Raw genomic sequence first — 230686 nt, forward strand, 5'->3', positions numbered from 1 at the left:
TCTACATCAATCAGCTTTTCTGTCAAGCGGAAAAAGTGTCCTTAAATACATTATTAAAAAATAAAACCAACTACCTAAAGTTAATTTATTTTTTAATATTATTGCTTAGTATAACATTATTTAACAAAAAAATTAACCAATTATCAGCTTACTTTTCATCCAAAACATCGGTATAAAAGATTAATTTAATCACCGTGTAACCATAATAAGGTTTCTTGCAAAACTAGCAAGATGCTTCAGCATCCACCAACACTTTTGTGTTTATCAATAGTTATTTAATTCGTTAACACAACTAATCTAGCACACTCTACATAATTTAAAATTATTGTCCAAAAATTAAAATGAACATAATAAAAAATATTTTTCTTTTGAGAAAAGATCTGATTATAAAGGGATTTGAAATACCGAGATACTCCTATTCTTGTAGGTAATTTCTAGCTTTTATTTGTCCATTGCTATTAGGCACTCTAAATGATTAACTAATTCATCTGCAATTTGGTCACTTGTGGTTTGGTGAAATTTAAAAAATCCTCGATGTGTTTTTAAAATATTTTTTTTATGTTTAACTATTTCTTTAATTTCATTAAATTTAATACTATTTTCAGATTTGTTGTCATTGTCAATAATAGTTTCTGCTATGCTGGAAATTTGAGAAAGAATATCATGCTTTTTTTGGCTAAGGTCTTTAAAAAACAAACGAGTCAAACCTTTATTTAATACCTTATTTTTACTTTGCATAACTTTTAAAGCGGATGTGGCTAAAGTCGACTGTTGTTGTTTTTCTAAAACCTTCCTTGTACAGTAATCACTTGTAATGTATTCAGGTAGGTTGGGTGCTAAAGCTTCTAATAGCTCATTACGTCCCTCTGGAGTAATTTCTTCTAAAACTATTGTGAAATCGTAAGGATTTGTGATGATCTCAGATAGGTTTGGTGTTAAAGCTTTTAATAGCTCATTGCGTCCCTCTGGAGTAAGCTTTTCTAAAACCCTTATTAAATCAAAATTACTTGTTATGAGTTCCAATAGGTTTGGTGTTAAAGCTTTTAATAGCTCATTGCGTCCCTCTGGAGTAAGCTTTTCTAAAACCCTTATTAAATCAAAATTACTTGTTATGAGTTCCAATAGTTTTGGTGTTAAAGCTTTTAATAGTTTATCGCATTCCTTTGAAGTAAGCTTTTCTAAAACTCTTATTAAAACGTAAATATCTGGAATGAGTTTAGGTAGTTTTGGTATAAAAGCTTTTAATATTTCATCGCATCCCTTTGAAGTAAACCTTTCTAAAACTATTTTTAAATCGTAAGGATTTATGATGAACTCAGGTAGGTTTGGTGTTAAAGCTTTTAATAGCTCATTGCGTCCCTCTGAAGTAAGCTTTTCTAAAACAAATCTTAAATCGTAAGTATTTGTGATGAGTTCCAATAGTTTTGGTGTTAAAGCTTTTATTTTTAATAGTTTATCGCATCCCTTTGAAGTAAGCTTTTCTAAAACAAATCTTAAATCGTAAGTATTTGTGATGAGTTCCAATAGTTTTGGTGTTAAAGCTTTTATTTTTAATAGTTTATCGCATCCCTTTGGAGTAAGCTTTTCTAAAACAAATCTTAAATCGTAAGTATTTGTGATGATCTCATGTAGATTTGGTGTTAAAGCTTTTAATAGTTCATCGCCCTCCTCTGGAGTAAGTCTGTTTAAAATCGATTCTAAATCGTAAGTATTTGTGATGATCTCATGTAGATTTGGTGTTAAAGCTTTTAATAGTTCATCGCCCTCCTCTGGAGTAAGTCTGTTTAAAATCGATTCTAAATCGGAAGTATTTTTAATGAATTCAAAACGTTCTTTTAATATTTTCATAATTTGATAAAAAATTTCAAACAAGTTTAAAGATTAATTCTAATAGATAGTTAAAGGTTTTAAGTCCTAGGTGCTCACTTCTATAAAATAGCATCGTTAACTTAAAGATTTGTTAATTGTTTAAATCTAGCCGCGCACAGCAGGCAAACGCATTTTAAATTATCTTAAAAATAGAGATTAAATACTCATTGTTCATGGCATCTTTAAGCATCAACAACTTTTTAAAAAGCTTGTTGAAATTGAGTTGGGAAAAAAACATAGTAGGTGAGGCTTACAAAATTGTAATAATAATTTCTTTAACTTAAAAGGCAGCGCAAAATAAGTTTCCAGGCTCACAGCGCTTGTAATTCTTTTCTTAGGTAAACCTAAGTCATTAGGTTAAATTTAAATTGATAGCTCATATTGCCTGACCGGTGCAAAAGAACGGCGGTGGATAGGACTAGGACCCAGCTTTTTTAAAGCCTGCAAATGTTGCTGTGTGGTGTAGCCTTTATGCTGCGCTAAACCATAACCTGGATATTCCACGTCCAACATCAGCATGGTAGCATCACGATGTACTTTGGCTAAGATGGAAGCTGCGCTAATAACGGAAATTTTCTCATCGCCTCTAATAATGGCCTTAGCTGCACAGTTTAGCTTAGGACAATGCTTACCATCTACTAGCACTAAACTCGGTATTAATACTAATGCAGACACGGCACGTTGCATAGCCAGCAAACTGGCATGAAAAATATTTAAACGATCGATCTCTTCCACTTCAGCACGACCTATCGCCCATGCCTTGGCTTTTTCTTGAATTTTTTTAGCTAGATACTCGCGTTTTTTTGCAGTTAATTGTTTCGAGTCTGCTAAACCTGCAATTGATTTTTTGCTATCCAAAATAACTGCTGCTGCAAACACGGGACCCGCCAAAGGCCCTCGTCCTGCTTCGTCAACGCCCGCTATCCTTTTCGCACTTGAATTTTGGTCTGTGTTGTCGCTCAATTCGCAATCCTCATGTATGTGCATACACTCCGGTTGCTCACGACGCCTTGCCAAAAATCCAATTGCTGCGAGTATATCAATGGCTTTCCCATGATGACAAAAGCTTATGGGTTTAAAAAATTAAATCACATCTAGAAAAACATATTTTAAACGTGGGTACTTAAAATTTTTAATACTGCATCCACAGCTTGTTTACTTGCATGACAACGTAGTTGTTGATGGAGTACTAAAAATTCTTTTTCTAGTTTACTCACAATATCTGCGTTGTTCAAATAATAAAGTAGTGCTTGCGATAAATTATCAACGTTAGCTTTTTCTTGAATAAATTCGGGAACCAATAATTTTTTAGCTAATAAATTTGGTAAAGCAATATAATCGACTTTAATTAAAAGTTTTGCCATCCAATAAGAAAGTTTACTCATTCTATAAGCAACAACCATGGGTTTTTTTAATAGCATTGCTTCTAATGTCGCTGTACCTGAAGCCAACAATACGACATTGGCTGCTGCCATCACTTGGCGAGATTGACCGCGAACGAACTGTAAAGGGAGATCCGGTGTTATTTGTTTGGCCAACTGTAGAAATTGCTGTTCCCTTTCTTGATTGACCATAGCAACAACAAAAACCAGTTTAGGATTTTGTTGATAACAATCCTGCGCGGTTTTGAGAAATAATTCTCCTAAGTAATTAATTTCGTTACGTCGACTACCCGGCAGAATGGCAATGATAGCAGCAGATTCTGGTAAACCTAAAGTTTTACGGGCGGCTAAACTATCGATGGAGAATGGAATTTCATCGGCGCTAGGATGTCCGACAAACTGTACGGGGATGTCATGTTCCTCATAAAAACATTTTTCAAATGGAAAAAGACATAACATTAAGTCGACGGCTTTCGCAATTTTTTTTAATCGCCAACGACGCCATGCCCAAACACTGGGACTCACATAATGGAGGGTACGTATACCATGCTTTTTTAATTTTTTTTCTAAATCGAGATTAAATTCAGGCGCATCGACACCTATAAATACATCCGGTGGATGTGCGATAAAATATTCAGTGACTTCTCGACGACAACGCAATAGTTGCGGCAATTGCTTCAGGATTTCACCTAAACCCATAACAGACAAACGTTCCATGGGAAATAAAGAACGGACGCCTTGTTGCTGCAGTTCTGGCCCAGCAATTCCTGAAACACTAAATGGGATTTGTCTGCGTTTTAATTCCTTGCACAGATCGGCAGCCAGCAAATCGCCTGAAGCTTCGCCAACTACGATGCCAATACGAAGCGGAAGTTTAACGAATGATGCCACGTTCAGAATTTTTAAGTGCTGAAGCCATGAGTTTTACCTGGGGAGAATTGAGTTCTAAGGGCTTTAATTCTTCTAAAGCTTGTTCAACCGTTAAATTTTTACGAAAAATTAACTTGTATGCGCAGCGTAAAACACTAATCGCTTCCTCGCTAAAACCACTTCTTCTTAGGCCTTCTTTGTTCAGACCGCAAGCGCGCGCTTCATGCCCACCTTCCACCAAAATATAAGGTAATACATTTTGTCGTACCATACTTGAAGCGGCAATAAAGCTATGATCACCAATATGGCAAAATTGATGCACCGCACTGTAAGCACCCAAAATGGCATAATTTCCGATGGTAACATGACCCGCTAAAGCCACGTTATTAACAAAAATAGCATGGTCACCAATGACACAATCATGCGCAATATGAGAACCGACCATGAAAAGATTGTGGTGACCAATTTTAGTTAAGCTTTTATCTTGAGCGGTTCCACGATTAATTGTGCAATATTCGCGAATGACATTATGATCACCAATTTCTAAGTAAGTTTTTTCACCTTGATATTTTTTATCCTGCGGATCATCACCGACAGAAGAAAAAGAGTAAATTTTATTATTCGCACCCAAACGTGTGGGGCCTTTCACTACGACATGCGAACCAATAACAGTACCAGGGCCTATCTCTACATCAGGTCCAATAATACTCCAAGGCCCTATACTCACATCAGAACCTAACTTAGCAGCGGGATCTACAATAGCCAGCGCATCTATCATTTAGCACTTTCTCCCAGCGCCCATCAGCGTTGCTTCACAAGCCAGCTCGTTGTCTACTTTAGCGGTGACTTTGCATTTCCATATATTACCCTTTACCTTGATAACCTCAGCTTCTATTAACAGCTGGTCCCCCGGAACTACGGGTCGTTTAAAACGCGCATCATCAATACCTGCAAAAAGATATAAAAAACCTTCTTTATTTTCTCTATTCGCATGCAAAGCAAGAATACCTGTCGCCTGTGCCATTGTTTCTAAAATAAGTACACCTGGCATAATGGGGTTGCCAGGAAAATGACCTAAAAAATAAGGTTCATTCACAGTTACATTTTTTATAGCCACTATCGATTTTCCGGGTACTATTGAAATGACTTTGTCGATCATTAAAATAGGATAACGCTGCGGTAAATAAGATAGTATTTCTTGGATATCCATAACGTCGTTCATAGTGCTTACCTAAGTATATTTTTTCTGTTTTTACTGATTTTTAATCAGTATCGATCGATTTATTATTAACTAATGCTTCCGTTTTTTTCAATCTTTTCGCCAATTGATCCAGCTGACGAAATCGTATGCTATTTTTTTGCCATTCACGCTGGGGTTGGGTTGAATGTGTTGAAGAGTAAATTCCAGGATTACGGATAGAATGTACTACACTCGACATACCGGTAATATACACGTTATCCACAATTTCTATATGTCCGTTGATACAGACTCCACCACCAATCATACAGTTTTTACCGATATGTGTACTCCCAGCAATACCGGTGCATCCTGCAATAGCAGTATTTTCACCAATCCTAACGTTATGACCTACTTGTATTTGGTTATCTAACTTTACACCATCACCAATGATCGTATCATCCAGCGCCCCACGATCAATACTGACATTCGCTCCGATTTCAACATCATCACCGATTTGTACTTTTCCTAATTGAGGAATCTTAAGCCATTTATTATTTTCTTTGGCTAAACCAAAACCATCACTACCAATTACAGTTCCATTATGAATAATCACTCGTTCGCCTATTCGCGTATCTGCACACACACTGACATGCGACGTTAAACGTGTATTGGCACCGATGATGACATTATTGCCAATCACACACGCAGCGCCTATCACAACACCCTCATCTAAACGTGTGTTAGCGCCTATCACAACGTACGGGGCGATGCTGACACTAGGGTGAATAAAACAACCTTCACCAATGATAGCCGTTGCATGAATTCCAGGATTGAATGCTGATACTGGTTCAAATAATTTAGCAGTCTTAGCAAAAGCAAGATAAGGATCGGCGACCACTAAGGCATTATTCGGGGCATGTTTCAAACATTCTGCACGCAGAATAACCGCTGAGGCTTGCGTGGTCGTAAGATATTTTAGATAACGTTTATTATCTAAAAAAGAAATTTGTCCTGGCTGTGCATTTTGCAAAGTCATAATGCCGCTGATCGAAAAAGCCGGATCACCTTTCAGATCAGCATCGATTAAATGGGCAATTTCTTGTAATGAATATTGACGCGGCATGTCTAACTCTATTTTTTATTTCAGCCTATAGTAAAGAATTTTTCGTCATTGCGAGCACCGCAGATGCACGGCAATCTAAGTGGATGGGCCACGTCCTCGCTAACGTTCGGCCTCGCCATGACGAGTTATTTTGTGCGCAGAATATTAAGATCTTTTTAATGCATCTAATATTTGTTGCGTAATATCAAGATTATTTTTAGCATATAAAGTGCTGCCTTTTTGAATGACTAAATCATAACCTGATTGCGCAGCTACTTTACTCACCACACCATCTAGTTGCTGACTAAAATTGTGTAATGATGCACTTTGCTGCTTAGATAAATCTTTTTGAAATGAAGCTATCATGGAATTCACATTATTACGATCCGTCATGAGCTTATTTTCTAAATTATTACGCTCATCTGTTTTCATAACAGCCGCATTTTTTTGCAAATTAGAAGCTTCTTTCTGCAATTCGTTTTGTGCCTTAACAATACTATCTTGTCGACCTTTAAATTGGCGTGTTAAAGCATCATTGATTTTGGAAATCTGTGGAGCCTTTTGTAATATTACTTGCATATCAACAACCGCTAATTTTAACTCGTCGGCATGAACCGGTAAAGTCAACAGACCTGTCATTAAAGTCACGATAGATACTAAGCAAATTTTGTTCATTATCAGCTCCTTAAATAAGCTAAAATTAAAAACCTGTTCCAATATTAAATTGGAAAACTTGGGTTTGATCGCCAGGTTGAGGGTTCATAGCTTTGGCTATGCTAAAGCTCAATGTTACATTAAAAACCGGAACTCGCCAATCTACATCTATTCCCGCTGAATAGCGTAGTGGTCCTGAGCCGGTACCCCCCCTAACAACAGGCGGTGGGGGGGTCTGTCGGGTGATGCCTAACGTAGAATAAGTATTACCCGCATCGACGAAGATACTGGTTCTTAATTTATCAGATACTGGGTTCGGTACAATTAAAGCCAAACTTCCCACTGTCATCACATTACCACCCAAAAAATTGCCGTTGGTGTCTTTAGGGCCTAGCGTACTAATTTCGTAGCCTCTAACTTGGCCATCGATACCGATACCACCCGCATAATAATTGGTGAAGAAAGGCAATCCAGAAGTTGAAGCAAATCCATTACCATAACCTAAGCTTAGATGACTTTGCAGAATAAAATTATGTTTAAAGGGCAAATAACCTGTTCCTGAGTAATTCGCTTTATAATAATATAGGGGTTGACCGCCAACAGGTAAAGCAAGTTGGACACTGGCAGTTTGAAAGATTCCACTTGTAGGAAATACCAATCGATCGAAGCTATTTCGTGACCAACCCAATGTTAATAAAAATTGATTAAATTGCACACCGTGCTGTGCAACAAATTTTTGTACTTCGAGTGATTGTTGAGCAGTCGGAGGCAAATTCAGTTGTATTTTTTGTAAGCCACCTTGTATCAACAAACTATCCCCACGCTCATCAAAAGGGATAGTATAATGGAGATCACCACCATAGGTGTTGGTATTATAGGTCGTGGTATTCAAATCACTTGGTGTTGATCGTTGATAGAACAAATCATATCCGCGTTGTATGCCATCTAAGGTGTAATAAGGATTGTTATAGCTAATACTATAAACAGTTGCCGCACGGGTATTATTGAAATTTAAAGCTAACTGATTACCGGTTCCGAAAACGTTATTTTGATTCAGGGATGCACCCACTACAGGTCCGTTAGTACCATAACCTAAACTAAATAAAGCTTGTGCCGCATGTGCTTCATTGACATTAACATCGAGATCAACTTGATCGGTATATCCAGCAATAGGAACCGGTGTTAATTGTGGCTCTCCTTCAAGATAGCCGCTGAGAGCAAGTTGTCTTATAGACGTTTTCATGTCGGTTTCAGAAATCACGCTCGCTTCTTGTTGCCGTAACAAACGTCGAAATACCAAATCTTGTGTTTTTAGATTACCGGATATATTGATGTGTCGTACATAGACCCGATTACCTGGATCAACATAGAAAGTTAAAAAAACAGTTTTGTTTTCTTCATCTATTTGCGGCGCGGTATTGACGGTCGCAAATAGATAACCAAAATCGCCTAGCGCTTTTTTAATGCCCTGCTCTGCCGCTACAATTTTTTCACGCGAAAATATATGGCCCGATTGTAAAGGAACTAAAAGCCGATGTAATTTAGTTTGAGAAACAATGGCGCTTCCTGTGAATTGATAACCGCTGAGTTTGTATATCGGCCCTTCGGTAATATGGATAATAAGATAAACATGTTTTCTATCGGGAGTTAAGCTAGCTTGTGTAGAATCTACTTTAAATTTAAGATAACCCCGATCCATATAATAAGATTGTAGCGCATCTAAACTTGCAGATAATCGATCTTGACTATATTGATCACTATTAATGAAAAATGACCAAAAATGGTGTGTTCCCAGGGGTAAGGCGCCACGCAACTTTCTTTCGCTAAAAACATGATTACCGATGATTGAAATATCGGCAATTTCTACGGTAAGACCCTCTGAAATAAGAATTCGTACCGAAACGCGATTATTTGGCAACGGCGTAACGATGGGTGTTACCCGCGCAGAATATTTCCCCATATTGTCGTATTGTGTACGTAGTTGTGCAACAAAACGATCTAAAGTGGCTTTATCAAATAAGCGGCCTTGAACTAAACCAATTTTTTTTACAATTTGTTTTAGCTTATCTTTAGGAATTTCTTTATTACCGGTGATATCCACTTCACTAATGGTCGGTCTTTCCACCACTTTTATAATTAAAGTATTCGCTTGCTCTTCTAAAGTGACATCACTAAAAAATCCAGTTCCATACAGCGCATCGATAACAGCAGACGATTGATAGGACTGAAAAGACTGACCGGTTCTAACCGGTAAATAACTAAGCACGGTATCACGACTGATACCTTGTAGGCCATCAATCTGAATCCGATTGACAGTAAAAGCTTGCGCAGGCAGAGCAAGAAAAAAAATGATCGATAACGATCCTACTAAAAAAATTCTCAATAAAAGTCGCAACATAATCGTTATTTTTTAGCCAAAAAAAGAAATTACTCTTCGCATTTGAATTTTTGTCTGCGTTGTCCGTTCAATTCGTTTTCATGGTTATTGTACAGACCACCAGATTGCTGTATGGACACGGCGCTAGCCAAAAACCCCATTGCTGTGAGTATATTAAAAGTTTGCCAAAGAACTAAACTGTGCTTTTATTGCATATTCTAACGAATAACGGATTTTCTTTGCACCACTTTTGTTACTCTCGCGCTATAATGCTTTAAAATCATCTCTTTAGCAATCTCACGAGCTAAATTATCATCCTCCAAAATAACACTGAGATTAGAAACAGGTCGGGAATGAAGTTTTTCCAATACATCCTGATTGAGCTTCGCAATATCAGTAAAATAGATTTTGTCATCTAAAAACGCTTGTACAGCAATTTCATTCGCGGCATTCAAGATCGTTGTCGCTGTCCCGCCAATACGTAATGCTTGATAAGCTAAGTTTAAACAGGGATAACGTTTTTCATCAATCGCTAAAAAATCTAGACGTGCTACTTTTAATAAATTTAAAGTCGCTGCAGAGTTATTAATTCGCTCTGGAAAAGCCAAAGCATAGGAAATAGGAATACGCATATCAGGGCTGCCTAATTGCGCTAAAATTGATCCATCCAAGTATTCTACTAGGGAATGCACAATACTCTGCGGATGTAACACCACTTCAATTTGATCCAACGCTAAACCAAACAAAAAATAAGCTTCTATGACTTCAAAGCCCTTATTCATGAGCGTCGCCGAATCAACGCTAATTTTGCGTCCCATACGCCAATTCGGATGTTGACAGGCCTGCGCGGGTGTCGTTGCCTGCAATTGTGCTAGAGATTTATGGCGTAGTGCACCGCCCGATGCAGTTAAAATAATTTTTGCCAAATTTTTACAGGAATTATCACGTACAACTAGTCCATGTAAACATTGAAAAATAGCATTATGTTCACTATCTACAGGTATTAAAGTAATTTGCGCGCGTTGCGCTTCTTCTATGAATAAAGGACCTGCCATGACTAAAGCTTCTTTATTTGCAAGGAGTATTTGCTTCTTAGCTTTAATAGCAGCTAACGTTGGTAATAAACCTGCAGCGCCTACGATAGCAGCCATCACGGTATCAACTTCATCTAGACTCGCAACAAAAGCTAAGGCATCTCCGCCAAATAATACTTTCGTTTTTACAGATTCCGCGTGCAAACGTTGCTGAAGGTGTTTGCTTAGGCTTTCGCTGCCCACTACCGCATAAGTAGGCTTAAATTGTAGACATTGCTGAAATAATAAATCGATATTGTAGTGGGCTGTTAAAGCGATCACATTGAAACGCGTGGGATGTTTACTGATAACATCTAAGGTATTAACACCAATAGATCCGGTTGCACCTAAAATAGTTAAAGATTTCATGTGACTAAACCTAATAGTAATAAAGATCCTGCATACACAGGAGCGGCAGCCAGTAAACTATCTATCCTATCCAAAATTCCACCATGGCCAGGCAACAATTGGCCACTATCTTTTAAACCTCGCAGTCGTTTTAATTGACTTTCAAATAAATCACCTGCTACCGCCGCTAAACTCGTCAATAATACCAATAACCACATTTGACTCAGCGTTGGCTTCATTCCTTGGAAAAAATAGAGCATTAACATTGCCGAAAAAAAAGTAAACAATAATCCGATAATAAAACCTTCCCAGGTTTTTTTTGGACTCAAGGTCGGCGCTAAAAGATGTCGACCCCATAGACGACCACTGACATAAGCTGCTGTGTCGGATAACCAAATAATCAGTAACACAAACAGTAAATAAACTGGTGTCAGCTGCAGTTTTTGCAACGCCACCCAACATAAGCTAATGATTAACCAACCTAAGCCAGCACTGATAGCTGGACTCATCTTTGGTAATTTGGGTTGACTACGTGCCCAAATTAGATAAACACTTAGTAGCAACCAAAAAACTAAACCGCATTTCAAAATCCAGTCATAGCTTAGATAAGATAAAATGAGAAATAAAATCGCCGCTTGCACACCTACATATAAAAATCGCTGCACCAGATCCTTGCAAGCACTCAAACGTGCCCATTCCCAAGCAGCCAGTAACATGATAACCGCTGTAATCAGTTTAAAATAAAATTCTGATGTATAAAAAATTCCAATGATAACTAAAGGAATCAATATTAGTGCTGTTAAAATTCTAAGTTTAAGCATTTATTTCCGCGAGTTGCTCACTAATGCATCCAAATCGCCTTTCTCGTTGAGTATAAAACTGCAACGCTTTATTCAGCTCGTGCTCATCAAAATCAGGCCATAAGATATCAGTAAAATACAGCTCAGTGTAAGCCAACTGCCAAAGCAAAAAATTACTGATTCGATATTCACCACTGGTGCGAATCAACAGATCGACCGCTGGCAGATCCGCTAAGCTTAAATACTCAGCAAATATTTCTCGAGTTAATATTTCAGTCTCGAGCTTACCTGACTTAACTTGATTCATAATTCTCTGAGCGGCCTGAACAATATCCCACTGACCACTATAATTCACGGCAATTACCAATTGTAGACCCGTATTTTTAGCCGTTAAAGTCTGAGATTTATCGATCCATTCACGTAATGGTTGATTAAAACCTTCCAAATTACCTACCATTCTTAACTGCACGTTGTTCTTAGTTAATTTATCGATTTCGTTTTTCAATGTGTTTAGGAAAAGCGTCATTAAATAATTAACTTCTTGTTCAGGACGCTGCCAGTTTTCACTACTAAAGGCAAATAAGGTAAGCACTTCGATCTTCATTTCGCCACAAAGTTTAATTACCCTGCGAACAGCTTTCACCCCTTCTTGGTGACCTAGCATCCGCGGTAAATGACGACGTTTCGCCCAACGACCATTTCCATCCATAATGATAGCGATATGGCGGGGACGTTTTAATGCATGAACATTGTCTGGAATTGACATAGAATGGTGAGATTAAATTTGCATTAACTCTTCTTCTTTGGTCTTTGCTATCTTTTCTACTTCTGCGATATTTTGATCAGTCATTTTTTGTATCATATCCTTAGCGCGACGTTCTTCATCTTCAGTGATGAGCTTTTTCTTAATCAATTCTTTAAGTTGTTGATTGGCATCTTGACGATAGTTTCGGATGGATACACGGGCATCCTCAGCTTCTTGTTTGACTAACTTACTCATATCGCGCCGACGTTCTTCGGTTAGCATGGCTAATGGAACACGAATAACATTGCCTGCTGTTACAGGGTTTAAACCTAAATTAGATTGAATAATTGCTTTTTCGATGGAAGTAATGGACGATTTTTCCCAAGGCGTAACCAATAAGGTTCGTGCATCGGCAACAGTAATACTCGCCACATGATTCAAAGGCACTTCTTTTCCACCATATTGAGGAATACGTAATTGCTCTAATAAACTCGGATGCGCTCTGCCCGTTCGTAACTTAGCTAAGTTAATTTTTAAAGCATCCAATGCTTTTTGCATACCTTGTTCAGTTGTTAGTTTTATCGGTCCTATCATACTAAATTCCTCTTACTCACTAATGTACCTTTACTTTTGCCTTGTAGAATATCAACTAATGCATTTTTGCATTTAATATTAAAGACAAGTATGGGTAAATCATGATCGCGACATTGTGTAAATGCACCTAAATCCATGATACCGAGCTCTTGTTCCAAAGCTTTTTCATAGCTCACCTGAGAATATAACACAGCTTTTGGATCTTTTTTGGGATCGGCATTGTATATACCATCAACATGTGTTGCTTTAAGCAATAATTCAGCACCAATCTCTACGCCACGTAAACTCGCGGCAGAATCTGTACTGACTAAAGGATTTCCTGTACCGCCCGCGAAGATAACGATGTATCCTTTTTCTAGATAACGTATCGCCTTGTAACGTTCAAACAGAGGGGCGAAACCACCGATAGGAATTGCTGACATAATTTTGGCTATTTTTTTGTGTTGCTCAAGGGAATCGCGCAATGCCAATGCATTGATCACAGTACCCAACATCCCCATTTGATCACCGGTAATTCTATCAATACCACTACGTGCTAATACTTCGCCACGAAAAATATTACCCCCACCAATTACGATACCTATTTGCACGCCTAAATCCGCTGCAGCAACAATGTCAGATACTATACGGTCAAGCTCTATGGGATCCAGCATTTGCGAGGATTCTCCATGGAGCGCTTCCCCACTGAGCTTAAGCAAAACACGTCGATACTTTAATGGATGTGCCATCATAAAATAACAAGTTTAAAGAGAAGGAATAATAACCTATGCAGCGTGCTGATTCTAGAGTTTATTGATAATTGGCCAAATTTAAATGGGAGTATTCTAGAGTGCAAAGCGGTGGTGCATTTGCCTAGTTAAATAACCCGCTAAGTTTTCCGCAGAGTTAATGATGTCAACACGATGTTCAAGTCTAGCAAGGCTATCTTGTATCTCATCCAGGTGCAATTTATCTGCCATTGCAGCATGAATATTTTCTTTTTTTGCTAAGATATCCCAAAGTTTTTCTAGCCAAGTTTTTACCATTCTTTCTTTTACAGGCGGATAATTTTTTTTCATCTCAGGCCAATGAAAATGCCAATTCAAATCAAAATATCCTTTTAATACAGCCCTTAGCAGTTCTAAATTTTTCGCAATCAACGCATGATGATTCCCTTTTAAAGGTAAAGTTGATATTAAGTTAGCGGATAATTGGATTTGTTCTCTGTCGGGCTGATTGATAATTCTCGCTAAACTTTCCATTAATTGGGGCGTACATTCTTTTATAGATCTTATTTTATCGTCCATTGGATCCATCAATAAACCACTTACCCACGTTTCAGGTTTCTCCCCACCCACTTTATCCAAAATAATAAAACTGTGACCTCGCGTGTTTTTTAAGCTTTCAGTCGGTTGCCATTCTAAGTTCTCAGCGTGTACCCACGTTAAATAAGCTTTTTTACCATTAACAAGCAACTGATCAAATGCCAACGCCACCTGCTCATAACAACGACCGACTTGCAGCACTTCCGCTAGAGCGCTATGTATGATTCGAATAATAAGTAAACGCATAGTAAAATCGAGCGGAATTTCTGCAAGCTCATTTTCTATGGTACAAAGCAGATCTTGTAGTACTTCAATACGATAATAATCCGCTTGCTTTTTTTTCCATAGTGATGAGCTGCTTGCTTGCTGATGAGGAAATTTTTCTTGCTTCCAATCCGGTGCACCATAAATTAACGTTTGTTTAACATACACATTGATCTCAGATAAATCTTTTACCGTAAAGGATTCATTGGCGTTATTTTCGGTATTCAGTATAAAACCATAGTTTTTCTTAAGTAAGTACTTTTGACGCAATACCGATGCTTGTAGCAAATTCTTTTCTGCTAGCAACAATTCTTGCCAAAGTTTGGCAGTTGATTGCTGATTAATTAGATCGACCGCTTTTTTATCCGCAGCATTGAACGCATAAAAATCTATTTGCGGCTGTTTAAAAAGAAACTTTAGGATTTCATTATCACCCTTTTCGGAGACTAAGTGCAACGCGGTATTATCTTTTGCATCCCGGCTATTTAATGTATAAGCATCGCAATACTTTTGCACATCCAGCAGATTTCCTTGTGCAACAGCCACTCGAAAACGGATGGCTTTTCTTATTTGTTCTTGAGAAATAATATTATTAATATTATTGTTAGGCATCATTTAATTCCTTTTTTTCTCTGTAAAATAACCAATGCGTGTAAAAATTAAAGCATTTTTTTTTAGTAACTATCAAGCGATTTTAATTACAGAATAATAAAAAAAGAATGAATAATTAATTTAAAGCGGATACCAAACACTGACTTTAGAAGTCAGTGTTTGTCAATTAGGAGTTTAAGAAGAGCCTTTAACTTGTGCCATCACTGCTTCAGCGAAATCTTCAGTGGGTTTTTCTATCCCTTCACCGACGGCAAATCGTACAAAACTTATGATCTCTGCTCCTGCGCTTTTTAATAACTGCCCGACACGCACGTTCGGATCTTTTACAAATGCTTGACCTAATAAACTCATTTCATCACGGAATTTATTCAGTCGTCCTTCTACCATCTTATCGATAACGGCTTGTGGCTTACCCGTGCCTTGCGATTGCGCCATAATAATTTCTCGTTCTTTGGCCAGAATTTGTTCTGCAATATCATCAGCCGAAATAACAACTGGATTATTAGCAATAATGTGTAAGGCTAAATCTTTAGCGAGTTGTTCATCGCCATTTTTTAATTGCACGATAGCGCCGATACGGCCCATATGCACATAAGATCCAAGAAGGGTATCGGTTTGTTCACCAACGAGCTGTAACCGTCTTATTTGAATATTTTCACCTAGCTTAGCAACGAGTGCTTCACGGGTTTTTTCTACTGTTTCGCTGGTATCCGCAAACGTAAAGGCTAACAGTGACTCAAGATTAGTTATCTGATGATCCAGTGCGCATTGTGCAGTTTTATCGGCAAATTGCTTGAAATTTTCATCGCGAGCAACAAAATCCGTCTCGCAATTCACTTCTAAAATAATTGCAGGGCCTGTCACCGCTTTAGATTTAATAATTATTAAACCTTCAGCGGCAATACGTCCTGATTTCTTTTCAGCTTGAATTTGACCTGATTTACGCATTGCTTCAGCCGCTGCATCCAGATCGCCCCCTACGGACTCTAAAGCTTTTTTACAATCCATCATGCCAGCGCCGGTTCGAGTACGTAAAGCCTGAACCATAGCGGCCGTTATTATTGTTGGCGTCATGTGCTTATTCCTCTTTCCCTTGCGTAGAGTGAGTCGATTCCACTGCAGGTTCTTGAGCTTCAGCTTTTTCTGCTTCAGTGCGTGTTAAGTCGCTTGGTTTTTTTGCAGCCGCGCGTGCTTCTAAAATAGTATCCGCAACCATCTGCGTATACAGTGTAATCGCACGTGCTGCATCATCATTACCTGGAATGATATAATCAATACCTTCGGGTGAATGATTGGTATCAATAATACTGATAACCGGTATCTTTAGCTTTTGTGCTTCACAAATAGCAATATGCTCATAGCCTCTATCAATCACAAATAAGGCGTCCGGCAAACCACTCATATCTTTAATACCGCCTAAACCTCGTTCCAATTTATCCATTTGTCGCTGTAAATTCAGCGCTTCCTTTTTAGTCAATTGGTTAAAGCTACCATCTTGGCTTTGCGCTTCTAATTCTTTAAGTCGTTTAATGGACTGACGGATGGTACGATAATTCGTTAATAACCCACCTAACCAACGATGGTTAACATAAGGCATACCGCAGCGTAATGCTTGTTCTTTAACTAAATCCTGTGCGGCACGCTTTGTTCCGACAAATAAGATTTTACTACCCGGCCGAGCTGCTATTTTCGCAATATAATTGAGCGCTTCGGTAATATATTCTCGGGTTTTTTCTAGATCGATGATGCTAATTCCATTACGCACACCGTAGATATAAGGCGCCATTTTTGGCTCGCGAAAACACGTACGATGACCAAAATGCACACCTGCTTCAAATAACTGTCTTAATGTTGCTGTTGCTGACACTATATAATCTCCAATTGGGTTAAACCTCCACCTAGTATTATTTGAAGACTATCTTTAAAATATAGCCACCCTCAAATAACGCTTAAATAAATAGGTGTGTGAAATAACGCTTTTCAGCGCGGTGTTTTATACCATAGAATGGCTCGTTGCATCAACATCAAGCCCGACGTACTGGGTCTTTATACTCATAGCAATGGGATTTTTGACAAGGCGGCGCGAGAGTGAAACAACCGGAATATACTCAAGATACATGAAGATCGCGAATTGAGCGCCAACACCGACAAAAATTCAAGTGCGAAGAGTTTCATCAGAAGGAGGAAATCCATGCCCTATGTATTAATACTTTATTACAGCCGTTATGGTGCGGTAGCCAAAATGGCCCAACAAGTCGCAAGAGGCATAGAGTCTATCGCCGATGTGGAAGTAAGAATTCGTACCGTCCCCAATATTTCAACGGTATCTGAAGCCGTGGAAGAGAAAGTCCCATCCGCTGGCCCTCCTTACGCCACACACGAAGATGTTCGCGACGCTATTGGTATCGCCTTAGGTAGCCCGACACGTTTTGGCAACATGGCGGCGCCTTTAAAGCATTTTATCGATAGCCTAAGTGGTCTATGGTTTTCAGGCGAGCTCGTTGATAAGCCGGTTGGCTTTTTTTCTTCGACCTCTAGTCTACATGGCGGCCAAGAAACCACGCTACTGAGTATGATGCTACCCATGATTCATCTCGGCATGATTGTCGTTGGCGTCCCCTATACAGAATCCGATTTAAGTACCACGCAAACGGGCGGTACGCCTTATGGGCCCACGCATATGGCAGGGAAGGAAAGCAAAAATCCGCTAAGCGACGAAGAAAAACGTCTTTGTCTCGCCTTGGGTAAACGTCTAGCGCGCATTGCTTTGAAATTACATTAAGCTTGGAACGCTCAACTAAGTTTTAAAGATTTAAAATCGTTTTAACTAATGGAATCGTGAGTTTACGTTGTAAACGTAAACTTGCTTTATCAAGTTGAGTCAACGCAGAAAAAAGCGCTTGCGAATCGCGCGGAAGACGAAGTAATAAAAATTGTCCGACTTCCTCGGAAAGTTCCAAACCTCTTGAATCAGCGCGCTGTTGTAATGCAATGAGTCTTTCAGCGTCATTTAATTCGCGCACTTGAAATAAAACACCACTAGAGAGACGTGAAGCTAAATCAGGTAAGAATAAATTTAATTGATTAGGAACATTTTTGGCTGCAATAAGTAAATAGCGCGCCTGTTCTTGTAAACGATTATAGAAATGAAATAATGACTCTTGCCAAATACTATCTTCAACAACACTTTCAAGTTCATCGATACAAACCATATCCACTGATTCTAAACCGCGCAATATCTCGCTGCTATTATTTTTTTTTAATATATTTAAAGGTAAATACGCGACAGAAAAACCTTGCTGTTGCGCCTCATGACAGCAAGCTTGCAATAAATGCGTACAGCCGGCACCGGGGTTGCCCCAAATATAAATATAGGACTCACCTATTTTTCGAGAAAAATGTCGTAAGCTATTTAATAAAATAGCATTTTGACCGATATAAAAATTTTCAAAACAGCATGCATCAGGGGGTTGAATCGGTAAAATTAATTGTGTCAACATTATACTCCAAATCGAATTCTAGACTCGATTTCATTGTTAAACACGAGTCTACGGTCCTCATTTACTCGTGTAAACTCCGGTCCTCGACTATTGTTCGCCGCGAACTCAAGCCTATAACTCGATTTGGACAGAGCACCACTCAACTTATTTAAGACCAACCTTGCTTTTGATTCTTAGCCGTTAATTTTTTACCCGCTAACTTTAAATAATAAGTCGCTTGCCAAAACCACATCCACGTATATTGGATAAAACTTAATAAAGTGGTAACAAAGACCGCTTCTATAATACGTGGAATCAATTCGGCAGGGATATCAAAAAAAGCTAATTTAATAATGAGTAAACTCACTAATACCAATTGAAAAAAAGTATTTAACTTACTAATCCAAACCGGTTTGTAATCTAAAGGGCCAACCCAATAACGATAAAGTAAAGCACCCCCCATAATCCAGATATCGCGACCTATCACCATAATGGTTAACCAACAGGGAATTTGTTGCAGATAAGCCAGTACAACAAAACTACCCATGAGTAACAGTTTATCGGCCAAAGGATCCAATAAAGCACCCAACGGAGTCGTCCAATCAAAAAAACGCGCTAACAAACCGTCTAAGCCATCACTCAAACCCGCTATCACAAACAAATAAAAAGCTAGGGGATAGCACTTTGTCAATAAGGCCCATAAAATAGGGCCTATTAGGATAAAACGAATGCAGGTAATCAAATTAGGTAGATGACGTAGTTGTAATTGCATCATTTTTTTGGCTTAATCAAACTAATCATAGGTGATCCATGCTGAAACCAGAACTCATTAACCAACTCATACTAAAGTTCCCTCAACTTCAAGCAGCTACTGTTAAGAAAAGTGTGGAGCACTTAATCCAACTGTTGGAACAAACATTATATCAGGGTCGCCGCATAGAAATACGTGGTTTTGGAAGTTTTTCACCTCATTATAATGCAGCACGTTCTGCTTTTAACCCAAAAACCGGTGAACACTTTTTAGCTCCTGAAAAGTATCGTATCCATTTTAAAATGGGTAAAACACTCAAATATTGTGTTAACAAGCCTACTCTGCAGACTGAAATAAATTCATCTGATTAATGCTCGATTTGTCCCAAAAAATCTCCAAGAGCATAACATAATGCTTGTGTCCCGACACGCTGTAAAGCCGAAATTTCAAATATCGGCACCTGTGCAGGAACTTGGGTCTTTATCGATTGAACAAACTCCTGTAACTCCTCACTAGAGAGTAAATCTATTTTATTTAATACTAACCACCTGGGTTTTGCGGCTAATTCAGGACTGTATTTTATCAGTTCATTTTCAATCAAGGTCATATTTTTTAATGGATCGCTGCCATCTACGGGTCGGATATCCAATATATGTAGTAATAAACGCGTACGATCCAGATGCTTAAGAAAATTTATGCCTAAACCTAAACCTTCAGCAGCACCCGTAATCAACCCGGGAACATCCGCCATCACAAAGCTACGTCCTGCTTCCAATCGCACCACACCTAAATGTGGCTGCAAGGTAGTAAATGGATAATCCGCTACTTTAGGCGTCGCTGCCGATACTGAACGTATCAGACTGGATTTGCCGGCGTTGGGTAACCCTACCAATCCTACGTCAGCCAATAATTTTAAAGAAAGTTTTAAGCGACGCGTTTCGCCGGGATGACCCGGTGTAAATTGACGCGGACTACGATTGGTACTGCTTTTAAATCGCGCATTACCTAAACCATGCCAACCGCCTTTTGCGACACACTGCATTTGCTCTTTGCTGGTTAGATCGCCTATCAACTCTTGCGTATCCGCATCAAAGATTTCGGTGCCGATAGGCACATCTAAAATAAGATCAGCACCCTTTTTGCCTGCGCAATCACTGCCTTTGCCATTTTCGCCACGTGCCGCTTTATAAAGACGGTTATAATGAAAATCAATCAGTGTATTTAGATTGGTATTGGCTTGTAAATAGACGCTGCCCCCATCGCCCCCATCGCCCCCATCCGGGCCGCCTAAGGGGATAAATTTTTCGCGACGAAAACTAACGCAGCCTGCTCCGCCCTTTCCTGCTTCTACTAGTATCTCAACTTCATCTAAAAATTTCATAAAAAACCCCGCTGAGCGGGGTAACCATTAAAAACTATTAAAAAACGATTTTATTTTAAGCGTGTTCAGCTGATTCGGTTAATGCAGGGACCACATTCACATAACATCTGAGTTTAGCTCCTTTACGAGCAAACTTAACCACGCCCTGCACTAAAGCATATAAGGTGTGGTCCTTGCCAATACCGACATTATTACCTGGATGATAATGTGTACCGCGTTGACGGATAATAATATTGCCTGCTTTAACCGCTTCACCACCGAAGTGTTTTACACCTAAACGTTTTGAGTGTGAATCGCGACCATTGCGGGTACTACCACCCGCTTTCTTGTGTGCCATGGTGAAATACCCCTATAAAATCTCGGTAATTTGAACCGCTGTATAATGCTGCCGATGACCCATCTGTTTTCTATGATGTTTACGACGTCGAAACTTAATAATGGTAATTTTATCACCACGACCGTGCTCTACTACACGCGCTTTAACTTTTGAATCCGTTAAAAGAGGTGCTCCCACTTTAATATCGGTTTCGCTAGCCAACAGTAATACTGGAAATTCAACAATAGAGTTAACCTCTGCCGTTAGCTTTTCTAGCTTAATCACTTCGTCTTTAGCGACTTTATATTGTTTTCCACCAGTGGAAATAACTGCGTACATTATACTCTCCAATGAAACTTACCTGTAGGATCTAGTTACAAAATTCTTTTATGATGCTGGCTCCCCGAACAGGACTCGAACCTGTGACCCAATGATTAACAGTCATTTGCTCTACCAGCTGAGCTATCGGGGAATTAAGCCGTTAAGGCCGCTTATAGTAATAGCAGAGGTAGCACGGGTCAAGAGCTGAAATAAATTTATTTATGCCATTTTAGCATTTTAGTTACACTTTATTTTTGTTGATATAACCTGTGCGCCCGCACCCGATCGATTGGTTTATTGTGCAGTATCTCTAAAAAATAGCCTAGCTGCCAACATTGCGTATTGTGTGCTTGTCGGCTAGAGGTCTGATCCCACGGGGGATACACCCGCAACGCGCGTTTGCCTCCTTGACCGGCTATGGAAAGAATACCTTGCTGAACTAACACTGGTTTTGGCATAACAAATTGACCAAAAAACTCACCGCGACGTGTGCTAATAACTAAAATATCAAAAGGATCTAATGCATCATAGGGTTGAATAGGATGTTTCCCTACCCTTTTATATAGCGTAACAAATTGACCTATTTTAGTCGGCGTGATTTTGGCAACGCGAAACTTTACCCGCCGCTCCTGCAAAGTAAACTGATAAGCGCCATATTCGGCATTAGCAACTTCCACCTTGGGTGTAGAACAGTAAAAATTAAGCGCTTTATAAATCAAATCTTTAGTGGTTAAAAGGTCAGGATGTAAAGTCTTCTTCAAGAAATCCTCTGTCTTTGCAGCTTGGGAGTTAGCATTTTGTTCAAATTTTATGGATGCATGCCACCTAGCATAGCAAACTTATATAATAACTACACAAATAATATATAAACCGAAAGACCGCAAGTGGCTGACTGTTAATCAAGCACTCAGTGGTCTTTGCTAAGATTAAATCTCTATTAAAACAATAGCTTAGCGACTAAAAACACTGTTGGAAAAAATCTTGACGCGAATTTTGCGCGTCAAGACTTTTTATAGTGTCATGACCGACCTATCTTCATTGCAAGCGCATAGCATACGGCAACCTAGGAAAGACACTAATAACACTATAAAAACTAGAATCTTCTTTTGCGTTACATGTAACAATAATCTATACTATGACTCTATTCAAGCGAGGAATACTCATGAGGGCCATAGCAAATTTGCGTGTACAAAAGCATCGAGCCAACTTACGTAAAAAGGGTTTAAAGCCAATACAAATTTGGGTTCCAGATACGCATAGAAAAGGATTTGCGGCTGAATGCAAAAGGCAATCTTTGCTAGTAAAGCAGTTTGAACAGGAACAAGAAACGACTGATTTTATCCTGCATACTGCTGACCTAAGGGGATGGGAATGGGAAGAATAAAAAGGGGTAATATAGTCAGCATTGCACTTGCTGGGGATTATGGAAAACCACGTCCCGGGTTAATCATCCAATCAGATTTTTTCCTAAGCACCCATTCTGTCACTATTCTTCCCATGACCAGCCATTTACTCGATGCACCTCTTTTTAGAATTCTAGTAGAACCTACACGCAGTAATGGATTAAAGATAGCTTCAAATATTATGATAGATAAAGCTTACACCACACCTCGTGAAAAAATTGGAAAAATAATGGGTCATCTCGATGCACAGACTCTACTGACGGTGGAAAGAGCATTAGCTGTATTCTTAGGTATTGCAAAATAAATTGAAGCCTAATGCCTAATTACCAAAAGAATTCGCTAGAGTTTCTTATCTTATAGATGGAAAATTGGGCTGTCTAGTTAGATGTTGCCTATTCGTATTATATAAATCAATGGTAGCCTCCTCCGAAGCTATTAAATAGTCCTATTTATTTCTAAATTGAGATCAATAGAATTATCGCCACCAGGCAAGGTGTATTCAAGGTTACGATTTTTATAGAAGTATACTTTCCCTGAATTCACTTTTATGCGTAATTTAGCAAATTGACTGTTTGTACCCTGCCTGCTTCACACAAATATATTTTTTTGTGTCTGGATTTTTTTATACAAAAATTATTATAAAGCCTTTTAATCAATTCAGAAATTACATAATAAGTTCTTTACTGAGACGAGTGAATCTCACGAAAAATTTCGGCCATCGTGTCCCCGAAATTGGTTAGCATCACGCGACTATCGTTGGGCCCCGCGACCGTCCTGCGTCCGACACGCACTCATCCCTAACGGGATTAATGCCCGCGTCTCCCACAATGACTTTAGCACGATGCGTTTCCTGCTTCGCCCGTCAACGCGCACTTATCGCAGGCTCCTCGCTCCGACTTCGTTCTCTCCCTGTCTCGTCGCTAGAAACAAAAAAATTCTAAACCTGTCCGTTTCGTTAGGTAAATTGAAAATTTTTACTTCTAGTGAAGAGAAGAACTGTAAAAAGAAATTTGAAAAATTTTATTATTCACAATAAATAGTGGCCTCTTTTGGAGAGCCGATATTATTCTATTTCATCCAGTCTTGGTTTATTAACAAGCAACTGGGCTACCATTTAACATGCAGACATTAGTACCAGTCAGTGTTATAGGCCCACCTACTGCAGAGCTTATCAAGGAAGAAGGACTACCGGAAACATCTATATCTACTCCATTTAAAGTAATTGTGGCAGTGCCGCTAGTAGCTAATCCGATAGCTTGGTCTGCATTATCAGTAGCTACAATCAGGTTTACATCGCTACCGGTAACCAGAGCATTAGATGCATTTATTCCAATGAGCGATCCAGTGCCATTTATATTAACTAAACTTGTGTTAATTAAAACGTTACCTCCTCCAGAAGCGTTAATCCCATTAGAATTGCCTCCAGCGGTAACGTTAATTTGCGTTCCATCCACGGTGACATTGCTGGTACTGCCTGTAGCTGTCAAAAGCCCATAGACTACAGTTTGACCTGCTGCATTAACCGTAATTGTACTACCTATTAAGCCAATGGTTCCGCTTCCTGAGACGTTAAATCCTTGAGCATTGCCACCACCATTTACCATAATTTGAGTTCCGTTGATAGTCATATTACCTGTACTATTCGTAGTAGCTAAAAGCCCTTGAGCTCCAGTTTGGCCAGCTGCATTCAGTGTAATTGAATCGCCAATTAAATTAATGAGTCCACTTCCTGCAAAGCTAGCTCCCCGAGAATTATCACCGCCAAAAACAGTGATGTTAGTTCCATCAAGAGTGATATTACTACCACTCCCTACGGTGCTTGCAAATCCTATCGCCAAGTTTTGTCCGGTTGCATTCACAGTAATTGAATTAGCGCCGTTAAAGTCTACAAAACCGCTACCTGCAGCATCCAAATAACCAATTGAAGTGTCTCCACCAGTCACATTAATTGCACTTCCACCGCTGACTGTGACATCCCCAGTTCCCTGGCCGAATACCCCTCTAGGGTTGGCTCCACCTGTTACATTAATTTGACTTCCATCGAATATTAAGGGACTAGAACTGGCTGAAAGCGTATGAATTCCTCCGACAGAAGCCTGACCCGCTGCATTCATCGTCAATACATTACCACTTATAAAGTTAACGGGACCACTACCTGCGATTTGGCAAACAAATGAATTACTTCCACCGGTCACATTAAATGTACTTCCATTGACCATGAAAGTGCCATTTCCTGAGGTATCACAGCCAAGGAAATCAGTGCCTCCAGTTAAGTTAAACGTACTGGTATCTATTGTAATGTTTCCATTCCCTTGGGATGAAAATCCAAAAGAATTATTTCCTCCGGTAAAGGTAAGCCTGCTACCAAGGAAATTGACATTCCGATTGCCTATAATTTCTAATCCAAAAGAATCATCATCACCTGTCACGTTAAAAACACTACCATTAATAATATTTAGATTGCCGGTTCCTTCACTCGTGAGTCCTATTACATCATTTGCACCTGTTACATTAACAAAACTACCATCGAAGGTAATATCGCCACTTGCACCCGCTGCATCCCCAAATCCTGCAGCCATATCTTGACCGGTTGCATCCACATTAATTGAACTGCCTCCACTGAAGTTAACAGGTGCAGTACCTTGATGAATATAACCCGCTGATCCAGGAGCACTTGTATTAATATTAATTGAACTACCTCCATTAAAATTGACAGCACCACTACCTTGATCAAAATAACCCACCGAGTTGCTACCACTCGTATTCAGATTAATTGAGCTTGCTCCACTGAAAGTAACCGTGCCTGCTCCTCCGGTTAGTAAGCCAAATGAGTTATTGTCTCCAGTCACATTTATCGAGCTTGCATCACTGAGTACGAAATCTCCTCCTCCATTAGAATTCACCCCAAATGTACTATCTCCTCCCGTTACGTTAACTGAGCTTCCATTCGTTAGATTGAGAGAGCCACTACTCGTTGAATTAATACCTATTGAGTTAGCCCCGCCATTAACATTGATCATGCTTGCATTCGTAGTCAAGCTAGCAGAATTTGAGGCATCCACCCCATGAGAAGAAGCGAAAACCATACTATTGTTTAAATTAGCTTGTGTATTACCTGATAAATCTAAGCCGACAGCGAAAGGAGTCGCTATACTTCCAATCTGGCTGCCATTAATCAAAACATTACTTCCTGAAGCAGTGACGCCTGCTCCGGTTGCCGTACTTGTCGTCGGTGCAAGAATAATATTATTTAAGCTATTGTTACCTTCCAGAATAAATCCCCCTGCAAAGGTAGAAGGCGGGGTTGCCGGATAAGAGTTAATGCTTTGTCCTGTTCTGATCGTGACCGGGCTGGTTCCTCCAACCACATCTAAAGCCGAATAAGTCCCTCCCTCAAAGAAGATCATCGTGTTTGGAAGTAAGGTTTCTAAGCTGGCTGTACCTTGATTGGTGAGATCCGTTGGACCACAAGGATTAGCAAAAGTACAATTAGCCATTGTCAACCCCATCCCACCATTATTAGGTGTTCCTGTTTGACTAAAAAAAGCAATATCACTCAAACTAACAGGAACTATCTGGCCGATTAATTGTGTCTTATTTTGACTAGGTATTGCCGAACCACGTCCTAGTTCAGCTAAATAGCGTTCGACTGGATCAGTGATTCGTTCTTCGACATTGGGATCACTACGATGTACATGCATACCACCGAACTCGACGCCTAAGCCTAAAGCACCCACACTGCGCCGTAAGTTATCGTACGTATAACTAGCAAAAACTTTGATGTTTTGATCCATCCAATATTCTAAACCAACAGCACCGCCTAAAACATTATTTGTTGTTGATGGACTAAAGAAATAGCTGCCTACATAAGCTTTCAAAGGAGTTCTAGGAAAAAGTTGATAGCCCAATTTCACATCGACACCATCACCTGCGTGTTGGGTTACATCAAATAGGTTAAAAAATTCAGAATGCCCACTAAACTCATCAAATGTTAGAAAATTTGAAACATTTTTATTGCGATCACCCATCACGAAATACCCATTAAGATGCGCATCCCAACGAGAGCCTAAGGCTTCTATCCCAGGATTAACAACCCAGATACGTGCATTATTAGCAATTCGACTGTAACCCCCAAAAAGATAGCCCCCTAATATTGCCGAACTATTTCTAAGCCATCGATACCCTAGGCCCAAATCTGCATATCCTTGTGAATCACTTCCATAAGCTAATGCTGGATCAATATAAAAGTTATGCCAAGCGTCTCCTTTTAACGGTAACATTAAATCCGCCTGACCCACGAGATAGTCAGTACTAGCATAACCCTCTGCCGAAAAACGCGCAGGTAACGAAGGAGATGCTTTTGCTGTTGTGCTTATAAAACAGAAGCTAGTAGTAAGAATAACTAATAAAGAGTTGACTATCCCTTTCATCTATTTTCCTTCGTTGTATAAAGATACAAATAGTTGCTATAGAATTAAGCAATCTTCCTGCGTCTATTATTTAAAGATTTAATACTAATAAGAATAAAAAACTTTTAAAGATAATAGTATCTAAATAAGTGTTGTCAAATTAATCTCTCATGTTACGCAGAGGCCAGAACAAACTGTAATTCCTTGAATATAATTTGATAGCTTTTAAAAGTAATTTGTGCTTGGGGAAAGTAATTTATACAAGTTTTAACTTTTACAGTTAGAAAATTAAGTTATGGAGTTATTGCAAGCAAGAAGATAGGAAAACTAGAATGTGCTATATATTCAAATGTTATTTTACTGGAGAGTTGTATAACATTAGATAGTAATATGAGACAGATTATTAATTTCTATCTCGGATTACCCGCTTTTAATTAATAGGAAATTTATCTAATGAGCAACGGTTCCATACTCTCTCTAAATATAGCTGATCTGATTAAAAAAGCGAAGCAGGAAGCAAAAAATACCACCGCTGAATCAGAAGGAAAAGAGGAAACCGATAAAACTGATTCCGTTAGTATCTATCCCGATTTAGAAGGATATATAAAAGATCAGGCCGATAATCTTTACGAAAAATGGCCGAAAGAAGTCGAAAAATTAGAAAAGGACTCCGAATCACTATCTAAAAAAATTGAAACGTTGGTTAATAAGGATGATAAAAATAATCCAAACCGTAAAGGAGATCAGCACTCCGTCCAAGTCTATTTAGAAGATTTCCTTCGACTATGTGCTAAGAGCACGTTATCCATAATGGCAGAGGAAACGAAAGTAAAGGTGAAAGAAGCAGAAGAAGAAAAATTGGAAAAAAAACCGAAAGTAGCTTATTCATTTGCGCAAGGCGAAACATGGCAAGCACCAGAAGATTGGGAACTGCATCATCAATACATTCTAGAAATCTTCAATCCGGAAATTACAGTGTATGGGCCTGAAAAGCCAGAAAAAGATCTAAAGCCCGGAGAAAAAATAGTGGCTGATCCAGAAGAACTTGGGCCGAAGCCAGATAGTGTGATTGGTTTTCTGGGTCAGGTTGGCTTCCAACTAAAAAGAGCAGGACACTGGCTTCTTTATCAACAATGGCCAGATACACCCAAGAAAACTGTCCGTCTGTCAGAACAAGCACCTAAATTAAATGGGATAGACGTTGAAGATGCACCCACAAAAAATATTCCTGACGAAGCAGCCACTAAATCGTTAAACCTAGAAAGCAAGAAAGTAATCAAGTTAATGGCCGATGACGTATATGGCGGAGCGCGTGGAGCGCTACAATCCGATCAAATAATCGAACTATATGATCGGGCCCATAAAGCGAAGCATCGAGATTCCAATACCATGAATTTTTTATACCCTTATACCGATTATGAACGCAAGTCCCCACTGCTGCATAAAGTGGTGCCGAGTAATGCGCCCGAACCCAGAGTAGTGCCGGCGTTAATTGGCGGAGCAATAGGAACCTTCGCAGGACAGGTCGTTAGCGGCGCATTACAAGCGTCAGTTCGTTTTGGATTAGAACTTTACCCAGCAGTCGTTTTCTTAGTTCCTCAAAAGTGTCAGACCTCCCCCAGCTCTTGACGGTCTGGAGTATCACTAACGAGCAAGTATAGTGGACCCCAAAAACTGGACCACTAAAAGAGAGGTATAATTTCCTTCACATTAGGGGGAAAAATGAGTGGTATCCAAAAGCGTTATAGCGCACAAGAAAAAACTAAAATAGTATTGGAAATATTGAAGGGTGAACTTACGCAAAGCCAAATTACGGCTAAGTACGGAGTGCATAGTACGCAACTGTACAACTGGAAAAAACAAGCGTTGGAAGGCATCATTTGCAGTTTTTCCGATCAATCTAAGAAACAGTCTCAGGACCAAAACCAATTAGTAGAAGAGCTGTATAAACAGATAGGCCAGTTAAAAGTAGAACTTGACTGGTTGAAAAAAAAATCAGAATTATTCCGGTGATTGGCGTAACCTGATTGATTTTGACGGAAAATTAAGCCTACGGCATCAATGCCAATTACTCGGTAAAAATCGTTCAAGCCTCTATTACAAACCAATAGAGGTAGACATAGAAACACTGTTATTAATGCATTTAATCGATGAGGAATACACCAGGCACCCTTTTTATGGTTCACGACGAATGAGGGCTTACTTGCAAGAGTTGGGGCATATAGTCAATCGTAAACGTATTCAGGTTTGATATCGATTGATGGGTCTAGAGGCGCTTTACCCAAAGCCCCATTTAAGTCGAGCAGCCGCTGATTTTAAAAAGTATCCGTATTTGCTGCGTGGAGTTACCATTAATCATTGTAACCAGGTATGGAGCACAGACTTGACGTTTATACGTCTAAAACAGGGATTTGTGTATTTGATGGCGATTATTGACTGGTTTAGCCGGTATGTGTTGGACTGGCAGCTGAGTACAACGTTAGAGGCTGATTTTTGTATTGAGACGCTGTCAAGAACGCTAAAGAGGGGAAAATGCGAAATATTTAACACCGATCAGGGAGTGCAGTTTACAAGCCATGGATTTACAAAATTATTACTGGATAGTGATATAAAAATTAGCATGGATGGCAAAGGTCGAGCGTTGGATAATATTTTCGTTGAGCGATTATGGCGCTCTGTAAAATATGAGGCGGTTTATCCAAGTCAGTGGGAAACTGTGCAGGAAGCACGACAAGGATTGTGCGAGTACTTTGAGTTTTATAATCGCGAGCGCTTACATCAATCGCTCAAATATAAAACCCCGTGGTCCGTATATCACGGTTATAATTAGGCATTGAAATTTGAGCAAATAAATGGAAATTATCCCTCTCTTTTCTTGATGTTTTTGGTCTAGACAATGGGGTCCACTATACAGTGTGTTAATGACTATTCTTTGTTATTTATTACGAATTTCTTTGTGGGCCATATGAAAAAATAAGTATTATATGTCTTCAGTACACAAACGTAGAAATTCCTCAAAGCTGAAATCTGTTCCTTCTCTTTCACAAGTCTCGAAAATTTTTTCTAGTTTTTTAGCCAGTTTATCGATCTCAACAGGCCGCTCTTTGAGAAGAGCATCTGCTTGCTTTTCTAGAGATTGTAGATAATTCTTCATGATATTTTTTCCTTGGAAAGTGGCTTAGTCGCAGATTGAAGTTTAATCATGTTTAGGTTACACAATTCTCTACGCAAGTGACATTTGCATATAAGCCTACTTTTAAAAACTATTATGTACGAAACACAACAGAAGGTATTTTTTATTAAGGCTAATAATTCTCACCTCATTTAATGGATTATGATGTAATTTTTAAGCTTAATAAAAAGCTTTATAATAGTTTTGTGATTCAATAAATGAGCTTATTTAGTTTTAACTAAAAAGTATGTCTACTATATTCAAGAGATAGTCTAATGTCTGATGCAAAAAATGAAATTGGTTTTACAGTTTACATGCCTGTAAAAAAAGCAAAAGAGCTTACCTTATATAAAAATTCAAAGTCCTATTATGATTTTTCTTCCACAAGCTACCTTCATATTTGTCTCAAAGCAGATGACTACATAAGTGTTCGGTCGAATACTAATACAGATAATATTAATATAACCGTGCAGAACGACAATAATTTCAGTATCGATGTGATTAAGAAAACTGAGAAAGAAGAATCAGTCACTTATGGAATAGGTACTTCTTCATTTGTAAGACAAGTGGATGAGAAAAATCACCTAGAGGCTAATAGCAAAAAAGATATAACACTGAGACAATCGGATAAGATTTCTGTGTTAAAAGCAGAAATTAAAACAAATGAAACAGAAAAAAAATCAGCACCGGAAAATCTATCCACACAAAAAACAGACATAAAACCATCGAAACATGAAGTAGAAATAAAAGCAATAGGGCTGCCATATGGTCAAGTAGGGTACCTACCAATAATACCAAAGATTCTTTTTAGAATTTCAGCAGATACAGGAACCAACTTGAAGGTAGCGGTTTTAAAGAGTGAGGTTGATGGCAAGCTTCTTTACCAAATTGCTAACATTAAATTTAAAAACGCCGATAGTGCAAAATTTTCTTCTAATGAAAATAAGAATACTTTTGAAACTGATGGTACTGTAAAAATTGAGTCAATATCGGATGATAATTATTTTCGTATTGAATCTGGAGGCAATGTAAAAATAAAAAACCTAAATGCTTTTCCTATAAAAATAACAATAAAAACTGATTCTAACTTTAGTGTTCTTTATCTTGATTCTGAAAAAACAACCCAGCTTGCTTTATCAACTAAAGTGTCTAAGGTTTTTGTAACAAAAAAACAACAGCTACCTGAATTTGAAAATACCACTGAAAAAGCAAGATTTACACTTGATGTGTATGGCGAGCAAGGAGTCAAATTGCTTAAAAACGGAAATTCTTATTTTTCTTTTACAAAAAAAGGTCTCTCAGGGGTTCAAATTCACCTCAAAGATAATGACACGATAGATATTGGTCCCGACGAAGATTTTGCTGTAGACCCCGATCTTAAAGTTGCAACCCAATACACGATTGCAAGTGCAGAAATACGACGTAAAAAAAGAAGATTAATCCTAAGAAATACCAATGATTTTTTCATAATCGTAATAGCAGAAAAAGATAATAAAACTTATATCATTTCAAGTTTTTCGCAATCCTTTATTTTTTTTGGAAAGGATGCCTGTAAACTTTATATGCTGAAAGGACAACAAGCACTGACTAATCGGCTCCCAGCAAGTCAACCGAATGAAATTGTTATTTATCTTTCCTGCCTCACCACAAGACTTCCACCTAAGAGCACGGTTACTTTTCATTTTAAAGAAGCTGAATCAGATTCACATGCAGAAATACCATTTAAATTAAATTTAAAAAACAAATCAGAGTTTCTTGTTTCTATCGACAATGAAGATTCCAAAGACAACCAAGAAGTTGAGTTAACTTTGATCGTGGCATCGGATCCTGCCAATCAGAACATCCTTTTTAAAGTAAATGATGAAAGTAATACGGTCATCAAACCCGGTGGAATTAGTTATATATCGATCAAATTGTTAACTAATACAAAGAAAAAATGCCAAGTACTAAATAGATTAATACAAACAATACAAATACATGAAACAACTGACTTTAGGATTCCATTTAAAGTTATTCCCTATATTAGAATGAGTACATCCATGCAGGTAGATCTACTCAATACTTCTATTTTTGATATACAAGCTGAATTGCAGAAAGAAAGGAAAAGAAAAGGTGAAGTTGGCGATTGCGATGTTCTGACTAAGATGTTGTATTCAACCTTTTTCCCCTTCAACGACAAAAGTAAGGTATCGGCATGGGCGTTTGCTATTTTATTTTCTAACGAACGAGGAATTGATAAGGTCCTTATTACAGCCATGGCATTAACTAAAAAATTCGGAGCATTGGGAAAGTATTTAGTTGTTGAAAAACTATTAACTGAATTTTTAAGCACAGTAAAGAGCTCAGATTATTATAGATCTAACGTTACCGACCTGATGAAAAAGGACTTTTGTACTTTTCTGTTTGAACTCAATATCAGTCAGAATGGATTTATTGTTTGTATGTATCGGCCTGCAAAAACAGCGACCTTGTGGGAAGAACCTTGGAGATGGTTCAGCGAGCTCCCAACTAAAATAAATGCAGGTGTTTAAATCGTGATTGATAAGCTGTTTCATTTTTTTCTCCACTGCGAGGAAATTTTGTAAGTAGTCGCTTTCAAGATTTTATACTCTTGTAAAATTTACTAAAAAAATTAATGGGTATTACTACAGCTTCTGCGCCATAAAAAATATTTCAACAAATGTATGTTAAGAAGGATCATACCTACCCTAATTCCTAATTGGAGTATTTTATGCAAGAAAACAACCCGTTTAAAACTAATTATTATGCAAGTAATACCTATGCCAATAGTCGCTTTGTCATAGAAAACAACGATCTAAAAATCAACGGTATCGGTTGGGAAAAAATTAGTGCGCTGCCGAATAATGATAACTCTATAAAAGAAAAGCTTGCTAATCATGAACAAGAAAAGGCTACAAAGTTTATAGCTAATTTAGCAGATGGCACGCATCATAAATTATCTTATGAAGATCGTTTAAAAAATGCCAATATAGAGATAGGACAACTTGAAAAAAATAATAAATTACAGTATCAAAAAATAGTAAATCAAACGGATGATTGGCTAATAATGCTTGAAAAGTGGGTCGTCGAAAATCGAGCCATTAAACAAGAAGCTAATGAATATGCTCCTGAGCTTACCGAGCTAGAAAGAATAAATGAATCACTCATAAATAAACGCGAAAATCCCTTATGGTATGACAGTATAATAGATCAAGGATTTTATTTATTTAGTGAATGGGTTTGTGAATTTATAAAATCATCACCAAATGACCCTTACTATCAGTATATAAACAACGCTTACCGTAGTGATTTAGATTACTATCATGGTATCGATTCTTACTATGGTCATGAAGAATCTATACAAAATGGGATGGACGCTAATAAGAAAAAGGAAATAGCACTGAAGAAAAACATTCAAATACAATGGATACGACTCTCAAGCAATAACCCCAAAAAATATCACGAATTAACAACAAAAATGAGTCATATTAAAAATGTTCAAATAAAACTTGAACAACTTAAAAAAGAAAATCTTGCAGAATATAAAAAATTAATAGAAAGAACTCGTAATTTTATAGACAATAAAATTTCAGCACTTAATAAAAAATTAGAAAATGAGAAAATTGCAACCGAAGCAGATATAAAAAAATACTCAGAAGCAAGAAAACTAGACGAAAAAAAGTCGTGGATGAAAGAAAAATTAGCTGAAGAAAAAGCAAAATTAGAAAATGCTATTGAATTTATGACAGAATCATCTGAGTATTATGGTCGGGAGAAGGAAAAGCCTTTTTATGCAAGACGTGAAAATGCTGAAAAAAAACTAACCGCGCTTAAAATAGAAAATAAAAAAAAATATGATGAAATACTGCACCAAGCAAGTTCCTGGAAACAACAATGAACCCTCGAACAAACAACGAAAGTCCGTGAAGAAAAATTAGCTCAATTGCCTGCTGAATTTATGGCGGACTCGCCTGATTATTTTGGCGGCACTGTTAATTCTGAAAATTATAATAGTAGACTTGCAAAAGCTAACAACAAACTGACTGCCCTTAAAAAAGATTCCGATCAAAAACCGTATGAAAAAATGATCAAAAAAATGTATGTCTGGATTGCGCTCGAAGAAGAAAAAGCGATTCAATTTATGCTAGCAACAAATGATCAGAAATACCGCTTATTCAGCCCTGAAGAAGCAAGAAAAAAACGTGATAAATTTAATGATTCAACTGAATACCATGCATCTAACTATGAAGCGGCAAAAAACAAGCTTGCTGAATATTTCCAAACCGATCTCGCTACATACCAAGAAATTCTAAATCGAGGTCGTAGTGCCGCTAACACTCCCTATGCTTTAGAAGCTATCGAAAGAGCCACGCCTGTTCAAGCACCATCCCAGCCTACCGGTAAATTCCGTGATAATGGAGAATTTATTGCCTTAAGCATCATGTCTTGCCTAGGTCCCTTTTCAAATAAAATGCATGAAGCTTTTGAAAATGCGGGAGATACTATCAGCGGAAAGTTTATAGCGGCAAAACAAAAGTTAGAATTTTACTATGAAGTAACGTGTGTTCCCTATCAACCAGATGCTAGGGATATAACCGCCTTTGTATCGGAGATACATAATACTTTTAGTGTTTCTTATAACCCTAAAACTAACGCTTCCAAACCAGCAGATATTATTCATTGTGTGAATACTAGCTACGTAACTCACTCAAAACATACCGGCCTAGCCTATCAGAAAAAAGGGACTTGTCGAATTAAGGCTAGATATGATAAGAAAAATTTAAAGGTTATAGAACAAGACAGTCGACAATATGATGAAGGAAAAGAAATGATGCCCGTACGCTATCGAAAAGGCGCCTAAACTGCACTGGCTTTTACTAAATCGAGCCTCTAAACTCGCTAGCGGTGAAAACCAAAAATATCGTAGCCCACGTTTGTGTTGCTGGTGCTGGTATTTGTGTTTGTTCTAGTCTTAACTACCATCATATTTTCATTTTTTTGAAACAAAATTCCTTTCATCTCACTTTGCGGTAAGATCCTAGGGTTATAGACAGATCTTCCGTACAATGTAAATTGCAATGTTATTTCAAAAGCATTCTGATTCACTACATCAATGCGAGTATCCTGCACAGCCATTAAATAGTCCTCATTTATTTTCAAAGTGGGAGTAGCCGCATCATCCTTCCGCAAGTCATATTCAAATTTGCGATTTTTATATACGGATACCTCTCCTTGATTTACTTTTATATATAATCTAGCAAGTTGACTGGTTTTATCCTGCCCAGCGCCACTACCTGTGTTAATAGGAAGAGAGCGTGTCACAAAGGATTTCTTAATATCCCATAGGCATAAAGCAAATACATCGTACTTAACAAATAAATCACTTATCTCACCATCACTAAGCAGTGCCGATGTGATCTTATAGTCTACAAGGATATCACCAAGCGCTACTTCTACATATTTATCTACTCCTTCAACAGGTTTTTTAGGAAAAACCTTGACACTCTGTAACATTGTCACTTTTCCGCCGCTGGGCATGGAGTCCAGCATAATAGAATAAAAATTACGAAAAGCTCTCTCATCGTCTACGGCATTAGCATGCAAAAGATCATTGGAATCATACATATCATCCCAAAGATTTGAATCCCCATAACAATAAGGAGGATAAGGAAGTGCTATTTTAGAAATGCGATTAACCGAAGAATCATTAGTCTTAGCCTCCTTTCTCCTCTCTCCTGCATATTCTATTATCTTTTTAAATTCCAATCTGGAAGTTTGGAATAGACTAACCTCGTAGCATTCTATATAAAATTTATAGTTAGATTGCCACTTTACTAAATTAAGTACACTTATTTTTTGATATAAAATTTTTGTCAAACGAAAGGGATAGGATTCAGGTTTCGGAATGAAAATAGGTATATCAATTATTAGAAATTTACCTTGAAGGTCTTTTTCTTTTATAAAGTCCTTTATATTATCATTGGTACCTTTGGGTACCTCTAAATTAGTTTCCTGAGCCTTCAACAGCTCATCTTTTGAGAAAAAGTATTGCATGAAGGAACCCGTATTAGCATCAATCATAGCTACTTTCTCATTAGTGGATCCCTGTGTATTGCTAGATTCAACGACTAACAATAATGGTATCCAAATGTGAGGAGAAATAGCGTCACTAATATCCGTTTCTCCTTCTTCAGGAGGAGACAGTTTAAAAGACCAGATAAACGCAAAAATACTATCCTCTGTGCCTTCAAAGTCTATTGGCTTATCAGCCTCCTTAATTTTAGTCGTGGTTACCCCTTTGGAAGATTTATGAGTCAACTGTAATGTGGCATCCGTTCCTAATGTCATATGCTCGGGTAACCCGGAACTTAGCACATACACTTTAAACTTAATCTTCGAACTCTTCTTAGAAGCTGTTATTCTCTCTACTGTTTTATCAATATGAATACTGGTAGATATACGCCGCACTTTTTTATCGTAAACCAATTGTTGTGTTTTTAGCCAAGGTTTTTCTATTTTATGCATAGAAGCAATCGAAAATTTAGAAATATTCTCGTCTACTTTGGAAGTTTTTAATTGCAACTGTACATCAAATATATTCTGATTCTCTACAGTCATGGAAGTATCCTTCGAAACTGTTAAAAAATCATCCTTTAGCTTACATGTAACACAAATAAACTCATCGCCCTGAAATGTATACACTGCCTTGGGTGCGTTATTTAGATATACGGATATACCTTTTTCCAGTTTCATGAACAATCCAGGCTTCTTTGATACATAAAACTTCTCTGGTTTCATTGCTGGTATAGTTTTTTTCTCTCCAGCTTCGATAATATACTCAACAGATACAGTCTCTTTTGTGTGGAGAACTAGGGTGAAATCATTAGTGTTCTCCACAGCTATATTAATTTTATTAGTGTTCTCCGCATTAGTTTTCATTGTGTTCGTTGTAACGCTCAGATAGTCATTCCTTTTGAGAGCAACTCTATAGGACACATCCCTGGAGGTATTAGTGGCTTTAAACTCAAAATAAGATACGTCATTTTTATATAAACTTGTTCCTGAGGCAGCATAAACTAAAAAGCTAATTTCAGCTTTTGACACATAAAATTTGTCTGATTTAATCACCACTATAGCTTTTTTCTTTCCAGCCTCGATCTGACTAGAAAATGTAGCACCCACACGATTTTCGAGATCGATGGCGAAATCATTGAAATTTTCTACTTCAATTTTTTTTGAGGTCGTTTTAATACTTAGGTAATCATTCTTTTGCAGATCGACTCTATAGGACACAGTACTAGGTTCAAATCTATAATCAAACTTACCATTGATATATAAGCTCGTTCCTGAGTCAGCGTAAACGAAAAAACTAATTTTAGTATGAGTGTTAGAAGAGGTTTCTTTATTTTCTTCAGTATTTTCTGTTTTTGATACAAAAATCTTTTCCGACATTATTGAGATAGATTTTTTACTTTTGGCCTTGATGTGCGAACCATAGGTAGTTTCATCTTTAGTCATTTCCAGATCTATAGCAAAATCATTGAAATTTTCTACTTCAATTTTATTTGATTTCGTTGTAACACTCAGATAGTCATTCTTTTGCAGATCGACTCTATAGGACACAGCACTAGGTTCAAATTTATAATCGAATTTACCATTTATATATAAGCTTGTTCCTGGGTCAGCGTAAACGAAAAAACTAATTGTAGTCTTAGTGTTAGAAGAAGATTCTGGATTGGTTTTATTAGTGCTGATATAGCTGGTCCCTGTCATGATTTATCCTTGTTTATAATATTTCAGATAAACATATTTTTTGTACCTGGATTTTTTCAAAAAAGTAATTATAAATATTCCTACGATGAGACATGGAGAGCACGAAGTGCGGTCGAAGAGCCCGCGATAGGCGTGCGTTGACGGGCGAAGCAGGAAACGCATCACGCCGTCAAGTCATGGTGGTAGCCACTGCATGCAGCCCAGAATGGGCCATTGCGTGGCGGACGCCGGACGAATCGGGGTCTAATATAAGTCGCGTGATGCGAACAAATTTTTGGGACACGATGGCCAAAATTTTTCGTGAGCATAGCGACTCGCTTGATCAACTTGACCCTATTTTGTAAGGCGTCTGGGTATTTACTCAAGACTGATTGATTATTCTTTAATAACTCTCAACTGTGCGGCTTCCGGAAACCAAATTCCTTTTCTCTCCCCACCCACTGAAATCGAAATATAGGTATGAATATTCGCGCGTCCATTTTTTCCTGGTTCTACAAATAGCAACTGTATTGCAAAATTATTCTGATTGTATGCAGTTATGTTAGTACCTTTTGAAACCTTTAAATAGTCATCTTTTATTTTAAAATCGATACTAACAGAATCGGTACCACCAAATGTATGTTCAGGGCGGGATTCGTGATTTTTATAGGCGGATACTCCTTTATCTAGTGTTATGAGTAGCCTAGCAGTCTGAGCAGCTTCATCTCTCCGAGCACCTCTACCACTGTTGGTATTAAGCCCAGTCTCACCACCATAATAGGCTCCTGAAGACCCTGAACTACTATTGGTATAAGTCCCACCACCAGAATAGCCTCCTGAAGAACTCCCTGAACTACTACTAGAAGAAGAGCTCCCTGTATTAGTTTTATTTCCTTTTTGATAGTTAAAAGGATCGTAAGTATCTCCCGTGTTAGTTCTCATTATATTTCCTTAGTTAGATTTCAGAACTTTAACAACAAAACACATTTATACATCTATATATCGAATTATCTTCATGAAAGTTTGTATAAGTTCCTCAGCATTAGTTAATATTTTTTCTGTCTATTGATACAAAAATTCCCAGTACATACTGTTTTTGAAGCTAAAAAAATTATTCATCTCGGTCTTATAAACTATTAATTACGGTGCTCTGGTTTTCCTCCTGGGTGTTGATAATCAAAAGGATCGTAACTTCCATTTGTGTTGTTCTTAGGTAGGGTAGGTTTATTTTGTGGGAAAGGATCATAACTCCCATTTGTATTAGTCGGAGGATTGTGGGGTTTTCCTCCTCGGCGTTGATAATCAAAAGGATCGTAAGTTTCTCTCGTATTAGTCTTCACAGTATTCTCCTTCGTTCTAAAAAAAGTAATAGAGCACGCTGTTTCTTTTTTAAAAAATAGCATGCTTCGAAAACAATTACACCGCGTAGGATACCATCATAATATCCGGATCAAGCGCACCACCATAGGTCTCTATATTCAAGGTAACTTGCGTAGTAAACTCACTCATGGTAGGCACAAAAACAACGTTACTACTGATAACATTGTCGATCCCAGCGGCTCCTGAAGGACCACTTGAGGATACTTGAATAATAGGCTGTTGATCAGGCTCAATCTTATGTTTAGTGAGGAAAACACAAGTGTACTGCCCTGCTGCCGTTCGAGTCACAGTTAAGCCACCAATGGCTGCTTCGGAATTACCAAAATAATTAAGCACATTCCCAGTAGGGCCTGCAAATGCAAAATAAACGTTTAACATCTTTTTATAATCCTTAAGAATAGTTGTTCCCAGGTTTCGCTAGCAATCTTCTGTCAGACCTATGCAAGTATTTTAAAGCTTATACCAGCTTAACTTGATGATCTTATTTCCAGACTATCGCTAGGAAACGGGATGCTTTTTATTCTCTCTTTATTATTCGCTACCTTTACAGTCCCACTCGATATCAATGGAAAGATCACTAATACCACCAGCTGGAAAGTCTACGGTTGCACCGGCTGAATTTTTTAAGAACAATATAGCCGTAATCAACCAGTTATAACCCTGTTGATTAGTCGCCTGATATGTTTGAGTGGGTGGACCAAATTCAAGAGAAAACATGGCACCGCCTGACATAATTGTTTGTGGCGTAACCGAAGTGACTCGACCGGCTTTACTTTCATCGAGGCGCAGATTCGTCAAAAAAGTAAGATTGAGTTGGCCGACTGTAGTAGTTATAGTCGCGAGAACTTGACGCATATTCCAGTCTGAATAGCTCTGAGGTGTGAAGACCGTTCCTACGGGAGAAGGGCCAGGTATAGTAAAGCCAACTGAAGTAAATAATGCCATAATTTATTTTCCTTAATTTTAAAAGAGTCGGTAGGATGAATTATCTCGTTAAATGTTATTATTTTTAACGAGATAATTCATTTCTACAGAGTATAGATTTTCTTAATATCCCGTTATTATAGAGCTTTTTATTAGTCAAAAAAATTACATAATCAAGTAGCTGTTAAGATATATACCTGAAATCAACTGCTCTTACATAAAGGCGTCATAGCAACGCATTGAAGTTGAGCTTTTAATGGCAAAGCATAAACAATATTTTAAAAAGATATTAATTAACGCAAATTGAATGCTATGTGACTAGTGAAATAAAAAACTCATTATTAAAGCGAGTGGATATAACCAGCAAAGTACCTTGCTCCATACTAACTTTTTTCAGAATAATAAGTAAGTCGCTATAATCGTAGCGAGAATTTATTTTCCATAAATTTTTTCACAAACTGCAGTTTTCTTTTCTTAAATGTTTTTAATTGTTTCTACATGCAGCGAATAATTTAGGATAAAATAGATAATAGAATTTTATTTCAATCTTACGATAACCTTCGATGAGACATGGAGAGCACGAAGTGCGGTCGAAGAGCCCGCGATAGGCGTGCGTTGACGGGCGAAGCAGGAAACGCATCACGCCGTCAAGTCATGGTGGTAGCCACTGCATGCAGCCCAGAATGGGCCATTGCGTGGCGGACGCCGGACGAATCGGGGTCTAATATAAGTCGCGTGATGCGAACAAATTTTTGGGACACGATGGCCAAAATTTTTCGTGAGCATAGCGACTCGCTTGATAATTTCAGGTATATATCTTAACAGCTACTTGATTATGTAATTTTTTTGACTAATAAAAAGCTCTATAATAACGGGATATTAAGAAAATCTATACTCTGTAGAAATGAATTATCTCGTTAAAAATAATAACATTTAACGAGATAATTCATCCTGCCGACACTTTTTAAATTAAGGAAAATAAATTATGACATTAAAAACTTCTGTTGGTTTTGCTATACCTGGCCCTTCTCCCGTAGGAACGGTCTTCACACCTCAGAGCTATTCAGACTGGAATATGCGTCAAGTTCTCGGAACTATAACCAGTACCGTAGGTCAGCTCAATTTTACTTTTTTGACGAATCTGCGCCTCGATGAAAGTAAAGCCGGTCGAGTCACTTCGGTTACGCCACAAACAATTATGTCAGGCGGTGCCATGTTTTCTCTTGAATTTGGTCCACCCACTCAAACATATCAACCACAAAATACAGCAGGTTATAACTGGTTGATTACGGCTATATTGTTCTTAAAAAATTCAGCCGGTGCAACCGTAGACTTTCCAGCCGGTGGTATTAGTGATCTTTCCATTGATATCGAGTGGGACTGTAAAGGTAGCGAATAATAAAGAGAGAATAAAAAGCATCCCGTTTCCTAGCGATAGTCTGGAAATAAGACCATCAAGTTAAGCTGGTATAAGCTTTAAAATACTTGCATAGGTCTGACAGAAAATTGCTAGCGAAACCTGGGAACAACTATTCTTAAGGATTATAAAATGAGACCTGCTAAAATTGCATTTGCTGGACCTACCGGAACACTATTAAATTATTGTTCGGATATACGTAATTTATTGATAACACGCACAAGTACTGGTAAATACACTGTCAAGTTTTTGACTCCCTGTTCGATAGATGAATCGAAAGTGGCATATCCTATCATTAATGTGACCTGTCAAAGCCCTACAGGTACAGCGACGGTGGTCAATGTGCTCAATCCTACGGCGACTTACCGGCGTCAAAGTCATGATGGCTATCTTTATCAAGTAAGTTTCCAAATTGAAGTTCAGAATATAATCACTTCACAAACATTACCAAACGTGCTTTTGACCCTATTAGGATTCTTTTTTAATGTCGCTACCTTTGTAGATAGATCGGTCATAATGGTTGATTGTCAACTCACTGAACATTATGCGGGAGAAACTGGGTATATTCATAGAACGAACAGCGAAATGGCATCGTATTAAAAATTGTAGGAAGTTCAGACTCGAACAGTTACTAAGTAACTCCAATCAAGTCTGAATTACTACATCTGAACTATTCCAGATAATGATAATAGGAAATTGTATTGCCTGTGATGTTGGTAATTTCATAGCGATCCTATTTTTTTAAATGTTAGTATCATCCGATGCTATATCCTTAACCGTACTCTTAAGTAAATTATTTAACCACACTAACCCACTCTTCTCCTCTTTAATTTCTTTTACCGGACGATACATACAAGCAATAAATCCCGTATCGCTGATATCTAATTCAAACAGGAAAGTGGAATTGTCCTTTCCCATGAGCTCGGTAACTTTAGTTTTATAATCAGTCGTTTTCTTTTTTTCTTCTAGCACTTTTTTCATCGTCATATGCGACAATTTATATTTCGCGAGTTCGTTAGGCAACTTTAATAATATCGCTGCCTGAATAAGCGCCTGCTCCATCCCCAGTTGATGAGAAAACAACACTGCAAAAAACCATACCGCTTCTTTCTCTTCTTCATCTTTATCTTTATCTATCGTTTTATTTGCAAACGGTGAGTAGGTTGTATATACCATTTGAAAAAGCGCATCGCAATTGGCAGCATTACTGTCTTGCAATACTCTTTCCGCCTTAATCACGTTTTTTAGACCCTCAAGGGTACCATTCAATACATCCACCTTCACAGTTCCTTTCATCTTAATATAGGGTACCGTATTAATGGGGATTCTAAACCTACTGGTCTCATATACTCTGACTGTTTTTATTAAGCGATTTGCGAATTGGAATTGATTGGAATTACCGCTTGAGTTCAGTGTAACCTCTAAGACTCCGACTCCACCAGGCCTAATGACAGAGCTATTAGTTTTAGTAGTATTCGCTATAATCATTCCCGTATCTGATATTTCTGTAATCAGAATGTTTGGATTTGATGGGTCCGATCCAATAACCACTTTGATTGTTAATGGTCGAGTTTGTCTGTCAATTGAGAACTTTAATGTACCCAGGTTCTTTAGAGTCGTTCGCTTCATATCGGTATATTCCTTTCCATTGATACGAACAGTTGGTTTGCTAGAAAGCAGACTGTCGGAAAGCACGAAGGAAGGATAAATAATAATCTCATTTTTCTGACTTAATATTTTTGATTTGTTTTCTAATTCTGGTTCTTCTCTATACATGTAAAGTCTGCAGGATTCTTTCCCGAAAAATATGAAAGATTCTGAATTACTTCCGATTACATACGCCTTAAGTTCATGATTAATCTCTGCAATGACAGTTATGAAAAAAGCATTCTTATTTTCCACTCTCAACCTTCTTTTTTTCATTCTTATTTCGTTATTATCAATAGTGTCGATGGTCGGACCAAATTCTATGTCTGACTGAAAACCTTCGTCTGGACCAATATCTATATAGTCATTATCTTGGAGATTAAGCTTAACGCCTGAAAGACCCTCCTTTTCAAACAAAAAATATTCCTCCCCATTTCTAAACAATTTTACCCCTTTCTCACCATAAGCCTGAAGACTAAACTTTAATGCTTCATATGTAGTAACGACCTCAGGCCCACCTTGCCCCTCGAGACTAATTTTATTTGATTTAGCTTCTAGCGATTTAGTTGATTCTTTATTTGTTTTTTCTTTAATGATATTTTCTTTTTTTGATACAAAAAATTTGGATAATGTATCTGTCAATGAAAAGGTAAGTTGTTTCTTTTCTTTAAGTTCAAATTCCCATTCCTTATCACCATTTGCATATACTGTTGTTACATATAAGGAAAAAGAGTTTAAATTTTTTAAGGTTATGTGCTTTTTTTTCGACGTAAAACTCATCGAGTCATCTGATTTGAAATTGGAGACTTCATAGAAAACATCATCATCACTAAAATTATGAAAAGATTTCCCATTTTTATTCACTGAGGTTTCTTTTTTAGCAGAAATCCAAAAGTTAACCCCAGTATCTATATCAGTTGCCATGACATCATTCCTGTTAATGTATCGATGTATTTTCAAGTATTCTATTCATACTATGAATACTTTTATGAATTTTTAGTTAAATCGTAACGCGCAGATTTTTTTTCAAAAAACCATTATAAAGCTTTTCACTACACTTAAAAATTACATAATAAGTTCACTGCTAAGCTATTCGATTAATTAAATGTCTGGGGGAGATATTGCATACCACGTCTGAATAATGCAGCCAATATTGTTTCAGTGCTGCATTGACTCCAGTGCGCGTTAGGAATTAAATTTTCTTGCATAGGTTTTCTACACATACACACCAAGCGAGTATACGGCAGCCAAATAAATCCAACATCCCGCATAAATAATCAGGTTTTTCAGGCGTTTGTTAACCAATAATGTCATCGCTGTATGCAGAAATCGCGGATTTTTACATCGATATCTTGGCCGATCGCGGTCCATTTGATAATCTTTATTTTGTGAATAGTATTGCTATTCTGCAACTACATAACTACTTATCTTAATTGCATGTCTCTTTCTATTAGAGCAGAATATTCGATAACAAAAATTTAATTGATCAAATAGCTTAGCAGTGAACTTATTATGTAATTTTTAAGTGTAGTGAAAAGCTTTATAATGGTTTTTTTAAAAAAATCTGCGCGTTACGATTTAACTAAAAATTCATAAAAGTATTCATAGTATGAATAGAATACTTGAAAATACATCGATACATTAACAGGAATGATGTCATGGCAATTAGCTTTAAGGTTTATGCAAATTCAGGAACTAAGTTATATAGGAATGGTCAGTTTGAATTTTTATTTACTACCTCTGATAGATTCCTTAAGCTCGCTCTCCGAGAGGATGACTACATAAGTATTACGCCAGCTGTCAGCACAGTAAAGGATAACGATATTGAAGTGGAAAATATCAATGATTTCGCTATAGATGTAAAAAACACAAATGTGAAGGAGAAAAGTCACATCAAGGCTAAAAGCAAAAAAACTGTACACGCGGTGAAATCAGACAAACTGTATGTGTCAAAAGAAGAAATCCTCTCTAATGCGGACCTAAAGCCAGAAGCATCGCCAAAACCACATGAAGATAATACTGTTAAAACTATTTATGAAATTGCTGGACCTAAAGGAAGCTCCTTGTATAAAAATGGAAGTCAGCAAGCCTCTATTTATTTTGAAAAAACCAAAACCGCTGGTCAATATGTTAAAGACTCTCTCGGAACAGAAAGCTATATAAGTATTGGCCCAGATGATGCAGATACAACCATAGAAGTGAAAAATCCAAACTCTTTTTCCATTGCTGTAACAGAGCTAAATGCTGAGGATTCTATAAATAATCGGATTAGAATCGAAGCGGACTCAACACACTCTCTAAAGTTTACTAAATCAAACAAGTTTTATATAACCAAAGCATTAGCTGAGCATACTGAAATGCTATTTAATTTATTCCTAGTAAAGATAAACGACGTCGAAAAAAACGGCGGCCATCTCGAGCTTTCCGATCTCTTAAACTTATGTGAATTTTCTGTATATTGTGACAATATCCGGCATGACATAGTAGAAGAAAAGCAAAAACAAGGCAGTAGAAAAAAAAGATCGCTTGCTCTTATGCAACCCGGGTCATGGAAACCACCAGAAGATTGGGAACTGCACAATCAGTATATCTTTGAAGTCTTCAATCCACAAACTACAGAGTACAGCCTCGCAAAGCCAAAGGAAAAATTAAAACCTGGCGAGAAACTAGAGGAAGTCTCACTGTCATTTAGCGAGACTTTAATCAGCAGATTACTCCCCCGCCCAGGCTCCACTTATGTTCAGCATTACGCTAATAATACAAGTACCTTCAGGGTACTCTGGGATATAATACTTTCGGCAGTCTCCCAGGATAAACCGGTAGATGACACTTACAGAGCATTCCGAACTGTCCGAAAAACAGAACAAGCGCCTAAACTAAAGGACATCAACATAGAGGAAGCCCCAGAACAGGATAAGTCGCGAAAGTCAATCGCTCCGACACAGTTAAACCAAATAGTTCAAGATGTTATCGTTAAAATGGGCAACTACCAAAACACTAATAAGCTGGGAAGACTCCAGTGTGATCATATAATGGAGCTCTATCAGCGAGCCTTCACCCCCCAGAGTTCTGAGCGAGTTTTTTGGTACCTCTATACCGACGCTGAGCGTAGGTCCCCGTTTAACTATCGCCAGAAAAAGCAAAATGCCGAGGAAAGCAATTCCGAGCAAAACAATTTTGTGCAAGATCCTGAACCGAGAATACTAGAAAAGATTGTGGCGGCGGGAGCATCATTATTGCAGGGTCTGTTCTATGGCGGGCGCTTCCTTGGTGATCCTAATTCGAGCCCGATAGTGCCACTTTCCGCAGCGGCATTGTTTGGGGCGCCTAAAAAGTGCGAGTAAAAAACACCTAAGACCGCCGCTTCTTATGAAGCTTACCGAACGATAAAAAATAAGATTTTATTTAAATTAAACGCACCCCTAATTTTTTAGCGACTTTAGCTAAAGTCTTATCCTTAGTCGCTAAAGGCATACCTAAACGTAACGCTAATTCAAGATAACTGGCATCATAACTGGTTAATTTTTCCTTATAAGCCAACTGACTGGTTTCATGGAAGGCGCGATAGGAGGTTTCTTCATCGACTTGTATGGATAAGCTGCTTATTAACTCTAGAGATAAGATGACATGCGCATAACTAATGCGCTTACGCCTTTCGGCAAGAATTAAAATATTACTCATTTCTAATGCCCAAAGACTCGGCACATGCGCCGTTTCTTGTTCTAAACGTTCTAATAGTGACCAGGTATGTGCGTTGGCTTCATCAGTAAAACACCAAGACAAGGCAATAGACGCATCTAATACAAAACTCATTAACGCCGCCCCGCATCACGGAACTTTTTCCAAGCACTTTTCAGTGTATGCCCATGACTCAAATCCTTAAGTGCCGATATAGCTTGTTGAATACGTAAATGATTAGCCGCAGTTGCGGGGACCAACTTACCCACCACGCGACCATGTTTAGTAATAACGATTTGTTCACCTTTTTCGACTTTATCGAGTAATGCTGAAAAGTGTGTCTTAGCTTCAAAAGCACCTACAGTTTGCATATCGCTACCTATTAAATTTAACTAGTCTTAAACTAGTTTATCATAGTGAGTTAGATTAGCAAATTCGAAGACAACGTCAATATCATTTGATAGTGGTAAAGCGGAATATGCGGTAATTTCTCTACGTTTATTAAACATTTCATTATTTTTCTAAAAGGGCGCCTAGGTAGTATTGCGCTAATGAAAGATACACAGGTTTAGACGGCTAACAGCGTATTATTTACTAAAAATATTGGTCTAATTTAAAGACTATTAACTGAATACACCTGTGTATCAGTTTAGATTTTTTAATTATTTTTTCTCATATTCACCAAGCTTATTTTTAAGCTCATGCTTTTGCTGTTCAGACTTATCTAATTGTTGTTTTAATTCTTTCCCGTGCTTTTCACAATCATCCAACTTATCTTTGACCTCCTTTACTTCTCCTTGTAATCTTTTTATATCTAGTTTATTTTTTAATTCCTTCTTAATATTTCCAGTTTTTAGCGAATGAAAATTGTTGTTTAGAGAATCGGGAATATCTTTCAAGCCTTTGCCAAAATCTACTTCGAAACCAACATAAGCAATATAAGCATCACCTTGATAATTAGGTTTAGTAAAAAAAATCGCTTCGGTAGGACCCGGCTCTTTTTTATCAGTTTTTGATAAAGTATAGATCATGCTCTCTCTCCTATGAATTATTAAATTAAAAAAGATTATCCATCAAAAAAAGTAATATAATTTACATACACAAACCCGATTGCAGGATTTAGTCATTTAAAAAATTTACTTTAGTAGGTCATCAACAAAAGATTTAACGAAGCCCTTTTTTGTGCGTTGGGATAGCCAAAATAGGCAAGAACCTCAATCGAGGTATAGCGTTTATTGCATTTAGGACAATGTCTTCTCCGTAATATTTTTTTTCCCTCCTCTGTTTTACGTGAATTAATAACACGTGTTTTAGAATATTCACAACATGGATTTAAACACCTCATCGCAGATTTCCTTATAAATTTCAATGAAGAAAAAAATTTAATGCTTATAATAATTAATTATAAATTTATTTAAGTTTTTAACTCAACTTAAAAGATTTTTAGTATTAAAAATAATAAACTATGCTTATTAACGTGTTATTTTCTACAAACGACGTATCGTGCCTGATTGTAGGATATAGCGTCTTAAATGTTTGGGATCATCTTTTATTAATTTTTGCATTTTTAATTTCTTGTAACGTATTTTTCTACGCACGCGATACTCTCTAATGAATGGAAAACCATTAGCTAATAAAGTTAAAAATTTTCGAATTTTGGAACATTTTGAACATTGACGCATACTTCTCTCCCTTAATAAAAAATAAATTGATAATGTGTGTTTTTTATTTTTCTCTTTCAGCAATTAAACGATTTTTATACTTGTCCAAATATTTTATACTTCTTGGTCTAGGAATATATTCTGGGAAACCATTTAATGAATTTTGTTGTTCGAAGTGTCCGGTTAAATACTCGGGTGTTTTACTTAATTTTTTTAATGCAACATTATTTTGATAACGACGTTCAAATTCTTTTTGTAAAAAAATTAATTCTCGTTCTGATTGTTGACATAAAAAAATCCATCCGCCCATATCATGAATGACATCGTGAATTAATGAATCGATGAATAGTACACTTTCATAATGACCCACTTGACGAATGGCCGTTAAGACTTCGGTCCATGCGGCTAGACTTTTGCTTTTACTATCTCCTTCAATCGCTTTTATCCAATCCGCAGGGCTAGGAAAATTTCGTTTGGCATAATTTGGATTTTTTAAAAAGTCCCATAAAGTTTCTTCAAATACAGCGTAAGTATATTTTTTCAAACAATTCCAATAGGTATGTAATAATAAGGAAGAAAGCTTGCGATTATATACTTCCGCCAAAACCATTAATCCTTGTGTAAATTTCTCTTGATCCTGAAGAGTCATATACATTTTTTTCCTTTTACGAATAGCAAATCGGTTGACTCATCAGCGTGTATATCGCCTTCCGCAGAAGGGGTTAACCATTCTTTAGCTATTTGTAAGTTATGATCAAAAGTCATTGGAAATACATGACGTGGAGAAGAAAACTTTAATTTTTGTTGGTGTTCCTTTGTCAGCCAGGTATGAATATGTCTTAGAATATCTCTACGTTGTTTACGTTTATTGAGGTTCACCTCATTCCAACTAACCAGTTTGTGTAATTCTTGAAATACATCAATTTCGCTATAAATACGCTGCCATTCTGCAAATTCTCCCTGTGTTACTTGATACACCGCATTGTTTGCAAGTGGGATCGTTAATAAATACTCTGTTTTCGGTACAACTGCTGGCTTAGTCACTGAGTTAACCGCATACTTTTGAAGAAATTGAGTGTCTTTCCTCTCTTCCCGTTCCTGTTCCTGTTCCCGTTCCTGTTCCTGTTCTTGTTCTTGTTCCTGATTAAAACAAGGTTTTGTGCATACCTGTTTAGCATCTTTAATGTCACCACCACGCAAGGTTTCGCTAAAGGCTAAAGCGAAGGCTTTGCCTAAGCCTTGAATGAAAGACTCTAATTTATAATAGGCTTCATTCTTCAATGCACATTCTGGAATTTCATCCCAATGCACTGCCCAGCTTCGAACGACATTCGGAGATTGTGGTTTATTATATTTAATCGCATTAGGGATAAAAATAACGCGTGCTTTTAAATCTGCTTTCACCAAACCCTGTGCTATCACCTCTTTTAATGCTCTTTGAAATCCTAGTAATGACCATGCTAACTCTTCCGCCATAGCACCCGCACCCGCACGATATAGACCTGGAATTGATGTGGTATGCGGATTACTTAATAGATAAAGAAATAAAGCCTGGCCACTGGGTTTAAGCGGTGTTAAGGATCGAAATTTTTCATCACACCAAATTCTGACATCTAACATTCGATAACGCATAATTTTCCTTATTTAATCCAACAAACTGAGAATTTATCGATATCATTAATTTATGTTTTATTTAAGAAACTTTCTTGACAATATTTTTTTTAGATAAAACTGAACAACTTAATTTTTTGGCTTTCGAAATGCTTATTATTCGTTGATCAACTTTCTCAATTAATTCCGCATTAGCAAATAATTTTATTTTCTTGGCATTCTGATAGGTAAAATGACTGCCAAAACCTAATCGATTAGCAATCAATTGTCGTAACGTCATCCTTTTTTGTAGGGTCACTTGTGCAGCTTTATTCATAAGTGAAGTTTTTTTAAAATCTTTTTCGCACGGCTGCAGTGAATTTTTTAGACTAGCGAGGTCGGTGCGAAAACCTTGTCGACTTCCTAAAAATTTTTCTAAAGCAATGCCTATATCAACCCGTTCACTGATAAGAAAATTTTTGATAAATAATTCACTGGAATAATGGCCATTAGCCAATTCAATCAAAGAAATACGCCAAGCCGGTATGGTTTTTTTGTTATGATATTTATACAGATAGAAAGTTTTTTCACCAAAAATCAATTGGTTTCGATCATCCACACAAATTGAACGATGCTTATGCGGTGGAATTAATTTATCGTCCTGAGAAATTAACAAGGAATTTTTTTTCGCTATGATACGTTCTAAGGCAACATAGACTAGTTCACAAGGTGGTAAATCAAATTTAGGTAATTGTAAGGTTAAATGCTTTAAACGCTGTACAATATGAAACGGTACTAAATCTTTCCAATGAATTTCTCCACCGGTTAAATATTCTATTTGTAAAGCATATTCTAAAGGTATTTTGCTAATCCCTTTAATCCAGGCATACACATGTTCACGATGAATACCTAATTTTTTTGCCATATGCTTAACTGAACCTAAACTGCAAATGGCTTTATCTAACATTGCTTCTTGCATGAACTGACATCCTTATTTTTTGGTTCTACAAAAAGTTTAAACAATATAAATTAATTTTTTTTACTTCATCATTGCGTATCCTTGTGTCAATAAAATAAATATTAAGTAAGAACTAGGAACTATTATGCAACCCCGTTTAATTCGTTTACGTGATGCACCAAAATATTTAGGTATGGATAGAAATCGATTTAATAATGAAGTCAGACCATTCTTAATAACATTAAAAATTGGCCAACAAGGAATTGCCTTTGATCGTTTGGATCTTGATCAATGGGCAGATGAGTTTAAGAAGCATAAAGGTCAACATGCACAACAAAAAAAGCACTGGCAAGGTCATGTAACTAAAAAATTACTAAGGGAGAAAAAAGCAACCGAACAAGAATTTCAACAGTTAGTTGAGCAACTTTCGTTAAGAAAGTCATGTGTTGTACTTCCATAAATTTGTAAAGCAATCGCTTATCTATCGCTTACCAAGGAAACTATCCTATGAATACCTTCAATAGAACATACGGTATACCACGAGTAAAAAATGGACGTTTCATGCAAAAAATTATTCTCGAAAATTCAAAAGATAATTCTCTTGAAGAATAATTTATAGACTCTTTGTGCAGCTTTATATAAAAAAGGAACACTTATTATGTTTAATTTAGCCCGATCCTACAACGCTGGATCAGCCAACATTTCATATTTATCTATGGATTTATCAGCCGATGTAATGACTCCGCTTATGCAATCCATTCGCGATTATGATCCCAATTTTAGAAAAAACTACCAAACATTAATCGATAAATTACCTGCCGTGTTAATAAGAGACTCTTTAGCTATTCAACAATATACTGTAATACTAAGTTCGATTAATGACAAAGTCATTCATATCAAAAACCAATCGGCCACCATGCGAAATCAACTGAGCAGTATCCGTGATGATCTCGCGAAATCGATACGCGATGCAAATACTAAGCTTGAAGAATTGACTGTAGAAAAAGAAGGACTGCGTGCTCAAAAGCAAGTAATCGAAAAACGAATCAACGCTAAAAAGTCTGAAATCGATAGCTATATGACGGCTTTCTGGATATTCAGCTGGATTATTGCGCTAATTTTAGAAAGCATCAAACCTTTTGATGCGGCACTGAATGAAATTATAGTTAAGTTATCCGCAAAGCAACGAGAAATAGAAAATCTGGATGCGGATGAAGAAAACACCCAACAACTATTGAATCAATCTATTGATTTATTCAATTCCAATCAGCAGCTGAGTACGCAATGCGATGCCATGCAAGGTAACATTAACAATATTCAAAACTCTTTAAAAAAAATCGATTTAGAATCGCATTTCTTAAAAGCTAAATTAATGACACTGGAAAAAAATTGGTCTGGATTAATGAACATCGTTAATATGAATCGGTACCTTACTGGTATTGAGAGTATTCAATCAACTTCCTAAACTGTAGAGTTTTTAGGTATGCCAAGTAAGCGCTCGCCTGGCCTCATTAAAAGAGGCACTATATGGCATATTAATAAAAAAATTTATGGTCGACGAATTTGTGAAAGTACAAAGTCTTCATCTTTAGCAGAAGCAGAACGTTATTTAATGTATCGACTCGAAAAAATACGCGAGGCAAGTATTTATGGAACAAGGCCAACACGTTACTTTCGGCAAGCTGCTCTTAAATTTTTAAATGAAAATCAACATAAAGCCAGCTTGCATACGGATGCACGCTTACTCAAACAATTGGATCCCTTTATTGGTCATTTAACATTGACGGCGATTCATCATGGCAATCTAGAAAGTTATATACAGACACGTAAAATTGCGGGAGTAAAAAATCGAACCATTAATTATGGATTACAAGTCGTGCGTCGGATTTTGAATCTCGCCGCGCAAGAATGGGTAGACGAAAATGGTCTAAGTTGGCTAGCCAGTGCGCCAAAAATTCGCTTGTTAACTGAGAAAAATAAGCGACTACCCTACCCTTTATCTAAAGACGAAGAGCAACGTTTATTGAAACATTTACCCTTTCATTTAAAACAAATGGCACTATTTGCTGTAAATACTGGTTGTCGTGATCAAGAAATTTGTCGCTTACAATGGCAATGGCGAGTTGAAGTCCCCGAACTTAATACTTACGTATTTATTATTCCCGCTCATTTAGTTAAAAATAGGCAAAATCGATTAGTTATTTTAAATCAATGCGCCAAACAAGTGATTGAAGCCCAGCGCGGAAGCCACCCGATATACGTTTTTACTTATCGGAATAAACCTTTATCACGCATGTTAAATTCTGCCTGGCTGAATGCACGAACTAAAGCGCAACTGTCACAATTACGCGTGCATGATCTAAAACATACCTTTGGTCGACGCTTACGTGCAGCGAATGTGAGTTACGAGGATAGGCAAGATCTACTTGGACATAAAAGTCAACGTGTGACCACCGATTATTCTAATGCAGAACTTGCAAACCTCATTTCCGCAGTCGATTCAATTGTAACGCAAACTAGTAGTACCAATGTTTTTACGTTATTGAAACATTCTACATCATCTACTGTCGTCCTATAAACGACAAAAATTAATAAAATTCCCTAGCAATACACTTACTTAGCACTATAAATTCCAGTTTTTTATGTTAGCGATCAGTGATAAATTATGTTTATCATAATTGGCAATAATTAATTAAAAATCTATTGTTATAAATAGTTAATATTTCGCTATTTTATGCTAAAAAACAACAATAAATTACTTCACGGAACATTAAGGCTTTCGTGAAAAATTAATTATAAATTTTAAAATGGAGAAAATTATGGGTGCAGTTATTTCTGGATTACTTACAACGGTTTTAACCACACTGAACACAGTACTTGCTTTATTAAGCGTACTTCCAGTGGCTGGGGCAGCAGTTGCACCAGTGCAAAGTGCTATCGCTTCAGTAACTAACGCATTAAATATTATAAACTCATTACCTATCCCCTAAGATTTATTTAAAATAATGAAGGAAGTATTTTACTTCCTTCAACCTAATTAGTAGTAATTTATAGAAATTAAATAAATGCATTCATTTATGAGAGGATAAAAAATATGTCTATCATTGTAATAACAGGACTGCTTTCAAACGTATTAAGTATATTAACCACCGCATTAGCGCTGGTGCAAACGATATCAGGTACTGAAGCAGCTGCTTTAGCTATTAAAGCGGCCATTATTTCAGTGACACAAGCCATTGGTATTTTAAATGCATTACCCCCTATTACTATTCCTTGAAAAATTAATTTTAGAAAATAGGCCGACTTGTAGCGTTGCAGTTCTCGATAAATTCAGTTCCTAAGTCTGGTAACACGGGATGAGGTTCCCTTTAACATACAGGTATATTACTAACGGTTACTTGCCCTACTTAAATCTTGTCTTATCGCAGAACTACTACAACCAGAAAGTAAGTAAGACTACAAGTTTACCTTTTGTAAAAGTTTATCTGGAATATCAGCTAACCAACCCAAAAAATCTGTAAAATTCAAGTCCCCTGCTTGACGATACATACAGGCAATGAAGCCCTTATCGCTTATATCAAGTTCAAACAGAAAGGTAGAATATTCTCTGTTCATAAGGTAGGTAATTTTAGACTTAAATGGCTCCAGCTCTTTTATCTTGTTATCTATAGCATCAAATAACTGCATAGTTAATACAGATTTCAAAGTATACTTCCCGATTTTACCCCATCGCTTAAATACTGCCAATAGCAAGAATTTAATTGGATCCCATACTCCGTAAAAGGCAAACTAGCTCAAAGCAGCAACATTACTCCTAATTTCTTAGCAACTTTCGCCAATGCCTTATCCTTAGTTGCCAAAGGAATACCTAAACGTATTGCTAATTCAAGATAACTGGCATCATAGCTAGTTAGCTTCTCAGTGTAGGCTAATTGACAGGTTTCATGAAATGCTCGATAACCTGTTTCTTCATCAAGCTGGATAGGCAAACTTGCCATCAACTCAAAAGATTGGATGACGTGTGCATAGCTAATACGTTTTTGCCTTTCGGCAAGAATTAAGATATTGGTCACCTCGAGCGACCATAAACTAGGCACAAAAGCAGTTTCTTGTTTTAAACGTTCTAACAATTTCCAAGTATGGTTAGTCGCTTCATCGGCAAAACACCAGGACAGCGCAATAGATGCATCTAAAACAAAACTCATTAACGCCGTCCTTGGTCACGTAGTTTTTTCCAATCTAAATCGAGCTTATGACCACAACTTAAATCCTTCAGGGCAGAAATCGCTTGTTTAATCCGTAAATGATTAGCCGCGGTAGCAGGCACTAATTTAGCCACCACCCGACCATGTTTAGTAATGACTATCTGCTCACCCTTTTCAACTTTATCCAACAAAGCAGAAAAATGCGTTTTGGCTTCAAAAGCACCCACCGTTTGCATAACATCCCCCTAATTAAACTAGTTTTAAACTAGTTTATCAGATTCAAGATAATTTAACAAACTTCAATCATCATCAATATCAAATTAATTTAGCGCTAATCTAATTTGATAGCGATAACCGTTTCTTCTTTGGAATTTACATAAATGAAAAAACTTTTTAACTCTAATGATATGTATTTTGCATACTTGGATTAAGCACAATACAACGCAGCCCTGCTTAATGATATCTTTTAAGTCAAAAAAAATACTTTAAACTCAAATAGATAGGCTAGCAAGTAGCCGACTGTTAATCATTTACTTATCTTAAAGTTTAAATAATTTTAACTAAGATATGATTTGATTATCTATCGCAGGTTTACTAAATTTATTACCCACTCAATGATGTAGTAAAAGGTGTTAAAAGACCCTCACTCTTTAAAGAACTGATCTTTTTACAACGCGATTTTGAACGTCGCTATCAAATTTATTGTCGAAGACGTCCGAGACTGAATTATCTAAGCAGTGATCGGGCCGTATTGCGCATCAAAACGCTATTAATGGACATGAAAAATATATTCCTGTTGCTGTCGAGTTTTCGGAAATCAGAAAAAATAAATCATTTGTGACTGGAGATAAAAATGAAATGCAATAATCCAAATTGCAATTATTTTAAAACCGAAATATGTGATTCATTTGCTTTACAACAGTATTTAACCAGAAGAAGAAATTACTGTTATAAATGTCAAACACGATATACTACTCTTGAGATACCTATCTATATAGGGACCGTTAATAATGATAAACGTAATACTTTTAAACAAGTTATGACTTATTTTTCAGGAAATAATTCTTGTGCTAAATGGAAACAAACTATTGAGTTGATTAAAACAACTAACCCTCTATAAGCTATTTGTCCAATTGAAAAAAACAGATAATAATGTAAAAATACAAGTTTTTGGATTGATTAAAAATGGACACCGTAAATTTGAAAGGAAAATTGCAGCAACAATTATTCTTAATAAAATCAGCGCTTACTAATGCGACGCAGTTGAAAGCTGCAATATTATTCTCTATTAAGAATTTAGAAGAAGAATTAAGTTCGGCTTTACAAAAACCGAAAAACTGCGATGAAATTGTTGAAATCAAAGAAAGACTTGAAGAAGATAGATACGCATATGCTAACTGTGAGCTTCATATCATAGCGTATCAAGCAGATAGTGTAGCAACTAAGCTTGAAATTATACGCCTAGAACGACGCCTCAAAAAATACGAATCCATGAATAAAGAAATCTGGTCTAATTTTTATCGTAAAGGAAAAGACGATTCTGACAATGATGAATTTCAAGTTTCAAGTAAAGTTTGTCAGTCTTCACAGACTGCCCGTTTATGTTTCATCGGTAGTTAAACCTGATGAACCCCAGTTATGCCTGACCAATCCGATACAAGAAAAAATCAATTTAGAAAAAAACAAACTCGCTGCCGAATTACAACGTAATCAATTATAGCATGCACATAAAACTATGGAATTGAGCTTAACCAAAGACTCCATCAATACTGAACGAAGAAACTTATGGCAGATGTACAAATGGCTCATAATCAAAATCTTGTACAGCTAAAAAGCTCAAACTGAGCGTTTAGCCAGAGCCATCGAGCTTGCCATTAAAATGAGAGATTAATCTATAAATCAATAGATTGATTGTAAACATTACTAACTGAATAACTAATTTAAAAATAGCAATTTATTCGGACTTCAAACTTATACCTCATATCTTGTAACTGAAACTATCTCCCATAAGAGTAAACTAATTAAATGTTTATTTATAAAAGGAATTTTTTATGGCAGATGATAATGCGGTTAAAACCAACGATCCTGATTATTTAAGAAAAACTTATGGAGGTGAAATAACTAATATATACGATTCAGATTCGAAAATTTCAGAAATTTTTTTAAACTTATTGATAAGCAGTAGTTATGAAGCCATATATTTATTACTATATACGTATAATGAAATTAACATCTCTGAAAATCAGAAATTAGAAATAATAAATAAATATATTGAACAAATTAAAACATCAAACCCAGAAGAATATAATACATTAGTTTCCGATACAATTTACCATTTAGAATATTTTGAAAATAATATCTACAATTGCCAAACTGTTTCTATTGATGATGGTAACGTTTCTGTAAATTTCATGAGTTATTCGATCAATGGAAAGATAGAAAAACATAATGAAAAATCTGAAAATATTTTTAAGGAAATTAGAGAAAATAACCCATACTTATACAAAGAAATCATGTATATATCATCCTTAGGAGACATTCCCGCTCTTAAAGAAATTACAGATACAGTAACAGTTGAGAAGAACGCAGCTAAAAATCTCGTCTTATCAGATAATTTTAAGACTAATGAATCTATTAATGAGAAGCTTAAACAAGCTAAAGCAAAAATTGAAAGTTACAAAAAAACCGAACCAAAAAAATATCTAGATATACTGCTTGCAGCAGAAAATTATAGGCAGGAAAGGGAAGAATGGGTCCATTCTGCTCTCGGTGACAAAACCAAAAAGACTTTTGAAGAGCAGCAAGCTATCGAATTCATGGCGGCGTCAGCAGAGGACTATGGAATTGATAAATCCCTGGATCAAGATGAAAAATTGAAAATAGCACGAGAAAAATTTAATGAATATGAACAAAATAATCTGGAAAAATATTTAGATATAATCAAGAAAGCTAAAATTTGGGTTGGCGAACAACAAAAGTATTCTGAAATTGCTAAAGTTATGCTTGAGTTTTTCGGAAATTTTATTGATAACTTTGAACTTCCGGATAGCCTTGGTGTTGATAATGGTAATTGGCATGAAGTAGCCAAGAATTATCTGGGGGAGCTTTATAAGAAAAATCTAGAAAAATATAAAAAAATAATGGCATGGGCTGAAGAAAAAAAGAAACAGAAAGAAAAAGAAGCTGCAGAGAAAAAAGCCAAGGAAGAAAAAGAGAGAAAGGAAAAAGAAGAGAAAAAAAGAAAGGAGGAACTAGCAAAATTCGAAAAAGCAGAAAAGGAGAGAAAGAGGAAAGAACATCCTTTTGCCGCTGAATATATGGCAGCAACCGATAAATATTATACTGAAAAACCTGAAGGATCGTATGCTCAGAAGGTCGCAATCGCTAAAGAGGATCTTATTAAGTATGAAAAAAACGATAAGGATACATATAAAAAGATAATGAATGCAGCTCATAATTGGCAAAGCGAAGAGATAAATAAATATGTAAAAAACTGTAAGACCGCTTATAAAGAAGCTTTAGCAGCCATGCCTAAGGGTGAATTTAATGCTCAATTTGCGGAACAGATTAAAAACACTAAAGAAAAAAATCTTAAAGAAGAATATAAAGCAATCATGGATAAGGCACAGGCGGATATTAACTCTACTATTCCTTACCTTTGGGATACTCAAGCCAATCAAGGAGGAAATATTTTATATACCTGGCTTGAAAAACGAATCCAACAAGAACGTGAGAAGCCTGACCAGGAGCAAAGCACATCAACTTATAAGAATTGCATTGAGCGCGTTCTAGATGAAATTAAGTCTTTTGAAAATCAAGCCACAAAGAAAGAAAATCCAATTCACCAAGTTGATCTTGATTTTCATAAAATAGTTTATCTACAACACTACGAAAAACTAGAAGCTGATCTAAAACATAAGAAAATTGATATTGACTTCATCATACCAGTAAAACGATCTTCTGAAGAAATTACTAATGAAATTAAAAACGCTTTTACAGCGCTGGATATAGCACTGTGTGATGGTCAAGGCGCACGTAAGGGTATTGGGGCAGGTTTATTTTCAAAGTATATGCAAGAAGCTTACCATAATGGAAGCAGAATTAGGACATGGTTTAAAGCTGTAGAAGAACAACTCGCATTTGAAGTTACTTTTAAATATAAAACTGATGGTAAAACTACAAATGCAATGGATGCAACAGATTTTTTAGTTCGAGCTAAAGAGCGCTTTGCTCATAAAAAAGCCTTCATGTATACCCCAGCACTTATAATACTCGATGTGTATACTTCATTTTTTTATGAGTGGGAAAGAGAAGAAAATCTTGGCTGGCAAGGAAAAACATACATGGCGAAGCATACAAGTACACGAACAATAACCTGTGAAGTTACAGCTACCCTCTATGAAATAGGTATGGGTCTCAGTAAATATGACAGCATGCAATATGACCCTCAAGCTGGGAAAGAAATGGTACCTGTCCGGTATAGAAAGGGGGCTTAAATTTGGCCCTAGTCTCGACCCTAAAAGAAATCACCTCTGCGCCACTATCACACCATCCCAAGTAATTGGAGGTACACCTATCTTTTTCAAGATGTGTGTACTTTATTTTTAACGAGGGACTAGGAGATTACAACCAACCCTACTCCCCCATTCACGAATATACATCCACTACATTGCTTTATAGCTCAATTTTTTATCTATCATTTACTGATCAAGCCTGTTAGAATGCCCAGCTTTTGAGCTAAAGATGTTACTTGGCTCACCTTCTAGCCAGGAACTTTTTAGTGAACTTTACAGAATTTAACTTAAATGCCCAAATTTTATCCGGAATTCAAGCCGAAGGTTACGAAACCGCCACACCTATCCAAGCCAAAGCCATACCGGCTATCTTGCAAGGTCGAGATGTCGTTGGCTTAGCCCAGACCGGAACCGGTAAAACTGCCGCTTTTGCCTTACCACTTCTACAACGCCTTATGGATGGACCTAAAGGTCAATTACGGGGACTTATCCTTGCGCCGACGCGTGAATTAGCCGACCAAATTTGTGTTGCTATCAATAAACTCGGTGCTAAAACCGGTTTACGCTGCGCCACTATTTATGGGGGTAACGTCAAAAGTTACGCTGAACAATATCGGACCTTACGCGGCGGCATCGACATTGTCGTCGCTTGCCCAGGCCGTTTACTCGACCTACTACAAGGCGGAAAAACAAACAAAACCAAACGTGCGCAGGTTAATCTTAACCATATTGAGATAGTAGTCTTAGACGAAGCCGATCATATGTTTGATCTTGGATTCCGCGAGCCTATTTATGATATTTTAAAATATTTACCTAAGCAGCGCCAAAACTTGCTTTTTTCTGCCACAATGTCGTCCGATATCCGCTTATTAGCGGACAAGGTTTTGAATAATCCTGTTTCGATAAAAATTGGTGAGTCCGCTCCGGCTAATACCGTCACGCAAACACTGTATCCGGTTCCAGAGGCACTGAAAACCGATTTATTAGAAACCATTTTACTCAACAACAGTACGGTAGAGTCGGCCATTATTTTCACCCGCACTAAACAGCGGGCCAAACGCTTGGCAGAACATCTGACGCATCTTGGTTACAAAGCGACTTCCTTTCAAGGTAATTTATCGCAAAGTAAACGAAAGATTGCGCTCGGTAAATTTCGGCATGGAGAATTAAAATTCTTAGTGGCCACCGATATTGCCGCACGCGGAATTGATATCGATCATATCTCGCATGTAATTAACTTTGATATGCCAAATACCGCCATAGATTATACGCACCGTATTGGGCGTACCGGACGTGCCTCTAAATTAGGTGCTGCCTTTAGTTTGATTACTAATGGTGATAGACGTCAAATCCGTTCTATTGAACATCTACTTAAGAAACGTTTAGAAGAATGTATTATCCCTGAGTTTGATTATAAAGCAAAAGCCAAAGCGCCCGCTGAACTGACTAAAGCCGATCGACCCAGACAATTTTCCTATGCTCAGCAAAATTCAGCGCATAGAAAACCGAAATCGCGCTCACATCCAAAAAGCTTTGCGGGTAACCGAAGAAAAAAAGCAACTGATTAATCAATTATACTGACAGCAAATAGTGATTTTTTTTTAAGATGCAAAAATAACGTATCCTTGGAATTTATTGTACAATAGCCGACGATTCTGACGAACAGAATAAAACTTTTAGGGTGGTAATAGGCTATGAATTTTCTTGATGATTCGCAACGTGTCAAAACTGGACTTGCTGAAATGCTGAAAGGTGGCGTCATTATGGATGTCACTAATGTTGAACAAGCACTGATCGCCGAAGCCGCAGGTGCTTGTGCGGTCATGGCGCTAGAACGGGTGCCCGCTGACATTCGCAAAATGGGTGGCATCGCACGTATGGCCTCTCCTAGAATTATTCAAGAGATTATGCAAGCCGTCTCGATCCCGGTGATGGCAAAAGTACGTATTGGTCATTTTGTCGAAGCACAGCTATTACAATCATTATGTGTTGATTTTATCGACGAAAGCGAAGTACTCAGCATCGCCGATGACGAATGCCATATCGATAAACATGCCTTTGAAGTACCCTTTGTTTGTGGATGTCGCAATCTAGGTGAAGCCTTAAGACGGATTGCTGAAGGCGCCGCCATGATTCGTACTAAAGGAGAAGCCGGCTCAGGAAACATTCTCGAAGCGGTGCGTCACATGCGTGCAATCACACGTGAAATTAAACAACTGACTATTTTAAAAAAAGAAGAATTGTACGCTCAAGCGAAAATTTTAAATGCCCCTCTAGAATTAATACTCTGGGTTGCTGAGGAAGGTAGATTACCAGTGCCTCACTTTTCTGCGGGAGGTGTCGCGACGCCGGCCGATGCCGCTTTATTACGTCAACTGGGTGCAGAAAGTGTTTTTGTCGGTTCAGGAATTTTTAAATCAGCCGATCCTGAAAAACGTGCCTGTGCAATTGTTCAAGCCACGACACATTTTGATAATCCGGATCTTTTGCTCAATGTTTCAAATGATCTAGCAGAAGGAATGAGTGGCTTTAACCTGAAGTCAGAAGAAGAAATCAGCAATTTGGTTTAATTATGCATATTGGGGTTTTAGCTCTACAAGGCGGCTTTCAAGCACATATCGACTGTTTAAATAAGCTCGGTGTGTTTTGTTCACGGGTACGTGATCGCCGTGCAATGACTACCAGTGATGCATTAATTATACCGGGTGGAGAAAGCTCGGTATTGATCAAGTTGCTTAAACAACAGCAACTTTGGACCAGTCTTATAGATTATGACAAACCTATTTTAGGTATTTGCGCCGGAGCTATACTACTGGCTAAAACAGTATTATCGCCAACACAAGATAGCTTGGGTCGAATTAGTATTTGCGCGACTCGCAACGCCTACGGAAGGCAACTCGCATCGCAAGTGGTCAGCGGACAGTGCATGGTAAGAGATCTAGCAATGGAAATGGTTTTCATCCGCGCTCCTAAATTAACGCTCCTAAAAAACGCTGACATTAAAGTATTAGCAAAATATCATGATCAAATAGTTGCCGTACAAGAAAATAATGTTATCGCTGCTAGTTTTCACCCGGAACTAAGTCAAGATAATTATTTACATCGTTATTTTGTCCAGCAAGTAGCCTGCAGTACAGCAAAATCTTAAACTAAAACAGTAGATTGCCACACGTATGCGCATGGCAATCTATTTAATTATTCCGAATTTTCAGCGTTTGCGACTAGATTTCCGGTAATAATACTTTCTTGAAGTTGCGCAGCAATTTCTTTTAAGCCGCCAGGCGAATGCGGTAACAAGATAGTCGTGCTTTTACTGTTAGCACCAATTTCTTTCAGTGTATCAAAATATTGTGTAATCAACGCCAAATTCATGGTATCGGCTGCTGTCACTCCCGGAATAGCTTTTTGAAACTCACCGACAGATTGTTGTAAACCACAAATAATCGCTTTACGTTGATTAGCAATCCCCTCACCTTGTAAACGCTTACTTTCCGCTTCAGCTTCGGCTTGTTTAACTTTCAAAATCTTTTCTGCTTCTCCTTTAGCTTGTGCAGCGACTTGTAAACGTTGCTGTTCATTGATTTCATTCATGGCATGTTTCACTTTTTCATCGGGATCAATATTGGTGACCAACGCTTTCACAATTTCATAACCAAATTCTTGCATGGTGCCAGTTAATTCATTTTTTACGGCATTTGCGATACTATCTTTCTTTTCGAAGACTGCATCTAAACTCATGGTTGGAACTTCAGCACGTACCAAATCCAAAACATAAGCGGTGATTTGTTCTCTGGCATTTTCTAGTTTATAGAACGCATCATAGACGCGGTCTTCTTTAATTCGGTATTGAACAGAAACCTGAATTTTGACGATCACATTGTCTTGAGTTTTGGTATCTAAGGTAACATCTAAAGGATAGATTCTCAGCGAAATTGCACCGGCTATGCGTTCGATGAAAGGAATTTTGAAATTTAAACCGGCATGCGCACAACGTGTATATTTCCCAAAACGTTCAATCAGATCAACAGATTGTTGACTGACGGTGAAAAAGCTCTTAAATAGCAAGATTGCAATCGGTACGATGAGAATGAGTAGCAATGATAGGGACATGGTAATATCTCTGGTTAAAATTTAACCTTATAGTATCACGAATACTCATCCAGCCACTAAAATGCATGGGCTCATCCTTACTTCCGAAAAGACTTGCAAACGAGTTTCCGTATTTAATTCATGCTGTTCTAATTCACTAACTTTCTGACAGGCATTGTGGATATCTTCACAATCTCCCATTTTTCTCCAAAATGACTGTCGAAATAATTGCGAGTTGTTGGCTAAATCCTTTTTTTCGACCATATCTCGCGTTTGGAGTATTTCTTGTAAAATCGTTTCAATATTTGCCATTAAAGTTTTAAGATTTATTTTAGGAATTAACGTTTTATCATTTTCCTTTAATTGTAGACAATCTTCCTTTAAAGCTTCACTTACTCCATTAAATAATAATTTATTTTTCTCATCATCATCAGTTAAAAGTGTATTAGCTTCTTGTTTTAACTCTTCAATCTTTTTTTGTGTTTTTTCACGTTCTGAAAAAAAATTAAGCCGTGAAGAGGAACTTTTTAATTTAATCTGTTGCTGGAAGATTTTTACAATAATTTCTTTTAACAGAAAAATACGATTACCTTCAGGGTCGTTATTTTTAAGTCTGGCAATACGACATTTTCTGTAATAATAATTATTACTTGCATCATCGAAGAATGAATTTTGTTGAGGTAATTGCGCAACTAAAGGCTCTGGCACACTGCTCCCTTTTACATAGTAATAGATAGCCTTTACCACATCGATTATTAAAAAAATGCTCGCGAGTGCTACCATGACCCCAAACCAAGGTCCGCTCACTAAACCTAGGCTCAATAAGCTTAAAACAACTGTTATGGGCACTGCGACTATTAATATCTCACGATGTTTCTTGAGGTTATTTTCGTATTGTTTTTTTAGCCAAACTTGATCGAGAGCATTATTAGCGTTTTTATAATGAATAAAACTAAAACCTAAAGTAAAAAAGCTAATGGCAAGTTTCGACAAACTATAAATAAGAAAAAAAATTTTGATGTTATGGTAAAGAGCTAGATTTAAGAATGCTACGCCATGCGCCAGCATCACAATCATGAAAGCCAGCATCAACAAGGAAATTAATACTTTAAAAACAGCATATAAAAGTTTGGTTACTTCAACTAGATTTTTATTATCTTGATCAGAAAAATAATCAATGATCGTTAAAAAAGCTCTAAAAAAATGGAGGAAATATAAAAAAATATATAAGCCTTCAAATGCCCCTAAATAAGCACCCTGCAAAATAGCTTTAAGCCATTCATCAATTTTATTTTCCTTAAGCCAATTTTTGGTAATACTGCCGAGCCGTTTTAACACGAGCAGGATCAGCCGCCAAAGAGAAATGGAAGCGATAGATCGATACCATTCTTGCAGCTGAAACAAGATAGCTCTGTTTAAACGCCGCAATTTTTCTAAAGCTAAATACGCTTCAAATTGGGCAATCTCAAATTCTAAAAGAAACCATTCGCTAAGCACAGTAATAGGCATAATCTACTCTATGACATGTTTCTTAATGACATACCTGAGGGTATGAAGCGGCTCATTATAGTTAAGTTTCCTTTTACTATCCTTAAGTATCTTGCATTTGTTGATACTCGCCCAGGGCAATTTCAGAAATTCCCTTAATGTTTTCTTAATATTAAATAAGTATTATTATCAATTAAATTGATAATAATACTTGTGTACTTAATGCTTTATCTCTAGCGAGAAACATTTAAATTCGCTAGATCGGCTAAAAATGGCGTCTTCACAACAAATCTAATAATTAGTTATTTAAATAAACACTTATTTTTTTTCTGAGATAAATTGTGCCTACTAGAAAATTGAATACTGAAAATCTTGCAAACAGAATACAGAAGCCAGAAGATGTCTATCCATTTATTATAGACTGCGGCCTTGATAAAAAAGGAAATATGCTTATCTATGAACTACAACCACTTGTTTGTTCGGGGTTAGGAGGGATCGACTCAAGGCGCATACCAGCTTTTAAAAAAGCATTTCCTGGTCTTTCCTTTACACTAGATTATAAAGGTATTCAATATCCTCCTGAAGAATCCGCTGTGACAAAAGGGTTTTTCTCGGATATACCTCCTCGAGAAAACTCTAAATATGAGAATGTTAAAATCCCCAAATTTTATATAAAGATTACACTTCCCAATAGATTACCTGTTTATCAAATCCTTATGGAAACACTTATGGATACAAAGGCTGAGATTACAAGAGAATTAACTTCAGAGAAGGCGGTGGTAGATTTAAGTCTTAAGTTGTGACGTTTTAAAAATGAATATAACCTACTAAGTAGCTATTCAGTAAATTTTCTTTGCAATAATCGTCTGTTTCCAGGGTTGATTTAGCAAGATTCAATTTTAAATAAACTTACATAAACCCTACTAAAGAATTGGAATTTAAATGGGTTTCTATCTCACGTGACGCCTGCAATGCCTGTGAGATCGCTTCGCAGGCACCGACCTTTTTCCAAAAAGATTGATAAAATGCTTTGGGTTTAACAATTTCTGCCTGTTGAACCCGTTTTTCCTGCTCAGCTAAACCCACTAAGTGACCTAAGATTTTTTGTAGTTCAAGATCGCCTAAAACTTCAGCCCTGTTATTTGCAAACAAATCACTGCTGGCGAGAATAAGCTCGATTAAATCTTGAAGATTATCCGTATTTAAAGCCCAAGCTAATTCATGCAGTAAACATTCTTCTTTGATCTCGGAGGTTTTTTCGAGTGAAAAAAATCGACTCACTATGCCTAATTTTGCAATTTTTGCTCTTTCATTTCTTGAGTCTAGTATTTTTAGTAAAGTTAATTTTACCAATAGTTTTTTATTGGTTTTAATGACATCCTCAACACACGGCAGCTTTTCCGAAACCTGTGTCTGTAAATATAATGCCGGGAACAAGGTATCGTAATAATCTCGTCTCGTTTTCACGAGGGCACTATTTAATTGTTCCTCATCAAGATTAGCCGGTTCAGGATCCGCTATATAAACCCCATAAAAATAATAATAAATAGTTAATAAGACATCTTGTGTGCAGAGTAATATCAACGCACTAATAACCGCTGCGACACCTAAACTCGGCGCCGTAGCAATGACAAGCAAAATGACTAAATTTAGACCGAACAACAATAAAAATTTTTTTATGGTTGTAATCGTATCCCTTTTTGTCCATGCATTTTCGCTAGCTGTCCGCTTATTTTGAGCAATTCTATAGCTGAAATAACATACGCTAGCGAGTACGGCCAGGCAAATCAACACATCACCTAACAACAGCAACGGGTTAGTCCATATTAAAATGCTAGCACCCGCGTTAAATAGGCAGGTTAATAATATAAACAATAGGCCGCCACTGAGCAGACTAACATGCTTGGTGATATTATCGCGATAATGTGCTCGTCTCCACTGCTGTTCGAGGCAATTTTTATCGATTTTTAAGTAGGAAACCGAGCTGATGCACAAAACAATTGAACTATGAATAAGCTTCAGAATACTGTAGGCAAAAAACGCGCTTAATAACACCGCTGGTAAAGAAACAAGACCCCATCCAAGTAAAATTAAGGCAATGATGGCTATTGATACTTTAAATACCGCAAATAGCAGCTTAAATGTGTCGCCTAAATTTTTATTTTTAGTTTTGCTAAAATAGCTATATATTCTCAACCCTGCTCTTGTCAGGTGTAAAATATAAAGGCTAAAAGTAAATGGAAGAGGAAGTTTAGTCAGGTATTTAGCGATAGTTTCGAGGCGTTTCAAGACGAACGACATGGCCCGCCAAAACTCAGTGGTAGTGATGTGTTTCTTTATGCTAGAAACAATCATGGGCATTAAGCTTATTTACCCCCTAAAAGGAAGGCCGGCATTATACTAAATTTTTTTAAAAATTTCTTGTTAAATATTAAAAATTTTTTATTTATTTCATATTTTTTCCTAAAAGCTTGTTAAACTAGAAAGAATCTTATTAAAATACGCACATGTCACTTATTTCTCCGACTCCTTTATTTGATAGTTTAAAATTTATCGATCCAAAAAATAGTCTTAAACATTTTCCGGTGTTGACACATGATAAGCCTTATGCCGGCCAAGATTATTCTCAAGCCTTACAGTTTCTATATAGTTATCGTGGCAGCGAGGCCACATTTAATGCGTATCGACGTGAAATTGAACGTTTACTACAATGGAGCTGGTTTGTTTTAGGAAAATCGATTAAAGAATTGCGCCGCGACGACTTTGAATCCTTTATAGAATTCTGTCAACAACCTCCTAAACATTGGATCGGCGTTAAAACCATAGCCCGTTATTTCACACATCAAGGCCAGAGAACTCCGCACCCTGATTGGCGACCCTTTGTCGCTACCATTAATAAAATGGCCAGTCAGCAAGGCATCATGCCGGATATAAAAAAATATGCCTTATCCCAAAAAGCCTTACAAGCAATTTTTGCAGTATGCGGAAGTTTTTATAATTATCTGATTCAAGAAGACTATATTCATTTCAATCCAGTCGCACAGATTCGACAAAAAAGTAAATTCATACGACAACAAAAAAGTAATCATCAAGTACGTCGCTTAAGTGAATTACAATGGTCCTATGTGATAGAAACCGCAGAAATGCTCTTTGCACAAAAACCGGATCTGCATAATAGAACCTTATTTATTATGAAAGCTTTGTATGGCATGTATCTACGGATTTCTGAACTCGCCGCTAGCGCACGCTGGGAACCGCAGATGGGTCATTTTCAAAAAGATGCCGATGGTAATTGGTGGTTTTTAACGGTCGGCAAAGGAAATAAAGAACGTTTAATTAGCGTCAGCGACGATATGTTAAATGCATTAAAACGTTACCGTGAAAGTTTAGGCCTGATGAGTTTACCAAGCCGCGGTGAAACCACGCCTTTAATTAGTAAAGCCCATGGTCAAGCTGCAATACATAGTACTCGACAAATTCGCTGTATCGTCCAAACTTGTTTTGATGAAGCTTTTGCGCGTATGGTTAAAGACGGTCTCAAAGACGAAGCAATAGAATTAAAAACCGCAACTGTACATTGGTTACGTCACACGGGGATTTCCGAAGATGTCAAACATCGCCCTCGTGAACATGTACGTGATGATGCGGGTCATAGCTCTAGTGCGATTACTGATCAATATATCGATGTCGAAATGCGTGCGCGCCATGCGTCCGCTAAGAAGAAAAAATTAGATCCTCTCGCTTGATACTCTTCGCACTGGAATTTTTTCCTGCGTTGCCGCTCAATTCGCAATCCTCATGTATAGAAAATACACTCCGGTTGCTTCATCATCGCGGCGCCTTGCCAAAAATCCCATTACTGTGAGTATAATTTTTCTCTCAATGAATCACGCCAGCCAATCTCTAGCGGCCAAAAATTTTTCAGTTAATTTCGCTTCATTAGAGCCAGGCTCGGGCTGCCAATTATATTGCCAAGTCGCTTGAGGCGGCAATGAGGTCAATATTGATTCTACACGCCCGCCACTTTGTAAACCAAATAAAGTCCCGCGATCATAAATCAGATTAAACTCTACATAGCGACTGCGTCGATATGCTTGAAATTGACGTTCGCGCTCGCCATAAGCAGTGTCTTTACGCAGTTTGAGTATCGGAAGATAGGCTAATAAAAAATGATCACCGACACTTTTAATAAACTCAAAACATTGCTTAAAATCCCATTGATTGAGATCATCAAAAAATAGTCCACCAATACCGCGTGCCTCTTGCCGATGCTTTAAATAAAAATAATCATCACAATTTTTTTTGTATTGCGGGTAAAGTTCTAAACCAAAGGGATCACAGCTTTGTTTAGCAATAAGATGCCAATGGCGACAATCTTCTAAAAAGGGATAATACGGTGTCAAATCAAAACCACCGCCAAACCACCATTGTGCAGCTTGCTGATCAGTGTCTGACACTGTAATAAATCGCAAATTCATATGTACGGTGGGCACATAAGGATTGCGTGGATGGAGAACTAGAGAAATTCCGGTTGCTTGAAATGCAGCAGCTGTTAGAGCAGGATGACGTTGGCTGGCACTAGGAGGTAAAGCCTCACCAAAGACATGCGAAAAATTAACAGCGCCGCGTTCGATCACCGCTCCTTCACTCAAAACACAGGTTTTTCCGCCCCCACCTTCGTTACGTATCCAATCATCAATCAAAAATTTTTCTTGTTGCTCTTCATTTTCTAAACTCAAACAAATTTTAGTTTGCAATGCGAGTAAATAATCTTTGATAGTCGGAATAATTACGTCATAATTCATAATAAAGTTTTTTAGTTAAAATTAAATCATCAATAAAAACTTGGAGCACTACATGCCTTGGATTAAAGCATTGCATATTATCGCCATGGTTGCTTGGTTTGCTGGTTTATTTTATTTACCGCGCTTATTTGTTTACCATGCTGATGCCAAAGATAGGATCAGTATTGAACGCTTTAAGATTATGGAACATCGTCTTTACTATTATATTATGGTACCAGCGGCTTTATTAACTCTTTTATTTGGATTAATTTTATTTAGCTATTCCGTTAACTATTATGCTAGCGCGACTTGGATGCAACTAAAATTAGCTTTAGTGGCCATATTAATCCTATTTCACCTCTATTGTGGAAAATGCTTACGCGATTTTAAGCTTGAAAATAATCAACACTCCAGCCTTTTTTATCGTTGGCTGAATGAGTTTCCCACCTTATTGCTGATTGCCATCGTCATCGTCGCTGAGGTACACCCTTTTGGTTTATAACTCTACCATCTCAAAATCTTCTTTCATCGCACCACATTCAGGACAACGCCAGGTTAGAGGGACATCCTCCCAACGGGTTCCAGGTAGAATACCATCTTCTTCCCAACCTTTCTCCTCATCATAAACGTAACCACAAAGTAAACACATATATTTTCTAAAAACTTTTGCGTCTGCTGTCATTTTTCCACTCTTTATAAATTAACTTATTGAACTTTATTATTCGACTTGTTTGAGCTTTGAATATAAAGAAATTATTCTTTTTTAGCAAAGTTTTTAAGCGGTTTTACCCCATAAGTTCCATTTTCAGCCAAATCCACAGCTTCTATTGCAGATCTCGGCTATTCGCAGCGGTCTAGAAAAGAATGAGAAGGGTCGTAATATTTTGTTAGAAAAACAGTGCTCGCACAAGGGCGGCTGCTAGTGTAATTTTTTAGAGCTTATTTTTCAACTGTAAATAAAGCGCGAACGAATTCCTGTGCCGAAAAAACCTGTAGATCATCAATACCTTCACCCAAACCAACAAAGCGGATCGGCAACGCTAATTTTTTTGCGATGGCAAAAATCACTCCTCCTTTGGCGGTACCATCTAATTTAGTTAGCATCAAACTGGTTAAAGATATTGCCTCATTAAAAGCTTCAGCTTGCAATAACGCATTTTGACCGGTGCCCGCATCCAGTATTAACATAATTTCGTGTGGTGCTGTTGCATCTAATTTACTAATGACTTTTTTAACTTTTTGTAATTCTTGCATTAAATTATGTTTGGTATGCAAACGTCCGGCGGTATCGGCAATTAACACATCTATATTTCTCGCTTGCGCCGCTTGAAAAGCATCATAAATAACTGAAGCGCTATCCGCACCCTGATGTTGAGCAACAATCGGGATATGATTGCGCTCAGCCCAAATCGTTAATTGTTCAGTGGCTGCTGCACGAAACGTATCACCTGCGGCTAACATCACTTGCTTCCCTTGCTTCTGCAAGTAATGAGCTAGTTTGCCAATACTCGTTGTTTTACCAACACCATTAACTCCTACCACTAATATAACAGTCGGTTTATGTGCAGAATTAATCACTAATTTCTGTTCACAGGGTTGCAGTAATTCACCTAATTGTTGTTGCAATACATCCCATACCGCCTGACCATCTGCTAATTGATTACGAGCCAGCTTCAACGTTAAATGCTGAATAATTTCTTGTGTCACCGTGGGCCCGACATCCGCTGTTAACAGTAAATCCTCAAGTTCCTCAATTAATGCGGTATCAACCTTTTTTTTACCTAATACTAAATTGGCAAGATTTTCGGTGAGTTGCTGACGCGTTTTCTGTAAACTATTTTTTATGCGATTAAAAAAACTATTTTTATTGCTAAGTTCTTGATTAGGAACGTCGGGTTGAGGTTCTTTGCGTTTTAAAAATTTAAACATAGACTATACTCACAGCAATTGGGTTTTGGGCAAGTGCCGCGCGATCATACAACAATTTATGTGTAGACAACATAAAACATTTATTTATTTAAATCGTATTTTTTATGAAAAAAGGTGAAGTAAAGATCATTGGTGGGCAATGGCGCGGCAGAAAACTGCATTTCCCTGCTACACCGGATTTACGTCCAACACCGAATCGCATCCGAGAAACTTTATTTAATTGGCTAACTCCCTATCTGGCCGATGCTCATTGTTTAGATTTATTCGCAGGTAGCGGTGCTTTAGGGTTTGAAGCACTGTCACGTCACGCTAAATCAGTTTGCTTTATTGAACAATCCAAGCTATTAGTCTCCTATTTAAAAACCCAGCTTAAACAGCTAAACGCTGAAAATCGCGCTCAGGTTTATCAGGCGCAATTTCCTTTTCTAGCAACACAATTATTCAAACCAAAAAAGCCTCTATTTAATATTGTCTTTTTGGATCCGCCTTTTCATCAAGATATACTAGGTCCTGCCTGCGTGTGGATAGCCAAAGAGGGCTTATTAGCACCTGAAAGTTTGGTTTATATTGAAAGCGAAGCGAACATTAAAAAGCTTTTGTTACCCGAAAATTGGGAGATTCAGCACTGTAAAACAGCCGGCCAGGTACAATATGCTTTAATTAAATCGACCCCATAAAAGCATGGCTTGACTTTATATTACCATCTTGCTTCAATGCAGGTGTAGGTTACAGAATTTTATCTAAAATAAGATAAGCATGAAAAAAATAACAGTCGCGCTTTTTGTGAGTCTACTATCCGGATGTGCTTCACAAAATTTACCTAACTCCATTACCCCTTCACTTAATGGCTCAGATGATGCCTCGGTTAAGCTAGCTGAAGCAGCACGTTCGGTGAGTCAATCATTAAATGAATTAAAAGAATTAGAAAAAGCGTCTAGTCCTCCGATTAGCAAACCATTGCCCTATCCTAGCTCTTCTGGATTAGAAAAAACGATTGCTTCGGTCGATTGGTCAGGTCCTGTAGAACCGCTATTACAGCGTATCGCCAAGCTTGCCAACTACCATTTAGAAATCATTGGAAAACTTCCAGCGGTTCCTGTTTTAGTGACTATTTCCTCACAAAATACACCACTAAATTATATCATCCGTAACGCCAATCTTCAGGCAGGAAAAAAAGCCAATATTATTGTCTATCCCGGTATTAAGACTATAGAACTACGTTATGCTAAATATTAAGCATAAGTATTTCTACAATTTATTTCAAAATGCAAAACCTAGTTACTCGCAGCAATGGGGTTTTTGTCTAGGCGCTGTGAAAATGAGTAACCGGAATGTATTCAAGATACCTGAGGATTGCGAATTGAGCGGCAACACAGACAAAAATTCCAGTGCAAAGAGTAGTTACTCGCCGCAATGGCGTTTTTGTCAAGGCGCTGTGAAAATAAGCAACCGGAATGTATTCAAGATACCTGAGGATTGCGAATTGAGCGGCAACACAGACAAAAATTCCAGTGCAAAGAGTATACGTTTATTAGCTGGTTTAAGCCTATGTGCACTACTCAGCGCCTGCAGCACTATCCAACCTAATTATAAAACCGTTGGTAGTTTAGATAATTTAGCACAATTACAAGATTTACATGCCCAGGTCACAAAAGATAAGAAGCAGATGACTGCCTTGCGTTCGCAGGCCTTACAAGATATTGCGATGAGTATAGGTGCGCAAGCGGGTTTAGCTTGGCGCTCTGAACATATTAATCAAGTATTAAGCAAAAATTCATCACAATTAGATCGTATTTTTAATTTTAATTTAATTTTACTCGACCACAATGTCATCCCTCCTGTACTCGTACAAGGAAATAATTCGCTTAAGCTTTCCGATGGTCAAACTTTACGTATCGACGATCGTACTTACCAAATTATTAGTCAAGCGCGTTTCACCACCGCACCACCTCAATGGCGTAATTATATATGGATGGATTACCAACATCCCGAATTACCTTTACCTGCTTTTTTACCAAAAACACCCGAAGAACGGGTAATCTGGAAAAAATATGCCACACTGGGCTGGCAGGATGGTATTAATCAAGCCAATGCTATTTTTAGTGATAACTTAGCGCGTTTAACACGTGATTACACCGGAATGGCTTTATATCAAAATTTACTATTGAAAGGTATGGTCAGCAAACCTTTTGTTGCACATACTGATCTCGGCGTTACCGGTGATAGTTCCGATTTACACATTAACGATCAAATATTGCGTATCACTTCGTTACCAAAATTACAAATTAATCCGGGTCGATGGAAATCTATCGTAACGCATGATGATGATGACAGCACATCTACTTCCCGATGAACCGGTACGCTTCACTTCGGCTTGTCTAGCTCGACTACTCATTCACTGCCAAAAGCTGGGTGCATCGGATATTACACTGCAGACAGGCGAACCCGTCTTTGCTGAAAGTTATGGTCGCTTGCACCGTATTACGCAACGTAAATTATCCAATACCGAAGTCGCCGAAATACTCAATCTTATCTATGGACCTAATGGGAGTGCACAAATTTTAAGTGGAGTAGATATCGATACGCATTATGAATTTCGGCCTAATCGTAACGAACGTTATCGATTCCGGGTCAATGCCACAGGTTGTTTAGTAGAAGGCCATGACGCGATACAAATAAGCTTTCGAACTATACCGAGTACGCCACCTAAAATGTCGGATCTAAAGTTAGAAAGTGAATTAATCAATGCGTTAGCACCGGCACAAGGCATCGTGTATGTCACCGGAGCGACTGGCTCCGGGAAAACCACCTTGTTAGCTGCTATCATTCGCGATCTCGCTGAAAAAGAAGACTCACATCGCAAAATTCTTACCTATGAAGCGCCAATAGAATTTGTCTATGACTCTATTGACATGCCCAGTGCCATCGTCAGTCAATCCGAAATACCTAGACATTTACCCAGTTTTGCAGCCGGTGTACGCAATGCCTTGCGCCGCAAACCTCGACTCATATTAGTTGGTGAATCGCGCGATCCAGAAACCATCGGTGCCTCAATCGAAGCGGCTTTAACCGGACATCCTGTGTATACGACACTACATAGTAATGGCGTAGCAGAAACCTTAAGACGTTTAGTCAATTCTTTCCCTGCTGAAGAAGCTAAAGCCAGAATGATAGATATTATTGAAACCATACGCGTGGTTATTTGGCAACAGTTGGTACCTAGTGCGGATGGTAAGCGCATTGCTTTACGTGAATTTTTAGTTTTTAATGAAAAATTAAGAGATATTTTATTAGATTCTAAACTGGAAAATATCAGCGCCAATACACGAGAGATGTTAAAAGAATATGGCCAACCGATGTCTGTGGATGCCAAACGCAAATTTGACGCCGGTCTCATTACGCAACGCGTATATAAACGCTTAATTCTGAGCACAGAATCCAACGAACAGCATGAAGAACATTGAAAACAATTGGCAGCCTACGACTAGCTTATCGATGCTACGTTGTCGCGCCAAACTTTTCGCCGATATTCGTGAGTTTTTTGCCGAACGCCAGATTCTAGAAGTAGAAACTCCACTGCTTTCACACGCTACGGTGACGGATCCACATTTACATAGTTTCAAAACTGAATATTGTCTAGATAATACCGAACAATCACAGACACTTTATCTGCAAACTTCCCCAGAATTTGCTATGAAACGATTATTGGCAACTGGATCGGGGCCCATCTATCAAATTTCTAAGGCATTTCGTAACCGAGGAGAATCGGGACGTTATCACAATCCTGAATTTAGCCTATTAGAATGGTATCAACCTGACTATGATCATCATCAATTAATGGATGAAGTTGAAACTTTATTAAAAAAACTTTTAGCATGTGAATCTGCACAACGTTTTAGTTATGCAGAAATTTTTCAATATTATTTGAATATTGATCCGCATCAACTTTCTATTCAAGAATTAAACCAAACTATAATTACACTAGGTATTAACACTGAAAATTTAGGTTTAAATAAAATTGAAGATTATTTAAATTTCTTGATGTCTCATGTCATCGAACCACAATTACCTAAACAATTAGTTTTTATATATGATTATCCTGTTACTTTAGCCGCGTTAGCCAAAATACGCAGCGATGTTACGCCGGTTGCAGAGCGGTTTGAAGTTTATCTACAGGGCATTGAACTTGCGAATGGATTTCATGAATTAAGTGATGCCAACGAACAATATTTACGCTTTAACAATGATCTAAGTATGCGTACTAGGCTTGGCTATCCCCAAGTACCTATCGATAAATATTTATTAGCCGCTTTGACACACGGACTACCTAACTGTGCAGGTGTTGCTTTAGGTATTGATCGTTTATTAATGCTCATGGCAAAAGCAGATAAACTATCAGATGTGATTAGCTTTCCCATCGACCGCTCATAAATTAAATCTAAGTTAAATTTATTTAATTATATCACTCAACTTCATCACTTTGAATTATCTTGACACCGACAGTTTTCATTTCAGAAATAGCTAAGCGTCCATCTTCTGGATTGACATTCACAGCTCGACATCCATCTTCGATCAAGTAAGTTTTGAAACCTAATTTACAGGCATCTAATACTGTATATTTAACGCAATAATCTGTTGCCACTCCCATAATATACACTTCAGTTATCTGTAACTCTTTGAGAAACTCTGCTAAGCCTGTTTCTTTTTGATGATCATTTTCAAAAAAACCACTATAACTATCAATTTCTGGATCATTACCTTTACGAAATACTTTGATAATATGATCTAATTTAAGATTTTTTACAAACTCTGCACCTTTCGTATTTTGTACACAATGTACAGGCCATAATATTTGTGACAACCCCGCTTGTTGAATAAATTCTCCGGGAAATCGCCCTTTATGATTGTTAGCAAAACAGGTGTGATCTTCTGGATGCCAATCCTGTGTAGCAATAACATATTTAAAATGTTGTTGCACACGATTAGCCACAGGAATCACTTCATCAGCATTATCTACTGCTAAGGAACCGCCAGGCATAAAGTCATTTTGTAAATCCACTAAGATCAAGGCTTTTTTCATAAAAGTAAGATTCCTGGAACAAAGAAAATTGTTATATTAATTTACTTGCAAATAAAAGGACTGCTCAGTATCTATTTATTTTAAACTCTTTTTGTAACTCAGGAAAGAGAAAAATAGATAACAAGATATCACTCTAAACTTTTTAGGTTTAATTTTAATTTGACTGACAATCGATGTAATGAAAAATACCCATCAGTTAAAGAGAGTCTTTAGCATATTGCATTCTTATTAAGATATTCAAATATGTAAAAATTTTATTTAGATTTAAATCTTTCTTCTAATTTATGTATTTTATTTATTTTTTTCGTTTTATCTTTATTAACATAAATTTTTTTTGGTTTACTTAACCCTTTGATGCAAAAATTCAAAGCAAAAAGTGAAGTATGCAGATCGGTATGTGCCGTGACTTTGGTTATTCCTGATTGAGTGGGATAAAAACTATCCTTTGCTAAAAGAGAATGATTTCTAGCCACGGCTGTTATTGCTGGTTTTGAAGGTATTTCTCCTATACCTAAATGATAATAATTTTTTTTAAAAGATAGACTCTGCTTTTTATTTATACCACTCGGATCTTTTTTTGAATATTTAATAAATACTGCTGGATCGTGTTGCTTGGAATTATTTTTAAAATAATTTGTATTGATATATTTTTGCGGTAATTTTGTATTTTTAATTATTAATTTTTTTGGTTGAAAATTTCTTTCTTGATTTAAAGTTTTATTTCTATAATCTGGAATTGACGGTGCTTTTTTTAATGAACCATAATTTTTTTTCGATCTTCTAATGCAATTAACGGTTCATCTAATAATACAGCTACTTTTTCTAACAAAAATTTTACATCTCCATATAGTAATGACATGTTGTCGCTGGGATGCTCAATTTTTTTTGCAAACGCTGCTAAGGTTTCCGATCCTTCAAGCTGATGAGTGATAACCCATAAACGAATATGCATAACGCTTAGCTTTAGTTCGACTTGCAAAAATTTGAAATTATCACTATGCAAACTACTTGCTTCATTTTGATAAACAAATTTGTTTAAATCAATTAAGTTAGCATTTCCTTGATAATAAATTGGTTTTTGTGCAGCAGATAAATGTGGATAAAGCTTTTGTTTAATGGTTTGTCCAAGTTGAGTTAATTCTTCAAGTGCCAGTGTTATTTCTGAACTAGATAATCGGTGTAATGAAAAAAAATCTTCCGTTAATAATGGGTCTTTTGGCATAAAACATCCTTATCTTTTTCAATTTTTCAATAATATTATCGAAAAATATTTATCACGGATAATGATATTATATAAAATATAAACTTGAGGGAAGAGATTTTTTTTCAAAAAATTTAAGTAATTTTTTATTTACTTAATACTGTTTTGGCTTTTAAAATAAGTTTTAATTTTAAATGATATAGATTTTCTTCTAAGCCCACCGGGTAAGCATGGGGATTTAATAGTCGTCGAATACTTTCATGGAATTGTTGTAATTCTTGATAAGTTTTTTCTTGGCTAGCTTTTAATAAAGGTCGTTTGTAAATTAATTTCCCTAGACGAAAAATTGGCGTTAATAAATCACGATGCGGCGTGCCTGCGGGAATGATACGTCTTTTCGTCGGATCGATAGGATCAATAATAGTAATATTCTCTTCTGAAATTCCTAATCTTTCATCGTAAATTGCATCAGCCATCGCTGAACCATCCACTCTATCGATGTAATAACGGCGTACCGATAAAATGCCCGGAGTGGAAATTTTAATAGTTTGTTCTGATAATTTAAGTTTGTTTTCCCAGATCCCTTCTGCCGACTTAATTGCACTCAGTTTGTAAACACCTTCGAGTGCCGGCTGTTCATAGGCAGTAATGAGATGCGTACCAACACCCCAAACATTAATGCTAGCCCCTTGTTCTTTCAAACTGGTGATTACCAAAGGATTCAAATCGTTGCTGCCGACAATGACTGCATCATGGTAGCCTGCGGCATCTAATAGTTTGCGCGCCTGTTGGCTTAAATAAGCAAGATCTCCAGAATCTAAGCGAATACCCGCTAATTTAAAGCCATTAGGTTTTAATTCCTCGCTAATTTTAATCGCATTTTTCACGCCCTCAAGTGTATTATACGTATCCACTAAAAAAATACACCGATCCGGAAAGGTTTGCGCATAAACACGAAAAGCTTCTAACTCATTAGCAAAACTGAGCACCCAACTATGTGCATGCGTTCCACGTACCGGAATATTTAATAATTTTCCGGCTAATACATTCGATGTTGCGGTACAACCTCCAATATAAGCGGCACGACTTGCCATTAACGCGCCATCAAAACCTTGTGCACGACGTAATCCAAATTCTAATACGGGCTCGCCTCGTGTAGCTTGCAACAAACGCGCCGCGCTAGTCGCAATAAGACTTTGAAAATTAATAATATTGAGTAAAATGCTCTCTAATAACTGACATTGTAATAAGGGTCCCTTAACACGAATTAAAGGTTCTTGCGGAAAAACCACGGATCCTTCTTCAACGGCATCAATATCACAGCTAAATTTTATTTGTTGTAAATACTCTAAAAAATCAGCATGAAATAATGCTTTGCCTTTGGTATCTGTTAATCCAGCTAAATAATCGATATCGTCTTTAGTAAATTGAAAATTTAGCAAGTAATCAATGAATGTGCCTAAACCTGCACAAATGGTGTACCTGCCATTAAACGGGGCTTGTCGAAAGCTATGATAAAAAACCGCTTCACGTTCGTGGATACCGGCTTTCCAATAACCATAGGCCATCGTCAATTGGTAAAAATCAGTTAATAAAACCAAAGAAGATTTATAGAGTTGTGCTAATGCATTTTGCATTGAAAAAAGACCCCAGCAAATAAGGAGAGTATATCTGTTTTTCTTTTAGTGATGGAAATTTCAAGATCAGATTTGCTGCTTTTTCTTGAATGGCTGCGCGCACGCTGGGTTAGCTTCAGCCATGCAAGGATCTTTCATCTTTATTTGAAAAATTCGCATTTTTTGACCGATATTATCAACCACCCGTTTGTTTTTCTCGAATTTCATCCAAAGTTTTACAATCGATACAAAGACTGGCGGTAGGACGTGCTTCTAAGCGGCGAATACCAATTTCAACGCCACAGGAATTACAGAAGCCATAATGACCTTCATCGAGTTGCTGTAAGGCATCCTCAATTTTTTTAATGAGTTTACGTTCGCGGTCGCGCGCACGTAATTCTAGATTAAATTCTTCTTCCTGAGTCGCACGATCGCTAATATCAGGTAAAGAAGTACCCTCATCTTGTAGATGATGCACGGTTCGACCCATATCTTCCAACAATACGCGTTTTCGCTGTAATAATAAACGGCGAAAATACGCTTGCTGGCTCGAACTCATATAGTCTTCCCCAGGACGTTCCTTATAAGGCGCTATATTTAAATCAATTTCTGAATTAACAGAAGTCAATTCTAGCCTTGTTTCTGGTAAAGAACGTTGTTTTTTAGATTCTTTTTTAAGTTTTTTATGTTCTGCCATTTTAGTTTCTATTGATGGTTGTTGTTTTACCGCAGGTAGCGCCTGGGAATCAGACTTTGCTTGCTGTTGTTTTTTTTTAGAAGGAGCTCGGATCACTTGTGCCTTCGCTACTTTTGTTGATTTTTTTTTAGCTATAGGCTTTCTACTTCGGGTAACACGAGAGGACGTCGACGTTTTTTTTGAGGTTTTGCTTTTGCTAGGCTTTTTTTTTACCCGACTAACTGCTTTTTTTTTAGTCTTTCTGCGAACAGTCTTACGACGAGTCGCTGGTTTCTTACGTGTTACAGCTTTTCTACGTCGTGGTTTACGTACAGCTTTTTTAGCCGCAGTTTTTCTACGACGACGTGGTTTAGCAGCAGCTCCCACTTTTTTCTTTCTGCGAACTGTTTTTCTTTTACGTGCAGGTGTTGCAGCTGTAGAGCGTTTTTTACGTCGCTTTGGAGCGGCAGATTTTCTTTTTACTGGCATAAAAAGTTCTCCTCTTGAGAATTTAACATTTGCCGGAATTGGCACACACACATAAACCAAACACATCTATACCAAAAATAATTCGACATGGCAATTATTTCAAAGAACCAACCATGTCTCTTCTTTTTATTAATGATTTATAGATCATATTTTCAATTAATTCCATTTTCCACTACTAACTCGTTGATGACCAGCCAAATCTTTGTAATTTTTTATCTGATGGTAGCCATATTTTAAAAAAAATTCCTTAACAAAAGTCGCCTGCTGATAGCCATGCTCTAAAAATAAAATACCGCCCTCTTGCAGATATTCACGTGATTGCTGAATAATAATTTCTAAATCATTTAAACCGTTTTTCCCTGAAATTAAAGCATTTTTCGGTTCGTAAGCCAAAGCACATTCCGTTTGCAAGTGTGGATCATCCGCTGCAAGATAAGGTGGATTACTAAGAATCGCATCAAACTTTTCTCCAGCTAATAATGCTTGGCACCAATCACCCTGACGTAGTTCTATCGTATGTAGGTGATAACGGCGGATGTTACGTTCGGCAACCTGTAAAGCACCAGAGGAATAATCGATTGCAACGAATTGCCATGTCGGTCTAGCCAAAGCTAATGCAACAGAAATTGCTGCCGAGCCTGTTCCCAAATCCACTATTTTTCGTTGTTCAGTGCTAAAGGTATCAAGTACCTGTTGTACTAATAATTCTGTTTCCGGTCGAGGAATCAGTACTTCCGGTGTCACTTCAAAAAGCAATGACCAAAATTCCTGTCGACCCAGTAAATAAGCAATCGGTTCTCCCGATTGTCGACGTGCAATCAATTGTTGTATGTATTTTTGCTGGGACGTTGTCAGTAATCTATCCGGAAGTTGACTATGTAATTGCACACGAGTAAGTCCTAAAGCATGCGCAAATAACAATTCCGCATCTAAATACGCGCTGGGACTAGTTCGATTTAATTCTTTGATCGCCCAACGCCAAGAGGAAATTAACAACATAATATCAACCTATTAGAATGCGAAGAGCCGCTACTCCTAGCAATGGGGTTTTAGTCAAGTGCCGTGATAATGAAGCAACCGGAGTGTATTTTCACACATGAGGATTGCGAATTGAGCGGCAACACAGACAAAAATTCCAGTGCGGAAAATAATGTTACTCGCAGGAATGGGATTTTTGTCAAGGCGCCGTGATAATGAAGCAACCGGAGTGTATTTTCTATACATGAGGATTGCGAATTGAGCGGCAACACAGACAAAAATTCCAGTGCGAGAGTATAGCTTAAAACTGTTGAGGATTTTGCTTACGTCGTATATAAGAGACAAAAAATAGGATAATTAATAAGGGTAATAAAACGGGTAACAAAATTGGAAATAAAATAATAGCGACGATAGTCCAAATAACGGCAATAACACCGATTATTAGTGCTCCGGCCCAGGTTAAAATAAACAGCAGTAAAATACTCAAGGAAAAAAAGAAAACTGAAGCGACCAAAAACCCCCAAACACTAACACCCACCACTACAGCTCCAGTAAATAAAGCCAGCGCGATGTGACCGCCAATAATCAGCAATAATAGTATAAACAATGCTATAGCCATTGATCGAAACATTAACATTTCCTCCTCAAGGACGCAGTATAAAAGGTTTACTCGTCATTGCGAGCACTAAAGTGCACGACAATCTATGGATGGCCACGCTCATTGCATTCGCTCGCTATGACGGGGATTTGCTATTCGCCCAAGGCCGCTAATTCGTCAGCTTGATATTCACGCGTCAAAGATTGAATAACTGGTTCTAAATGACCTTCCATGATATCAGATAATTGATACAACGTTAGATTTATCCGGTGATCGGTTAAACGACCTTGCGGAAAATTATATGTGCGGATACGCTCAGACCGATCCCCGCTACCGACTAAATCTCGACGTGTTTCTGCTTCTTCACGTTGTTGTTTGGCTTTTTGCGCTGCTAATAATTTAGCTTGTAATAAAGACATCGCGCGAGCACGATTTTTATGCTGCGAACGTTCATCTTGACATTCCACGACTAAGCCCGTGGGTAAATGCGTAATGCGAATGGCAGAATCGGTTTTTTGTACGTGTTGTCCGCCAGCGCCTGAAGCACGAAAAGTATCAATTTTTAAATCCGCAGGATTGATGGTGACATCATCCACAGTTTCGATTTCAGGAAGTATCGCTACCGTACACGTCGAAGTATGAACGCGTCCTTGCGCTTCGGTTTCAGGCACGCGTTGCACACGATGCGCACCGGATTCAAATTTCAAATGCGCATAAACAGCAGTCCCCGCAATACGCGCAATAATTTCTTTATAACCACCTTGCTCACTAGGATTCATATGAATAATTTCCATTGCCCAACCCTGATTTTCTGCATAACGCGAATACATTCGAAATAAATCGCCGGCAAAAATAGCCGCTTCATCGCCTCCGGCAGCTGCGCGAATTTCTAAAAAAACATTTCGTTGATCATTAGGATCTTGGGGTAATAATAAGCGCTCTAATTCTTTTTCTAATTCGACTTGTTTTTTTTGTGCAATATTAATTTCTTCGCTGGCAAGTTCGCGCACTGCCGAATCAGTATCATGTAAACACTGTTCGGCTTGATTTAGGATATCTAAGTTAGTCCGATATTGCTGAAAACATTGTACGACAGGGCCTAACTGAACATACTCCTTAGATAAGTCACGGAAATGATTTTGATCCTTGATTACACCCATATCACCCAATAAAGCGGTTAATTCTTCGTAACGTTCGACGATTAAGGTCAATCTATTGAATAAAGAGGTCTTCATACGACCACTTTATACCTAAAGCTAACCGCGAAGTCGAGTACTGAATAGTGCGTCATATAGAGCTTGGAAAATTGAATGTTAATGATTCATAAGCTATTCTAAAAAGGAGTAGACCGCTATAGCGGGCGCTATAAGGTTTTACACTAACTCGCAGCAATTGAGTTTTTGGCAAGTGCCGTGAAAGAATTGTGAATTAGCGGCAACGCAGTAAAAATTCAAGTGCGAAGAGTATATATAACCTGAGGGGATAGTATGAAAAAATTATTACTAATGGCTTCAGCTATTTGCATGGGTTTATTAAGTAGCATCAACGTGGCTAATGCCCACCCAGGCCAAAGTGCTTGTGCATTTAATGCTCACTTAGTAAAAAAGGCTGGTTTTGTTTCTGGAGCATACTATGACTGCGCTACCATACGTCAGTTATTGTCCAGACTCAACGTCGCACCACGTGCTTGTACAAAAATTGCATCATGTCAATATCGTTATGTTTGCAGCGAATATCATTATCTCGCTACCAATAAATTAATTCCTAACCGAGGCCCAACTATTTATTGGCATACTTCACAACCTTTTTAATAAAAAAGGAATGGGGCAAATTCAGGTATCCCTTCCCTAGTGAAGGGATATTTTTTTGTGCAAAATACTCTTCGCACTTTAATTTTTACTGCGTTGCCGCATTTGCTGGTAAAGTTTATTTATCTATTTTTGGTTACGCTTCATGTCGACATCAGTTAATGCTTCTATAGCCATTTCAGCACAGCAAAAAAATCAAATTGATTGTTACGGTGCTTGGACCTTACATGGCATTCATAAAAAAAATTTAGACCACGCTTTTAAAAAACTAAATCGCAGCACAGAATCGTCATTCATTTTAAATGCCGCAGCTATCACGCGTATGGATAGTAGTGGTGCCTGGCAACTTTACCAATGGAAAAAACAACTCACTAAAAAAAGAGATGTGCAGCTTACTGGTTTAAATCAAAAACACCATGCATTGTTTGCAATGATAGAAGAAGCAGCACATCAATTAAAACCTTTACCCAAGCCAAAAAGTTATACTGGTTTAGCCTTGTTGGGTAAAAAAGTAACTGAACAATGGCATGAGCTTAAATCATTTTTATGTTTTATTGGTAAAACCTTTACTACCGCTATTCAAACAATTTGGCAGCCCAATCAACTTCGTGGTCGTGCCATCATGAGTATCATTGAGAATACCGGTTTAGATGCATTGGGTATTATTGCTTTATTATCTTTTATGATAGGTATTGTCTTAACTTATCAAATGGGTTTTCAATTAAAAAATTTTGGCGCAACTCTGTTTATCATTGACTTATTAGGCCTTGCCATATTACGTGAGTTTGCACCCTTATTAACAGCCATTATGATAGCCGGTCGCAGTGGATCCGCATTTACCGCTCAATTGGGTATGATGAAGATCAAAGAAGAAATTGATGCATTAAACACGATGGGCGTCCCACCGAGGCAATTATTAATTTTACCCCGTATTTGGGGCTTACTGATTGCTTTACCCCTGCTCACCGTTTGGGCAGATATTTTTGGCCTACTCGGTGGCATGGCAATGACACATAATATGCTAAATATTAGTTACACAGATTTCTTACAACGTTTTCCAAAAGTTGTTTCACTTTCTTCGCTTATTATTGGTGTGGGTAAAGCGCCGGTATTTGCGCTTATTATCGCCAACACCGCTTGTTTTCAAGGTTTACGTGTCAGCGGTAGTGCCGATAGTGTTGGCAGACAAACCACGCGTAGTGTAGTACAAGGCATTTTTTTTATTATTGTCGCTGACGCATTATTTTCGATTTTATTTAGTAACTTAAATATCTAACCCTCACTGGATTATTCTACGTACATTCATGTCATCGAATAAGCGCTATAATGCCATTATGCATGCTTCTGACCCCGTTATAAAAGTTAAAAATGTTAAACTCCTCCTCGCGGGTCAATGGATCCATTGCGGCATTAATTTAGAAGTACAACACGGAGAAATTATTGGCATAGTCGGTGGCAGCGGTTCAGGAAAATCGACATTGCTGCGCGAAATTTTAGCCCTACTGACACCTACTTCTGGAGAGATTGAAGTTTTCGGTAAAAATTTAAACAAGCTTTCTGCAAGCGAGTTACTTAAAATACAATGTCGTTGGGGCGTATTATTTCAACAATCAGCACTCTTTACATCGCTTAATGTCATTGAAAATATAAGCTTTCCCTTGCAAGAACATACAAAATTGGACAAAACGACAATCAAAGAGCTAGCTTTAATTAAATTATTAGCGGTAGGATTACCGATGGATTCGGCCACAAAATATCCATCTGAACTGAGTGGTGGAATGCTCAAGCGAGCGGCTTTAGCACGTGCTCTAATCATGGATCCTGAATTATTATTACTCGATGAGCCCACCGCAGGCCTCGACCCACAAGGCGCAGAAGAATTTGATGCATTAGTCTTAAACTTGCGCAACATTTTAGGATTAACCATCGTCATGGTCACGCATGATTTGGATACTTTATGGCAAATTACCGATAAAGTTGCTTTTTTAAGTGCGGGACGCGTTTTGGAATTTGCACCTATGAAACAACTTACACAATCCAAACAAGCGGCTATAGTGGCTTATTTTCAGGGACCACGGGGGCGCATGACGCAACATCTTTACGAGGGAAATCATGGAATCTAAAGTCAATTATACCTTAGTTGGTGCTTTTGTTCTTATTTTGACCATCGCCCTCATTATTTTTATTACTTGGTTATCTGCGGGATTATCCACGAAGCGTTATAAAAGTTTCTTAGTCATCATGCATGAATCTGTGGCTGGCTTAGGGGTAAATTCTTCCGTTAAATATAATGGTGTTAATGTCGGTATCGTTAAGAAAATTTCTTTAAATGACCAGAATCCTGAACAAGTACGCTTGGTATTACAAATAGAAGAACATACACCTATTACCGAAGGCACAACAGCTACCTTAAATAGTCAAGGTTTGACAGGGATCACTTACCTGGCATTGCAAGGCAGTGATTCTAACCTAAATCCTATTCCACTCCTTCCGGGTGAAAAATACCCCATTATTAAAAGCGCTCCTTCTTTGTTTTTACGTTTAGATACGACTTTACGTGATCTGAATAATAATATGAATCAGATTACACAAGATATTAATGGTGTATTAGGGGGTGAAAATCCAGTATTATTTAGAAAGATTTTAAATAATTTATCCATAACCAGTAATCACTTAGCGGCGCAAAGTAAACGTCTCGATGCTATTTTAATTAATACCGCACGTTCAACACGTGCATTTCCATCGTTAATGAATACATTAACCCAACAAACGCTCCCGTCTACCAATCAAGTATTAAATAACCTAAGTATCATGACGGATAATTTACTTGAACTGTCAGATAATCTAAGACAAAACCCCAGCATATTAATTCGCGGACAGAAACCACCACCTTTAGGACCAGGAGAAGAATAAAGTGCTTAACTTTTTAGGTCGTGTGGGCTTTGGTAAAAATAATTGCGTCCACAAAGCAATAATAGCTTTGCAATGTTTACTGTTGTTATCGGCCTGTTCGATATTTGAGCCTATTAAAACTCCACCGATGCATTACTTTACTTTAGCCATGCCTGATCCAGATTGGGATAATTGTGCACAACAAGGGCGTAGCACAATATTGGTTAATCAACCTCGTGCCAATGCAATTTATAATAGTCCACGCATGATATACATCCCCGCTTGCTATCAAATCCAATATTTTGCACAAAATCGCTGGGCAGACGTGCCCACACAAATGTTACAGTCTTTATTAATCAATTCTTTACAACATACCGGCTATTTCCAAGCAATTATTAATACACCCTCCACTACTTATTATGATTGGGTGCTGAATACACAATTACTCAGCTTTCAACAAGAATTTATAAGCATTCCCAGTCGTTTCCGGATTGCGATGCGGGCGCAACTCATCGATGCCCGATCCAGACATGTCATTGCCACACAAGATTTTGTCGTGGTACAAACCGCAGCACATGATGATCCTTACGGTGGGGCGCTGGCTGCAAACCTCGCGGTACAAAAAATACTGAATGAAATTAATTGTTTTTGCTTAAGAAATTTAAGCTAAAATATCCAGGCTTTAAGCTTTTCATCCGCGGCTATTATTGTTTCAATCCAATTTAAGCTTTGTTAGGAAATAACCTAATGATATTTAAATGATCATTTTTTTGTTTCGTATCTTCAGACCAACTATAAATTTTTTTATCATTGCAGGTTTTTTTTAAACCATTTACTTTTTTTCGCAATGAATAATAACGATTGGTTTTCTTGATTCTTTTTCTTATCGATAACATAGTGATGTTTAACCTCAATGATGTTAAATGAGTAATAAATTTTTAATAGTATAAAAAAACAGATGAGCAGTATAAATAGATTATATTAAGTCTATATTAAATAAAAATTAAATTGCGCAATTAAATTATTAAAAATTAGGTTTTTTTACAATTGAAATTTAAAATATGCATTCAGAATGAAAATCCACACTCAGCAAAACTAAATTGGCTGTATAATAAAATACTATCTGATTCGGATAGTATCAAGTTCTGCAAATTATAGTAATGTTCTTTTTTGATTCCAATCATCTTTTTTAATAATTTTCATTATAAAATTAGCCTTTAGGGTTTGTTTTTAATATTATTAGAAACCAATAATGTTAGGATTCTTACATTCTAAATTAGTTAAATTAATTTAATACTAAATAGTGGAAAAAATTTCCTAATGATTAGGCATTACTCACTCAGTCAATTTTTAAAATGAAATATTTAAAAAATAAAAACTTAATGATGCAATTTTTTCCATTGTTATTAGTTTGTTACGAAATAACCAATTATTTAGCCAACGACATGTACTTGCCGGCTTTGCCGAGTATGATTCACGATCTCGGGATCAGTACCCGCTTAGCGCAACAAACCGTAACTGCTTGGTTTTTTGGTGCAAGCTCGTTACACCTATTATTAGGTCCGGTCTCGGATCAATTTGGTAGAAAACCGGTCCTACTTATCGGCGGGGTATTATTTACTACAGCCACTTGGATTTGTGCAATCACATCGAATATTCATATTTTATTGTTAGCACGCTTTATTCAAGGCGCGGTGGTGTCTACTCTAAGCACGGCTGGTTATGCCAGCATTCACGAAACCTATGATCGCAAACAAGCTATCCAAATATTGGCACTGATGAGCAGTGTGGTGGTGTTGGCACCTGCTGTGGGCCCTTTAATGGGTGGAATTTTTTTGCAATGGTTGAACTGGCGTTGGATATTTGTATTTTTAGCACTGAGTGCCAGCATCATTTGGCTAGGTTTATGTTTTATCATGTCGGAAACACACTCCACTACACAAAGATATATGTTTCGCTGGTCACATGTATTAATAAATTATCGACAGATACTAAAAAATAAAGCATTCATGCTTAATCTATGTATTATTAGTTTTAATGTCTTAGCTAAAGTTGCGTGGATCGTAGGCGGACCGTTTTTAATCATCAATCAATTTAAATTAAACACCTTGTATTTTGGTCTGATCCAAATTTTGGTCTTTGGCAGTCAGATTCTCGGTGCACAACTCGTCAAACGTGTTATCCATCGCATCGAAATAAATCGTTTAATTAATCAAGGGTTAAGCATTTCTCTCTTCGCTAGCCTGCTCGCGGTTTGTTTGAGTTTTATTTTTCCAGATAAACTCATAGGACTGGTCATTTGCTTAATGATTTTTTGTTTCGGTACCGCACTTTCCAGTCCTTTACAGCGACTTTGTATCGAAGCGAGCCCTGAACCCATGGGTGCACGCATGGCCATCTATGCGACTTCGATTAGTTTATTTTGTAGCTTGGCCAGTTTTTTATTTAGTTTTACCTATACTGGCAGTTTACTCTGGTTTGCTAGTTTACTGTTTATACTTGCCGGTCTCGCCAATCTCGTGCGCTGGTTTAGCTTGAAATACTTTTTTAGCGTTTAAATGATGCCATTCATATCAATATACCTCTAATTACTAGCCCTTCTTAAGTAAGCTAAGTTTAGTTTAAGCTTCATACTATACAATGTTCTTACATTCCGAAGATGAGGTTTTTATGCCAATAGTCACTGATCAAGGAATAAATACAGCAAAGCTTTGCGAGAACAGCAAAAAATACTTAAGTCATATATTAGCAAATAGAATTGTAGTTGGCGCAAGAATAAAGGATCCTAACTTTGTAAGCTGGAAAGAAGTTTTAGGCAGACCAAAAGAGAAATTAGGAGCACATTTAGTTAAGCGCTTAGCTTGGCAGCTACGAGAAAACGCCGCATATGATGGTCCCCATAATAATGAAAGCTTTAAACAACACATTGTAAATACATTAATTACACTCGAATATCAACATCTCGAGCAAATTCCAGAATACAAAAAACAGCAAGCAAAATTACGTCACAAAAAACGTGCTTTGATTTCTTTAACTATCCTTGCCGCTCTAGCTACTGTATTCTTTTTCGCTCTACCGGTGTTAGGTGGAGCGGCTATTTTGGTCGGAGTCGTAAGCGCACTAATTGGAACTGGATTGTTATCCTATTCAGTCTCTGCTTTTGTCGGCGAAAAACTCATTGATTCGGAATGGATTGCAGAATGCTCGCATAAAAAAAATCAATTTCTGCAAAAAATGGATAAAGAGAAAACTCAAGCTAAATATACAAAGATAATAAAGACGACCAACAAAACACCTACTTCTGAAAAATATAAGCGGGCTTGTCCACAAAAATTTTTGGATAAAGCGCGTTTATCCACCATCATAGAAGAAGTTGATAATGAAAATGAAATAAAAAGCCGACAAATTCCTGTGGTTAAAACAGTAGCAGAGAATGAAATGCAAATAAGTAATTCAAAAATACGCTTAACAGCGGATGCAACGACACAAACACCATCCGATGATAAAAGTATGAGTAAACCTTCTATAACCTATAATGTTTCTTTTTTTATACCCCTAAAAACATCCCTTGATCCTATACAAAACTTTATTAGCCATAGCTATATATAAAAAGCTAAATCTTTTATTTAAAAAATAGTTAATCAAAACTGTCTAATAGCACCGTCAATAGCTCTTGTTGATTCAGTTGTGCGGCTTTACTGATAGCAACGCTCGGTTGATGTATCAGTTTATTGGTTAAACGATAGGCTAACTGTTGGATAACCTCTTCTTGTGCATGACCTTTTTTTAACAACGCTAAGGCTTTTTTGACTTCTGCATCCCTAAATTGTTCCGCTTGTTGACGATAAGAACAAACAATTGGCGCAGCGGCTGTTATTTGCAACTGCTGCTGATAATGTTGAACTTTCTCTTCTATCAGACTTTCAGCTTTTACAGCCGCAGCTTTTCGACCTTGTTGATTTGTCTGGATCAATCGATGCAGATCCTCAAGTGTATAAAGATATACATCTTCCAATTCATTAACACTGGATTCAATATCCCTAGGCATGCCCAAATCGGCGATAAACAAGGGCCGACGTTTACGTTCTTTAAAAGCCTGTTCCAACATCAATTTTTTAACCAGCGGCACATCACAGCTTGTTGCTGCGATAATGATATCTGCCTTGGCTAAAAAATATGGGATAGCGTTTAAACAAATTGCCTGACCGTCGATCACTTTTCCCAGTTTTTCTGCTAGCTGCGGAGTACGATTGGCAATCCAGAAATGACGCACGCCTTGAGAAAACAAATGTTTAGCTACTAAAGAAATAGTCTCACCCGCTCCCACCAACAAAACCTGAGTATCCGCTAAATGAGCAAAGATTTGTTTTGCACAAGTCACCACCGCGAATGCCAGAGAAACCGGATGCGCAGTAATATCCGTCGCCGTACGCACTTGTTTGCTGACAGAAAAAACATATTGAAACAATCGATTAAAATGTGTACCCGCAATCCCTAATGAATGGGCTAAAGAATAGGCATTTTTTATTTGGCCAAAGATTTGTGGCTCACCTAAGATTTTAGAGTTTAAACCGCTCGCTAAACGCAATAAATGACGTACAGCATGTTCTTGTTGATACACATACCAATGTGACTTGAGACTATCTTGAGGAAGTTTTTTATGTCGATATAACCAGTTCATGGTAGTTTGTGCATCGCCATTGATGCAGTAAAACTCCGTACGATGGCAGGTCGATAAGATCACCGCTTCTTCAGTTTGTGTGTCCTGCAACATAGCGCGCAAAGAACTTGCCAAATAATCCTTACCAAAACTAAGTTTTTCCCGAATGGCGAGATCGGCTGTTGCATGATTAATTCCACAGGCAAGCAAATTCATAAATTTACATTGCACTCCCCACCAAACTCGCCCATTCTTGTTGATAACGAATATCGATTATTTTAAATCCTGCTGCGCTATAAGTTTGTCGCACAGCATCGATTTGCTCATTTAAAATCCCGGCTAATACACAATAGCCATCGGTTTTAATTAAGGACCTAAAATAAGTCGCTAAATCAATTAATGGCTGAGCCAGGATATTAGCCAATAAAATATCAACTGGTTCTTGCAACTGAAAGTCCCTTGGCAAAACAATCGTTAATTTTTCTGTGGGTATATCATTTTGTTCGGCATTTATTCTGGTTGCGGCTAGTGCTTGCGGATCATGATCGATGGCAATCACGTGTTTTGCACCACATTTCTGCGCTGCTATACCCAAAATACCCGAACCACAACCATAATCAATCACGGTTTTTTCTTGCAGGAGCTGGGCATCTAACCATTCTAAACATAAAGCAGTGCTGGGATGTGTACCAGTACCGAACGCTAAACCCGGATCTAAACGGATATTCACGGCAGTTTTTACTGGCGGTTCATAAACACTAGGACAAATCCACAATTTTTTCCCAAAACACATCGGTTTAAAATCTTGCAACCACACGCGTTCCCAAGCTTGGTCTTCGACTATTTCGCTTTGATTCCCAAAAATAATTTTTTCATCAAATGTTCGGGTTAAAGCATCCATCAATGTTGACAGTACAGTATGCTCTGCAAATATCGCGCTTATTTTAACCTGTTCCCAGAGAGGTGTACTATCCAGCAAAGGCTCATAGAGATTTTGTTCATCCAATGCCTGCCAAGTCACTGATAAAGCTTCAGCGTCTTCTAAAAAATTACTCAGCACCTCTGTATGCTCACGCAGTGTATTTAAGTGCAATTGCAGGTAACGCATAGAATTACAACGCTAAACGTTGTTCAAGATAATGGATATTGGTTCCACCTTTAATAAAATTGGCATCACGTACTAAGGCTTGATGCATAGCAATATTTGTCTGTATACCTTCAATAACAATTTCATCTAAGGCATTGCGTAATCGTGCTAATGCAATTTCACGCGTTTCGCCATAAGCAATTAATTTACCTATCAATGAATCATAATAAGGCGGGACACAATATCCAGTATAAATAGGTGTATCCATCCGGATTCCTGGACCGCCTGGAGCATGGTATAAGCTAATCGTTCCAGGGGATGGCATAAATGTTTTTGGATCTTCGGCGTTGATACGACATTCGATCGCATGACCACGGATTGCTATTTGTTTCTGTTTATAATTTAATTTTTCGCCCGAAGCGATATGCAATTGTTCGACGACTAAATCAACACCGGTAACCATTTCAGTAATTGGATGTTCGACTTGGATACGTGTATTCATTTCGATAAAATAGAAGTTACCATTTTCATACAGAAATTCAAACGTTCCTGCCCCACGATACTTCATATCGCGACAAGCTTTTACGCAGAGTTCGCCCATATGTTGGCGTTGTTTTTCGGTAATCCCAACGGCAGGGGCTTCTTCAATAACCTTTTGATGACGGCGCTGCATAGAACAGTCACGTTCACCTAAATGAATAGCATGACCTTGACCATCGCCTAATACCTGAATCTCGATATGTCTAGGGTTGGTTAAAAATTTTTCTAGATAGACACTCGCGTTTTTAAAATTAGCTTGTGCTTCGGATCGCGTTATTGCAATCGCATTTAAAAGTGCTGCTTCACTATGCACCACGCGTATTCCTCGCCCACCACCACCACCCGCTGCTTTAATCAAAACTGGATAACCAATTTTTTGCGCAATTTTTAGATTTTTTTTGTCATCATTATCTAATTCACCTTCAGAACCAGGCACGCAAGGAATTTTAGCTTTACGCATCGCATTGATTGCCGAAACTTTATCGCCCATCAAGCGTATTGTTTCAGGTTCAGGGCCAATAAAAACAAAACCACTTTGTTGTACGCGCTCAGCGAAATCTGCATTTTCAGAGAGAAAACCATAACCTGGATGTATGCCCACTGCATCAGTAATTTCGGCTGCACTAATAATAGCGGGAATATTTAAATAGCTGGCGCTAGCAGGCGGAGGACCGATACAAACGGTTTCATCGGCTAATTTCACATGCTTTAAATTATCATCGGCCGTTGAATGTAGGGCGACAGTTTGTATGCCTAATTCTTTACAGGCACGTAAAATACGTAGAGCAATTTCGCCACGATTTGCAATAACGACTTTATTTAGCATTATTTTTACCTACCCAGTTTATTAGCATACCAGCCGTTTCAACAACGAACTAAAGCAAATTAGTAAGTTTCTATTCAATGATAAATAAAGGCTCATTAAATTGAACCGGCGTACCATTATCTACCAATCTCGCTTTAATTACGCCTGATCTGTCTGCTTCGATGTGGTTCATCATTTTCATGGCTTCAATTATGCACAAAATTTCGCCCTTTTTAACCTTCTGACCTAAACTTACATAAGGGGGTGCATCGGGGTTAGGTGCCAAATAAACGGTACCTACCATTGGTGAGCGCACTCTATGTCCGCTTACTTCAGCTTCTGCAGAAACTGATTCAGGTGGCATAATCCCACTCGAAGGACTAGGCTGTAAGAATGTTGTCCGAGCAGGTGAAGATGATTGTCGCTTTATGCGTATCGATTGATCTCCTTCAGAAAATTCAATTTCAGTCAAACCATGCTCATTTAGGAGTTTAATAAGCTGATTAATTTTTTCCGAATCCATAAAAAACGGCCTCTTTTTCAAACAACAATATGCGGCTTATTGGAGCATATCCTAGCTGACTTTGCTAGTCTTTCTATACTCTTTGCGCTTGAATTTTTTATCTGTGAGTATACACACAAGTTTGTTAAGCTTAATCTTCTGAATTTTATGGCTTTTTAATAATCGCTAGCATAGAGATAGCATTATGCAAAATCTAGGTTTAAAAAATCCGCATGACGCTCACCGGTTGAGCTTAGCTGAAATTAGCTGCACACAACTGCTGGGTGTGGGTCCAAAAATCAGCAACTATTTAAGCAAATGCGGCATACTTAACTTGCAAGATCTACTACTCCATTTTCCTTTGCGTTATGAAAACAGAACACAACTCACTCCCATCAAAGATGTCCGTTGCGATAGCAATGTACTGATTACAGGTGTAATTCATCCTGATCCGCACGCGAATAAGAGTAGAAAGGGATATTCTTGTAAACTCAGCGACGAAACCGGCAGTATCAACCTACGATTTTTTCATTTCAAGCTTAAACAATTTCAACAATTTAAAAAAGGACTCCGTTTACTGTGCTTTGGAGAAGTACATGCCAAAAAAAATAGCTTTTTTGAATTAGAAATGGTACATCCTGATTATGAATTTATACGTAATCAGAATCAGCTTCTATTACCGACTTATCTAACGGGTGTTTATCCGAGCACGCCCGGTATGTCTCAACGCTTATGGCATAAACTTATCGCTCAAGTATTTCATTTACTATTCAAAAATTTTAAAACTAAGTTAATTCACAAGCAACAACATTATTTCCCTGAATACTTACCTGAAGATTTATTAAAACGAATTAAATTCCCTTCTTTATTAGAAGCTCTATATTATATCCATCGCCCACCGGCTGACGCACCCTTAGAGGAATTAGCCACTGGAAAACATATTACACAACAACGCTTAGCATTAGAGGAGTTACTTGCCCATTCGCTCAGCGTGCAACAAATGAAAAAAAAACGTGCTACTGAAACAGCACCACGTTTAAAAATAGATGCTGCATTAATTAAACGTTTTTTGACGGCCTTACCCTTTCAATTAACACAGGCACAAAAACGTGTTATCAAAGAAATTAATCGAGATATGCAAGCAACCATCCCTATGCAACGCTTATTACAAGGCGATGTCGGTTCAGGCAAAACGGTAGTCGCCGCCTTTGCTGCATTACTTGCCATTGCTAATCATTACCAAGTCGCCTTAATGGCTCCAACTGAGTTATTAAGTGAACAACATTATCAACATTTTTATCGCTGGTTAACCCCTTTAGGCTTTCATGTTGTTTGTTTAAATGCAGGCTTACAAGGAAAAGTTAAAAAACAAACATTGGCTGATATAAAAACCGGTAAAGCCCATATTGCTATCGGCACTCACGCTCTTTTTCAAGATGGGGTGCATTTTGCAAACTTAGGTTTCATCATTGTTGATGAACAACATCGGTTTGGTGTGCAACAACGCTTAGCCTTATGGAAAAAAGGTCAACAAGAAAATTTACAAGCGCATCAACTCTTCATGACTGCCACACCGATTCCCCGAACCTTGGCCATGACAAGCTTTACCGACTTAGATATTTCTTTTCTGGATGAATTACCACCCGGTCGTCTACCAGTACAAACTATTGTTCTTTCGGATCATCGCCGTTCGGACGTAATAGAAAGGGTACGCGCCACGTGTACACAACAAAAACAAGTTTATTGGGTATGTCCGCTCATTGAAGAATCGGATTTACAACATTATCAAGCCGCTGAAACAACTTTTAAAATCTTAAAAGCCGATTTAACAGGTCTACGCTTAGGCTTGATACACGGAAGACTGCCTAGCGCTGAAAAAGAACGTATTATGCGTGACTTTAAAAAGGGTGAAATTGATTTATTAGTAGCCACTTCGGTTATCGAAGTCGGTGTCGATGTCAGTAGTGCTAATTTAATTGTGATAGAGAATGCCGAACGCTTAGGTTTAGCACAACTTCACCAATTACGCGGCCGTGTAGGCCGTAGTGATAGCAAAGGTTTTTGTATTTTGCTCTACCAAACTTTATCGCCTTTAGCCAAAGAACGCTTAAGTATTATGCGCAACAGCAACGATGGTTTTATGATTGCGCAACGCGACTTGGAATTACGCGGTCCAGGTGAAATATGGGGCTTGCGTCAAACTGGCTGGCAACAATTACGCATCGCCGATCTTAAACGCGATCACCATTTAATTCCGCATGTCCTTAATCTTAGTACCACGTTGCATAGCGAATATCCTTTTTTGATCGAGCCTATCATTCAACGTTGGGCACAAAACAACGATGGCAGCTATAGCAAGGTTTAGACTGATTTCCTTATGTTCTCATAAAATTACAAAAAACCCGGCTATCAAGATTAGTCGCTCTGTTATTAGTTGCAGTATAAGAAGGTGGTGGGAAAAAATGTGCTGAATGCTCTAAAGAAGTCCGGATAGAAGGATATACCGTAGATGTGTTGACAGGCGTCGAGAAAGTTGCACCATTCTTCATGGCTTGTTGATAAGTAGGCAGCTCCGAATAGCATACAGGCGCTGTAGGTGGCATATTATCCATTACCTCGCGATAAGAGGGTGGCGGTGATAAACAAAAACGATGTAATGCATTTTCCAACTCCAGCAACTGTCCTTTATTATTGTGCCGAAAACAAAATGAGAAGATTCCAAAGCCAAACTGCACAACGCCTACCAACGAATTGATAATTCCATATGCTGCAACAGCCACAATCGGAATAATAAGTAATGATATCCAGCTTGTATTAACGGGATAGAGGCCAATTAGCAATAGCATTAGCACACATCCAGCTACAGCTGCCACTACAAGCGCTAAGCCGAAAAAGATTTGTTTAATTGCTTGCTTTAAACCAGACTTTATTTCACTATTTTTATCCTTTTTTTCAGTATATTGCAGATATTTTTTCAGTGTTGTGACGGTTTCAGAAGTTGCATTACCGCGTTGCATCTCGTTTAATATCGCACAGACTAATCCCGTATCAGAACTTTTAGGTAAAAGAGATATTTCTCTACATGCATTGAAATGGCTAAAGACATTATCATCCAGCACAAAAACTTCCGAGTAATGCTCACAGAAAGGAGCAATATGCAAACCACGCAAACCATTTAAAGTCGACGCATCGATTTTTTTTATCCGGTATTTTTTCATGTTTTTCCTCCTTAAAAAAGTCACTGTTTTTGCCAAACTCCTTAAATAGAATAGCATCTTTCCGATCTAAATTGAGAATGATCGCCATGAATATTAACATTATCATAAGGGTTGTTAATCACCGGAACATAAAACAAACTGGGACCATTTGCACGACCTATTGGTATGGTCGATCCATGGTCTCTTATCGCATCTTCTAATAATACATCCTCATAAGTAGGAAGTAGAGATAACGAAGATAAAGATTCTGGATAATTCTCGTCAGTTGATGACATAGAAGAAAAAAGTAATTTAAGAAAATTTATTTTTTCCATGAGTTTCCCTTCTAATTCATGTAAAGCCCGTTCATTTTTATTAATTGACCATATTGAAAACAGCCAAAAACTTAAACTGTAAAAATCTGCAATTAAATTTCCATAAATTAAAGTTTTACTCGCCGGAAAAATTAATAAACACGTATGTAAAATTATAAAAAAACCGGTCATCATACCGGGTGTTATCGCATAATAGGCTCGATCATTTTGTACTTGTTTAATTAAAAACCAATATTTTTTGAACATTCTTCCTAACTGAATCAATTCAGCTGGTTCAATATAATCTTTTTCTAATTCTTGAAATAATTGCTCAATAAGCCGTTGCGGAGTGGGTGATCGCCGAAAATAAGCCAAGAAGTGACAAGGATGAAGTGGCTGAATAGTCACCTCAACATAGGCTTCTAACTCAGTGGAACCGATTATAAATTCGGGTATACCCCTTAGAAAAGAAGCAAATTCTAATTTAATCCGATAATTATTTCCATTGTTTGGCATTTTTTTCCCTAACTAGAGTTTATCTGAAAAAATAATTTTATTATTTGCTTGCTACTAGAACGTGTATCGTCGCTGCGTTGTACTATAAGTAGCTTCATAGCTATCACTCTCGGATGAGGAAGAAGATGAAATATAAAATTTTACAGTACTTCCAATCCTTTCATAAGAAGAATTAGGTGTATTATTAGGTGTGCGTGGCCCTAAAGCGAAGGTTTCGGATTTGACGTGTAAATCTGGTGAGGTAGCCGCTTTAGTTTTGAAGTGAGATATTAAGAAATTGATTTTATTGTTTAGCATTTTCGTCCCTGTAAATTTTTACATCCTCTTATTTTATACTTAAATAAAAAACTAATACACTATTTTTATTTAAAAAATTTATAAATTTATTGACTTAATGTTAATAAGCTAAGTCGACGGCGAATAGCCTAACTACTCACCGCCCGTTTTAGATTAACTGGTTTTTTTCTTAGGCATATACAAATCAGTGATGGTTCCTTCAAAGATTTCACTGGCTAGCATCACCGTTTCAGAAAGCGTTGGATGTGGATGGATCGTTAAAGCAATATCTTCAGCTTCGCAACCCATTTCTATTGCGAGTGCAATCTCAGCGATCAATTCACCGGCATTGGGACCCACTATACCCGCACCCAAAATACGCTGCGTCTTCGGATCAAATAATAATTTAGTCAGACCTTCATCGCGTCCTTGTCCTAAAGAGCGTCCACTGGCAAGCCAAGGAAAAACGGCTTTTTCATAAGGGATCTTGTTTTTTTCATCGGCATTGGCAACTGTTTCCGTTAAACCAACCCAGGCAATTTCCGGATCGGTATAAGCTACGGAAGGAATACAACGTGGTTCAAAAAAGTGTTTCTTACCCGCTATTACTTCAGCGGCAACCCGCCCTTCAGCAGCTGCTTTATGCGCCAGCATAGGATTACCAACGACATCACCGATAGCAAAGATATGTGGAATATTAGTTCTCAATTGTTTATCTACTGGAATAAATCCTTGTTCAGTAACGGTGATACCTAAGGCTTCAGCACCAATGAGTTTTCCATTCGGTTTACGACCAACAGCCGATAAAATTCGATCAAATCGTTGTGGTTTAGAACTTTCAGCTCCGGCAAACGTCACCCATAATCCATCTTTTTTTGCTTCAACTTTAGTGACTTTAGTTTTTAATAAGAATTTATAATGGTTTTGTAGACGTTTATATAAAGGCATGACGATATCTTTATCCGCGCCATTAATGATCATATCACCTGCTTCTACCACCGTAATATCACTGCCCAATGCATGATAAACCGTAGCCATCTCCATGCCAATAATGCCGCCACCTAACACTAAAAGATTACCTTTAACTTCTTTTAATTCGAGTGCACCGGTAGAATCGATAATCCTCGGATCCTCGGGTAAAAAAGCTAAGCTTATCGGTTGCGAACCCACCGCAATGATGGCTTGCTCGAATACAATTTTTTGTTTTCCAACCGTTAGTTCATTTTTTCCGGTAAATTTTCCATCGCCAAAAACACATTCAACTTTTCGTTGCTTGGCTAATAGAGATAAACCTCCGGTTAATTTTTTTACTACGCTGTCTTTCCAAGTGCGTAATTGTTGAATATCAATTTTAGGCTTACCAAAACTCACACCATATTCTGCCATGGCACTGGCATCTTCAATGACTTTGGCAGCATGTAACAATGCTTTAGAGGGAATACATCCAACATTCAAACACACACCGCCTAAAGTAGGTTCTCGTTCAACTAATATAACTTTTTTACCTAAATCAGCTGCACGAAACGCAGCGCTATAACCACCTGGCCCACTGCCCAATATGAGTACTTCGGTTTTTTTAATTTCTAACTCAGCCATAGTTTCCTCTAAAATAATTTAATACATGAATAAACCAAATTTGATACTATATTTAATGCAATTAGGTTTTATTTTACTAGGTTGAGTCTATAAAGCAGGGATTGATGCTGTCAACAAGGCAAAAATAATGAGTAAAGCGGAGTTGACACGGAGTCAATGAGCATTTGCGAATTATTTTTAACGTAGTTGACGGTATCAAGAACACTTTAGAGACTCAACCTACAGTAGCCAACGACGAATATCTGATAAACATGCGCTTAAATGCATAATAAAACGCGCTCCCTCCGCACCATCGATGACACGATGATCATACGATAGCGATAAAGGTAACATTAATCGTGGCACGAACTCTCCATCCTGATAGAACGGTTTAAACTGTGCTTTAGACACACCTAAAATAGCGACATCCGGTACATTGACTATGGGTGTAAATGCTGTACCACCGATACCACCTAAACTTGAAATAGTAAATGAACTGCCTTGCAAATCCACATTCGTCAATTGTTTTTCGCGCGCTTTCAGACTCACCTTCCCTAATTCCTGGGCTAATTCTAAAAGACTTTTTTTGTCCACATCCCTAATCACCGGTACCACTAAACCTTCTGGTGTATCGACAGCAATACCAATATGATAATATTTTTTTAGGATTAACTCTTCGCCATCAGCCGATAAAGAAGCATTAAAAGAGGGAAATGCTTTTAAACTGGTGACTACCGCTTTCATAATAAAAACTAATGGCGTTAATTTAATATTTTGTTTGGCTGCAAACCCTGTTTGCGCTTTGCGAAAAACTTCCAATTCAGTGATATCTGCTTCATTAAACTGTGTTACATGCGGAACTAACAACCAATTACGATGCAAATATTGTGCAGTTAATTTTTTAATTCGTGATAAAGCCAGCTTTTCTGTTCTACCGAATTGATTAAAATCAATTTCCGGCGCGCTAGGTAAACCCATCTGACTACTAGAACCTTGACTTAAATGTGCTTTAACAAATTTCTGTAAGTCTTCTTTGATGATACGACCTTTTTGTCCGGTACCGGAAATTTTATTCAGATCGATACCAAACTCTCGCGCTAAACGTCGGACACCAGGACCTGCATGGATATCACCTTTGTCCTCTTCTTCTGTATCTATTTCTTGCTCAAGTTCAGCGGATCCAGATACAACTTCTTCCTCTTTTTTTATATTTTTACTGTCTATTTCTGGCGCAACCGCGGGTGAAGCGGTATCTGAAATTGATCGTTTTTTCCTCACCGCTTTTTCAGTCGATGCATTTGATTCTTCTGTTTCAATGATTGCAATCAAATCACCTTTTGAAACTTTATCCCCTTTCTTGACTTTTAATTCTCTTAACTTTCCGGCTAAAGGTGATGGAATATCCATCGATGCTTTATCACTTTCTAGCGTAATTAATGCATCTTCGACAGCAATATCTTGGCCTATTTTAACGGGTATTTCGATAATTGCCGCAGCAGCAACATTACCTAAATCTGGAACATGTATTTCTTTTAAACTAGACAAACGTTTTCTCCTCGATACTCTTCGCACTTGAATTTTTGTCTGTGTTGCCGCTCAATTCGCTAGGGTTGTTAACATAACCCTATTTTTAAATACACGGCACTTGACAAAAAATCAATTGCTACGAGTCACTATTTTTTGCACTTGAATTTTTTGGCTATGCTGCTTCTCAATTAAATGGTAAATGGATTTGGCTGTTTAGGATCAATTGCATACTTTTTAAAAGCCTGTTCGATTTCGGTCGTACTCACTAAACCTTCTGCCATCAAGGCATGTAAGCTGGCTAGAACAATATAATAACGATTCACTTCAAAAAATTGTCGTAACTGCTCACGCGTATCACTACGTCCATAACCATCTGTTCCTAAGACCCTATAAGGTGCTTTAATAAATCCACGAATTTGATCGGCATTTAAGCGGATATAATCGCTTGCGGCAATCACCGGTCCTAATCGATTTTCTAAACATTGTGTCACATAGCTCTGTTGTTCGGGGTCATTAGGATGTAATAAATTATGTCGCTCAACACTTAACGCTTGTTTACGTAATTCTGAAAAACTCGTTACACTCCAAATATCAGCGGTCACGCCAAAATCTGTTTGTAATAACTCCGCAGCGGCAATCACTTCATTTAATATCGTACCAGAACCTAATAATTGTACATGTCGTTGACTCGGTTTAGTTTCGGATAATAAATACATTCCTTTAATGATGCCTTCCTTATTAGCTTCGCTTAACGCGGGATGGGCATAGTTTTCATTCATCAAAGTCAGATAATAAAATACATTTTCCTGATCTTGCATCATACGGCGCAAACCGTCTTGAATAATGACGGCAAGTTCATAACCAAAACACGGATCATAAGCAACACAGTTAGGTACTACTGAAAAAAACAACAGATTATGCCCATCTTGATGCTGTAAACCTTCGCCGGCTAAAGTTGTTCTGCCTGCTGTTGCACCTAAAATAAATCCACGTGCTTGCATATCACCCGCAGCCCAAACAAAATCACCGACTCGTTGATAACCAAACATCGAATAATAAATATAAAAAGGAATCATGCTCAAATTATTCGTACTATAAGAAGTGGCTGCTGCCATCCATGAACAAAATGCGCCGCCTTCATTAATTCCTTCTTCTAACAATTGGCCTTTTTTATCTTCACGGTAATACATTAATTGACCCGCGTCGACAGGATCATAAAGTTGACCTACGGGAGAATAAATTCCAATCTGACGAAATAAACCTTCCATACCAAACGTGCGTGATTCATCAGGTACTATGGGTACGATACGCGAACCTAAGGTTTTATCTTTTAACAGATGACGCAAAATTTCCACAAATATCATCGTCGTAGAGATTTCTCGTCCATTGGAACCGAGTAATATATTCTCAAAATTATTTAATGGGGGTGCCGCTAAACTTTCGTCAGCATGCGTACGGCGCGCCGGTAAATACCCCCCCAACTTTTTACGTTGTTGTTTTAAATACTTATTTTCTGGACTATTTTCACTCGGACGATAAAAACTTAAATTTTCAACCTCCGCATCACTCATTGAGAGATTAAAACGATCTCGAAACGCAAGTAGCTGTTCTTGTGTCATCTTTTTCTGTTGATGCGTAATATTTTGACCTTCACCCGCGGTGCCCATACCATAACCTTTGATGGTTTTAGCTAAGATAACCGTAGGTTGACCTTGATGTTCGACTGCCGCTTTATAAGCCGCATAAACTTTTTTAATATCATGTCCACCGCGTTTTAGCAGCCAAAGTTGTTCATCGCTCATATCCGCAACCATGGCTTTTAATTCTGGATATTTCGCAAAAAAATGTTCACGTATGTAAGCGCCATCTTTAGCACGGAAATTTTGATATTCCCCATCAATGGTTTCCATCATTAGCTGGGGTAACAAACCTTGTTTATCTTTTTTGAATAAAGGATCCCAAGCACTACCCCATAAAACTTTGTTAACATTCCAGCCTGCGCCGCGAAATACACCTTCGAGTTCTTGAATTATCTTGCCATTCCCACGTACTGGTCCATCCAGTCGTTGTAAATTGCAATTAATAACAAAAATGAGATTATCCAATTTTTCCCGCGCCGCAATACAAAGTGCACCGAGCGATTCAGGTTCATCCATTTCTCCATCACCACAAAACATCCAGACTTTTCTATCTTTGTTATCCAATAAGCCACGATTTTGTAAATATTTTAAAAAACGCGCTTGGTAAATTGCCTGCATCGGCCCCAAACCCATGGAAACCGTAGGAAATTGCCAAAATTCTGGCATCAGCCATGGGTGGGGATAAGAAGAAAGACCTTCTCCGCCGATTTCTTGACGAAAATGTGATAATTGTTCTTTCGTTAAGCGTCCTTCTAAAAATGCGCGTGCATAGATACCTGGGGAGGAATGACCTTGGATGTATAATAAATCGCCGCCGTGTTCAGAATTGGCCGCATGAAAAAAATGATTGAAACCCACTTCATACAAAGTTGCCGCCGAGGCATAGGTTGCTATATGACCACCTAGTTCAGAAGAAACCTTACCCGCCTGTAATACCATCATCACAGCATTCCAACGAATTAATGCCGCAATACGTTTTTCTAATTTTTCATCGCCAGGAAAAGGTGGTTCCAACTCGACAGGAATCGTATTCACATAAGGTGTGTGTAAGCAAGCGCTTAGGTCCAGACCCCGTTGACGCGCCTTATTGATAAGCTGTTGGATAAGAAATTGTGCCCTATCTGCGCCTTCAAACTTTAATACAGATAAAAGTGCATCTATCCACTCTTTGGTTTCAAGAGGATCCTTATCTAAGCAAGGAGTTTGCTGTGTCATATCAGGCTTACCTTTAGAAAAATATTCTTCGATTATTTTTTTTACAAACTGCTTAGTGACCTAACTATAACAGCACACCCAGCGTAACAGCGAATACGATAATTAAAAAGAGGATTAAATCACGGTCTATGAGTCTTAGAGCAGAATCATAGTTTTCATTAGTAAATTCAGTCGATTCGTCTAGTCCTAAGGCAATACGACCACTTTTTTCAATGAGCTCTCGATTCAATGAAACGTCTCTTAGCAAGTAATCTAAACAAAAATGACTGGTTTGTACAAAATTACCCGCTAAAGCAAACAATATTGAAAATAAACGCACCGGCAACCAATCCAATAACGCTCGAACTTGTTGAGCCGACTTTCCTAAAGCAGGATAACTAGGATGGATGTGAGCAGAACGTTCAACTAAACGATAGACTAATGCCGCAATTGGGCCTAATAATGCCATCCAAAAAATCACTGCAAATAAGGATTCATTCGCCTGCCAAAATATCGGTTGATGTATTTGCTTGGTATCAAAAATATTGATAGGACCCAAGCAGTAAAAAAGCACCACTGCGCCGATCAAAAAGGCTAACAAACCTTGGACAAAAGTAGCACTTAAAAAATAAATAATCGCTACCGGTATAACGATCGGTAAGACGACGAACAATAAAGGGAAAAAATATTGCTGTGACCAATTATTATTTTTAGTAAGGTCATTAATTTTACTAACATATTGTTCAAACCAATTAAACCGTGATAAAAAGTTACCTCTATGTAGGCATCGTTCCAATCCCAAGCACAGTAACAATGTAATAAATGTCATAATCTTCCTCCGGGCATCCAGCCCTAATATTTAAAAATTATTATTTGATCTTATTAATCTTTGCGTTCAAATTTTTGTCTGTTACCGCTCAATTCACAACCCTCTTGGTTATTGTATAGACCAGATTGCTACATAGACACGGCACTTACCAAAAATTCCATTGCTGCAAGTAAACTATTTTTCGTATTTGTAAATGCAAAGAGTATATATTAAAAAGACCTAGTTTAGTCTACACGCATCTTTTCATTCAAGGCCAAAGGTGTAGGATAACGTAAAACCACCCAATAAGATGAGCCCACAAACGTCAAAATAGTGACCGCTTGGATCAGATAGTTGGCTTTATCACCGATCAAGGCAGGCGTTGTTTCTGCGGCTAAATAGGCAATCAATAAAGAAAATTCACTAGCCTGTCCTAAACGTAAACCCACTTCGCGCGCTATATATTTTTTTTCACCCGACATTTGCAATAATACCTGAAACAACCAAGGTTTGATTAACAACACCAATCCTGCTAATAACAATGCCGGTATAAATACCATGGGTAAATAATGTAAATCAAAACTTGCACCAATAGCAAAGAAAAACATGATTAAACAAAAATCACGCAGTGGTTTTAAATTATCAGCGATGAACACGGCAATCGGTCCTTCTGCTATCGATACACCGGCTAAAAAAGCACCAATTTCTGCGGATAAGCCTAAAGCGCGTGACAATTCTGCTAATCCTAAACACCAACCGAGTGCAACTAAAAAAAGATATTCTTGCACACGATCAAAACGAATAAATAATTTACTTATGAAATAACGCTGTACGACAAAAGCAAAAGCGAGTAAGGAAGGAAAAGTAATTAAGGTTAAACCCAGATCGGCTAATTTAGAACCCGTCATATGTGCACCGTGCACAAATAACAACATACCTATTGCTAATAAGTCTTGTAGCAACAAAACACTGATCATAGTTTCACCAATCGGTTTATGGTGTAACGCTAAGGTGGGCAATAACTTAAGACCGATAATGGTACTCGAAAAAATTAAACTGGCGCCTATTAATACACTTTCTAAGAGTGTAAAACTAAACAGATAACCGACTGCAAAACCAATCGTAGTAAATAATGCACTGAAGACTAAGGTTACAATGGCTGTTTTACGTAAACTTCGATAAAACTCTTGTGGTGTTAAATCTAAACCGACTAAAAATAACAAAAAGATAATACCGATGTCGCCAATACCACGTGCCAAACCTAAATTTGGCACTAACTTTAAACAACTGGGACCTAAAATCAATCCTAATAAAATATAAGCGACTAACAAAGATTGACGTGTATACAATGCAATCGTTGCTAATACCGCAGCGCCAGTAAAAATAACAAAAATAGAAAAAACAAAACTATGATCCATTACTCCTCCAGGCAGAGCAAAGAGGCATTACCTCCAGCCGCCGTCGTATTGATGGATAATGAACGTTCTAAGCAAAGACGAGGTAAATAATGCGGTCCGCCTGCCTTAGGTCCCGTTCCAGAAAGGCCTTCACCACCAAAAGGTTGTACACCCACCACTGCACCTATCATAGAGCGGTTAACATATTGGTTTCCGACATGCACCTGACGTGAAATCGTATCTACAGTATGTTGGATACGACTTTGGATACCTAAGGTCAAACCATATCCAGTATGATTGATGGCATGGATTACTTGTTCACGATCTTTAGCGGCATAACGAATAACATGCAAGATAGGACCAAAAACTTCTCGTTTTAAAAGATCCAAGCTACTTAATTCAAATAGACTCGGTGCAAAGAAATTTGTTTGATCCAACCCACTCGGCAACTTGCATTGATAAAGCAATTTAGCTTCTTGGGACATGCGATCAAAATGTTCTTGTAAAGTTTTTTTAGCGGCACTGTCAATTACGGGACCAACATCCGTAAACAACTCGCTAGGATCACCTAATTTGAGTTCTGCCATCGCCCCGCATAGCATTTCAATTAAAGAATCCGCCATTTCTTCTTGCACAAACAATACACGTAATGCCGAACAACGTTGGCCGGCACTACCAAAAGCTGAATTCAATACATCCACCACCACTTGTTCCTTAAGCGCGGATGAATCAACGATCATTGCGTTTTGTCCACCCGTTTCAGCAATGAAAGGTAGGATCCCACCTTCACGACTTGCTAACCCCTGATTGATTTCACGCGCCGTTTCAGTGGAACCGGTAAATACTATCCCTTTAATTCGCGGATCAAATGTTATTTTTGGCCCAATCACTGCACCGCTTGCAGGTAAAAGTTGTAATACATCCCCAGGAATTCCCGCTTCATATAAAAGTTTTACCGCTGCCGTAGCAATTAAGGGTGTTTGACTTGCCGGCTTAGCAATCACGGTATTTCCGGTCACTAAGGCGGCGGTCACTTGACCAATAAAAATTGCTAAAGGAAAATTCCACGGGCTAATACAAGCGATAACACCCCGGCCTTGCACACTTAACCAATTTTCTTCACCGGTTGGCCCTGGCAATAATTGCGGTATTAAATCTAAGCGTGCGCGCATGGCATAGTAACGACAAAAATCGACTGCTTCGCGCACTTCAGCGAGTGCATCATTTAGTGTTTTACCACCCTCTTTGACGGCTAAAGCCATAAATTCACTCAAGCGTTGTTCAAAAAGATCCGCAGCACGTTCTAAGCAAGCCGCACGATTGTCTACCGATGTATTAGCCCAAGTAAAGTTTATCTGATGAGCATTACTTATTGCCTGTTCGAGTTGTTCAACACTGGCCATACTGACATGCCCTATGATTTCCTGTGGATTAGCCGGATTGCTAATAGCCCGGATTTTTTCGCCCTCCACTAAAACACCTTTAATTAAAGGCCCAGCGCAGTATGACTTTTTAGCCGCTATTTCTATTTTGCTAGCCAATGGTTCCCAGGTTTCGCTATCCGAGAAATCGATGCCGCGAGAATTTTTACGTGCAGGCCCATAAATATCTCTCGGTAAAGGAATTTTAGGGTGTGGAATCCTATCTAATTGATATAATTTTTGAACAGGATCTTCTAACATTTCATCGATAGGAATGGTCGGATCAATTATGCGGTTAACAAATGAGGTATTTGCACCATTTTCTAACAAACGTCTAACCAAATACGCAAGCAAATCTTCATGCCCACCCACCGGTGCATACACACGACAAGGAATATTAAGATTTTTAGGTCCTACGATATGATCGTACAAGGTATACCCCATACCATGTAAACATTGCATTTCAAAATCTCGATTCTTTCCAGCCAACTCGAGTACCGTCGCTAAGGTATAAGCATTATGTGTAGCAAACTGCGGATAAATTTCTGCAGAGTGTGCCAGTATTTTTTTTGCACAGGCAACAAAACAAACATCCGTCGCTGCTTTGCGCGTAAATACAGGATAGGATTGTAATCCCTTTAATTGTGCATTTTTAATTTCCGTATCCCAATAAGCCCCTTTAATTAATCGAACCATCCAACGTTTATTTTGTTTTTTAGCCAGATCAACCAGCCAATCAATAACAAAAGGCGCGCGCTTTTGATAAGACTGAACGGCCAAACCAAATCCTTCCCAATGCGCTAAATCAGGATCGCAAAATACCGCGCCAATAATATCTAAGGAAATATCTAAACGATCCGCTTCTTCGGCATCGACTGTCAGCGATATATTGTTGGCCTTTGCCGCCAAAGCTAAGGTTTTTAATTGTTTAATTAAGAAGGGAACCACCACTTCTTTTTTTGCAAACTCATAACGTGGATGCAATGCAGATAACTTAACGGAAATACCCGGTGCATCGTTCACTGATTTGACTGAAGCTGCTTTACCAATTGCGATGATTGCGGTTTGATAAGACTGAAAATAACGTTCAGCGTCTTTCTCAGTACGAGCTGCTTCGCCCAACATATCATAAGAAAAACGATAGCCTTTTGCCTCATAAGCTTTAGCTCTTTTTAATGCTTCGTCGATGTTTTGACCCATCACAAATTGGCGACCTAACACCTGCATCGCTTGCTTAACCGCTTTTCGGATAATGGGCGCACTGCTTCGACCAACAAAGCGGCGTAAAACATTACCTAAACCGCCCGTTTGGTTCGACTGTAACAATTTCCCGGTTAACACTAATCCCCAGGTGCTGGCATTAACAAAGAAAGAAGCACTTTGGCCAAGATGAGAAGCCCAATCCGCATTGGTAATTTTATCTTTTAATAAGGCATCTATGGTATCACTATCGGGAATTCGCAACAGTGCTTCCGCCAAGCACATCAGTGCAATACCTTCTTCACTGGATAGATCATATTCGTATAAAAAAGCGTCTAAACCGCCTTTCGATAAACGCTGCGCACGAATTTGTTCAATTAATTTAACTGCGCGTTGTGCAATTCTTTCTGACACTTGGCGTGGTACAGCTGCTAATTGCAATAATTGTTTAACACAGGCTGTTTCGTCGGCATAATAAGCTTGCGCTATAGCCAATCTTAAGGGATTTTTTTTAACTGATATTAGGGGAAACGACATTCGAGCCTCTATAGTAATTCCACAAATTATTTTTTTAAAAACACTTAGCACTTGAATTTTTGTTCGTATTGCCGCTCAACATCCTCAGGCATATTAATACACTCTGGTTGCTTTTTTTTGCGACACTTGCCAAAAAACCCATTGCTGTGAGTATATTTTAAAAGTATGAACCCAACATTCTTTACAGAATTATTTAAGTAGTTTGTCTTTTAAAATGTATTAGTCGTACATGAGTTCATCAAGCGGAGTTTGAGCAGTTGAGCCTCCATTTTGCATCAACTCACATAGTACATCCGTAATACAAAGATAGCGTAAAATATTCGGTGTGACTTCATCAAAATTTGCTTTTACACCCAGCAAAGATTGTTCTATCTCATCAAAACTAACCCCAATTCCATAACCTAAACAAAGTGAACACAGTTGATCCGCACGACGAGCAATCGCTGGCAACAACCCCACCTCAGAAAAAACCTCATCATAGGTAATAGGTCTACCCTTTAATGTAAAATTGGCCCGTAAGGTTTTGGCAATGGAATGCAACGCTTTTTTTAATTCCATCGATTTCTACTCCTTCCACCACGGGATAGCTATTTTACGTGGCCCAGCCAATACCGTACGTAACCAACGTAAAAAAACCGTAACAGAAAAGCCATAACGTTCTAATAAACCAAAAAACGCCATAGCTACTATCGCCAACACAAAACTCCAAACTCGAATATGTAGCAAAAACAAGAGCAACGGAAAAGCCGCACGTGCATCGATTAAAAAAAATCGTGGGATACGTGCCGAATCACGCCAATGTGCTGCTGTAGGAACCCGTGACATAAATTAGTCCCATGACCTCATTTGGTTAATATTCTATCATTTATGGCGGGAATCATACAGCAACTGATTACAAATTTAAAGTTGAGAAATAGCGTATAGTCATGGACTTGGAAGCTATCTTACCGAAGGTTTAACAGGTGTATTTTAAAAAAGCAGATTACATCGATCTTGATGAAAAAATTTCATGATTCGCTTGACTCAACTTTAACTAAACGCTTTAATACACAGCCTATGCATTAGCATAATTTTTTGAGCATATCTTTTTAGGCCGAATAGCTCAGTCGGTAGAGCAGAAGACTGAAAATCTTTGTGTCGGTGGTTCGATTCCACCTTCGGCCACCAGATAAATCAAACACTTACATCACTTTCAAACTTTCCAATATAACCCGAGCATATTTAGAGTTATTTTTTATACTGTTGTTATTAAATTGGTTTTTCGCATAATTTTTATCCCTTTTTAGTTTAATTGTTAAGACATTAACTAATTTAAAAAATCAATATTTTCTTTGTTTCTTTTTAACTACAAAAAACAAGTAACAATAAATTAATCTCGATCTTCATCTATATTTTATTCACCAAAAACTTAATGTAAAATTATTTAAAAATCGTTCTAAAAAAATAACTAAGTTTTAATTCAATTACTAGTATGAAAAGATATTGAAACTCGTGAGAGAAAAATAGTCATTAGTCTATATTATCTTACTGCATTCATTTTTTCCAAAAATTAAATCGTGTTATGAAACATGCGACTAAGTTTAATTTTAAGCTTAATCTTCCATTTTTATACCCGTCACTAAACTATAATGTCCAGCACTGCCTATGACTTGGACCTGTCTAAACCCAACGTCCGTAAGCATTTTTTGCAATTCTTTTCCCGAATATTGCTCTCCTTCTGTCCATCCTAGCATCATAATGCTGAAAGCGGCGGCTGCATGGTTAGTTTTGTTATCGTTGTAAAGCACTTCATGTAATAGGATACGTCCTTCATCTGGAAGCGCGTCGAAGCTCTTTGTTATGAGACTGACTGCTTTTTCTGGGGTCCAGTCGTGAATGACGTTTCCATAAAAGTGAACATCTGCTCTGGGAAAACTATCCTTCCACATGTTACCACTGTGGGTAGTGATCCGAGTTCCCAAATGATAAGTCGCTATAAATTCATCACTGGTCTTACATATTTCTGGTAGATCAAAAATTATGGCGTTAAGATTCGGAAATTTTGTTACTGCGCCGATTGCGTGAATACCGGAACCACCGCCCACATCTAAAAAAACCTTATAATTAGACAGATCGATTTTAGTGGGCCAAATACTGGCATGTCCTTTACTAAGGCTATGCATGGCAAGGGTGAAACGACGACCTAGCTCTAATTGTTGTTCATGTACTTTGAAGATGTCCTTCTCACCATCGGTTTGAGGTGAGTTTTTTCTAATGGCATTTTCCAAGTGATGGATGGAATAACTGTCATAATTGTCCATCATCAGATCCCAAAAATGTCCGAAATAAGCTGGACCCGTCTGTAAAAGATAATCTTTTGCAATCTGAGTAAGACTAAATACGTTGTTCTCTTGACGAATAAATCCAAGGGCTGTTGCCATATTGAGCAAGGCTTCCAAGGGACGGCGATTTAATTGCATCGTATGAGTGATTTGCTGTAGCGAACGTGAACCACCCGCTAACTGCTGAAAGAGGCCGATACGGTGTGCTACTAACATTGCCGGATAAACAAAGAGGTTGAGCGTTACATCAAATACCGATGTATCTTCAACTTGAGGAGGTGATAAATTCATAAGATTCCTTTCTTAAAAAAACAACCCAGGCGCAATAATAATCAATTACATGCCGATAAATGGATTATCACAATTTTATCCATCGATCATTTATATTATCTTTCTGAGCAAGATTGCACCCGATCTAATTGGTGCTTTACTCGATCTGGCTGCTACCCCGTCACTAATTAAGTTTTCTCAGATATTTTTATATTCGATTATTCTAAAAAATAGATTTAATAATTTAACCTATGAATATTCCCGCTTACCGCTTACAGCAGCTCAAAACGCGCATGAAAGAAGCGCAGTTGCTTAGGTTCATAGATCATTTTCATTCCACGGATATCTTGCCGTCGCTGGTATACGCGCTCAATAGCGTTAACGGTAAAATCAAGATGAGATTGAGTATAAACTCGGCGCGGTATGGCGAGACGCACTAGCTCAAGCTTGGAGAGATTGTTTTCACCCGTATGGGTATTTCGGCCAGCAGATAGAATACCGCGTTCAACAGAGCGGATACCTGCCTCTGTGTAAAGCTCTACCGTCAATCGCTGTGCAGGAAACTGTGACTGCGGAATATGCGATAAAAAACGGTTGGCATCAAGATAAACAGCATGTCCTCCAATCGGCTCGACAATTGGAATGCCGCGTGCACGTAACTGTTCGCCGAAATATTCAACCTGTTTAACCCGGAACCGGATATGTTCCTCCTGCACAGATTCCTTGATCCCTAGAGCCATAGCCTCCATATCGCGGCCTGCCAAACCGCCATAGGTGTGAAGCCCTTCATAAGCTAACGCTAAGCTGCAGGCTGTTTCGTACAGAGCCTCTTCGTTAAATCCAAGCCAGCCTCCGATATTAACCAACGCATCTTTCTTACCACTTACGATAGCCGCATCAGTTAAAGTGCAAATTTCGAACAAAATTTCGGCTACGGACTTATTCCGATAACCTGATTCGCGTTGTTGGATAAAATAGGCGTTTTCAACGGCTCTGGCAGCATCAAGAACGATAAGAATTTTATGTGCACGAGCTATGTTACGTACTTCGTGCAAGTTAGCCATCGAAATAGGTTGACCACCTGCCATATTCACGGTAGCTGCTAGATTAATATACGGGATCTGCTTAGCCCCAACTTGCTCAATTAAAGCCTCTAACTTCGTCAGGTCAACCTGACCCTTGAATGGTAAAGTTGATTCAGGATCATGTGCTTCGTCGATGATAATATCGACGAAATTGCCACCCGCAAGCTCCTGATGGAGACGAGTGCTGGCGAAATACATGTTCCCAGGCACATAGTTCCCAGGTCGGATCAGCATCTTCGAGAGGATATGTTCTCCACCTCGCCCTTGATGAACAGGCAGGACATAACGATAACCATAGTACCGTTGAACAGCTTCTTCGAGATGATAAAAATTCCTGCTTCCAGCGTAGGATTCATCACCCAGCATCATACCCGCCCACTGCGAATCACTCATAGCCGATGTGCCACTATCTGTAAAAAAATCGATGAAAACGTCTTCTGAACGCAGCAATACGGGATTGTAGCCAGCTATTTCGATAGCTTGTATACGCTTACTCAAAGGAATTACCTTCAATGGCTCAACGACTTTGATTTTGTACGGCTCAACTCCATCCATTATGTCACGAGATTCCTTATACATAATATATTCCTTAGAACAAAGATGTGAATACCCTTATTAAGTACGTCTGAGGCCTAGAGGAGACGTTGACACATAGAGTCCATTGATAGCCATAGCAGGGGACAAGGCGGAAAGTCCTTCAAGTGCATCAAAGAAAGCTATATTTTCTTCTATTTGAACCTGTAATTCTTTTTTTCGGAAACCTTTCTTCTCCTTTCTAAATGCCAAATTCTCATTAACCCGCTTAGATACTTCACCAATAAGATGCGAAGTGCATTTTTCTGCACTTGCAAAATCTTCTAAACCCGAAATCAAATTTAAAAAAGCAAGTTTTAAGTTATTAGGATCAACAGAAAACTCGCTCAGCTGAGCCGCTTTATTGTAGTAACCTAATTTGCCATGCGCTTCATAAAATGCAGCAACAAAAATAAAGAAGCGCAAGTACGCCTGTCGATAACTTTGTTCATAATAGGAAGTTGCCTCTTTTTCCGAAATTTCTCCATGAACTAAACTTGCAATGCTTGCCGCTGAGAGTAGCCCACTATACATAGCAAGGTGCACACCCGTAGAAAGGAGAGGATCTAAAAAGCACGCTGCATCCCCTATAATAAAACACTTTTCAGCGGTGAATTTTTTTGCCGCATAAGAGTAGTCTTGTTCGACTAGAAGATTCGATACTAAAGTTCCAGACGCAGAAATTTTTGTCATTAAGGAAGAAGCAGCAATTGCATTAGCGTAAATTTGTGCTAGTGAATGCTCTTTACGGGCAGATAAAAAAAAATCTTTCCCCAGAACCACACCGATGCTCATTTGCCCGTCGCTAAATGGAATTGCCCATAGCCATCCATTTGCAATTGAACCCACCATAATCGCTCCTTCAAATCCTTTAACGAGCGCCGGTTGTGCTTCTTTCCAATAACCCCAAACCGCCACATTTTTGAAGGTTTCATGAAAACAACGATTTTTCAGATAACGGTTCGACATTATTCCTGCGCGACCAGAAGCATCAATAAGGTAATCAAATTCAATGAGAGGTAATTTTTTTTTACTTTTTGTTTGATAGCAAAGTGCCCCTGTAGGCTTATTACCTGAAAATACCAATTCATCTACCTTAATACCTTCAAGCACCTTGACACCCTGGTTTCGAGCATGCTGTAGTAAAAGCTGATCAAATTCAGCTCTCTTAACTTGAAAACTATATTGGTAGCAGCCACGTAACTCTCCGAACTCAAGTAACCATTTTTCTCCTTTCCATTCAAAGTAAGCTCCGGGTTTACGTTGAAATCCATAATTTTCAATTAAGTTACGTGCGCCTATAAATTCAAGAATTTCAAGACATGATGGTAGTAAAGATTCACCGATATGGTAGCGTGGAAAAAAATCACGCTCTATTAACGTCACTTCTATATTTGCTCGAGCAAGAAGTGACGCCGCTGTACTCCCCGCCGGACCCCCACCAATAACAAGCACTGTTTTATTCTGTACTTTTAATCTTTTCATTTTAGCACCCTAACATTCCTGCAAATCCTTAGAACATCCAATACAATTTTACATCCTAAAAGGGCATGACTACTTTTATAAAAGAAAAGATAGCATCGAGATCTGCCGCAAAAAATTTTTAAAAGACATGAAAGACTTCACTCCATGTAATGGTATGGATTTGATTGGAAATTCCACCCCACGTAGATATGAAGGCAGGTATCCGCTCTGCGTTTTGAAAAGGGGCAGTCGTTGTTGATTTTCAATGTCCATATTTTAGATCTCCCTTTGTTATTTTCATCACATGATTAGCTCTGATCGAATTATCGATCCTCCATGCAATCGGATCGCGCGCTCTCGGCGCCCTGCTCGTTTATGCTAATGCGGCTTGGCACAACAGTAAAAAGATGATTAAAACCTGCTTAAGAATATATTTATTCATAGTTTTTTATTCCTTTTTAAAATTTATTTTAGTGTTATCTAAGAATAACCAAAATGTCTAAGCATGGCGAATACCATTTATTGTGTTCTGCGTTTAATTAGCATTGATGCTCAACGGGAAATTTTGTGTAGAAATATTTGTGTAGAAATAATTGCAACAAGCTATTAGCTAATATAAAAACAAAAATATCGATAAACACTGGAAACAATAATACTTCTGCTATATTTATTTTAGGGTACAATGATGGCGATCCTAATAAACAGTATTCCATCTATGATCTTGCAACAGTTTTGACACTAAGAAGCGAAGTGTTGATAAAATCATCGTTCAAATTCAATGGGGATGTATTCGTCTGCTATCTCTCGCTGACTTTCCCCTAACAAAAATTATAATAACCACTACCATAAACCTCTAACAGAGGTGCCCTCCCCTAAATTTTCCATACACCCACATTTTAATAATATTTTTGTCTTACGGTGAGCCAAAAAACTTATTTTTGTATTGAAAAGAAAAAGAGAGATTAATCTTAAGTTAGGTTCCTTAACGAGGATATAGGATATTTTACTTCAATAGTCAAAAGCAGGTATGTGCACGTCCCTAGGGCAGTCACGAAAGGGCGCCTACGCGCGAACATAGTGACGAATTAGAATCAACTATGACAAAAGTTTCGCAACTAATTAAGGTTTGAGCTAAAATTGATTCAAATTTTTAGCCATAGAATATTTTATAATTATTCAATCCTGTTGATAAAAAGACATTTCATGTTTTAGTCGCCGCTGAAATTTTTGTAATCAAGCTGCAATAGCTATAAAGATATGATTTCTCTGAGCTCAACCGGTGCGATAGCATATTTCTGAATGTCCAATCGTGCTTGTTTTAGGTTTGCACGACTATAAATTAATTGATGTAATTTTACTTTCAGAATCGAATGCTCGGATATAAAACCCTTTATTTTCATTGCCTTCCTAAGGAAGGCCGTAATGGTACGCATTGATACTTTAAAAAAATTTTTAATTTTTATATAAAATTAATGCTATTTTATTATAAATAATAAAAAATCTAATTTTGAAGAAGCGACAATTTTTCGATTAAGACAATATTTTTTTTCCTCACTGATGTATGTCTTTTTGCATGCTTGGGTTAAACACGGTACGGCCCAGTCATGCTGATTGACATGGTTTTTATTAAAAAAATCAATCTAAATTCAAATAATTAGAATTGCGAGTGGCTGACTGAAAATCTTTGTGTCGGTGGTTCGATTCCACCTTCGGCCACCAGATAAATCAAATACTTACATCCTCCTTAACCCATTATAAAAAATCCCTTGCGTGACTTTTGCGGGAGCTGTCACTTTTCTTTCTAAATGTCTTTTTTTTCAATTAATTATGGTTTAAATGTCTAATTTTTAATCTCTCTATTTTGAAAAATGATTATGGGAAATGTTTTTAGGTTCAATAACAATATGCATTCCCATAGCGGAAAGAATTTCACTGGTATTTTTAAAATAAGGATTGCCTTTAGGAGAAAGTGTTTTATATAAGCTAGTTCGGCTTTTATGCGCTTTATTTGCTAATTTGTTAACTCCGCCTTGCGCTTTAACAACATTGGATAAGGCCAACAAAAAAACTTTGATGTCACCTTCATTTAAAGCAGCATTTAAATATCCGGCGGCTTCTTCAGGGTCTGTGAGAGACTCAATTAAATATTCTTGGTAATCAATCTTTTTTTTCATACGCTACTCAGTTAAGTAATCATTTAAGTAACTCATCGCTTTTTTTATATCTTTTTTTTGCGTCGATTTATTACCACCTGATAGAAGAAGGATAATTTTACTATCTTCTTTGTAAAAATATATTCTATACCCAGCTCCGAATGTTAACCTTAGCTCGAAAATATCTTTATTAATTTGTTTATAATCACCCAAATTACCTAAAGCAACACGATCTAACCGTTCTTTTACACGGAACTTAACGGGTGGATCGAGGGTTTCTAACCAATTTATAAACGGGCTTTGACCATTGCTTTCAACATAAACTTCTATTTGTTTTTTTAAAGCTATTTGCATTGTTATTGTATCCTTAAAGAGACTTATTGGCAATAGTTACGAAAACAGAACATGAGTGTGGCTTCAATTATAAAAAATGTAGTTTAGATATATCATATTCCAGTCTACTCGTTTGATAGTCATTCATACTCAATCCTTTAAAATGAACGGTTAACGATATTGCTAGGTATTTTTTTATAAGTGATAATTCAGCATGTAATTCATAATAATCTTCTCTCGTTGAGCGTTGTATGCCAAACAGTTTATCTTTTTTTACTGTCATATTAACCCCCAAAAATTTAGGTATTCAAAAAGATAAAACACCAGTAAACATTACGTATGATTATTATGAAGATATAAAAACTTAGATGAAAGTCCTTTAATTCGAACTCAAAATACAGGACTGCAAAAAACAGGATATTGACAATTTTAAAAGCGTAGCTATTTAAATTGGAAAATTTGCATCGAATAAGCAATTGAAATAAGCTGGCTGTTGAATTAAATAATTTCTTAACTTTATACGCTTGAATGCTAATTTCAATATTCGGGTATCTTAATATCTAAAAAATCCATGCGCGACTTTTGCGCGACTGAACATGACATACACCGCCATTATTATACATTTGCAAGGGTCGTCCAGTTTATAATAATGTTGTTTTTTTCAATAAGTTACAATATAAGTGTACGACTGAAAATCTTTGTGTCGGTGGTTCGATTCCGCCTTCGGCCACCAGATAAATCAAACACTTATATCACTTTTAAACTTTCCCTCAAATTCCCGTGCGGGACTTAGATTAACTTCTTTAGACTTATGAATATCGATGCGGAAGATATGCATCTAGCAAAGAAATATTTTGGTAATGCTAATTTCTAAGACTTTAAAAGGATATCCCATTTTTTGGATAATCTCCCAATACTGGCAGGTTTATATGTGATAAATGATTGGGTCCCATATAAATTTTTACTATTGCCCTATTGGGATTCAAATCAGTATGTGGAAAATTAGAAGAAGCAACTTTAAAGCCGATACAATGTCCTGATCGAAAAGTTACCGCCGTTGATCCCACATCCAAGTCAAAAATATTTATATCATTTTTTTTTAATCGTTCTCTATGAACACTTGAAACCATATTATATATAGAACCATCAGGATATATATCTAGTAATGTCATAACGATATCAAGCGATTCAACGTTTGCGCTTATATATATCCGCGCAGTTACTTTCCCTACAATTGTTAAGCTATCTGCTAATTTAGATGAAACAAATAACAGTAAATCATATCTATCAAAGTGGGAAGATTGGTTGAAGGGACCTGGAGCACCAAAAAGAGTAGGATCTAAAAATCTCCCGCCAAGAGGAGATGGCAAAGATGCTGGCTCATAGAAAAATTTTCCCTCATTGAAGTCAACTGGTTTAGAGAACTCTAAATTATGCCTTAATGGAGGTGATTTCGAATTATCTTTACTATGTAAGTATAGATTAATCACTTTTGTTTCCGCAGTGGGAGGCCAAGTTGTAAATTCACGCCAACTATTTTCGCCCATGATAAAAACTCGCGCACCTCCTTTGACTGGTTTTTTTTCTAAAGCGGACAACAACCACTCATGTATTTCATTCATCGTATCGCTAAAAAAACCATCAGCATTAACTCCAAAATCTAATTGACCCACAATCGGTGAATATAATTGCGTATGTGACCATGGACCAATGACTAATCTCTGACTTTCTTGAGCATATCCCTTCGGAAGTTGATTTCTCATCAAGGAATAATCTTCCAAGCTCCCCTCACAAAAAATATCGTACCATCCAGCTAAGTGAAATGCGGGAATAGACGGTATTTTTTTCTCAATGCTTGGTAATCGTTGCCAAAATTGATCATCTGCTTGTTTTAACCAATCATTATAAGGTTTAAAAAACTGCCTAAGCGGTGAACAATCAGGCGCATACTCATAGAGTTTTTCCAATTTATAAACATACTCTTGCATCTCTTTAGTCTCTTTTTCAGACTTAGAAAAAGCAGTGTATGCAAAGCTTAATCCCCAAGATTGTGCGAAGGCATGCCTAAACGTTCCGTTCTCAAAAAACCAATGCTTATAAATACCACTTGCTGTTATTTGCGGACTGATTGCCCCTAATCCCGGAATATCTTGATGGGCACAACACCATTGGACATAACCCACATAAGATGTGCCTGACATTGCTATTTTTCCATTACACCAAGGTTGTTTTTTTATCCATTCAATCGTATCTTTGCCATCATTAATCTCTTGAATGAATGGCAAGAAACTTCCTTCAGATTCCACCCTCCCTCGAACATTTTGCACAACCACCGCCCAACCTAGTCGCGCCAAATTAATCGCATCTATGTGTGACAATGCATCCTGACGCATATAAGGCGTTCGCAATAAAAGCACAGGACGAGGGATACCATCCGATTTAATTAAAAAGTCAGCAACAAGCCGCAGATTATCTCTCATAGGAATATAGAGTTTATCTACGACTAAAGGATAAGAATGTTTTTTATTCAATTTCTTGGAGCCTTTTTAAAACAAATTTAGACGAAATTGAAATAATATCACCCACTTTATTTGCTGGAAGCCCAAATATCTTCCGTAAAAAATAAAATCGTTGTTTTTTATTTCTTATGAGAAGATCGCAAAAAAAGTATACTAAAAGCAATTTAGATATAGACTTGTTTTTTTTAAAAACATAATAAATATCTTTCCATTGATTTTTCTTAGACGTGAGGGAAGTCAAGGAAAATTCATTTAATGACTTAAATATAACTGATTTATCAAGAAACTCATAATCAAAATCAAAGGCATGCCTAAATAAACGCAGAGTTACATCTAAATCTTCACCATAAGTTATATTTTCGTCATAAACTACAGGAAATAAAGGTAACGAATTTAAAAAGTCTCCTCTTACAAAAATTGCAGGATGGGCTGCAGCATAGGCGCCTTTTTTTAGCATTCCCTGCTTTGTTCTAAATTTTATTTTTGTTCCATAAAGTGTTGAAACATAAGTTTTTTCATCAAAAAATGTTAATATTCCACAAATTATTTTATTATATTTTCCAATCTGCAATGAGTGACTAATGATATATTGATCGACTAAAAAGTCATCTGCATCCAGTCGCATTATCCAGCAAGAATCATCAAGCAAGTAATTTTTTTTAATATAAGCATAACCTGCATTTAATGGCCTGGAGGCACTTGGCCTTTCTTGATGTATTCTTTTTAATGGGATATAGATAACCCGATTTTCTTGTCGAAAGTTAGTAGCTATAACATCACCGGTCCCATCTGATGATCCATGATTAACAATTATTATTTTTATATCGATTTCTTTTTGATCAAGCACACTCATAACAGAGCGTTTAATGCACTGCTCTACGTTATAAGCTGGAATAATGATATAGACCACAGGTTTAGCAGATGGTATTAACATAGTCTCTTTTCTCAGTTTTCTGAGCACTCGTTGTAACTTTTACGCTCTTTTTTATTAGATGTCCTCCAAGATAAAGAATATCAATAGGTACTTGTAGGAATGCCTCAATTGCGTCATCGGGTGTTTCCACTATCGGTGTTCTAATGTTAAAAGAAGTATTTAACACACACCCAACACCTGAGACTCTCTCAATAGTGCTAGTAATTTTTCCCAAAGAAGATTTTTCTGTAACAGTCTGGACTCTAGCTGTGCCATCAATATGTAACCCAGAAGGTATTAATTGCTTAGCCTTTTCATGACTTTTCACAATGTACATCATATAGGGGGATGATTCTTTCGTATCAAAGTATTTTGATAGATTCTTTTCCATAACAACAGGAGCAATCGGGCGAAATGATTCTCTAAACTTAATTTTTTCATTCAAAATATCTTTGCTTCGTTTGGTATGAGGTAATGCTAAAATACTCCTGTTTCCTAAAGCTCTTGGCCCATGCTCTGAACGCCCTTCATACCAAGCAACGATACGCTCATCTAAAATGGCTTTTGAAGCCAATTCAATAGCTTCTTCCTTCTCTATTTTGTTACCAGTCAAATTATATTTTTTTAATGCTTGTAAAATACTCTCTTCTGAATATGAATACCCTAGAAAAGCAAGTTCATTCTTAATGGGTCGCCATGGCATATCGAAAACATGATATGTTGCAAACAAGGCACAACCTACTGCAATGCCACCGTCATGAACAGATGGCGGTACAAATACATTTTCGAAGAAACCACTCTCTCTTATCCGAGTATTTAAATATCCATTAAGTGCGACTCCTCCTGATAAAGCAAGATTCTTATAAGCAGAAATCTTTGCAAATTTTTCAACAATTGATAATCCTGCTTCTTCTGTTATGTACTGTATTGCGTAAGCAACATCTTTTGAAATTTTCTCTTTCCATGATATGCCCGCTGATATAAATGGCGGCGAAAAATGATCTGGCCAGCAATTTTTTATGGTAAAGGCTCCTTCCAAAATATTACGAACAGGTGCATAAAAACGCTCTCTAAATTGATCGACCATTACATCGGAACCGTAAGCAGCTAACCCCATTAGTTTTCCTGCCATATTTCCATCGCCAAATAGTGTGTTCGCGTAGGTAAACCAGAGTGAACCAAAATCAGAGTTATCTATACGTTTTAGCCACTCTAATTTGTTATCTTTCCAAGAAGAAATAGTTGTAGAGGAATAAGCATCTTCTGTATAGAAATCGCCGCCTCCATCCCATGTGATAACGGAGGTATTGTCAAAATCGCTGGTATAACGCGCATACGAGGCGTGCGCTAAATGATGCGGAATGGATACAGCAGGTAAAATTTTATTGAATATTTCAACTGTATGCATTTCCCACTGCTCAGGGAGCTTGTATTTTTTACCGGTTAATGTCAAAAATCCAGGTTCTGTATTTTTATGGACAGGTTCGCTTGTAGCAATGCAATCTATATCATTCACTGTCAAGCCAAGATAGCCTAGTGAACGTGCAATGAAGGATACTATTTCGCCTGAATCATGGCGCTTTTTCGTGAAACGTTCCTTCTCAAAAGCACCCAACAACTTTCCATCTTTAACGATACACCAATTAGCATCATGTCCTCCAGAAATGCCTAAAATGATCATCAAAGAGCTCCTATAAAATAGTCAAGCGCATTGAGACGATGCTGCCAAGTATTACTCTGCCTAAATTTATCCATATCCGCCTTGTCTTTTTCAGCGAAATTTTGTTTATGCGCTTTCGCAAGGCTCTGAGCAATTTCATCAAAGTTATTTCCTGTATAAACTTGTGGGTACCCGGTAATTTGCGTTAGATTTGGAGAAACTACCGGTAATCCCGCTGCTAAATATTCGAATACTTTTAGCGGGGAGCAAGCTAGTGTTAATTCATTCACTTTAAAGGGAATGATCCCAACATCAGATTTAATTAACCATTGCGCTAAATCCGTATGTAATATTTCAGGGAGCATTGTGACATTAGAATGAGAACCTAACTCTTCAGCTAACTTAACAGTATCAACCCCATCATTTTCATCAATAGTCGATGTTACAGCGCCAATGAAAGTAAAATTATATTTAGGAAACTTCCGTACCAAATATATGCTTAAATCCCAATCAAACCAGGATGGCCAAATTGCGCCGATATATAAAACATTTTTACTGTTGTTATTAATTACCTTTTCATGTTTTGACTCATCGATTCTCTGTATGAATTGATTACTAACTGCATTTTCTAACAGTAATTTTGGTTTCTCTTTCGGTAGTAAATTTATTAAATACTGGCTGATAGTAGTGATATGGGTGGCTGATTGTATGTATTGTTCTTCTACATATTTATCTCCCCATGGCTGAACAGAAAATGCTTCCCAATAGTCCATCTGATCATAAATAAATGGGATATTTTTTTTATTGATGAACTCTAGATATCCCAAGTATAAATCAACGGGATTATGCGCACGTATATAATCTGGTTTAAAAGTGGCTGTTAACTCCTCTAATGAAGAAAAGGAATTATATTCATTTTCCGAAAAAGGTTTTAGACACCTTAGACAATTTCCAGATAAAACATATAAAGAAAGATTTTTATAAATATCGTTAGCATACCATTTGCTGACATTTTCTATATCGGTATCACTTGCACATACAAAAATTATTTGACGGACTAGACCTAAATCCTCAACTAATAATTGATGCGGCCTATGTCCACCCCCTGCAATCCATAAGTGATAATAGCTTAAGACAAGTATCTTTTTTATAACTAACTTCATATAAATGTTCCATCCTGGAAAAGTTACTTAGGCTGTAATTTACAAGAATCTAACTAACAAGCAAAGCATTATTTTTTTTTATTTTGGTAGCTAACCAGAGAGAGTGTACTAGCGATAATTAAAAAAACACCTACAAAAGCTATTGATTTTGGCATTTCTGACCAAATAATAAATCCAAAAAGTACCGTCCAAATAAGAGAAGTATAACCTAATGGGGCGACAAGATAAGAAGGGGCATCTCTATAAGATTGCGTCATAAGTAGTTGACCTAAACAATCACCAATCCCTAGCAAAATTAATAGCAATAGATCGTACACGCTTGGAGTGGTCCAGTGTATCGGTAAAATAGGAAATAAAGCCGCAGTGGTTATTAGGGTGTAATAAAAAGTAGTGGTAATACTATTTTCATATTTTCCAATATAACGAATAGTAATCAAAGCTAATGCGGTAAATATCGCGCTTAACAAAGCAAATATTGAGTTTAACTGCAAAATGCTTGCGCTGCTACGTACAACCATAAGCGCACCAATTAATCCAACCAAAACACAACTCCCACCTTTAAAACCAACCCTTTCTTTCAAAAGAATCGATGAAAAAATAATCACAAATAGAGGAACCGAGAACAAAGTTGCAGTAACATCGGCAATGGGTAACTTAGAAAGTGCAGTATAGAAAAAAAACATAGCACTCAACCCTAAAAAAGCATGCAAGAAATGCCACTTAAGGTGAGAGCTTGTATATTTAATTTGTTTTTTAGATAGAATTCCCAAGCACATAATGACAGCAATGGCGTTTCTAAAAAATATAATCTCAGTAATTCCATACGTTGCGCTTGTCCATTTAACTAATACAGAAGTAAGAGATACAAAAAAAACAGCAGTTAACATATATACTACTGCAATTAGCGACTTTTTTTCCATGGATATAGTATCGCGCAAGTTTGTAATTTTAAAAGCTATTGTTACGTGATGGAATATACTGCTCGCTGTGATTTCGCATCAAGATTAATCATGGCGCTGAAATCATATTGATCTTTTATAATATTTTTTAAGGTATTAACAATCCGTTGGCTAGCCTTTCCATCGCCAAAGGGATTTTGTAAAAAGCTCGTCTTATTATAATACGTTTCATCTTCTAATAACTTTATCGCCTCGGCATATATTCTTTTTTGACAGGTTCCGACCAATTTTATAGTACCCGTAAGCAACGCTTCATGTCTTTCTGTATTATCGCGCATAACCAGTACAGGCTTTCCTAAACTAGGCGCCTCTTCTTGTATCCCACCTGAATCTGTCAATATCAAGTAAGACTTTTTCATCAAGAAAACAAATGATAAATAATCTTGGGGTTCTATTAAGAACATATTTTTTTTATTTCCTAAAGTTTCTCGCACATAGTGGTTAACGGCAGGATTTGGATGAACCGGATATATCACCTCAACATCATCGCGCGCACCTAACAAAGCAATCGCCTCACAAATAGATTTAAATTTTTTGATATTATTTTCTCTCCGATGTCCGGTTATCAAAATCAGTTTTTTCTGATTATTCAAATAAGAAAATTTGGCATGTAAACTAGCATGTAACTCACGCTCATTTTCTATCCTCCGTACAACATATATTAAAGCATCAATAACCGTATTCCCTGTAACAATGATTTTTTTATGCTCAATACCCTCTCGTAACAAATTCATCTTCGCATTTTCTGTTGGGGCAAAGTGTATGTCCGCTATGGCTGTCGTGAGTTTCCTATTTATTTCTTCTGGCCATGGAGAATACATATCTCCGCTGCGTAAGCCTGCCTCAACATGAACAACAGGTATTTTTTCATAAAATGCGGCCAATGAAGCAGCAAATGTTGTCGATGTATCACCATGCACAATGACTTTATCCGGCATACAATCTCTTAAAACTATTCTGAGTTTATTAAGCACATTGACTGTTATATCGGTGAGATTTTGACTGATTTTCATTAAATCCAAATCATAGTTTGGCTTTATTTGAAAAAGATCTAGAACTTGATCAAGCATGCCTCGATGCTGTGCCGTTACACAAGTCATGGAGTTACTTCCAAACTCCGTTGCTAAAGCTTTCACAACAGGAGCCATTTTTATTGCTTCCGGACGTGTCCCAAATATAGAAAGAATTTTCATCGTGGTATCTCTAAGGCTTCACCCCATTTCATTTTTTTAGCTGTCTTAAAGACACTACCTTGTTTACGACTAATAGTTATTTTTTTTATATTATCTGATGCACAAACATCAAATAGAATGTGACCTGAATGTTTTGAAGGGGACTTTAAAATCCGATCTCCTTCTCTATCGACAACTTCTTTTGTAATAATTAAATAAGAATAGGGTTCATCTTCATAACCAAGAGTTCCTTTTTTAAGGGATTTCTGCCAAAAAGATCTTTCAATCCGCTCAGCAAAATGACACCAATCATCATTATTATTGTGTATTGGGCACCTTCCATGATGTGAACAAGGTGCCGCTATAAATCCTCCCTTTGATAGAAAAAAGTCACGAGCCTCCATGCAATTACTAAATCCTCTTGGAGTTCCAGGCTCAATAATAACTATTGCTTGATTGGCTAACACCCATACTTTCTCAAAAAGGGTTTGTCTCAAATCTTTCTGTTGCTCTATAAGGAAATAAGAGAGAGTTACCAGATCGTGGGAAGGCAGCTCAAGATTTTTATCAATGTTCATATGCTTCCAATTAACTCGCTGCCAAAATGGGTTGGTACTATAACCAGCTACTTTTTGAGCAAGTTTAATCATTGCTGCGTCTTGATCAAGCGCACTCACCTTACTAAGGTTTGTGTTTTCCATTGCTGCCCATAAAACAGCTCCTGTTCCTGTACCAAGATCAAGAATACTTTCAATTTTTTTGGATAGCTTAAAAGAAAAAATTTGCTTTAATATTTTATTCGCTACTGCAAAGGTTGCGGGCATACGAGTTCGTAAATAAGCGGCAAGCTCCACTTGAATTGACAACAAAAAAGTGGGAAGTCCCATGGACAAATTTTTTTTTCTTAAAGTAGTATGCTTTAATCCTGCATACATTTTTTGGAGATTTTTATATGCTTCCGCCAACTCTATATGGCTATAAGCCATATCACCTTCAGCCATGGTTTTTTCTATAGCGGCTAATAACTCAAAATCGGTCTTATTCATTTTCAGGGGAAATCCATTTAAGAATATTAATGGTAAAAATAGGGCTGAAAAATATAAAGAGAAATCTAATTTCAGTAAGCAAAAGCTCTGCTTTGGACAGGAACCTCGATATCCGGCGATAAAAGATCATGATCCCAATCTTCTGCATCACTCCTCCTACTTGGCCTGCTCGTTTCACTGTTTGAGCGGATATGAGAAGGATCTAATATATACGATTGATAATGCGCATCTACTTTTTTTAACCACTCTGCTATACAATTTGTTATAAATGGAATATAGAAACTACCCATAGAAATACCACTTGAAATAGCCAGAGTAAACGCCAACCCATATGCTATATCATCCGTCATAAACGATTCAACTTTTTTTGATGCTCTAGCTGTTGCATATGAGGTTTGAAATGCTTCAATGCTAGCAGCAGTGGTCCATGTTACTTGCATAGCAATAATTACTGCGGGTGGAACCAGCTTAGCCAACCTATAACAAATAGTACTTTGAGTATAAGATCCATTACCATCTTCTAAGCTTTCAGTCGTATTTTTCGAGAAAAAGTGTGCTTTCAAAGAACCCCAGCAATTGCCCATGCCAGCAGTACCAGAGCCTATTTGTTTAAATGGAAAAAGAGTAGCTAACCGTCTAATAATGTTAAAGTTATCAATTTTTTTTCCATAGCTTGACAAAACAGTGGGGGCATCAGAATAGTTATATGTGAGTATGGCCATCGTAAATGCAATGAGTGACATCGGAATAGCATATTTTCTACCTGATGATTTCTCATCACCAGTCGCCATTTCTATCGAAAGTATTTGCACTCCCATATTTGCTAAGGCAGCTACAAAATTAATGCTACTTCCTAACGTCCCCAAATTTCTCTCAAAAAAACCTAGTTTAACATCTACCTCAGCCATCACAATTTCAAAATGATCGTACTTCCCCAAATTCTTTCTATTTTTAGGCGGATCAATTTTTTCAGGCCAATTAAAACAGGGATCTTGACTTAAAATATTTTCAATATGTTCTTTAAGGACAGCGGAAATATAAGACCGCCAATTTATCTCAATATCTTCCTTTTTCTTTTCTATGAGTGGTAGTTCTTCCTCTTTTTTATCAAAAAACGAGTTGCTTCCAACACCCGATATACGCATTTTGGTTCTTATTTTAGGAAATAAGTCAAAATTACCAAGCTCTGTGATTAGTAGCTGAGATAATTTACCTTTGGAATTATATCTGACTAGAATAGAATATGTGAGCTGCACTGGACACCTTTCGTTTTAGTTATACAATGAACGAATCCCTGGCGAATGAATGTTAAATTTTTTATTACAATTTCAAAAAGATAAAATGCAATCAGGTAATATACTATGAACCAATATAGAAAAAACTACAAACAAAAAATCAAATTCATGTCTGCTAGTTGTTCTTCAATTTTTAGTAAAACATAATTTGATACGCAACCACAAATATCTTCAGTAATAAAAAAATCCATGAATGAAGCAAATATTCATGTAGAAGATAACAATGGACTCTCTGTATTACATAGTGCATGTAACAATGGCAATGTAGAAATAATAAGGTTGCTTTAGCTAAGGGGGCTAAGATCAATGCCGTTAGCAGCGTGAGTGGTGCAACTCCACTTCATTGTGCTTGCCTTGGGCTTCCACCTAATTTTGTGCGTAATATTGAAGCTGTAAAACTACTTATAGAAAAAGGAGGCGATGTTAATGCAATAAACAATAGACAGGCCAAACCATTGGCAATAGCAAATAGAAACGTCGAATTAGTAAAGCTACTTACTCCTCATATGTTGATAAAAGACGCAATACAAGAAAAGCCTGACTGCTTAAAAAATAAAGATGAATTGTCACTTTTTTGGGATGAAAGTCTAAAAAAATCAATTTCCTGCTAAAAGCACTACCTTACCAACTGAGAGAAGCTATTTTTAATAAAATAACTTCAGAACAAAAAGATCTAACCTTGAGCCGTTTAGTATTTCAGTTTTTCAAACCAGCAACTATAGAACGTAATATTTTAGAGTCTAACAAAACTACATCAAAGCTTGCATACCTTGCAGAATCTTCACGGTGTGTAATATTGTAAATATTTCTGTAACTTATTTTTTAAACCTGACTTCAGGATGGTGAGGTTTATGTGACACTTCCTACTCTTACCTGAACGACTCTCTTCCTATTTAATAAACTGTTAAGAATAAATCTATAAGATAAATTTTCTATTTATAATTGGATTAAAATATGAAACAAGAAATCATTGAAAAATTAAAATATATAATAACTTATTTAGGCTTAGGTAATACAAAAGAAGTAAGAAATTTTTTAAAAAACTTGGAGACCAATTCTTCTTCAGATAGCCTGTCAACAGAAGATACAGAAAAATTTGAAACTTTAATTGATAAAAAAACACTCGAGCTCTTAAGTAAGAACGTTATCCATAATGATCAATATGGGAAAAAATTTTTTAAACACATTGACGAAATAGGATGTCAAAATATAAAAGCATTATTGTCAGAAAAGATTTCGCTTAATAAATCGTCAAGCACTCATAAATTTTTTAATATCCCTGAAGGGGCTGATGAACCTATAGATTTAAGCCATACAGGCCCATTTGGGTTTTCTATAAAAGCATAATTATTTTTTAATCCTCGCTTCAGCGACTTATTTAGCGAGGGTTATGTAACGTTTCCTAATCTTATTTGAACAATTTTTTTCATATTTCCCTACTTTACCCCCGAAACGGTAAAGGCGTATTCGCAGTGAATTCTGCATCGTTAATTAATTGTGACTCCCATTGTTGTTCTATAGTGGTTTGTGTGATGTATCCTGCACCTTGACTTGCCTTTTTGCTTTGATGATATTCATCTGAAACTTGTTTTGGCTGGATCGAGAAACTGCATCTCACTCGATCTGAAATCTCTGCGATTTAAAAATTGGCTTATTTCAAAAATTCATTTATTTATTTAGCAAATATTTTTATTATTAGATTATTTAATATAATTCTCACATACTGTTTTTGTAGCTTCCATTTCTTGAATCAATTGTCGATAAAGCTTATTAGTTTGTCTATTGGGACCATTTTCGCGTATGTAATCATCTATCTGCTTACATGCTTGCTCTAAACGTTTGGCTCCACAATAGCTAGCCCCACCTTGTCTTTTATGTGCAATCTCACGTATAGCTTGCCAGTTTGCTGATTTATGTAATTCTGGTAGTTCGAGCAAATCTTTTTTTAAACCAAGCACCATTAAATGAATACAGTCTTTAATCAATTCTTCATCTTTTAATATGGCTTTCATCGCATCAATGTCTAAGACCGCTCCGGAGATTGGCCGTATTTTACTGGCAGAAGAAATTTGATTGACATGAGTATCTGGGATAAAAGTTTTTAATAACTCTTTAGCCGTTTCTTTTTTTAAAGGTTTCAATATAACGGTGTTCATGCCAGCATCTAAACAACTTTGTCTATTCTCAACATCAATATTTGCTGTTAATCCAACAATAGGTGTAGTATCAGTTCGTTGCCATTGTTGTAATCGGATGCGGCGTGCCAAGGCAATACCATCTATATGAGGTAACCCAATGTCCATTAAAATAAGCTGGTAATCTTTATTTTGAATGTTTTCTAAAGCAGTTTTTGCATCTGGCGCGATATCAATCGCACAATCTAATTCGGTTAAAATGCTTTGCGCGATTTTTGCAGCCAATTTATCATCTTCAACCAATAAAATCCTTCGTTGGTCAGCATTCACACCTTGATGGCTTACGGCAATGTTTGGCATACTTTCCAAAGTATTTTTAAATATCTCGTTTTGTTTATCTTTTGATAGACCCATCCAGTATCACGAACTTTTATCTCTATCACGTCATATTATATACCAAATTAAAAAATATAATCCTAAAGACTTACCGTTTATTATTTAAATTTTTTATTAAAAAGTTTATTCGAAATTAAAAAAACTATCAAAAGATAATTATATGTCTTTTCAGACAATCATTGGTTAAAATCCTGGCTACTAATAGACAATAGAGGAAGGAATAACAATGCCTAAACTACCAGTACACGCGCAGGGCCGTTTAACTACAAGCTTTGAAATAGAACAGGGTTTGTATTTCACGCCGGTAAACTTGCTTGCCATCACGTTAATCAGCAAAAGAGTTCCTGGAACATCCCCTGCCTGTGTCACATCCAATAATCTGGGTTTGCTTTGCTTTGGATGCCCAGATTGTTGATAATTAATTTGCTCATATTTATAAGGATGACCTTTAAGTTTTTCTTGCTCGAAAAAAGGCAAACGTGAAAAGTTCTCGTGCTTTGGTGCTAATCCTTTAAATAATCCGAATGTTTTCATTGGTTTTGTTACTTTATTAATTGGATTTCGATGTTTATTTGTAGAATTGTGTTGACTATTCTCTCCTATAAATTGTTGCATAGGGTCTTGAATTTGTTTTAATGTCACAATTTGCGATTTACTGGAAAAAGATAATTTATGAGAGATAAACTCAAGCTTATTCATTTTGGGTGGCATCGCTTTCTTCGCTTGCTTTCCTATTAGTAAAGAGCGTTTATTGACATGATCGTGCGAAGGATGCGCTGACTGTTCAGGCTCAACTTTTACACATTTTGCTTTTTTAGATTTTTTATTAGTGATTTTCATTCGATCTAACTGATCATAATAAGCATCTGCTCTTTCCTGTATCGAATCTATACGCTGGCTATTCGCTTCAGCTTTAACTGAAAAAAGCTGATTCAGCGTGCTGCGTATGCTCTCCAATCCTGCTTGTAGTATTCCGGTATGTCTCGAAGCAGATCCGCTCATGATCGGTTCTGCTATCTGAATTTCTCTTATATAACGCCCTCTTCTTGGCAAGTTGAACCTAGTTTCCTCTATCTGAGTTAAACCAAGAGGAAACTCCGAAGAATAATCTTCTTGTGAAATATCATAGGCTTCTTCACTCTGGTTATCTGATGTTGCATATTCATCCCACCCCGTATTTGCTAAGAAGTCACTTGTAGGCAATGTAATTTCAGAAGAATCTTCTTGCGAAATATCGTCGATTTCTTCACTAAAATTACCGTTACTTGATAATAAATACTCATCATCCCACACTGTGTTTGCTAATAATTTGCTGGTAGGAAATAAAAGCTGCTGAGAAAATAACGGATCTTCTTTTGAGATACCTGACACTTCTTCGATAAAACTCGCATTACCGAATACACTTAACACAAATTCTGACGAAGACTGATTTCCGCCAACTCCATAATTAGCTAACGCTTGCCACATATCACGTAACATCCCCGCTAATACTTCTTCAGAAAAATCTTCATCACGATGCATATCGTAACCGAAGACATCAAACACTAATTCAATGTCTTTAATCAGTCGCATTAAAAGTGGTGATTCATACCAACCCATTAATTCTCTTTTATTCATTCTTCTTATTTCTCCAGTCCGTGGTCTAAAAGGACTTCCAATTACACGCGTTCCTCGTAGTTCAGTAGAACCTCGATTATTTAAACTAATAAAATAATCCTTTATTGCATCAAACCTATCTGAAAAAAAATCACCCACATTAATAAAAAATTTTTTTACATCCCTCCAAAGATAGGGATTTCCTGGTGTTGACATATGGATATGATAGGATACATCTTGCATCACCTGTTCTTCAGTGGAACATTCACCCCGATCAATACATTGTTCTGCCACGCTAATAATACTGTTTATCGCACGCTCACTCGCTAATCTTCTTGAACCGAGATCCCTAGCTACAGCTCGCGCAAGTTGTTTTAGCTCAATCTTTTCTTCTTCATTGATAAATTTTACTTCGGGTGTCCCAGGATGTTTCATGGCTGAACCGATGAGACGAACTACGCCGGCTCCGATCACATACTTCCCGCCTCCTCCCTGCCTAGGAGATCCCATTTTTCTTTTAATATCTAAGGAAATACGATCTAAGCGCGCACGATATTCTCCCTTATCATAGGTTTTAGCGGGATTAATTGGGACCTTGTTTAAAATATTTCGAAATTTAGCCATACCTAAGATTTGCTGACTCTGGGTCGTATGCTGCGCTACAACAGGTATTCCATTGATTAACTGAATGGCTGTTATCTGCGTTTGTTGCTGGTAATAGTTTAATCTAACATCCGAAAACCCTATCTGCCCTATATTTTTAACAAATTCACTCGGCACGCTGACATCATTAAATTGCTTAGCTAAATGATAGCGCAGCTTGAGGATCCGGCGTGCGGATCGATTCAATTCTATAGAACTTTCTTGTGTAAAGAGGTGTAATTTTGTAAACGTATCTTCATCCGGTCGATAAGCCAAATAGAAGTTGACTTCATTCACTGCCTCTGAAAATAAATACAAGGGTTTCGTTCCCAACATTACTTCTTTAATGGAAAATCTCGTTTGAGTAACTTTTACAAAGTTTTTTACATCCGCTAGCGACACTTCTTGCTCGTTGACTACGCTGGTTTTTTGCAGGACATAATGAACACCGCAAGGTAATCCAATTGCCCTGCTGTTGCGATTACTCGAAGTACAGCCCAGCGGTGACGACTTGTATTTTGCTCCCTCTAACTTGAGATCAATTTCTGAAATCGCCTGTTCAATTAACACTTGACCCAGGTAAAAACTTCTTAAGTTACCCCCGCGAAAATCACGCAAGCCCTGTCTATAAAGGTGTATAAAACTCTCTTTTGTGAGGTAAGCTTCTAATACTGGGAAGCTTTTTAACTCTTTCGGTATCCCTCCCTTTAATGCTTTGACTCCCATAAAATCTCGCTGGCCCATTTGATAAAATGAAAACAAACAGCTTGCAGACATTACGACTTCATCAAAATTTACTGTCGTCAATGCTGAACGACTAAATTTAGTCGGCCTACCAAATTGAACGCGACGAAAAGTAGCTCCATTTAATTGCGATTCTTTAGCGTCAATGCCGAGCAACATTGTCGATTCGCTTGTTTCTAAGAGTTTGGGTGTAAATATTGCATAACTGAGATCAGATTTTTTAAATCCTACATAAAATTTTTGGCCAATAAACTGGGCATTTTTGAAATTTGCTCGATGAAAAAAAACTACAAACTCCTCATCAAAGTCTTTCGAAATATGAATGTTACAGCCTTCAAAATTTTTAAATCCCATTGTATAAATATATTCAACGGTACCAATATTTAAAATACTCATCTGTAATTTCGTGCGTGAATTAATGCGAATATTGGTTAAATCTGTACCTAATAAATTTGCACGCTGCAAATTTGAACCTAACAAAATTGAGTCGGTCAGTTTAAGTTGGCTTAAATCAAGCGATTCCATATTCGCATCAGTAAAATCAAGACCCTGCAAAAGAGATTTAATTTCTCGATCCTGAAAATTAACCTGTTTTACATTAGTACCCACAAATTGAGTCACATAAGCATTTCTTAATGCTTTAAACGAATTCGTCGATAATAACGTATTGTCTAAATTAATCTCTAAATAGGGTTGAGGAATAGCACTATGAAAAATAACGCTGCGAATATCGGTGCTTTTAAACGATATCTTTTCTAAACTGCTAAAAAAAACTGCGCCATACAAATCACTGCCATCGAATTTACAACGACAAACTGCTTGATAAAATACCGCCGATCGAAGATTGCTAAGAGAAAAATCGAGTTCATTTAAATAAGCATGCGGTAATTGAAGAAATTCTATCCTAGCAAAATTTTTAAATTCATAATCAATTAATTTTTTAATCAAGCCTTGAGTAATTTGCAGCGCTTCTTGTCTGCTATTTTCAGAATAATCATTACTTAAATAATTAATAGATAATCCTGGTAACACCTTTTTAATGTCTGCTTGAAACAAACCTTGAGTTAACATTTTTTTTACAAATTCATCACCACAAGCGGTAATTAATAACTTTGCATTGGCTGGATCGGGGATATGTAAGAGTAGTTCTGCAAATAACTGTACGGAATCACTCTTTTTAAGCAAATAGGCCATTTGCTTAAATGATACTGGATTGAAAAAAAAATCCCGGTAATTTGCTGGGAGAACTTTTATCACCTTCAATAAGCTTTGCGTGTTCTTAATAAAGTGACTATGCAATAATGCAATCGATGTCGATAAATGCTCACTCTCAAGCCTATGCGGGACAAGCTCAGACCATCGGTTTCCCTGAATCAATTCTAATAATGGCTTTCTTTGGTTATCCAGCCACAACCAGGTTAATGCAATCTCTGGCGAAAATTCATGATACTCAAGCGTGCGCCCTGCATGAAATAGATTTTTAACTTCATAGCCTCTAATTAAGTTTCTATCTATCAAACGTTGCGCTACCGTTATCTTAAGCGCATTCACTCCTTTTAATTGGCCCTCATCATCAAATATCTCATTTAAATCTACTTTATTTGTTTTAAACCAAGTATCTTCACCCAAGATATTCAGCTTACTTAAAATAAGATTTGACTTTTCTACAAACCCATTCTCGGTAGAAATAATGGTAGTGAAACTTTCATGAAATTTCCCACTCAAATAATTGATAAAACCTTTGGCATTGATATGCTGCTCCATGTCCTTAATATAAGCATCAGTAATAACTCTTTTATCTGATGCTGGTAAGCGATTACCTAATTCGCTCGCACCTTGATCCTGTTCTATTGAAATAGGAAATCCATGGAATTTAGCTTGCATCAATAAGTAATTATTCGCATGAAATAAATTGTGTTCAACAGCGCTATTGGATGCTTTGCAAATAAGTACTTGATAAGTATCCGGCCCCCCGAAAGGACGTCTCGCAGCAACACTACTTGCTGTCTCTCGGCTATAGGAACGTAACCATTGCTTAATCTGGATATCTCCATCTAAATTCTCCTGTAATTGTGAAGCCGCACTAGCCAGTCGCGAGTAACAACCGGCAATACAATGTTCTAACTCCTTATCTGCCATTAAACTGACCATAATCTGTTGCCGCTCTTCCAATTTAATCAACGGTTCACCCAATAACACCGCTATCTTTTCAACTAGTCGTTTTCCATCTCCATACAGTAAAGTCATTCCATCACTGGGCTGCTCAAGTTTTTTTAAAAAAACTGTTAGACTTTCAACACCATCAATTTGATTCCTAATTCCCCAAAATCGAATATGGTTTACACTGCGACTTAACTCGGACTGCAATACTTTAAATTGCTGACTATGTAATAAGCTTCCTTCTTGATAAACAAATTGATTTAAAGCACTAAAAGTATTTCTACCTTGATAATAAGTCGGTGTTCGCGTTTCGGATAAATGCGGATAAAGTTCTTGCTTAATTAATTGATCAAATGCATTTAAATTCTGATTAGCAAGATTCATCTCGCTCCATGATATTTGATCCAATGCAAAAAAAGCCTCGGTTAATAAATGATCTTTCGGCATAAGACATCCTTTTCTTATAAATTATTAATTGTTTTTTAAAAAATAAATTATTAATTTCCATAACTAAAAATAATTAATTTTTAACTTAGTAAATCATAACTGAGCCTGCTATTACTAGTAGCTATTTAAATTCAAATTTTTTTTGAGCACTACTTCTACTACCTGATAAAATAGAAAAATAAAATTAAAGTGAAATGGAAAATCGTAGTCCCAGTGCATTTTCTTTTTGCTCCAAGTCCATCGACAGGCATCGGTAAATGTGAAAATGTAATCGATATTCTTAAGCAAATAGGTATTTTTTGAACCACATATACTTTTTTTGTGGTACCTTTATAGCCTTGACAGGACTGTAAATTATGCCCTTTGGCTTAATATCCAAAAATTAAAACAATTATTCCTTTCGTAGATAAATATTATGCAAAGAACACTACTAAAATCAAAGTTGCATCAACCAAAAGTCACTGCAGCCGATCTCAATTATGAGGGTTCATTTAGCATTGATGCTGAAATCATGGAAATATGCAATATCGTTGTGCATGAACAAATACATGTTTACAACATTACTAATGGTCAACGTTATGTAACCTATGCCATTCCAGCACCGAGTGGATCAAGAATTATGTGTGCAAACGGCGCCTGCGCACGACTCACCGCTGTCGGTGATCGCGTTATCATTTGCACCTATGTACAACTCCAGGAAAGCCAGTTAGCAACTTTCAAACCCATCATCGCCCTGCTCAATGAAAATAACGATTATAAACTTTCACCTTAAGCTTTTGCGATTGAAAGTACCGAGGTTTTTTACCTATTAAAATAAATCCAAGCTATTCATCAGACAACGAATGGCTTAAAATAGACCTATCAAGATAATCAGAGGTATCAAGCATGTCTGTACCGCTGCCCCAACAATATACTTGCCCCATGCATCCTGAAATTATTCGCGATCAACTGGGCAGCTGTCCGATTTGTGGTATGTCTTTAGAACCTCGAATCATCTCAGCCAAAATGACTCGGCATATTTGCCATCATGAACTGGATGACTTGTTAAAACGCTTTTGGCTGAGTGTTATATTAACACTGCCGATTTTATTTTTGACCATGGGACTACATATCCCTGGAATTAAGTCGATTATAGCCTCCATTCCAGACGTATTTTCTTCTTGGTCACAATTCATTTTAGCCAGTATCGTCATTCTCTGGTGTGGCTACCCTCTTCTAAAAAAAGCTTGTTTTTCTATTAGGTATCGGCATTTGAATATGTTTACGCTGATTGGTTTAGGAATCAGCGTAGCGTATGTGTACAGTATTATTGGTTTGTTATTTCCAAATCTATTTCCAGCGGCATTTCAATCGGCGACGGGTCAAGCTAATCTTTATTTTGAAACAGCTAGTGTGATAACCGCTTTAGTATTGATGGGACAAGTTTTAGAGTTAAAAGGCAGAGAACAAACCGGCGGTGCTTTACGTGCATTACTTGATTTATCACCAAAAACGGCACGAAAAATAAAAAATCAAACTGAAGAGAAAATTCCTTTAGATGAAATTCAAATAAATGACGAATTAAGAGTACGACCAGGAGAAAAAATTCCTACCGACGGTGAAGTTATTCTAGGCCATAGTTCAGTTAATGAATCAATGATTACGGGTGAAGCCATTCCGATTGAAAAACAAATCGGATCAAAAATAATCGGCGGTACTTTAAATATTTCTGGAAGTTTTGTCATGCGAGCACTGCACATTGGCAAGGAAACTATGTTAGCCCAAATTGTCCAATTAGTTTCTGAAGCGCAACGTTCAAAAGCACCTATTCAACGACTAGCCGATCAAACGGCAAGTTATTTTGTCCCTTGTGTATTGGTTATTGCGCTCATCACTTTTGTTATTTGGTCTATTTGGGGTCCCAATCCCGCCATGACTTATGGTTTAATCTCTGCCATTTCAGTGTTAATTATTGCTTGTCCTTGCGCCTTAGGTTTAGCAACCCCGATGTCGATTACCGTCGGTATGGGCATCGGTGCAAAAGCAGGAATTTTAATAAAAAACGCTGAAAATTTAGAACGCTTTGAAAAAGTGAACGCAATCGTTGTTGATAAAACGGGTACGCTTACCTTAGGGAAACCCATGGTCAACCACATTATTGCTGCATCAGGCTTTAGCGAAATAGATATTTTATTAATAGCAGCCAGTTTAGAAAGACATAGTGAACATCCTCTTGCTGACGCCATAATTAATGCCGCTGAAAAAGAACAGCTGCATTTAGAAGAAATTGAAAATTTTACTGCAGAAATCGGTAAAGGAATCACCGCTGTTTGGCAAGGTAAATCGATTGCTTTAGGTAATTTAAAGTTATGTCATGATCTGAAAGTATCCACTGTTTCTTTAGAAGAAAAAGCTAAAAAACTGTGTCAATCAGGCGAAACAGTCATGTATTTACTAATTGAAAAGCAATTGGCTGGATTAATCAGTGTCAGCGACCCAATTAAAGAGTCAACCCTACCCGCACTAAAAAATTTAAAAAAACAAGGTTTAGTGATTGTGATGGTAACAGGTGACAATCGAATAACTGCTAATGCAATTGCAAAAAAATTAGCTATCAATCAAGTAGAAGCTGAAGTACTCCCTTCGCAAAAAAGCATCATTGTGCAACGTTTACAAAAACAAGGTTATATCGTAGCGATGGCTGGAGACGGAATTAATGACGCTCCTGCTTTAGCACAAGCCGACATCGGTATCGCCATGGGAACAGGAACCGATGTCGCTATCCAAAATGCGGGTGTTACTTTAATTAAAGGCGATTTGATGGGAATAGTCCGCGCGCAACAACTCAGTAAACAAGTCATGAGAAATATTCGCGAAAATTTATTTCTAGCTTTTATTTATAATATTTTCTGTATCCCTATCGCCGCAGGTGTTTTATATGTCTGGAGTGGGCGCTTACTTGATCCCATGCTTGCAGCCTTGGCAATGAGCTTAAGTTCAGTTTCAGTCATTGGGAATTCTTTACGATTACGCACCTTAAAAATAATTCAATAAAAATTAGATTTACATTAAAAAACTTGACATAATACCCACCCATTTAAATATGAACTTGAAAGTTTCGCTAAATAAAGTACCAATAGCATATAACGAGAGGGTGTGTTCACGTTCAATTTTTAACAAGGAAGAAATATGGTTTTACCTCTTACAAAAAAACAAAACGATTTTTCAGAAACTTCTCAACTCTATCAATATTTTATTTCTCCGAAACACACATTCCGAAATAAGTTTCAAGATGGATTAAATCAATTAAATTTAAATCCATTGGAAATTGGCCTTGCACTCGCTAACATTCGTGATAAAGCTATTCTTAATCTAGAAAATTTCTCTCTTATCCTGATGCATCGCTCACCTATTGAAATAGCCTCAGGCTTAATTCAACTGCATAATTCGAATCTTTTAAATATTGAAAATAAAAAAGCTTTAGCAAGGCATATCAGTCCAACAGGAATTGCCTTAGTATTACGTTTACTTCAAAGTGTGAAATTATTATCCGCAGAGAATAGAAGTGCTATTCAATTAAAAAATGATCTGCATTCAATAGCCAGCGTGCTCTTTAAACTTTTTGATGCCGAACTTTTTACACAGGAAAATTTTGATAGAGTTTTAACTCATTCCAATCTAAAACCTATAATTAATAGGCTAAGCGAATTTAATCGACAAAATAGTTTGACGCAAAAAATGTTTGAGCAACTAATGCGTTCACAACAACAAAAAATTTCATTCTCCAATGATCTAAACGAATTAAGAACAATAACGATTTTACCCAAACAAATTTCGAATGTATCGTTTTATCCTTGCCGCGCAAACTTCTTTTCGGTTCTTAAACACCAACATAACACCGAATCACCTAGTAAAACGGTAGAATATAATAGACAAATTTGTAAACATTAAACTTGTTTTTTATTATTGCTTTCTCGGTTTCATGAAGGCAGGAGTTTCGCATCTATAAAAAAACCTTCACACTAGGAGGGTAAAAAAAACCGCTAAGGAAAGAAGATGTCGGAGTTCAAATATATGAAAAAGGTTATAGAGCACTAAGGTTACCGTAATGATTGAGCTTGTTGAGAAATCTCTGCAGGAAGCGAGTTATTCTCAGTTTCAAGTTCACAGAAAGTTGCAAACAATTGACCCAATCTACCATTTTTTAAAGCAGGATAAAGTTTTTTCAAGCTTAATAAATGATCGATGGTGCCTGACTTTTCTAACGTTGTTTTTAACTCTCGCGCGGCCACTTCTTTTTCATCTGTAGAATAACCAAAATTACATCCAAAAAATTTCGTAAGATGAGTGATATGTTGCTCTTTTCTCCTTGCGAGATCAGCCAAGTATTTGTTTAATAGTAGGGTAGCAAGCAAAGGTTTCCAACCTGTATCTTTTTGTAAAAACATTTGTGTCAGCGTATCCTGTTTGAACAGAGGTTGAGCTATAAATTGCTGATCGATAAATTCTCGAATCGATTGTATCACCTCGGGATTGGTTTGCTCAGATGCTGCTAGCCTTTGTATCACTGAGTATGAGACAGAACTACAACTACCTTCCAAAAAGATTTGCAGTATTGTTCTGTTACCCAGTTGAGCGATCGATTCTAGTAAGAGCTTTATGGCCTTAGGTTGATAAAGTGCCGCTAGCGTCAGTGAATTGCCTACTACGTAACTTTTTTGCAAAAATATTTGCCGTCTTGTTTCTTCATCAAGTGAAGCTATCAACTCCAATAAGGGTTTCACAGCTTTGGGTTGATAATGTGCCGCTTTCATTAGTAAGTTTGAATCATCATCAAAATCATTTTCCAAAAGTAATTGTCGTTTTGCTTGTTCATCCAGTTGACTTATCAATTTTATCAGGGACTCCATCGCTTCTGGTTGGTTCTGTGCTACTGTGTGCAGTGTTTTCCTTCTGCCAATATTGGATTTCAAAAGTATTTTTAGTATTGATTTCTGATCAAATTGAGCGATCGATTTCAGTAGGATCTTTGTCGTCTCAGTTTGTTTAGTATTTTCTGCTGATATTAGTAAATTCCAAACTGAATACCAATCATTAGTATTCCTCCCCCCTCCAAAATTGCCATCTTGCTTGTTTATTAAATTGAGCAAATGATTCGAGCAAAGGTTTCACCGCTTCGGGTTGATAACATGCCGCTAGCATCAGTAAGTTCAAACCCTCAGTAGTTTTTTGCAAAAGGAGTTGCCGTCTTGCTTCTTCATCCAGTAGAGCGATTGACTCGAGTAAGGGTTTCACAGCTTCGGGTTGATAACGTGCCGCTAGCATCAGTGAATTGATGCCCCAAGAATCTTGTTTTGAATACATATTTTCCAGTATCTTATTATCAAACTGACTACGATATTGCTTCATCAATTCTATAAGATAGGTTACTGAGTTTGACTGATTACGAGCAGCCCACATCAGAAGATTTTGCTCGTCCGTATTTCTTTTTATTAATTCTAAGAGTCGTAAAGTAACAGAATCCTGGTTATCATTTGTTAAGCTCTTTAAATCTAAAGCAAATAGTAACTTAATTTTTTCGTTGATATCATTTTCATTATTAAAAGACTTTTTTTCCAATTCACTGATCAAAAATAGAATTAAATGCTGACTACTTAATTTCTGCCAAAAAATAGGGAAATTCATTTTAATGTATTCTAACTGCAAATAAGCTTTTCTATTAAAGAGCTGATGAGTGATATACCTCTCTTCAAAGCCGGAAAGATTATTATTTTCACAAAATAAATAGCTAAAATACGCACAATGCAACAAATTACCTATATTCTCCTCAGAAGGTGTTTGAGAAAAATAACCCTTTTGGATTAAAGTTTGCAAAAAACATTTTCTAATAAATTGCCAATTGAGATCGCGAATAACAATATTAAAATCATCATCTTCATCAATAATAAAAAATTTTTTCCAATCTTTTTTTTCAGTTTCAGCTAAATAACAATTAATCCTATCACCTATTTTTTCTGCTGTACCTGTAGAATATCCATCTTGTTGAGGACCTGTATAGCCCATTCTGAGCAATATTCCATCCAATTGACTTGTTAATAAAAAAACTAAATTAAATGGGGTATATTTTTCTTCAAATTTTTCTCGTAAAGTATGATCGATTTCTTCATCCGCTAAATGTCCAGGATATGGATCTTCCTCAGCATTCTTTTTAATGCCTAAACCATGCAGAATTGCTCTATCTATTACTCTGTTCCATGCATGTATGTTTTGAGTTAGCTCGTAGCCTATATTTTTCACTAATGCCACCCGTGCTTGATACAATAATTCAGATAAAGTTCTCGAACTGACCAAAGAATGCAGAATATCATTAACGCGGTTACGAAAACCCTCAGTACATAAATCAATATCTTCTGTTAGCTTCGAAATGATAACCATGTGCTCAGCCTTAGAAAGCCGGCTTCCTGGAGCATCAAGATTGCCTTTTAAGCAATGATAAATAAGCTGTAAATGCGCAATTAATGTTTGGTTCATTGCTGGATTATCTGTACTTATATGCTTCGTAAAACAATCAGGTGTTAGAGCACTATTGCTCTCACGGCATAATTTTTCTAACTGTGTAAGCCAATCGGCAGGTAATGTTAGTAAATTATTAAAATCGATACTCGGCGGGGGGGGGTAATTTGAAAAACTTTATCTTTGTTTAAAATGGGATCAAGCTCATAAGGTTGCATATATATCTTTTTTTTACTTTGAAAATTTTATAGTATATTTGAAACCTTAACTAAATATTAAAAATTGATTATTAAAAATAAAATATATCTTTACAGGAAAAAAATAGAAGTACGTATCGAACTGATATTGTAAGGCTATCCCGATAATTCGATAGGGACTTACTTCGGATAACGCTTAGCCCCCTGATTACCTTACACTGCTCGCTTGTAAAAATGCTCTATAAAGTTCTTTCGTACATTTAAACTCCGACATATTTTTCACTTAACTGTTTTATTTTTTACCTTCTTAGTGTAAAGCTTTTTTTATAAGCGCGAAATTCTTGGAGTATTGCAAATTGAATGACAACACCGTCAAAAATTCAAGTGCGAAGAGCTCATTAAAATTTTTTACTAACTTCTGAAAAAACATGTATATTTAATTTTTTTAATTCTGCCAAATAGCTTTCTAGTGAAATTAAATGCATACAAGGAATCGCTCCTGTTTCAGAGATTTCTTCTTGTAATATTCTTTTAGCTAAAAGAATAGCTGGAATGGTGGGGATATGAAGACCATCACCCTCTTTGGCTACCATAAACCATTTGATATCCTTATGATTTCCCTTATGATCAGTACCCGACATTAGCATGTGCATACCGCCTGCATCGGTACCCAATGAATCAAAGTAATGACTGAATTTTAATAAGGTTTCGGCATGGTTTTCTAATTTAATTGGAAGCTTAAATCGGATTAACCAAGATAAAAACCATAAACCAAGATGGGATACGCTGCTTTCTATTCCCGCAGAAAATCGAATCGATTTAATAGGAAAAAAACCTGGTAATAAATCTAAATCTGGGACTTCACAATTTGCCATCCAACGTTTTCCTAATAGAGGATATTCTTGTCGATATAAATCTTGCCATCCATACATTTTTTTGGATATACCACGAACATCTTGAAAACGTTTTCCTACATAACTTAGGATAGATTTGAAGGTAGCTAATCCTCTTTCGGTTTTTTGGCCAAGTGTAATTCCATATACTAAAGAATCGATTGTCTTAAACTCATCCTTATAATAGTTTAAAACAGCCGAGGATAAACAGGGCAAAGTGCTAGCACCTGTGATAGCAACACAATTTTTCTTAATCGCTTGCTCTTCTAAAATTGAAAAATCATTCACATATTCTCGGGCATCGGCGAGATCAATATAGTTTATACCCAAAAGTATGCAATTAATTGCTGTGGTAAAATCTGCAGTTTGAAAGGGACCAGAGGCATTGATGACCAATGGCGGCCTAAGACGTAATAACTCTTGGGATAATCTTTTTTTAAAATCGAAACAAAGTATATCAATACACGTATCAACGGCAACTTTGGAAAGTTGTTTTTTTAAAGCTACTAACGGTTCTTCATAGCGACCAGAAATAATAATGGCAATATTTTTTTCTACTAATCCCCTTGCAATTTTCCTACCAAAATTTCCAGTAGCTCCTAAGATTAAAACTTTATTATCTTCATCAGGTTTCATAAGTCATCCCTTTTAATGGTAAGCTCTAATAGTTTATTTTTTTATAAAAATTAATAATATTCTTCAGCAAATTTTTCTGAATTAGTATAAGGCGTAATTGCAAGTTTTTTTAATTCAGAAAAAAATGAAAAGTCTTGTCAACACAATAATGATTAAAAATCATATAAAAATCTTCATAATTATTCCGACTTTTATTAGCTTTCTGATCCTCATGGTTAAAATGAGGAAATTGTAACATTATTTTTTTATATTTTTGTTCACTAATCGATATTTAATAGCGCTTATAAATAACCTGCTATTACCTAAATTTTTATTCTCTAATTTAATAAAATTAATCGCCAGAAAAAAATTGACGAATACGCCTAAAATAAAAGTGACTTGGAAACAAATAGATTTGAACCAATGCTGCTGTAATAAACTCGCTGCGGAATCCAGCATGGAATGGGTAAACGTAACCAAAACTCTTGAAAACTCACTCGTTAATTCAAGCTTTTCTAAGTTGTTTTTGAAAAAAGCCTTTGAAGTAGCCATTATTATTTTAATAAATGTTAAAGAACATTAAATACAGGTTATTTTTTATAAATTAATTTAAAAAATTATAACATAATTATCATTTATGATAATACTTATGTAAAAAATTTTAATTAAGCTTGGTCAATAATTTTTTCCCCACACCTATTAATGTATGACGCATGAGAAAAAGCTGCCAACGCGAGCCGCCTAATTGACGCCATAATACCGCCGAACGCACTCCTGCTAATAAGGCAGCACGTATTTTACTGACTGTTTCGGCATGCGCTAAATATTTACCTTGTCCAACAACATGCAAACGAAAAGGTAATGCACCTAAGGTGGTGACATAAATATCGGCTAAACTATTAATAATAAGTTGCGGTGAAGATGCAAAATAGTTAGCTTGCGAAATAGCATGTTTTATCCGTCGACCTAAGTTTTTTTTGGTTTCAGGAGAACGGATGAGTTTACGTTCGAGATGCATTAAGCCAATTAAATAACGCGTTAATTCGCGATCTTGTTTAATTTTAGTATACGCGAGTAAATTAACTAACTCTTGTAAACCTAAACGTAAACCACTAATTGTACCGCCATAAACCTGTTCCACGGTGCTAACGTCAAGTGTGTAAATACTTTGAATACTCGTATCAAATGCAAGTTTTTCAGTTTTTCCAGTCCTAGCCAGATCACGAACTAAAGCGGCGGATTGGAAAACACCTGCTAGTGCTAAACTACGTTCAACATTTTTTTTTTCGTTGTTTTGCATAACACATTAAAATAAGTAAAATGAATAGGTACTCATAATCGTTTTTTTTAAATACCACTTTTCGTCATTGCAAGCACATAATGCGAACGATCCGACAAAGATGCACGGTCTACACTCTCGTTCAACCTAGCTATGACGGACTATTGAAATTTTGTTCTCCATAGAACTTTGAATATATTAGCGTAATTTCAAAGTTGCTAATCCAAATAATACCAATATAAAGGTAATAATCCAGAATCTCACAATAATTCTCGGTTCTGGCCAACCCTTTAACTCAAAATGATGGTGTATAGGCGCCATACGAAAAATTCTTTTCCCGGTTAATTTAAAAGAAGCCACTTGCAATATTACCGAAATTGTTTCTAAAGCAAACACGCCACCCATGATGAGTAATACAAATTCTTGTCTTACTACAACTGCAATGCAACCTAACGCTGCACCCAAGCCTAAAGCACCGACATCACCCATAAATACTTGCGCCGGATAGGTATTAAACCATAAAAAACCTAAACCCGCCCCGACTATAGCACCACAAATTACCACCATTTCGCCAGCACCGGGAACAAAAGGAATCGCTAAATACTTTGCGTAGGTAATATTTCCGGTAAGATAGGCAAAAATACCTAAACCACTTCCCACTAATACCGTCGGCATAATAGCTAAACCATCTAAGCCATCGGTTAAATTCACGGCATTACTACTGCCAACGATGACAAAATACACCCAGGGAATATAAAATATTCCTAAAGGAATCAAGAGATTTTTAAAAAAAGGCACCACTAATTGGGTTTCAACAGGTAAAGTTGCATTCATATATAACAATACACCAATGATTAAACCTAATATCGATTGCCATAAATACTTCCAACGTGGAATAAGTCCACGGCTATTTTTTAGCATCAATTTTAGGTAATCATCCGCAAATCCTATTAGGCCAAATCCTACTATGCCTAAGAGTACTATCCAAATCAGATGATTATTAAGATTAGCCCATAGTAAAGTTGTCATAACGATGGCAATTAAAATCAAAGCACCACCCATCGTCGGTGTACCGGCTTTACTTAAATGTGCTTGGGGTCCATCAGTACGTATTGCTTGACCAATTTGGCGATGACTTAGTGTACGTATCATCTTCGGTGCTAATAAAAGTGAGATAAGGAACGCAGTTAAAGACGCTAAAATCGCTCGTAAAGTTAAATATTGAAAGACATGAAAAGCACGATAGTAATTTGATAAAAATGCAGTTAACCATAACAACATGGGGTTAATTTTCTCCGGTTAAAAATTCAAGTGTGAAGAGTATAATAGCGCGTTATGATTCACGCAGCGTTGTCCAATAAAGCAGCGACTACTTTTCCCATTTGTGCACTGAGTGAACCTTTAATTAAAATAGTGACATTCTCTCGCAAATGCGGTTTCAGTGCTAAAATTAATTCCTGGTGATTAGGGTAATGCTTTGCGTTTGTACCAAATGCTTTGGCGGTTTCTTTACTTAAATCACCGCAAGTATAGACCTCATCGATTTTTAATTCTTTAGCTAATTTTCCAATTTGACGATGATACTCTATGGCATTGGGGCCCAACTCCCCCATATCACCCATAACAAAAATTCGCTGTCCAGAATAATGCGCCAATAATTTTAAAGCCGCAGCCACTGAACTTGGATTGGCATTATAACTATCATCAATCAAGTTCGCGCCTATTTTTGTTTTGCTTAGTAACACTCTTCCAGGCACTGGTTGCGTTTTTTCTAAACCGGATTTGATGTGGAATAATTCAACTCCCACTTGGCTCGCCGCGGCGGCGGCGGCTAAAGCATTCAACACCTGATGCTGTCCAGGTAAGCTTAAGCGAATCATCATTTCTTTTCCATTCGGGGCATGTAATAAAAATATTGCTTTTCCATCAGCATCCACTTGAATATTAGTCGCAGAAAAATCACATCCATCGGATAAACCAAAACTCACACAGCGAAAACTAGCAGAGGCTTTCTGTAAAGTATCAGTAAATTTATCATCGGCATTAATAATAGCGACACCATTTTTAGCTAAACCAGAAAAAATTTCTGCCTTAGCCTTTGCAACACCGCTCATGGATCCAAACCCTTGCAAATGTGCAGGCCCAATGTTGGTGATCAAGGCAACATTCGGTTGTGTGATCTGCGTCAAATACGCAATTTCTCCGCTATGATTCGCACCCATTTCAATCACGGCATAACGGTGTTGCGTGTTTAAATTTAACAATGTTAAAGGGACACCGATATCATTATTGAAATTTTTAAAATTAGTTAACACGGAGCCTGTTTCAGCCAAAATCGATGCGATCATTTCTTTGCTGCTTGTTTTACCACAACTACCCGTTAAGGCAATAATAGGGATAGAAAATTGACTACGATGTTGTTTAGCTAATTCCCCTAAGGCTTTTCTTGTGTCCTGGACGAGTACTAAGGGTAAATCGGTACCTATAACATGATCAACGATAGCGGCGGCGGCTCCGCGCTGCTTAGCAACTTCAATAAAAGCATGCCCATCAAACTTTTCACCGCGAATAGCAAAAAAAAGTTCATGTGGTTTTATGCTACGTGAATCCAAACTCAATCCGGTGTAATTCACATCCGGACCTAATAGCTTCCCTTGGATATTTGCAGCCAATATAGATAGTTTCACAGGTTACCAATAAATAGATGGGGTACTTTTAGACTATAGCATTCTATACTATACTCACAGGAATTAAGTACTAAAATAATAATATGCGCATTTTATTTTGCAACTTTCACACAGGCTATGCAGGAGGGCATAACACCTATATCTTAAGCTTAGTTGAGGGTTTAGCACAGAAAAATCATACTATTTCGGTAGCCTGTCCCGCCTCTTCTCAACTTTATTTAAGCTTAGACCCAACTGTCGCTCGTTTCGCCATTGATTATCACCGTATTTTAAAAAAATGGTGGAGAAATTTTAAGCAGCTCTATCTATTTAAACAATGGATAGCTCAAAATCATTTTGATATCATCCACCTGAATGGCTCTGCTTGTCATCGGGTCATTTTATTCGTTTACCCCTTCTTAAAACATAAACCTAAGTTGATATTCACCAAACATCATGCTTTATCTTTAAAATCAGGTGCTAAACTACGACTGCGTTACTTCGTTGATGCTATCATTGCCGTGAGTAAATATAACCAACAACAACTCCTTCAAGCAGGGATCTCGAAAACTATTAAACTTATTCCCCATGGAGTAGATACTGATTATTACCAGCCCTGTTCATCCGCAATAAAACAATTATTACGTCAACAATATGACATAAACCACGATGATTTGGTTTTTGTTTCCAATGCCGGGACAGCTCAGTGTAAAAATTGGGTTCACCTTATTGCAGCGATAGACGCATTATCACCCCAATTAAAGAAAAAAATTAAAGTTATTATTGCAGGCCACCACCCTCCTGAATTAGAAATAACTGAAAACGTAAAAAAGTTCGATCTAGCGACTCAAGTCATTTTTCCTGGGCTCGTTCCTGACGTCAGACCTATTATTAATTTAGGCGATATCGGTTTTGTACTGTCTAATGCCTCAGAAACCGTCTCCTTTGCCTGTCGAGAAATGCTAGCGATGGGTCTTCCTGTTATTGTTTCAAATTTTAGTGGTCTTCCTGAAAATGTAACCGCTGAACATGATGGCTGGATAGTCCCAGTTAATAATATTCCTAGTCTGACTGACCTGCTAATAACTATTTTAACGCGACTAACACCTAACGATCTCAAGCAAATGTCGCAGCATGCCAGAAACAAAGCAATAAAACAGTTCGACAAAAAATATTTTATCGATGCAACTGAACAAGCTTATGCAGATATTTTACGGATAAAGGAGTAAAAACGAGATCATGTCTTTAATAATCGTTGCACTTCGAGGACATCATCAAAGGGATATTTAATGCCTTTAATTAACTGATAGTCTTCGTGCCCTTTACCTGCAATTAATACAACATCTCTCGACTGCGCGGTTGTAATAGCATAGGCAATTGCACGTTGCCTATCCGGTTCACGATGTATGGGTTTTTTATTCGTGAACCCTTGTTGAATCTCCCGTAAAATTTGTAACGGATCTTCATGGCGCGGATTATCACTGGTTACTATGATACGATCGGCTTCCTGTTCGGCAATCTTAGCCATTAAGGGTCGTTTTCCTTTATCCCTATCGCCTCCACAACCAAATAAACAATATAACTTACCTGGACAATGTGGACGTAAAGCACGTAAAACTTGCTGCAATGCGTCGGGTGTATGCGCATAATCTACAACCACTAAGGGCTTCCCATTGGTATGAAACGCTTGCATACGTCCTTTAACATTCTTTAATTTCGATATAACCTGTGAAATTTCTGCTAAAGAAAAATGCAAACTCTTTAAAAGCGTCAATACCAATAACAAATTACTTAAATTAAACTGCCCCATTAAAAATGCGTTTTCGATAAACACTTCGCCCCAAGGCGTATCGATTTCTGCCTGTAAACCTTGCAGATTAAAATCAAATTTTTTTACCGTGACATGCGGAATATGCGACCATGCCGATTGAGGCTTATTTAAAGAATAAGCATATACAGGTAATTGTTCAGCAAGTTCAGTTAACCATTGTTGCGCATAAGGATCGTCAGCATTTAAGATCGCCTGCTGCACACCCGGTAAATCAAAAAAAGAACGTTTAGCCTGCGCATAGGCATTCATTGTTCCATGATAATCCAGATGATCTCGGGTTAAATTAGTAAATGCGGCCACAGAAAATTCTGTGCCGTTTAAACGCTGTTGCGCTAAGCGATGTGAAGATACTTCCATGACCACAGCCTGTGCTTGTGCATCACGAAAATTTGCCAGTAATTGTTGCAACTCGATAGCATCGGGTGTAGTTAACTGACCCCCCTTTAAATCCCCATAGAAACCATTACCTAAGGTCCCAATAACACCACATGGCTTTTGTAAGTGCTGCAAACTATCAGCTAAAAAATGTGTACAAGAAGTTTTACCATTCGTACCCGTAATACCGATTACAGGCATATAACGACTCGGATAATCATAAAATCGGGCTGCGATAGGCCCTAATTGTGTGGTTAAATGAGGAAGCGCTATTATAGGGATAGGCGCTACATTTACATCAATAGAAACATTCCCTTCTGGTTCGAATAAAATGGCTGCCGCACCTTTAGCGATTGCCTCCGAAATAAAATGACGGCCGTCATTATCCATTCCGGGATAAGCAAAGAATAAATCTCCTGGTTGAAGTTGACGGCTATCTTGGCAAAGTCCTTTAATGACGGGATCCGCCTTCACCGCAACGTCAATACCCATTAATAACTGACTTAAATGCATAAAAAATACTCGCCCAACTTAGGATCGATTAAGTCTTGCTTCACTACTAAAAAACCTCTATTATAAATAATAATGATTCTCATTTAAAATATTTATGCTAACTGAGTCTATACCCCTCACCCAACTAAGCCCGGGACAATCTGCTACTGTAGTAGGTTTTAGTTCTGATATCGCTTCACCCTGTCGCAAATTATTACAACATTTAGGCATTACGCGACAAGTTGCCATTACTTTAATTCGACGTGCGCCGCTTGGCGACCCCTTACAATTACAAATATTAGGTAGCCAATTTAGTTTACGTGCCAGTGAAGCCTGTCATATTTATGTAGAATATTCAAACTAAAAACAAAACTCATGCAAAAAAATAAAATCATTGCCATAGCCGGCAATCCTAATTGCGGTAAAACGGTTATTTTTAATGCCCTCACCGGTAGTCGACAAAAAGTCGGTAATTGGGCCGGCGTCACGGTTGAGCAAAAAAGTGGGTATTTTAATGTCGGGACAGAAACCTATGAAATCGTGGATCTTCCAGGCACGTATTCCTTAAGTGTCGTTGCTAATAATTGTGCCATGGATGAATGCATTGCTTGCACTTATCTCGTCAACAATCGTCCCGATGTTGTCATTAATGTAGTTGATGCAAGCAATCTCGAACGACAACTGTATTTGACTGCCCAACTGTTAGAAATGCAGATACCGGTTATCATAGCACTTAATATGATGGATATTGCTAAGCGACGCGGCATACATATCAATATCCAACAATTGAGTCGATCATTAAAGTGTCCAATTATCCCTTTAACTGCAATTCGTGGTATAGGTATTAAAGAATTACGTCATACTTTATCAGCAAATCTCTCAACACATACAGCTCTCCCTTATTCTTTTGAGCCTTTATTGCAGAACACTTTGCAAACACTTACCGAAAAATTATCAACAAAAAAAGTTCCTCTTCCTTGGTTGGCTTGCCGTTTATTGGAAGATGATGCCATCGCTCGCAATTACGCCACACCAGAAGAACTTTCGTTTGCACAATCATTGATACAAATACTTAAAACACAATTGGGTGAAGAAATTGATTTGCTGATAGCCGATGCACGTTATGCTTGGATACAATCGCTATTAAAACAAAGTTTAATCACCAACACACCCGGCATAACGTTTACCTCGCGCATTGATCGTATTATTTTAAATCGTTGGCTAGGTATTCCAATTTTTCTTTTAGTGATGTACACACTTTTTTTATTTGCCATTAATGTCGGTGGCGCTTTTCAAGATTTTTTTGATATGGGTAGCACGGCATTGTTTATACATGGTAGTATCAATGTACTTACACAATTGCATTTACCGGTTTGGCTGATTGCATTAATTGCTAATGGCTTAGGTAAAGGGATTAATACCACAATAAGCTTTATACCGGTCATCGGCGCCATGTTTTTATTTTTATCCTTATTAGAAGATTCAGGTTATATGGCACGCGCCGCGTTTGTGGTCGATAAATTAATGGGGGCTATCGGTTTACCTGGAAAGGCTTTTGTTCCACTCATTGTGGGTTTTGGTTGTAATGTCCCTACAGTAATGGCTACGCGCACCTTAGCTTCACCACGCGATCGTATTTTGACAGTGATGATGGCACCCTTTATGTCATGCGGTGCACGCCTCACAGTCTATACTTTATTTGTTGCCGCTTTTTTTCCACAGGGTGGTGCACTCATCATTTTCGCGTTATATATCATAGGGATACTAACCGCAATTTTCACCGGTTTATTACTACGCTCTACCGCATTAAAAGCAGAAACAACGCCGATGATCTTAGAGTTACCGACCTATCATTGGCCACATTGGCGTTCTATCTTGCAAAGCACTTGGCAACGCTTGAAATTATTTTTATTTAAAGCAGGTCGCTTTATTATTCCAATTTGTGTGCTGATAGGATGTTTCAATACGATCAGCATCCATGGCAAACTTATCAGCGGTGAAGCCAATCAACATTCTTTATTATCCAGTATTGGAAAAACCATCACGCCAATCTTTGCCCCTATAGGGATACAAAGTAATAATTGGCCTGCCACTGTGGGTTTAGCGACCGGTTTACTCGCTAAGGAAGTGGTTGTCGGAACATTAAATACTTTATATTCACAAGTTGGCCAACTGGCAGAGCAAAGCGAACAATCAACAATAAGCGATGAATTAAAAGCCGCTGTGTTATCTATCCCTAAAAATCTAGGTGAGCTGGGCAAAACTCTAACCAATCCCATGGCGCTAAAGGCAGAAGCACCTGACGTGACGAAAGGTGTTTATGGTGTAATGTCCAATTATTTCGATGGTAAGCTTGGCGCTTTTTCTTATCTATTGTTTATTTTATTGTATTTTCCTTGTATTTCGACCATGGCGGTGATGCAACGCGAGATTGGTAGAGCTTGGGCTTATTTTTCTATGGCATGGAGTACGGGAATTGCTTATGCCGTCTCTGCTTTATTTTATCAAACTGTCACGTTTAAGCAGCATCCCTTAACAACTATTTTATGCTACCTCATCGTTGCTATTGCACTTTGTGTTACGCGTAGTTTCTTGCGTTTTAAAACCAGCAAACTCACCGAATTACCACTTCCACTCTCATCTAGTAGAGGAAACTGTCATGATTAGCTTACTCACTTTAAAAAAATTTATTGCTGAAAAAAAATTAGTTAATCTTTCACTTATTCTACAAACCTTTGGAACTAAACAAGAAGAAACCTTAGCTGTCTTAGAACTATTAATACATAAAGGTTGTGTAAAAAAATATTTTAAAACACTGAATTGCGCAACACCTTGCCTTAAGTGTTCATCCGAGTCCTTTGCTTTATATCAGTGGGTAGAACATCCTGTTTAACACCGAGTACTTCTTAATTCACGCGCTCGGGACTATCTCTCGTAGTATCGCTTTTATTCCGACTAAGGGATTATCCATCCTCTGTAAGGTTTCACTTAATTTTTGTCGCCAACGTCTGCCGCCTGCTACACCATGAAATAACCCGAATAGAGGTTGGATTAAATGCGTCAAATTTTCGCCCGATATAAAAGCCTGCTCTAGATAAGGTAAATACAGTAAAACAATAGATAGTCGACTAGGGATAATCAACGTATCTTGTGGACTAATTAGGTGATCAAGTTCTGCAAACAAATAGGGATTATACCAAGCAGCACGACCTATCATGACACTATCGACCTGTTGTAAATGTTCCTGCGCTGTGCTTATACAAGATATGCCGCCATTTAAAGCAATATTTAAATGAGGGAAGTCACGCTTAATCTGATAGACCCAATTATAATTTAAAGGCGGAATTTCACGGTTTTCTTTGGGACTTAATCCCGATAGCCAAGCTTTACGTGCATGAATAATAAAAGTTTGGCAGCCCGCCAAATTGACTTGTTGGATAAATTGGGCTAAATAATCATAACTTTCGCAGTCATCGACACCAATTCGGGTTTTAACCGTAATAGGTAATTTAACTGCTGCGCACATTTCAGCAATGCAATCCGCAACGCGTCTGGGATCTTTAAGTAATACCGCACCAAAGCAACCTGATTGCACTCTATCACTAGGACAACCGACATTCAGATTAATCTCGGAATAACCATAAGGTTCGACTATTTTGGCCGCCCGCGCTAGATCCGAACCAATACCGCCGCCTAATTGTATTGCCAACGTTTTTTCACTGGTATCAAAACTTAATAAACGTTCTCGTTGCGGACTATTTAAAATAGCGTCTGTGCTGAGCATTTCCGTATATAACTGCGCTTTTTTGCAAATTAGTCGGAAAAAATAACGGTAATGACGGGTAGTCCAACCCATCATAGGTGCTATCATATAGGAACTAATCAACTGTTTCTGCGGTTTTAGCATGATTTATTTCTGTTAAGGGGCTTCCATGCTGGTTTTTTACTGGTATGATAGCCCCACTAGCTTTGTTACACAAAGCCTGTTTTACAATAATAACAATTTGGAGTCCTTATCATGAAATTGAAACAAGCCCTCATCATCGGTTTAAGCAGCGCGATTTTAGCTATCCCAGCTATCGCAGCTGAATCAGCCACCGATCTGAATAGCTTACCAGCTGCTAATAGCAACCAGCCAGCTGCTATAACACCTGCTAGAAAGGAAGCTGTACATCATCGAAAAGGTCACAAAAAAATCTCCATGGAAAAAAAAATAGACCCTAAACAAGAAAAAGGAAACACTAAATTGGATGAGCTAAACACGCTTAACTCCGATAATACAACAGGAACAGATCAAACAGAAAAAGACTCCGTAAAGTCTTAATCTCGTTAAAAAAATAAAAGGTCGATATATTATCGGCCTTTTTTTATAATCTATTCTTCGCAATAAATTTTTTCCCGCCGACATTAACCTGGAATTAATATCTCTGCACTGCTGCATACTCGACCGATACGAGGAAAGATGTGTTGGAAGCTCCCGTCATGCTGAACTTTGTTTTGAGCGCTGCAAATATCTTCCACCAATACCAGCTCAAACCCTAGTTCCCAGGCGTTGCGCGCGGTAGACTCCACGCCAATATTCGTGGAGATACCTCCTAGCACGATGGTTTGAATACCGCGCCGACGTAACTGCATTTCCAAATCAGTACCGTAAAATGCGCCCCATTGACGTTTGATAATGCGGATATCACTATCCTGCGCCTTCAGGGTCAGTGGGATATTCCACCAATTGTCAGGCAGCGGCCCGCTACGAGGACTATCTACCAGTTGTTTCGGGGCTTCAGCGAAATCCGCCGACCAACCCACACGCACCAGAAATACCAGTGCGGATGCAGCACGAAAACGTTGAGCGAGAGTTGCAGCGCGTTCAAGCACCTGCTTAGCGCTGTGGGGACCGCCAGCGAAGGGTAGTATTCCTTCCTGCAAATCGATTAATACCAAAGCAGAACGAATAGGATCAAGCTTAAGCATGCAATCTCCGAGAGTCAGTAATTTCCACGCCGGAAATACACAGCCGGTCGACAAAGCTATGTTACTCCATGCCAGCCGTTATGTCAGCACAGCATAATTAAACCTGCATATGCACATCTTATTAGTAAGTACAATAATTTATATCAGTTCGAAACTCTCAACGATTAATTGCAAAGATTTTCGGCCCTGATAATAGTTAACACCTATACGATAGCGAACATTGATGCGTTCCGCACGGTGATTAGGCCATTGACTTAGGCTGACATTAAATGCAATAGCATCAATTTGTTTACCCGCAACTTGACTCGCTAAGCTCATCTTTAAATGTTTGTCACCTACCAACCGTTGTGCAAGTAATAGAAAACAACCTTCAAATAAAGGTTCCGGAAAATCTTGACCCCATGGACCCGCGTCATAACGTAACAGCTCAGCCAGTTCTAAAGTTAACTCCTGCTGAGTTAATTCACCATCGGTATAACAAGTAGCCTGTAAAATATCGGGTCGTAATTGTAGCTCACATTCTAGTTGAAAAATCTTAACAAACTCCTCAAAAGAATCTTTTTTCAAACTCAAACCTGCTGCCATTGCATGTCCTCCAAATTTATTAATCAAATGCGGATGACGCGTTGCAATAGTTTCTAATAGATCACGAATATGTAAGCCGGTGATAGAACGTGCTGAACCTTTTAATTCATCGGCTTGATGACCCTCTGCAAAAATAATCGTCGGTCTATGCAAACGTTCAGTTAGACGCGAAGCCAATAAACCGATGACACCTTGATGCCAACGACTGTCATATAAACAAATGCCTTTTTCCAAAGGTTTTTTCTCGAGCAATGTTTCTAAAATAGCGAAAGCTTCTTGTTTCATGGTCGCTTCGATGGTGCGACGTTCTTCATTTAATTGACTGAGTTGTAACGCGAGCTCATGCGCACGATTGCGATCAGTTTCTAACAAACAAGCAATTCCTAACGACATATCAGCCAGACGACCCGCAGCATTTAAACGGGGTGCGATACTAAACGATAAATCGCTCGCCACTAGATATTCAACTTCACGTTTCGCCAATTTAAGTAAGGCATAAATCCCAGGTCGGGCTTTACCGGCTTTAATCCATTGCAAACCCTGCATGACTAATAATCGATTATTACGATCCAAGCTCACTAAATCAGCTACTGTTCCTAATGCCACCAAATCCAAAAACTGCAGCATATTCGGTATAACTGTTTTATTTTTTTCAAACCAAGCTTGGTTACGTAAATAATGCCTGAGTGCCAACATCACATAAAAAATAACACCGACACCCGCTAAATTTTTACTCGGAAATGGATCGCCTCTTTGCTGCGGATTAACAATGGCATCTGCAATCGGCAAACTAGCTGCTGGCAAATGGTGATCGGTAATGATTACTTTTAATCCAGCAGTTTTGGCGGCGATGACACCTTCATGACTCGAGATACCATTATCAACGGTTATAATCACATCAGGTTTTTTCGTACGTAAAGCGAGTTCAACTATCTCTGGTGTTAAGCCATAACCATATTCAAAACGATTCGGCACTAAAAAATCCACTTGCTGCGCGCCAAAACAACGTAAGGCACTCACCGCTAAAGCACTACTGGTTGCACCATCACTATCAAAATCACCGACGATTAGCAAACGCTGTTGTTGCATCACTGCTTCACCCAAACATTGTGCTGCTACTTCGATGCCGGTTAACGACTGGAAATGTAATAAACTTGACAGGCGATAATCCAACTCCTCGACAGATTGGATGCCTCGTGCTGCATACACACGCTGTAAAACCGGATGTAAATGATTTAAATTTTCAACTAAATTGAATTCGCGTCGTAGGATGGTTTTATTCATGATGTTAATAGCTGAATCCCTAAACTTAGTTTGGCGCTATAAAGTGTATTTGCGTGCTTGCCTATAAAATTATTCACTTTTTTCAGCTGAATCTGTCGCTTTGATCATTCGCATCACGTTTTCGATTGAGTCATAGCGGCAGTCAGGGCGTAAACGATCAATGTAAAGCTCAGCATTTAAATGACCGATTTCATGTTGGATCAAACGGGCTAAAAATCCCCGTGCTACACCATTTATTTCCTTACCTTCAGGTGTGTAAGCAGTGTAATGAATTTCGTTATAACGATATACCTCTCCCATTTTATCCGGTACTGAAAAACACCCTTCCCAATCTTTATTCTCGCCAGCAGCTTCCACTGGCGTATACGATGGATTAATTAAAACCGTAGGTGGCACCACATCATAAACGTCTTTACGTCTCGCTTTTGCGGATTCAGGGACTTGAATAATAATAATCCGCAGTGCATGACCCACTTGTGGCGCTGCCAATCCTGCTGGATTGCCTAAAGGACTTTTTAGATCATTAAAAAAAATTCGAAAGTCTTGAATAAATTGTTGGGTTTCGCTATCGAGTGGAAACTTAATCGCTTTAGCCGGCGTTCTTAATACACTATGTTCAGGGCTATCCAATGTGACTAATTGCAATGCTTGATGAGATGACGCAGACGTCTTATTTAAATTATTTGTCATTGTTTCAGTACCCGAATAACTAGAAAGTAGGAAATAACTCAAGCTTAAGTAGGCAATGAGTATGAATATCTTTATCATAGTGTATAATTTAACGTATAAATTTTTAACTTGATAGTCTGTTATGGAATTAAATCTCGATACTGGCGAAGGGCATTATCAGATACGTGCTTATGCTAAAGATTTTATTCAAGTTAATGATAAAAAAATCCGGCATAGTCTTATTATCATGCCGAATCAGTTGATAGATCCTTGGCCCCCGCACTGTATTGCAGATTTAACCACAGATAATTTACAAACCATTGTCGATCTGCATCCAAGTATTGTATTACTCGGTAGCGGCGAAAACTTAGCGTTTCCAGACCCTGCTGTATTAAATATGTTTTATCAACAGAAAATTGGCATTGAAGTCATGAATAATGGCGCTGCCTGCCGTACCTACACGGTGCTCATGTCTGAGGGACGAAAAGTAGCCGCTGCTTTGTTGATAGCGCAATAAATTTTTTGCATGGCTTCATCTCGACGCTAAATTTCTCGATGCACAATATTTTTGTTACTTACTAGTAGACTACTCCTTCGAAAACGCCCTACAACAAAACCCGACTACTCCAATACTCGCTCTCATAGTGTTTTTTGCATTCTCCCTAGTCGGGCTTTTAAAAAAACTAATAGTCGTTCCCGCAACGCCGATTAAAGCAGTGGCAGCTGCTCCGTATAATGCTCCATCTGCAGTATGCGGGGAATTCCGGGCGCAGCGTTCAACTGAATAGGAATTAGTCTCAGTAATGCACGGTTCTGATTGTAGTGCGTACACATATCCACAGCCGGCACCCAAGGCTACGCCCACTAACGCACCAATAGAAATATTGACTGTCAATGCTCTTGCCCACCAGGCTATCGTCACTAATGTTTTTTTAAATTCAGAAATTAATGCTGCACTGGGTGTCCCTTCTTGTACCGGTGTTGCAGAATAGGTTTGTGGCATATTTTTTCCTTTTTTTAGTTTAATTGGCTGGTATATCCTGATGGAAATTAACTTTCCAAATAAAAATTCATTATTTATGATAGTTTTAATTCTTGAGAGAGTGCAGTAGGTGTTATAACTGGATTTTGTTCACGGTAAGTAAACATCGGCCCGTACTTTAATTTATTGTTACTGTGAAAATCTTTGCCACTGTCAATAAAGTTTTCTGCTGCTTTTTCTTCAAGCAGAGTTGGTGTTAAATTTTCATCAACCTCTTTAAACTTACTGTTAATTTTCTCATCTAATTGATTAGCTTTCTCACCTAATTTCTTCAACCCAGAAATAGTTTTCTCCAACTGCGCATATTGTTTATTTTCGGCTTTGATTTCAGCAGAGCTAAATAAATCTCGCATTCCCAAATACGTTGCGTAGACGAAACTGTTTAATGCGATAGGTCCAACCATAATCAAAGCAAAGATATTTTCTAAAGTAAACAGTACTGAAATAGGAGCTAATACCATAACAGTCGTGGGGCCCATCAAAAATAATACCAAAATCAGTCCATATAAAGCTAACCCTACAAAGGAAATTTTTGCAGAATATCGAAAAATTTTATTCCATGTTTCTTTATTCTTTTGTTTTCTGGAATGTGCGGGATGATTCTGCTTTTCTTGCTCTAATACTTGTATTTGATCGTTTAAACTGAGCTGCTCAAAGTCAAGATTTCCTTGAGCAAAAAGTTTAGGCGAAAAGCATTTAATCGCATTATTAAGTTTAATGGATATTTCTTTAGATAAATCATTTTTTTCAGCAGCTAATTGGTTTAATTCAAGCAGAATTTTGTGAAAATGATCATAATGTTTATTTTGATTTTTTATTTTATCCGAACAAAATAAATCTCGTATCCATACATAAGTGTTAAATAAAGCCCAGGGAAGAAAACCAGTTCCTATTGATACAAATAGCACTAAACTCAAAATACTTAAAATAAAAATTGGCAGGGTTACAACGGTCACAAACATTGTACTAAAATTAAAAATACAAAGACTAGCCACAAGGATCACGAATAGAAAAAACGCAAAATTCTGCAATTTTTCTTCATCTTTTTTTCTTCGGATGTAAGCTGGAAGATTTTCGATTTGTTTATTTAATAGCTTTATTTTATTGGCTAAATTTTCTTCAAACTCTGTTAATTTTTGTTTAGTTTGCGACATAAATTCCCTTTAAGTTGAAACTTTATTCATTAAAGTTTAACATAGATTATTCAGTTTTTATTTAATCTACTTAACAAAGTTATAATTTAAAATTCTCTTTAATTATTTTTTAAATAGATATACATTACCTATTCATGCTAGAGCCATTACTATTTCCTAGCTTAATATCCTTCTCCTTTGCGGTTTCTTCTACTTTGAAAATTTTATATATGTAATTATTTCCATTCGCTGCATTTTTGCTTATCGAACTATCTGCACTGGTAAAAATTGGTGAAGGAGCCCTATTCGGATTTGGTTGAACAGTATTTGTATTTCCTGTGATAGAATTCAATTTCTTCATTATAGCCGTAAACAAACGAGAAATTCCCGTTATCTCAATCAAATTAGGAAGTATCATTAGCATAAAAGCTGATGCAATTAGTAGACCCGCTGTTGCAAGCATAATCCCTACGCCTGGCACAGCAGTCAACGGGGCAACCAATATGAAAGCAATCATACCCACTACTAAAAATCGGGATATATCTTTGGCGCTAATGAAATTACTCATAATTTTCAAATTCTTATTCTTATAATAGATAATGTCTGTTTATATATTTATTTAATAACAAGAACAATAATATAATACAAAGCTTTAGAAAAGCTTAAGCATATAAAAATTTATTTTTATATGCTTAGCACACTACCAACATTAAAAATAAATCTGTCATGGTGAGGTCGTACTAAAAAATATTCTGCTAAGCACCTAGCATTAGATAGGTGCTGGCAGATCATTCGTGAATTGTTCATTATTGGTAGGAAGCACTGGGTCGCGACCGTACACATCATCCCAAAAATGTAATACATCATTTTTATCCACCCAAGCAGTAATATATGTCAGGTGTATGGGTATCGGTGTTTTTAAATTGATCACCGTGGTACGTCCCGACTCTAAAGCTGCTTCAATACGCGGTCCCGCTTGCTGCAATGCAGGATCAAGCTCTTCTAATGCTTCAAGAAATTCAAACGGATCCTCTAAGCGCACACAGCCCGAACTGAATAAACGCCGTTCTGCATCAAATAAATTTTTTGCTGGTGTATCATGAAGATACACGAGATGTGGGTTAGCAAATTCAAATTTAATTTGTCCCAAAGAATTATGTGGCCCTGGATCCTGACGTAAAATATAACGTCCAGGATTTTTTTTCACGGCTAACCAATCCACGGCTTGTGGATTTAATTCTTTATTTGGTTGATTCGCCGCAAATACTCGAATGTGGCTACGACTTAAATAATTTGGATCACGCATCGCTTTAGGAATAACATCTCTGCGCGCAATTCCAGGGGGCACAGTCCAATAAGGATTTAATATGATACGGGTGACATGAGAATTAATCTCTGGTGTTGGTCTAGAGGGTTTCCCCACTATCACTCGGGCGGTCAAAATGGCATGATGATCTTTAATTAACCGCAAACGATGATCCGGTACATTAATCCAAATATAAGCAGGATTGGCTAAAGCAATCAGCCGCGACCAACGTTGTAAATTGAATTGAATTTGATGTAAACGTTCCGCCGCTGAAACATTCAGCGCTTGTCGTGTCGATGCACCTACGACACCATCATCGTTTAACCCATGACGTTCTTGAAACGAAGCAACAGCCTCTTCAACTTGCTCATCAAAATCATTCGCATTAGCGCCCCCTGTGCAAGCACTTTCTGCTAAATCCTCACTCGCACACAAACGCTGACGCAACACAACTACGGCGGGGTCTTGCATGCCCACCGACAACACATCCTTAGTCTGTATACGCGGCCAAGGGTGTTGTGCAGCCTGTTGATAAAATTCTAATTTCTTTTCCAAACGTAAATAGGCTGGAATAGATGAAGGCTGAGAATCAGTTTGCGCATACGCGAATGTAGCAAAAGAGAATAGGCTAAGCACCAAACCCACTTTAATTTTTTTTTGTTGTAAGCAACGCATTTTATTATCTTTTTTCATCATAATGATTTACCACATACCCCTCGACAATTTCTTGAAACTGTTGGACGATATTATCACCACGCAAGGTAGCAATTTTACGCCCATCGGCAAAGACCGGCGCAATGGGATGTTCACCGGTACCTGGTAAACTAATGCCAATATTTGCATGTTTACTTTCTCCCGGACCATTCACAATACATCCCATGACGGCTAAAGATAAATTTTCTACACCATGGTATTGTTGTGACCAAACCGGCATACGTTCTTTAATATAGGCCTCGACCTGCTTGGCTAATTCTTGGAAATAACTACTGGTAGTACGTCCGCAGCCAGGACATGCTGACACTGAAGGCATAAAGGCTCGCAAGCCCATCGATTGTAAAATTTGCTGACAGACAAGCACCTCGCGACTTCGATCGCCCCCCGGTTCAGGTGTTAATGAGGCCCGAATCGTGTCGCCGATACCTTCTTGTAATAAAACTGCCAAAGCTGCTGTAGTGGCAACTATCCCTTTGGAGCCCATCCCTGCTTCGGTTAAACCTAAATGAATCGCATACGAACAGCGCGCTGCTAAATTACGATGGATGGCAATTAAATCCTGCACGCGACTTACCTTACACGATAAAACGATTAGGCTCGCTGGCATACCCATTTTTTCAGCCAGCTCAGCGCTCAATAATGCTGATAATACTAAGGTCTCTTGCAGTACTTCCGCTGCAGAACGTGGATGCGCTAATTGGGCATTTTTATCCATCTGGCGTGCGCTCAAATCCTGGTCCAGGCTACCCCAATTCACACCTATCCGCACCGGCTTATTATACTTCAGTGCAACTTCTATCATCTGCGTGAATTGGGCATCGCGTTTCTCACCATAACCCACATTCCCAGGATTAATACGGTATTTATCCAAGGCTTCAGCACAGTCTGGATAAGCCTTCAATAAACGGTGGCCATTGTAATGGAAATCTCCGACGATCGGCACAGAATAGCCTGCTTCACGGACTCTATCGCGGATAAAAGGCACTTGCTGGGCGGCTAGCTCGGTGTTGACGGTAATTCGGACTAATTCTGAACCTGATTGAGCTAATTCAATGATTTGCTGGGCGGTGGCTGAAGCATCTTCGGTATCGGTATTGGTCATGGATTGCACGACGATAGGCGCCCCGCCGCCGAGCAGAACTGAACCTACTTGAACGGGAGTGCTGATACGACGTAGAATCGGAGATGGGAGTTCAGATTCAGCCATAGCTTAGTAACTTCCTTTATTTTTTAAGTACGGATGAAAATAACAATCTATTGCGGTATACTCTAGCACATTATGAAGTCAAGTGAACATACTAAAACAAGTCTAAAGACAAGGGAGATGGTTATGAAAACTCACTTACAAACACTTTATCAATCCCTACCCATCAACAGCACCGATGCCTATATTGCGCGGTTAAAACAAATCCCGGTATTAAGTGCTGAGGAAGAAACGGAACTCGCCGAACGCTATTATCACTATCAAGACCTAGTCGCTGCTAAAAAGCTTATTATTGCCAACCTACGTTTCGTCGTACATATTGCACAAACGTATATGGGCTACGGTCTTGCACTCGCGGATCTGATTCAAGAAGGAAATATTGGTTTAATGAAAGCGGTTAAACGTTTTGACCCTAAAGTCGGCGTACGCCTGATCTCATTCGCTGTACATTGGATCAAAGCAGAAATTCAAGAATATATCTTACGTAACTGGCGTATCGTCAAAATAGCCACCACGAAAGCGCAGCGTAAATTATTTTTTAATTTACGTAAAATGAAAACCCATTTAGGTTGGTTTAATCAAAAAGAGATCGAAGCCGTGGCACGCGATCTCGGTGTCAAACCAGAAACCGTGCGCGAAATGGAGTCGCGTTTGGCCTCTAACGATATGAGTTTAGATGTCAGTAGCGATGAAAATAACGATTCTAAAACCACGAGCTATCCATTAATCGATATGCATTTCGAAGATAATCGTTACGATCCAGCCCGTTTACTGGAAGCCAGTGACACCATTGAGTCCAGCCAAGATCATTTACATAAAGCGCTGGCCAAACTAGACGAAAGAGAACAAACCATTATCAGGGATCGTTGGCTCACCGAACCTAAAATTACCTTGCAAGAATTAGCCAATCGCTATCAAGTATCGGCTGAACGCGTGCGTCAACTCGAGCAAAAAGCGATTAAAGAGCTACGTCATGCGATCGAGGAGCAAGCGGCATGAAATCTTTTGATAGAGATTTTGTCAGTGTTATTGATAAATTTCTAAGCGCTTTCGATAAACGACATCCTGAGAAATCCGCTTCTCAAGAAAAAGAAATTGAACAATACCAAGTACTGATGACGAAACGCGATATAAAAAACTGATACACACGCTTGAATATACTCACAGCAATTGCATTTTTGACAATGCGCCGGGAGAATGAAGCAACCTTCGTTTATTCAAGATACATGAGGATTGCGAATTGAGCGACAACACAGACAAAAATTTAAGTGCAAAGAGTGTACCTATGTTTCTCGAAATTGAACTCAAACTCAGCATTGCTCCCGAAGATGTTAAGTTATTACTAATACATCCTTTATTACAGCTCGCCTCCACCCAAGCTATTTCAGTAGAGCAACTCATCAGCCGCTATTTTGATACCTCAGATCTTGCTTTATGGCAACAAGGCCTATCGATGCGCGTTCGTGAAGCCGGTGGGCGCACCATACAAACCTTAAAAACAACCGGTGAACAAATCGGCGATCTACAACATCGGCATGAATGGGATCAACCGGTGACGCAAGACATGCCGAATATCCAACAATTTACCGATCCAAGCCTAATAGCCAAACTGCAAACTATCCTAGGCAACAAGCATTTGTTAGAATTATTTCATACTGACTTTCAACGCAGCTCATGGAACTTAAAAACAGAAAATGGAACGCAAATCGAATTAGTTTTAGATCAAGGTTTGGTCAAAACCGCAAACAAACAAGCCGTTTTACATGAAATTGAGCTGGAATTAAAACATGGCGATAGTCAAGAACTGTATAAAATAGCCGAATTTCTCAAACAAAGCATTCCGCTTAGCGTAGAAACGCGTAGTAAGGCAGAACGGGGCTATTTGCTCTATAATGACAATAAAATGTCATCCAATTATGTATAGTTAATCACCCCTAATTAGAGTAATATCACCACAACTTAACAAGAACTTTATTGTATGTTAGAAAACACAACCTCGCACAAAAGCCAAAGAGAAAAACTCATTCTAATAGAAGGAGTCACCGAAACTGGCGAAAAATTCAGGCCTAGTGACTGGGCTGAACGTATGTGCGGTTGTTTAGCTAGTTTTACTAACCGACGTATGGTGTACTCTCCACAACTGCGACCTATGATCGATCAAGAAAGTCGCACCAAATGCCTCGTTCTCGATCCCAAGCTCAAAGAAACTAATCCCGATATTTTTGAGTGTATTATGAAATTTGCCGGTGAAAATCGCTTAAAAATCCACGAATCTTATACCGAGTCTGAAGATTAAATCCCACATCAAAATATCGTTGTAGACAATTCTGATATGGGAAGTATGCTGATTAATTTATATTTTTAGTGTCTGTTCACTTTGATTTTCATCTGTAGCTTTAATAGAATCCTTTTTGGAAAAAAATCCATTAAAATTTTGACATCCCGATAGATCTGAATCATTATTTTGAATTGGGATATTCATATTTCTATTCATACTCATATAGGGATTTTCCAAAAAATTTTTAAAATCCTTAAATAATTTTTTTAAAATTTCATCCTCATTTTTATCAGCCTCGAGGTGAAGAACCAAAGTTTTAAATACCTCATAAGCTAACTTATCTTGAAAATCATCTAGTACGTAAGGATTAGTAATTGTTTTTTTAATAGCATCGCCAAAATTACTTAAAATAATCTTGTTAAAGATTTCCTCATCACTTAAGGGTATCGCTGGTAAAGGTCTAGTAGTTGCACTTTTAACATCAGTTACTTTTGTAACTTCAAAAACTCCATTTTTTTTATTATTTGCTTTTGATTGTTCATTAGAAGAAGAATTTAGAATATTTAAGCTACGCATTGAACTGATATTCATATAATCTGGATAAGATATAGAATTTCCTTCCAAATTATCTTCTTTTAAATTTTTAATTGAATAGTTACTTATAAAATATGGATCTAATTTAGCAACCCCGCCAAAAATTTGGGGATCTACTGGTCCCTTATTCTTTTTATTAGAAAATTTCTTACTCACTCCTCTTTTCAAGGTATCAAAAATTCCATCTTCTTTTTTACTAGTATTCAATGTTGCTTTATTTTTATTATTGTTTGGCATTTGTTTTCACTCAGTAATGATTATCGCCAAACATCTTAGCTAAAAATAATTAAATAAAGATTAATAATAAATTTAGATTTTCTTAAATCACCCTGCGTAACTAACTTTTATTATTTAATTTTTCTTTAATAAAACACTTATAAACTAAGTTTTTTATGAGAGTAAAATAAAATGTCAAAATCTAATAAAAATCTTTTAATTTCAGAATTGAAAGAAGTTATTGAAGAATTAAAAAATCAAGTAACTGATTCAAGTTTTATTCATTGCAGAAAAGAGTTTTATAATTATTTATATTTACTTAAAAATAATATTATTGATGTAATCACCTCCTTAAGAGACACATTAAAAGAATTATTTCAATTACAAACCTATTCTGGAAAACAAATTATTGGCGATTCGGCGGCATTTAGCGAAAAAGCCAATAAATTTTTGTTAAACAATTTAGCAGAATTAAAAAAATTCAAAGGGGTAATTTTTTATGGTTTTACTGGCGAAGGAGCGAATGGTGTGGTTGCTGAATTAATTGAAAAAAAAATATTATCTACCGAAAAAATTATTGCTAATATCGTTGCGAATGAAAGCCTAGCCGTTATAGAAAAATATCAATGTCGATACAGTGAAAAAATACAAAATTTTTTAATTGTTGATGATGGCAATGGTGGTTGCCAATTTGGGGATGATATCAATCTTTCGGATCCATTAGCTGAAGAATTAATTTGTTTAGAAGGTGGCGTCATTTCCTTTGGACAAATCCTAAATACTTTAATCCAACATGAAGAACCACACATAATAATTTACACTGGATTACGTAACAAAGATAACATAGGCTTTGAACGAACCTTGTTTTCTGCTAGTGAATTATTTTTAACCTTGCAACAAGCCAAACAAAATAATCGACTGGAAAATAGCGATCAGTTTGAAAGTATCTTAACAGATTATCTTAAATATCATCGTTTAAATCCACATAACAACGATGACAACGAATTAAAACAAAAACAAATTCAAGTTTATTTTGAAAAATTTAAACAACTAGAAAAAACAACACAACAACACATAATGGATAAAATTAAATCAATTCAATCCATTAATTATTCGCAAGCCCTTTTTCATGAAAAAAAATTAAGCAATTGCAATTTTCTAACAGAAACTCAATTTTTTCTAACAAATGTACAGAAAGGGAGTATTCAATCAGAAGTTGTTCCATGTCAAAGTTTAAAAAATCATTGAAAGAGACAAACAGAGCGTAAGCTACAACCACAACAAATCGGTTTGGTTTTTCGACAATGCTGTTTTGCATGTATAACGATTAAGGCATGATATTGTTTATACAGATCAACATTTTTTGGTAATTGCGTTTCAAATAGCTCTCGGCAGTATTCATACTTCTCCTGACCTTGTATCAAGTCTAAGCGTTGCAATAAACGCCGCGTGTAGGCATCGATCACGAACACCGGCCGATTGAAGGCATACAGTAAAATATCATCCGCCGTTTCAGGTCCTATACCCTGCACTTTGAGTAATTGATTGCGTAGCTCCCGGGTGCTTAATTTATCTAAACTCGCATAAGCACCCTGTGCTAAATACCAATGACAATAATTTTGCACGCGTTGGGTCTTAATCCGAAAATAACCACTGGGCTTTAAACAGATTTCTAAATCGGTGCTGGATAAACTTTGTATCGCTTCGGCAGTTAAAGGTGCTTGTTGTTTTAAAAGCAGCAAAGCTTTCTCAACATTCGACCAATGGGTATTTTGCGTGAGTATCGCGCCCAGCATGACCTCGAAGGGGCCGTCTGCCGGCCACCATTGCTGGCGGCCGTACATAGTCAGCAGTTTTTTATAGATACTGAGTAATTTTTCTTCGGTCACTGCTATCACTTAAAAAGTGATTATTCTACACAGAATACTTCCATAAACGAACATTTAAAACTACCGGGCTATAAATAGCCATTATATTAATTGGCTCTAAAGGTCTTCAATTCTAAACAGGTATTAGTCTCTAACAAATTATTATCTTCAGTATTTACATGTGTTAAAGCTTCGATTTCAGGCTGAGTTATATAATTATTTCTAGATATAGAGTTATCTTTAAAAAAAATACTACTTACTTTATGAGTAGCGTATTTGCTGGCTTTGAAAAAAGCTCCGCTGCTTAACGTACTCAATAAGGGCATCATCACTGCTTGAAAACCTTTTCCTACAAATGCATCACTTAAAAGATTGAATAGCATGTTTGGATTTAGATAAATAGTATAAATAGCGATCGGTATTAAAATATTTAATATTTTATTTTGAATTTTTTCTGAAAATATTTCTAGCACTTGCGCAATGAGTAAACTCCAATAATTTATTCCTAAATAAAAAGCAAAGCTCAGCCCTACATCCTCTATACCTACAGATACTGCGCTGCCAACTACTAATGAATTCATCAGAGCACTACCCATCGCCAAAGAGATAGGTTGTAAGCCAATAAAAATAAGATTCGGTAAATAAGAATACTGTTCTTTATTTCGTTGTGCTACTTCTTCCCAAGCACCTGCTAAAACACCGCTGAATAAGGCGGATATCGGCATAGCGATAGTAATCGCCAAATTTTGCTGAGGATAAGGAATTAATCCAGTTTTATTTGGTTTGGATTGAGTATTATAGCTTTCAAAAATATCCTTAATTTTTTGAAATTCTATGGCATTACAGCTTTTTTCTGCTAGCATCAATGGAGATTTGCCATCTTTATTAGTACTTATTTTTGCAGCTTTTTCTAAAAGCAACTTTAAGTATTGAGTGCTGCGCTTGCCATAATAATAAAGAAAATGTAACAGCGTATTTCCAGAATTTTCATCGCGAAAATTAACATTTGCACCGTTTTCAATTAAGGTTTTAAACTCAGCTAAATTATCGGCATAAATTGTAAATATGAGCTCACGACCCATTGCATTCGCATCCGCATCAGTAAGGTTATTTTTATTCGTTGGCATGTATTTCTCGCAACTAAAAATTAAAAGACTTATTAACTAGCCGAGAATCATAGGTAGCGAATCTTAAGGATTTCTTAAACCTGTTCTAGTATTAAAAAAATTGATAACAATTTAAATTTTAATAAGTTAGAATCTATCGAAGAAAGACCACGCTTTATGAATTAACGTGAAGCCATGCACCGGAAAGACTTAAGAATAGGCTCGCCATAACAATGATTTTTACTATTTGATATCTATGCATTCACTTCGCAACGAGTGAATTTTTTCTACATATAAAATATTTATTATATTCTTATATCTTTATATAAAAAATAAATTGAATATTTTGTTAAGTATTCCTTAAGCTTCTCCACCTACGATGAAGATCATTTTTACTTTTATTCTTAGGTGTTTAATGCCAGCTAATAATCAAATGAATCCAATATCGCTCTCCAAATTTAATCGTATATTGACAGATCAAACTACTGAAAACGATCAAAAAAATTTATTTATTATCAATAAAGTTTCAATTATTTTGACGCAATTACCCCCCTGTCTTAAAGAAACCTCTACCTCGGATCAGCTACCTTGTATTAGCAATGCTGAGGATCCTATTAAAAAGCAAAATGATTATTGGAAAAATTTGATAAAAAAAGACCAACTTAAAAATATTTTTAACTATTTAAAAATTGTTATTGCTAAATCAAATGTAAAAATCAATGAACATTCAGACCTTGTCAATAACTTGCTAACTGTTTGTAGTCGATTTTTAAGTACTAATTTGTTTAGTTCAGAATTTATAAACATTGATAAAGATGCTACAGCTAAAGCTTATTTACAATTGCTCATCCAAATCACTACTCTCCCAGAAATTCTAAACATTCATGCTAAAGACGACAATCTAAAATTTTGTGAATTACTAAACTCAACCAATCAATTTTTACAAGACTGGGCAAGATTTAATCAAAATAGCAGTAACTCAAATTTTGATGTATTGAAAAATTATGTTGAAGCCATCGGAAATTTAACGCGTGAATTTAATATAGAAAATTATCGTAGTAGCTTAGCCACTTTTGAAACTCCAATGACGGAATTAATCAATGTATTAGACCCTTACTTAACAACCGACCAGAAAAGCGACTTAAGGTACACTTTTGTGCATCAATACGATAGTGGGTGCGAATTAATCAATTGCGAAAAGGTATTTAATTCAACTGATTGCAATTCCAACTACGTTAGTACAGAGATTAGCCATATAGATCAGGGTACTGTTTTAGAGAGTAGTGACATGTCTCTAGAGCATAATTTAGACATAGGGAATAGAATATTAAAAACATTAAATCCCTTAGCACATTATGAAAAACTCGATGAACGGATTACTAAAACTGCAAATTTAGATAATTTTTCAGATTATTTTAAAGACTTAATTAAAAAAGCAAATAATGAAAATAAAAATTTAGAGCCTGAATTCATAGAAAATTTATCCAAGTTTCTGTTCAAATTAACCGGGGTATTCCAACGCACTAACCCTCAATCCAAATTTTATAGAAGTTCATTTTCGCTTTTATTAACCTTATTAAAAAATCCGGCTATTGAACATAATCTTTTGCATATTCCTAAAGCAATAGAAGCCGCCGCGGATCAAATGAAAATTTTACTTAACGATGGTCTGAAAAATTCTACACGCAATCCGATTTCTAGAATTTTTTCTACCATGGATGTTCTTGATGATATTTTTCACCAAGCAAACGATATTGTTACAATGCCGGCCTATGAAAAACTAAATATAGCAAAAAAAATTGAAGAGATAAGTTTTATTTGTTTAAAGCTAGATAATTGTAGTGCTTTTTTAAATCAATTTCTAAAAACTTTAGGTGCTCTAAACCGTAATTTAGTTAAGTCAAATACTACTGAAAAAGAAGTCACCGCAATCCAAACCATTGCGCAAAAGATTGTTACCCAAGCGCAGCATAATGTGACACAAGCTGAATACGAAGGCTTAGCCTGGAGTTATCTGAAAGGACGTCATGATAAAAATGCAAAAATAATAGCGAAAAGATGTAAAGAGAATTTTAATCTTACTCATTGCCAAGAATTTATTTCTGCTAACCAAACCGTCGAGGAGGATATTGATATAACTACCATCATATCTAAACCAAATACAACGACGACAGAATTACCATTTAACCTTAATAGCACATCTTCCAATCAAACAATTGTCGATACTGCAACCGAAAAAAACACGGATGCAAGCTTAGCTAATCCTGAACTAACATTAGGTGCAGCAGCAGCGCATGGTGTGGGAAGTGGTATGCTTAATGGAATCATCCATTATTTTACAGATAGATATTCCAGGAATAATGAACAAGCATCAAAAACTAAAATAATAGCCATCTATAGTAGTTTATTTGTTCATGCTGCATTTGCTGCGACATTTCCATTGATGCTATACAAGATACAAGAACACATTGATCAAGGCAATGAAGAGGAAGCACAGCGGCTATGGGACAACCTACTGTTACAAGCACCGCTCACTTTTATTAGCACTGCCGGTTTAAGCTTAGGTTTGCACGTAGTCTATGAATACACACAACTATTATCCAATCGCTTCCGAATAATTGCGCAAAATACGCTTCCTCTTGCAGGAACGGCTGTCGGTCTATTCAAAAACCCTGTCGCCACTGGTGTGCAAATGGCTGCATCTATTATAGCTTCTTCTACAACTTATGGTGTATTTAATTGGATTTCTCCTGTAAAGAATAACGCTATTGTTCTTGATGTCGAAGCCCATGAAAATAAAGGCGTTGAATTGAAACTATTAAATACAGAAAATGATGTTAAGCCAACTGCTAATGTTATCGTAGGATCCGAAATTATTGAAAACACTTATCTGTATATTACAAAAGAAAAATTAGATGATATAAGAAATCAATCAGAAGGTATCATAATACTTCTTGAAGAGCTTGTTTGTTCGTTGGAAAAAAGTATAGAAAAAGATAAATCAAAAATTGATTCAGATACTAATCCTGCTGTAGCAGATACTTATCAAACAATTATTGATGATAAAGCTCAAATATTGCAGATAATAAAGGGGGAAGTAAAAAACTGTAATACGGAAATCAGTTTTTTGAATGATGATCACAAAGAGGCTTACAAAAGTTATATCATAAAGAATACTCATAACCCAGAGGAAAAAAAGAAAATTAAGGATGATTATTCTTCTGCGATGAATAAATTAGGAAATGTATTTAAACGCATGGAGCCTATGTTTAATAATATGAAGATAAATTTAGGTACAGCACATGGATATGTTAAAGGAGCTAGCAAAAGCTTTGCTGGCGATGAAACTCTACTTAGCTTAGATAAATTAATGGATAAAATTCAATTTCCTTTGAGTTTAACTAAAAATTATATTAGTAAATATAACACATGGGATGCGGCTGAAAAGGGGGAAAAAAATGGCGCCATAAAAGCTTTAGCAAATAAAGAAAATTTTGAAAAAAGTATACAGCCGAATACCTCGCAAATCACATCGCGCCCTAAAAAAACTAGATCTTTTTTGAATACTCGCCCTCAATCTGTAGCTTCAGATTCTAGAACCCATTCCTCTGGCTCCGAAGAAGGTTCTGTTATCTCAAACGGAAGCTCAAAAGATGAAGAAAACGCTTTGATAGTTCGTCCATTATTAAAATCATCTAGATAAATGTCAGACAATAAAAAAGCCTGCTTCTGCAGGCTTTTTTATTGATAATTTTTAACCTTGCAAAATATTTCGATAATCTATGGCTAATTTTTTCAAATCCAGTTGATTAAAAAATAGCGAATAACACATCCAACAACTTAATGCGGCTAAATCACGAAATTGATGCGGTATATGATAAGGTTTGACTAGTAACCCTTCTTCAAACAAATGTGCTAATAAACGTTGATCTTCCAAACTGGTTTTACCCACAAATAATAAATCAATTCTATCGACTAAACCTTGTTCTACTGCTAAGCGTAGATAATTATAAATTAAAATAAAGCCTTTGCTGTAAACCAAATCTTTAGTAAATGGACCTAATGTCGGTAAGCTACCGCGAAAGATTCGCATACTACTTTTATAACTTTCTTCCGGTGTATGTGCTTGCTCAAGAAAAAAATTAAATACGTGCAAGAAGTCAGCGCCCTCTTCGGCCATGGCAATACCGGTGACGCGATCGGTCAATTTTTTAATGCGCATTGGCGAAGAAACAAAATGAAATAACTCCATAATAATCGCCAAACCTTCTTGATTGGCAATGGCTGAAGGTGGCCCTTTTCCCAAAAAGGTACAAATGGGTTGATGCATGCCATTCAGTGTGGTGCCCATGTGCACCCAACCTTCATGCACTTCTAAAATGCGTAAATCACGTTCGCTAAATAAAGCATCTTTGCGGATTTTGATCCATTCTGCACCGGCTGCAGCATCCGCTACTATCCCATCACTAATGATCACCCATTTTTTCATTTTAGGCTTTTGCAGTTTAGTCTTAGTAGATTTATGCTGTTTAAAATAAATGGATAAACGTTGATTCAATATCTCTGCAGCTTGTTGACTATCATAGCGTTTCTCATCCAATTCATTAAACGTTTTATCCTTAATATTCATTAATGCTTGTGAAACACTCGGCACTAAATCTTTTAAACGCGGCGCATTTACGTAAAAGGCATCATCGGCACTACCGTAAAGCTCTCGTGATAAAGCACTAAACTCTGGTGTGCCACGTGCAGCTAAGAGATCCAAAACATCCTGATATTCTCGACACATACGCAACATTATGTTACCAATGCTGCTTATTTGACCGACTTCACGGTTTATATCTCGTTCGAGGGCTTGAAACTCTTCACGTTTTTTATGAATATCAAAGGGTAACTTATTTTTTTGATAATATTCAGCATTTACTTTGGGTAATTGTTTGCATTTTTTTTTAAAAAAATCGGCTTGTATTTCCGGCCCCCATTTAATACTGTCTAAAATCTTTATCGCATCTTGCGCTTGCACAATCCGATCCGATAATTCGCGTAATCGTGCGCGATAAGCCTTTTCGTAATTTTTCATGCATCGCTACTCCATGCCTGTATCTTTACGATCCAATTATAAATGTTTAGCTGAAATTGGCGGCACATTCAATAAATTGCAAGAAAATTTATCAATACATGCTGATATTGAACTTCGATTTATTACAAAAGAAGCCTGTATTAAAATTTTCCATTGAAGTGCACGAAGTTAAAGAGTTACTTGGAAAGAATGTCTAAACCTTAAATAAGCAAATAATTTCTTAGCTTCGTGATCGGTCTTCAACTAAAATCAGCGAAGAAAATTACTATTTTTTTCATTGTAATATTAATGGATTTTAAATAATTTATTTAGAAAATTTTAGCTGATCATATTGCAGCATATATAGGTAGATTATAAACGTTAACTTCCCTTTATAAAATGAATTTTTTAAAAATTTTTTACGTGGAATTTTTTATAAAAAAAATACCTATTTAATATTTTTAATCATGGTTTTTACCAAAAAAAATGATATAATTTAAATTAAAAAATAGTTAAACATTATATAAAAAAGTTCTCACAAAAAAGTCTATAAGGAAATAAACTTTATGAAGAATTATCAATTAGTCGGTCCCCGTCCCTTGGATCCAGAAAATGATGTCGGAAAGGATATGGCGGTCGCTTTTAATTTGGGAACCATTAAAAGCGAAAAATATGGTGAGGCGCTAATAGAAGGCCATTTTTTATGCGCGCTGCCCTTTGGTCATTTTCCAGAAATCAGTAAAGAACGGTCGGAAGAAGCTGAGAAAGATGCCATCGACTGGGCTATCAAAATAGGCTTAATAAGAGAAAATGATCAATATTATGAGAAATTTGTTAGCATTGGCATTGGAAAAGCAGCGGTTCTTACGGCTGCTAACGATGTGAGATTATATACTCATTTTTTAATATACTTTTTTTGCCTCGATGACTTAATATCAGATTTTAAATTCTTTAAGCAAAATATCTCTCCCCCTACTTACCAGGAGATAAAAGAAGCATTAGAAATCTTTATTTCCGTTATTCGTGGAAATTATACTCACTTAAATCAAATTCCTAAATCGAGTTTTCCTCTATTTATACCTTTTTGTACGGCGCTTTTTATGATACGTCAAGAAGCCTTATCAAGTAAAAAAGATATAGTACATTTGATAGAGGAAATAGTTAAGAACCTACGATCCGTTTTATGGGAGCGAGAGTGTGTTGAACATAACAAAATGAAAACTTATTCAACAGATGAATATAAGTTTTCGCGCAATTGGACTATAGCTGTTCGTCCTTCGGTAGAAGCGAGTATTCTGCCAAATGATATTGTAGTATCAGAAGAAGTCAGGAAACATCCTCTTTTTGAACAGTATTTCCAGCAAGCCTGTATTCAAATAGCTTTGGTGAATGATACCCTTTCTTTGAAAAAAGAAATAATGAGCGACGAATTTCAAACAGACAATTTTGTACTCGTAAAAAATAAGAAATATTCTCTGCAAAAATCTATCCAAAAGACAGTGAAAAAAGCCAATGACTTAGTAATAGCGCTAAAAAAAACTGAATTAGGTTTAAAGAGCTGTTTTCCAGGTGATTCCAACCTCGATAAATTTATATTAGTTGTACAGCGTTTTGTAGACGGGAACATCTATTGGCACCAACAATCCCAAAGATACGGTGATTTTGAATATGATTATTACACAGTAAAATACACCGCCCCTAACCTATCTATATCTAGTATCTTTTTAAAAGAACAACTTATATCTTCTACGCAGCTGCAGGATGCTCAGGAATCAGTCTATTTTTTACAACCCGCAATAGAAAAAAGCTTCTTTCGTAAGGGAAAGGGAAGTCCTATTGAAAATGGCCTTCGTTTCTTAGAAAGTTCATGTAGCGTCGTATCTGGCTTTCAAAGTCGAATAGGACATGAGCGTACACTTTCAAAGTCCTCTCTTTGCCCTTACGCTGAGGTTTATTCTTCTGCCTTAATTCTGGATTTATTACACGGGGTCTCAGCCAATCCAAAACTTTTTTCCACACTCAACGACTTCTTAACTGATCAGTCTAATGAAGGAAAATTTAACTTTTTTACGCAAAGAAGTTTCTTGCCTGATGATGTAGATAGCACGGCGTTCTGTACATTGGCCTTATTAAGGCATGCTAATATTAATATGGAAAAGTTCAGGGCGGTTAGCAAAAAAATTCTGGATAATGTCAATGAAGAAGGAATTATCCAAGTTTACTTTCCTCCACAAGGAGAACGTAAAAATCGTATTGATGCGACTATATGCGCCAGTGCAATGCGTTTAATATACCAAGCCGGATTGGACGCTGATGCAAAAAAAACTGAAGATTACATGTACCAAACATTAGAAAGTAAAACTTATCTTGCAGGTACTTGGTTTTACCCCTCACCCGATGTATTTCTGTATTACCTATCTAAAGCTATTATTCTTGCTCCTCGAGCTTTAGATAGATTTTATCCTTTACTCGTTGAAAATCTACACGAACGATTAGATACAACGATGGATCCTTTAGATCTTGCTATGAGAATATTAATCGTTACTACACTTGGGCTAGATACAAACGATGCAATTTTAGAAAAGGTTAATGATGAAAAGCTCAAGCTTGAGTCTCTACAAAAGCAAGATGGATCCTGGCCTAAAGATGCGCTTTACAAAGCAGGACGATCAGATACTTATTTTGGTGGTAAAGAAATAAGCACTGCTTTTTCAGTGAGTGCCTTACGAGCTCTACAAACTTTGGAATTAAAAAAGAGTAATGCAATGCTAGAAACTAAAGAGGAAATGAACGAACATAGTAAACCGGCAGCGTCGGGCGGCCATAGAGCATGGATTAGCGGCTGAAGAAGCACATAAACGGTTTAAAATTCGTCCCTTTATAAAATAAAATTTATACCGGTTCGTTAGATGTTACGGGTGTCATAACAATCATAGGTTCATTGTCATTATTTTCATCAGCAGCGAATCGGTTACTTTTAAATAATTTTTTATACAACACATATCCAAAAAAACCCAGCGTGAATAATCCGCTTAAACTACCTATAGAGATAATGATATTCTTAGTCGGAAATCTCGAAATTTCATTAGGCTGATCGGCAGGAGGAGTAAAAGGAGATGTTGAGAAAAAAGAATTATTTCCTATTAGATTAGGGGTTAATGAGGAAGATAGATTTTCCATTTCAGTGGTATTGAAGTTATTCAACACAGTCGATGTGCCCATTGGTTGATTATAAGGCGTGTTAAAAGAATCTTGCACCATTATTTGATCTTTCTGCAGAGCGGAGATAAGTTTTATTTTTTTCTCTTGTAGTTCTTTTATTAAATTTTCTTCCAAAATTTTTAATTCATGCTTAATTTTTCCTCTTAATTCCTTTTCAATTTTATAAATTTCTATAGTTTTAAGATCGTTTAAGTTTATTGGATAAGATTTGAGTTGCTCAATAAGTGGAATGAGAATAAGATTTTCGTAATCTTTTAGGCTACAAATAGTTCCTTTAAATTCATCAATATCAGCCTTTAGCCCTCTTATATCTATGATAAATGGCTTTGATTGTCCAAGAATATTTTTCATTTCATCTAAAAAAAGTTTAGAACTAAAAATATTATCTTCAAAATTAGGATAATCAAAGTTAATCTTTTTAAAATGTTCAAAAAATTCTAATGAAGTAATAAAATTAGCACCATGGTGCTTGCTCCCACGAATAATGTAGTTATCTTCTGTAAGTGTTAAAAAAGCGGCTATCGCGTCAAAAAATGCAAACAAATTTGCAATTTTTGTATGAAATAAATTAACGTCATGTAAAGCTAAATTCGCTGCATCTTTATAGTTATCTTTTAAATTTATTAGATAATAGTCTCTAATTTTTTCAAATTTAGCTATAAAATCATATACGCTATTACATTTTTTAGAACAGTCTCCTGAATCCATTATTCCTCCATTTATTATTAATTTACCTGGTAGGTTTGTAGTGTGTCTCTAGATAAAAAGCTAAAATTTATTTAATATGTTTCGACATTATATAATCTCTTCACACTCAAGCAATAGTTTATCGGCAAATTTACGGAAACTAAATCACTTATTGTACCAAACTTGTCAGCAGTTGCACCTGATCTACTGAGTCATTCAACGCTGGGATATAATTAAAATTTTCACCACCCGCTTTTAAAAACAGCTCTCGATAACGTTTAGAAATCTCTTCTAAGGTTTCTAAACAATCGACAACAAATCCTGGACAGATTATGGTGACATTTTTTATGCCTTGCGCCGGCAGTTGTTGTAACACCACATCGCAATACGGCTGTAACCACTGCGCTTTGCCGAAACGTGATTGAAACACCAGTTGATATTCATCAGCAGATAACTGCAAACATTCTGCGATTAAACGTACCGTAGTAACACATTGTTGCTGGTAGGGATCGCCTAATTCAATACAACGTTGAGGTAAACCATGAAAAGAAAATAATAAATAGCTATTTTTTCCCAGTTCTGCTCGAGATTGTTTAATCTTATGAGTAATCGCTTGAATATACAGCGGATGATCAAAATAGGATGCTATAAAACGCAGATTAGGAATAAAGCGCGATTGCTGCAGTAATTGACTCAATTTATCAAAACAACTGGCCGTCGTCGCGGCAGAATACTGTGGATACAAGGGTAAAATAACGATGGAAGATACACCTGCGGCTAATAATTCCCGCAGCCCATTTTCTATACTCGGTTTACCATAGCGCATAGCAAGCACCACTTTGTATTGATCAGCTAAATAGGTCTGTAATTTTTTGGCTAAACGCTGTGTATAAACCGTTAACGGTGAACCTTCATCCATCCAAATACTTTGATAAAGTTTTGCTGAGCGTCGCGCACGTATTGGCAGGATAACGAATTTTAACAAGGGTTGCCATAAACAAACCGGTAATTCCACCACGCGTCTATCACTTAAAAATTCCGCTAAATAATAACGCACTGCTTTTGGCGTCGGCGCAGAGGGTGTTCCTAAATTAATCAATAATACACCGGATTTCACGTGCGGATGCCTTTACCGCGATGCAGTAAATACAGATTGATCAAAAATAAAATCACACAGCTGAAAAATATGATGCTTAACGCCCAAACAACTGGAATATCGCTAATACCTAATAAACTATAACGAAAACTATTCACTATATATAAAATCGGATTAAATAAAGATATGTGACGCCAAAAGCTTGGTAATAAATCAATGGAATAGAATATTCCACCAAGATAAGTCAATGGCGTTAACACAAATGTCGGAACTATTGAAACGTCATCAAAGGTCTTAGCAAATAATGCATTAGTAAAACCTGCCAGCGAAAACAAAATCGTCGTCATTGGTACGATGGTCAGCAATACAAAAATATTAAAAACATGTAATTGTGTAAAAAATAAGGCTAAAATTGTAACTAATAGACCAACTAATAAACCGCGAGCAACACCACCGGCGACAAATCCAGTTAACAGTAAATAATTTGGCAACGGTGCAACGATAAGCTCTTCGATACTGCGTTGGAAACGCATGCCGAAAAAAGAGGTCACCACATTGGTATACGCTGCGGTAATCACTGACATCATGATTAAGCCAGGTGCAATGTATTGCATATAGCTATAACCTTCGATATTGCCTAAACGTTGGCCAATCAAATTACCAAAGATTAAGAAATAAAGTGTCATTGTCACCAAAGGCGGCAATAAGGTTTGCACCCAAATACGCAAAAAACGTTTTATTTCTTTGCGTAACAAACTAATAAATGCGATCCAGTAGACTTTTGCTTGCATAGTCGTTAATTTTTACACTCTCTCGTATATTAGGTCGACTTTGTTTAATTTTTTATTTTACTCGATCTACTATTTATTTTTATTGGCGGCAATTAAATTTAAAAATAGTTCTTCTAAGCGATTGGCTTTATTGCGTAAACTGGTTACTTCAATATGGTGGCCTTCTAAAAATCCAAATAAATTATTGAGCGATTGTTCTTTAGCAACATCCACTTCTAAGGTCACATTATCTAATAAACGCATCGCAAACGGCGATTGTGGTAAATCCACCAGCGGTTTTTTTAAGTCAAACACAAAGGTTTCCATATTTAAAGTCGCTAATAGATGTTTCATACTGGTATTTTCAATAATGCTACCTTTATCAATAATAGCGATATTCTTGCACAGATATTCTGCTTCTTCTAAATAATGTGTCGTTAAAATGATGGTAATACCTTGTTGATTAATGCTACGCAAAAATTCCCACATCGAACGCCGTATTTCGATATCTACGCCTGCCGTAGGCTCGTCTAATATGAGTAATTTTGGTTGATGCACTAAGGCGCGCGCTATCATCAGGCGGCGTTTCATACCACCCGAGAGTTGCATAGAAATTTGATCGCGCTGATCCCAAAGATCGAGTTTTTTTAAATAGATTTCTGCACGTTGTTTCGCCAAGCGTCTTGGTACACCATAATAACCCGCTTGATAAACAATAACATCTATCACTTTTTCAAAGATGCTAAAATTAAGTTCTTGCGGCACGATGCCAATACAGGATTTAGCCGTTTCTAATTCGCTATCAATACTATGTCCAAACACTTTCACTGAGCCGGCAGTTTTATTCACCAGCGAAGCAATAATACCAATAGTGGTTGATTTTCCAGCGCCATTCGGTCCCAATAAAGCAAAAAAATCACCTTTATCAACATTCAAATCAATATTTTTAAGGGCTATAACACCATTTTTATAGATTTTACTCAGACCTTGGATGCTCAATGCTTGCATAAGTTTAATGGCACTTTAAAATGAATAGACTTAAACTAAGAGTATAACATGACAGTGACTATACCATTCCCTACTGATCGACTCGCCAAGCTGTTGTTATCAGGTCCTACCGGACAGCTTGAAGTAATAACGAGTTCACCCGAAACAACACGCAACCCACCGGCCATTGCGGTTATTTGCCACCCACATCCTTTGTTTGGCGGAACCATGCACAATAAAGTTATTTACACCTTGGCACGTTGTTTCAACAGCATGGAACTTGCTACAGTACGTTTCAATTTCCGTGGCGTCGGTCTCAGCCAGGGTGAATATGCTAATGGCATTGGCGAAACCGATGATTTATTAGCGATTCTAACATGGTTAAAAACCAGCTGTCCTGAATCAGCAATTTGGCTGGCGGGGTTTTCCTTTGGTGCTTATGTGGCCGCTCGCGCTGCAAAAGTTTGGCCTGCAAAACAATTAATTTGCGTTGCACCTCCTATTGAAAACTTTCCTTTTAAAGAACTTCCACCCTTTTCTTGCCCCTGGATATTGATACAAGGCGATGAAGATGAAGTGGTATCTGCTGCGGCGGTATTTTCCTGGGTGGATTCCTTAGCACACCCTCCAAAAGTCATTAAAATTCATGGGGCAAGCCATTTTTTTCATGGCAAGCTCATTGAGTTACGCGATTGCTTAACAACAACACTTAAAAAAGCTAGCTAGAGTGTATTGACAATTGTGCTAGGATGAGCGAAAAAGGGTTGTTTTTTGAGTATCGTAACGGAGCATACACAGAGTATGTGAGTAACGAAACGCAGAAAAACAACCCTTTTTAGCCATCATCGTGCAATTGTCAACACTCTAATATGACGCCTCTAGCTGCTTATAGACAACAAATATTACTCCAAGCTTTACAGACAGATGTTCAACAAGCTTTAGCGATGCAACAATTTCAAGCGGTGTATGATGAATTAATCACCCCCCGAAAATGGTTTAGAAAAAAATCTATGCAAGGATTATATGTATGGGGGGCTGTAGGTCGAGGCAAAACCTATTTAATGGATTTATTTTACAATCATTTGCCTGTTACTAAATCACGTTATCACTTCCACCAATTTATGCATCATGTGCATGCAGAACTCGCTCAGCTACAAGGACAATCCAATCCATTGCTGCGAATTGCTAAACGTTTACGTAAAGAAGTCGATGTTATTTGCTTAGATGAATTCTTAGTGCATGAAATTGGTGATGCCATGTTACTCGCACAATTATTAAAAGCTTTATTTGCTGAAGGTATTGTATTAGTCACTACCGCAAATACCCCCCCCGAAGATTTATATGCTAACGGTTTGCAACGAGGACTTTTTTTACCAGCAATAAGCTTAATCAAACAACACTTACGCATTTTCCATTTAGATAGTGCGATTGATTATCGGCGTCAGCATTTAATCAACGAAGAAAATGAGTTGGTTTGTGTAATAAGTCCTGTACAAGTACAAGCTTTATTCGATAGATTAAGCAAAAACCAACAAGTATCTTATCAAGCATTGACCATTAATGGCCGCAAGATTTCACATTTAGGCTGCACTGAACAGGTAGTATGGTTTGATTTTAGTTCAATTTGTTCGATACCGCGCAGTCAATTGGATTATTTAGCTATTGCGCGGCGTTTTTCAACTATTTTAATCAGTGATGTCAAACCTATCGGTGAATATGAAGATAATCTAGCCAGATTATTTATCCATTTAATTGATATTCTTTATGATACAAACAACCATGTGATTCTCACATCAACACAGCCTATCCAAGATATTTATCCTAAAGGTCGATTAAGTATTGAGTATGAGCGGACTAAAAGCCGCTTAGCTGCTTTTAAAAAAAATGGCTAAGCCGTTAACAATTTTAGTAATGCACACAGCATTGGATTTCTGACAAGCGCCGTAAACTATTTAATTTACACCGATATAACATAAAAATTGCGAGTTGAGGCAACACAGACAAAAATTCAAATGCGAAGAATATTAAAAAAGGCGCTTAAAGCGCCTTTTTTTGGAAACAAATTTAGACAGCTGCCTTAAGTTTTTTCAATGGTTTTATTTTTACCACTTTTCGTGCAGGTTTAGCTTTGAAAGTCGTGGCTTCACCTGTAAACGGATTGATCCCTTTACGTGCTTTAGTCGCTGATTTTTTTACCACAGTAATTTTATACATGCCTGGGTGCGCAAAAGGAAAACCGTTTTTTAAATGCGCACAAATAATTTCCTGTTGGATTTCTAAAAATTCAGCAACTTGTTTCTTAGATAATCCTGTTTTTTCTACTAAGCACTGAAGCAATTCAGTTTTAGTAAAAGACTTTTTCACAGCAGCCATTTTTTTACTAGCTGATGTTACTTTAGTTTTTTTACGTGTTTTAGCCACTGGAGACTTTTTTTTAGCTAATTTTTTAGCCATGGTTCATATTCCTCTAAATTATATAAGGAGTAAACAGAAGGTTAGGATTCTATAAAATAGCATATTTCTAGTTTTTTGCTAGAGGTCCTTATAAATATTTTATGCTTATTTTCTATTTGTATACTCACAGCAATTAAGTTTTTGTCAAGGCGCCGCGAAAATAAAGCAACCGCAGTGTATTAATATACATGAGGATTGCGCATTGAGCGGTAACACAGACAAAAATTTAAGTGTGAAGAGTATAAGAAAGTGTCTTTATACATGTTGTATAATTTGCACAACTATTTCGATAAAAATTAATAAAATGATCACAAATTCTAGAATACTGGAATAACGATGTTGTAGCTGACTATTTAACATCTCTAAAATTTCATGCGCGACATCAAGTTTATGATTCAAAGCAGCGACTCTTTTTGGAATATCTAAAAACTTTTCAGTCATTTCATAATAAGATTCTAGATTCGAATAGCGCCAAAAGTACTCCGGAACATCTAAATATTCACTACTGAGATTAACCGAACTTCGTGTCAAGAAAATTTCACCAATACGTTTAGAAATTTCCGAACGTGATAGTGAAATTTTGCCAAAGCGTGCTAATTCTCTAGGAAAATGACTATTCGCAAGCACAGTTTTATTCACCGATTCTTCATACGATTCTAGTTTTATCGATTGTGCTAAACCATAAGAAATAGCGAGCTTGATTTGCACATTATCAGATTCATCACTTTCTAAAGTGATCACATCGACATTAAAGCGTTGATGAGGAAAAAGCCGGGTTTCTTTGCCAAGATAATAAATGAAGCGATCCATTTCAATTTTTTCTAAAGGATCTATAGAAAAAGGTTTTATCTCATCGATTATTTTTTTTTCTTGTTGTTTACTGAGATTCCAGGTTACAAAACAACCATGATTAAAGAAAAAAAGATCAATAGGTTTATCTTGTTTAGTGACATACAGTACATTCCGGAATAATTTGGCAATATAGCGTTTAGTACGAAAAAAATCCGCAAGTAGAGTTAATTTATAATTAGCTGCTGTACAAAAAGAAACGCAACGCATAAATGTTCACTGTCGTATACTAGATTTGCTACCCATTATCTATACTCTTCGCGGCATTCGCCAAAAACCTATTGTGCGTGCATCAAAAAAATCAAGTGAATTTCTTGTTTTTTCGATGAATAGGTGACGCAATACGTCTAGATGTCTCAGGATACCCGACTACTTGCGGTATACCATTTTCTCGTAAACTAATACGCTCAACGGATTGCCAATGAATTTTAGCAGTTTTTGAAGTATTTGCTTGAATAAATTTTTCCATCATTGAACGATTAAATAATGACTGTTTTTGCAATGGTACGTGTGCCTCTAAAAAAAGTCTATGCTTTTCCCAACCAAATTTATAAGGTAAATCAATGATGGTTACTTTTTCTTTACGCGTCACTTCTGCAAATAAACTTTCTATATCTTCTGGAAAAAGTCGAATACATCCTGCACTACTCCGTCGTCCGACACCTTGCGAGTCATTTGTACCGTGAATTAAGTAGGTAGCTTGTTTAAGCCGCATAGCATATCCACCCAATGGATTATCAGGGCCTGGTGGGACTTTTACCGGTAAATGCACACCATCTTTCGCTCGATCCTTGCGGATTGACTCTGGAACTGTCCAGATGGGATTACGCATTTTTTCGGCAATCCATGAAGGTCCTAAAGGTGTATCCCATCCTTCTCGACCTATTCCTACAGGATAAGTTATCACCACATGACGATGTGGTGGAAAATAATAAATGCGTAATTCAGCTAAATTAATGACTAAACCATGCCGTTTAGGTGGCAAAATAAAACGACTAGGAATTACAATAATGCTTCCAGGTTGAGGATGATCCGGATTGATCATTGGATTGGCTTCTACCAACTCAAAATAACCCATATCGTAACATCGACCAATTTTATTAAACGTATCACCGGGTAATGCTTGCGTCCATTGCACATGACCTACGATATCATCTCCGTGTGCAGGTAACACAAACGTTAATGCAAAAGCGGGTGTAACAACACTCCAATAGAAAAAAATCCCCATTGCCAAATATATTGCTCGTTTTTTAAAACTTTCAATCATTGCAATAGCAAAGGATAGTATCGACATAATTACCAATAAAAAAACAACTTTTCTTGAAATTGGGTATTGTACATCGAATGCGTAATTACGCAACCGCAGCACCTTGCCAAGAACCTGCTTGTAAGTATACCTACATAAGTCATTTTTTTATCCGTAGTTTAGCGTAAGTCAGGGGATTTTATTCTATACTACTGCTATTTACTTTTACTAGGCCGAGATTATGCTCGCGATTAGCAGACAGCGCCGACGATTTTCATTACAAAAAATACAGCAATTTTTTCGAGTTGATAAACCTTTATTAATAGGCTTACTTAGTTTGGTCTGTATAGGTTTAATTGTACTGTATAGTGCGAGCAATCAAAGCTTAGTCATCATTAGTAAACAAGCCTTGCGGATGTTGATTGCTTTTACGGTGATGTTAATGCTTGCGCAAATCTCACCTTCCGTTTATCGTGCCTGGGCGCCTTGGATATTTATTTTTAGTTTTACTTTGCTGCTTGCGGTATTGATTTTAGGTGTTGTTGGTAAAGGAGCACAGCGCTGGTTAAATCTAGGGCTGTTAAAATTTCAACCTTCCGAACTCATGAAATTATCAGTACCGATGATGTTAGCCTGGTATTTACATGACAAATCTTTACCTCCTTCCTTGTTCAATCTATTTGTCGCACTAATTATAGTCGCTGTCCCAACATTATTAGTTATTAAACAACCTGACTTAGGAACCGCTTTATTAATTGTTGCTTCAGGTATTAGTGTTGTTTTACTCGCCGGTGTGAGTGGGCGTTGGCTATTGCTTGGGGGTTTATTAATGTTAATTATCGCCCCTGTAGGGTGGCATTTTATGCACGAATATCAGAAATTACGTGTTCTGACGTTCTTAAATCCAGAAAGAGATCCACTGGGGGCCGGTTATCATATTATTCAATCCAAAATTGCTATTGGTGCGGGTGGATTTTTTGGTAAAGGTTGGTTGCATGGCACACAATCGCATTTACAATTTTTACCTGAACATACGACAGATTTTATCTTTGCAGTTTGCGGAGAAGAATTTGGTCTCCTCGGTGGTATCGTGCTAGTGAGTCTTTATTTATGGATTGCAGCACGCGGACTTTATATCAGTATGAAAGCGCAAGACACCTTTTCGCGTTTACTGGGTGGAGGATTAAGTTTGAGTTTTTTTATTGCCGCTTTTGTGAACATTGGTATGGTCAGTGGGTTATTACCTGTAGTAGGCATACCATTACCATTGATTAGTTATGGTGGAACATCATTAATTACTTTAATCGCAGGTTTTGGTATTCTAATGTCTATCCAAACACATAGAAAATTAGTCGGTAACTAAGGAAAGCAACATGATGAAGAACAAAACCTTTGCAGGTAGCTTATTCGCATTGCTGTTATTAATTACCCTTTGCCTGACTTCTTGTACTGCCTATGCGAATAAACCCGAAGTACGTTTATTTATTGATAAAATGGTAGAAAAATATCATTTCGATCGTAAACAACTACAAGAACTTTTTAATACGGTTAAATCGAACCGCTCAATTATTAGTTCTTTTACTACTGCTAAAGAACGTTTAACCTGGTCAGAATATCAGCCTATTTTTGTTACCACGAAAAGAGCACAAATGGGCGTAAAATTTTGGGACGCACATGCTAAAACATTAGCTGAAGCTGAAAAATGCTATGGAGTTCCTGCTTCGATTATCGTTGCAATTTTAGGTGTTGAAACTCGCTATGGGGAGATTACTGGTAAATATCGTGTGATTGATTCTTTAAGCGCCTTAAGTTTCAATCATTCGCGACGATCAGATTTTTTTAAACACGAACTGGAAAATTTTTTGTTACTCAGCCAAGAAAATCCAGCTATAAATCCGAAGGTCACAAAGGGTTCTTACGCGGGGGCTATCGGAAAAGTACAATTTATGCCTAGCAATTACCGTCATCTCTCGGTTGATGCAACGCATAAGGGCTATAGTGACCTGATTAATAATTCCGATGATGCTATTTTTAGTATTGCCAATTATTTAAAATACTTTGGCTGGAGCAAAAATAAATCTATCGCCGTACCAGCACGTTTTTCATCACAAGCCCTGTTCAATCTACCTAAATCACAAGAGAATTTCACCGTAAAGGATTTTGCAAAATATCACATTTATCCTAAAAAAAAGGTTCCTTCGCAACTAAAGACCTTCCTGATTGTTTTACCACTTCAGCATGGTAATGAATATTGGTTTGGATTTAATGACTTCCAAACTATTAAACACTATAATTCCAGTTCACTTTACGCAATGGCTGTTTTTCAATTAAGTGAATTAATCCAGCATCTCCACCAACAAGAGCATCAACCGCATGTCAATAAAAAATAATGCCGAGCAAGGAAGCTTATTTTTTAAAATTATTTCTGGATTTACTGTATATCTACTTACTTTAAGTCTAGGAGCCTGTTCCTCCACCTCTAGTAGCAGCAATTATCGTTATCATCTGCAACAAGATAAAGCCCCCCGTTTCAGAATTAACGCGAATCGAATTCCTAATGCCGTACCGAAAGCAGAGCCTTTAAGTAAACACGGCAATCCCAAATCGTATGTGGTTTTTGGGCGTCGCTACTATGTCATGAAAAGCGCTAAAGGCTATCATGCCCGAGGTGTTGCTTCCTGGTATGGTATGAAATTCCACGATTTTAAAACCTCAAATGGTGAAATTTATAACGTCGCTGGCATGACCGCAGCGCATAAAACATTGCCATTACCTACCTACTTACAAGTAACTAATTTACGTAATGGAAAAAAAATTATCGTTAAAGTCAATGACCGAGGTCCTTTTGTTAATAATCGTCTCATCGATCTCTCTTATGCTGCTGCAAAAAAACTGGATATGACTGGAACGGGTACAGCACCGGTTTCAATTGTTGCGATTACACCTGGCATTACCCGTTTAGCCGCCAATAATACCTCCATACGCAGAGAAAGTTATGACGGTTATCATCATACCCAAAAAAAACACACCTCTTATATTCAATTGGGATTATTTAAACAACGTACATCTGCCCAGAAGCTTGCATCAATGGTTAAGCAATGGACTCGTTCCGCAGTCAATGTAAAAACCACTTCAATACATAAAAGATATTATTACCAGGTGGTCGTTGGACCTTTACCTAATAGCAAAAGTTCACAACAACTCACACATAGACTGCAATTGGCTGGATTGAATCATCGATGTGTGTATAAAAGCTAATTTTCTTATATGTCACTTAAAAAAATCTATCATTCTGTTTTTTTGCTCTGTGGAATCATTCTACTTGGAGTAATTTTAATACTTAATTTTATTTATCCATTGACCTTGGGAAAAACTAATATTCTTTATAGTGACTTTGGAAAATTTTATCATTCTCAACAACTGTTTATTCAAGGAAAAAACATCTATTCGCCAATTTATTTTGTAAAAAACAAACTGCGTACAACCACATCTACTTCAAAAGCTAAACCAACACCCTCCAAAATCTTTATATTAAGTGGAAATTTAAATCCACCTTTTTTTACGCTGGTTAGCTTTCCCTTAGCCTACCTTAGTTATCCCCATGCATTATTAGTATGGACCTTGCTTTCGATATTAGCTGGAATGTTAGGAATTTTATTATTACAACAAAAACTTGATGGAGAGACTTTTTCGGTATCCTGTGCATTGTTGTTGTTAATTGCTTTGTTCAGCTATTTTCCTAGCTTTGTAAACTTACAATTTGGGCAAGTAAGTTTATTATTACTTCCCTTACTGGTCTGCGGATGGCGGGCTGCACGTCAAGAAAAAATCATTAGCGCTGCCATTTGTTTAGCGTTAGCAAGTAGTTTAAAACCCTTTATTGGTTTATTTTTATTTTATTTTCTTATGCGCAAAGAATGGCGAGGTTTGTGTGCATTTTTGCTAACATTGTCCAGTTGCGCCCTAATCGCAGCACTTTTTTTGGGATTTGATAGTTATGTGGCATATTATCATGTATGTCAGCAGATAAAATGGGCAGCTTCAAGTTGGAATATCTCGATTTACGGTTTTTTCTTACGTCTAGTGGGTGGCATTGAAAGAAATGTGGCTTTACTGCCCGTTCCCGGACTCATTATCTATCTTTATCCATTGCTAGCAGGAATTTTTTTTCTTGCTATTATACAATTTTTGCGACCTGCACATGCTATCCCTGCACAACGAAAAGTAGATCTTGATTTCTCAGTTATCATCACCGCTATGATATTATTATCTCCTTTAGGCTGGCTGTATTATTTTCCTTTCTTGAGTATTCCAATATTAATTTTATGGCAATGGGCAAAAACAGGGATTTATCCTACCGCTTTACCGATAGTGTTAATGGCTTGCATTTTTTTTAGTAATATCCCCATCAGTTTATTAAGTAGCGAACAGATCCATACCACTAATGCTCTGCATGTATTTTTTGGTTCCTCATTTTATTTTTTAGTCCTGATTAGTTTAACTAGCTTACTATTTTGGTTGCGCTATCGTTTAGCAGGTGATGTACACAAAAATTTCAGTGCGAAAAATAGTTACTCTCAGCAATCGAATTTTTGTCAAGGCGGCGTGAAAATGAGCAACCCAAGTGTATTCAATAGACATAAGGATTGCGAATTGAGCGGCAACTCAGACAAAAATTCCAGTGCTAAGAGTATACATTTTGAAAAAATACCCCCAGGCCTGTTATTATTAATCGGCATAGTGGTTTTTTTACCCTCTTACCAAGCAATTGGCAAAGGCACTGTTGACTGGCTATTGCACAGTACGCATTATAGTCAGCAATACTCACTCGTTGCTCTTCATCAGGAATAAACTATGTTGATCTACCCTACGATGAATCCGATTGCATTTAGCTTGGGACCACTCAAGGTTCATTGGTATGGTCTTATGTATGCGGTTGGATTTATAGGTGCGTGGTTACTCGGGAGTTATCGCGCTAAAAAACCGAATAGCGGTTGGACTATCGACGAAGTCAGTGATCTGGTTTTTTACACAGCACTCGGCGTCATTTTAGGCGGACGCGTCGGTTATATGTTGTTTTATGATTTAGGCAACTTCTTAAGTCATCCTTGGATTATTTTTCAAATTTGGCAAGGTGGTATGTCATTCCATGGTGGTCTTTTAGGGGTTTTAGTCGCGTTTTATTTATTTAGTCGAAAAACTGAAAAACACTTTTTTGAGATTACCGATTTTGCTGCCCCTTTAGTACCGGTAGGATTGGCAGCGGGTCGGATTGGTAATTTTATTAATGGCGAATTATGGGGACGCGTCACTGATGTTCCTTGGGCCATGGTATTTCCACATGCGGGAGGATTACCTAGACATCCTTCGCAACTTTATGAATTCTTTTTTGAGGGATTTATATTATTCATTATCCTCTGGATTTATTCGAGCAAAAAAAGACCGCGCATGGCCGTTTCAGCGTGGTTTGCTATTTTATATGGTATTTTCCGTTTTGGACTCGAATTTTTCCGTCAACCGGACCCACAATTAGGTTTTATTGCGTGGAATTGGTTAACGATGGGCCAACTACTATCTATTCCGTTGATCCTATTTGGTGTATTCTTATTATACAAAATACATAACAACAAAATTTAGTATTGCAAAAGAATAATTTAAGTTTTTTGCTCTTACTCATCATTGCAAGCACCAACGCGAAGTAATCGTTACACTCGCTCGCAGGATGATAATTTTTATACTCTTTAAACTATTTAATTCAAATTGATTTCTAGACTTTAGATTTAAATCTAGCCAAAATAGTAGAAATCTTCATCAAAATTTAAATTTTTCATGTCATGTGTGTAGCCCAATATTCCAAAACTTTTTTTTCTGAAAGCAAAATTCTGTTGGTTTTAGCCATTCCGCTGATTATGAGCGGTATTATTGAAACGTCAGTGGGATTTTTTTCAAATATATTTCTTGCGCATCTCGGAGCAACGAGTCTAGCCGCTGGAGCCTTAGTAAACTGGGTTTTTATCACATTAATGGTAATTATTTGGGGAACGCTTTCGTCGATTGCCGTCTTAGTCGCTCGGTATTATGGCGCAAAAAAAAATGAGGAGATCGCTTGTGTATTCTACGCTGGCCTATTATTCGCTACCGTTTTAATGATACCGGCGATGCTATTATTATGGCATCTTGCATCGATATTTTTATTTTTTGGACAAGCACCTGCAACGGTTAAATTAGCCCAATTCTATCTGCACGGACTTACTTGGGCCATTATTCCCGATTTTATTATTACCGTATTATTACAATTTGTTGCAGGCTTAGGCCGAACCAGAACTAATTTAACCTTTAGTTTACTATTTGTCCCTCTCAGTATCTTTTTCAACTATAGTTTAATGTTTGGAAAATTTGGCTTTCCTAATTTAGGTATTGCCGGAATTGGTTGGGGCGCTGCAATGACTTTTTGGATTATCACCTTAGGGTTTAGTATTTACTTTTGTTTAAATAAAAGTTACCGCATTTATTTTAAGTTTCCTCACTGGAAAAAAATAACGCCGCAACTATATGAAATTTTTCAAGTCGGTTTACCTTTGGGTTTAACTTATTGCTTCGAAGTAGGCTTTTTTTTAGCCATGAGTATACTAATGGGCCGCATTAGTGCAGATACATTGAGCGCTAATCAGATTGCTTTGCAATTTTTTTGGCTATTTTCAATTGTGACGTTTGCTTTAGCTCAAGGCATTACTATTCGCGTAGGACATAGTGTCGGTGAGAATAATAAAAGAGCTGTCAACCACGCAACTGTTGTGGGCATATTTTATGCGAGTATTTTTATGGCCTTAGTCGCTTTAATTTATTGGATTTTTCCAGAAAAGCTGATTGCTATCGATTTTAATCTGCATGATCCTAAAAATGCGACTATTGTGCGTTTAGCAAAAGAATTTTTAGCGCTTGCAGCCTTAGTGCAACTCTTTGAAGCACCTCGCTTTGCTCTATTTGGCGCGCTACGTGGTTTGAAAGATACGCGATTTACATTGTTTAGTTCTGTTTTAATATTTTGGATCATTGCTTTACCCATAGGCGCTGGCGCGTTATCGTATGGTTTTGCCGGCTATGGGATTTGGTGGGCTACGATTCTAGCTGAAATCATCGGTATATTTTTATTGGTATGGCAATACCGTCGTAAAGTAAAAGAATATCTTTTTTAAGCTATCTGCTGCAAAAATTTAGGTGCAAAAAGTAGTTATTCATAGCAATGGGATTTTTGGCAAGGCGCTACGAAAACGAGCAACCGGAATGTATTTAAGATACATGAGGATTGCGATCTGCGCGATACACAGACAATGTCAAGTGCGAAGATTAACATTAAAAAAGTAGGTTTTAATATGTCTAAACTTAATCCACGTCCTATTCTATTGCTTATATTAGATGGATGGGGTTATAGATCAGAAAAAGATCATAACGCCATCGCAATGGCCAATACACCGCATTGGGATCATTTACTGCAAACCTATCCACATACACTACTGGATGCATCTGGTTTAGCTGTAGGATTACCTGCAGGTCAAATGGGTAACTCAGAAGTCGGTCATCTCACCATGGGTGCCGGTCGTGTACTCTATCAAGATTTAAGCCGTATTAATAAAGACATAGAAACCGGAGAATTTTTTAAAAACCCTTGTTTGCTAACAGGATTTAAAAAGATCAAAGCCAGTCAAAAATCAGTACATATTTTAGGGCTGTTATCCCCCGGCGGTATCCATAGTCATGAACAACATTGGTATGCCTTACTTAAATTTGCCGCGCAACAAGGAATTCAACAGTGCTATTTACATCTTTTTCTCGATGGTCGTGATACACCACCAAAAAGTGCGGCCGCCTATCTAGAAAATCTTGAAAAAAAATGTAAACAATTGGGTCTTGGAAAAATTGTCAGTCTTATTGGACGTTATTACGCAATGGATAGAGACAAGCGTTGGGAGCGTACACAAGTAGCATATGATTGTTTAAGCTTAGGTGAAGCACGCTACACTGCCGATACGGCTTTACAAGGTTTGCAATTGGCTTATGCTCGCGGTGAAAGTGACGAGTTTGTTTCACCGACTACAATTCACAATGAAAATAAACCAGCAGTGAAAATTCAAGACGGCGATCTTGTTATCTTTATGAATTTTCGCGCTGATCGTGCACGTCAATTGAGTCATGCTTTTCTCGACAAACAATTTTCAGGTTTTGTTCGGCAAACACAACCACATCTAGCAGGATTTATCTCTTTAACTGAATATGCTAGTGACATCCCCAGTCAAATTGCTTTTCCACAACAATCCTTACGTAATGGCTTAGGTGAGTATCTTGCTCAACATCATTTGACCCAATTACGTATTGCAGAAACTGAAAAATATGCACATGTCACCTTCTTTTTTAATGGTGGCGATGAAGTCCCTGCAGCAAATGAAACGCGCGTTTTAATCCCTTCAAAGAAAGTGAGTACCTATGATCTTACTCCGACAATGAGTGCTATCGAAATTACTCAACATCTGTTAGAGGACATTAAAGAAAAAAAATATGATGTCATCATTTGTAACTTTGCTAACCCCGATATGCTAGGACACACTGGAAATTTAGCAGCAGCCTTACAAGGAATTAGCTGCATTGACGACTGTATTGGCAAGCTTATTGCTTGTTTAAAAAAATACGGTGGCGAAGCTATCATTACTGCCGATCATGGTAATGCTGAATGTATGTTTGATGAAAAAACACAACAAGCACATACTGCTCACACCAATGAACCTGTACCTTTTGTTTATATCGGTCGACCGGCGACAATAAATCCAGTCAAACAGGCAAGTTTAGCAGATATCGCCCCTACTCTTTTAAGTTTATTAAATTTACCTAAACCGCAAGAAATGACCGGTCAAAACTTACTTGCACTGAAATAATTTTAGCATTTTGTTCCTTTTTTTCACAGTAATTCTCCCTAAAATAAAATTGCCTATCTTGTAATTGATAAAAAAATAAGGAAGGACTATAAATTAAAAACAGGTGGAGTTAACTTACATAAGGAGATTCTGTGAAAAACACATCGATTAAATGGATTGTCATTATCTCTTTGCTTTTTACAAGCAATGCCTTTGCTAATACCAATGGCTGTGACTGTTGCTTAAAACCCATTTTGCCGACTAAAGGTCTCTGGTATGTCGACTTGGCAGCAGGCTGGGTATTTAACTACCATGCCGATCAATATACCGTTTCTCAACAAAGTTTTTTTCCAGATGCTTACTTTAGTAACAACAACCAAAACAGTAAAGTGGTGGCTTTATCGGGAGGTTATAGTTGGCATCGAGACGACGAATGGCTCCCTATTTTAAGCTTAGGTCTAGAATATAGTTATTATTTTCCTATCAAATCAACAGGTTTCATCCAGAAATTTTTTAGCCCTAACCTTACCGATTATACCTATGAATTTAAAACCCATTTTCAACAACTTAATTTACTAGCCAAAGCTAATATTTATCGTTGGTCGAGCGGTCTTTCTCCCTATCTTTTAGGCGGGATTGGCAACAGTTGGAATACACTAGACTCTTATACCGAAACCGCTTTACCCGGGATTACCCCACGTATCCCTCCCGGATTTAGTGGTGCAACGACGAGTAACTTCGTTTATATCCTCGGATTCGGCATGGACTATGACATCAACAAAAATTTTCAAATAGGTCTAGGTTATCGGTATGACGTTTTAGGAAAAGCACATAGTGGCAATGGGAATTCCACTTTTGCCAATGTCGATTTAAAAGGCCGATCCAACCAAAGTACTTTACTCCTTAACCTACGATATTACTTTGCTTAGCCGCTTAGATATAAGCTTGCTTGACCATTAGATATTAGTTTGTCTAGAAAAATTATAATAAGGAAATTCTATGAACAAAAAAAACCGCAGCATTGACCCTATCGGCTGGAGTCTGCAAAATCCTTTCCCTGCGACGGTTGTCGTAGGAGAGCAATATGAAGAAGTCTATCAGCTCGTAAGTAACCTGCCTGCTCCGATGCCAGCCCCTTTAACGGTTACCCATACCGGAGGAAGTGATTTTACCGTTGAGGACCAATGCTCTGGCCTCTTTCTGCTACCGGGACAAACCTGTAACGTGACCGTTCGGTTTAGTCCTTCCAATCCCGGAGCACAGCAATTTCAACTGACATTACATTATTTTAACGATGTCGTACCCCTACCCGTACAGACCATCACTGCCGAAGGCAGTACTCTGTTAATTGAAGGCAGTGTCACTCAAGCCTTACCCGCAACCACACTCGTTGATTCAGAGTATCCTGTCATTTTTACTTTTCAAAATATAGGCGGAAGTCCGGCCACTAATCTTGATCTCGAAAGCAGTTATCCCACCGGATTTACCGAAGAATCAGATACTTGCTCAGGAACTACTTTAGCTGCTGGAGCAAGTTGTACCGTTCAAGGAAGATTGATACCTCCCAGTCCGGGCAGTTATACCGTTGCCGCTGCTTTAAACTATGCTGAAAGCCAAACACCCGCCTCGGTATCCACCAGTACCGACGCTATTGTGGTTGACGTGACGGGCAGTGTTACCACTCCGCTACCCAGCATGACCGAGGTCGGCGATAGCTTTCCGGTCGTATTTGCCTATACCAATAACAGTCCAGTAGCCGCCACCGGCGTAACTATCACAACAGACTATCCACCAGGATTTACTCAGCAATCCGATAACTGCACCGGCACACTCAATCCCCATTCCAGTTGTACCATCCAAGGAACCTTTATACCCGCAACCGCGGGTGATTTTACGGTGGGTGTTGAATTGGCCTATGTCGAAGGCAGTCATCCTGTTCAACTAGCCACTAGCACAACCGCTGATGTGGGTGCCTTAGGCGTTACCGGTGATGTAACGACACGTTTACCGGCTGCCACTTCAATAGCTGTCAGTTATCCCGTAGTGTTTACCTACATCAATCAAGGTTCCGTACCCGCTACAGGTCTTAGCATAACGCCTACTTATCCAACCGGCTTCACCCAGCAATCCGACACCTGTACCGGTAGCTTAGCCGTTGGCGCGACCTGTACCGTGAAAGGCGAGCTGTTACCCGCAACGGCGGGTAATTACACCGTCGCTGTGTCCTTAGCCTACGATCAAAGTCTCAACCCGGTGCCACTATCCACCGAAACAGCCGCGATTGTGGTGGATATTACCGGAGAGGTCAGCACACCTTTACCCGCTACCACGGCCATCAATACCAGTTATTCGGTAGTATTTAGTTATACCAACCACAGTTCAATAACAGCAACTGATCTGGTATTAACACCGAACTACCCTACTGAATTTACTGAGAACGAGAATACTTGCGCATCCGGAACACTCGCCGCAGGTCAAACCTGTAGCATTGAAGGAAGTCTTATACCTAGCAGCTCAGGCACACATACCGTTGCAACCTCTTTGACTTATGCCGGTGCACCCGCGTCAATTCCACTCTCTACCAGTACCAACACTCTTGAATTCGTTCTTACCGGAGAGATCAGCACACCCTTGCCAGGTAGCGTCGAACGCGGTAAAGAGTATCCCGTGGTATTTACCTACACCAATGACAGTCCGCTACCCGCCACTAACCTGATCTTTACACCGAATTATCCAGCCGAGTTTATGCAAGATACGAATACTTGCACGAATACCTTAGCCAGCAGTGCATCGTGTAGCGTATCCGGAACGCTGATCCCCAGCAGTAGCACACCTCCTGGGTCAATAACAGTAGGACTCAATTTAGCTTATTCTGAAGGTTCACCGATTGAGTTAACTACCCGCTCAGAAGTAGAGAGCGCCGCTATTATTAGCGGTACTGTCACTCAAGCCTTACCCGCAACCACACTCGTTGATTCAGAGTATCCTGTCATTTTTACTTTTCAAAATATAGGCGGAAGTCCGGCCACTAATCTTGATCTCGAAAGCAGTTATCCCACCGGATTTACCGAAGAATCAGATACTTGCTCAGGAACTACTTTAGCTGCTGGAGCAAGTTGTACCGTTCAAGGAAGCTTAATCCCTCCCAGTCCGGGCAGTTATACCGTTGCTGCAGCTTTAAACTATGCTGAAAGCCAAACACCGGCCTCGGTATCCACCAGTACCGACGCTATTGTGGTTGACGTGACGGGCAATGTCACCACTCCGCTACCCAGCATGACCGAGGTCGGCGATAGCTTTTCGGTCGTATTTGCCTATACCAATAACAGTCCAGTAGCCGCCACCGGTGTGACTATCACAACAGACTATCCACCAGGATTTACTCAGCAATCCGATAACTGCACCGGCACACTCAATCCCCATTCCAGTTGTACCATCCAAGGAACCTTTATACCCGCAACCGCGGGTGATTTTACGGTGGGTGTTGAATTGGCCTATGTCGAAGGCAGTCATCCTGTTCAACTAGCCACTAACACCACCGCTGATGTCGGTGCCTTAGGTATTACCGGTGATGTCACAACACCTTTACCCGCTACCACTTCCATCGATGTCAGTTATCCCGTGGTGTTTACCTACATCAATCAAGGTTCCGTACCCGCTACCGGTCTCAGCATAACGCCTAACTATCCAGCCGGCTTCACACCGCAATCCGACACCTGTACCGGGAGCTTAGCCGTTGGCGCGACCTGTACCGTGAAAGGCGAGCTGTTACCCGCAACGGCGGGTAATTACAGCGTCGCTGTGTCTTTAGCCTACGATCAAAGTCTCAACCCGGTGCCACTATCCACCGAAACAGCCGCGATTGTGGTGGATATTGCTGGAACTGTCACCACCGATTTACCGGAAATTACCTCACCCGACGACAGTTATCCGGTGATATTTAGCTATGAGAATAACAGCGCAGCGGACGCTAACGGTGTCGTAATAACGCCTAATTACCCCAACGGATTTATAGAAACTGCGAATTCTTGTACAGATTCAACGACGCTTGAGGCTCATAGCAGCTGCTCCATAGAAGGTAGCTTTACTCCACCTAGCGAAGGTGATTACACGGTTGCAACCTCTTTGACTTATTCCGGAGGTGTAGCTCCTATCCCACTCGAAACCTCTACCACAGCGGTTGCGTTTGTGCTGACTGGCGATGTCACCATCCCTTTACCCGCTACCACTGAGCTGGGTGAAGATTATCCGGTGGAATTTACCTTCACTAATGAGAGTCCATTACCTGTCACTAATTTGAATTTAACACCTAACTATCCAGCAGACTTTATGGAAACCGCTAACACCTGCACAAATACCTTAGCGGCCAATGCATCTTGTGTCGTGTCAGGAGATTTTATACCCAGTAGTACTACTCCTCCAGAACAAACTATTTCGGTAGGAACAACTTTAACTTATGCAGAAGGCTCGCCTATCGAGTTAATTACAAGTACAGAAATTGAGAGTCAAGTTGATATTTCAGGAGATGTAATCGAAGGTTTACCACCTGTTGCAACGGCATCAGCGACACCGCTACCTGTTGTATTTGAATATACGAATAATGGTAACGCACCCGCTACAGGATTAAATCTAATAAAAAAATATCCCCCTGAATTTACTGAAACTTCTACTACTTGCGTAGTCACGCTAGCGGCTAATACAAGTTGTCAGATAACAGGAAATCTAGATATTAGTATACCCGGGGATTATTCAGTGGATGTGACCTTAAACACCAATGAAGCTGCACCCGTGTCGCTAATCACTCAAACTTCGATAATCGCTGCGGAAGTAATCGGATCAGTAGTACAAGCCTTACCAGGAAGTACGGTCGTTAATACCCACTATCCAGTTACGTTCTTGTTCACCAATAAAGGAACTGCTGACGCAACGACAGTTAATATAGTCACTAGCTATCCTCCTGATTTTCAGCTAACTTCAGAGACGTGCGAGGGAACCTTAGCGGCTGGCGCCAGCTGTAGAGTAGAAGGGATACTCACACCAACCAGCGAGGGCCCGCAAACGGTAGGAGTCAGCTTTCAATACGCCGAAGGTGATGATATCCCTTTATCGACATCCACTACGGTTGGTATGCTAGTTTTACAAGGTTTCGTGCAACAAGGCCTTCCCGATGTAGCCAGGGCTAATACAACTTATCCCTTAATATTTAAATACACGAACCCAGATCCGGACAATGCTACCGGTTTGAGTATCAGCAGCACAGGCTTGAACATTACCTCAGATACCTGTAGTGGCACACTAGCTGCAAATAGCAGTTGTACAATAGAGGCAAATTTTACGCCCACCCAAATTGGTGCTTATACGGCAGGCGTGAGCTTATCTTATGACCAAGGCGAAGACATCCTTTTAAATACCTATACTGTAGTTGGCAATAGCTTATTTATTGCTGGAGGTGGTGAAGGCTTTCTCCGCACTACACCGACTTGGTCAAAATGGACTACGCGAGATAATAAGGATAAGACGATTAATTTAACCGGTACCGCTTTTAGTCCAAAATTACAACGCTATGTTATGGTTGGTAACTATAATAGTTCGGGTGTCAAAGGATTTCTTCAATTTACGCGAGATGGAATTAGTATTCACGACCAACAGTTTCCTCTTTTTTTACCGCGAAATATTATCTGGAACTCGGATCTTGCCCAATTTCTAACAATAGGTACACAGGGAGAGATAGCCACCAGTGTCGATGGTGTAACCTGGGTGACTCAAACCAGTCCGGTTAATGCCACTTTAAATAACGCTAATTGGAGCCCACAACAACACCAATATGTCGTAGTAGGTTCAAGCGGTACTATTTTAACCAGTCCTGATGGTATGGATTGGCAATCACAAACCAGTGGTGTCAGCGACAACTTAACCGCAGTGGCATGGAGTCCAAGTTTGGAGCGATATGTTATCAGTGTCAACGCTAATTATGTTTTAAACAGTACTGATGGCATCACCTGGACTAATCCAGGTGCAACTATAGAATTTATTGCACAGAGCGTCACCTGGTCACCTACACTGGGTCGATTTGCTTTAGTAGGAAATAATACTTATATAGCGACGAGTAGTGATGGCCAGCAATGGCAGAAGCAGCAATCAGGAACAACAAAAATTATTAATGATGTCATTTGGTTTAGTTACTTGAATGAGTTTTATGCCGTAGGCACGAACACGAATGTCTACAATAGTGCAACCGGTTTAAAGAAGTGGGACAATAAGTCGCTTACCACATTTGCTAATTATTCAATCAATGCGGTAGCCGCAGGGGCCGTTGTGGGTTAAGCATAACTTTTGCAATGACTTAGCTATCATTGCAGGCTTAATAAAGAAAGATAATGTTGGACAACTCACATTATCTTTTTTATTAAATTAATAACAAGGAAAAAGATCCTTGGCCAATTTATCTTTTTTTTATTTTAAAGTAAATTTCTTCCGGAACACAACCCACAGCCAGTATTTAAGTTGAACTTTTTTGTTCAGCTACAGTAATTTTTTTCATTGGCCAATGGAATAAATACTTAAGTCTGAATTCACTCTAGCTAATATTTCTAACTTTGCTGCGAATTTCTCTTGAAACAAATAAACTTTATTGTGATAGAAAATCTTATGTTCTACAGCCAATCGGATGGGATAGCGTAACGAATTATTACAATATAATTTTCCCTATAAATAAAATTGCCTATCTTGTAATTGATAGAAAACCCAAAAAGAATTATAAATTAAAAATCAGGTTGAGTTAGCTTGAATAAGGAGATTCTGCAAAAAACACATGGATTAACACCGCGTATCTCACCAGGATTTAGTAAAAGAGCACATTAGGAAAAGCACATAGTGGCAATGGGAATTCCACTTTTGCCAATGTCGATTTAAAAGGCCGATCCAACTAAGTACTTTACTCCTTAACCTACGATATTACTTTGCTTAAATTCACTTTTATTATAATAAGGAAATTCTATGAACAAAAAAAACCGTGCCATTGACCCTATCGGCTGGAGTCTGCAAAACCCTTTCCCTGCGACAGTTGTCGTAGGAGAGCAATATGAAGCAGTCTATCAGCTCGTAAGTAACCTGCCTGCTCCGATGCCGGCCCCTTTAACGGTTACTTATACTGGAGGAAGTGATTTTACCGTTGAGGACCAATGCTCAAATCTCTTTCTTGTGCCAGGGCAAACTTGTAACGTTACCGTTCGTTTTAGTCCTTCCACTACAGGCGTACAGCAATTTCAACTGACATTACATTACTTTAATGATGTCGTGCCGCTACCCGTACAAACCATCACTGCCGAAGGCAGTACCCTGTTAATTGAAGGCAGTGTCACTCAAGCCTTACCCGCAACCACACTCGTTGATTCAGAGTATCCTGTCATTTTTACTTTTCAAAATATAGGCGGAAGTCCGGCCACTAATCTTGATCTCGAAAGCAGTTATCCCACCGGATTTACCGAAGAATCAGATACTTGCTCAGGAACTACTTTAGCTGCTGGAGCAAGTTGTACCGTTCAAGGAAGCTTAATCCCTCCCAGTCCGGGCAGTTATACCGTTGCTGCAGCTTTAAACTATGCTGAAAGCCAAACACCGGCCTCGGTATCCACCAGTACCGACGCTATTGTGGTTGACGTGACGGGCAATGTCACCACTCCGCTACCCAGCATGACCGAGGTCGGCGATAGCTTTTCGGTCGTATTTGCCTATACCAATAACAGTCCAGTAGCCGCCACCGGTGTGACTATCACAACAGACTATCCACCAGGATTTACTCAGCAATCCGATAACTGCACCGGCACACTCAATCCCCATTCCAGTTGTACCATCCAAGGAACCTTTATACCCGCAACCGCGGGTGATTTTACGGTGGGTGTTGAATTGGCCTATGTCGAAGGCAGTCATCCTGTTCAACTAGCCACTAGCACAACCGCTGATGTGGGTGCCTTAGGCGTTACCGGTGATGTAACGACACGTTTACCGGCTGCCACTTCAATAGCTGTCAGTTATCCCGTGGTGTTTACCTACATCAATCAAGGTTCCGTACCCGCTACCGGTCTCAGCATAACGCCTAACTATCCAGCCGGCTTCACACCGCAATCCGACACCTGTACCGGGAGCTTAGCCGTTGGCGCGACCTGTACCGTGAAAGGAACGCTACTACCCGCAACGGCTGGCAATTACACGGTCGATGTTTCCTTAGCCTACGATCAAAGTCTCAACCCGGTGCCACTATCCACCGAAACAGCCGCGATTGTGGTGGATATTACGGGAACTGTCACCACCGATTTACCGGAAATTACCTCACCCGACGACAGTTATCCGGTGATATTTAGCTATGAGAATAACAGCGCAGCGGACGCTAACGGTGTCGTAATAACGCCTAATTACCCCAACGGATTTATAGAAACTGCGAATTCTTGTACAGATTCAACGACGCTTGAGGCTCATAGCAGCTGCTCCATAGAAGGTAGCTTTACTCCACCTAGCGAAGGTGATTACACGGTTGCAACCTCGTTGACGTATGCTGGAGGGGTAGCTCCTGTTCCACTCGAAACCTCTACCACAACCGTTGCGTTTGTGCTGACCGGAGATGTCAGCATCCCTTTACCCTCTCCCACTGAGCTGGGTGAAAGTTATCCCGTGGAATTTACCTTCACGAATGAGAACCCATCACCTGCCACTAATTTGCTGTTAACACCTGACTATCCGCCAGGCTTTGAAGAAACCACTAACACCTGTACAGATACTTTAGCGGCCAATGAATCTTGTGTCGTATCAGGAGATTTTATACCCAGTAGTACCACTGCACCCGAGCAACCTATTACTGTAAAAACAACCTTATCGTATGACCAAGGGGCAGATATCGTATTAGATACGAGTACAGAAGTTGAGAGTCAAGTGGCTATTTCAGGGAGTGTAACCGAAAGTTTACCACCCGTTGAGACGGCATCGACGACACCGCTGCCGGTCAGCTTTGAGTTTAGTAATTCCGGTAACGCACCCGCTACAGAATTAAATCTAACAACAAATTATCCAGATGAATTTACCCAAACTTCTAATACTTGCATAGGTAATCTAGCGCCTGATGCAACTTGTGTGATAACAGGTGATTTAGATATTAGTGCAACCGGTAATTATTCAGTCAGTGTGACCTTAAACACCGATGAAGCTGCACCAGTGCCACTAAGCACTCAAACTTCGATAATCGCTGCCGAAGTAACCGGTTTAGTAGAGCAAGCCTTACCAGGCAGTACCGCCGTTGGAAATTCCTATCCTGTTACTTTCTTGTTTACCAATGAAGACGTAGTGGATGCAACTTCGGTTAATTTAGACACCAGCGCTTATCCTCCTGACTTCAACCAAACCTCAACGACTTGCGGAGCAACCTTAACCGCAGGTGCCTCTTGTCAAGTAAAAGGGATACTCATACCAACAAGTGTAGGCCCGCAAACGGTAGGAATAATCTTTGAATACGCTGGCAATCCTGCTATTTCTTTATCGACATCCACTACGGTAGGTATGTTGGTTTTACAAGGTTTCGTACAACAAGGCCTTCCCGATGTAGCCGCTGTTAACACGGCTTATCCCTTAATATTTAAATACACTAATCCCGGCCCTGGCGATGCTACCGGTTTGAGTATCACCCCCACTCTAGGCTTGGTCATTACCTCAGATACCTGTACTGGCCCACTCGTGGCGGGTGCTAGCTGTATAGTAGAAGCAAATTTTACGCCTACACAATTCGACGCTTATACCGTAGGTGTAACCTTATCCTATGATCAAGGCGAAGACATCCCTTTAAACACCTATACTGTCGTTGGCAATACTTATTTGCTAGCTGCGGGCGATGACGGAATTATGTACACTGCACCACACTGGACCGACAAATGGACTAAGCGAAATATTTATTCCAACGCAAATGCAAGAGGCGTCGCTTTTAGCCCAACATTACAACTAAGTATTATAGTTGGACACTTTGTTAACCCAACCCCTACAAGTTTGCTGCTGGTTACGCCAGATGGAGTTAGCTATACAAGATACAGAACAATTCCCTCCTTTCTCCCAAGATATGCTATCTGGAATCCTGATCTTGCCCAATTTTTAGTAGGCGGTACAGAGGGAGGAATAACCACCAGTGTCGATGGTATAACCTGGGTGACTCAAACAAGTAATGTTACTAATGCCTTATATGGCGCTACCTGGAGTCCACAACAACGCCAATATGTGGTAGTAGGCGACAACGGTACTATTTTAACCAGCCCCAATGGTATTGATTGGCAATCGCAAATAAGTGGTGTGAGCGACAGATTAAAGAGTGTGGCATGGAGTCCAAGTTTGGGACTCTATGTTACCTGTACTGATAACACGCGTGTTTTGAATAGTGCTGATGGCATCACTTGGAGTAACCCAATCGAGATAGGGGGTGTCAATGCATCATGTGTGGTATGGTCTCCTGAGCTAGAAATATATTATTTAGTAGGGAGTTTCCAATTTCTTTACTACAGTAGTGATGGCCAGACATGGAAGGTCGGAGGGAATTCTAACGAGGCATCCATGTGGGCCACGGTTTGGTCTTCACGATACCGCAAATTTTATGCTGTGGGCGCCACCTACCACGTAGCTTATAGTAATGATGGCACATTTCTAAGGACCAAAAAGGTCGCGGGGTTCATTGGCGGCACTGCTTTCAGGGCCATAGCCGTAGGGGCCGTTCCTTAAATTGACAAGTTTTGGCTAGCTTAGCTATTACAGATTTAAAGGTAATGTTAGCACATTAACATTACCTTTTCTTAATCCTTTAATCCTGCGCTTTTCACTTGGTTTTTATCCATTGCTTATTGGTCAATAAAGCAACAACATAGAGTTGCTTTCCTCGCAAATTCAGCAAAGTGAATTACACTATAAATTGAGTCGCCAAAAAAATTGACCATTTAGGAATGCACTCCGATTGCTTTCCACAGAGTAAACTTTGTACAAATACTAAATAAAAGGATAAGCTCGTATGAAATTAAAAATGCTATTTTTTTTCTTCCTCACCTGTTCTTTATTAGGTTTTAGTACTTCACCTTTTTCTGGCCAAGTTAAAGCACCCGCTTCCCCAGAAGATAAACTTTCTCAAGATGTATTACGTTTTAATCGCGAGTTAGAAATTATCAAAAATGAGTACGTCAAAAAAACTTCCGAACATGAGCTATTACAAAATGCGATGCAAGGCATGGCGAGCGGCCTGGATCCGCATTCAAGTTTTTTAGATGCCGACGATTTAAAAGATTTACAAACGGCTACCACCGGCGAATTCAGTGGTTTAGGACTCGAAGTGGGCATGGAAGAAGGATTATTACGTGTCGTAACCCCGATTGATGATGGGCCTGCACAAAAAGCGGGCATTAAACCAGGAGATTGGATAGTACGCATTAATAATTTGCCCATTCAAGGCTTAAGTTTACGCGAAGCCGTCAGAAAAATGCGTGGCGAAAAAGGCAGCTCCATACAATTGACTTTAGTCAGACAAGGTCAACATAAACCACTCTTAGTTAATTTAAAACGCAATATTATCCGGATACAAAGCATCAAAGGACACTTGTTAGAACCTGATTATGCGTATATCCGCATTAATAGTTTTCAGTCCAGCACACGTCATGATTTAGATCAAATGATCGCAAAATTACAACACCAGCAAAAAACACCAATTAAAGGTATAGTACTGGATTTAAGAAACAATCCCGGAGGATTATTAACCTCAGCGGCAGATGTCACCAATGCTTTTCTTGATAATAAAAAAATGCTTTATAATCAAGTAATTGTTTTTACGCAAGGCCAATCATCCGAAGCGAATATGAAAATTACTGCCAAACCGAATAATCAAATTTATGCAGGCACATTAGTGGTTTTGATTAATCAGGGTAGTGCATCCGGCGCTGAAATCGTCGCCGGGGCATTACAAGATAACAAACGCGCCATTATTTTAGGGACAAAAAGTTTTGGCAAAGGTTCGGTGCAAACGGTTATTCCGTTAGATGAAACAACCGCATTAAAATTAACCACTGCATTGTATTACACGCCTTCAGGTCGATCGATTCAAGCTTCCGGTATCTCGCCTGATATTACATTGGATGAATTGAAGATAAATTCCTTGAGCGAAAATCCGGCTGAGCCTATCTATCTCCATGAATCAGAGTTAAAAGGACATTTAAAAAATGGTAATAATAGTGAAAAAACTATTTTTTCATCCACAACAAGTAGCAACAATGATTTAGTAAAAAATGATTATCAGTTATTTGTCGCATTAAACTTATTAAAAAGCATAGTAGTCTTGCAAAATAGCAAAAATTCAGTATAAGTCCAACTTTTTAGATTTCTCGGAATAATAAATCAATTTTTTTATATTTTACATTTAGGTTGTAAATTTCCATTGTTTTCATAACTATTCGCACGCGATCTTGTTTCCGGACTTTCTATAGCAAATATATTTAGCACATTTAGTATAGGTGCGAATGAGACCGATTTCTTCCTTTTTTGAAAGCTTCCCGGTTGATTATCAACGGATGACGTATCCACACAATCAATAGTAGTCGTTTTAATTTGATATTTTTCGGCTAATGAATTTCTCAATAGATTCAAATTAAGTTTTAACCTAAATAATTCATCTTTACAGCTATCATAAATATCATCATATCTTGCAGATATTTCCAACGGGCAACTCTGCATATTTATTACATACATGCATTTTATCAAGCAAATACAGCAAATAATTACTATAGGAACAAATACAGCCAGCGAATACATACAACCAACAGCTGAACTTACCAATAAAGTAAAAAATAGCATTGATAAAATCAAATTTTTTTTATTATTCGGGGGTTCTTGGTATTCTTCAGAAAAAAAATTAAAATTTTCGTGAAAAACTCGTTTTATCTCTAGAATATCTTCGGGACTCAGCTTGTGGATATGACGCAAAATATAATATATTTTAAAGATTCTGTAATACACGATGAGTCAAACATCAAGGGAAAATATTTCGCATTAATCCTACATTCAGAAAAATTATTCGCCATAGCGATTAAATCCATGTTGCTCATTTGTTCTTCTTGCATAATATTCTTCGTAAAATAAAGTCATCCCTTAACATTAGCTAATTAATCTTCATGCTAAGCTCTGTTAACTTGCAGCACTATTATAAAAACAAATCAAGCAAGTGACTCATAAAGCGTCGCACCGCTAATAGCCACATCCCTAGCGACTCTAGAGCCGAAATAACGTATTCCCCAGCGGCTGGTATAATCCAAGGCACTAGTCATTATTAAGTTGAGCAGACCCCCAAGTTGGCCCATACGTGTATTAAAATGGGTATCCGACGTGTGCACTAACGCAGTCCCAACGCCACCGATAGCGGCTCCGGTCGCGCTACCGGTCCATTCCCATGTACCACCCAATCCACCTGCATCATTACTGCTTTTAAACCAAGTTGCAAACCAGCCCGCCACCTTCTTCCCTGCAACCTTACCCACGAATTGGCTAACAAAGTTGTCTTTCCCCACAAAATTGATGAAAGATGAAACGCCCTGCGCCACTAGAGGCCTGCCTATTCTTTGATAAGCATACGCGGTAGCAATGCTGGTAACATTGTCGGCCAGCCGGCCTAGACTACCACCGAGAAAACTACCCAGCGCCGCGTTATTACCCGCCTCTGCACTCCATGATGTACCTGTCAAAAATCCACCTGCGCCTCCGAATCCACCCGCAGAAACTCGCATTGCTGTGCTGGTTCCACTTCCCCCGATAATATCTACCATACCTAAACCGGTGCCGGCTCCATGCGCTCCACCGGCTCCTCGATCCGCGTCACCAACCGCGTATCCTAAATAACCAAATGAACCTCCAAAAGCCCCAGCAAGCACTAAGCTTCCAGTACTTGCACCATGCAGCCGAGCAGTTCCTACTGCGATAGTAGCCCCCATAGCAATATTTACCGCTGGCGATTTATCTTGAGCAAATCTTGCAAAAATTGCGGTCATCTTGCTGGTGATTCTATCTAAATTCCATCCAGCAATAGCACCGATTAATGCAGCCCCGCCAAGGACGGCGAGTGTCACAATGACAGAAGCTCCAGCCGTACCAACAATTAACCCCGCAATACCTGCTAATGCCAGCCCACCCATAACTGCCAGGGTGATCTTTTTAGCTTGAGCAAAAGAACTGGCTGCGTCCTTCTTGGTAATTTTACGCACCAGGTAGGTAGCCAGCCAGTAAATATCCCTAAAGCGATTTTCCTTCGCCTGACCATCCGCATCTGTGTAGAGAATAGGATTATTCGCCACCATTCCATACAAATTAAGCCCATCCCCTGTCCCTGCCGGATCGGGACTCAACCATCGCCCTTCCGTGGATAGATAATATCGGGATCCATAATAATACAATCCGGTTAAATCACGTTCTTTTCCAGAGTAGCGGATAAATTTATAATCCGCTTCGGTTTGACTACTTGCCGCCCAGAGTGCAGTCCCACCATAGGGATAAAACTCTTCCAAACTGATAACACGACCCACATTGTCCAACTCTAAACTACGATTGCCGGTTTCACTGCTATAGTTATAACGTATTTGATCATTAGGAATACCTTCAGGTTGGCCGACTTGCCAGTGCAATACCCGTACTTGCGCTTGACCCGCCTCACCCACAGTAATTACCTGTAGGCTTTCTTTCATTGTTTCACCGGATTGACGGGTACGCAGCTCTAACCCTGGAAGATAACAGACTTGTCGAGTTTGCAGCGTATTACCATTGGGCTGTTGGCTAATTTTTAGCCTACGCTGGCCCTGAGCATCATAGGTATAGCGCTCAATAGTGGACTGACTATCACCATTCACTATCTCTACCTGATCCAACTCGCCTCGGCCTGTCCAGTGCAACGATTGACCTAATCGTTGCACTTGCTGACCTGCTTTATCAAACAAACTGTCTATGTTTGCTGGGTTGCCTGCCAGTGTGCTAAGTACTGCCCGATTGCTACGATCCGATACGCTAATGTGGGTGGTATAGTTATTCGTGGTTGCGGGAGCACTATGCCGAAATTGAGTAAGATTCCCTCCTCGGTCATAGGCATAAGTGCGAGTATAGTTAGTATAAGTACTATTATCGGTTGGCAAGGGAATTAAGGGTGCAGGCAACTTGTAGTCTTGTTGACCTATATTCGCCATCTCGCGCCCGGACCCGCTAATAAGTTGATATAAACTGTCATAGATATAATTGCTAGCCGCATCCACTTTCTGATTGCGCCAGAAACGCGTAACCCCCACAACATTATGAACACTGAGTACATTACCTACCGCATCATATGCATAACGCATATCCTGTAATATTTTTGCACCGAGCGCATGACCACGCGGACGTTCAATCTTGCTAGCTAGCAAGCGCTGACTCTCTGGCTCATAGGTGTAGCTAGCAATGACTCCATTCCCATATTCTTCATGCAATTTTTGACCCATTGCCGAATAACTTAAAGACCTAACAATGATTTGCTCAGCTTGTCCTTTCTGTGTCAACCAGCTAGCACATAACAGACCTGCCACATTATAAGCCCATCGTTGAAGATTATCTTTGGCGTCCCTTTGAGTTAATAAGGCCCCGGTGGCATTAGTGGTCGTTTGCGTCGTAAAAACATCCGTACTCAGTTGATCACTCCAAACGAATTCATCGTCTCCTTGCCAATCCGCATTCGTATCGGCTTTCAGTAACTGCTGAGTAATTAACTGCGGAGTATCTGTCAATAAAACACGGTTGATTTGCATCAGTCCGGCGGTATCATAATGACGAATACACTGACCAACCAAGTTTTGGTTTTTCTCGGTCTGACTGTTACCCGCCCAAACTAAGCGCTCTGTAATTCGAGCAGGCTTATCCTTCACCTGTTCATGAATGCTCAATAGTCGTCCCAGCTGTGTATCCGTCTCATATTGATAGGTTTGGGTTATCCCCAGCGCATTGATACTGAACATCGGTCGACCTGCAATATCATTCAATGTCATTGAGGTACCAGAATCTGCACTCTCAGTACGCAAAACCTCGCCACTGAGAGCGGTACAATAGACAAAATTGGGCTGGATCGATTGATTAGACTGCATGAGTTCGAAGAATCTTGGATCAATGCTGTGGGTTAACTGTCCATAGACATTGAACCGATGGCGGATAATCCGTTCATCAGTTATTACTGGCGTATCAGGGTGACGATGATAGCGAATTTCCCGAACTATTTGTCCGCGGTTGTCGACAACGGAAACCTCTGGAGTTTTTTCATATAAACTATAGTCAACCCGATCCATACGTAATCCTTTTATCTTTGATTGCTTACTCGGTGCGCAGTATCATTTTCATCCTCATTCACCACAAACCAGGGAGTAAATAAACCCTCACGCAAATACCCTTTAGCCGTTTTTACTCGATATTCACGCCCCAACGCATCATAGTAATAAGTATCTGCATACAGGTTGTGGCGGGCGCTGTCGTCACTCAGATAACGCCAGTTGTCAAGAAAAAAAGGCTGATAGGCGCGCACAAGCTGTCCTTTAGCGTCATATTCTACCCGTCCAGAGATAGCCCAACGGTTTTCTGTATGTATTACGACCGGTCTGCCATCACTGCCAGTCACTAAACTGCCATTTTCTGCACGTTGCCAAGCCTCACCTGCCTCATGACGCACTGCAGTTTGTAACTGACGTCCAAAACCGTCGCTGAATGTAATAACTTGGCCTATTTGCTGTGCTGGATCCTGATCATAGCGATCCGTTGCTAGCGACAATATATGTGCAGGTATACGTACCATGGACTGAATAGCTTTTCGCTGAGTCGCTTCTCCCTGACGCTCTAGCCAACGACGATAAGCCAGCGCACAAATGAGTTTATCTTCCGTAATGACGCCTGCTTCGCGTAAAAGCTGCCATTGTACCTCATCCTCTTGTCTACTAATCCTTTCTGCACTAGGCATCCAACTGAGTAGTGCATAAACCATACAGTTTGCAACCGGAATACCTGGCTTTAGTGCTAAGCCTTCAGCAATAGAACTAGGTAATGTAAACGGTTTTTCTTCAGGTGGGGTATAACCCTGTATTTGATTACCTTCCCATCCCCAGAATCGACTAGAAGAGACTTGACCCAGTGCGGTCAATGTCACCTGACTTTGGTTGTCATTGATATCGGTTATTCGGATAGGTGTTAGGAAACGGTAGTCATAAACTGCCTCGGTGTTAAAACCCGCCGCATCCTGTATTCTAATAACCACACAGTAATGCGAATCCCAACTCAATACGCTGTTACCGGTCAATAAGGTATTGCGCTGTGCTAGCGGGCGATAAAAAGTTTCCGCGCCAGCATATTCGGTATAGCCTTGTCGAGTGACCCAAACATCCGACTCAGCCTCTTCACGGAAAGGCCGTGCAGTCTGCCTATAGCCGCCCTTTATCAGCTGTTCATGCAATTCCTCTGCACTTATTACGCCATTAAAAGTCAGCAAATTTTGTTCATCGAAAGCCGTTTTTTCCGTATAAGCAACTAGAGCCGGTATCGTGGGTTTTTCATCAGGACCCTTATAAGCCACACGCCTATATCCCAGAAAACTCTGGGTTGTACCGGGCCCAATTAAACTGCTTTCTGCATTAAGTGTTTCCAGCGATAAGCCGTTATGCGGCACCTCACTCGCATGATATTCCCAGGCATCACTGCGCATCACATCGGTCAGGCCCAAAACCTGTCTATCCTTTTCGATGAGATGATAATAGGCTTGCCGTTGTCGAGTCAGATGCAATACCTGCTGCTGCTCATCATAACTGCTGTCAAAAAGTGTCTCTGGTAATGTGTCAGGATAAGGAGAGAGAGGCAGTTTTGGCCGGCGTGGATAAGTAATATCCACCGTTTCCAACGGGAAACCATAGTGATCACTTTTCAATACGACTTGCTGGCTACAGCGCGGATCACAGGGAACCCGTTCATACTGATAACTACGGGTTTCAATCACTGATATCCAGCTTGATAGTTCATTGTCTTGCAAGCCCGTCAGCCTTCGAACCTGTAAGCGATTATCAACAATAGTATAAGGCCGATCCGAGTACTCAGAATCATCATCTGCATAAACCTCGCTGTGTAATAATTGCCCCTTCATCGCCCGATGCAACCAATAGCTTTCATCATTTTTAGGAGTAATAACCTGATCACTTTTTGTCTCGTTATCATAACGGGTAAACCGGACTAAAAAATCCGGAAAAGCTTGTTCATCCCTGCGCCAAAACTCAAGAGAAAGTTGCGCATCTACTGCGACTACTCCGGTTGCAAACCAGTTAATAGTTCGTGCTGGATAAATCGTGGGCGTTACCGATCGATTTGTTGCCTGTGCAAAAATATCCATATCGATCTGGGTTACCTGAGCAAATCCTCGAAACTCGTGTTCTTTACCATCCCACACGCCATGCGCATAGGTTTGTACAGTGCTCAAGCGATTCCCTGTAATTTCATCCAGTTTTTCTATCCGCCATAGCAAATGCATAGGAAATGGTAAGTGGCAGTTTATTAATTGATTTTTTTCCTCGGCACGGTGTTTCTCATCTAACCAAAACTGTGCTGAGCTGCGGTAAAACAGTGTGGTATCAGCACCCAAATTGTTGTTCATCACATTCAACAACCAAGGTTTATGTTGAGCCAGATCCAGGCGCCAATGCACAGGAGACATATGCGGTACCGTCAAAATAAGACTCGAAATGCCCAGTCCCTGTGTATCTGCAATCTGCAGCAAGCAGGTTCTATCAAACCTCACGCCTGGGGGTAAGGGGATACATAGAGGCGCACGAAAGTAATTACCACTCTCGTTTAAAAATAGCTCCAAAAAATTGCTATGTGCATAAAGAATGTCAGTGGTCCCAGAGCCATCAATGTCCGCAAGGTACAATTGACTTGGATTAAATATTTCTGCCGACGGCTTAAATCCAGTTAACAATAGGGGAGGCCCAAAACATCCATGTCCCAGGTTCGGCCAGCAACGTACTGCGACGGCAGAAATCTCGACCAAATGTACTTGACCTGATCCCAGCATATCCGCAAACGCCACCAATTTTTTTACATCTGCTCCGGGAATGGGTAGCGTTATATCGCCCGACTGAATAACATTCACCCCTGTATGCCATCCATCTCGATGTTTGGCGTACAGGCGCACACTACGCGGACCAATCAGTACCAGATCCGCCAAGCCCTCCCCAAGCAAATCAGCCAGCTGTGCCTGTGGGTGAAAGTATTCAAGCGGTAAGGCAGAAATAGGTATAAATTTTGACCATTGTCTATCGACCTCCATACTATGGTAGCCTCGAATGCTGGGCGTCGTTACCACCCAATCTAAACGGCCATCCCCGTTAATATCCATCAACATAACCGCCTGTTGCTGGCTAGGGATTTGTGGCAACGGCTTCATTGCACCATATAGCACCGCATCATCTTCGCCGCGTGTCGGTGACCGATACCACCATGCTCCGGGCAAATTCTGATAGAGCACACCGGGTAAACCTTCGCCATATAAATCCACCAGTTGATAAGGCTGTTGGCCATTCAGTCCAGCCAACTGAGACATCGGTTGCCAAACTGGAATTTGTGTTGTATCAAGGCGTTGATAATCAAACTCCAAAGGCGGCATGCTAACCGGCGTATCATCGTCCTCATGTGCTAGCAAACGCACAGAAATCAGCAAAGTGAGACTGCTATTTAGGTCATAACCCAGAATAAGACGAGAAATCAGTGCGGGCACTTCCGCAGGGTTGTCTTCTCCTGCCAATGCTTGCAAGCGATGAAACATAAGTACCTGCTGACACAAGCGACGCGTACGCACTTCAAACCCATAATCAAAACGAGAAAAACAATCTGGACGAACATTCCAAGACGCTTTAGCCTGAAAATCGGGTACAGTAAAGATTGAAGAGTCACGCTCGCCATAATCAAATACCAAATGAAATAGCCATTGACTATCCTTAGGTAATGCCTCGTCCAATGCAAATAAACTATTCCGCGGCGTGATGTTACCGTAATTAATCTGCGCAAGATAACGCTGCGCACTCGCTTGAGGATGCTGTTGTTTTTCATGCTGCTCACAACCAACTTCATCCTCTGCACGGTACTGATAATAGATATGCTCGCCGCTAGGTGTTACTGTTTCTTCCAGCAACCACTGAGCAATCTGTTTGTCGTTCGTGGGATTTGCTACCCGAGCATGCGCATGCTTACCAAAAATATGTATCTGGCCATCCGGACTATACATCACCCAAAATGGACTTTCCGTATCCTCCACCACAGGCTGCCAATATTCCAAGCGGCTGAAGTCATAAATAATACGTGGCCGATAACAAGTAACTGTATAGGCTTCCGAGAGCATTACACCTTGTAAAATATTGCTGGTCCGTTTATCTGCTGATCCCATATCATCGGGAGCAATCATCAGCACCTCTCCCATCGGATCTAAAAAAGTATCCGTATCATTGTACCGTGGCACACCGTGTGAACTACGTAAACGGATCGATGTAGGTTGGCATTGCCATCCCATGCCAAAAGGACCATTACCCGACCTACTAGCGTAAGTCAGGGATAAGTCAGGTGCCACGCCACGTCCGCTTGATATAGGTAAAGGCAAGGACAGCGAGGCCGTGCCATCTGGCCCCGCTGGATTAAGATTGCCTCCCATACCCTTGATAGTTCCGCCGCCTTTGGGTAAGGACAACGAGGCCACATTCACATCCTGTGAATTTTGCTGCATATAAAGTTTCCTTAAGTTAATCCTTTAACTTGAGTCAATCATTTAATGACGAATCGTATAACGAATATGCAGAATAATATCGTTGAGACTCTTCAACATCTCGGCTTGCTTACCCATCGCATGCGGGAAGCTCAAACTGAGCGAGCTATTGTCATTCACCGGTATCCCTTCAAAGGGCAGATATTTCGCATCATTGAAATCTAACACAAATTGACCACTATCATTGATGCCATGTGAAACCGCCAATGCTTTACAACCACGCGGCATCACCACACTACCGCCGTAATTCAGCACGGCTTGCACATCCTGATAAGGGCCCACCAGCGTAGGTAAGGTAACGCTAATTTGTTTGATACGGCGTACCGCACCCAAATCCCCCGGGTAATCATCTTGGATTTTCAAATCCGCTAACCGCACGGAGGCATGCAACTGCTCTTTTGTGATACGTAAACCATTACTCTCTGTCCCGGTACTACCCGACCCTGTCTTCAGCAAAGCCTGAACCTTGTCATTAAAAATAAATTTATCCGCTTCGCCCAAACCCGCATAAACTTCCGCTAAAGACACCGTACGGATCACTTCCAAGGCCCGATCATCCTTTTCCAGATATGATTTTTCCATTTGCACGAGATTCAGCATCAGCGTCTCACCGGCCAGTAGACCGGCGTACGTCCCTTGCCAGGCACCCGGCTTAATAAAACTTGCCTCAGCGTCATTCAGTTCATATTGATACGCTTGTTCAGCCATCAAACAGCGGGAAACGGTCAGATCATAAAATTGATAATAAATAGCGGCTAGTCGCCCGCGCAGCCAGTTATACAATGCCTTGTTAGTGAACTTACTCTGCAAAATAGTCAGCTGTGCTTGCGTTTGCGTCTGTTGAGTTTCTAAATAATCTTTCTGCAGTAACGCCGCTTTACGACGTATCTGCAAAGTATCTAATTGGGCATTAAGCTGTTTTATTTCAAACTCAGCATTATTGCGCTGGGTTTCCCATTCCTGCTGACGGCGACGGTATATTTCAGACTGGCTAATTTTATTCGCAGCCGTCAGCGTGGCTGCTGCGCCAATCTCGATACCGATACCGGTAGCATTAAACAATGCACCCCAGCGAGAGCCACCTACCGCAAAACCATAGATATTTGGCACCAAGTCAGCCGCTGCAGCTGCCATATACAGTGTCTTACCACTGGTGCTCAGTACCGATGAGGATAAGTACAGGTCCATCGCTTGTTTTTCACCGCTATTAACATTTTCATTATACAGTGCCCTAAAACTGTTAAAGCGAGACTGCGCACTATTGAGCCCCTCCTGCAGTACGGCTTGGTCGGCATCAATTTCACTAACCACTTGATTCTGCACCTGGATACTCTGCAAAGCCAATTCACTGCCCTGAGTTTGCAGCAGTTCAGTTAGAGCCTCCGCGTCTTGCCTCTCGGTAATACTGAGCAGTGTGTTCCCAAACTGTGTTAGCTGGGCAACTGCACCCTTGGCATTCTCCAAGATAATCGCAAAACGGTACAATGGCATTACCGCCTTCGGCAAATTCCCGCCACCTTGTGAGGCAGTCACTGCCGCGCTCAGCAGCGCAGCCGGGTTAGCGGGTGTTGCATAAATGGACAAGCTTAGCGGTTGTCCATCAATCGACAGATTATGACGCAGGTTGTATAACCTCTGTGCCAGCGTTTGCCAGTAAGCTTGCAGCTTTTCATTCAGCTGCGGAAGGAACAGCGCGGTTAACGAATTCGCCGTACGCGGCGCTGGTAGTTCCACTTGTTGGTACAATTGCAGTAAAACTCGCTGATAGGTATTGTGGGTCGTCAAACTCGCCGCCTCATCCAGCCGCGGCTCGGGCCAGCTTGCCTCCTGCGAAATATAAGACTCCTCACCCAACAAGCTTAATGCCTGCATATACCACATTTTGGCTTCGTTCAGCGTATCTCGCTCCAGCTGACGATAAGCCGCATCGCCGCGCGCTATCAATAAATCCAGCGCTTTCATAAACGTAGCTACTTTGTAATGCATCGGATCGTTCTGAGCCACTGCATCTGGATCCACCGAATCCAACGGATTGGCGTTCCAAGAGGTGTTCTCCTCTAGCGGCCGGACATTCCAATAATAATCCTGTAATTCACCGCGCAGCATATATCCCGCTGGGTTCCAGATATACTCTAGCCAACGGCGGGCTTCGGTGAAATTCTGCTCTTGCAACAGCCGTTGAAACACCATCATCGGTGTGTAATAGAACATCTCCCAGAAATACAGCGCATTCGCACCGCTAAAATCCATTGGCTCTCTATACGCATTCAATAAGGACCCATTTGCTGCTGGATTGCTAGCTGCTGTATAGCCAGCCAAGGTAAGATGATTACCCACTTTTTTAATCTGCAGCGTACCTATTAACTTCCGACCCTGGTCACAGCTCAAATACATCTTAAGACCTTCAGATAGATCGTAAGGAAAATTGATAACATTGTAAAAAGGGGATTGTGTACTTGATAATGGCACAAACAGAACCACATCCTGTGAAGAATCTGTTAAGGAGCCCTGCCAAAAATCATAATAACCCAGCTCACCTTCAGCCTCGAGTCCGCGCCAAAAGGTAATTCTAGCACGGCGGGAATTACCATGGACACTCGCATCATAACGCGGCAGTATGACGCTCATATAACCACCATCCCCCATCGGCGGCTCAGGCAATTTCTGTGTATTTAGTGTTAATACCGTATCAATGCCCAGATCGGCACGCTCAATTAGTTGCGTAGCAAACAAGGTATTAAGCCGCGTCCGATACGGGCCGCTTTGCATATATTGCGCACCATTTATATTTTTATCCAATATAATGGAGGAACTATTTTTTTCTTCTTTTACAACTTTTTTTATTGGCTGGACGTCCAGAATTATAGTCGCGAGGTTGCTGGCTTTTTTACCAGTACTATTTTCTGCGATGAAGAGACAGGTTACATTTAAAAGATCTATCATACCTTTGTTAGGAATTAGCATCTCTACCCTATTAAAGGCATACACCATTTTTCTTGGATCAAGCATCGGCAATCGACTGCACCAATCGCGAGCATTACCTACTACCTTTTTTCCAGGAGCCGAAATATTAAAGGTCACCCTTGCTGGATCAAATAACGAAATTTTTTGGTGGCTTTGTTCATATTGAGTATAAATAGTAACTCGATCGTTTGGATCATCAAACTCCACGTTGAGAGTATTTATTTTCCCTTCATTACCACCTTTAATTGCCTGTGAAGAACTAATAATTATTTTTTCTCCATCATAGGGTACAACAATCCGGATATACGACAGAAACTCATCATTCTCTCGAATAGTTATCTGTTTCTCTGGGGGATTTGCTAAATAAATGATAAAATAAGGTTCAAAATAATCCTTTCTATCACCGCCAACCCTTACAACAAGTCTTGCATCAGTGGCTGATCCTCCCTGAGTTATGTTAATGGTTTGCTTGTCGTAGAAACATAAGTAATCGCTCCCAACCAGCCCTTCGTCTACCACCACTATCTGATGAAATAACAATAGATCATCGCTAGTTAAATTCTTGTTATGCATTATGTTGAATGTAAGGGAAAGCCCGAAATGGATGTTCTCATCCGTCACCAAACAATCAATAGCTTCTATCTCGGTGTCAAACGTAAAACAGTCGTTGACTTCTCGTTTAGACTGCTTAACCGATACAACGCGATTATCTTTTTCACTAATCAAACTCAGATTGATTTTTCTTGTTGTAGGGGTATCCAGCTGATTGCTTATTAGAGGTATAAGATTTTTTCGCTCACCCGCATTAATTTCAGAAATTGACATGTCGTAAAGAACGAAAAACCCCTTTCCTTCAAACTTATCAGGTTCGGGATAAGTCTCTTGTTTTTTGTAGAAGAAAATTACTAAGGCAGTCCCGGCACTGGATCCTGTTACATTGTATTTATATTCTGCGCAAAACAAACCTGTAGCATTATTTAGCATAGGTGTCTCACTGACAGCTTCAATATATTCTGTGACATTGAAAGTAAACGGGGATGCCCAACTGCCGTCGTAACGAAGATGCGAGAGTTTGCAATGGTAGTAAACGATATCAGTGCTCGCATCTTCATTTTTACGAACCTCTTGCTCAATCCAAATCACATACAGTCTTGACTTATAGAGTACCGGACGTATGAAGCCCTGGTGGGGAACCATCGCACACACAATTTCATTCCACTCGCCCCACGCATTCGCTGCAAACTTTCCTTTACTGGCTTTGCTGTGATCAACCTTACGCCAGTAATAACGCTTAGGCTCGGTTTGACTATAACCAATGAAGTAAGTTAAACCCTCATCAACATCTACATTATTATGATAACCACTGGTCACATTCAAATTCGCTACATCTTCAAAGGCCGCCAGATAATTTCTGAATCCTTCCTCGACCGTATCGGTATTCAGCTGACTCTGTGAGATCTGCTGTAACAAATCATTCATCATTTTTGTCTGACCTATCCGCAAGGTCGGGTCAATATAGTTTTCTGGGTAATAGACCAGTAACGATACCCCAGCCCAGGTACTATAACGCTTATTATAGGTTTCCCAGTCGCTAAAAAATTGACGTGTTCTGACCCGTTCGGAAGCGTTTTCTTCGACACCACTCAGGGTCCGATTGACATACAACTGAATGCTGGCAATCGCTTCAGCGAGACGCGTGGTCTTAACCTGGGCAGAAACCTGATTATCAATCAGCAAATAGCTGTACAACTCATCCCGACTCGTAACCCAACTAGGCGCCATTTTTTTGATGTAATACGCACTAAGCGCTGCACTGCTGGACTCATCCAAGAAGGCTTGTAAATCAGCCGTTTGTTGATCATTCAATCCAGCCTGTAGCAACGTGCTGACAGCACGCCAGTCGCTGAAGCTTGGCGTTGGCGTATTAGATTCGGCAATATATTTCAACTTAATAAGGGACGCCACACCGTCTGGCGTAATCCCCAGTGTCGCCGCCACATCCAGCCACTGCAGCGTCGCATCTACGGTTTTCCAGTCGCTGAACAGCACCGATGTGCTACCCGTTTGTTGCAGTGCCTGCGCAACTTCCAGAGCGTCGAGTGTCAAGGCCACGGCCAACTGTTCTGTCGTCAGTGTCCCTAAACCTAACGCTGTCAGCACTTCCGTTGCATAACTTCCACACTGATTAATCCACGCGTGGAAACGCGTCAGTGCCTGCAACGTCGTAAGGTCATGTGGCAAGCTTTCCCCTGCCTGGAATTGTTGCGGTTGGGTTACCAACAACGACAGCTCGCTGGCACTGAGCCCAGTATTGCGCACAATCAATGACAGTTGACCCATTACCTGGCAGAACGCCACCATATTCATAGTCTCGTCAGCCGAACGGGTATCCTGCCTAACCAGTTGCATGAAAGCATCAAAGCTCAGTCCCTGTGGCTGCAGTTGATTGATCCATCGTAGAATTGCAGTGGCTGTTTCTGCAGAATCCAGTTGGGTTGCGGCCGCAATAAACGGCGCAGCCGCGCTAATTAATTCAGCACCGGAAAGTAACTCATCGGACACACCGTTACGCAACGTGGTGATAAGATTCTCAATATCCGGCGTCAGCGTCATACTGTAGTTATTGGTCAGCATCAGGTACACGTCACTAACGACCCAACGTTGCCTACTCAGCCATTGCGTGCACTGAAACAGAAAATACACCCATGACACGAGCTCCATATCAGACAAATCTACAAGCGCTCGCCCCGCATAAGAAGAAATTGACAGCAGCATGGACAACTCATTCACCGTCAAATGATGCAACTTGGCCAGCAGTCGCACGCGATACAGCGCAGACAGGTTTTTCATGGAACAACTAAACGATGTGTTCTCTCCTCCGCTAGCCAGCTTCCACAGTGTATACAATTCTGTATCATTAACCTGGAACGCCCGCTTTAATACCCCGAGACGGAAATAATCATCGGATACTCCGGGTGTTAAATCCAGACTCATGTTATCAGCAGAGAATTCTTGACCATCTAGATAAGGCGTGTTAAATAGGCGCGTGAACTGACTCGCTTGCTGTTTCGCCGTATACTGGCTGATATCGGCATTACACAATACCAACGCATCCTCAACGCTGATGACATAGCGCTGCAGGTAATACTTCACATAAAACAACTTATCCAGCACCGCACTATCAATGACGAAGTCATTATTATGATGGATGCTTTGAATAACCTGTCCAATATCGGTCGTATCAATCCCACTCGCTTTATATAAGCGTATCAGCTTGTTCAGCGTCAATAGAAGTACATTCGCAGAAACCTCTTTAGCCTGGAAAAAAGCGTGTCCACCTACACCATCCCAGGGGGTGGGTCTAAATCGAAATAAACGAAGATTTAAACCCGTAGTGACCTGTTCTATAGAAAGTTTGATAGGAATACTGTACTGGGTATTCGCTAAAGGTACAAAATTCGAATTTTGATATAAATATTCAGCCTCTCCATTCTGGAGCCGAAGCTCTGGCAAATGAGACTCTGTTTTTTTCACACTAAAATTATAAAGATAATCATCTCCTGACAATGGAATAAGTTCAGCATAATTTAGGGATTTCTTATAAGCATCGCCGGGTATGCGTTTAATCAGCAGCGCCTTGACAGTACGATCAGCAACCTCTAATAACTTGATCAATTGATCATTCTGATACTGTTGCTGGGCAATATCCGTTTTACGGGCTGGTGATAAACTGAACTGCGCACTCAGTTCTTCATATGACAGATCATAATAGCGCGCCAATTGAGAATAAGTGCAGAACGGTTCAACGTTAATCTCACCAAAATTTTTCTTAATCAATTCAGTGGCATTTTCTTCCGTAATTTCTTCTGTGAGAATTCGGTATAGCTCAGGTGAAATATCCGCATATATCGCCAATAACGACGCCGGATCCACTAACTTCGCCACTTCAGGATTATTAGTGAACGCAGAAAAACGTTCATCTTGTAGCAAAATCGCAAGACGAGCTGCCTCATACGGGAAATGATAGGGCGTTATACCTGTCTGCCGATAACTAGACAGCATTTCCAGCACACCATTGTAATCCTTGCCTTCCCGCGCCTGAAGGTTATTTAGCAGCAGTTCATTAGACAAAGTGAGTGTGGAAATTTCATCATCCATATTAGCCTGCGTCAGCGCCAGTTCAGCCAGATCCGGACGCCGTTTTGCTAAGTGATAAGGTGAACTACTGGCGTGAAGGTCTTTAGTTTCACGATACAGTTCAGTCAGATACGCAGCGGGCGAAAACATCGATGCGACTGAGCCCGGTTTCACAAAACGGCTCGCACGTCCAGCAAACCACTCATCATAACTACGGGTTTGTATCAGCCGCGTAATCCCAAAATGTGCAATACGCGCCAGCTGCGGATTAGCATGCGCCAATAACCGGGAGTCCAGTATCGTATTGTCTTTTCTCCCCTGTTGAGCGGCCTCATACAGGTAGCTTATTTCTGATCTGGAAAGAAAGTTTTCTGTTTCTTGATTGAGCTCCTCAAAAGATAGCGGCATGAAATGCGCAAGACTCTTTGTTTTCCCTTTTGATTTTTTTGCTAATTCCATCAGAATTGATTCGACTGTATACATAAAATCCTTTTTTTTATACATCAAATTACATCATACTATTTTTATTAAATAACATAAATGTGTTGCATGACAAGAAAAATTTTTCATTTTTACAACATTCTAATAATAAAAAATTTTAACTTGGGAAATAGATTAAATTTAAAAAATAATCTTTTGTTATTTCCCTAAAAATATTTTATCTCAAATACACATATTGCATATTTTTTATTTTCCATTTATAATTTTTCAGTGTGATAAGCGCCGATTTGAGCTACAGCTTGCTGGCGCTATATTAAGTTTAGCTAAAGCGTCATGAAAACCACCGCAGCTTTAGCCAGGTGGTTTTTTTTCGCTACTTATTTTTAGTCGGAAGACCAACTAAGAGTGAATTGTCATGGATGATTATTGTTGTTACTTTAAAGATTGCGTATCTATTCAGCACTCCTCGCAAGTTCTGCTTTTATTCTATTTATTTTTGTCGCCTATGTAGCCTGTTTTAATGCATTAGAGTTTACAGCTCTACATTACAACAGGCTTTTAATAAAATAATTTTCAGTTTGGGTTCATGTTATTTAAAAAAAGGGTTTTTTTAAATTTTTAAGGGAAAAATGTTATGTCTATTCGTTTAAATCAATCACATGTGCTTGGCCTACCGCGAATTGGTGCTAATCGAGAAATGAAAAAAGCAGTTGAAAGCTATTGGCGCAAAGAATTATCACTCGCAGAATTACAACAGATAGGACAGCGCATTGAAGACACCAATTGGCAAATGCAAGCCGATGCTGGTCTGGACTTTATTACTGTGGGTGATTTTTCTTGGTATGACCACGTATTAGATCACAGCGCTCTATTAGGCGTAATTCCAGAACGTTTTAAAATTGAAAATAAAAAAATTGATCTCAATACAATATTTTGTATGGCACGTGGCCAAGCTCCGGATGTACAGGAAACGACTGCCTGTGAAATGACAAAATGGTTTAATACCAATTACCACTATATTGTTCCTGAATTTAATTTAAAACAAAATTTTCAATTAAGCACAGATTATTTATTTAGCGCTATCGATCGCGCACTCGCTAAAGGTTACCGAGTAAAACCGGTTTTACTCGGTCCCTTAAGTTATCTTTGGCTAGGAAAAGCTAAGCAAGCTGAATTCGATAAACTAAGTTTATTAGAAAATTTATTACCCGTTTATAATCAAATTTTTGCAGAATTTAACGCTAGAAAGATTGAATGGGTCCAAATTGATGAGCCTATTTTAGTATTAGATTTACCTCCAGCTTGGCAACAAGCCTATCTCAAAAGTTACCCACAATTAAATTTTAAAAATATAAACTGTTTATTAGCCACTTATTTTGGCGCCATCAGCGATAAATTATCGATTATCAAACAGTTACCGATTGATGGCTTACATATCGATTGTTGCGCTGCCCCTGAACAATTAGCGAGTTGTCTAGCGCATTTCCCCAAAGATAAAATTATTTCTTTAGGTTTTATAAATGGTCGAAATATTTGGCGTGCCGATTTAAATAAACTATTAACGACACTACGTCCTATCAGCGAAGTGTATGGTGATAAATTATGGCTTAGCAGTAGTTGTTCATTACTTCACACTCCGGTCGATTTAGATAACGAAACTAAATTAGATCCAGAAATAAAAACTTGGCTAGCTTTCGCTAAACAAAAATTAACAGAAATTTCGTTATTATCGCGCGCCTTGAATTCTAATGAATCAACAATTAAGAATTTATTAGATGAAAATCAAATCGCTTTGCAAACACGTAAAACTTCACCACGTATCCATAATAACGTAGTGCAAAATCGTATTCAATCAATCACCAATGATTTTGCCAAACGCAATACCGATTATATTTCACGCGCCAAACAACAAAAATCATCTTTACAATTGCCGTTATTACCCACCACCACTATCGGTTCTTTCCCACAAACCGCTGATATCAGAAAAATTCGTCAAGAATATAAATCCGGAAAAATTACACACGAGATCTATCAACAAAAAATAAAACAACATATCGCCGATGTAATAGCCCAACAAGAAGCGCTAGATTTAGATGTCTTAGTCCACGGTGAAGCCGAACGTAATGATATGGTTGAGTATTTTGGCGAACTGTTAAATGGGTTTGCTTTTACTAAAAACGGATGGGTACAAAGTTATGGATCACGGTGTGTCAAACCACCCATTATTTTTGGAGACGTTAGCCGCCCCGAGGCAATGACCGTTGAATGGTCTGCATATAGCCAAAGCTTAAGCAAACGTCCTGTCAAAGGCATGTTAACCGGTCCTGTGACGATATTAGCATGGTCTTTTGTCCGTGATGATCAAGCGCATCAAGTCACTGCCTTACAAATTGCTTTAGCATTGCGTGATGAAGTGCTTGATCTAGAAAAAGCCGGCATTAATATTATTCAAATTGATGAACCTGCTTTTCGCGAAACCTTGCCCTTACGTCGAGATGATTGGCAGAAATATTTAGATTGGGCGGTGTTTTCATTCCGCATTGCTTCCTGTGGCGTCAAAGATAGCACACAGATTCATACGCACATGTGCTATTCCGAGTTTAATGATGTGATAGCAGCCATTGCCGCACTCGATGCGGATGTCATCACACTGGAAAGTTCACGTTCAAAAATGGAACTATTACAAGCATTTGAAAATTTTTCCTATCCGAATGAAATCGGGCCGGGTATCTATGACATCCATTCACCGCGTATACCTTCACAAGAGGAAATGATCGAACAACTCCAACACGCATTACGTTATATTCCAATTGAGCGTCTATGGGTAAATCCAGATTGTGGCTTAAAAACCCGGAATTGGCCTGAAGTCAGCGCAGCATTACGCAACATGGTAAGCGCTGCCAAATTACTCCGCGAAGATACCTCTCTTCTTGCCCAACCCTTAGCTAGGAAGGATTCCTCACATGTCATTTTTTCGAAAATTTAATTTTAGTTTTGAAATTTTTCCTCCTAAAACAAAAAAAGCTGCCGATGATCTGGATCAGGCACGACAGGAGTTATGTCAACTAAAACCCAAATATTTTTCTGTGACTTTTGGTGCGGGTGGATCTTTACAACAAAAATCATTGGAGGTAGTGCGACAATTCGTCGCACATGGGATTGCAGCAACTCCCCATATTTCCTGTGTGAATATGACAAGTCAACGCTTACAAGAGCTACTTAATGAGTATAAAAAATTAGGTATTAAACAATTATTGGTGATTCAAGGTGATTTACCTAGCGATGCTACACCGATAGAAATTGAATTTAATTATGCGACTGAATTAATTGCTGCCATCCGCAAAATGACGGGTAATTATTTTCACATTATTGTTGCCGCCTATCCTGAATTTCATCCACGCGCGATTAGTCCGGCGATGGACATTGAAAATTTTAAACGGAAAATTGAAGCCGGTGCTAATAGCGCCATTACCCAATTCTTTTTTAATAGTGATGCTTATTTTCGTTTTATAGAAGCCTGCGATAAATCTTCTATTCGTATTCCGATCATTCCCGGCATTACACCGATTATGAATTATCAAAAACTCATGCAATTTTCGACTGCTTGCGGCGCGGAAATTCCTTTATGGTTACATAAACATCTTAAAACTTACAGCGATGACCCCATTTCCTTACAAGAAATTGGTATTGAATTTGTCAGCAAACTTTGCCGTAGTTTATTGCAAAACGGTGTCAAAGAGTTTCATTTTTATACTCTAAATCGCGCCGAACCGACGCAGAGTATTATTCAAAATCTCATTTAAATTCTTGTTAATTAAAAACATTAAGCTATTATTTACCTCATCTCATGTAATAATAAATAATTTTCCTATGCAAAAAGTAGAGATTAAACTTGACAAAATTGTAAACTCACTCCCTCTTGATACTTTCGCCAATAACCAAGCATTATTTAATGACTATATAAAACTAAAAGAGCTATTAAATTCTCCTGTTTCGCCAGAACTTCTTGCAGATGTTATTAGACAATTAAAAGCTAATCTATTTTATCAGGAATTTAAGCTGAATGCTGATTCTTTGTTTTTAAAAACCCTTATCAATAAAGTAACTGACTTTAGAATAATTGAAGGATTGTTAAAAATTTCAGACATACATTTTTCCCAGCAAGAAGAAAAGTTTTTAAATCAACGTATTGATACTCTTTCTTCACTCTTTTTTCTAAAAGAAGAATTACTCGAATTACAAAAAGACGAAAATGAAAACGATCAAAAGGATCCTGATCTAGAAGGAAATTTTTTTGAGGTTTATTTGCAGGATCTCAAAAAATTAAAAACAATCCTTTCATCTGCATCGACTTCTTTAAGTAATATCGAATGGTTTTTTGAATCTGACCTTTTTGAATTCATGTTAGGTGTCGCTGATTCCTCGGATGGAGAGCCGGTTGATATATATGAAGCTTTGTTAGAAAACACAGAAATTAAAACCGAAAAAGAATTTAGAGATCATAAAAAATTATTAGGACGAATTAAAAATGATAAATTTGAGTATCAAGAATTTTATAGAGTCTTAAGAAATTCCCCGGCTATTTCAAAAGCTATTGCGTTCCAAATCAATCTTTCCGAAAAGTTTTCGACCTTAAAAATGCTTTCACCCATCGCGAGAAAAGCATTTGTTAATAATTTAATAAAACATGATGGCGACTTAAACTTAATTAAGTTTAAACGTTAATGTTTTATTTACCCAATAATTTGTTGATAGGTTTATTTTTTGAAGCTTAAGCTTCAAAAAAGCTAGGATCAATTTTTAAAGGTCTACCTAAGAGAAATTTTATCAAATGCAAATAATTAAAAACTCTGCTAAACAACCCATGCCTTTTTATTGTGATATATTGCTAGATACTGAACTGCTAAAAAAGTGTGATAGAACCCTTGTAGAGAAAGCCCTACAATTAATTAAAAACTTAGTTGAAATCGATCCAGAAAAAGCCAAAATGATACACAATGCGCTTATAGATTATGTAAATAGCCATAATAAAACACTATTTCGGCAAACTATGGATATTGTTAAGCTGTTATTTTTATCTTTATTAGGGTCTCTTGTAGTGAGCATGGCAATCATGTGTTTCTCACTCGCTCTATTGTTTTTTCTCTCGTCTGTCGTTACAGGAGCGTTCATACTGACAGCTGCATGTATAGGAATCGCAATGGCAGGACTTCC

193 protein-coding genes, 2 tRNA genes and 1 pseudogene (1 of these 196 running past the window's edge) are annotated in these 230686 nt (G+C 38.1%); 76 read left to right on the forward strand and 120 right to left on the reverse strand.

All coding sequences use genetic code 11. The annotated features are described in order from the left end of the window. Positions 1–441: 441 nt before the first annotated feature. The 16 genes from AAHI99_RS04125 to rpsB all read right to left on the reverse strand — a co-directional run bounded on the left by AAHI99_RS04125 (position 442) and on the right by rpsB (position 17041). Entirely contained in the window at positions 442–1848 is a 1407-nt protein-coding gene (locus AAHI99_RS04125) for a hypothetical protein (RefSeq protein ID WP_342227037.1), read from the reverse strand. 384 nt (positions 1849–2232) lie between these two features. Beyond that, positions 2233–2832, reverse strand: a complete 600-nt coding sequence (gene rnhB, locus AAHI99_RS04130) for a ribonuclease HII (RefSeq protein WP_342227038.1) — start codon at positions 2830–2832, stop codon at positions 2233–2235. A 146-nt stretch (positions 2833–2978) separates the two neighbouring features. Further along, entirely contained in the window at positions 2979–4142 is a 1164-nt protein-coding gene (gene lpxB, locus AAHI99_RS04135; protein ID WP_342227039.1) for a lipid-A-disaccharide synthase, read from the reverse strand. Next, entirely contained in the window at positions 4126–4899 is a 774-nt protein-coding gene (gene lpxA, locus AAHI99_RS04140; RefSeq protein WP_342227040.1) for an acyl-ACP--UDP-N-acetylglucosamine O-acyltransferase, read from the reverse strand. The genes lpxB and lpxA overlap by 17 nt, the downstream gene beginning before the upstream one ends. Beyond that, complete coding sequence (gene fabZ / locus AAHI99_RS04145) at positions 4900–5343, reverse strand: 3-hydroxyacyl-ACP dehydratase FabZ (RefSeq protein ID WP_339049519.1); 444 nt, start codon at positions 5341–5343, stop codon at positions 4900–4902. It lies immediately after the preceding gene. A gap of 40 nt (positions 5344–5383) precedes the next feature. Continuing rightward, positions 5384–6424: a UDP-3-O-(3-hydroxymyristoyl)glucosamine N-acyltransferase gene (gene lpxD, locus AAHI99_RS04150; RefSeq protein ID WP_342227041.1), complete on the reverse strand. Its 1041-nt coding sequence runs from the start codon at positions 6422–6424 to the stop codon at positions 5384–5386. A gap of 144 nt (positions 6425–6568) precedes the next feature. Next, positions 6569–7078 carry an OmpH family outer membrane protein gene (locus tag AAHI99_RS04155; protein ID WP_342227042.1) on the reverse strand — a complete coding sequence of 170 codons (510 nt, stop codon included), beginning with the start codon at positions 7076–7078 and terminating at the stop codon, positions 6569–6571. 25 nt (positions 7079–7103) lie between these two features. Continuing rightward, on the reverse strand, positions 7104–9455 hold the full coding sequence (gene bamA, locus AAHI99_RS04160) for an outer membrane protein assembly factor BamA (protein ID WP_342227043.1): 2352 nt from the start codon (positions 9453–9455) through the stop codon (positions 7104–7106). Between the two features lie 197 nt (positions 9456–9652). After that, on the reverse strand, positions 9653–10876 hold the full coding sequence (gene ispC, locus AAHI99_RS04165) for a 1-deoxy-D-xylulose-5-phosphate reductoisomerase (RefSeq protein WP_342227044.1): 1224 nt from the start codon (positions 10874–10876) through the stop codon (positions 9653–9655). Beyond that, complete coding sequence (locus tag AAHI99_RS04170; protein ID WP_342227045.1) at positions 10873–11676, reverse strand: phosphatidate cytidylyltransferase; 804 nt, start codon at positions 11674–11676, stop codon at positions 10873–10875. The genes ispC and AAHI99_RS04170 overlap by 4 nt, the downstream gene beginning before the upstream one ends. Next, positions 11669–12421 carry an isoprenyl transferase gene (locus AAHI99_RS04175; protein ID WP_342227046.1) on the reverse strand — a complete coding sequence of 251 codons (753 nt, stop codon included), beginning with the start codon at positions 12419–12421 and terminating at the stop codon, positions 11669–11671. The genes AAHI99_RS04170 and AAHI99_RS04175 overlap by 8 nt, the downstream gene beginning before the upstream one ends. Positions 12422–12433: 12 nt before the next feature. Next, positions 12434–12994 carry a ribosome recycling factor gene (gene frr, locus AAHI99_RS04180; RefSeq protein WP_342227047.1) on the reverse strand — a complete coding sequence of 187 codons (561 nt, stop codon included), beginning with the start codon at positions 12992–12994 and terminating at the stop codon, positions 12434–12436. Continuing rightward, the gene (gene pyrH / locus AAHI99_RS04185; protein ID WP_425288734.1) at positions 12991–13722 is read right to left on the reverse strand and encodes a UMP kinase; all 732 of its coding nucleotides are present in this window, start codon (positions 13720–13722) and stop codon (positions 12991–12993) included. Before pyrH ends, frr begins: the two co-directional genes overlap by 4 nt. A 96-nt stretch (positions 13723–13818) precedes the next feature. Then, positions 13819–15177, reverse strand: a complete 1359-nt coding sequence (locus AAHI99_RS04190; RefSeq protein ID WP_342227049.1) for a hypothetical protein — start codon at positions 15175–15177, stop codon at positions 13819–13821. A gap of 171 nt (positions 15178–15348) precedes the next feature. Then, positions 15349–16248: a translation elongation factor Ts gene (gene tsf, locus AAHI99_RS04195; protein ID WP_342227050.1), complete on the reverse strand. Its 900-nt coding sequence runs from the start codon at positions 16246–16248 to the stop codon at positions 15349–15351. A gap of 4 nt (positions 16249–16252) precedes the next feature. Next, positions 16253–17041, reverse strand: a complete 789-nt coding sequence (rpsB, locus tag AAHI99_RS04200; RefSeq protein WP_342227051.1) for a 30S ribosomal protein S2 — start codon at positions 17039–17041, stop codon at positions 16253–16255. Positions 17042–17365: 324 nt separating this feature from the next. Between rpsB and wrbA the strand changes: the two genes are divergently transcribed. Further along, the gene (gene wrbA / locus AAHI99_RS04205) at positions 17366–17956 is read left to right on the forward strand and encodes an NAD(P)H:quinone oxidoreductase (RefSeq protein WP_342227052.1); all 591 of its coding nucleotides are present in this window, start codon (positions 17366–17368) and stop codon (positions 17954–17956) included. Between the two features lie 22 nt (positions 17957–17978). Here wrbA and hda read toward each other — a convergent pair whose 3' ends face one another. Both hda and AAHI99_RS04215 read right to left on the reverse strand, forming a co-directional pair. After that, positions 17979–18674, reverse strand: coding sequence for a DnaA regulatory inactivator Hda (gene hda, locus AAHI99_RS04210; protein ID WP_342227053.1), 696 nt, complete (start codon positions 18672–18674; stop codon positions 17979–17981). Between the two features lie 148 nt (positions 18675–18822). After that, the gene (locus AAHI99_RS04215) at positions 18823–19428 is read right to left on the reverse strand and encodes a CDP-alcohol phosphatidyltransferase family protein (protein ID WP_342227054.1); all 606 of its coding nucleotides are present in this window, start codon (positions 19426–19428) and stop codon (positions 18823–18825) included. Between the two features lie 35 nt (positions 19429–19463). Here AAHI99_RS04215 and AAHI99_RS04220 point away from each other — a divergent pair, with 35 nt between their 5' ends. Beyond that, entirely contained in the window at positions 19464–19775 is a 312-nt protein-coding gene (locus tag AAHI99_RS04220; protein WP_342227055.1) for an HU family DNA-binding protein, read from the forward strand. Here the strand turns inward: AAHI99_RS04220 and cgtA are convergent. The 5 genes from cgtA to AAHI99_RS04245 all read right to left on the reverse strand — a co-directional run bounded on the left by cgtA (position 19772) and on the right by AAHI99_RS04245 (position 22183). Continuing rightward, positions 19772–20785, reverse strand: a complete 1014-nt coding sequence (gene cgtA, locus AAHI99_RS04225) for an Obg family GTPase CgtA (protein WP_342227056.1) — start codon at positions 20783–20785, stop codon at positions 19772–19774. The genes AAHI99_RS04220 and cgtA overlap by 4 nt on opposite strands. A 55-nt stretch (positions 20786–20840) precedes the next feature. Further along, positions 20841–21122, reverse strand: a complete 282-nt coding sequence (rpmA, locus tag AAHI99_RS04230) for a 50S ribosomal protein L27 (protein WP_342227057.1) — start codon at positions 21120–21122, stop codon at positions 20841–20843. Between the two features lie 12 nt (positions 21123–21134). Continuing rightward, complete coding sequence (gene rplU, locus AAHI99_RS04235) at positions 21135–21440, reverse strand: 50S ribosomal protein L21 (RefSeq protein ID WP_342227058.1); 306 nt, start codon at positions 21438–21440, stop codon at positions 21135–21137. Between the two features lie 57 nt (positions 21441–21497). After that, positions 21498–21573 (reverse strand) — tRNA-Asn (locus AAHI99_RS04240). Between the two features lie 97 nt (positions 21574–21670). Next, positions 21671–22183, reverse strand: a complete 513-nt coding sequence (locus AAHI99_RS04245; RefSeq protein ID WP_342227059.1) for a MepB family protein — start codon at positions 22181–22183, stop codon at positions 21671–21673. 401 nt (positions 22184–22584) lie between these two features. Between AAHI99_RS04245 and AAHI99_RS04250 the strand changes: the two genes are divergently transcribed. Next, positions 22585–22806: an antitoxin MazE family protein gene (locus AAHI99_RS04250; protein WP_342227060.1), complete on the forward strand. Its 222-nt coding sequence runs from the start codon at positions 22585–22587 to the stop codon at positions 22804–22806. Then, positions 22794–23129, forward strand: a complete 336-nt coding sequence (locus AAHI99_RS04255) for a type II toxin-antitoxin system PemK/MazF family toxin (protein WP_342227061.1) — start codon at positions 22794–22796, stop codon at positions 23127–23129. Before AAHI99_RS04250 ends, AAHI99_RS04255 begins: the two co-directional genes overlap by 13 nt. Positions 23130–23916: 787 nt before the next feature. Here the strand turns inward: AAHI99_RS04255 and AAHI99_RS04260 are convergent. Further along, positions 23917–27255 (reverse strand): histidine kinase, encoded by a 3339-nt coding sequence (locus tag AAHI99_RS04260; protein ID WP_342227062.1) that lies wholly within the window; start codon positions 27253–27255, stop codon positions 23917–23919. Between the two features lie 432 nt (positions 27256–27687). On the opposite strand from AAHI99_RS04260, the gene AAHI99_RS04265 reads away from it, so the two are divergent. Continuing rightward, positions 27688–28863 carry a hypothetical protein gene (locus AAHI99_RS04265; protein ID WP_342227063.1) on the forward strand — a complete coding sequence of 392 codons (1176 nt, stop codon included), beginning with the start codon at positions 27688–27690 and terminating at the stop codon, positions 28861–28863. A gap of 93 nt (positions 28864–28956) precedes the next feature. After that, a pseudogene (locus AAHI99_RS04270) lies at positions 28957–30064 on the forward strand (IS3 family transposase). Between the two features lie 150 nt (positions 30065–30214). Here the strand turns inward: AAHI99_RS04270 and AAHI99_RS04275 are convergent. Further along, positions 30215–30388 (reverse strand): hypothetical protein, encoded by a 174-nt coding sequence (locus AAHI99_RS04275; protein ID WP_342227064.1) that lies wholly within the window; start codon positions 30386–30388, stop codon positions 30215–30217. 293 nt (positions 30389–30681) lie between these two features. Here AAHI99_RS04275 and AAHI99_RS04280 point away from each other — a divergent pair, with 293 nt between their 5' ends. The 3 genes from AAHI99_RS04280 to AAHI99_RS04290 all read left to right on the forward strand — a co-directional run bounded on the left by AAHI99_RS04280 (position 30682) and on the right by AAHI99_RS04290 (position 35267). After that, positions 30682–32937: a hypothetical protein gene (locus AAHI99_RS04280; protein WP_342227065.1), complete on the forward strand. Its 2256-nt coding sequence runs from the start codon at positions 30682–30684 to the stop codon at positions 32935–32937. Positions 32938–33137: 200 nt separating this feature from the next. Further along, entirely contained in the window at positions 33138–34304 is a 1167-nt protein-coding gene (locus AAHI99_RS04285; RefSeq protein ID WP_342227066.1) for a hypothetical protein, read from the forward strand. 60 nt (positions 34305–34364) lie between these two features. After that, complete coding sequence (locus AAHI99_RS04290) at positions 34365–35267, forward strand: hypothetical protein (RefSeq protein ID WP_342227067.1); 903 nt, start codon at positions 34365–34367, stop codon at positions 35265–35267. Between the two features lie 38 nt (positions 35268–35305). On the opposite strand, the gene AAHI99_RS04295 is transcribed toward AAHI99_RS04290, so the two are convergent. The 5 genes from AAHI99_RS04295 to AAHI99_RS04315 all read right to left on the reverse strand — a co-directional run bounded on the left by AAHI99_RS04295 (position 35306) and on the right by AAHI99_RS04315 (position 40393). Beyond that, complete coding sequence (locus AAHI99_RS04295; RefSeq protein ID WP_342227068.1) at positions 35306–38179, reverse strand: hypothetical protein; 2874 nt, start codon at positions 38177–38179, stop codon at positions 35306–35308. A gap of 375 nt (positions 38180–38554) precedes the next feature. Continuing rightward, entirely contained in the window at positions 38555–39100 is a 546-nt protein-coding gene (locus AAHI99_RS04300) for a hypothetical protein (protein WP_342227069.1), read from the reverse strand. Positions 39101–39294: 194 nt separating this feature from the next. Continuing rightward, positions 39295–39498 (reverse strand): hypothetical protein, encoded by a 204-nt coding sequence (locus tag AAHI99_RS04305; RefSeq protein ID WP_342227070.1) that lies wholly within the window; start codon positions 39496–39498, stop codon positions 39295–39297. A gap of 76 nt (positions 39499–39574) precedes the next feature. Beyond that, positions 39575–39916 (reverse strand): DUF807 family protein, encoded by a 342-nt coding sequence (locus tag AAHI99_RS04310; RefSeq protein ID WP_342227071.1) that lies wholly within the window; start codon positions 39914–39916, stop codon positions 39575–39577. A 153-nt stretch (positions 39917–40069) separates the two neighbouring features. Then, entirely contained in the window at positions 40070–40393 is a 324-nt protein-coding gene (locus AAHI99_RS04315) for a hypothetical protein (RefSeq protein ID WP_342227072.1), read from the reverse strand. A gap of 1054 nt (positions 40394–41447) precedes the next feature. On the opposite strand from AAHI99_RS04315, the gene AAHI99_RS04320 reads away from it, so the two are divergent. Further along, positions 41448–41861 (forward strand): hypothetical protein, encoded by a 414-nt coding sequence (locus AAHI99_RS04320; protein WP_342227073.1) that lies wholly within the window; start codon positions 41448–41450, stop codon positions 41859–41861. Positions 41862–42011: 150 nt separating this feature from the next. Further along, complete coding sequence (locus AAHI99_RS04325) at positions 42012–42479, forward strand: hypothetical protein (RefSeq protein ID WP_342227074.1); 468 nt, start codon at positions 42012–42014, stop codon at positions 42477–42479. 141 nt (positions 42480–42620) lie between these two features. Here the strand turns inward: AAHI99_RS04325 and AAHI99_RS04330 are convergent, their stop codons facing one another. Beyond that, positions 42621–44450, reverse strand: coding sequence for a hypothetical protein (locus AAHI99_RS04330; RefSeq protein ID WP_342227075.1), 1830 nt, complete (start codon positions 44448–44450; stop codon positions 42621–42623). A gap of 734 nt (positions 44451–45184) precedes the next feature. Between AAHI99_RS04330 and AAHI99_RS04335 the strand changes: the two genes are divergently transcribed. Beyond that, complete coding sequence (locus AAHI99_RS04335; protein WP_342227076.1) at positions 45185–46870, forward strand: hypothetical protein; 1686 nt, start codon at positions 45185–45187, stop codon at positions 46868–46870. A 61-nt stretch (positions 46871–46931) separates the two neighbouring features. Here AAHI99_RS04335 and AAHI99_RS04340 read toward each other — a convergent pair whose 3' ends face one another. The 8 genes from AAHI99_RS04340 to AAHI99_RS04370 all read right to left on the reverse strand — a co-directional run bounded on the left by AAHI99_RS04340 (position 46932) and on the right by AAHI99_RS04370 (position 51434). Next, on the reverse strand, positions 46932–47339 hold the full coding sequence (locus tag AAHI99_RS04340) for a type II toxin-antitoxin system VapC family toxin (protein ID WP_342227077.1): 408 nt from the start codon (positions 47337–47339) through the stop codon (positions 46932–46934). After that, positions 47339–47575 (reverse strand): type II toxin-antitoxin system prevent-host-death family antitoxin, encoded by a 237-nt coding sequence (locus tag AAHI99_RS04345; RefSeq protein ID WP_342227078.1) that lies wholly within the window; start codon positions 47573–47575, stop codon positions 47339–47341. Before AAHI99_RS04345 ends, AAHI99_RS04340 begins: the two co-directional genes overlap by 1 nt. A gap of 291 nt (positions 47576–47866) precedes the next feature. After that, on the reverse strand, positions 47867–48235 hold the full coding sequence (locus tag AAHI99_RS04350; RefSeq protein ID WP_342227079.1) for a hypothetical protein: 369 nt from the start codon (positions 48233–48235) through the stop codon (positions 47867–47869). Between the two features lie 110 nt (positions 48236–48345). Continuing rightward, positions 48346–48549 carry a hypothetical protein gene (locus AAHI99_RS07610; protein ID WP_425288704.1) on the reverse strand — a complete coding sequence of 68 codons (204 nt, stop codon included), beginning with the start codon at positions 48547–48549 and terminating at the stop codon, positions 48346–48348. Positions 48550–48691: 142 nt separating this feature from the next. Beyond that, on the reverse strand, positions 48692–48886 hold the full coding sequence (locus tag AAHI99_RS04355; protein WP_342227080.1) for a hypothetical protein: 195 nt from the start codon (positions 48884–48886) through the stop codon (positions 48692–48694). A gap of 43 nt (positions 48887–48929) precedes the next feature. Continuing rightward, positions 48930–49520 (reverse strand): DUF6475 domain-containing protein, encoded by a 591-nt coding sequence (locus AAHI99_RS04360; RefSeq protein ID WP_342227081.1) that lies wholly within the window; start codon positions 49518–49520, stop codon positions 48930–48932. Next, positions 49511–50497 carry a hypothetical protein gene (locus AAHI99_RS04365; protein WP_342227082.1) on the reverse strand — a complete coding sequence of 329 codons (987 nt, stop codon included), beginning with the start codon at positions 50495–50497 and terminating at the stop codon, positions 49511–49513. The genes AAHI99_RS04360 and AAHI99_RS04365 overlap by 10 nt, the downstream gene beginning before the upstream one ends. A 61-nt stretch (positions 50498–50558) precedes the next feature. Further along, positions 50559–51434, reverse strand: a complete 876-nt coding sequence (locus AAHI99_RS04370; RefSeq protein WP_342227083.1) for a YdaS family helix-turn-helix protein — start codon at positions 51432–51434, stop codon at positions 50559–50561. Positions 51435–51558: 124 nt separating this feature from the next. Between AAHI99_RS04370 and AAHI99_RS04375 the strand changes: the two genes are divergently transcribed. The 5 genes from AAHI99_RS04375 (at position 51559) to AAHI99_RS04395 (ending at position 54690) form a co-directional block, all read left to right on the forward strand. Beyond that, a complete protein-coding gene (locus tag AAHI99_RS04375) occupies positions 51559–51873 on the forward strand; it encodes a hypothetical protein (protein WP_342227084.1) in 315 nt (104 codons plus the stop codon). Between the two features lie 198 nt (positions 51874–52071). Continuing rightward, positions 52072–52878: a hypothetical protein gene (locus tag AAHI99_RS04380; protein WP_342227085.1), complete on the forward strand. Its 807-nt coding sequence runs from the start codon at positions 52072–52074 to the stop codon at positions 52876–52878. Between the two features lie 18 nt (positions 52879–52896). Continuing rightward, positions 52897–53991: a tyrosine-type recombinase/integrase gene (locus AAHI99_RS04385; RefSeq protein ID WP_342227086.1), complete on the forward strand. Its 1095-nt coding sequence runs from the start codon at positions 52897–52899 to the stop codon at positions 53989–53991. 241 nt (positions 53992–54232) lie between these two features. Continuing rightward, on the forward strand, positions 54233–54403 hold the full coding sequence (locus AAHI99_RS04390; RefSeq protein WP_342227087.1) for a hypothetical protein: 171 nt from the start codon (positions 54233–54235) through the stop codon (positions 54401–54403). Between the two features lie 104 nt (positions 54404–54507). Further along, positions 54508–54690 carry a hypothetical protein gene (locus tag AAHI99_RS04395; RefSeq protein WP_342227088.1) on the forward strand — a complete coding sequence of 61 codons (183 nt, stop codon included), beginning with the start codon at positions 54508–54510 and terminating at the stop codon, positions 54688–54690. 179 nt (positions 54691–54869) lie between these two features. On the opposite strand, the gene AAHI99_RS04400 is transcribed toward AAHI99_RS04395, so the two are convergent. The 3 genes from AAHI99_RS04400 to AAHI99_RS04410 all read right to left on the reverse strand — a co-directional run bounded on the left by AAHI99_RS04400 (position 54870) and on the right by AAHI99_RS04410 (position 55854). Continuing rightward, positions 54870–55118: a hypothetical protein gene (locus AAHI99_RS04400; RefSeq protein WP_342227089.1), complete on the reverse strand. Its 249-nt coding sequence runs from the start codon at positions 55116–55118 to the stop codon at positions 54870–54872. 89 nt (positions 55119–55207) lie between these two features. Beyond that, positions 55208–55618 carry a type II toxin-antitoxin system VapC family toxin gene (locus AAHI99_RS04405; RefSeq protein WP_342227090.1) on the reverse strand — a complete coding sequence of 137 codons (411 nt, stop codon included), beginning with the start codon at positions 55616–55618 and terminating at the stop codon, positions 55208–55210. Further along, complete coding sequence (locus AAHI99_RS04410) at positions 55618–55854, reverse strand: type II toxin-antitoxin system Phd/YefM family antitoxin (protein ID WP_342227091.1); 237 nt, start codon at positions 55852–55854, stop codon at positions 55618–55620. The genes AAHI99_RS04405 and AAHI99_RS04410 overlap by 1 nt, the downstream gene beginning before the upstream one ends. A 617-nt stretch (positions 55855–56471) precedes the next feature. On the opposite strand from AAHI99_RS04410, the gene AAHI99_RS04415 reads away from it, so the two are divergent. The 6 genes from AAHI99_RS04415 to pdxT all read left to right on the forward strand — a co-directional run bounded on the left by AAHI99_RS04415 (position 56472) and on the right by pdxT (position 63280). Continuing rightward, the gene (locus AAHI99_RS04415; protein ID WP_342227092.1) at positions 56472–56738 is read left to right on the forward strand and encodes a hypothetical protein; all 267 of its coding nucleotides are present in this window, start codon (positions 56472–56474) and stop codon (positions 56736–56738) included. 65 nt (positions 56739–56803) lie between these two features. Beyond that, on the forward strand, positions 56804–57238 hold the full coding sequence (locus AAHI99_RS04420; RefSeq protein WP_342227093.1) for a hypothetical protein: 435 nt from the start codon (positions 56804–56806) through the stop codon (positions 57236–57238). Positions 57239–57669: 431 nt separating this feature from the next. Further along, positions 57670–60114 carry a hypothetical protein gene (locus AAHI99_RS04425; RefSeq protein WP_342227094.1) on the forward strand — a complete coding sequence of 815 codons (2445 nt, stop codon included), beginning with the start codon at positions 57670–57672 and terminating at the stop codon, positions 60112–60114. Positions 60115–60398: 284 nt separating this feature from the next. Continuing rightward, positions 60399–61700, forward strand: coding sequence for a DEAD/DEAH box helicase (locus AAHI99_RS04430; RefSeq protein WP_342227095.1), 1302 nt, complete (start codon positions 60399–60401; stop codon positions 61698–61700). 126 nt (positions 61701–61826) lie between these two features. Next, the gene (gene pdxS, locus AAHI99_RS04435; RefSeq protein WP_342227096.1) at positions 61827–62702 is read left to right on the forward strand and encodes a pyridoxal 5'-phosphate synthase lyase subunit PdxS; all 876 of its coding nucleotides are present in this window, start codon (positions 61827–61829) and stop codon (positions 62700–62702) included. Between the two features lie 2 nt (positions 62703–62704). Continuing rightward, positions 62705–63280 carry a pyridoxal 5'-phosphate synthase glutaminase subunit PdxT gene (gene pdxT, locus AAHI99_RS04440; protein WP_342227097.1) on the forward strand — a complete coding sequence of 192 codons (576 nt, stop codon included), beginning with the start codon at positions 62705–62707 and terminating at the stop codon, positions 63278–63280. A gap of 47 nt (positions 63281–63327) precedes the next feature. Here pdxT and AAHI99_RS04445 read toward each other — a convergent pair whose 3' ends face one another. After that, complete coding sequence (locus tag AAHI99_RS04445) at positions 63328–64242, reverse strand: SPFH domain-containing protein (RefSeq protein ID WP_342227098.1); 915 nt, start codon at positions 64240–64242, stop codon at positions 63328–63330. Between the two features lie 45 nt (positions 64243–64287). Next, positions 64288–65730 carry a hypothetical protein gene (locus tag AAHI99_RS04450; protein ID WP_342227099.1) on the reverse strand — a complete coding sequence of 481 codons (1443 nt, stop codon included), beginning with the start codon at positions 65728–65730 and terminating at the stop codon, positions 64288–64290. Positions 65731–66050: 320 nt separating this feature from the next. Here AAHI99_RS04450 and AAHI99_RS04455 point away from each other — a divergent pair, with 320 nt between their 5' ends. Beyond that, positions 66051–66512 carry a hypothetical protein gene (locus AAHI99_RS04455; protein ID WP_342227100.1) on the forward strand — a complete coding sequence of 154 codons (462 nt, stop codon included), beginning with the start codon at positions 66051–66053 and terminating at the stop codon, positions 66510–66512. A gap of 106 nt (positions 66513–66618) precedes the next feature. Here the strand turns inward: AAHI99_RS04455 and AAHI99_RS04460 are convergent, their stop codons facing one another. Next, positions 66619–68070, reverse strand: coding sequence for a hypothetical protein (locus AAHI99_RS04460; protein ID WP_342227101.1), 1452 nt, complete (start codon positions 68068–68070; stop codon positions 66619–66621). Between the two features lie 146 nt (positions 68071–68216). Here AAHI99_RS04460 and AAHI99_RS04465 point away from each other — a divergent pair, with 146 nt between their 5' ends. After that, the gene (locus AAHI99_RS04465) at positions 68217–69455 is read left to right on the forward strand and encodes a tyrosine-type recombinase/integrase (RefSeq protein ID WP_342227102.1); all 1239 of its coding nucleotides are present in this window, start codon (positions 68217–68219) and stop codon (positions 69453–69455) included. 141 nt (positions 69456–69596) lie between these two features. Here the strand turns inward: AAHI99_RS04465 and hemF are convergent, their stop codons facing one another. After that, complete coding sequence (hemF, locus tag AAHI99_RS04470) at positions 69597–70514, reverse strand: oxygen-dependent coproporphyrinogen oxidase (protein WP_342227103.1); 918 nt, start codon at positions 70512–70514, stop codon at positions 69597–69599. Between the two features lie 52 nt (positions 70515–70566). Here hemF and hemJ point away from each other — a divergent pair, with 52 nt between their 5' ends. Further along, on the forward strand, positions 70567–70995 hold the full coding sequence (gene hemJ / locus AAHI99_RS04475; protein ID WP_342227104.1) for a protoporphyrinogen oxidase HemJ: 429 nt from the start codon (positions 70567–70569) through the stop codon (positions 70993–70995). On the opposite strand, the gene AAHI99_RS04480 is transcribed toward hemJ, so the two are convergent. Further along, complete coding sequence (locus tag AAHI99_RS04480; RefSeq protein ID WP_342227105.1) at positions 70990–71175, reverse strand: rubredoxin; 186 nt, start codon at positions 71173–71175, stop codon at positions 70990–70992. The genes hemJ and AAHI99_RS04480 overlap by 6 nt on opposite strands. A 257-nt stretch (positions 71176–71432) precedes the next feature. Further along, entirely contained in the window at positions 71433–72422 is a 990-nt protein-coding gene (gene ftsY, locus AAHI99_RS04485; RefSeq protein WP_342227106.1) for a signal recognition particle-docking protein FtsY, read from the reverse strand. A 104-nt stretch (positions 72423–72526) separates the two neighbouring features. On the opposite strand from ftsY, the gene rsmD reads away from it, so the two are divergent. The 5 genes from rsmD (at position 72527) to epmA (ending at position 76853) form a co-directional block, all read left to right on the forward strand. Further along, positions 72527–73099 (forward strand): 16S rRNA (guanine(966)-N(2))-methyltransferase RsmD, encoded by a 573-nt coding sequence (gene rsmD, locus AAHI99_RS04490; protein ID WP_342227107.1) that lies wholly within the window; start codon positions 72527–72529, stop codon positions 73097–73099. 79 nt (positions 73100–73178) lie between these two features. Beyond that, entirely contained in the window at positions 73179–73658 is a 480-nt protein-coding gene (gene dotD, locus AAHI99_RS04495) for a type IVB secretion system lipoprotein DotD (RefSeq protein ID WP_339049572.1), read from the forward strand. Between the two features lie 82 nt (positions 73659–73740). Continuing rightward, the gene (locus tag AAHI99_RS04500) at positions 73741–74775 is read left to right on the forward strand and encodes a type IV secretory system conjugative DNA transfer family protein (RefSeq protein WP_342227108.1); all 1035 of its coding nucleotides are present in this window, start codon (positions 73741–73743) and stop codon (positions 74773–74775) included. Next, positions 74741–75886 (forward strand): Dot/Icm type IV secretion system ATPase DotB, encoded by a 1146-nt coding sequence (gene dotB, locus AAHI99_RS04505; protein WP_425288705.1) that lies wholly within the window; start codon positions 74741–74743, stop codon positions 75884–75886. Before AAHI99_RS04500 ends, dotB begins: the two co-directional genes overlap by 35 nt. Further along, a complete protein-coding gene (gene epmA, locus AAHI99_RS04510) occupies positions 75873–76853 on the forward strand; it encodes an elongation factor P--(R)-beta-lysine ligase (RefSeq protein WP_342227109.1) in 981 nt (326 codons plus the stop codon). Before dotB ends, epmA begins: the two co-directional genes overlap by 14 nt. A gap of 31 nt (positions 76854–76884) precedes the next feature. On the opposite strand, the gene pncA is transcribed toward epmA, so the two are convergent. From pncA to prfA, 8 genes are all read right to left on the reverse strand, one after another. Next, positions 76885–77502 carry a bifunctional nicotinamidase/pyrazinamidase gene (gene pncA / locus AAHI99_RS04515; protein ID WP_342227110.1) on the reverse strand — a complete coding sequence of 206 codons (618 nt, stop codon included), beginning with the start codon at positions 77500–77502 and terminating at the stop codon, positions 76885–76887. 254 nt (positions 77503–77756) lie between these two features. Next, complete coding sequence (locus AAHI99_RS04520) at positions 77757–77975, reverse strand: hypothetical protein (RefSeq protein ID WP_342227111.1); 219 nt, start codon at positions 77973–77975, stop codon at positions 77757–77759. A gap of 278 nt (positions 77976–78253) precedes the next feature. Further along, on the reverse strand, positions 78254–78724 hold the full coding sequence (locus tag AAHI99_RS04525) for a hypothetical protein (RefSeq protein ID WP_342227112.1): 471 nt from the start codon (positions 78722–78724) through the stop codon (positions 78254–78256). Between the two features lie 125 nt (positions 78725–78849). Further along, positions 78850–80340, reverse strand: a complete 1491-nt coding sequence (locus AAHI99_RS04530; protein WP_342227113.1) for a nicotinate phosphoribosyltransferase — start codon at positions 80338–80340, stop codon at positions 78850–78852. 175 nt (positions 80341–80515) lie between these two features. Next, positions 80516–81016, reverse strand: coding sequence for an RNA polymerase-binding protein DksA (gene dksA, locus AAHI99_RS04535; protein WP_342228355.1), 501 nt, complete (start codon positions 81014–81016; stop codon positions 80516–80518). A 624-nt stretch (positions 81017–81640) separates the two neighbouring features. Beyond that, entirely contained in the window at positions 81641–82483 is an 843-nt protein-coding gene (gene prmC, locus AAHI99_RS04540; RefSeq protein ID WP_342227114.1) for a peptide chain release factor N(5)-glutamine methyltransferase, read from the reverse strand. A 280-nt stretch (positions 82484–82763) separates the two neighbouring features. Further along, positions 82764–83093 (reverse strand): hypothetical protein, encoded by a 330-nt coding sequence (locus tag AAHI99_RS04545; protein WP_342227115.1) that lies wholly within the window; start codon positions 83091–83093, stop codon positions 82764–82766. 119 nt (positions 83094–83212) lie between these two features. Beyond that, positions 83213–84295 (reverse strand): peptide chain release factor 1, encoded by a 1083-nt coding sequence (prfA, locus tag AAHI99_RS04550; RefSeq protein WP_342227116.1) that lies wholly within the window; start codon positions 84293–84295, stop codon positions 83213–83215. A gap of 252 nt (positions 84296–84547) precedes the next feature. Between prfA and AAHI99_RS04555 the strand changes: the two genes are divergently transcribed. The 7 genes from AAHI99_RS04555 to AAHI99_RS04585 all read left to right on the forward strand — a co-directional run bounded on the left by AAHI99_RS04555 (position 84548) and on the right by AAHI99_RS04585 (position 91369). After that, on the forward strand, positions 84548–84871 hold the full coding sequence (locus tag AAHI99_RS04555) for a hypothetical protein (RefSeq protein WP_342227117.1): 324 nt from the start codon (positions 84548–84550) through the stop codon (positions 84869–84871). Positions 84872–85013: 142 nt separating this feature from the next. Continuing rightward, positions 85014–86144, forward strand: coding sequence for an ABC transporter permease (locus AAHI99_RS04560; RefSeq protein WP_342227118.1), 1131 nt, complete (start codon positions 85014–85016; stop codon positions 86142–86144). 28 nt (positions 86145–86172) lie between these two features. Continuing rightward, positions 86173–86991 (forward strand): ABC transporter ATP-binding protein, encoded by an 819-nt coding sequence (locus AAHI99_RS04565; protein WP_342227119.1) that lies wholly within the window; start codon positions 86173–86175, stop codon positions 86989–86991. Beyond that, on the forward strand, positions 86981–87781 hold the full coding sequence (locus AAHI99_RS04570; RefSeq protein ID WP_342227120.1) for an MlaD family protein: 801 nt from the start codon (positions 86981–86983) through the stop codon (positions 87779–87781). The genes AAHI99_RS04565 and AAHI99_RS04570 overlap by 11 nt, the downstream gene beginning before the upstream one ends. 1 nt (position 87782) lies before the next feature. Then, positions 87783–88430 (forward strand): ABC-type transport auxiliary lipoprotein family protein, encoded by a 648-nt coding sequence (locus AAHI99_RS04575; protein ID WP_342227121.1) that lies wholly within the window; start codon positions 87783–87785, stop codon positions 88428–88430. A gap of 685 nt (positions 88431–89115) precedes the next feature. Continuing rightward, positions 89116–90318 (forward strand): MFS transporter, encoded by a 1203-nt coding sequence (locus AAHI99_RS04580; protein WP_342227122.1) that lies wholly within the window; start codon positions 89116–89118, stop codon positions 90316–90318. A gap of 112 nt (positions 90319–90430) precedes the next feature. Beyond that, positions 90431–91369, forward strand: coding sequence for a hypothetical protein (locus AAHI99_RS04585; RefSeq protein ID WP_342227123.1), 939 nt, complete (start codon positions 90431–90433; stop codon positions 91367–91369). A gap of 28 nt (positions 91370–91397) precedes the next feature. On the opposite strand, the gene hemA is transcribed toward AAHI99_RS04585, so the two are convergent. The 4 genes from hemA to accB form a co-directional block, all read right to left on the reverse strand. Beyond that, positions 91398–92636 (reverse strand): glutamyl-tRNA reductase, encoded by a 1239-nt coding sequence (hemA, locus tag AAHI99_RS04590; RefSeq protein ID WP_342227124.1) that lies wholly within the window; start codon positions 92634–92636, stop codon positions 91398–91400. A 4-nt stretch (positions 92637–92640) separates the two neighbouring features. Further along, positions 92641–93528 (reverse strand): 50S ribosomal protein L11 methyltransferase, encoded by an 888-nt coding sequence (gene prmA / locus AAHI99_RS04595; RefSeq protein WP_342227125.1) that lies wholly within the window; start codon positions 93526–93528, stop codon positions 92641–92643. Positions 93529–93532: 4 nt separating this feature from the next. After that, a complete protein-coding gene (gene accC, locus AAHI99_RS04600) occupies positions 93533–94873 on the reverse strand; it encodes an acetyl-CoA carboxylase biotin carboxylase subunit (RefSeq protein ID WP_342227126.1) in 1341 nt (446 codons plus the stop codon). A gap of 70 nt (positions 94874–94943) precedes the next feature. Further along, complete coding sequence (gene accB, locus AAHI99_RS04605; RefSeq protein WP_342227127.1) at positions 94944–95375, reverse strand: acetyl-CoA carboxylase biotin carboxyl carrier protein; 432 nt, start codon at positions 95373–95375, stop codon at positions 94944–94946. Positions 95376–95559: 184 nt separating this feature from the next. Between accB and recG the strand changes: the two genes are divergently transcribed. Next, the gene (gene recG / locus AAHI99_RS04610; RefSeq protein WP_342227128.1) at positions 95560–97719 is read left to right on the forward strand and encodes an ATP-dependent DNA helicase RecG; all 2160 of its coding nucleotides are present in this window, start codon (positions 95560–95562) and stop codon (positions 97717–97719) included. 10 nt (positions 97720–97729) lie between these two features. Here the strand turns inward: recG and AAHI99_RS04615 are convergent, their stop codons facing one another. The 11 genes from AAHI99_RS04615 to icmT form a co-directional block, all read right to left on the reverse strand. Continuing rightward, a complete protein-coding gene (locus AAHI99_RS04615; protein ID WP_342227129.1) occupies positions 97730–98572 on the reverse strand; it encodes a phage holin family protein in 843 nt (280 codons plus the stop codon). A gap of 41 nt (positions 98573–98613) precedes the next feature. Next, a complete protein-coding gene (locus tag AAHI99_RS04620) occupies positions 98614–99381 on the reverse strand; it encodes a hypothetical protein (protein WP_342227130.1) in 768 nt (255 codons plus the stop codon). A 54-nt stretch (positions 99382–99435) separates the two neighbouring features. Further along, complete coding sequence (locus tag AAHI99_RS04625) at positions 99436–99678, reverse strand: hypothetical protein (protein ID WP_342227131.1); 243 nt, start codon at positions 99676–99678, stop codon at positions 99436–99438. A 153-nt stretch (positions 99679–99831) separates the two neighbouring features. Next, positions 99832–101253, reverse strand: coding sequence for a dihydrolipoyl dehydrogenase (lpdA, locus tag AAHI99_RS04630; RefSeq protein ID WP_342227132.1), 1422 nt, complete (start codon positions 101251–101253; stop codon positions 99832–99834). A 219-nt stretch (positions 101254–101472) separates the two neighbouring features. After that, a complete protein-coding gene (locus AAHI99_RS04635) occupies positions 101473–102777 on the reverse strand; it encodes a 2-oxo acid dehydrogenase subunit E2 (RefSeq protein ID WP_342227133.1) in 1305 nt (434 codons plus the stop codon). 170 nt (positions 102778–102947) lie between these two features. Next, positions 102948–105614 (reverse strand): pyruvate dehydrogenase (acetyl-transferring), homodimeric type, encoded by a 2667-nt coding sequence (aceE, locus tag AAHI99_RS04640; protein WP_342227134.1) that lies wholly within the window; start codon positions 105612–105614, stop codon positions 102948–102950. Positions 105615–105678: 64 nt separating this feature from the next. Further along, positions 105679–106422, reverse strand: a complete 744-nt coding sequence (locus AAHI99_RS04645) for a hypothetical protein (RefSeq protein WP_342227135.1) — start codon at positions 106420–106422, stop codon at positions 105679–105681. A gap of 224 nt (positions 106423–106646) precedes the next feature. After that, positions 106647–107819 (reverse strand): cation:proton antiporter, encoded by a 1173-nt coding sequence (locus tag AAHI99_RS04650; RefSeq protein ID WP_342227136.1) that lies wholly within the window; start codon positions 107817–107819, stop codon positions 106647–106649. Then, positions 107819–110956, reverse strand: coding sequence for a bifunctional proline dehydrogenase/L-glutamate gamma-semialdehyde dehydrogenase PutA (gene putA / locus AAHI99_RS04655; RefSeq protein WP_342227137.1), 3138 nt, complete (start codon positions 110954–110956; stop codon positions 107819–107821). Before putA ends, AAHI99_RS04650 begins: the two co-directional genes overlap by 1 nt. A gap of 219 nt (positions 110957–111175) precedes the next feature. Next, positions 111176–111514 (reverse strand): type IV secretion IcmS family protein, encoded by a 339-nt coding sequence (locus AAHI99_RS04660; RefSeq protein ID WP_342227138.1) that lies wholly within the window; start codon positions 111512–111514, stop codon positions 111176–111178. Between the two features lie 6 nt (positions 111515–111520). Further along, positions 111521–111781, reverse strand: a complete 261-nt coding sequence (gene icmT / locus AAHI99_RS04665; RefSeq protein ID WP_342227139.1) for an IcmT/TraK family protein — start codon at positions 111779–111781, stop codon at positions 111521–111523. 266 nt (positions 111782–112047) lie between these two features. Between icmT and AAHI99_RS04670 the strand changes: the two genes are divergently transcribed. Then, positions 112048–112123, forward strand: a tRNA-Phe gene (locus tag AAHI99_RS04670). 425 nt (positions 112124–112548) lie between these two features. On the opposite strand, the gene AAHI99_RS04675 is transcribed toward AAHI99_RS04670, so the two are convergent. From AAHI99_RS04675 to AAHI99_RS04745, 15 genes are all read right to left on the reverse strand, one after another. After that, on the reverse strand, positions 112549–113493 hold the full coding sequence (locus AAHI99_RS04675) for a methyltransferase (RefSeq protein WP_342227140.1): 945 nt from the start codon (positions 113491–113493) through the stop codon (positions 112549–112551). A 326-nt stretch (positions 113494–113819) separates the two neighbouring features. Further along, positions 113820–115211 (reverse strand): tryptophanase, encoded by a 1392-nt coding sequence (locus AAHI99_RS04680; protein ID WP_342227141.1) that lies wholly within the window; start codon positions 115209–115211, stop codon positions 113820–113822. Between the two features lie 36 nt (positions 115212–115247). Further along, positions 115248–116690: an NAD(P)/FAD-dependent oxidoreductase gene (locus tag AAHI99_RS04685; protein ID WP_342227142.1), complete on the reverse strand. Its 1443-nt coding sequence runs from the start codon at positions 116688–116690 to the stop codon at positions 115248–115250. Between the two features lie 1226 nt (positions 116691–117916). Then, positions 117917–118069, reverse strand: a complete 153-nt coding sequence (locus AAHI99_RS04690; RefSeq protein ID WP_342227143.1) for a hypothetical protein — start codon at positions 118067–118069, stop codon at positions 117917–117919. 456 nt (positions 118070–118525) lie between these two features. Further along, positions 118526–118843: an addiction module antidote protein gene (locus tag AAHI99_RS04695; RefSeq protein ID WP_342227144.1), complete on the reverse strand. Its 318-nt coding sequence runs from the start codon at positions 118841–118843 to the stop codon at positions 118526–118528. 3 nt (positions 118844–118846) lie between these two features. Beyond that, positions 118847–119176, reverse strand: coding sequence for a type II toxin-antitoxin system RelE/ParE family toxin (locus AAHI99_RS04700; RefSeq protein ID WP_342227145.1), 330 nt, complete (start codon positions 119174–119176; stop codon positions 118847–118849). Positions 119177–119243: 67 nt separating this feature from the next. Beyond that, a complete protein-coding gene (locus tag AAHI99_RS04705; protein ID WP_342227146.1) occupies positions 119244–119438 on the reverse strand; it encodes a hypothetical protein in 195 nt (64 codons plus the stop codon). A 595-nt stretch (positions 119439–120033) separates the two neighbouring features. Next, a complete protein-coding gene (locus tag AAHI99_RS04710) occupies positions 120034–121686 on the reverse strand; it encodes a CocE/NonD family hydrolase (RefSeq protein WP_342227147.1) in 1653 nt (550 codons plus the stop codon). Next, positions 121679–122608: a glycosyltransferase family 2 protein gene (locus AAHI99_RS04715; RefSeq protein ID WP_342227148.1), complete on the reverse strand. Its 930-nt coding sequence runs from the start codon at positions 122606–122608 to the stop codon at positions 121679–121681. The genes AAHI99_RS04710 and AAHI99_RS04715 overlap by 8 nt, the downstream gene beginning before the upstream one ends. Further along, positions 122589–124268 (reverse strand): carbamoyltransferase C-terminal domain-containing protein, encoded by a 1680-nt coding sequence (locus AAHI99_RS04720; RefSeq protein ID WP_342228356.1) that lies wholly within the window; start codon positions 124266–124268, stop codon positions 122589–122591. The genes AAHI99_RS04715 and AAHI99_RS04720 overlap by 20 nt, the downstream gene beginning before the upstream one ends. Continuing rightward, positions 124268–125410 (reverse strand): glycosyltransferase, encoded by a 1143-nt coding sequence (locus AAHI99_RS04725; protein WP_342227149.1) that lies wholly within the window; start codon positions 125408–125410, stop codon positions 124268–124270. The genes AAHI99_RS04720 and AAHI99_RS04725 overlap by 1 nt, the downstream gene beginning before the upstream one ends. A gap of 68 nt (positions 125411–125478) precedes the next feature. Then, positions 125479–126297, reverse strand: a complete 819-nt coding sequence (locus AAHI99_RS04730; protein WP_342227150.1) for a DMT family transporter — start codon at positions 126295–126297, stop codon at positions 125479–125481. Positions 126298–126371: 74 nt separating this feature from the next. After that, positions 126372–127562, reverse strand: a complete 1191-nt coding sequence (wecB, locus tag AAHI99_RS04735; protein ID WP_342227151.1) for a non-hydrolyzing UDP-N-acetylglucosamine 2-epimerase — start codon at positions 127560–127562, stop codon at positions 126372–126374. Further along, positions 127559–128587, reverse strand: coding sequence for a small ribosomal subunit Rsm22 family protein (locus AAHI99_RS04740; protein WP_342227152.1), 1029 nt, complete (start codon positions 128585–128587; stop codon positions 127559–127561). Before AAHI99_RS04740 ends, wecB begins: the two co-directional genes overlap by 4 nt. A gap of 71 nt (positions 128588–128658) precedes the next feature. After that, positions 128659–129732: a hypothetical protein gene (locus AAHI99_RS04745; protein WP_342227153.1), complete on the reverse strand. Its 1074-nt coding sequence runs from the start codon at positions 129730–129732 to the stop codon at positions 128659–128661. 339 nt (positions 129733–130071) lie between these two features. Between AAHI99_RS04745 and AAHI99_RS07615 the strand changes: the two genes are divergently transcribed. From AAHI99_RS07615 to AAHI99_RS04755, 3 genes are all read left to right on the forward strand, one after another. Further along, positions 130072–130170 carry a hypothetical protein gene (locus tag AAHI99_RS07615; RefSeq protein ID WP_425288706.1) on the forward strand — a complete coding sequence of 33 codons (99 nt, stop codon included), beginning with the start codon at positions 130072–130074 and terminating at the stop codon, positions 130168–130170. Positions 130171–130202: 32 nt separating this feature from the next. Beyond that, positions 130203–130493, forward strand: a complete 291-nt coding sequence (locus AAHI99_RS04750) for an ankyrin repeat domain-containing protein (protein WP_342227154.1) — start codon at positions 130203–130205, stop codon at positions 130491–130493. A gap of 343 nt (positions 130494–130836) precedes the next feature. Beyond that, positions 130837–131229 carry a hypothetical protein gene (locus AAHI99_RS04755; protein ID WP_342227155.1) on the forward strand — a complete coding sequence of 131 codons (393 nt, stop codon included), beginning with the start codon at positions 130837–130839 and terminating at the stop codon, positions 131227–131229. Positions 131230–131323: 94 nt separating this feature from the next. Here AAHI99_RS04755 and AAHI99_RS04760 read toward each other — a convergent pair whose 3' ends face one another. From AAHI99_RS04760 to AAHI99_RS04770, 3 genes are all read right to left on the reverse strand, one after another. Then, on the reverse strand, positions 131324–131500 hold the full coding sequence (locus AAHI99_RS04760; RefSeq protein WP_342227156.1) for a hypothetical protein: 177 nt from the start codon (positions 131498–131500) through the stop codon (positions 131324–131326). Between the two features lie 82 nt (positions 131501–131582). Further along, positions 131583–132431: a response regulator gene (locus AAHI99_RS04765; RefSeq protein WP_342227157.1), complete on the reverse strand. Its 849-nt coding sequence runs from the start codon at positions 132429–132431 to the stop codon at positions 131583–131585. Positions 132432–132611: 180 nt separating this feature from the next. Further along, positions 132612–138002, reverse strand: coding sequence for a pentapeptide repeat-containing protein (locus tag AAHI99_RS04770; RefSeq protein ID WP_342227158.1), 5391 nt, complete (start codon positions 138000–138002; stop codon positions 132612–132614). Between the two features lie 415 nt (positions 138003–138417). Between AAHI99_RS04770 and panD the strand changes: the two genes are divergently transcribed. From panD to AAHI99_RS04785, 3 genes are all read left to right on the forward strand, one after another. Beyond that, a complete protein-coding gene (panD, locus tag AAHI99_RS04775) occupies positions 138418–138774 on the forward strand; it encodes an aspartate 1-decarboxylase (RefSeq protein WP_342227159.1) in 357 nt (118 codons plus the stop codon). Between the two features lie 113 nt (positions 138775–138887). Beyond that, entirely contained in the window at positions 138888–141035 is a 2148-nt protein-coding gene (locus AAHI99_RS04780; RefSeq protein WP_342227160.1) for a copper-translocating P-type ATPase, read from the forward strand. Between the two features lie 135 nt (positions 141036–141170). After that, positions 141171–141932, forward strand: coding sequence for a hypothetical protein (locus tag AAHI99_RS04785; protein WP_342227161.1), 762 nt, complete (start codon positions 141171–141173; stop codon positions 141930–141932). 149 nt (positions 141933–142081) lie between these two features. Here the strand turns inward: AAHI99_RS04785 and AAHI99_RS04790 are convergent, their stop codons facing one another. The 6 genes from AAHI99_RS04790 to AAHI99_RS04815 all read right to left on the reverse strand — a co-directional run bounded on the left by AAHI99_RS04790 (position 142082) and on the right by AAHI99_RS04815 (position 150165). Next, positions 142082–142873 (reverse strand): hypothetical protein, encoded by a 792-nt coding sequence (locus AAHI99_RS04790; RefSeq protein WP_342227162.1) that lies wholly within the window; start codon positions 142871–142873, stop codon positions 142082–142084. A gap of 202 nt (positions 142874–143075) precedes the next feature. Continuing rightward, complete coding sequence (locus AAHI99_RS04795) at positions 143076–144512, reverse strand: hypothetical protein (protein ID WP_342227163.1); 1437 nt, start codon at positions 144510–144512, stop codon at positions 143076–143078. A 577-nt stretch (positions 144513–145089) separates the two neighbouring features. After that, positions 145090–146220 carry a saccharopine dehydrogenase NADP-binding domain-containing protein gene (locus AAHI99_RS04800; protein WP_342227164.1) on the reverse strand — a complete coding sequence of 377 codons (1131 nt, stop codon included), beginning with the start codon at positions 146218–146220 and terminating at the stop codon, positions 145090–145092. A 640-nt stretch (positions 146221–146860) separates the two neighbouring features. Further along, positions 146861–147499: a high frequency lysogenization protein HflD gene (gene hflD / locus AAHI99_RS04805; protein WP_342227165.1), complete on the reverse strand. Its 639-nt coding sequence runs from the start codon at positions 147497–147499 to the stop codon at positions 146861–146863. 177 nt (positions 147500–147676) lie between these two features. Next, positions 147677–148759 carry a phospho-N-acetylmuramoyl-pentapeptide-transferase gene (gene mraY, locus AAHI99_RS04810; protein ID WP_342227166.1) on the reverse strand — a complete coding sequence of 361 codons (1083 nt, stop codon included), beginning with the start codon at positions 148757–148759 and terminating at the stop codon, positions 147677–147679. A 59-nt stretch (positions 148760–148818) separates the two neighbouring features. After that, on the reverse strand, positions 148819–150165 hold the full coding sequence (locus tag AAHI99_RS04815; RefSeq protein ID WP_342227167.1) for a UDP-N-acetylmuramoyl-tripeptide--D-alanyl-D-alanine ligase: 1347 nt from the start codon (positions 150163–150165) through the stop codon (positions 148819–148821). Between the two features lie 83 nt (positions 150166–150248). Between AAHI99_RS04815 and AAHI99_RS04820 the strand changes: the two genes are divergently transcribed. Next, on the forward strand, positions 150249–151373 hold the full coding sequence (locus tag AAHI99_RS04820) for a glycosyltransferase family 4 protein (protein ID WP_342227168.1): 1125 nt from the start codon (positions 150249–150251) through the stop codon (positions 151371–151373). 8 nt (positions 151374–151381) lie between these two features. On the opposite strand, the gene AAHI99_RS04825 is transcribed toward AAHI99_RS04820, so the two are convergent. Beyond that, the gene (locus AAHI99_RS04825) at positions 151382–152863 is read right to left on the reverse strand and encodes a UDP-N-acetylmuramoyl-L-alanyl-D-glutamate--2,6-diaminopimelate ligase (RefSeq protein WP_342227169.1); all 1482 of its coding nucleotides are present in this window, start codon (positions 152861–152863) and stop codon (positions 151382–151384) included. A gap of 94 nt (positions 152864–152957) precedes the next feature. Here AAHI99_RS04825 and AAHI99_RS04830 point away from each other — a divergent pair, with 94 nt between their 5' ends. From AAHI99_RS04830 to AAHI99_RS04840, 3 genes are read left to right on the forward strand one after another with little or no spacing between them, the layout of a single operon-like run. Beyond that, positions 152958–153206 carry a FeoA family protein gene (locus AAHI99_RS04830; protein ID WP_342227170.1) on the forward strand — a complete coding sequence of 83 codons (249 nt, stop codon included), beginning with the start codon at positions 152958–152960 and terminating at the stop codon, positions 153204–153206. An 11-nt stretch (positions 153207–153217) separates the two neighbouring features. Continuing rightward, a complete protein-coding gene (feoB, locus tag AAHI99_RS04835; protein ID WP_342227171.1) occupies positions 153218–155509 on the forward strand; it encodes a Fe(2+) transporter permease subunit FeoB in 2292 nt (763 codons plus the stop codon). Next, positions 155502–155735 (forward strand): FeoC-like transcriptional regulator, encoded by a 234-nt coding sequence (locus tag AAHI99_RS04840; RefSeq protein ID WP_342227172.1) that lies wholly within the window; start codon positions 155502–155504, stop codon positions 155733–155735. The genes feoB and AAHI99_RS04840 overlap by 8 nt, the downstream gene beginning before the upstream one ends. 18 nt (positions 155736–155753) lie before the next feature. On the opposite strand, the gene dusA is transcribed toward AAHI99_RS04840, so the two are convergent. Beyond that, positions 155754–156749: a tRNA dihydrouridine(20/20a) synthase DusA gene (gene dusA, locus AAHI99_RS04845; RefSeq protein ID WP_342227173.1), complete on the reverse strand. Its 996-nt coding sequence runs from the start codon at positions 156747–156749 to the stop codon at positions 155754–155756. A gap of 111 nt (positions 156750–156860) precedes the next feature. Between dusA and AAHI99_RS04850 the strand changes: the two genes are divergently transcribed. After that, positions 156861–157166, forward strand: a complete 306-nt coding sequence (locus AAHI99_RS04850) for a hypothetical protein (protein ID WP_342227174.1) — start codon at positions 156861–156863, stop codon at positions 157164–157166. An 83-nt stretch (positions 157167–157249) separates the two neighbouring features. Here the strand turns inward: AAHI99_RS04850 and AAHI99_RS04855 are convergent, their stop codons facing one another. The 3 genes from AAHI99_RS04855 to AAHI99_RS04865 all read right to left on the reverse strand — a co-directional run bounded on the left by AAHI99_RS04855 (position 157250) and on the right by AAHI99_RS04865 (position 160372). Further along, the gene (locus tag AAHI99_RS04855) at positions 157250–157813 is read right to left on the reverse strand and encodes a hydrolase (protein WP_342227175.1); all 564 of its coding nucleotides are present in this window, start codon (positions 157811–157813) and stop codon (positions 157250–157252) included. A gap of 138 nt (positions 157814–157951) precedes the next feature. Beyond that, positions 157952–159682 carry a single-stranded-DNA-specific exonuclease RecJ gene (gene recJ / locus AAHI99_RS04860; protein ID WP_342227176.1) on the reverse strand — a complete coding sequence of 577 codons (1731 nt, stop codon included), beginning with the start codon at positions 159680–159682 and terminating at the stop codon, positions 157952–157954. Between the two features lie 69 nt (positions 159683–159751). Then, positions 159752–160372: a peptide deformylase gene (locus tag AAHI99_RS04865; protein ID WP_342227177.1), complete on the reverse strand. Its 621-nt coding sequence runs from the start codon at positions 160370–160372 to the stop codon at positions 159752–159754. Positions 160373–160493: 121 nt separating this feature from the next. Between AAHI99_RS04865 and AAHI99_RS04870 the strand changes: the two genes are divergently transcribed. Further along, the gene (locus tag AAHI99_RS04870; protein WP_342227178.1) at positions 160494–160868 is read left to right on the forward strand and encodes an Mth938-like domain-containing protein; all 375 of its coding nucleotides are present in this window, start codon (positions 160494–160496) and stop codon (positions 160866–160868) included. A gap of 69 nt (positions 160869–160937) precedes the next feature. On the opposite strand, the gene AAHI99_RS04875 is transcribed toward AAHI99_RS04870, so the two are convergent. The 5 genes from AAHI99_RS04875 to ispG all read right to left on the reverse strand — a co-directional run bounded on the left by AAHI99_RS04875 (position 160938) and on the right by ispG (position 165753). After that, the gene (locus AAHI99_RS04875; protein ID WP_342227179.1) at positions 160938–161354 is read right to left on the reverse strand and encodes a hypothetical protein; all 417 of its coding nucleotides are present in this window, start codon (positions 161352–161354) and stop codon (positions 160938–160940) included. 74 nt (positions 161355–161428) lie between these two features. Further along, positions 161429–162547: a hypothetical protein gene (locus AAHI99_RS04880; RefSeq protein ID WP_342227180.1), complete on the reverse strand. Its 1119-nt coding sequence runs from the start codon at positions 162545–162547 to the stop codon at positions 161429–161431. 124 nt (positions 162548–162671) lie between these two features. Next, positions 162672–163094, reverse strand: a complete 423-nt coding sequence (locus tag AAHI99_RS04885; RefSeq protein ID WP_342227181.1) for a hypothetical protein — start codon at positions 163092–163094, stop codon at positions 162672–162674. A gap of 201 nt (positions 163095–163295) precedes the next feature. Next, the gene (locus tag AAHI99_RS04890; RefSeq protein WP_342227182.1) at positions 163296–164528 is read right to left on the reverse strand and encodes a L,D-transpeptidase family protein; all 1233 of its coding nucleotides are present in this window, start codon (positions 164526–164528) and stop codon (positions 163296–163298) included. Beyond that, on the reverse strand, positions 164512–165753 hold the full coding sequence (gene ispG / locus AAHI99_RS04895; RefSeq protein ID WP_342227183.1) for a flavodoxin-dependent (E)-4-hydroxy-3-methylbut-2-enyl-diphosphate synthase: 1242 nt from the start codon (positions 165751–165753) through the stop codon (positions 164512–164514). The genes AAHI99_RS04890 and ispG overlap by 17 nt, the downstream gene beginning before the upstream one ends. 123 nt (positions 165754–165876) lie before the next feature. On the opposite strand from ispG, the gene rpoH reads away from it, so the two are divergent. The 4 genes from rpoH (at position 165877) to AAHI99_RS04915 (ending at position 168046) form a co-directional block, all read left to right on the forward strand. Then, complete coding sequence (rpoH, locus tag AAHI99_RS04900) at positions 165877–166749, forward strand: RNA polymerase sigma factor RpoH (RefSeq protein WP_342227184.1); 873 nt, start codon at positions 165877–165879, stop codon at positions 166747–166749. Then, the gene (locus tag AAHI99_RS04905) at positions 166746–166892 is read left to right on the forward strand and encodes a CBU_0585 family protein (RefSeq protein WP_342227185.1); all 147 of its coding nucleotides are present in this window, start codon (positions 166746–166748) and stop codon (positions 166890–166892) included. Before rpoH ends, AAHI99_RS04905 begins: the two co-directional genes overlap by 4 nt. Before the next feature lie 98 nt (positions 166893–166990). Next, positions 166991–167674, forward strand: coding sequence for a CYTH domain-containing protein (locus AAHI99_RS04910; RefSeq protein ID WP_342227186.1), 684 nt, complete (start codon positions 166991–166993; stop codon positions 167672–167674). A gap of 54 nt (positions 167675–167728) precedes the next feature. Further along, a complete protein-coding gene (locus tag AAHI99_RS04915; protein WP_342227187.1) occupies positions 167729–168046 on the forward strand; it encodes a DUF3579 domain-containing protein in 318 nt (105 codons plus the stop codon). 57 nt (positions 168047–168103) lie between these two features. Here AAHI99_RS04915 and AAHI99_RS04920 read toward each other — a convergent pair whose 3' ends face one another. Next, positions 168104–168859 (reverse strand): hypothetical protein, encoded by a 756-nt coding sequence (locus tag AAHI99_RS04920; RefSeq protein ID WP_342227188.1) that lies wholly within the window; start codon positions 168857–168859, stop codon positions 168104–168106. 171 nt (positions 168860–169030) lie between these two features. Between AAHI99_RS04920 and AAHI99_RS04925 the strand changes: the two genes are divergently transcribed. Then, a complete protein-coding gene (locus tag AAHI99_RS04925; RefSeq protein ID WP_342227189.1) occupies positions 169031–170086 on the forward strand; it encodes a hypothetical protein in 1056 nt (351 codons plus the stop codon). Here AAHI99_RS04925 and AAHI99_RS04930 read toward each other — a convergent pair. Together AAHI99_RS04930 and AAHI99_RS04935 are read right to left on the reverse strand one after the other, a co-directional pair. Further along, on the reverse strand, positions 170080–170727 hold the full coding sequence (locus tag AAHI99_RS04930; protein WP_342227190.1) for an endonuclease: 648 nt from the start codon (positions 170725–170727) through the stop codon (positions 170080–170082). The genes AAHI99_RS04925 and AAHI99_RS04930 overlap by 7 nt on opposite strands. Before the next feature lie 86 nt (positions 170728–170813). Then, a complete protein-coding gene (locus AAHI99_RS04935) occupies positions 170814–171833 on the reverse strand; it encodes an ankyrin repeat domain-containing protein (RefSeq protein ID WP_342227191.1) in 1020 nt (339 codons plus the stop codon). Between the two features lie 394 nt (positions 171834–172227). Between AAHI99_RS04935 and AAHI99_RS04940 the strand changes: the two genes are divergently transcribed. Further along, positions 172228–175515, forward strand: coding sequence for a hypothetical protein (locus AAHI99_RS04940; protein WP_342227192.1), 3288 nt, complete (start codon positions 172228–172230; stop codon positions 175513–175515). Between the two features lie 51 nt (positions 175516–175566). On the opposite strand, the gene AAHI99_RS04945 is transcribed toward AAHI99_RS04940, so the two are convergent. After that, on the reverse strand, positions 175567–176892 hold the full coding sequence (locus AAHI99_RS04945) for a flavohemoglobin expression-modulating QEGLA motif protein (protein WP_342227193.1): 1326 nt from the start codon (positions 176890–176892) through the stop codon (positions 175567–175569). A 545-nt stretch (positions 176893–177437) separates the two neighbouring features. Here AAHI99_RS04945 and AAHI99_RS04950 point away from each other — a divergent pair. After that, positions 177438–179717 (forward strand): terpene synthase family protein, encoded by a 2280-nt coding sequence (locus AAHI99_RS04950; RefSeq protein ID WP_342227194.1) that lies wholly within the window; start codon positions 177438–177440, stop codon positions 179715–179717. 46 nt (positions 179718–179763) lie between these two features. Here AAHI99_RS04950 and AAHI99_RS04955 read toward each other — a convergent pair whose 3' ends face one another. From AAHI99_RS04955 to AAHI99_RS04970, 4 genes are all read right to left on the reverse strand, one after another. Then, the gene (locus tag AAHI99_RS04955) at positions 179764–180801 is read right to left on the reverse strand and encodes a hypothetical protein (RefSeq protein ID WP_342227195.1); all 1038 of its coding nucleotides are present in this window, start codon (positions 180799–180801) and stop codon (positions 179764–179766) included. 148 nt (positions 180802–180949) lie between these two features. Next, positions 180950–181897: a ferrochelatase gene (gene hemH / locus AAHI99_RS04960; RefSeq protein ID WP_342227196.1), complete on the reverse strand. Its 948-nt coding sequence runs from the start codon at positions 181895–181897 to the stop codon at positions 180950–180952. Continuing rightward, positions 181894–182667, reverse strand: a complete 774-nt coding sequence (locus AAHI99_RS04965) for an ABC transporter permease (RefSeq protein ID WP_342227197.1) — start codon at positions 182665–182667, stop codon at positions 181894–181896. The genes hemH and AAHI99_RS04965 overlap by 4 nt, the downstream gene beginning before the upstream one ends. A 69-nt stretch (positions 182668–182736) precedes the next feature. Next, complete coding sequence (locus AAHI99_RS04970; RefSeq protein ID WP_342227198.1) at positions 182737–183654, reverse strand: ABC transporter ATP-binding protein; 918 nt, start codon at positions 183652–183654, stop codon at positions 182737–182739. A 48-nt stretch (positions 183655–183702) separates the two neighbouring features. On the opposite strand from AAHI99_RS04970, the gene AAHI99_RS04975 reads away from it, so the two are divergent. Both AAHI99_RS04975 and zapE read left to right on the forward strand, forming a co-directional pair. Further along, positions 183703–184359 (forward strand): alpha/beta hydrolase, encoded by a 657-nt coding sequence (locus AAHI99_RS04975; RefSeq protein WP_342227199.1) that lies wholly within the window; start codon positions 183703–183705, stop codon positions 184357–184359. Between the two features lie 143 nt (positions 184360–184502). Beyond that, positions 184503–185525 (forward strand): cell division protein ZapE, encoded by a 1023-nt coding sequence (gene zapE / locus AAHI99_RS04980; RefSeq protein WP_342227200.1) that lies wholly within the window; start codon positions 184503–184505, stop codon positions 185523–185525. A 172-nt stretch (positions 185526–185697) separates the two neighbouring features. Here the strand turns inward: zapE and AAHI99_RS04985 are convergent, their stop codons facing one another. From AAHI99_RS04985 to AAHI99_RS04995, 3 genes are all read right to left on the reverse strand, one after another. Continuing rightward, on the reverse strand, positions 185698–186087 hold the full coding sequence (locus AAHI99_RS04985) for an HU family DNA-binding protein (protein ID WP_342227201.1): 390 nt from the start codon (positions 186085–186087) through the stop codon (positions 185698–185700). A 255-nt stretch (positions 186088–186342) separates the two neighbouring features. After that, positions 186343–187146 carry an RMD1 family protein gene (locus tag AAHI99_RS04990; RefSeq protein WP_342227202.1) on the reverse strand — a complete coding sequence of 268 codons (804 nt, stop codon included), beginning with the start codon at positions 187144–187146 and terminating at the stop codon, positions 186343–186345. 91 nt (positions 187147–187237) lie between these two features. Continuing rightward, a complete protein-coding gene (locus AAHI99_RS04995) occupies positions 187238–188296 on the reverse strand; it encodes a L,D-transpeptidase family protein (RefSeq protein ID WP_342227203.1) in 1059 nt (352 codons plus the stop codon). A 127-nt stretch (positions 188297–188423) separates the two neighbouring features. Here AAHI99_RS04995 and rodA point away from each other — a divergent pair, with 127 nt between their 5' ends. The 11 genes from rodA (at position 188424) to AAHI99_RS05050 (ending at position 209455) form a co-directional block, all read left to right on the forward strand. Then, on the forward strand, positions 188424–189545 hold the full coding sequence (gene rodA, locus AAHI99_RS05000) for a rod shape-determining protein RodA (protein WP_342227204.1): 1122 nt from the start codon (positions 188424–188426) through the stop codon (positions 189543–189545). A gap of 10 nt (positions 189546–189555) precedes the next feature. Then, on the forward strand, positions 189556–190572 hold the full coding sequence (mltB, locus tag AAHI99_RS05005; RefSeq protein WP_342227205.1) for a lytic murein transglycosylase B: 1017 nt from the start codon (positions 189556–189558) through the stop codon (positions 190570–190572). Continuing rightward, positions 190556–191440: a septal ring lytic transglycosylase RlpA family protein gene (locus AAHI99_RS05010; RefSeq protein ID WP_342227206.1), complete on the forward strand. Its 885-nt coding sequence runs from the start codon at positions 190556–190558 to the stop codon at positions 191438–191440. Before mltB ends, AAHI99_RS05010 begins: the two co-directional genes overlap by 17 nt. 9 nt (positions 191441–191449) lie before the next feature. Next, complete coding sequence (locus AAHI99_RS05015; RefSeq protein WP_342227207.1) at positions 191450–193033, forward strand: glycosyltransferase family 87 protein; 1584 nt, start codon at positions 191450–191452, stop codon at positions 193031–193033. Between the two features lie 3 nt (positions 193034–193036). Continuing rightward, complete coding sequence (gene lgt, locus AAHI99_RS05020; RefSeq protein WP_342227208.1) at positions 193037–193819, forward strand: prolipoprotein diacylglyceryl transferase; 783 nt, start codon at positions 193037–193039, stop codon at positions 193817–193819. Between the two features lie 272 nt (positions 193820–194091). After that, positions 194092–195378 carry an MATE family efflux transporter gene (locus AAHI99_RS05025; RefSeq protein WP_342227209.1) on the forward strand — a complete coding sequence of 429 codons (1287 nt, stop codon included), beginning with the start codon at positions 194092–194094 and terminating at the stop codon, positions 195376–195378. Positions 195379–195555: 177 nt separating this feature from the next. After that, a complete protein-coding gene (gene gpmI / locus AAHI99_RS05030; protein ID WP_342227210.1) occupies positions 195556–197109 on the forward strand; it encodes a 2,3-bisphosphoglycerate-independent phosphoglycerate mutase in 1554 nt (517 codons plus the stop codon). Positions 197110–197240: 131 nt separating this feature from the next. Next, a complete protein-coding gene (locus tag AAHI99_RS05035) occupies positions 197241–198017 on the forward strand; it encodes an outer membrane protein (protein ID WP_342227211.1) in 777 nt (258 codons plus the stop codon). A gap of 70 nt (positions 198018–198087) precedes the next feature. Beyond that, positions 198088–203412, forward strand: coding sequence for a choice-of-anchor D domain-containing protein (locus tag AAHI99_RS05040; protein ID WP_342227212.1), 5325 nt, complete (start codon positions 198088–198090; stop codon positions 203410–203412). A gap of 672 nt (positions 203413–204084) precedes the next feature. Beyond that, entirely contained in the window at positions 204085–207834 is a 3750-nt protein-coding gene (locus AAHI99_RS05045; protein ID WP_342227213.1) for a choice-of-anchor D domain-containing protein, read from the forward strand. A gap of 283 nt (positions 207835–208117) precedes the next feature. Beyond that, positions 208118–209455 carry a S41 family peptidase gene (locus AAHI99_RS05050; RefSeq protein WP_342227214.1) on the forward strand — a complete coding sequence of 446 codons (1338 nt, stop codon included), beginning with the start codon at positions 208118–208120 and terminating at the stop codon, positions 209453–209455. Between the two features lie 41 nt (positions 209456–209496). Here the strand turns inward: AAHI99_RS05050 and AAHI99_RS05055 are convergent, their stop codons facing one another. The 4 genes from AAHI99_RS05055 to AAHI99_RS05070 form a co-directional block, all read right to left on the reverse strand. Then, a complete protein-coding gene (locus tag AAHI99_RS05055) occupies positions 209497–209823 on the reverse strand; it encodes a hypothetical protein (protein ID WP_342227215.1) in 327 nt (108 codons plus the stop codon). Positions 209824–210302: 479 nt separating this feature from the next. Beyond that, positions 210303–213434 carry an RHS repeat domain-containing protein gene (locus AAHI99_RS05060; RefSeq protein WP_342227216.1) on the reverse strand — a complete coding sequence of 1044 codons (3132 nt, stop codon included), beginning with the start codon at positions 213432–213434 and terminating at the stop codon, positions 210303–210305. Positions 213435–213445: 11 nt separating this feature from the next. Then, positions 213446–217891 carry a SpvB/TcaC N-terminal domain-containing protein gene (locus AAHI99_RS05065; RefSeq protein ID WP_342227217.1) on the reverse strand — a complete coding sequence of 1482 codons (4446 nt, stop codon included), beginning with the start codon at positions 217889–217891 and terminating at the stop codon, positions 213446–213448. A gap of 42 nt (positions 217892–217933) precedes the next feature. Further along, positions 217934–225535: a neuraminidase-like domain-containing protein gene (locus tag AAHI99_RS05070; protein ID WP_342227218.1), complete on the reverse strand. Its 7602-nt coding sequence runs from the start codon at positions 225533–225535 to the stop codon at positions 217934–217936. 571 nt (positions 225536–226106) lie between these two features. Here AAHI99_RS05070 and metE point away from each other — a divergent pair. The 4 genes from metE to AAHI99_RS05090 form a co-directional block, all read left to right on the forward strand. Then, on the forward strand, positions 226107–228458 hold the full coding sequence (metE, locus tag AAHI99_RS05075) for a 5-methyltetrahydropteroyltriglutamate--homocysteine S-methyltransferase (RefSeq protein WP_342227219.1): 2352 nt from the start codon (positions 226107–226109) through the stop codon (positions 228456–228458). Beyond that, positions 228436–229275, forward strand: a complete 840-nt coding sequence (gene metF / locus AAHI99_RS05080; RefSeq protein WP_342227220.1) for a methylenetetrahydrofolate reductase [NAD(P)H] — start codon at positions 228436–228438, stop codon at positions 229273–229275. The genes metE and metF overlap by 23 nt, the downstream gene beginning before the upstream one ends. Before the next feature lie 67 nt (positions 229276–229342). Continuing rightward, positions 229343–230197, forward strand: coding sequence for a hypothetical protein (locus tag AAHI99_RS05085; RefSeq protein ID WP_342227221.1), 855 nt, complete (start codon positions 229343–229345; stop codon positions 230195–230197). 106 nt (positions 230198–230303) lie between these two features. Beyond that, positions 230304–230686, forward strand: partial view of a hypothetical protein gene (locus AAHI99_RS05090; RefSeq protein ID WP_342227222.1) — the 5' portion only. Its footprint extends 304 nt past the window's final position; only the first 383 of its 687 coding nucleotides appear in the window; its start codon is at positions 230304–230306; its stop codon lies beyond the right edge, outside the window.

Origin of the sequence: Rickettsiella endosymbiont of Rhagonycha lignosa (assembly GCF_964031165.1) — a bacterium.
Classification (GTDB): domain Bacteria; phylum Pseudomonadota; class Gammaproteobacteria; order Diplorickettsiales; family Diplorickettsiaceae; genus Aquirickettsiella.

Coding starts and splice junctions, on each gene's coding strand:
- AAHI99_RS04460 (WP_342227101.1), bottom strand. CDS start 68,070: ATGCCCATGATTGTTTCTAGCATAAAGAAACACATCACTACCACTGAG.
- AAHI99_RS04560 (WP_342227118.1), top strand. CDS start 85,014: ATGTCGACATCAGTTAATGCTTCTATAGCCATTTCAGCACAGCAAAAA.
- AAHI99_RS04645 (WP_342227135.1), bottom strand. CDS start 106,422: ATGACATTTATTACATTGTTACTGTGCTTGGGATTGGAACGATGCCTA.
- AAHI99_RS04215 (WP_342227054.1), bottom strand. CDS start 19,428: ATGATGCAATTACAACTACGTCATCTACCTAATTTGATTACCTGCATT.
- AAHI99_RS04315 (WP_342227072.1), bottom strand. CDS start 40,393: ATGCGTCAAGTTCTCGCGACTATAACTACTACAGTCGGCCAACTCAAT.
- AAHI99_RS04405 (WP_342227090.1), bottom strand. CDS start 55,618: ATGAGTTTTGTTTTAGATGCATCTATTGCGCTGTCCTGGTGTTTTGCC.
- AAHI99_RS04310 (WP_342227071.1), bottom strand. CDS start 39,916: ATGTTAAACGTTTATTTTGCATTTGCAGGCCCTACTGGGAATGTGCTT.
- feoB (WP_342227171.1), top strand. CDS start 153,218: ATGCAAAAAAATAAAATCATTGCCATAGCCGGCAATCCTAATTGCGGT.
- AAHI99_RS04380 (WP_342227085.1), top strand. CDS start 52,072: ATGTTTAATTTAGCCCGATCCTACAACGCTGGATCAGCCAACATTTCA.
- AAHI99_RS04260 (WP_342227062.1), bottom strand. CDS start 27,255: ATGAAAGGGATAGTCAACTCTTTATTAGTTATTCTTACTACTAGCTTC.
- prmA (WP_342227125.1), bottom strand. CDS start 93,528: ATGCGTTACCTGCAATTGCACTTAAATACACTGCGTGAGCATACAGAG.
- AAHI99_RS04345 (WP_342227078.1), bottom strand. CDS start 47,575: ATGCAAACTGTAGGTGCTTTTGAAGCTAAGACACACTTTTCAGCATTA.
- AAHI99_RS04170 (WP_342227045.1), bottom strand. CDS start 11,676: ATGCTTAAACTTAGAATTTTAACAGCACTAATATTGATTCCTTTAGTT.
- AAHI99_RS04445 (WP_342227098.1), bottom strand. CDS start 64,242: ATGTCCCTATCATTGCTACTCATTCTCATCGTACCGATTGCAATCTTG.
- AAHI99_RS04480 (WP_342227105.1), bottom strand. CDS start 71,175: ATGACAGCAGACGCAAAAGTTTTTAGAAAATATATGTGTTTACTTTGT.
- AAHI99_RS04375 (WP_342227084.1), top strand. CDS start 51,559: ATGCAACCCCGTTTAATTCGTTTACGTGATGCACCAAAATATTTAGGT.
- AAHI99_RS04850 (WP_342227174.1), top strand. CDS start 156,861: ATGAAATTGAAACAAGCCCTCATCATCGGTTTAAGCAGCGCGATTTTA.
- AAHI99_RS04365 (WP_342227082.1), bottom strand. CDS start 50,497: ATGCGTTATCGAATGTTAGATGTCAGAATTTGGTGTGATGAAAAATTT.
- AAHI99_RS04700 (WP_342227145.1), bottom strand. CDS start 119,176: ATGCAAATAGCTTTAAAAAAACAAATAGAAGTTTATGTTGAAAGCAAT.
- AAHI99_RS04220 (WP_342227055.1), top strand. CDS start 19,464: ATGCTGAAACCAGAACTCATTAACCAACTCATACTAAAGTTCCCTCAA.
- AAHI99_RS04885 (WP_342227181.1), bottom strand. CDS start 163,094: ATGAGTAATTTCATTAGCGCCAAAGATATATCCCGATTTTTAGTAGTG.
- AAHI99_RS04425 (WP_342227094.1), top strand. CDS start 57,670: ATGGCAGATGATAATGCGGTTAAAACCAACGATCCTGATTATTTAAGA.
- AAHI99_RS07610 (WP_425288704.1), bottom strand. CDS start 48,549: ATGAGGTGTTTAAATCCATGTTGTGAATATTCTAAAACACGTGTTATT.
- prfA (WP_342227116.1), bottom strand. CDS start 84,295: ATGAAGACCTCTTTATTCAATAGATTGACCTTAATCGTCGAACGTTAC.
- AAHI99_RS04265 (WP_342227063.1), top strand. CDS start 27,688: ATGAGCAACGGTTCCATACTCTCTCTAAATATAGCTGATCTGATTAAA.
- AAHI99_RS05065 (WP_342227217.1), bottom strand. CDS start 217,891: ATGCAGCAAAATTCACAGGATGTGAATGTGGCCTCGTTGTCCTTACCC.
- dotB (WP_425288705.1), top strand. CDS start 74,741: ATGATGATGATGACAGCACATCTACTTCCCGATGAACCGGTACGCTTC.
- AAHI99_RS04340 (WP_342227077.1), bottom strand. CDS start 47,339: ATGAGTTTTGTATTAGATGCGTCTATTGCCTTGTCTTGGTGTTTTACT.
- ispG (WP_342227183.1), bottom strand. CDS start 165,753: ATGGCTGAATCTGAACTCCCATCTCCGATTCTACGTCGTATCAGCACT.
- AAHI99_RS05060 (WP_342227216.1), bottom strand. CDS start 213,434: ATGGATCGGGTTGACTATAGTTTATATGAAAAAACTCCAGAGGTTTCC.
- AAHI99_RS04875 (WP_342227179.1), bottom strand. CDS start 161,354: ATGCCACAAACCTATTCTGCAACACCGGTACAAGAAGGGACACCCAGT.
- AAHI99_RS04300 (WP_342227069.1), bottom strand. CDS start 39,100: ATGAGAACTAACACGGGAGATACTTACGATCCTTTTAACTATCAAAAA.
- AAHI99_RS04545 (WP_342227115.1), bottom strand. CDS start 83,093: ATGTTTCGATCAATGGCTATAGCATTGTTTATACTATTATTGCTGATT.
- AAHI99_RS04715 (WP_342227148.1), bottom strand. CDS start 122,608: ATGTTAATACCATCTGCTAAACCTGTGGTCTATATCATTATTCCAGCT.
- dksA (WP_342228355.1), bottom strand. CDS start 81,016: ATGGCAGAACATAAAAAACTTAAAAAAGAATCTAAAAAACAACGTTCT.
- AAHI99_RS05085 (WP_342227221.1), top strand. CDS start 229,343: ATGCAAAAAGTAGAGATTAAACTTGACAAAATTGTAAACTCACTCCCT.
- prmC (WP_342227114.1), bottom strand. CDS start 82,483: ATGTTGTTAATTTCCTCTTGGCGTTGGGCGATCAAAGAATTAAATCGA.
- AAHI99_RS04415 (WP_342227092.1), top strand. CDS start 56,472: ATGAAATGCAATAATCCAAATTGCAATTATTTTAAAACCGAAATATGT.
- hemA (WP_342227124.1), bottom strand. CDS start 92,636: ATGAATTTGCTTGCCTGTGGAATTAATCATGCAACAGCCGATCTCGCC.
- AAHI99_RS04720 (WP_342228356.1), bottom strand. CDS start 124,268: ATGATCATTTTAGGCATTTCTGGAGGACATGATGCTAATTGGTGTATC.
- AAHI99_RS04990 (WP_342227202.1), bottom strand. CDS start 187,146: ATGCGTTGCGTTTCTTTTTGTACAGCAGCTAATTATAAATTAACTCTA.
- AAHI99_RS04335 (WP_342227076.1), top strand. CDS start 45,185: ATGGCAATTAGCTTTAAGGTTTATGCAAATTCAGGAACTAAGTTATAT.
- AAHI99_RS04285 (WP_342227066.1), top strand. CDS start 33,138: ATGCAAGAAAACAACCCGTTTAAAACTAATTATTATGCAAGTAATACC.
- AAHI99_RS04650 (WP_342227136.1), bottom strand. CDS start 107,819: ATGGATCATAGTTTTGTTTTTTCTATTTTTGTTATTTTTACTGGCGCT.
- AAHI99_RS05025 (WP_342227209.1), top strand. CDS start 194,092: ATGAGCGGTATTATTGAAACGTCAGTGGGATTTTTTTCAAATATATTT.
- AAHI99_RS04675 (WP_342227140.1), bottom strand. CDS start 113,493: ATGTTAGTAGCACACCGTATCGGCCTCTTTCAGCAGTTAGCGGGTGGT.
- AAHI99_RS04580 (WP_342227122.1), top strand. CDS start 89,116: ATGAAATATTTAAAAAATAAAAACTTAATGATGCAATTTTTTCCATTG.
- AAHI99_RS04785 (WP_342227161.1), top strand. CDS start 141,171: ATGGTTTTACCTCTTACAAAAAAACAAAACGATTTTTCAGAAACTTCT.
- AAHI99_RS04985 (WP_342227201.1), bottom strand. CDS start 186,087: ATGGCTAAAAAATTAGCTAAAAAAAAGTCTCCAGTGGCTAAAACACGT.
- AAHI99_RS04295 (WP_342227068.1), bottom strand. CDS start 38,179: ATGACAGGGACCAGCTATATCAGCACTAATAAAACCAATCCAGAATCT.
- hemF (WP_342227103.1), bottom strand. CDS start 70,514: ATGAATTATGACGTAATTATTCCGACTATCAAAGATTATTTACTCGCA.
- ftsY (WP_342227106.1), bottom strand. CDS start 72,422: ATGTTTAAATTTTTAAAACGCAAAGAACCTCAACCCGACGTTCCTAAT.
- AAHI99_RS04615 (WP_342227129.1), bottom strand. CDS start 98,572: ATGAAAAAATACCGGATAAAAAAAATCGATGCGTCGACTTTAAATGGT.
- AAHI99_RS04330 (WP_342227075.1), bottom strand. CDS start 44,450: ATGGCAACTGATATAGATACTGGGGTTAACTTTTGGATTTCTGCTAAA.
- lpxA (WP_342227040.1), bottom strand. CDS start 4,899: ATGATAGATGCGCTGGCTATTGTAGATCCCGCTGCTAAGTTAGGTTCT.
- AAHI99_RS04290 (WP_342227067.1), top strand. CDS start 34,365: ATGGCGGACTCGCCTGATTATTTTGGCGGCACTGTTAATTCTGAAAAT.
- AAHI99_RS04800 (WP_342227164.1), bottom strand. CDS start 146,220: ATGAAACCTGATGAAGATAATAAAGTTTTAATCTTAGGAGCTACTGGA.
- AAHI99_RS04945 (WP_342227193.1), bottom strand. CDS start 176,892: ATGAAAAATTACGAAAAGGCTTATCGCGCACGATTACGCGAATTATCG.
- AAHI99_RS04780 (WP_342227160.1), top strand. CDS start 138,888: ATGTCTGTACCGCTGCCCCAACAATATACTTGCCCCATGCATCCTGAA.
- AAHI99_RS04685 (WP_342227142.1), bottom strand. CDS start 116,690: ATGAAAAGATTAAAAGTACAGAATAAAACAGTGCTTGTTATTGGTGGG.
- AAHI99_RS04975 (WP_342227199.1), top strand. CDS start 183,703: ATGACAGTGACTATACCATTCCCTACTGATCGACTCGCCAAGCTGTTG.
- AAHI99_RS04840 (WP_342227172.1), top strand. CDS start 155,502: ATGATTAGCTTACTCACTTTAAAAAAATTTATTGCTGAAAAAAAATTA.
- dotD (WP_339049572.1), top strand. CDS start 73,179: ATGAAAAAAATAACAGTCGCGCTTTTTGTGAGTCTACTATCCGGATGT.
- frr (WP_342227047.1), bottom strand. CDS start 12,994: ATGATAGGACCGATAAAACTAACAACTGAACAAGGTATGCAAAAAGCA.
- AAHI99_RS04175 (WP_342227046.1), bottom strand. CDS start 12,421: ATGTCAATTCCAGACAATGTTCATGCATTAAAACGTCCCCGCCATATC.
- pdxS (WP_342227096.1), top strand. CDS start 61,827: ATGAATTTTCTTGATGATTCGCAACGTGTCAAAACTGGACTTGCTGAA.
- AAHI99_RS05015 (WP_342227207.1), top strand. CDS start 191,450: ATGTCACTTAAAAAAATCTATCATTCTGTTTTTTTGCTCTGTGGAATC.
- mltB (WP_342227205.1), top strand. CDS start 189,556: ATGATGAAGAACAAAACCTTTGCAGGTAGCTTATTCGCATTGCTGTTA.
- AAHI99_RS04730 (WP_342227150.1), bottom strand. CDS start 126,297: ATGTTAACTGCTGTTTTTTTTGTATCTCTTACTTCTGTATTAGTTAAA.
- tsf (WP_342227050.1), bottom strand. CDS start 16,248: ATGACGCCAACAATAATAACGGCCGCTATGGTTCAGGCTTTACGTACT.
- AAHI99_RS04190 (WP_342227049.1), bottom strand. CDS start 15,177: ATGATGCCTAACAATAATATTAATAATATTATTTCTCAAGAACAAATA.
- AAHI99_RS04555 (WP_342227117.1), top strand. CDS start 84,548: ATGAAAAAATTATTACTAATGGCTTCAGCTATTTGCATGGGTTTATTA.
- lpxD (WP_342227041.1), bottom strand. CDS start 6,424: ATGCCGCGTCAATATTCATTACAAGAAATTGCCCATTTAATCGATGCT.
- AAHI99_RS04970 (WP_342227198.1), bottom strand. CDS start 183,654: ATGCAAGCATTGAGCATCCAAGGTCTGAGTAAAATCTATAAAAATGGT.
- metF (WP_342227220.1), top strand. CDS start 228,436: ATGTCATTTTTTCGAAAATTTAATTTTAGTTTTGAAATTTTTCCTCCT.
- AAHI99_RS04705 (WP_342227146.1), bottom strand. CDS start 119,438: ATGACAGTAAAAAAAGATAAACTGTTTGGCATACAACGCTCAACGAGA.
- fabZ (WP_339049519.1), bottom strand. CDS start 5,343: ATGAACGACGTTATGGATATCCAAGAAATACTATCTTATTTACCGCAG.
- AAHI99_RS04565 (WP_342227119.1), top strand. CDS start 86,173: ATGTCATCGAATAAGCGCTATAATGCCATTATGCATGCTTCTGACCCC.
- AAHI99_RS04935 (WP_342227191.1), bottom strand. CDS start 171,833: ATGCCAACGAATAAAAATAACCTTACTGATGCGGATGCGAATGCAATG.
- AAHI99_RS04660 (WP_342227138.1), bottom strand. CDS start 111,514: ATGGAATTAAAAAAAGCGTTGCATTCCATTGCCAAAACCTTACGGGCC.
- AAHI99_RS04370 (WP_342227083.1), bottom strand. CDS start 51,434: ATGCAAGAAGCAATGTTAGATAAAGCCATTTGCAGTTTAGGTTCAGTT.
- epmA (WP_342227109.1), top strand. CDS start 75,873: ATGAAGAACATTGAAAACAATTGGCAGCCTACGACTAGCTTATCGATG.
- mraY (WP_342227166.1), bottom strand. CDS start 148,759: ATGTTGTTATGGTTAACTGCATTTTTATCAAATTACTATCGTGCTTTT.
- wrbA (WP_342227052.1), top strand. CDS start 17,366: ATGCCCTATGTATTAATACTTTATTACAGCCGTTATGGTGCGGTAGCC.
- AAHI99_RS05050 (WP_342227214.1), top strand. CDS start 208,118: ATGAAATTAAAAATGCTATTTTTTTTCTTCCTCACCTGTTCTTTATTA.
- cgtA (WP_342227056.1), bottom strand. CDS start 20,785: ATGAAATTTTTAGATGAAGTTGAGATACTAGTAGAAGCAGGAAAGGGC.
- AAHI99_RS07615 (WP_425288706.1), top strand. CDS start 130,072: ATGAATGAAGCAAATATTCATGTAGAAGATAACAATGGACTCTCTGTA.
- hflD (WP_342227165.1), bottom strand. CDS start 147,499: ATGCAAAACAACGAAAAAAAAAATGTTGAACGTAGTTTAGCACTAGCA.
- AAHI99_RS04250 (WP_342227060.1), top strand. CDS start 22,585: ATGAGGGCCATAGCAAATTTGCGTGTACAAAAGCATCGAGCCAACTTA.
- panD (WP_342227159.1), top strand. CDS start 138,418: ATGCAAAGAACACTACTAAAATCAAAGTTGCATCAACCAAAAGTCACT.
- AAHI99_RS04820 (WP_342227168.1), top strand. CDS start 150,249: ATGCGCATTTTATTTTGCAACTTTCACACAGGCTATGCAGGAGGGCAT.
- accB (WP_342227127.1), bottom strand. CDS start 95,375: ATGGATTCGGAAAAAATTAATCAGCTTATTAAACTCCTAAATGAGCAT.
- AAHI99_RS04965 (WP_342227197.1), bottom strand. CDS start 182,667: ATGCAAGCAAAAGTCTACTGGATCGCATTTATTAGTTTGTTACGCAAA.
- AAHI99_RS05070 (WP_342227218.1), bottom strand. CDS start 225,535: ATGTATAAAAAAAAGGATTTTATGTATACAGTCGAATCAATTCTGATG.
- wecB (WP_342227151.1), bottom strand. CDS start 127,562: ATGAAAATTCTTTCTATATTTGGGACACGTCCGGAAGCAATAAAAATG.
- AAHI99_RS04950 (WP_342227194.1), top strand. CDS start 177,438: ATGAAGAATTATCAATTAGTCGGTCCCCGTCCCTTGGATCCAGAAAAT.
- AAHI99_RS04465 (WP_342227102.1), top strand. CDS start 68,217: ATGTCACTTATTTCTCCGACTCCTTTATTTGATAGTTTAAAATTTATC.
- AAHI99_RS04695 (WP_342227144.1), bottom strand. CDS start 118,843: ATGAAAAAAAAGATTGATTACCAAGAATATTTAATTGAGTCTCTCACA.
- AAHI99_RS04725 (WP_342227149.1), bottom strand. CDS start 125,410: ATGAAGTTAGTTATAAAAAAGATACTTGTCTTAAGCTATTATCACTTA.
- AAHI99_RS04570 (WP_342227120.1), top strand. CDS start 86,981: ATGGAATCTAAAGTCAATTATACCTTAGTTGGTGCTTTTGTTCTTATT.
- lgt (WP_342227208.1), top strand. CDS start 193,037: ATGTTGATCTACCCTACGATGAATCCGATTGCATTTAGCTTGGGACCA.
- AAHI99_RS04925 (WP_342227189.1), top strand. CDS start 169,031: ATGTCAAAATCTAATAAAAATCTTTTAATTTCAGAATTGAAAGAAGTT.
- AAHI99_RS04390 (WP_342227087.1), top strand. CDS start 54,233: ATGGGTGCAGTTATTTCTGGATTACTTACAACGGTTTTAACCACACTG.
- AAHI99_RS04320 (WP_342227073.1), top strand. CDS start 41,448: ATGACATTAAAAACTTCTGTTGGTTTTGCTATACCTGGCCCTTCTCCC.
- AAHI99_RS04690 (WP_342227143.1), bottom strand. CDS start 118,069: ATGAAAATAAAGGGTTTTATATCCGAGCATTCGATTCTGAAAGTAAAA.
- recJ (WP_342227176.1), bottom strand. CDS start 159,682: ATGAATAAAACCATCCTACGACGCGAATTCAATTTAGTTGAAAATTTA.
- AAHI99_RS04625 (WP_342227131.1), bottom strand. CDS start 99,678: ATGCTAAACAATAAAATCAATTTCTTAATATCTCACTTCAAAACTAAA.
- pncA (WP_342227110.1), bottom strand. CDS start 77,502: ATGAAAAAAGCCTTGATCTTAGTGGATTTACAAAATGACTTTATGCCT.
- AAHI99_RS04890 (WP_342227182.1), bottom strand. CDS start 164,528: ATGATGAAAAAAGATAATAAAATGCGTTGCTTACAACAAAAAAAAATT.
- AAHI99_RS04940 (WP_342227192.1), top strand. CDS start 172,228: ATGCCAGCTAATAATCAAATGAATCCAATATCGCTCTCCAAATTTAAT.
- accC (WP_342227126.1), bottom strand. CDS start 94,873: ATGCTAAATAAAGTCGTTATTGCAAATCGTGGCGAAATTGCTCTACGT.
- AAHI99_RS04275 (WP_342227064.1), bottom strand. CDS start 30,388: ATGAAGAATTATCTACAATCTCTAGAAAAGCAAGCAGATGCTCTTCTC.
- AAHI99_RS04915 (WP_342227187.1), top strand. CDS start 167,729: ATGTTAGAAAACACAACCTCGCACAAAAGCCAAAGAGAAAAACTCATT.
- AAHI99_RS04525 (WP_342227112.1), bottom strand. CDS start 78,724: ATGCCAAAAGACCCATTATTAACGGAAGATTTTTTTTCATTACACCGA.
- recG (WP_342227128.1), top strand. CDS start 95,560: ATGCAAAATCTAGGTTTAAAAAATCCGCATGACGCTCACCGGTTGAGC.
- gpmI (WP_342227210.1), top strand. CDS start 195,556: ATGTCTAAACTTAATCCACGTCCTATTCTATTGCTTATATTAGATGGA.
- AAHI99_RS04955 (WP_342227195.1), bottom strand. CDS start 180,801: ATGGATTCAGGAGACTGTTCTAAAAAATGTAATAGCGTATATGATTTT.
- zapE (WP_342227200.1), top strand. CDS start 184,503: ATGACGCCTCTAGCTGCTTATAGACAACAAATATTACTCCAAGCTTTA.
- AAHI99_RS04125 (WP_342227037.1), bottom strand. CDS start 1,848: ATGAAAATATTAAAAGAACGTTTTGAATTCATTAAAAATACTTCCGAT.
- AAHI99_RS04870 (WP_342227178.1), top strand. CDS start 160,494: ATGGAATTAAATCTCGATACTGGCGAAGGGCATTATCAGATACGTGCT.
- AAHI99_RS04360 (WP_342227081.1), bottom strand. CDS start 49,520: ATGTATATGACTCTTCAGGATCAAGAGAAATTTACACAAGGATTAATG.
- dusA (WP_342227173.1), bottom strand. CDS start 156,749: ATGCTAAAACCGCAGAAACAGTTGATTAGTTCCTATATGATAGCACCT.
- AAHI99_RS04795 (WP_342227163.1), bottom strand. CDS start 144,512: ATGAACCAAACATTAATTGCGCATTTACAGCTTATTTATCATTGCTTA.
- hemJ (WP_342227104.1), top strand. CDS start 70,567: ATGCCTTGGATTAAAGCATTGCATATTATCGCCATGGTTGCTTGGTTT.
- AAHI99_RS04740 (WP_342227152.1), bottom strand. CDS start 128,587: ATGAATAAGACCGATTTTGAGTTATTAGCCGCTATAGAAAAAACCATG.
- AAHI99_RS04155 (WP_342227042.1), bottom strand. CDS start 7,078: ATGAACAAAATTTGCTTAGTATCTATCGTGACTTTAATGACAGGTCTG.
- AAHI99_RS04530 (WP_342227113.1), bottom strand. CDS start 80,340: ATGCAAAATGCATTAGCACAACTCTATAAATCTTCTTTGGTTTTATTA.
- AAHI99_RS04765 (WP_342227157.1), bottom strand. CDS start 132,431: ATGGGTCTATCAAAAGATAAACAAAACGAGATATTTAAAAATACTTTG.
- metE (WP_342227219.1), top strand. CDS start 226,107: ATGTCTATTCGTTTAAATCAATCACATGTGCTTGGCCTACCGCGAATT.
- AAHI99_RS04755 (WP_342227155.1), top strand. CDS start 130,837: ATGAAACAAGAAATCATTGAAAAATTAAAATATATAATAACTTATTTA.
- AAHI99_RS04920 (WP_342227188.1), bottom strand. CDS start 168,859: ATGCCAAACAATAATAAAAATAAAGCAACATTGAATACTAGTAAAAAA.
- icmT (WP_342227139.1), bottom strand. CDS start 111,781: ATGTCACGGGTTCCTACAGCAGCACATTGGCGTGATTCGGCACGTATC.
- lpdA (WP_342227132.1), bottom strand. CDS start 101,253: ATGGCTGAGTTAGAAATTAAAAAAACCGAAGTACTCATATTGGGCAGT.
- AAHI99_RS04905 (WP_342227185.1), top strand. CDS start 166,746: ATGAAATCTTTTGATAGAGATTTTGTCAGTGTTATTGATAAATTTCTA.
- AAHI99_RS04745 (WP_342227153.1), bottom strand. CDS start 129,732: ATGCGTATATCGGGTGTTGGAAGCAACTCGTTTTTTGATAAAAAAGAG.
- rpoH (WP_342227184.1), top strand. CDS start 165,877: ATGAAAACTCACTTACAAACACTTTATCAATCCCTACCCATCAACAGC.
- AAHI99_RS05055 (WP_342227215.1), bottom strand. CDS start 209,823: ATGCAGAGTTGCCCGTTGGAAATATCTGCAAGATATGATGATATTTAT.
- AAHI99_RS04620 (WP_342227130.1), bottom strand. CDS start 99,381: ATGCCAAACAATGGAAATAATTATCGGATTAAATTAGAATTTGCTTCT.
- AAHI99_RS04255 (WP_342227061.1), top strand. CDS start 22,794: ATGGGAAGAATAAAAAGGGGTAATATAGTCAGCATTGCACTTGCTGGG.
- AAHI99_RS04500 (WP_342227108.1), top strand. CDS start 73,741: ATGAGTAACCGGAATGTATTCAAGATACCTGAGGATTGCGAATTGAGC.
- pyrH (WP_425288734.1), bottom strand. CDS start 13,722: ATGGCACATCCATTAAAGTATCGACGTGTTTTGCTTAAGCTCAGTGGG.
- AAHI99_RS04350 (WP_342227079.1), bottom strand. CDS start 48,235: ATGATCTATACTTTATCAAAAACTGATAAAAAAGAGCCGGGTCCTACC.
- AAHI99_RS04680 (WP_342227141.1), bottom strand. CDS start 115,211: ATGTATAAGGAATCTCGTGACATAATGGATGGAGTTGAGCCGTACAAA.
- rplU (WP_342227058.1), bottom strand. CDS start 21,440: ATGTACGCAGTTATTTCCACTGGTGGAAAACAATATAAAGTCGCTAAA.
- AAHI99_RS04585 (WP_342227123.1), top strand. CDS start 90,431: ATGCCAATAGTCACTGATCAAGGAATAAATACAGCAAAGCTTTGCGAG.
- AAHI99_RS04355 (WP_342227080.1), bottom strand. CDS start 48,886: ATGCGTCAATGTTCAAAATGTTCCAAAATTCGAAAATTTTTAACTTTA.
- AAHI99_RS04825 (WP_342227169.1), bottom strand. CDS start 152,863: ATGCATTTAAGTCAGTTATTAATGGGTATTGACGTTGCGGTGAAGGCG.
- ispC (WP_342227044.1), bottom strand. CDS start 10,876: ATGAAATCTTTAACTATTTTAGGTGCAACCGGATCTATTGGTGTTAAT.
- rodA (WP_342227204.1), top strand. CDS start 188,424: ATGCTCGCGATTAGCAGACAGCGCCGACGATTTTCATTACAAAAAATA.
- AAHI99_RS04410 (WP_342227091.1), bottom strand. CDS start 55,854: ATGCAAACGGTGGGTGCTTTTGAAGCCAAAACGCATTTTTCTGCTTTG.
- AAHI99_RS04855 (WP_342227175.1), bottom strand. CDS start 157,813: ATGCTTAAGCTTGATCCTATTCGTTCTGCTTTGGTATTAATCGATTTG.
- bamA (WP_342227043.1), bottom strand. CDS start 9,455: ATGTTGCGACTTTTATTGAGAATTTTTTTAGTAGGATCGTTATCGATC.
- AAHI99_RS05045 (WP_342227213.1), top strand. CDS start 204,085: ATGAACAAAAAAAACCGTGCCATTGACCCTATCGGCTGGAGTCTGCAA.
- AAHI99_RS04325 (WP_342227074.1), top strand. CDS start 42,012: ATGAGACCTGCTAAAATTGCATTTGCTGGACCTACCGGAACACTATTA.
- rpmA (WP_342227057.1), bottom strand. CDS start 21,122: ATGGCACACAAGAAAGCGGGTGGTAGTACCCGCAATGGTCGCGATTCA.
- aceE (WP_342227134.1), bottom strand. CDS start 105,614: ATGACACAGCAAACTCCTTGCTTAGATAAGGATCCTCTTGAAACCAAA.
- AAHI99_RS04450 (WP_342227099.1), bottom strand. CDS start 65,730: ATGCCTATTACTGTGCTTAGCGAATGGTTTCTTTTAGAATTTGAGATT.
- pdxT (WP_342227097.1), top strand. CDS start 62,705: ATGCATATTGGGGTTTTAGCTCTACAAGGCGGCTTTCAAGCACATATC.
- AAHI99_RS05010 (WP_342227206.1), top strand. CDS start 190,556: ATGTCAATAAAAAATAATGCCGAGCAAGGAAGCTTATTTTTTAAAATT.
- AAHI99_RS04830 (WP_342227170.1), top strand. CDS start 152,958: ATGCTAACTGAGTCTATACCCCTCACCCAACTAAGCCCGGGACAATCT.
- AAHI99_RS04385 (WP_342227086.1), top strand. CDS start 52,897: ATGCCAAGTAAGCGCTCGCCTGGCCTCATTAAAAGAGGCACTATATGG.
- rsmD (WP_342227107.1), top strand. CDS start 72,527: ATGAAAAAAGGTGAAGTAAAGATCATTGGTGGGCAATGGCGCGGCAGA.
- AAHI99_RS04280 (WP_342227065.1), top strand. CDS start 30,682: ATGTCTGATGCAAAAAATGAAATTGGTTTTACAGTTTACATGCCTGTA.
- AAHI99_RS04880 (WP_342227180.1), bottom strand. CDS start 162,547: ATGTCGCAAACTAAACAAAAATTAACAGAGTTTGAAGAAAATTTAGCC.
- AAHI99_RS04770 (WP_342227158.1), bottom strand. CDS start 138,002: ATGCCGAAAGATCATTTATTAACCGAGGCTTTTTTTGCATTGGATCAA.
- AAHI99_RS04865 (WP_342227177.1), bottom strand. CDS start 160,372: ATGACAAATAATTTAAATAAGACGTCTGCGTCATCTCATCAAGCATTG.
- hda (WP_342227053.1), bottom strand. CDS start 18,674: ATGTTGACACAATTAATTTTACCGATTCAACCCCCTGATGCATGCTGT.
- AAHI99_RS04420 (WP_342227093.1), top strand. CDS start 56,804: ATGGACACCGTAAATTTGAAAGGAAAATTGCAGCAACAATTATTCTTA.
- AAHI99_RS05040 (WP_342227212.1), top strand. CDS start 198,088: ATGAACAAAAAAAACCGCAGCATTGACCCTATCGGCTGGAGTCTGCAA.
- putA (WP_342227137.1), bottom strand. CDS start 110,956: ATGTCGTTTCCCCTAATATCAGTTAAAAAAAATCCCTTAAGATTGGCT.
- AAHI99_RS04395 (WP_342227088.1), top strand. CDS start 54,508: ATGTCTATCATTGTAATAACAGGACTGCTTTCAAACGTATTAAGTATA.